The organism is Mesorhizobium sp. NPDC059054 (assembly GCF_042739215.1).
In the GTDB taxonomy this organism is placed as follows: domain Bacteria; phylum Pseudomonadota; class Alphaproteobacteria; order Rhizobiales; family Rhizobiaceae; genus Mesorhizobium.
In genome coordinates, this window is record NZ_JBHYHV010000002.1 from 397,072 (window position 1) to 622,588 (window position 225,517).

Here is a 225,517-nt window from a genome sequence, read left to right on the forward strand (position 1 = left end):
CGAGACCGGCAAGCGTAATGGATGAAGACATGAGACAGGACTACTCGTTGCGTAACCGAAGCGGTGAAGGCAGCGAGGATCAGTCACATGTCCGGGAAACTCCAATTCGCGTTGTCCGATGGCAATTTAGGGAAGGTCGCGAAAAGAACAAGGTCTTCGCTGCGAGGAAATGGAGCGGGGTGGTCTGCCGACTGTCTTGACGAAGCGACCCAAACCGCCAAAGTCGAGGTCATTGCCGCGTCTACCACCCGGGAACATCGACCACAGCGTCGGGGTTCGAGAATGCAACCCGGCCGTGACATCGAGGCCGCAATACCATGTTGGGATTTGGCAATGAAGATTGCGTCGCCCCCTCTGCTCCTTGGCTTCAGCGCGCTGATTGAGCGACTGCCGCCATTTGGCCCGCAGACAAGAGCCGCCTGTCTCGCACTCGGCGCGGTGCTGCTCTGGGCGACGTGGCCGGCCCTTGCCACTGTCGCGAGCCCAGCCCCGCCATTTCTGATATTCGGTTTGGCGTCTGCGATAGGTTTCGCCGTCTCGTTCGGTCTTTCGGCGATCCAGGGCCAGTCGGCAAGCTTCCTCTCCACGCCGCCTCGAACGCTTGCCGTCGTGACGATCGGTCTGCTGACCAACAACATCCTCTACCTGCTCGCCATGCCCAGGATCGGGCCGGCCGAGGCCAATGTGATCTCCTATCTCTGGCCGGTCCTGCTGGTAGCGATCATGGCGAGGCTTCGAAAGGAACGGCTTGGGCAAATCCGGATGCTCGGAATTGCTACAGCCTTCGTCGGGGCGGTTTTCGCGATCGGGCCTGCATTCGACCGCGGCTTCGATGGGGGCGGTATCCTGCTCGCCTTTTTCAGCGGGTTGTCCTTTGCCGTCTATGCGGCCATCCGTTCATACGGTCGCGAGATGCATGACGTGATAGGTCCATCGATGGGACTGCTGGCCATATCGGCGCTGGGTTTCCATACGATCTTCGAACCATCTGCAAGCCTGACATTGACCCAATGGCTTGCCATCGCTGGCATCGGCATCGCGCCGCTCACCCTTTCCAACGCCCTGTGGGATCGCGCTGTCAGGACAGGCTACATGGCGATGATCTCGGGCATCGCCTATCTGACGCCGCTGGCTTCTCTGGCTCTGCTTGCGCTCCTGGGTGTTGGGACCGTGTCGGTCGGTGTTGTCGCAGGCGCCGTGCTGGTCGTAGCGGGAGCATTGGCTGCATCGGGCTTCCTACCCCGCCGCAAAGGGCACGGATGAATTGTTCGCTCCGATTCTTGGAAGAGCGGCTCTGGCAGTACCTCAATATGTCACTGTCACCACAACCGTATCCGTATAAGTGCCTGGCGCCGGCGTGGTCTGCGAGGGTACGCGCCCATAGACAGGAATGCCCTGCGCGGTGCCCGTGCCTGTGCCGGCGACCGTATTCGTTCCGATGCTGTTTCCCCAGGGCAGGCTGCGCGCCGTATCCCTATAGAGCCCATAGGTTACACCTTGGGCGCCGAGTGCCATGCGTCGACTGGTCGGACCTGTGCCTGTCTGTCCGTTGCCAAGGCCAATCGAATAGGTCGTTCCAGGTGTGCAGCTGACGGAGACCTGCCCGGTTGCGTCGACATTGCCGGTCAACACGCCAGTCGTGCCGAAGTCGACGGTTTGCGTGGAAATGAGACAGTTCGCGGCCACCGTTGCGGACACGTTGAAGGATGGCCGGGCAACGACGACGCCGGTGGTGATGGTGCAGTCGTTGCTGACAGGGGCGTAACGGTAGCGGAACTCCACATGGCTGCCTGAAAAGTTGGAAATATAACTGCCCGGCGGGATGGTGCCCTGTCCGCCGGGCACCGCGCCGTAGAGCACGCTGCTTCCCGTCGCCGAGCCCAAAGCGCTGAGTGTCACGGAATAGACCGGAGGCCGGGTCGGATAGGACCAAAGATAGGAACCCCAGACGGTGCTGCGGCTTGCATCCGAATAGATCTGGAAATTCAGCGCATCGGTGCCACTCAGCATCTGTCTGCTGGATGCAGTCGCACCGCCGGAGCCACTGCCCAGATTGGGACAGATCAGAATTCTGGATAGCAGCACGCCTGTACAACTCACACTCATATTGGCGCTGGTGTTTGTCTGTGTGCCCGACAGCGTGTCGACCTGGCCGAAATTCATGGCCGAGATGCCGAAGGTGCAGCTTTGCGCCCATGTCGCCGAGGGAAGTGCGATAGCTACGAAGAAGCCGGCAATGGTTCCCAAAAGCAGCCTCACCTGCACACCACCTTTCTGATCACGACCTGCTTGCCGGGTGTTTCGCGATACGGAAAACGAGCCTCGCAGGAATTGCCGTCACCGAGGTCGATGACGACGCTGTTGTCGGCCTTGAGCGCCCGTATGTAGGCTTCTCCATCATAACCGATGACGAAGGGGTCAGGATCGCCCGGTAACGTGCCTGTTGAACTGACGGGCAGGGGGGTGCCACGGGTATCGACGAAGGAAACCAGCGCCGCCGCGGGCTTATCGGTGACGCCGAAATCGACGACGACGCCGCTGCGGTCGGCAGGCACGACGATCTCCTTCGTTGTGGGAATGTCGGCATCGACGGGAAGATTGCCGGGGTCGATCGAAACCGTGTTGTCTTCGTAGGAGCGCAGGTCGGGAACGATGATCTTGCCGCGGCTGTTCGTTTTGCCCACTGGCCGGTTCTGGTACTGCACTTCGACATCAGGCGCACCGGCATCGACGACTGCGAAGGCATCGTCGATGCGGTTTGTCGCGAAGATGCCGCCCCCTGCGACGGCGACCGCGCCCTCCAACTGCGCCGTGGCGCGGATATCCTTGTCGAATTGTTCGATGGCGGCTTCCGCCCGTCCGACGGAAGAGCGGTAACTGACCGCTGCCGACCGATGCGGCGTTTTTCCTTCCGATGTTCTCAGCCGCCAGCCGACGCTTCCATTCTCGAACTGTTCCGATTTGGTGAGGTCGGCAAAGCCGCGCGTCCCATCCGGGCCGTTTTCGACGCCGGTGGAGGCGGTGATGTCGTCGTTGAAAGGCATGGAGAGGCCGGCGAATATCCCAAAGCTGTCTTCATTTTCGATGTCCTTGAAGGCGGTGGCATAGATGGTGCCGCGCTCGAAAATCTGCTGGCTGTAGGAGAGGCCGACGATCCGGCTTCGTTCCCCGTCGGCATCTTTGAAATTGGTGAAGGAAAGGGTCAGGCTGGAGAGGTCGAGCGGCATCGGCATACTCAGCGTCGCCTGGTCGATGGCGCGCGGCACTCCGGCGCTGAAGAGCGGCAGGCCATCCCGCCCAAAGGCAGGTTCTGCGGTAACCGCCGCGATGTCCTGGTAGTCCCCGAAGACGCGCTGGACGCGTCCATAGAAAGTCCATCCCTCATAGCCGAGCTCCACCGTGGCATTCACCAGCGAGCCGGAACGACCGTTGTGATAGCTGCCGGCAACCGCCATTGACGCCGCGCCGTAGCCGGCGAGAGGAAAGGCGATGCCCGCGCCGCCATTGACGAGGTCCGCGCCGCCTTCGGCGTGACCTTCCAGCGTCAGCCAGTCGGTGAGTCCGTAGCGGGCGCTGATCGAGCCCATGAGCCTTTGATCGTAGTTGTTCGACTCGATGCCGAAATTGCGACGAGGGAAGCCGAGATCGGCTGAAAAATCGAGCAGGCCACGGCGCAAAAGCATGCTCGAGGAATAGTAAGGCAGTGTCGTCGCGGTTTCCCGACCGAGACTGTCCCTGATCACAACCCGTGCCTGGCCTTGTCCGGTGAAGGCAGGGATATTGACGACCTCGAAAGGACCGGCGGCAACCTCTCCGGCATAGCTCCTTGTGTTCTGGGTATAGATTTCCAGCGTGGAGGGCACAGCGGCGGTGCCGGAGAAGGAAGGCAGCGGCAAAGTCACCAGATCCGGACGCAAGGCAAAATTGCGCTCGATCTGCATGCCGCCAAGATAGACCGGTCGTGTCCAGGCGAGGCCACCAGAGATGAAGTCTCCGGCCCGATAGGTGACCATCCTTTTCGGGTCGGAATAAGACCATGTTGTCTTGAGCCTGCGAAACTTATCGAACTCGTTATCCGAATAGCCCGCGATAAACGACTGGCTCAGCGTTCCATAGGGGCTGAACAGGCGCGCATCGAAACTGCCTGAAATCCCCTGGAAGAGGTCGGCATCCTTCTCGAACAGCGTGTTCGAGCTGGCAAAGAGCGAATAGTTGAGAACGCCGCCGTAACTGGAGCGCGGTTCAAGGCGGTCGCGCATGTCCTGCGTGTCGATATCAACCACTTTCGCTTGCCGTGCGTCGTTGGTGGTAGCGATGAATATTCGCTGAGCGGCTTCATCGACACGGAAGGAAACCGACGGCAACCGATCGAGGATGATGAGTCCGTCATCCGCCTTTGCAGTGTCGACCGGCTTCATACCCACTTCGGACAATTCCTGTGGGGCCACGGCAAGTTGGCCGTCCGGCAATTGTTTGAAATTGCCAATCAGATTGGTCGATGCATCGTTGATGAAGACCTCCAGGTAGAGGTCCCGTGTCGCCGTCGTTGCCGGCTGCGAATTCGTTATGTCGGTTGCCTGAGGTTCCGACGATGCGGAGGACAAGACGAAAACCGAAGCCAGCACACAGAATGACAGCCTAGCGGCTGGTCGCGACACTTGCCGTTATGGGACCGGCACCGCTTTGCGCCGAGAGTTTCACCGCCCCTGCGCCAAGCCGCCCCGCTGCCCCCAGCGGCCATTGCATGACAGAACCCCCGAGCACGTAGCCGACAAGACCTTTGCGGCTGGCGATCGCTTTTCCGCCCTGCGTCAAGGTAAGGTCGGCCAGGCGCAGCCTGCTGCCACCTTTGTTCTCGCCGGTCAGCATCAAGCTGCGGCCCGAACGGGTGAGCTTCCACGTCACTTCCGGGCCGCCGGCGTCCGCGTTTCGAAAGAATACCGGGACCATGTGGCGAACCACCAGATTGACAGTGCCAGCTTTCTTGCGCGAAGGGTCGGGAAGTTCATCGACCACCACACGGTAGCTTTCCTCACTGCCGACCGGTGTTTTGTCGACGCGCACGACGCGGATCGTGTAGTCTTCATTGGGTTTGAGCTTCATCGATGGTGGGCTGGCCACGACTTCGGATGTGGGCTCGAGTTGCTCCGAACCGCCTTGCTGAGTCCACCGGAAAACACGCACCTGCACGTTGAGCGGCCCCCGCGCTTCGTTCCGCAAATTAAGAGTGGCCGCGCTGTCGGGCCCAATTAGTTCCACCGTTGTCGGTGCCACACGAAGCGAAGCGGCATGCGCCAAGGGCATGCCTGACAAAATAAACGCGACAGCCCCGCCAAGTCCCTTCAGCAAAGGATGCATGTTGTTTCCCTCCCTCGCCGATCAGTACGTCACGGTAATTGCAACGACATCGGAGTAGACGCCCGGAGCAGGCGTGTTCTGAGCCGGCACACGGCCGTAGGCGGTTATGGCCTGGGCAGCGCCGTTACCTGTCCCTGCAACGGTGTCGGTTCCGGCCGTATTGCCCCAGAGCTGGGTACGGGCAGCATCCCGATAGATCGTGTAGTTGATGGTGGCCGAAGCAGGTCCGGTCATCTTGCGTACGGCAACGGTTGCACCTGCACCATTGCCTGCATTCAGGCCCACCGTATAGGGCGTGGTGTTCGTGCACTGGACCGAGAGTGTTGTCGTCTGATCTAGATTGGCGTCGATGACGCCCTTGCTGCCGAAGTCTAGATCAGCGGCGCTGACAACCTTGCACTCGCCCTGAATGTTGATTCGAACGTTAAGATTGCCGGTTGCCGTAGCGGCGAAAGCACAAGTAGGCATTACTGACGATGCCGCGCAAACAACGGCAATTGAGCAGTTCAGCAACCTCATAAAGATGCTCCCTGTTTAGGTTCCCGCTGCAAACGGAAACACTGGCGAAGCACCCCTGCCTGTAGGTTGTATGCCATTGCATCGGGCGTGGATCAATAGAAGCCCGCAATGCATTTGATGGTCGGCGATTTCGTGCCCTTAACGATTGCCGTTTCGGTCGCCATCGCCTACATAGCGCGCAACCTCCGTTCAATTCGGCCTCCAATCCGTTCGATCCAAGGAAAGCGCGCGTGGCACGCCAATTCATTTATCACATGTCCGGCCTTTCGAAGGCCTACGGCACCAAGAAGGTGCTGGAGAACGTTCATCTCTCCTTCTATCCCGATGCCAAGATCGGCATTCTCGGCCCCAACGGCGCCGGTAAGTCGACCATCCTCAAGATCATGGCCGGGCTCGACAAGGAGTTCACCGGCGAGGCCTGGCTGGCCGAAGGCGCGACCGTCGGCTATCTGGCGCAGGAGCCGCAGCTCGACCCGAACAAGACGGTGTTCGAGAACATCATGGAAGGTGTCTCCAAGAAGACGGCCATCATCGAGCGCTACAACGAGCTGATGATGAACTATTCCGACGAGACGGCCGATGAATCGGCCAAGCTCCAGGACGACATGGATCGCCTTAATCTGTGGGACCTCGAACAGCAGGTCGAGATGGCGATGGAAGCGCTGGCCTGCGCACCCAAGGACGCCGACGTGACCAAGCTTTCGGGCGGCGAGCGTCGCCGCGTGGCGCTGTGCAAGCTGCTGCTTTCAGAGCCCGACCTTCTGCTGCTCGACGAACCGACCAACCATCTCGACGCTGAGACCACAGCTTGGCTCGAAAAGCATCTGCGCGCCTACAAGGGCGCCGTGCTGCTCATCACCCACGACCGCTACTTCCTCGACAACGTCACCGGCTGGATCCTTGAGCTGGATCGCGGCCGCAGCATTCCTTACGAGGGCAACTACACCGCCTACCTGGAAGCCAAGGCCAAGCGCCTCAAGCAGGAAGGTCGTGAGGACGATGCCCGTCAGCGCGCCATCGGCCGCGAGCGTGAATGGATCCAGTCTTCCCCCAAGGCTCGTCAGACCAAATCCAAGGCGCGTATCCAGGCGTTCGAAAATCTGCTCGAACAGGCGAACAACCGTCGCCCGACCGACACGCAGATCGTCATCCCGCATGGCGAGCGCCTCGGCAATGTGGTCATCGAAGTCGCCGACCTCGACAAGGGCTTCGGCGAGCAACTGCTGATTGAGAACCTGACCTTCAAGCTGCCACCCGGCGGCATCGTCGGCATCATCGGCCCGAACGGCGCCGGCAAGACCACGCTGTTCAAGATGATCACCGGCCAGGAAAAGCCTGACGCGGGCACGATCCGCGTTGGCGAGACGGTCAAGCTCGGTTATGTCGACCAGAGCCGTGACGCGCTTGACCCGAACAAGACCGTCTGGGAAGAGATTTCCGGCGGTGCCGAAGTGGTCAAGCTCGGCAAGTTCGAAGCCAATACCCGCGCCTACTGCTCGTCGTTCAACTTCCGCGGCGGCGACCAGCAGCAGAAGGTCGGCAACCTGTCCGGCGGTCAGCGCAACCGCGTCCACCTGGCCAAGATGCTGCGCACGGGTGGCAACGTTCTACTGCTCGACGAACCGACCAACGACCTCGATACCGAAACGCTTGCCGCGCTTGAAGACGCGCTGGAAAGCTATGCCGGCTGCGCGGTCATCATCAGCCACGATCGTATGTTCCTCGACCGTCTGGCAACGCACATTCTGGCCTTCGAGGGTGACAGCCACGTCGAATGGTTCGAGGGCAACTTCGAAGACTACGAGAAGGACAAGATCCGCCGTCTCGGCCCGGAGGCCGTCAATCCGCACCGGATGACGTACAAGAGACTGACGCGATAAGATACCGACGCCCCGCCCAAAGCGGGGCGTTTTCATTTCCCAGAGCATTTCCGGCAAAACAGGATTGCTTCCAATGCTCGCTTCTTTGTTTTTCGCAATTCCGGACGCAAAACCGCTACACACTTTTGCTGGAATTGCTCCTGATTGGAGTCCGCACGATGAAAGACTGGTCCGCTTCGCTCTATCTGAAATTCGAGGACGAGCGGACGCGCCCGGCGCGGGATCTGCTTGCGCAGGTACCGATCGCGAGCCCACGCCGTGTGGTCGATATCGGCTGCGGGCCGGGCAATTCGACCGAACTCTTGGCCGCACGCTGGCCTGACGCGCAAGTGACCGGCTTCGACACATCGCCCGATATGATCGAGAAGGCGAGGGCGCGGTTGCCGAAGCTCTCCTTCGAACTCGCCGATGCAGTTAGCTGGGCGCCGGCTGATCCGGTCGACGTCATCTTCGCCAATGCGGTCTTTCAGTGGCTGCCGGACCATCCGGCCGTGCTGCAAAGGCTGCTGGGCCTGCTCGCACCTGGCGGCGCGCTTGCCATCCAGATGCCCGACAACATGGATGAACCGTCACACCGGCTGATGCGAGAGACGGCGGCGGCGATGCCCTTCGCCGAGAAGCTCTCGAAGGCGGCGCGCGCGCCGCTACCGTCGGTATCGTTCTACTACGACAGGCTGAAGCCCCATGCGGCCAGGCTGGACATCTGGCACACGGTCTACAACCATCCGCTGGCCGATGCGGCCGCCATCGTCGAATGGGTAAAGTCGACGGGCCTGAAACCCTTTCTCGATCCGCTGGATGAGGTGGAAAAGAACCAGTTTCTCGCGCACTATACGGCGAAGATTGCGCAGGCTTATCCGCCGACTGTGGACGGCAAGGTGCTGCTGCGCTTCCCCAGGCTGTTCATCGTCGCCACGCGCTGACATTGTAGTCGGGCGGTTGATATCTTCGCCGCAGTCGTCATTGTTTCGCCGTTTGTGGGGCGGACGCAACGTCAACAGCTATGCATTGCGCCGGACGAGGAAAGGCTCGCTTCGCAACGGAAGGTAGCGTAAACCGCATAGAAAAGCCTGCCGCATCATCTCCCAGGATGCCGTTGGCAGCGCGGCTCCCCGCCGCCAGGAAAACGAGTTGGACATGCATCGCGTCATCATCAGCGGCATCGGTGTCGAAATCCCGGAAGCGTCGATCACCAACGACGAATTGGTCGAGAGCTTCAACGCCTGGGTCGACGTGGAAAATGTCAGGCGAGCCAGTTCGGGCGCAGAGCCGTTGCAGAAATCCGACGCCGATTTCATCGTGCATGCCTCGGGCATCAAGAAGCGCCATGTCGTCGAGCGTACGGGCATTCTCGACCCGATGCGCATGGCGCCGCGTCTGCCAGCCAGGCCGGACGACGCGCTCTCGCTGCAAGCCGAGTTCGGTATCGCCTCGGCGCGCAAGGCGCTGGCGCATGCTGGAACGGAACCGGGCGAGATCGATCTGGTGATCGTCTCGTCCTCGCATCTGCAGCGGCCTTATCCGGCGATCGCCATCGAAATGCAGGAGGCGCTCGGCACCAGAGGCGCCGGCTTCGACATGGGGCTGGGTTGTTCTTCCGCCGCAGCAGCGCTGCATGTGGCGGTCAATCTGGTGCGTTCGGGCGCACAGAAGAAAGTGCTGGTGACGACTCCGGAAATCATCACCGGCCATCTCAATTTCCGTGACCGCCAGACGCATTTCATCTTCGGCGACGCTTCGGTCTCGATGGTGGTGGAAGCCGCCGGGGAAGGAGAGACGCGGTCTGGTCGTTTCGAGGTGCTCGATACCAGGCTATGGACGCAGATGTCGTCGAACATCCGCACCAATCTCGGCTACCTTACCCGCACCGCGCAGGACGATCCCTATATGATCGACCTTGAAGGCAATATGATCAAGCAGGTTGGCAACAAGGTGTTCAAGGAAGTCACCGTTGCCGGCCACAAGTTCATCGTTGAGTTCCTGGCCGAGCATGGGCTGACTCCGCACGGCATCCGCCGGTTCTGGCTGCACCAGGCCAACGCACGCATGAACGCCATGATCCTGAAGCTCGCCTTCGGCCACGAGGTGGGGCACGATCGTGCGCCAATGGTGCTGGAGCGGCTGGGCAACACGGCCGGTGCCGGCTCCATCATCGCGCTCAGCGAAAACCATGCCGACATGCAGCCGGGCGATTTCGGTCTGCTGTGTGCGTTCGGTGCGGGTTATTCCATCGGCGGCGCGCTTTTGAAGATGCAATAGGCTCGCTGCGCATCAACATCCTTCATCGATGCATCAGCGCTTTCGACTGGACCGGCCAGGGCGTTACAGTAGGTTACGCCCGACAATGCGGACTGCGGACAGGTAAGCCATGCTCGACACACAGCCTGAAATCGTGCCGGCAAAGAAGCTCAGCGCGAAAGTTGCCGGCCTCTATGCCGCGCCGTCCGACGATTTCCAGACGCGGGCTGTGGAGCGGCTGGAGCTTGGATTCGACGGAATTCCCGGCGATTTTCATGGCGGCAATACCCGCCGTTCGGGTGGGCGCGAGCCATGGTATCCGCGCGGGACGGAAATCCGCAACGAGCGGCAGGTGTCGATCGTTGCCTTCGACGAGCTGGCCGTGGTGGCCGAGCGTATGGGACTTGCCGAGATAAAGCCCGAATGGATCGGCGCCAATCTGGTGATCGATGGCCTGTCGAACTTGTCCATGCTGCCTTCGGCAACGCTGTTGTTCTTCGCCGGCGGGGTGACACTGAAGATCGACGCACAGAATGGTCCCTGCCGCCTTTCCGGCCGCTCGATTGCGGAAAATGCCCGCATGGAAGACCAGGATGCCGGCTCGCTTCTGTTTCCCAAGGTGGCAAAGCGCTTGCGCGGGCTTGTCGCCTGGGTTGAAAAGCCCGGGGTTGTTGCGACGGGCGAGGAAATTTCGGTGCGTGTGCCGGAGCAGTGGATCTACCGCGCCTGAGGACGCCGTCATCCTTCGTCGTCGACTGTGCGCAACTGGCGGTAGGCCAGTGCCGCAAGGATGAGCACGCCAAGCAGCATGACCGCGTTGACCGCGTACTTCACAGCAAGCGCCGGCTCGCCGGCGGGTTGAATAACAAAGGAAGTTAGCGCGTTAGCAAGGAGAGCTGCAGCGGCTACGCCAAGCACATGGCTGTTTTTCCACGCTATGCGGCCAGACCACGTCGCAATCAGCGCTCCGCAGCCAGCAAAAGCGAGCAGGGAGGCCGACACGCCGGTCCAATCCGGCGAAGAGAAGATGTGCAGGGCGAGTATGGCAAGCACAAAGGCGGCAACCAGCCATGGCGCCGGTACGTAGCCCGCGCGTTCCTCGGTGTGTACCGGCACGAGTAAGGCGGCGATGCCGAGCAACAGGGCGCAAGCGACCGTGGCAACGAGTTGCGCCTTCGTCGCCATGAAACCCGTAACTCTCAAATGGTCGTCGAAGACGAAGGCGGCTGCCGCCAGATAGAGCGAGATCATGAGAAGGATCCCGATGCGTCCGAGCCAGGGCCGGTCGGCGATGCGTGGTGCGCAGCATTCCACCACCGCGATCGGCGCGGCGAAACTCCAGACAATATGGGTGCTCACGAAGTCTAGCGTCAGATTGGCGCTGATGCCGAGTTGACCCAGCCAGGTCGGCAGCCTTTCGGTGTCCCAATAGGGGATGTTCAGGTCGGTGCCGTAATGCGGGTTGAACAGACTTTGGTCGATCAGCCCGGCCTGGATCAAGCCGAAGGCGGCGGCGAGCAGCAGCATGGTCGGCCAGCCGCGTCCGGTGCGACGCGCGATCTCGCGGATGAGCAGCGCAATCGAACCGTAGAGGGGAGCGAGGATAAGCAGACCCCACATCATCTCCAGCGGGTGATACGTGCTTTCGGCATAGCCGATCAGATACTCGGCACAGATGGGCGAGAGCAGGAACAGGCCGATCAACGGGAGCAGGCGTTGGCCAAGCACTGGCTTCGACAAGACAGTCAACGCGGAAGGCATCCGAAAAGCCCTTGGCTATTATTGGAGTGTGTGCTCTAATATTGATCGAGAAGCCGAAAACTGTCAAGCGACCGAGATCGCCCAATGCGCACCGTCGATCCTGAAAAACATGCCCGCAAGCGCGCCGACATCCTTGTCGCTGCCGCCGAGGAATTCGCCGCCAACGGCGTCGACGGCACCTCGACTGCCGCGATCTGCCGCCGCGCCAGCATTGGTTCCGGTACGCTGTTCCACTATTTCCCGACCAAGCTCGACATCGTGCATGGCCTGTTTGGAGATGCCTTCGCGCGAATGGCTGCGGTCTACAGTGAGGCTGAAGCCGAAGACGATCCGGAAGCCGGGTTCAACTGCATCCTGCACCATCTGTTCGACGATCTCGCCAATCCGCTAGCGCCGGGGCTCATGGCTGTGGCGCTGCTGCAAATCGGTCGCGACGAGGCGTTTGCACGAATGTTCGGTGAGGACGAAGAGCGGGCAAGGCGTTCGCTCACCATCCTCCTGGAACGCATGGCCGATCACGGCGCCCAACTCGCCTTTCCGCCGGAACGCGCTGCCGCCTGGATTCAACATCTCTTCGACGCCAGCTTCCTTGCCTCTGGCAACGCCGGGTTCGATGCCGCATTGCAGACGGCGGAACTGCGCACGGTGATCGGCTGGTTGATCGGGCGTGGCAAAGCCGGGGCAGCTCAGCTGGGGTAGGCAACCGGTTTCGACCAGGCCGGATCCTCGTGTTTATGCCAATAGAGTTTCTCCAGCCGGCTGGTGATCGGTCCAACCTTGCCGTCGGCGATCGGGATGCCGTCGACCACCGTCACCGGCATGATGCCGCCGGCGGTAGAGGTGATGAAGACCTCGTCGGCCGCTTTAAGTGCCGCTACGCTTACGTCAACCGCCTTACAGTCGAGGCCGAGTTCGCTTGCGAGGTCGAAAACCGTGCGCCGGGTTATGCCGGCCAGAACGCCGACGGCCGGCGTCACCAACCGGCCACCTTCGACCGCGAAGACATTGAAGCCCGGACCTTCGGCGACGTTGCCGTTGAAGTCGAGCAGCAGTGCCGTCTCCGCATTGCGGTCATATGCGTCGTAGAGGCCGCGCACGAGATCGAGCCAGTGATAGTTCTTGATTACGGGATCGATCGACGCCGGCGGGATGCGGATGCGGTCGCTGATCGCGACATGCAGGCCGCGCTCACGCTGCTCGGCGTTGGCGACGGAGCCGAACGGTACCGCGAAAGCCATGAAGCGGTTGATGGCATCGCGCGGATCGCGGCTGAATGTCGGGGAAGCACCGCGCGTGCAAAGCATCTCGACGTAGGAAGCGCGGTGGCCGGAGAGCGCCACGCAGTTGTGCAGGATTTCCGTTACCTGCTCGCGCGTGTACGGGATCGACATGCGCAGCCGCTCCAGGCCACCGAAGAAACGTTCGATATGCAGATCCAGCCGGAAGAAGCGACCGTTCCAGACATGAACGGTATCGTAGGTGGCGTCCGAATGCAGGAAGCCCCAGTCGAGCACCGAGATCTTCGCTTGCGACATCGGCAGATATTGCCCGTCGAGGAAGGCAACGCCGGCTGGATAGCAGTGCGGATCTACATGCCGGCTTTCGAGGGCGGGCAGGGGGCTAACGGTCTGGTCCATGGTCTCTCCTCCGGCTGGCGCATCGGCTCGGGACGCATCGAGTTCCAACGGCATCTTCTGATGGAAAATGCCCGCAAACGATGCGCCATTTCCGTCAAAATGGCGGGCCACATGCTTATGCGGAGATCAAAGCGACCGGGCCGTTGAAACGGAATGATCAAGGAGAACCCGCAACAGCTGTTTCAAATCGGCGCTTGCTTGATCGGATATGTTTCACCGACCGGCTTTCTTTGACGCATTCGGTCCCAGTGAGTGCCTTATCTTCACGCGTCGTTGAAGGGAGAGTGGCAATGACGGTGAGGGAAGTCATTCTGATCGGTGATGAGCGGTTGCGGCAGGTCGCACTGGCCGTCGACCCCGCCAAAGACGATTGGCGGCAGGATGCCGTCGACCTTGCCGATACGCTGGCCGATCTCAAGACCCGGCTCGGTTTCGGTCGCGGGCTGGCCGGGCCGCAGATCGGCTCGCCCTGGCGGCTGATCGCTTTCGACTGCCGGCTGGGTACCTTCGTTGCCGTAAACCCGCGCATCACCTGGTGCTCGAGTGAGACTTTTTCCGTGTGGGACGACTGCTTCAGCATCCCCGGACGGAAAGTGCCGGTAACACGCAGCCGGACCGTCACATTCGAATGCCTGGGTCTCGATGGACAGGGTCGCGTCTTCGAGCGTCTCGAACCCGACCTTGCCGAACTGGTGCAGCACGAGGTGGATCATCTCGACGGGATCTTGATGGTGGATCGAGCCGAGGCTGAAGCTTTGGAGCGCCGCGCCCAGAGTTGACAGGCGAAAGGGGGCGACCTAGTTGAGGGTCATCAGCCAGTTGTACTGGCCGTAAGCGTTAACGTCACTCAACGCGCAAGATCGAACGGCTTTTGCCTCGGTCTGCGCGGCTGTGTCCAGCAGATCGAGGCCAGGAGCCTTGAAGAGGACACAGATGAATATCCAGACCATTCCCAACAGTCCCGTGGATGCGCCGCGCATCGAACGCGTTCGCTTCGACCTCAGGCGCCGCTCGCTTCGGGTCGAACGAAGCATCCGCCTGACGCCCGGTATGCTGCGCATCGTCTTTTCCGGTGACGATCTGCATGACTTCGCAAGCCTCGCACCCGACGACCACATCAAGATCTTCGTGCCGACGCCTTCGGGAGAGGTCGTGCCCCGCTCCTATACGCCGCGGCGCTACGATGCCGAGGCGCGCACGCTGGACATCGATTTCGCACTCCATGACGCCGGCCCGGCGACGAATTGGGCGATCGATGCACGGCCGGGCGACAGGTTGGAGGTCGGTGGACCGAAAGGCTCGACAATCGTCTCGCCGGATATCCGGCACTGGCTTCTGATCGGTGACGAGACAGCGCTTCCCGCCATCGCTCGCCGCATCGAGGAAGCTCGCGAGGGCACCCGCATGACGAGCATCGTTGCCGTGACCGGGCCGCAGGAGCATCTGGTGTTCGACACGCGCGCGGACCTGCTCACGCTGTGGGCCCACCGTTCGATTTCGGACAGCAGCGATCCGAACACGTTGCTGGCGATCCTGAAGACGATCGGCCTGTTGCCCGGAACCTTCGTGTGGATTGCGGCTGAAGCCCTGGTGACGCGCGCCATCCGCAGTTATCTCGTCCAGGAGCGTGGCCATCCGCTGAGCTGGATGAAAGCTTCCGGCTATTGGGTCATGGGCCGCGCGGATGCCCATGAGAAATTCGAGTGATCGCGGGCAATGCCAGGAAAAGTGTTTGGTGTTTTCCGTCCGGAATAGCGTCAGGACCCGGAAATGGCGCGGATCGCCGTTTCCATGGAACGGTGAATCGCTCTAGCTGTGGTTCGAACCTGACCGGCTCCGGAGCCGCGATCATGCATTTGAAGAGCATGGGAAAAGCCGATCATGAAGAACGACAGATCCTCGCGTGAGTTGAGCGAGATCCTGGGGGATCTCGCTCGTGAGGAGGACAGGCTGGGGGAGGCATTGCAGCTCGCGGAAGCTCATCTTCTCGCCGAGCCTGGCGATACGGACATATTGGAATGGCACATCCGACTGCTCGAGCAGCTAGGGCGCAGCGACGAAGCCCTGGTTGCATTCGATCGCTACAAGACCGCGATCCTTGCCCGGCGGCCTGAAAGCCCGCATCGCTGGCAGGAACTTGGTTTCGCACTCTATCGGCAAGCCGAGGTCTGCCGTGCCCTCGGCCGCAGGGAAGAGGCGCGTCGGCTGGTTCTGGAAGCGGTTACCAGGATCGGCAGCTTCGCCGATCACACGGCCTGGATGACGGCTGCGCGATGGTTCTGGGACGATGGCGAATTCGATGGCGCCGGGCGCCTGTGGTACGATGTCATGTTCAGGAGCAACGCCGATGTCGGCCTGGCCGCCGAAATTCTCGAAACCACTACCGCTCTGGGCGACGAGCACAATCATGATTGGGTCTGGCTCGCGCGCATGCGGGCAACGCTGACCGTTCCGGCGCGAAGACGTGAGCGCATCGAGGCCATGTTCCAGCGTGTCGCGCACCAGCCCCTGGCCTGGCGCATCAGGGCCAGGGCACGCGCCATGGCGGATGATCTCGACGGAGCTTCCACCGATCTCGACCGCTACCTTGAAACCGGTGGCGATCCCAGGGCGCAGCTCTGGCGGGCGCAGCTCAACCATCTTATGGGGCGAGCCCATGGTCTGGAGCAGATCGTGTGGAACCGGACACCCGAGGCGGGGGCGCGCGATTATTATGCGGCAGGCTGCGACGTCGCGGAATTCACCGAAGAACTGCAGCAAGAGGGCGAATATGTCGATGCCGACGATTTTGCACGTGCCCGTCGGGTGGAGGCTGAGGTCTACAAGCTTGGAGCGGAACGCTTCGAACATTATTTCAGGACGGGGGACGGCAACAGCGAGGATGCTGATCCGCACGTCTATGCAATGCTGTGCAACAATCTCGGCTCATCCTGGGGCATCAACCAGGAACATTACCTGGAGGGCATAGCCTGGCACGACAAGGGCTGGGCCGTTTCGCCTTTCTGGGAGCAGTACAGCAACCGGCTGCGGAACCAGCTCCACGCTCACGAATGGGCAGGCGTGATCGAGTCCTATGAAGTCCTGCGTCGGGCTTTCGGCAGGAATTGGGGATACGAAAAGCGGTTGAATGGTGTCGGCTATGCCTATGATCAGCTCGGGCGCCAAGGCGATGTACTCACTCTCTACGACGAATTCGCTGACTGGTGTTGGGCATTCGAGACGAACTGGCTCGAGTTCGACGAGGAAGAGAGCCAGCTCGGGCTGGTGCTGCGGGCGGCAAAGGCAGCCGCGCACCAGGGGCGCGATGATCTGCTACGTGAAATTACGCAGAGGCTGCTGGCCTCCGATCGCCTGACTACAAACATAGCGGGCTTTCTCGCCACGGTCTGGGAGGATCACGGCGATCCCGCCGAAGCGGAACGCTGCAGGCAGGCCGTCGCTCCGCAGGAGCCGCCGGCGGTATCGGAGGTGCCGAGGCTTCCTGACCTCGAGACGCTACAGAGGGTCCATGATGGCGTGTTGTTGAATTCGGGTTATGGCGCTCTCACCCTGGCGGCCGAAGATGAGCAAGCCTGGCATTTCGTCGTCACGCGCTATCTGGCGCCCGCCAATGGCGGCCCCTTTTGTCCTGTCAACATCGAAGCGCAACGCGGACGAGAACCGGGCACCCAGGCCTGGCAGGTCGGCCTGGTCGAGGAGCCGGCCGGATTGTTGGCGCGTCTCGGCGGCCGTAAGGTCAATCGGCGTGTTCAGCTTACCCGTTCCCCAACCGGTTCGCTCGACGCCGAGGCACTCCAGAGCGCCGACGATGAGGAGATCGAGGCCTTCTGGCCGCAATTCCAGCAACGCTACGAGAGGGCGGGCAAGATCTGGCAGCAACTTTCGGACACAATCACCATCGAGCACATCAGAGCGCTTCTCGCCGAACTCGAGGCTGCCGGCTATGACTATGGCCAATCGCTGGATCTGGGTATCTGCCTGGCTCAGCGTTCATTGATCAATGGCCGCGAGGAGATCAGCCTTTGCTTCGACCGTTTGCGGGATGGTGATCCCGCTCGACCGGGCAAGGCCTGTGATTTCTACTATTACCGCTATCAGATCGCTGGAACTGAAGAGAAACCTGTTCTTTGTTACATGTATCAGGACAAGAACAATCAGGCTGCCGGAGATATCGAGCCCAGCGCTCCCGATCTGGCGCTGGCTTCACTCGATCACTTCCGGCGTATGACGCGCCGCCTGGAGCGTTGGCGAAAACAGCGGAAGGGTTGAGCGCTCGGGCTGGAGGAGCCGCCACTCTGGCATGGGGCCGAATGGACAACCTGCTGAAGCTCACAGCGAGAGCCGGACACGCGGCTCGAATTTCACACGATCAAGCATGATCATGGAGCGGAATTTGCGGATGTTGGGATTGGCGTAGAGCCGCTGCTTGGTGAAGGTCTCGAATGCAGTGACATCCTCCACCACGACCACAATCACGAAGTCGGCGTCGCCGGTGACCATGTAGCATTGCGTGACTTCGGGTGCGCTGCGCATCTCGCGCTTGAAGGCGTCGATCAGGTCGATCCGCTCGTTCTCCAGTTCGACATTGACCACTGCCGTCAGCGATCTGCCGACAGCCTGCGGATCGACCAAGGCGATATCGGCAAGGATGACGCCTTCCTCGCGTAACCGCCGCACCCTGCGCATGCAGGATGCGGCGGATGACGCGACGCGTTCGGCGAGTTCTGCAAAGGAAAGCCGGTTGTCCTCCTGAAGTGCCGCCAAGATACGTCTGTCGAGATCGTCCAGCGGCGTGCGGGTCGTGTCCTTGGCCATTGCTTTCCCTGGCTGCCGAAAGGAGCTTCAGCGCTCGCTCAGCAGATGTTTGATGAACAGGTTGAACAGTTCGGTCTGGCTGGAGATATCGAGCTTGGCGTAGATGTTCTTGCGGTGGATTTTCACCGTACCCTCGGCGATGCCGAGGATGCGGCCGATCGACATGGATGAATGGCCGCGCAGCACCAGGCTGACGATGGTTTGTTCGCGGCGCGTCAACCGCGACGGCGCGAAAGTGGCAAACGCGCGCTCCACATCGTCGGCATCGTGTGGCTGACCGGGTTCGGCAGTCATTTCCGGCGCCAGATGTTCCCAATGCCGGCTGATGAGCATCGTCACCAGCGAGGCGGTATGCTGCAGGCGGTCGAAGTCTGCGGGCGAGAATGTGACGCTGGAATTCGCCCGCAGCAGCGAATAGGCGAGATAGAAGCCGGGCTGCAACGGCGCCAGGAAGACGATCTCTTCGCTGAGCGAACCCGTCTCCATCGAGATGCAGGGATGGACGTCGGGGGAGTTGTAATATTCAGCCTCGAAGAAGGCATCCGGTGCCAGGTCGACCAGCCGGTGCAGGCCTTTGGGGGCGTGGCGCAGACAGGCGGAATAAACGGCGTCGAGCAGGTAGGTCCCGTCGAGATAGTTGCGCATGATCTGCTGCGAGGAGACCTCGCCCAATCCGTCATGAAGCAGATGAGGGCGGTCTCGCCCTGGATAGGCGAAGATGCAGGACAGATCGAAAGGCGTGACGGCGCGCAGAGCAGCATCCAGGCGCTCCGTGAAACCCGGCTTGCCGAGATGCGCCACCAGTTCGGGCGTTGCCGCATGCCAGGCGGCGAGTTGATCGTTCATTGCCATCGACCCTTCCTGTCCGACGGATCGTGAGTCTGCATATTCCAGTCCCGTCTGAAATCCGCTCGCTGCTCCATGCGAGTCGTCCGGGCGACCTTATCTCGAGTCGCCAAAGGCGACCGTATGGAGGATCGGTCGAACTTCGAAATCACGACAGCAGCTATCCCTCAGGCCATATCCCTTTGGGGATATTTCGCCCCGTGCGCGGCGCTGAAACTATGCCGGATAACCATGGGAGGGCCAGGGCCAATCGACAGGGATTGGCGGCGACCCTCTTTGAAGGAGGGGACAAAGATGAGCAGAAATTCCGACGGGCGGAAAGCCGGCGTCACATACCAGACGGTGGACCAGAGTTATTTCGAACAACGCCAACTGCAACGGCATGCCGGCTTGTTCTCGCTGTGGATGATGGGCGTAGGCGCTGTCATCGCCGGCGAATATTCGGGCTGGAACATCGGTTTCTCCCAAGGCGGCTTCGGCGGCTTGCTTCTCGCCGCGTTGATTATCGGCTTCATGTATATCTGCCTGTGCTGCTCCATTGGTGAGATGAGTGCTGCGCTGCCGCATACGGGCGGCGCCTATTCCTTCTCGCGCACGGCGCTGGGACCATGGGGCGGCTTTACCACGGGTCTTGCCGAAAATATCGAATTCGTGCTGGCACCAGCCGCGAACATGTTCTTCATGAGCTCGTATCTCGCCGCCATATTCGGCACGCCGGAAAGCGTGCTGCCGCTGTGGTGGGTCGGCGGTTACGTGGTGATGCTCGGACTGTCGCTGCGCGGTCTCGAGCTTTCGATGCGGGTCGTCATCTATGTGACCGTGGCTGCGATCGCGGTGCTTCTGTTCTTCTTCGTCGTCGCCATCCCGCATCTGGACTTCGCCCGCTATGCGCTGAACATCGCGGCCGGTCCGCAGGGTTCGACGCTATTGGCGGAAGGGAATGGCGAGTGGCTGCCCTTCGGCTTCACGGGGGTGATGCTGTCGTTGCCTTTCGCGGTCTACATGTTCCTGGCCGTCGAACAGTTGCCGCTCACCGCCGAAGAAGCAAAGAACCCGACGCGTGACATGCCACGCGCGCTGATCCTGTCGATCCTGACCCTGGCAGCGCTGGCACTCGGCGTGCTGTTCTTCAGCGCCTCCATCCCGCAAGGTGCCCACGCGATGGGCTCGTCCGGCGAACCGCTGCTCGACGGCTTCCGCATCATATTCGGTGACGGCTGGGCGAAGCTTCTGGCCTCGGTCGCGGTGCTGGGACTTGCCGCTTCCTTCTTCGCCGGCTCCTTCGCCTCGGGCCGCAACATCTATTCGCTGTCGCGTGCCGGCTATCTGCCGACCACGTTGTCGGTGACCAATGCCCGTACCAAGACGCCAAATATCGCGCTCGCCGCGGGCTCGGCCCTTGCGCTGTTCATGCTGCTGCTTGTCTGGTTCTTGGGCGGCCGGCACAATGTCGCTTTCATGGGCGGGTTCCTGGTCTCGATGATCGTTTTTGCCGGCATGGTGTCATACGTGATGCAGAGCATCGCCTTCCTGAAACTGCGCACCCTCTATGCCGCGATCGAACGACCTTTCGTCAGCCCGTTCGGCCGGTTCGGCGCCTATGCCACGATCCTGATCTGCCTGATCACACTAGGCTATCAGTTCTTCGATCCACTCTATCGCTGGGCGGCGATCGCTGCGGCCGTCTGGTACGCCATTGGCCTAGCCTATTTTGGCTTCTATCGTCGGCATCGCCTGGTGCTGTCGCCTGAAGAGGAATTCGCCGTGTCGGGTGGCATGCGCGGCCAACCTGCGGAGTGAGATCGGGTCAGGCTAGCAAGCAAGAAAACAGCAAGGACAGGAACATGACTGGAAGACTGCAGGGTAAGGTCGCGATCGTCTCGGGCGGGGCGACCGGCATGGGTGGCGCTGCTTCAAAACTGTTCGCGGCGGAAGGTGCGAAGGTGGCTATCGTCGACCGCAATGCGGACGCTTCGGCTGCCACCGTAGCAGAGATCGAAGCCGCCGGCGGCAAGGCTGCGTATTTCGTGGCTGATGTTTCAGACGAGGCGGCAGTGGAGGCGGCGGTGAAGGCAGCTGCCGAGACCTTCGGGCCGGCGACAGTGCTGTTCAATCATGCCGGCACCATCGTCATCAAGCCGTTCCTGGAAACCACGGTGACGGAATGGGACTGGCTGCACGCCGTCAATGTGCGCTCGATGTTCCTGATGACACGCGCCGTGCTGCCGGGCATGATCGCGGCCGGCGGCGGCTCGATCGTCTGCACCTCGTCGATCTCGGCGGTGGCGGCGACGCCGATGGAAGTGCTCTACGACACCACCAAAGGTGCATGCCACATGTTCGCGCGAGCGATCGCGGTCGAGTTCCGCGACCGGAATATCCGCTGCAACGCGGTTTGCCCGGGCTTCATCCGCACGCCGCACGGCCTGCGCGAGGTGGCGGAGCTGCAAGGCTTTGGTGTCGATGTCTCGGAGGCGGCCATCGCCGCCCAGCAGGGGCGTATCGGCGAACCGGAAGAGGTGGCCAAGGCGGCGCTGTTCCTGGCCAGCGACGAATCGAGCTTCGTCAACGGCGCGCATCTGTTCGTCGACAACGCCTTCACGGCGATCTGAGCAATTCAGTCCTCGTCGTCGTCAGGATCGAGCAAGCGGGTGGCGCGCCAGCGCGTCAGCACCTCGTTGGTCTGGTCGACGACGAAGAAGCGCGCCGAGTCGCGATCGTAACCCTCCGACAGCAGCTTTTCGTAGTCGGTATGCTGGTGGCGGACATGCGCGATGGTGGCCAGCCAAACCGCTATGCCCGGCGGCAAGGTCTTCATATGCACTGCGCCCGCTTCTGTACGGATGCGCTCCATGTCGGCATAGGGTGCCAGGGGTAAAAGCGCGGTAAGCGCCTTGGCGATGGCGCGGCGGCGACCGGTGGGGGCGTTCATCTGTCGTTCCGGTTCGGCATAAGCGCGTCGGCCAAAACATCGACTGACGGGAAATAAGGCTTGATGTCGATGACCGGCGTGCCGTCGAGCACGTCGATAGCCTCGATCTCGATGCGCCCGGTTTCCACGTCAAGCGAGACCAGTCGCACCGAATGAAGGCCGATCGGGTTCGGTCGGACCGGGGAGCGCAGTGCAAAAACACCTGTGGCTTCAGTTGCATGGCGCGGTTTCTGCACAATCAGATTCCGCGGCGCATGGTGCATCCAGGTCAAAACATGGATGTGGCTGGTTCGTTCGAGACCGACCAGTCCGGCGCGGTAGGGTTGGTCGATCTGCAGCGATGCCGGTTGGATGGTTTCCCGCGCCGCGCGCATGTTCTTGGGGCAGCTTGAGCGGTCTTTCCAAGGCGAGAGCACATGGCCGATGAAGACGATATGGCCGTCGGACGGTAGCGTGGCTGGATCCTGCTCCAGCGTTTCCTCGCCATCACGCATCTCGAACATCGCTCATTTCCCCGCGCAAGGAGACTGCGCCATTTTCTGGCCATGCAGCGACATTGGCAATTGCGCTGTCTGCGAATTTGACATAAACATATGTTTATATCTTTTCGCGAGCAACGCTAATGCAAGTCGCACTCGACACAATGGTAGATACATTGAAGGCCGCCGCCGAATCCAGCCGCCTGCGCATTCTGGCGCTGCTGGCGCGCGGCGACCTGACGGTGTCGGACCTCACCGAAATCCTCGGACAGTCGCAGCCGCGCGTGTCGCGCCATCTCAAGCTGCTTCTCGAGGCAGGATTGATCGGCCGCTACCAGGAAGGCTCATGGGCGTTCTTTCGCCTCTCGGACCTGGACAATGCACGCGACTTCGTGCTGCGGCTGATTGCCGGCATTCGGGGCGACGACCCGCAGATCGAGCGCGATCTCGAGCGGCTGGCGAGAGTGAAACGCAAGCGGCAGGACCGCGCCGCCGAATATTTCTCGACCAACGCGGCAAGCTGGGACCAGATCCGCTCGCTGCATGTGCCGGAGCGGGCGGTCGAAGCGGCACTGCTCAAGCTGGTCGGCAAGCGGCCATTCCAGTCGATGCTCGATCTCGGCACCGGCACCGGCCGTCTGCTCGAAATCTTTGCACCGCTCTATCGGCGCGGCGTCGGCATCGATATGTCGCGCGAAATGCTGGCGGTGGCTCGCGCCAACCTCGACCAGGCAGGTGTAGCCCATGCGCAGGTACGCCAGGGGGATATCTTCTCGCCGCCGGTGGAGCGCGATTCCTTCGACCTGATCACCATCCACCAGGTGCTGCACTATCTTGACGATCCGGCGCCGGCCATTCGTGCCGCGGCGCGGCTGCTGCGGCCTTCAGGGCGATTGATCATCGTCGATTTCGCCGCGCACACGCTGGAATTCCTGCGTGACGAGCACGCGCATCAGCGCCTTGGCTTTTCCGACAGGCAGATCGCCGATTGGTTTGCAGAGGCCGGGCTCGACCTTGAGGAAAGCCAGGACTTCGAGCCGCGCGGCGGCTCTGACGCCAAGCTCACCGTCAAGCTCTGGCTCGGCCGTGACCGCCGCCTGCTGATCGCCGACCCCAATCCTGAAACCCAATCCGTGCGGGAAATTGCCTGATGAACCAGTTCCGTTTTTCCCGTCGCCCCGACATCGGTGACAAGATCAGGGTTTCATTTGAATTTTTCCCGCCGAAGACCGACGAGATGGAGGTCCGGCTGTGGGAAACGGTGAAGCGGCTGGAGCCGCTGAAGCCGAACTTCGTTTCCGTTACCTATGGTGCCGGCGGTTCGACACGGGAGCGCACGGCGCGCACGGTGCGTCGCATTCTCAATGAAACCGCCATCCCGGCGGCGGCCCATCTCACTTGCGTAGGGGCGACGCGCGAGGAGGTGGATGCGGTGATCCGCGACTATTTCGCCACCGGCATCAAGCGCTTCGTGGCGCTGCGTGGCGACCCGGCCTCCGGCGTAGGCCAAGCCTATGCGCCGCATCCCGGTGGTTACCAGAATGGCGCCGAGCTGGTGGGTGGGCTCAAAGCGATCGCCGACTTCGATATCTCCGTTGCCGCCTACCCGGAAAAGCATCCGGAGAGCCCGGATTTCGCAACAGACATCGAGATGCTGAAGCGCAAGGTGGACAATGGCGCCAAACGGGCGATTACCCAGTTCTTCTACGATAACGATCTCTACGAACGCTATGTCGAGCGGGTGCGCCGCGCCGGCATCTACATTCCGATCGTGCCGGGCATCCAACCGGTGCACAATTTTCGGCAGGTGGCGAATTTTGCCTCGCGTGCCGGTGCCCATGTGCCGGCCTGGCTCGCCGAGCGCTTCGAGGGATTGGACAACGATCCGCAGACGCACATGCTGGTGGCATCCGCGGTGGCTGCGGAACAGGTGCTCGACCTCGTCGAGCGCGGTGTCGGCGATTTCCATTTCTACACGATGAACCGCGCCGATCTCGTCTTCGCTATCTGCCACATGATCGGTATCCGTGCGCATCAGACGGCACCGGAAGTGCCGGAAAGTCAGTCCAAGACGGGTTCGGCAGCGGCGTGAGCTGGCAGCCTTATTAGTCGTCTGCAGGCGCCCTGCTGACGCTTGCGTTGCTCTCGGCCAATGCGATTGTCTGCTCGATGCGGCGGCGCCGCGCCTCTGGCTGGCCTGCCTTGTCGATCCAACTCAGGATCAGCGTTCTGGAAGGCGAGGGCAGCCGCTCGAAGTTGCGGTAAGCGATGCGGTTCCCGTCGAATTCCCGCTGCAAATCCGGCGGCAGGCCGAGCGGCTTCGCCCCCATCGAGGCTTCCCATGTGCCGGCGCTTCTGGCGCGGTGGATCGCAGCAAGGCCGGCGTCACGCATACGGCCATGGTCGATCAGCTTTTCGGCACGCTCCCGGTTGATGCGATCCCAGGCGCTGTTGGCCGGGCGGGGCCGGAAGGTGAGGTAGAAACTGTCATTGTCACGCTTGGTCGCGCGGCCGTCGGCCCAGCCGTAGCAGAGTGCCTCTTCGATCGCTTCGTGGAAATGAACGCCCGGTGTTTCGCTGGTCTTGTGGCGGATGACCAGCCGCGCGCCGTTCGCAGCACCACTGTTTTTCTCCAGCCAGTCGCGCCACGCAGCACGGCTGGCAAGGAAAAGCGTCTGCGCGTCGTTTCGGGCACTGGATTCGTCGATCCGCATCGCTCGCCATCCTGACCCCGGCCCCTTGGTCACTATAGAGCGGAGCGGAACTGAATGCAAAAGTTCCGGAAGAGAAAAAGGCCGGGTTTCCCCGGCCTTTTCAATGGTTTGAACTATATGGTGCTGACTTCCCCCGCTGCTGCGGCCTTATGGAAGAACGCCCACAATGAGGGCGCCGATGAACGCAAACGCAGCACAAATCATCAGTGCATTGAGTGGCCTTGTAAGTCCCATGACATAGCCTCCTCTTGGAAAACTATGGACCGAGTCTAGAGGCATTTCAGTCACACACAAGGAGAAAATGTGCTGCAATGCGACAAGACTTTAGAAATTTCGACTTCGATTTTGCCGCTATGCCTTGAATTCCTTGGCTAAATGCAGAGGGGCCGGCTGTGTATAAATTGTGGCTGAAAGGTGTCGAGGACAGTCCGAAAAATAGGCGATATCGGGCGACGGACAGCAAGCTGTTGCACTGCGAAACTCGCATGCTGAAAAGCATGCTCCGCTTCGGTGCATCTTCACTCTCGTTTCTCTTCAATTTTTCAGAACGGTCTCTCGGCGAGCAAACAGGCGCCCATCGATGGTGACCAGGCCCAGGCCGATCAGGAGCATGCCAAAGAGCTCGAACGTCTCGATATGTTCGCCCAGGAAAGCGATGCCGAGCAGGATGGCGCTTACCGGTACGATCAGCGTGACCAGCGAGGCGTTTGTGGCGCCGGCCGAGGCGACAAGGTTGAAATAGAGGATGTAGGCGAAGGCGGTGGAGAGCAATGCCAGGCCGAAGACCGCTGCCCAAACGGATGCGCTGGCCGAGAACAAGCCAGCAGGTCCCGTGGTCAAGAGAATGACCGGGATCATGATGATGGTCGAGGCAGTCAACTGGCCGGTCGCCAGCACCGGTGGCGGTACCATCTTCAGCCGTCGCGCCACCATCAGAGCGAAGGCATAGGACAGCGAAGCGCCGATCAGCGCGAATTTCGGCCACACAGGTCCGCCAAGACCGGCAAGCACGCCGGGGCCGACCATGACGGCGGTGCCGGCGATGCCGAGTCCGATGCCTGCGAGCTTGTTCCAGGACAGCTTCTCGTCGGCGGTCATGGCGTTGGCCACGATCAACGTCCAGAATGGCGTCGTCGCATTCAGCACCGAGGCAATGCCTGCGCCAAGCTCGGTCTGGCCGGCGAAAATCAGCGAGAAGGGGATGACGTTGTTGGTGAGGGCCAGCAGGAAGAACAAGCCAATGTGCGGCAATGCCAATTTGAACGATGGGCCTCGCAGCAAGAGATAGATGTGCAGTGCAGCCGCCGCGATTGTCACGCGAAACAGCACCAGAACCAGAGGGTGCATTTCCGCCACCGCGACGCGGGCGAAGAAAAAGGAGCCGCCCCAGATCGCCCCGAGCAGCAGAAGCTGGCCCCAGTCCTTGAGACTCATCGGGCCGGTCTGGGTGGCCTGAGTGGCTGTGCGCATAACGGATCGCGCCCCCTTGCGCGGTGCTTGCTGGCCTTCTGAAACTAGCCGCCCTGGATCGTACCGCCACCCGAATCCTGCAGGCGAGAACAAGGCTCCTGACAGCTTTGTCAGTGGGTTCATGGGCAAAACGAATGGACACGCTCCTGTTTTCTTTCCCGGCTAGTGAGGTTTAAGTGCGCATACCGAGAAAGGGATTCGCCTCATGCAGCGATTCGAAAATGCCCGCGAGGCAGCCCTCGCTCTTCGCCCCGACGATCCGATCTACTGCTTCCGTCCGCAAGTGCTGAAAGCCGATGCGCGGCAGTTCATGGATATGTTCCCCGGCAAGACCGCCTATGCGGTGAAGACCAATGGCGAGCAGATCGTCCTGAAGGCGCTGACTGAGGCCGGCGTCACCGCCTTCGACGTCGCATCGCCAGGCGAATTCGCCGCTGTGCGTGCCGTCTCTTCGGATGCGGAAATGCTCTACATGCATCCCATCAAGGCGCAGTCCGACATCAAGCTGGCGCTGGAGAAATACGGCATCCGCGTCGTTGCCATCGACCATGAGGACGAGATCACCAAGCTGACGCGCGTGGTGCGCGCGCTCGACATCGATCCTGGTGCGCTCACCGTTTTCGTGCGTGTTCAAACCAAGGGCCATGCAGCCTACGAACTGTCCAAGAAATTCGGCGCGGGGCCGGCGAATGCGGTGGAACTGGCGGAGCGATTGGCGCGCACCGGCTACAAAGTCGGGCTGTGCTTTCATGTCGGCAGCCAGATCGAGGATCCCGACACCTACGAGAGGGCACTGGCCTCGGCCGACTGGGTGCGCAACCGTCTTTCCTTCGATCTCGCGGGTCTCGATGTCGGCGGTGGCTTCCCGGCAGAATACGGTCACGATCCCAACCGCAAACATGTCGAAATGCCATCGCTCGGCCAGATCATGTCCAGGCTATCGGGCGATCTGAAAGAGTATGGCTTCGATCAGATGCCGCTGGTGGCAGAGCCCGGCCGCGTGATCGTGGCGCGCTGCCTTTCCCTGATCGTGCGCGTGCTTCTGCGCAAAGGCAGGCGGCTCTACATCAATGACGGTATCTGGGCTTCGCTGTCGGATTCCTGGACTGGCAAGATCACCTTGCCGGCGCGCTTCATTCCCGATCCTGCGATCCGTTCGCGCAACGGCTCGGAGAAAAACATCGTGCCGTTCAAGGTTTGCGGAGCGACCTGCGATTCCGTCGACATCCTCTCACGGCCGTTCTGGCTGCCGGAAACGGTGGACACGGGCGACTGGATCGAGATCGGCCATATCGGCGCCTATTCGCTGTCGCTGAGGACCCGTTTCAACGGCTTCTATCCCGACACTTTCGTGGAAGTGACGACGCCTTTCGATGAGGGCGAGGCGCCGCAGGGGTTTGCCAGCCTGGAGACAATGGCGGATTAACTGGAGAGGTTCACCGATGGGGAGAACGATCCTGAAGGCGCTGCATCTCTTATAGGAGCCTTGCTGGCCTTGACCGCGACGGCCTCGGCGACGACCGTGACGCTCAAGCTGCCCGGGAAAGAGAAACCGCGCACGACCAGCGTGGCGTATGCCTGTCCCGGCCAGGAAGTGGCCGTCAGCTATGTCAACACCAGTGCCAATCAGTTCGCCGTGCTGGATCTCGGAAAAACCACCGTCGTTGCCGTTTCAGTGATCGGCGGCTCCGGTGCGCGCTATGTCGGACAACAGTATGAGTGGTGGACCAAAGGCAGCGAGGCAACCTTTACAGACCTGATGCAAAGCCCGCAGAAACCGGTCACCTGCAAGCAGGCTAAATAGTCACGCCGAAAGCTTTTCGAGAAGCTCCGGGGTTGGCCAGCCATCGGCGGGAATGCCGAGCCTGGCCTGTTCCTTCCGTACCGCATCGCGCGTGTTGGTGCCGAGGATGCCGTCGACCTTGCCAACGTCGTAGCCCCTGGCTTCCAGCTTGGTCTGCAATTCCTTCATCTGCTCCATGCTGAGGCCCGGCTCCGGATTGCGCGGGTCATAGGCCGGCGCGCCGGCGAAACGGGTCGCCATTACCGCTGCGGTGAGCGCATAGGTGAAGGACTGATTCCACTCGATGTAGACGTCGAAATTGTCATAGGTCAGGAAGGCGGGGCCCTTGCGGCCCATCGGCAGCGCGAGACCGGCCTTCAGGCCGTTATCTGCCAGCGGCGAACCGTCCGGGTTGGTGACACCCCACTGGTTCCATTGGCTGATCGGCATCTTGTTGGTGCGCGCCGTCTGCTCCCAGGGCAGGGTGTCGGGCAGGCGTACTTCCTGCACCCAAGGCTGATCGCGCTTCCAGCCCTTGATCTCAAGCTTCTTGGCGGTGGTCATGATGACATCGGGCGCGCTGTTGCGCAGGTCGACTTTGCCGTCGTTGTCGCCGTCGACGCTGTCTTCGAGGTAGTCGATCGGCAGCATCTGCGTCTGGCCGATCTCGCCGGCCCATGCGCCCTGGACGTCGGCTGGCAGATCGCCGCGGTCGATCAGCTTGAGCAGCGGCACGATCTGGCGGCGGAATACCGCGGGGCGGCGGCAGTCGTTCGAGAGTGTGACCAGTGCATTCAGCGTGTTGAAGTCGCCTTGCACCGCCCCGAAGTCGGTCTCCAGAGCCCAGAAAGCCGTGACGATGGCAGGTTGCACGCCGAATTCATCTTGCGCGCGGGAAAAGACCGAGCCGTATTTCTGCAGCATGGTATTGCCCTGCTTCAGCCGATAAGCCGAGATCATGCGGCCGGAGAACTGGGTGAAGGTCTGCGAGAACACGCCCTGGGCGCGGTCGCGTGCCAGGACGCGGGTGTCGAAGGTTGCGTTTTCAAGTGCATCGAGCCCGGTTTTGCCGACGCCAGCCGCCTTGGCTTCCTCCGCGACACCCTGCTTCCAGGTATCGAAATCGCCGCCGCAGGGCGCGGCGGTGGGATCCAGCTTTTGCGTGGCTGCGGGAGCAGACTGCTGGTCTGCGGGCGCGGATTGCTGCGCCATGGCGGAGGTCGCTGCCAATACCGGCAGCAGCGCCGCGATGAGGCTGGAGCGCAGTCGCATGGTCTTCCTTTCGGACTGATTTCGTGGCGCGGTGCAAAGACCGGCGAAAGTCAGTGTCGAAAAGCAGGCCGTGGCCGCCCTGTCAACGGGTGTTCTGCCGCAGCCACTTGTTCCAGGCGGCTTCGGAGCCGTTGAAGACGTTGATGTCGGCGTCGCCCTTCATGCCTGGAATGACACCGGTTCCGGTGTATTGCCAGAAGGTGAAGGGGTGGCTGCCATACTTCTGCGTCGGATGGCCGGCCACTGAACGCAGCCAGTAAGGATAGCCGCGGAAGGTCGACAGGTTGTTGTCGTCGAAAAAGTCGATGGATGTGTAGATGATCGGTTTCTTGCCGTAGTGCTTTTCGACGATCCCAAGGAAAATGCTCATCTCCGAGCGCACCGTCTCTGCCGGCGGCCTGAGCTTGCAGGTGGGCGACTGCGGGTTCCATTCCATGTCGAGCACCGGTGGCATGGAGGATCGGTCGTTCGGTACGTTCTCGATGAACCAGCGTGCTTGTTCCGCTGCGGGGCGGCAGAAATAATAGAAATGATAGGCCGCGCGCGGAACGCCGGCAGCCTTGGTGCCGCGCCAATGGTCGGCGAACATGTCGTCGACGCGGTCACCGCCTTCGGTCGCTTTGATGAAGGCGAAGGAAACACCACTGGCTTTGGCCTTCTGCCAGTTCACCGAGGTCTGGTATTTCGATACGTCCGTGCCGTGGACCGCATAGGACCACGGCGCGCCGCTGTCCCACTCATGTGGCTTGGAATCGGCGAAACGCGGTGCACGCAGCGCGACCGAGGGGCCGCTGGAGCCGGGTGACACCGGGGCAAGCGCGTCGACGGTCGAACAGGCAGAAAGAGCAGTGAAGCAGAGCAGGATCGCGAGACGACGCATCCGAAAATCAAGTCCAGACCGGTGACCGCCGGTCGCGGATGGGTCGTTCTGTCCGGTTCTTAGCCGGTTGCGGTGTCCCCACTTGCCGCCACGCATCCTACTCAATCACCCAACATGGTTGATAATCGGTTGATGCGGACGAATGCGCAAGGATCGTGATGACTTATCCAGCGCGTGTGGGCAATCGCGGAAGGGGGCGGCTCACGGTTCTGTGAAGCAGGGGGTAAGCTGCCGGTGTCTCAACATCTCCAGTTGCGGCGGGGCGGACAATCGCGGCAGATTGGGTGCGGAAATGGGGTTGGGAGGCTGTGTATGCGCGTCGTCGGCAAAATACTGAAATGGCTGCTGGCTCTGGTCGTCATCGCGGTGGTTGGCGCGGTGGTGTGGCTGTGGGTGGCGCCACCGGCGTTGATCCGCGTTGCCGCCAACTACACTGCCAAGATCGTGTGTTCCAATGTGTTCCTGGCCGGGCGTGACGCCGAACAGGTGCTGGCGGTGGACGTGCAGGCTCCAGGACATCCGATCCTGAAGCTGATGATGCTCGATGTCGACAAGGATGCCGGCACGGTCAGTGCCGCCCTGTTCGGTGTCTTCGGCAGGGGCACGGCGGTGCTGCGGCCGGGACTTGGCTGCGCGAATGTGCCCGACGGCAATGTGACGGCGGCCAAGACCATCTCGACCGACCTGTTCGTCCCGCCTGTGGTGCAGGACGTGCTGTGGCCGGCGGGCGGCCGTGTCGAACCCTCGCAGGACCCGGAGGTCATCAAGATCCTCGACGATGTCTCGCTGACCGGCCCCGGCATGCGCGCCGTGGTCGTGGTGCAGAACGGTCGCATCGTGGGCGAACGCTACGGTGCCGGCTTTTCGGACAAGACACCGCTGCTCGGTTGGTCGATGACCAAGTCGGTCAATGCCGCGATCGTGGGAACCCTGGTCAAGGAGGGCAAGCTCGCCATTACCGATCAGGGCCTGTTCCCGGACTGGAAGGCCGACAAGCGCGCTGCCATCACGCTGGCCGATATGATGGCGATGTCGAGCGGGCTGGAATTCAATGAAGATTATGGCGCGGTGACCGACGTTACGCGCATGCTCTATCAGGAACCCGACATGGCAGGTTTCGCTTCGGCCAAGCCGCTGACGGGCGAACCCGGCAAGGCTTATTCCTATTCCAGCGGCACGGCGGTGATGCTGTCGCGTATCTGGCAGAACACCTTTACCGATCCCAAGCAGGCGCTGACCTGGCCACGGCTCAAGCTGTTCGAACCGATCGGCATGACCAGTGCGGTGCTGGAGACCGACGAGCAGGGCACCTTCGTCGGTTCTTCCTATCTCTATGCCACCGCGCGAGACTGGGCACGTTTCGGCCAGTTCCTGTTGCAGGACGGCGTGTGGAACGGGCAGGAAATCCTGCCTGCCGGCTTCGTATCCTGGATGCGTGAGCCGGCGCCCGCTTCCGACGGCATCTATACGCGCGGACAGTTGTGGATCGAGGCACCCGGGAACGAGCACGATCCCGGCGCAACCGCCAAGGCTGGCGTGCCGGCAGACGCATACTGGCTGGAAGGCCACGATGGCCAGACGGTCGCCGTCATCCCGTCACAGAAGCTGGTCATCGTGCGGTTGGGATTGACGCCTTCCAAACTCGGCTACCGTCCGCAGAATCTGACCACGGCGTTGGCGAAGGTGTTGAGAGATTAGCGCCTTGCCACCGCCAACCAGGCGTAGCCACGATAAAGCCTTTCAAATGAAAGGCTTGCGCCGGCTTTGGCGGATTCCGATTCAAGCACTTCGCGCAGTGATTCACGCGGGCTGACGTGGAATTTTTTCAACCACGCCCTGAGCAGCGAGCGGAACCAGCCGGGCAGGCGCTCCTGCTGGCCGAAGTCGACGATGTGCAGCGAACCGCCGGGCGCCAAAGCGGCAAGGCCGGCAGCCACTGTCTTCTCCCAGCCCGGGATCATCGAGAGGGAATAGGAAACGAAGACGCGGTCGAAGCGCGCGACGCCGAACAGCGCCTGGGCGTCAAAGTCGGTGGCGTCGGCGCGCGCGAGCAGGGCCCTGCCGGCAATGCCTTCGCGAGCGATGGCGGCCTGGGCGCTGACAAGCATTTCGGCGGAGATATCGAGGCCATACAAGCGGGCATCGGGATAGCGTCGCGCCGTCAGTGCCAGATTGCGGCCGGTGCCGCAGCCGAGTTCCAGCACGCTGCCGTTGGCGGGAACGTCGAGGCCGACAATCAGCCTGTCGCGACCGAGCAGGTAATATTTGCGGGTCAGGTCATAGATGTGACGCTGCCAGCGATAGACGCCGTCCATCAGATCGGCATGGTTCGCCGGCAGATCCTGGGCGCTCATCAGCCGCGCTTCACATAGAGGTGGAAGCCGCCATAGATCGCAGAGCGATCGCGGGCGGAGTAGTCGCGCGAGGCATCTTCTTCATAGGCCCACTGGTCGAGCAGCGAAGATGAGACGCGGCCAGGCAGGAGGCTCGGCTCGGCAGCGGTGCGGAAGATGACGCGGGCGCCAGGCGATGCGGAGCGAGTGATCTCCGTCCATAGCGCATTCAACTGGCCGTCGGTCATCCAGTCCTGGGCGTCGAGCAGGATGAAACGGTCGACGGTGCCGGCATCCTTGGCGGCGAGGAACTCGATCATGTTGGCATGGTTGATGGTGACGCGCCCGACATTGGCCTTGAGAACCGCGTGGTTCTTCTTTTCCAGATAGGCGGGAAGGGCAGCTTCGCCCGGATCGGGATAACGCCGCGCGAAAGCCTGCCAGGCGAAATAATTGTCCTTCAATGGGAAATCGCAGGCGAGTTTCTCAAGGCGGGCTTTCAGCACGCTGGCCATCGAGCCGTCGCCCGAGGTGATCAGCGAATCGTATTGCGCCGGTGGGATGCCAAGCCCGAAGAGCGAGGCTTTGCGTGACGTGGCCCAGCGAAGGAGCTTGCGGTCGAATACCGGGGCCAGTTTCTCATCGAAGAAACGGCGTTGCTCGGCAAGATCCCTGGCCGCCATGATACCGGTCGGGTTGACGCCGAAAAGGCGGCCCGTGCGGTGACCGGCGGCGATGAACAGGCCAAGCAGGCCGGTGCGGTAGAAGTTGCGATCGAACACCTCGATGCGGCGACGCCCTCGCCAATTGCGCTTCTCCCAATAATGGCGGCTGATCGGATCGAGATTGGGAGCGATGAAGCGGTCATAAGCGGCTGAATTGTGCTCGATGCCTGCTGCGCCAAAGAAACGGAACAGGTCGGCCTGGTTAGGCAGATGGCGTACCGCCGTCAGCTTCATGCGGTTCAATGCGATGTGGGCGGCATTGAGATCGACCGCGTCGATCCTGGCAGGCGACCGCGTCAGATAGGCCAGGATGTTGCAGCCGCCCGATGCGATAGTGACGACACGATGGCCTTCACCGAGCTGCATCGCTTCCATGTCGATGTCGGGGTCTTCCCAGATCTGCGGGTACACGAGACCGGAAAAGAGCAGGGCGAACAGGCGTTCCGAGATGCCGGCCTTGGAGAGAGCGCGGTTCTGGTAGACCGCTTTTCCCACTTCCTTGCCGCGCTTGAAAACCAGTTCCGCAGAAACGTCCGACATGGCAAGGCGATTCCCCGTTTATGTTGGGCGAAGCGCGTAGCGCAGCGTCATGACAGTGCGGTGACAGCAGCCGTTGATGACGGGCCTAGGTCTTGCCGAATCCTCCCGGCGTCGGCGTGGTGACAATCACCACTTCGCCAGGCTCCAGAATGGTCTGGTCGCAGGCTTTCAATACGTCGACGCTGCCATCGAGGCGGCGTACCCTGGTGCTGCCCACCTCGCCATCATCGCCGCCATCGAGGCCTCGCGGCGGATGCGAGCGGTGAGAGGACAGGATTGCGCATTCCATCTTCTCCAGGAAGCGGATCGAGCGGCGCGTGCCATCGCCGGCATTCCAGTGTCCCTTGCCGCCGGAGTTTTCACGGATGCGGAAGTCTTCCAGCAGCACTGGAAAGCGCAGTTCGAGGATTTCCGGGTCGGTCAGGCGCGAATTGGTCATGTGGGTATGAACGCCCGAAGTGCCGGCAAAACCGCGGCCATCGTTCATGCGCCCTGCCGGCGAGCCGGAGCAGATCGTTTCGTAATACTGGTGGCGGTCATTGCCGAAGGTGAGGTTGTTCATCGTGCCCTGGGCATTGGCCATTGCGCCCATGGCGCCGAACAGCGCATTGGTCACGTGCTGCGATGTCTCGACATTGCCGGCAACAACAGCAGCAGGATAGGACGGCTTCAGCATCGAGCCTTCGGGGATGATGATGTTTATCGGTCTGAGGCAACCGGCATTCATCGGGATATTGTCTTCGACCATCACACGGAAGGCATAAAGCACGGCTGCGCGCGCGACGGGTTCCGGTGCATTGAAATTGTTTTTCATGACCGCCGACGTGCCGGTGAAATCGACGGTTGCCTCACGCTTTGCACGGTCGACGGTGATCTTCACCTTGATGACCTGAGCTGTGTCGGTCGGATATTCATAGGCCGATGTGTCGGGCAAACGCTCGAGCACGCGGCGCACGCTTTCGGCGGCGTTGTCCTGAACGTGTCCCATATAGGCCTCGACGACAGGCAGGCCGAAATGCGCCATCATCTTGCGCAGCTCGGCCACGCCTTTCTCGTTGGCGGCGATCTGCGCCTTGAGGTCGGCAATGTTCTGTGCCGGGTTGCGGGCTGGATAGCGATGGTCCGTGAGCAGGTGCACAAGTTCGGCCTCGCGGAAACGGCCGCGTTCGACGAGGCGAAAATTGTCGAAAAGAACGCCTTCTTCATCAACGGTGATTGCGAGCGGCGTCATCGAGCCAGGCGCTGTGCCGCCGACATCTGCGTGATGGCCGCGTGAGGCGACCCAGAACAGGATGTTCTCCTGCTCATCGTCGAAAACCGGCGTAACCACCGTGATGTCGGGCAGGTGCGTGCCGCCATTGTAGGGTGCGTTGAGTGCAAAAACGTCACCGGGGCGGATATCGCCCGAATTGAGTCGGATGATGGTCTCGACGGAACGGTCCATCGAACCCAGATGCACCGGCATATGCGGGGCGTTGGCCACCAGCGAGCCATCGCTGTCGAAGACGGCGCAGGAGAAGTCGAGCCTTTCCTTGATGTTGACTGAATAGGCGGTGTTCTGCAGCGTCACGCCCATCTGCTCGGCGATCGACATGAACAGGTTGTTGAACACCTCGAGCATGACCGGATCGGCTTCGGTACCGAGTGCCGCGTTACGCTGTTTCCTGGACGCTCGGCGCAGGAGAACATGGTTGCGCGGCGTGATCTCAGCCTGCCAGCCGTTTTCCACCACGATGGTCTGGTTGGGTTCGATGATGAGCGCCGGGCCTGAAACCCTGTCCGAGGGACGCAGCGCTTCACGTCGCCAGACGTCGGATTCGTGCCATTGTCCTTCCGAGAAGATGCGGCGCTTTTCCTGCGCGTTGGCCTTGTCGCGCGGTGGTCCGGAAGGGGCGAATGCTTCCTCATAGTGGCCGGCGTCGGCATTGCTGCCCTCTACGGCGACGGTCTCCACCACCAGTTGCTTGTCGTCGTAGACGAAACCGAACTGAGCCTTGTGTGCAGCTTCGAAGGCGGCCTTGGCGTTGGCAATCGAGTGGTCGGGAAAGCTGACCGGTAGCGTGGTGTCAGTGCCGTCGTAGCGGATATGCAGCACGGGGCGCGTCGCCATAGCTTTCTCGGTGACGCCCTGCGCGGCCAACTCATCGCCTACTTCCCTGGAAAGGGCGGCAATCACCTCTTCGATCGCAGGCAAGGATCGATCGATCAGCGGCTCCAGCAGCGCCTGCTGGCGCGCTGCGAAGATCGATGCGAGGCCGATACCATAGGCTGAAAGCAGGCCGGAGAAGGGGTGAATGAGAACGGCTTCCATGCCGAGCGCATCGGCGACGAGGCAGGCGTGCTGCCCGCCGGCGCCGCCAAAGCAGTTCAGCAGATAGCCCGTCACGTCGTAGCCGCGCTGGACGGATATCTTCTTGATGGCGTTGGCCATGTTCTCGACTGCGATGGTGACAAAGCCCTCGGCCACCGCTTCCGGTGAGCGACCGTCGCCGATCTCTGCAGCCAAAGCCTCGAATTTCGCGCGTACCGTAGCTGTGTCGAGCGGCTGGTCCTGGTTCGCGCCGAAAATGGGGGGGAAGAAATCCGGCTGCAGCTTGCCAAGCATGACATTGGCATCGGTCACGGCAAGCGGTCCGCCGCGCCGGTAGCAGGCCGGGCCTGGATTTGCGCCGGCGGAATCCGGACCGACGCGAAAACGGCCGGCTTCGAACTGCAACACCGAGCCGCCGCCGGCGGCTACTGTATGGATGCGCATCATCGGCGCGCGCACCCGCACGCCGGCAACTTCTGTGTCGAAGGCGCGCTCATAGTCGCCGTCGCAATGGGCGACATCGGTGGATGTGCCTCCCATGTCGAAGCCGATAACCTTGTCGAAGCCGGCAAGCTTCGCCGTCTCGACCATGCCGACGACACCGCCGGCCGGGCCGGACAGCAGCGCGTCCTTGCCCTGGAATTTGTCCGCCGCTGTGAGGCCGCCGGACGACATCATGAACATCAGCCTCGGGTTCGCCGAAGCTTGTTCGCTGGCCTCGACCCTATCGTTCGGTACGCTGCGCGTGTCGATTGCAGTCGTGCCCAGCTCCCCCGCCACCCGTTGCACGTAGCGTGACAGGATCGGCGAGAGATAAGCATCGACCACGGCGGTATCGCCGCGGCCGACCAGCTTGATCAGCGGTGAAACTTCATGGCTCACCGAGACTTGCGAAAAATCCGCTTTGCGGCAGACCTTGGCCACAGCCTTTTCGTGCTCGGGATGTTTCCACGCATGCATGAAGACAATAGCGACGGCATCGATGCCGTCCGCTTTGGCTTGTTCGATCGCCGGCTTGACGGCGGCAATGTCAAGCAGCCGCTCCACGCAGCCATCCGCACGCACGCGCTCGTCGACCTCCACGACGCGTTCGTAGAGCTGCTCGGGCAGGAGGATTTCCTTGGCGAAGATATCGGGCCGGGCTTGATAGGCGATACGAAGCGCGTCGCGGAACCCCTTGGTGATCAACAGCAAAACCCGATCACCCTTGCGTTCCAGGAGCGCGTTGGTGGCAACCGTGGTGCCCATGCGCACCTCTCCGATCAAGCGGGAGGGGATCGGCTTGCCAGCTTTCACGCCCAGCAAAGTCCGGATGCCGTGGATGGCGGCGTCCGCATAGGTTTCCGGGTTTTCGGAAAGCAGCTTCAACGGCCTCAGTGATCCGTCAGGAGCGCGCCCGATGATGTCCGTGAAGGTACCGCCGCGGTCGATCCAGAAATCCCATTTCATGCTCGCCGCCCATCCTTTCGATGCGTTCCATTCCCTGTTAGTGCCGAAGGCCAGGGTCGGCAACGGCTCAACGATGTCCGACCGCTGTTACAGGACGAAACGCAATGTGACGAAACCGATGTCCGGCTGCTGCATTCCTTTTGTGCCGCCCTTCACAGGGGGTGAAGTTGCGAAGGAGAAATGCGATGAAAAAACTCGTCTTGGCTTCGGTTTCCGCGTTGCTTTTGCTCGGCGTTGCCGCCTGCAGTGAAAACAAAGGTGGCGGTACCGGAGGTACCGACAACACCACGACGCAAGCCACACCGCCTGCCTCCGAGCCGATGAAACCGGCTACGCCTGAGGCACAGCCGCCGGCCGATACCACGAAGCCGGCTCAGCCGAATTCGACTGCGCCAGCGCAATAAGCGCAATGGTCGGCCGAAATGGCTGGCACCCAAGGCTGGCATGCGTCAGCTCATGAATCGAAAAGGCCGGGACGTCGTCCCGGCCTTTTTCTGCATATCGGACCCGCGGCTGCCTCAAGCGGGTGCCGGCTGGTGATTTTCAGAAGAGGCAAATCGCGGGAAGGCGAGCGCGATCAGGAACGCCGCGATGCCGATGACCGATGAGCCGATGAAGAGCCAGTCGTAGACGTCGAAACGGTCGAATATCCAGCCGCCTGCGACGGGCCCGAGTGCCATGCCGAAGCTGGAAGCCATGGTGAGTGCGCCGAGCACCGACCCCATCACCTGCTGGCCGAAATATTCGCGAGCCAGCAGCGCATAGAGCGGCATCACGCCGCCATAGGCAGCGCCGAAGACGACAGCCAGCACATAGAAGGTGCTGAGCTGATTGGCCGAGAGATAGGCCGCGATCACCAGCGCCTGGACGAGCAGGCCGGTGACCAGGACCCGCTTCGGGCCAAGGCGATCCGCCGCCACGCCGAACAGCAACCTGCCGCCAAGGCCGGCAATGCCTTCAACGCTGTAAATGCTGACGGCAGTCATGGCGGAGATGCCGCAGGTGATCGCGTAACTCATGATGTGAAAGATCGGGCCGGAATGCGCGGCACAGCACAGGAAATAGGTTCCGGCGAGCAGCGCAAACTGCGGCGAGCGGAAAGCCTTCGATAGCGGATTGTTCGTGGCTCCGACGGTGACGGTCTCACCAATGGAAGCAGGACGGTTGGCTGGCGCCTGTTGGGCATTCCTGACGAAGAATGCCGCGGGCAGGAGGATCGCGCTGGCGAGCAGCCCGATCGTCATCATCGCGGTGCGCCAGTCATAACTTGCGAGCAGCCAGGCTGCGAAGGGCGATACGGTGGCGGGTGCAACGCCGACGCCGGCGGAAACCAGCGAAACGGCGAGGCCACGGTGCTTGTCGAACCAGCCGGTGACCGCGGCCATCATCGGCGCGAAGAAGGCGCCGCCGGCAAGACCGACGCCGACACCATAGGCGAGCTGGAACGCGATCAGGCTGGTCGCATGGCTGGCCAGCACCAGTACAACGCCGAGCGCGATGGAGCCGACCAGCACCACGGGGCGCGTGCCGATGCGATCGGTAAGCATGCCCCAGCCGAAGCTCGAAGCCCCCATCATCAGGAAGTTGAGCGTCATCGCGCTGGAAATGCCGGCGCGTGTCCAGCCGGTCGCGGCGGAGATGTGAGGCATGAAAACGGCCAACGAAAACATGGCGCCAATGGTTACGCAGGTCATCAGTGCGCCGAGGGCGACGATGATCCAGCGATACGGATTCTGTGTCTCGAGCGTTGACATGGAAACTTCCTAACATTGGGCTGGCGACGTCGGCTCATCGCCGTGACGCATTCGTTGAAGTCATTGGAGAGGGTAGCGGCGGGAGCCAAAAGGCGAGAGTGACAAGAGTGTCGGGATTTCACCCGGGGCGCCGCTCGAAATCCATCTCAGTGGTCGCCGTGCCTCAGGCAAAGGATGTCGCGATAGGCGCAGAGATCGTCGAGCAGCGGCTTCTCGTCGGCGAGGATCTTCGTCTTCTCGGCGTCGCCGACGAGCTGGATGATGTAGCTGTGCTCGGGTGCGCCCTGCCTGTCGACGAAGGGACTGAGCAGGCTGGCACGTGCCGCGAGGTCGGGCTTGGCGCCGATGTCGTCATTGGTGACACCCGGCGCGTAGAACATCACATGAGGCATCGCCATGGTATGCACGTTCATGTCCGGCGGGCCGATGGTGCGCATGACGGGTGCCACCATGTAGGAAACGCCGGGTTTTTCAGGAACGTTGAAGGTCTTGTCCCGATACCGTTTTTGATATTCCGCATTGAGGGTCGCGGCGTCCATGCCCGTGGCGCGTAACGTTGCCGCTTCCATGATATGCCGCAGATAGGTCCTGCTGCCGGCTGCGTCGTAGCAAAGCGGAATATAGATGTCGTTGCGGAAGTCGCTGAGATCCCAGCTCGTGCGCTCGACAATGCAGGTGATGCCGCTGTTTCCCTGTCTGGAGAGTTGATAGCCCTTTGCGGGATCCAGCAGATAAACGGTTGCCGTTTCGCGCAGCGCTGGTGGTGCAGCGCTCAGCGCCAGCCTGGTTTCCAACTCGGCCGGCATGCGGTCGAGCGTCGTTTCAGCCGGACTGGCGGGAGCGGTAGCCGCGAGGCCGGCGATGACCAACGCAGCGAGCGCGCTTCCTTGTTTGATTTTCATGGCTTTATTCCTTCTCGATGTGGTCAACTGTCTGACCGTCGTGAGAGGTTAGGGGCAGATACCGAATGAGGAGAGTGACAAGTGTGACGGGATTCCGATGGACTCACTGATCACGGCCGCAGGGCAGGCGCTTGCGCGTGGCGACCCTCTCGGAGCGCTGAAGCGGGTAGCCTTGCGTGACGATGCGGCTGCACTTGCGTTGCGCGGCATCGCGATGGCGCAGCTTGGCGACCTTGTTCGTGCCAAGGCCCTTCTAAAGGGCGCGGCGCGTGCCTTTGGCCCGAAAGAGGCGGTGGCACGGTCCAGGTGCATCGTCGCCGAGGCTGAAATCGCGCTTGTCTCGCGTGATCTCACCTGGCCTGCCAAGGCACTCGATATCGCCCGTGCCACGCTGGAGGCGCATGGTGACCACGCGAATGCGGCGCACGCGCGCACGCTTGAAATACGGCGCCTGCTGCTGATTGGCCGTCTCGACGAGGCCGAAGACCTCATCTCCGACCTCGACCCCGCGCTGTTGCCACCGCCAATGCGGAGCGCGCTTCAGCTTGCGGTTGCCGGCATCGCGATCCGGCGCCTGCGTCTCAAGGAGGCCCGCAGGGCATTGATGCTGGCCTGGCAGGCTGCCCAACAGGCCGGTATTCCCGCGCTCGGGGCAGAAGTGGAAAGTGCCGCACTGGTGATCGACACGCCGGCCGCGCGCCTGATCGCGAAAGGCATGGCGCGTCCGCTGCTGCTGGAAGAGGTGGAGGAGCTGTTCGCGACTGGAGTGTTTGTGGTGGATGCCTGCCGTAACGTTGTGCGTGCCGGCAATGTGGTGGTTTCGCTGGCGACACGCCCGGTGCTGTTTGCGTTGGCCCGCATACTGGCCGAAGCCTGGCCCGGGGACGTGTCGCGGGAGAGGCTTTTGTCCGGTGCCTTTGGCGCCAGGCATGCCGACGAGTCGCACCGGGCGCGGCTGCGGGTGGAAATCGGGCGCTTGCGGGCTGAGCTGCGTGGCTTTGCCGACATCGGCGCGACGAACGAGGGTTTCAGGCTGGCGCCGCGTCGGCGTGGCGATGTGATGGTGCTGGCGCCGCTGGTCGAGGAAGAACACGCGGCGGTGCTCGCCTTTCTTGCCGATGGCGAGGCATGGTCCAGTTCGGCATTGGCGATCGCGCTGGATGCCAGCTCGCGTACGGTGCAGCGAGCGTTGGAACAGCTTTCTGCCGCTGGCAAGGTGCAGTCTTTCGGGAAAGGGCGAGCACTGCGCTGGGTGACGCCGTCGGTGCCGGGCTTCCCGACAACCTTGTTACTCCCGGGACCGCTGCCAAGCGGTTAGGGTCTTGTGGACGGCCGCCGCCAGCCATTGGCGTGCACGGCTCCAACCTCAACTCGGGAAGAAATCATGAAACCGACCCCAGCCGAAATCCTTCGCGAATATGGTCCTTTTTCGAGCGACGTGCATGGCGTGACCTTCGATGGCGAGAATGTGTGGTTCGCCACCGGCGACAAGCTGAATGTGCTTGATCCCAAAAGCGGTGAGCCTGTTCGCAGCATCGACATGGTCGCACATGCCGGCACCGCCTTCGACGGCGAGAATATCTACCAGATCGCCGAGAGCCAGATCCACAAGATCGATCCGAAAACCGGAAAGGTGCTTTCCACGATTCCGGCGCCGGGGAATGGCGGCGATTCCGGACTTGCCTGGGCGGAAGGTTCGCTCTGGGTCGGCGAATATCGCGCCCAGAAAATCCACCAGGTCGACCCTGAAACCGGCAAGATTCTGCGTTCGATCGATTCCAACCGCTTCGTCACCGGCGTGACATGGGTGGACGGCGAACTATGGCACGGGACCTGGCAGGGCGACGAAAGCGAATTGCGGCGGATCGATCCGCGCACCGGTGAGGTGCTCGAGGAGTTGACCATGCCGGACGGAACCGGTGTCTCCGGGCTCGAATCCGATGGCGGCGACATGTTCTTCTGCGGGGGCGGCAAGAGTGGCAAGCTCAGGACTGTACGCCGGCCCCGGCGCGACATTGCGGCACAGCCGGCCTGAAGGCGCAACCTTTCGACCTCCGGCCCGTTTCTTCCGTAGCCAATCTGCCTTGTTGATTGGTTCCGTGCCGGCGCATGGACGCGATCATGCCTTGATAGCGCCATGTGCTTGGTTCTAAGAGGGGCACATGTCGATTTGGGACCGTATCGGCGATTTCATCGCCCGCATTTCAGCCTCTGCCTCGGCCGGCATCGCCGAGGTGGTCGAGGCTGTGCGCACGGTCTTTTCCGGTGACGCCGAGCTGCGCCGCCGGGTTTCCTTCTCGATCGCGATGATCGCGCTTTCGGCCAAGATGGCGAAGGCGGACGGTGTCGTCACGCAGGACGAGATCCGTGCTTTCCGCGAAATCTTCGAAGTGCCGCCGGAAGAAACGCACAACGTCGCGCGCCTCTACGATCTGGCCAAGCAGGATGTCGCCGGTTTCGAGGCGTATGCCGAAAAGCTCGCCAATCTATGCGGCTCTGGCCATGCCAACTGCATGATGCTGGAGGACATTCTTGACGGTCTCTTCCACATTGCCACCGCCGATGGCGTCCTGCATGAACGGGAAGGGCAGTTCCTGCATCGGGTGTCCGAAATCTTCCGGATCGAGGAGTCGCACTACAAGACGATCCTCGCCCGTCACGTGCACCTGGGAGCGGACGATCCCTACGTCGTGCTTGGCATAGAGCGGGGGCGGCCGTTCGATGAAGTGAAGAAGCGTTACCGCAAGCTGGTCGCCGAGAACCATCCGGACAAGGTCATCGCACGCGGCCTGCCGCAGGAATTTATCAAGATCGCCACGACGCGTGTTGCCGCGATCAATGCAGCATATGAGATGATCGAACGGGATCTCGCCCCGGCATGAGCGGCTTCTCGCCTGATCATGCCGGAGCCGAGGTCAGGGTGTCGCCGAATTTCGGGCCGCGTCGCGGCCCGTTCCATCCCGACATGGTCGTGCTGCACTATACCGGCATGGAAACCGGAGCGGGCGCCGAAGCCTGGCTGTGCAATCCCGCCAGCGAGGTTTCCGCGCATTATCTCGTGCATGAGGATGGTCGTATCGTGCAGATGGTGCGCGAGAGCGACCGCGCCTGGCATGCTGGCAAGAGCTCTTGGCGTGGCCAAACCGACCTCAACTCGGCCTCCGTGGGCATCGAGATCGTCAATCCCGGCCATACGCTGGGATATCGGCCCTTTCCGAAGCGCCAGATCGAGGCGGTAATCGCCCTTACCGCCGGCATTGTGGCGCGCCACGGCATTGCGACGGAGCGGATTCTGGCTCATTCGGATGTGGCACCCGGTCGCAAGGTCGATCCCGGCGAAAAATTTCCTTGGAAGGTGCTGCACGCCGCAGGCATCGGCCATCTCGTATCCGCATCGCCGATCCGGCGAGGACCGATTCTGCAGGAAGGTGATGCAGGGCAGGATGTCGAGGAATTGCAATCCCTGCTTGCGATATATGGCTATGGGATTGAAATCACGGGTGTTTTCGATCCGCTGACGCGTATTGTCGTCGAAGCCTTCCAGCGCCATTTCCGGCCGCGCCTGATTGATGGAGTTGCAGACAGGTCGACGATCCGGACGTTGCGGCGCCTGATTGCTTCCGCGACCGCAAGTCTCGGCTGACCAGTTTACTTCCCTGTTCAATATTACATTCTGTAACATGAATTGAATTGTGCGGCCTTCATTGCCGCCAAATCCGGTTTCAAACGCAAATCCACACCGATGCAGGACAAGTGCCAGTCTAGTCCGGCATTCATCGTAGGATGCTGCGCGAAGTTCTTCGTGCGGCCAAGAAAAACAGGACCACATGCAGAAACCGTTCATTGTAGCGGCAGCTGTTGCTGCCGGCGTGATTTCTTTTGCCTTCGCTTCGCAGGAAAGCGTCGCAGCTAGTCTGAGAGTCGACCAGGGCACTCCGGTCGCGACGCAGGCTGCGGCCGCAACGCCGGCCAAGAAGATAACCAAGACCACGAAAACCGTGAAAGCCGGCAAGGAGGCCAAGGTTGCAAAAGCAGCCAAGGTTGCGTCGACCGTCAAAGTCTCCAAGGCAACCGCAAGTGCCAAGACGGCAGCCGAGCCTTGCCCCTATCTGTTCGGTTGTTCAAAGGACGCCAAGACCGCAACGAACGTGAAGCCCGGCAAAGTCACCAAGCTGGCCAAGACCGAGAGCAAGACCAAGATCGCTACCAAGGCCAGGACCAAGACCAAGGTAACCTACGATACGGTCACCACCGCCTCGATCACGTCAGGCGCTGTCAAGCCGAGCTTGGCCCCAGGCGCCGGCACACGCTATTCCACCATCGTGTCGCGTTATGCCTCCGCCTATGGCGTGCCGGTGTCGCTTGCGCATGCGGTGATCAAGATCGAAAGCAACTACCGGCCCGGCATGGTTGGCCGCGCTGGCGAGATCGGCCTGATGCAGATCAAGCCAGCCACTGCGCGCATGATGGGGTACAGCGGTTCGGCCCAGGGGCTGCATAATCCCGAGACCAACATCAAATACGGCATGAAGTATCTCGGAATGGCCCGTGAACTCGGCGGCGGCAGCACGTGCGGCACCATCCTCAAATACAATGCCGGCCATGGCGCCACGCGCATGAACCCGACTTCTTCCGCCTATTGCCGCAAGGTGGTGGCGCAGATCGGCAGCGCCGGTTGATCGACGCAAAGTAGTCGGCCAGCTTGCTCTTGCCTTTTTGGCCGCGAACGCCTTTATACGCCCTGCCAGCCGGCCGGGCGGCCGCACCAGCGAGAGTCGAAAGGCTGCGGGTGAGGAAAGTCCGGGCTCCATGGAGACACGGTGCCGGCTAACGGCCGGCGGGGGCGACCCCAGGGAAAGTGCCACAGAAAGCAAACCGCCGCGGTTTCCGCGGTAAGGGTGAAAGGGTGGGGTAAGAGCCCACCGCGCGACCGGCAACGGAAGCGGCAGGGCAAACCCCACCGGGAGCAAAACCGAATAGGGGCGGTGTGAGGGGAAACCCTCAGGGCTGTTTCCGGCCCACCGCCCGGGTAGGTTGCGTGAGGCGCATGGCAACATGCGCCCAAGATGAATGGCCGCCACGTTCCCGCTCCGCAAGGAGTGGGGGCCATACAGAACCCGGCTTACAGGCCGGCTGGCATTTTTCTTCTGAAATTCAGTGGCTTCGCGCAATCGGCGTGGAGTTTGATTCAAGTCGTCGCTGTGTTGATTCAGCAACCGGGATCTGCCCGTTCAATCCTTAGGACTGAAGTCGGTCCAGCGAAGCCTTGATTGCAGCCCATAGTTCTTCCGCCGGCTCGCAGCCCACGGCCAGCCGCACGAAGCCGGGCGGAACGGCATCGCCGCGCTTGGTGCGGCGTTCGGCCGAGGTATGTACGCCACCAAAGGAGGTGGCGGCCGCCATCAATTCGCAGCCATTGATGAAACCCTCTGCCTCATCTTCGGAGCCCAGATCGAAGCTGATCAGGAAACCGAAGCGCTCCATCTGGGTGCTGGCAAGGTTGTGCGAGGGATCGCCTTGCAGCCCGGGGAAGCGGATCGACTTGACCGCCGGATGTGCCTTGATCCGGGGCGCGATGAGCTCAGCGGTGTTGCACATGCGGTCGAAGCGTACCTCCAGTGTTTCCAGGCCGCGATGCAGCAGCCAGGCGTCGAAAGGGCTGGGTATGCTGCCCGAGGTGGTGCGCCATTCCTTCACCGCTGCCATAATGTCCGTGTCGCGGCAGGCGACATGGCCAGCCAGCACATCGGAATGGCCGTTCGGCGCCTTGGTATCGGCGGCAACGACGATGTCTGCGCCAAGGTCGAGAGGGCGCTGACCGAAAGGTGTCATTGTGGTGTTGTCGACGATGAGCAGCCCGCCAGCCCTGTGGATCGTCTCTGCGGCGGCTGTGATGTCGCAGATGTCCAAGGTTGGGTTGGACGGGCTTTCCACGAAGACCAGCCGGTAGCGGTCGAAGCCGCCATCAAGGAACGAGGCGGTTGGTCGCGTGTCGAAACTCACGCCGAAAGCGCCAAGGAATCGGTCTGCCAGGATGCGCGTGGTGTGATAGCCATCGGACGGCAGCAGGATACGGTCGCCTGCTTTCAAAAGCGCGAAAAACACGGCGGAGATCGCGGCCATCCCGGAAGGGAAGGCGAGGACTGGCGCGTTTTCCAGGCACGACAACATCTCTTCCGTCCCGTCCCAGGTCGGGTTGGAGAAGCGGCCATACTGATGGAAGCCTGTCGAATCCCCAGGCGCATGGAAGATCGATGCCATCGTCAGCGGCAATGGGATGGCGTCTCCCCTGGAGAGGCCTTCGCGCCTCAAATGAAGGAGCCCGGCAGCACGGGAGGAGGCGGTTTCGGACATGGCGGATCTCGGAAGTCGGAGAACGTGTGGAGGCTGGGATCAGCATGCTCCGGAGAGCAATCGGGACGCTAGGCCCAGCGGTTGGTCGGGGCAAGAGCCAAGCCTCTCTTAAACACTTCGTTAGGCTTAATGGAGGATAAACGCGGCAGTGCCCGTAATCTCGCCTTGGAAGGGGTCTGTGAAGCCTGTTCCCGTTGACGCCCATGATGCCCCATGATATCCCATTCCGCTAATCAAGCCTTCGTTTCGTGTCAGGGTGAAGCGTACGCCGAACGGCCGGTCGCGGCGGCTGTGCGTTCGTCGATTTTCGCTTTGTTCGAGGCTCAAGGTCTGAGGAAGGGGTCGTGCCGCGGCGGCATGGCTACGAGGAAGTCGGAGGGTGCGGCGGCGCAAGCTGCCGCGATGCGTCATGGACCGTTTTCTGTCAAATGCGGTGAATCGGATCGACGCCAAGGGGCGCGTCTCCGTGCCGGCGCATTTCCGCACGGTTGTGCAGAAACGTGGCTATTCGGAACTTTACGCACTGCGCTGCCTGGATCAGGCGGCGATGGATGTCGGCGGGCTCGATCTGCTCGATCGCTACGAGCAGCGTATCGCGCAGGAGGATCCGTTCCAGCAGACTGCGGACGATATGTCTTTCTTTTGCCATGGCGACGGCACCTTCCTGAAGCTGGATCAGGATGGGCGCGTCATGTTGACCGATTTCATTCGCGAACATACCGGCATAACAACCGAGGTGGCCTTCGTGGGGAGGGGCAGTTTTTTCCAGATATGGGAGCCGGCACGGCTGGCCGCCTATGGTGCGGCGGCACGGGTCAGGCTCTTGCATCTTCGGCAGGGGACGAAGCCAGGGGAGCGGCCGGAATGACGGCGGGCCACGGCGATGATTTCCACGCCGATGGCGGACCGGCCCGCCACATTCCGGTCCTCCTCGCCGAGGTTCTGAATGCGCTTGCGCTACAGCCGGGCGATACCATCATCGACGGCACTTTCGGTGCCGGCGGCTATACGAAGGCGATCCTGGAAAGCGGTGCGTCCGTCATCGGTGTCGATCGCGATCCGGATGCCATCGCTGCCGGCAAGGCGTTGGAACAGGAAGCGGACGGGCGATTGAAGCTGGTGCATGCGCCATTCTCGACGCTGGATCAGCATGCGGAGGCGGTCGACGGCGTCGTGCTCGACATCGGCGTTTCCTCCATGCAGCTCGACCAGGCCGAACGCGGCTTTTCCTTTCGTTTCGACGGTCCGCTCGACATGCGCATGGCGCAGGCCGGTGTGAGCGCTGCTGATGTCGTCAACACTTTCAAATCAGGCGACCTTGCCCGAATTTTCGGTTTCCTTGGCGAAGAGCGGCATTCCGGCCGCATCGCGCGCATGATCGAAGCGCGAAGAGCCAAGAAGCCGTTCGAGCGTACGCTCGATCTGGCCGATGCCATAGAAACCCATATCGGCCGCAAGCCGGGCGACAAGATCCATCCGGCGACACGCGTCTTCCAGGCGCTGCGCATTTTCGTCAATGACGAGCTGGGCGAGCTGGCAAAGGCGTTGCTTGCAGCCGAGCGCGTGCTGAAACCCGGTGGTCGGCTGGTTGTAGTGACCTTCCATTCGCTCGAGGACCGCATCGTCAAGCGCTTCATCGCCGATCGTTCCGAGCAGGCGGCAGGCTCGCGCCACATGCCGGAGACGCAGGTGCGCACCGCAACCTTCCGCAAGCAAGGTGGTGGTGTGACGGCCGGCGAGGCGGAACTCGCCATCAACCCGCGCGCGCGTTCGGCTCGGCTGCGCGCCGCGATCCGTACCGAAGCGCCGGCTCGCGCCGGTGATCTTGCCCAGTTCGGTCTTCCCAAGCTTCCCGGCGTCACACTGCCGGGCGAGAGGTGAACACGTGTTCCGTACCAGTGACATCATCCTGATCGCCGTGATGGTCTCGGCCGCTGCCATGACCTACAAGATCAAGCGCGATGCCGAAGTGCAGCAGGCTGCTGTCTACAAGATCCAGGCGCAGATCCGCACCGAGGAAGACACGATCGACCTGCTCAGGGCCGACTGGAGCCTGCTGACGCAACCGTCGCGGCTGCAGCGGCTCTCCGATCTCTACAAGGATCAGCTCGGCCTGCAGACGGCCGATGCGCGCCAGATCGTGCGGTTGGACGAATTGCCCGAGAAGCCGCCGCTGACCATCGAAGACATCATGGCGGATAACGGCGCGCCGGGCGTCGATAAGGAAAAGACCGCCTCGATCACCAAGGACAAGGGTGCCGACAAGCCGAAGGCTGCCAGCAAGGCCAAGGTGGGTGACAAGAAGCCGGCCGTGGCGGCTGCCAAGCCGAAGCCCGCGGTCAAGGACAAGCTTGCAAGCAACGCCAGGGTCGCGGTCGCCGACAAGATCGCGCAACAGATCGAGGATGGGGCTGACGAATGATCGGCGTTCTCAACAAGCTCCTGAAACGCTCGCGGCGCGGCGAGGACGGTTCGATCGTACTGGACAGCGCGCGCAAGGCGACCGGCGGCAAGACCCGCACCCGCGTGGTCATGACGATGGCCGTGTTCCTTGGAATTTATGTCGCTATCACCGGCCGGCTGGTGTGGTTCGGCTTCCAGGGACCGACGGATTCCGGCCCGCCGCCGAGCCGCGTCACCGCCTCGCGGCCCGACATCGTCGACCGCAACGGCGAGGTTTTGGCGACTGACATCAAGACCTCCTCATTGTTCGCAGAACCTCGCCACATCGTCGATGCCGACGAGGCTATCGAGAAGCTGGCTACGGTGCTGCCGGAAATCGACTATGAGCAGACCTACAAGAAGCTGAAGAGCGGTGCCGGTTTCGTCTGGCTGCAGCGCCAGCTGACGCCAAAGCAGCAGTCCGAAATCATGCAGCTGGGCGTTCCGGGCATCGGCTTCCGCACGGAGAAGCGCCGTTTCTATCCAGCGGGTGAAACCGCGTCCTACATCGTCGGCCTGACCAATATCGACAATCAGGGCATCTCCGGCATGGAGAAGTATATCGACGACCAGGGCCTGGCCGATCTGCAGCTGTCCGGCCTTGCCGTGGCCAGGGACCTGAAGCCGGTCAAGCTGTCGATCGACCTGCGCGTGCAGCACATCGTGCGCAACGAGGTCGCCGATGCGATGCAGCGATATCACGCGATTGCCGCGGGCGGCGTCGTGCTCAACGTCAAGACCGGCGAAGTGGTCGCCATGGCTTCGGTGCCGGACTTCGACCCGAACAATCCCTACAACGCGCAGGACAAAGATCGCCTGAACCGGATGTCGGCCGGTCTGTATGAAATGGGTTCGACCTTCAAGAGCTTCACCACCGCCATGGCACTGGATTCCGGCAAGGTGACGCTGGAATCGAAATTCGATGCCTCGCGGCCCATCACCATCGGTCGCCAGACCATTCGTGACTTCCACGGCAAGGGTCGCGTGCTGAGCGTGCCGGAAGTGTTCATCTATTCGTCCAACATCGGCTCGGCCAAGGAGGCCGACGTGGTCGGTATCGAAGGCCACCGCGAATTTCTGCATCGCCTGGGCGTACTGGAGAAGATGAAGACGGAGCTGCCCGAAGTGGCAAAGCCGACCGAACCAAAAGTGTGGAAGAAGGTGCATTCAATCACCGCCGCCTTCGGCCATGGCGTTTCGACGACGCCGCTGCAGACGGCGGTGGGCTGTGCGGCGCTGATGAATGGCGGCTTCCTGATCGAGCCGACCTTCCTGACCCGCACCGCCGATCAGGCGATGGAGGTCGCCAAGCGGGTGGTCAGCGAGAAGACTGTAGAAGGCATGCGCTATCTCTATACGCTGAACGCCGAAAAAGGCTCCGGCAAGAACGCTCGCGTCCCTGGTTATCGTGTCGGCGGCAAGACCGGTACGGCTGAAAAGGTCATCAACGGTCGCTACTCCAAGGATGTTCGCTTCAATGCCTTCGTGGCGGCGTTCCCGATGGACGATCCACAATATATCGTGCTGACCATCATCGACGAGCCAAAGCCGGAAATGCCCGGCCGTGGTGCTACTGCCGGCTCCAATGCCGCGCCGATGGTGGCCAACATCATTCGCCGCTCGGCGCCCATGCTTGGCGTGAAGCCAGATTTCGGCCAAGAAAATGCTGCAACGCTGGTGTCCTACTGAGTGATTCTTTTGGCGCGCCGGCCAAAGCGCGCCGTTTTGTTAGATGACTGGGGATCGATGAAGCTTAGAGATTTAGCCGGTATCCTGCCTGTCGAGGCTTCCTCCGACATCGCGGTGACCGGCATCACGTCGGATTCGCGGCAAGTGCAGCCAGGCGATCTGTTCTTTGCCCTTGTTGGCACCAAGGCAGATGGTGCGGCCTATGCGGCTGAAGCCGCAAAACGCGGCGCCAGCGCTATCGTCGCCGCAAAGGGTGCCGACATCTCAGGTCTCGGTATTCCGGTTCTTTTCCCCAACGATCCCCGTCACGCACTTGCGCTCGCTGCCGCGCGCTTCTTCGACCGTCAGCCCGCGACGATGGTCGCCGTCACCGGCACCAGCGGCAAGACCTCGGTTGCGGCTTTCACGCGCCAGATCTGGGAGCATGCCGGCTTTGCCGCCGCTTCGATCGGCACCACCGGCGTGGTCGCGCCGGGTCGCAACGAATACGGCTCGCTGACGACGCCGGATCCGGTCGCGCTTCACAGGCTGCTCAAGGAGCTCGCCGACGCCGGTGTCACGCATGCGTCGATGGAGGCCTCCAGCCATGGCCTGGACCAGCGTCGTCTGGACGGCGTCAAACTCGCCGCCGGCGCCTTCACCAATCTCGGCCGCGACCACATGGACTATCATCCGACCGTCGAGGAATATCACCAGGCCAAGCTGCGCCTGTTCGACAGGCTTCTGCCCAAGGGTGCTCCGGCCGTGATCTTCGCCGACGATCCGTGGTCGGAGCCGACGATCGCCGCTGCCAACGCGGCCGGACTTTCGGTGCTGACGGTCGGCCGTCATGGCAATTTCCTCGAACTCAAGCGCGTCGAGCATGAGCGCCACCGTCAGCGCGCGGAAATCATGGCTGACGGCGCCATCTACGAGATCGACCTGCCACTGGCGGGCGACTTCCAGATTTACAATGCCCTGGTCTCCGCCGGCCTGGCCATCGCCACGGGAACACCTGCCGCCAAGGCTTTGCCGGCACTGGAGAAACTGAAGGGTGCACCGGGACGGCTCGATCTCGTTGGCACCACGACGGCTGGCGCCCCGGTTTATGTCGACTATGCCCATAAGCCGGACGCGCTGGAGAATGTGCTGGCCTCCGTGCGTCCCTTCACCACCGGTCGCGTGCTGGTGGTGTTCGGCTGTGGTGGCGACCGCGATCGTGGCAAGCGTCCGATCATGGGCGAGATCGCCACACGGTTGGCTGACGTCGTCATCGTCACCGACGACAATCCCCGCTCGGAAGTGCCGGAGGAAATCCGTGCCGCCATTCTCGCCGCCGCGCCCGGCGCCATCGAGATCGGTGACCGTCGCGAGGCGATACACGAGGCGGTCGCCATGCTCCATACCGGCGACACGCTGATCGTGGCCGGCAAAGGCCACGAAGAGGGCCAGACTGTTGGCTCGCAGACCCTGCCGTTTTCCGATCATGAGGAAGTGCGTGTCGCGCTCAGGGAGCGTGCCGCATGAGTCATCTCTGGACCGCCGATGCCCTTGTCGCCGCCGTTGGCGGTCGTCCGTTCGGCAATATGCCGGAAGGCATCAGCGGCGTCTCCATCGACAGCCGCAGCTTGCAGCCCGGCGAAGCCTTCTTCGCCATCACAGGCGAGACGATGGACGGGCATGATTTCGCCACGGCTGCCATCAAGGCAGGTGCAGGGGTGCTGGTGGTCGCAGAAGGCAAGCTACCGGCACTCGGCCGATTGACCGCGCCAATGATCGTGGTGCCCGATGTACTTGTCGCCCTGGAGAAGCTGGGCATCGCATCCCGCGCGCGTTCCCGTGCCAGAATCATCGCAGTGACCGGTTCGGTCGGCAAGACTTCGACCAAGGAAGCGCTGCGCCACGTGCTCTCCGCCGTCGGCAAGGTTCACGCATCGGCCGCCTCGTTCAACAACCATTGGGGTGTGCCGCTGACGTTGGCGCGCATGCCGCAGGACACGGATTATGGCGTGTTCGAAATCGGCATGAACCACCCGGACGAAATCCGTCCGCTGGTGAAGATGGTGCGGCCGCATGTGGCCATCATCACGGTGATTGCCGCTGCCCATCTCGGCTTCTTCCGCAACCTGGACGAGATCGCCCGCGCCAAGGCGGAGATATTCGAGGGATTGGAGCCGGAGGGTGCCGCGCTGCTCAACCGCGACGACCCGCGCTCGACGCTGCTCGCCAAGCTGGCGCGGCAGGCCGGCGTAGCCCATGTCTTTGGTTTCGGCGAAGTGCAGCGCTCGACCTACCGCATGATCGACTGTGTTGTCGAAGCAGATCATTCAATCATTACCGCCAAGATCGCTGGCAAGGAGCTTGTTGCGCGTGTTGGTGCGCCCGGTCGCCATATGGCACAGAACGCGCTCGCCGTGCTGGGCGCCGCCCATCTGGTTGGCGCCGAGGTGACGCGGGTGGCGGAGGCGCTCGCCGATCTTTCCGCAGCGCCAGGTCGTGGCGCGCGCCATATCCTTTCGCTTTCGGATGGTCCGTTCACACTGATCGATGAGAGCTACAACGCCAATCCGACCTCGATGAGGGCGGCGTTGACTTTGCTCAGGGACACACCGGTGGCCGAGGGAGGCCGCCGCGTTGCCGTTCTGGGCGATATGCTGGAACTTGGAGCGCAGTCGCAGAAACTGCATGCGGGGCTTGCCGAACTGGTGACGGAGTCGGGCGCCGACATGGTGCTTCTGGCCGGGCCGGAGATGCAGGCGCTGGCCGATGCGCTTCCCGACGGCACGAACGTCACTTACCAGCCGACGACTGAGGCGTTGAAACCCTTGCTGCTCGGCGCTTTGCGGCCGGGCGATGTGGTGATGGTCAAGTCATCCAAAGGCATCGGCTTCGCAAAGCTGGTCGACACGCTCATCAAGACATTTCCGGCGCACGCTGCCGAAACGGAAATTTGAAGGTCCGGGGGACGAAAACGCATGTTCTGGCTTCTCGTCGACTTTGCCGACCGCGTCACGGTCTTCAACGTCTTCCGTTATATCACCTTCCGCACCGGTGGTGCGCTGATCACTGCGGCACTGATCGTCTTCATCTTTGGGCCGACGATCATCAACTCGCTGCGCGTGCGCCAGGGCAAGGGCCAGCCGATCCGCGCCGACGGACCGCAGACGCACTTCAAGAAGGCCGGCACGCCGACCATGGGCGGTCTGATGATCCTCACCGGCATCATCGGTTCCTCGCTTTTGTGGGCGAACCTTACCAGCATCTATGTCTGGGTCGTGCTGTTCGTAACACTCGGCTTCGGTGCCATCGGTTTCTATGACGACTATCTGAAGGTCACCAAACAATCGCATCTCGGCTTTTCTGGAAAGGCACGCCTGGCGCTGGAATTCATCATCGCCGGCATCGCCGCATGGATCATCATGCGCAGCGGCCAACCTCCGTTTTCGTCCTCGCTCACCTTTCCGTTTTTCAAGGAACTGATCATCAATCTCGGTTTCTTCTTCATCCCGTTCGCCGCGTTTGTGGTGGTGGGGGCGGGCAATGCGGTAAATCTGACCGACGGCCTGGACGGGCTCGCCATCGTGCCGATCATGATCGCGGCGGCTTCCTTCGGCGTCATCGCCTACCTGTCGGGCAACGCGGTGTTCGCCGAATATCTGCAGATCCATTTCGTGCCCGGTACAGGTGAACTGGCGGTGATCCTCGGTGCGGTCATTGGCGCCGGCCTCGGCTTTCTTTGGTTCAACGCCCCACCGGCCGCGATCTTCATGGGCGACACTGGCTCACTGGCGCTCGGCGGCCTGATCGGCACGGTAGCAGTTGCGGTCAAACACGAGATCGTCATGGCCATCATCGGCGGCCTGTTCGTGGTCGAGATCCTGTCGGTCATCATCCAGGTCGGCTATTTCAAGATGACAGGCAAGCGCGTGTTCCTGATGGCGCCGATCCATCATCATTTCGAAAAACTTGGCTGGACCGAGAGCCAGGTCGTCATCCGGTTCTGGATCATTGCCGTGATACTGGCGCTGATCGGCCTTTCCACCCTCAAATTGCGATAGGCGCCTGCATGATTCCGGCAACTTCCTTCGCAGGCAAACGGGTTTCGCTGTTCGGGCTCGGCGGTTCGGGGATAGCCACGGCGCGTGCGCTGATCGAGGGTGGTGCCGAGGTGCTGGCCTGGGACGACAATCCGGAGAGCGTGGCCAAGGCGGGTGAACAAGGGATCGCGACGCGCGATCTGCGCGGCGCGGACTGGGCCGGCTTTTCATCCTTCGTGCTTTCGCCCGGCGTGCCGCTGACCCACCCGAAGCCGCATTGGTCGGTAGAACTGGCCCGTGCTGCCGGTGTTGAAGTGATCGGCGATGTCGAACTGTTTGCGCGCGAGCGCAACCGGCTTCAGGCGGACGCACCCTTTGTCGCCATCACCGGCACCAACGGCAAGTCGACGACGACAGCGCTGACGGCGCATATCCTGAAGTCGGCCGGCCGCGATACGCAGATGGGCGGCAATATCGGCCGCGCTGTCATGACGCTCGATCCGCCGGTAACCGGCCGCCACTATGTGGTTGAATGTTCGTCCTACCAGATCGATCTCGCCCCTTCGATCAATCCGACCGCCGGCATCCTGCTTAACCTGACGCCGGATCATCTCGACCGGCACGGGACCATGCAGCATTACGCCGCGATCAAGGAGCGGCTGGTGGCTGGCTCGGAAACGGCGATCGTCGGCATCGATGATGCCTGGTGCGCTCAGATCGCGGATCGTCTCGAGCGTGCCGGCAAGGATGTCATCCGTATCTCCAAGCGGCTGCCGCTGACCGATGGCTATTTCGCCGACGGCACCAATCTGATGGAAGCCGTGCACGGGCGCTACAGCCGTATCGCCTTCCTGGAGGGCATCGGTTCGCTGCGTGGCCAGCACAATGCGCAGAACGCACTGGCAGCCGTTACGGCTTGCCTGAAAGTCGGGCTGGAGCTCGGCGAAATCCAGTCGGGATTGGAGAGCTTTCCAGGACTGGCGCATCGCATGGAGCAGGTTGCTCGCAAGGGCCATGTGCTGTTCATCAACGATTCCAAAGCAACCAACGCCGATGCCGCGGCACCGGCATTGTCATCCTTCCCACGCATCTACTGGATCGCTGGCGGCCTGCCCAAGGAAGGCGGCATCGAACCGCTGCGCGGCTTCTTCCCGCGTATTGCCAAAGCCTATCTGATCGGTGAGGCAGCACCTGCTTTCTCGGCAACGCTCGGCGAGGCCGTACCTTACGAGATCGCAGGCACATTGGCCGCCGCTGTCGAGCGCGCGGCCGCGGAAGCGGCCAAGGATGAGAGCGGAGAGGCGGTGGTGCTTCTATCACCGGCTTGCGCCAGCTTTGACCAGTTCAAGAATTTCGAGCTGCGTGGCGAAGCCTTCAGGCAAGCCGTCGCTGCTATTGAGGGCGTGAAACCCATCGGAGGGACACGATAATGGCCGCCAGTCGTCTCGACAAAAGCCCGGTTGCAACCTGGTGGTGGACCATCGACCGATGGTTTCTTGCGGCGTTCCTGCTCTTGATGGGGCTGGGCATCGTTCTGTCCTTTGCGGCCAGCCCCGCTGTGGCGCAGCGTATCGGCCTGGGTCCGTTCTATTTCGCCACGCGCCAAATCATCTTTACCGTACCGGCGTTGTGCGTGATGTTGGGTGTTTCCTTCCTCGAGCCACGGCAGATCCGGCGCATGTCCATCGTGATGCTGTGTATCATGCTGGTGCTTATGGTGGCGGTGCTCTATGTCGGCGTCGAAGTGAAAGGGGCCCGGCGCTGGATTTCGCTTGCCGGGGTTTCAATTCAGCCCTCCGAATTTCTCAAACCAGCCTTCGTGATCCTCTGTGCCTGGCTGTTCGCCGAGCACAAGCGGCATCCCGACATTCCGGGTAACGTGCTGGCAATGATCATGCTGGGGCTTGTCGTTGCTTTGTTGCTGGCGCAACCCGACTTCGGCCAGACCATGCTGGTTACCGGCACCTGGGGCATCATGTTCTTCATGGCCGGCTTGTCGTGGCTGTGGATCGTGGTGCTCGGTGCGCTCGGTGTTACCGGCGTGTTCGCCGCCTATACAATACTGCCGCACGTTGCCGGCCGTATCGATCGCTTCCTGACTGGCGAAGGCGACACCTATCAGGTCGACATGGGCAGGGAAGCGCTGATCAATGGTGGCTGGCTCGGCGTCGGGCCGGGCGAGGGCACGGTCAAGCGCGCGATTCCGGACAGTCACGCAGACTTCGTCTTTTCGGTGGCTGGCGAGGAATACGGGCTGATCATGTGTTTCTTCATCATGACCATCTTCGCCTTCATCGTGCTGCGCGGCCTCAACACCGCGCTGAAGGAGCATGACGATTTCACCCGTTATGCCATTGGCGGCCTTGTTACCATTTTCGGCCTGCAGTCCACCATCAACATGGCGGTGAACCTGCAGTTGATGCCGGCCAAGGGCATGACCCTGCCGTTCATTTCCTATGGCGGCTCCTCGCAGATCGCGATCGCCATATCGATGGGCATGGTGCTGGCACTTACCCGAAAGAAGCCCGAGAAGCGCAAGACGCTCGGCGGCCTGCAAGGCTATCAGCGCTTCCTTCCGGCGGAGTAATTGACGGAACGTCATGGCTAGAGGGACTATTCTACTGGCAGCCGGTGGCACCGGCGGGCATCTCTTTCCCGCGGAAGCGCTGGCGCACGAGCTGATTGAGCGCGGCTGGACGGTACATCTGGCGACCGACGATCGCGCCTCGCGCTATGCCAGTCATTTCCCGGCGAAGGAAGCGCACACGATCCGCTCTGCGACGTTCGGATCGAAAAACCCTATCGCGCTCATGGGTGCCGTGTGGCGCATCTGGCAAGGTGTGCGACAAGCATCCAGCGTCATCCAGCGTATCAAGCCGGCGGTTGTCGTGGGTTTCGGCGGCTATCCGACGCTGCCGCCATTGTACGCCGCCACGCGGCGCAAGGTACCAACCGTCATCCATGAGCAGAACGCCGTCATGGGCCGTGCCAACCGCGCGCTCGCTCCACGGGTCGATGCCATTGCCGGCGGCTTTCTGCCAGAGGACACTAGTGCCGCGGGCGTCAAGACCGTGACCACCGGTAACCCGGTGCGCCCCGCTGTGCTGGAAGCGGCCAGAACACCCTATGTCGCCTCAACCGGCAACGATCCGTTCCGGCTGCTGGTATTCGGCGGCAGCCAGGGAGCGCAATTCTTCTCCGACGCCGTGCCGGCGGCGGTTGCCCAGCTGTCCGATGCCCAGCGCGCTAGACTCGTCGTTACACAGCAGGCGCGTGCCGATGACGTCGGCAGGGTCAAGGATGCCTATGCCAAGCTGGGTATCGACGCGCAGGTCTCCCCCTTCTTCACCGATATGGCGCAGCGCATGGCCGGCGCCCATCTGGTGGTTTCGCGTTCCGGCGCCTCGACGGTTTCCGAGATCGCCGTCATTGGACGGCCGGCGCTTCTGGTGCCTTATCCGCATGCGCTTGACCACGATCAGGCCGCAAATGCAGCCGCTCTTGCTGCCGCCGGCGGTGGCGAGGTCCATCCGCAGTCCACGCTCACGCCTGAAACGGTCGCAACCCTTTTAAGCGCTGCAATGGAGCAGCCGGAACGTCTCGGAACGATGGCTGCAGCGGCGAAGTCGGTCGGTCGCCCGAACGCGGCGCGGTTGCTCGCCGACCTCGCAGAGGCTATTGCGTCGCGCCAGACGATAGAAGAATTCAGGAAGGAAACCCGCGCATGAAGATGCCGCAGACGATCGGCCTCGTGCATTTCATCGGCATCGGCGGTATCGGCATGAGCGGCATCGCCGAGGTTCTGCACAATCTCGGCTACAAGGTGCAGGGTTCCGATCAGGCCGAAAGCGCCAATGTGCAGCGCCTGCGCGACAAGGGTATCGAATGTTTCGTCGGCCACAGGGCCGAGAACCTTGGCGAGGCCGAAGTGGTGGTGGTCTCGACCGCCATCAAGAAGGCCAATCCTGAATTGAGGGCCGCCCGCGAGAAGAACCTGCCTGTCGTGCGTCGCGCCGAGATGCTGGCGGAACTGATGCGTTTTCGCCAGGCCGTCGCGATCGGCGGCACGCATGGCAAGACGACGACCACCTCGATGGTGGCGACGTTGTTGGAGGCCGGCGGGCTTGATCCGACCGTCATCAACGGCGGCATCATCAATGCCTACGGCACCAATGCCCGCATGGGCGACGGCGAGTGGATGGTGGTGGAGGCCGACGAAAGCGACGGTACTTTCCTGAAGCTGCCGGCCGATATCGCGGTCGTGACCAATATCGATCCCGAACATCTCGACCATTACGGCTCGTTCGACAAGGTGCGTGAAGCGTTTCGCCAATTCGTCGAGAGCGTGCCTTTCTACGGCTTCGGCGTGATGTGCACCGACCATCCGGAAGTGCAGGCGCTGGTCGGCCGCATCGAAGACCGCCGCGTCATCACCTATGGCGAAAATACTCAAGCCGACGTGCGCTTCTCCAACCATCGCATGGACGGCGCCGCATCTGTCTTCGACGTGACCATTCGCAACCGCAAGGGCGGCGGCGAGACGGTGATTTCGGGCCTCCGGCTGCCGATGCCCGGGCGCCACAATGTCTCCAACGCCACGGCTGCAATCGCGGTCGCCAACGAGCTCGGCATTTCTGCCGACGCGATCAAGAAAGGCCTGTCCGCCTTCGGCGGCGTCAAACGGCGCTTCACTCACACCGGTTCCTGGAATGGTGTCGAGGTGTTCGATGACTACGGCCACCATCCGGTGGAGATCAAAGCGGTGCTCAGGGCCGCGCGCGACGCAACCAAGGGCAGGGTGATCGCGATCGCCCAGCCGCACCGCTTCACCCGCCTGCATGATTTGTTCGACGAGTTCGCCTCCTGCTTCAACGACGCCGACACGGTGATGGTGGCGCCGGTCTATGCGGCCGGCGAGGATCCGATAGACGGGGCGTCTTCGGACGCGCTGGTGTCGCGCATCCGATCCGGCGGCCATCGTGACGCGCGCTACATCGAAGGGCCGGCCGACGTTGCGCCGATCGTGCGCAAACTGGCAGCGCCGGGCGATTTCGTCGTCTTTCTTGGCGCCGGCAACATCACGCAATGGGCCTACGCGCTGCCGAAGGAACTTGCCGGAGCCGGGTCATGACACGCGGCCCAGAGCTGCTGGAAAAACTCGGCGACAGGCTGAAGGGGCTGCGTGGGCGCATTACGCCCGATGCCGAGATGGACAAGATCACCTGGTTCCGCGCCGGCGGCTTGGCTGACGCGCTTTTCCAGCCGGCCGACGAGGAAGACCTCTCTGCTTTCCTGAAAGCGGTGCCGGAGGAGGTGCCACTCACAATCGTTGGTGTCGGCTCGAACCTTTTGGTGCGCGACGGCGGCATCGAGGGCTTCGTCGTGCGGCTTTCAGCCAAGGGGTTCGGCGAGGCGGAGGTGGTTTCAGCGACGCAAATCCGCGCCGGTACCGCCCTTCCGGACAAGCGGGTGGCTGCTGTGGCACTCGAAGCCGGTATCGGCGGTTTTCATTTCTACCACGGCATTCCAGGTGCCATCGGCGGCGCGCTGCGCATGAATGCCGGCGCCAACGGCGTCGAAACGCGTGAACGTGTCGTGGAGGTGAGGGCGCTCGACCGGCAGGGCAATGCGCATGTGCTGTCCAATGCAGACATGGGCTATGCCTATCGCCATTCGGCGCCCACCGGATTGATCTTCACCTCGGCGCTGTTCGAGGGCTATCCGGAAGACAAGGCTGCCATCAAGGAAGCGATGGATGCCGTGCAGCATCATCGCGAGACGGTTCAGCCGATCCGCGAGAAGACCGGCGGTTCGACCTTCAAGAACCCGGAAGGCACCTCGGCCTGGAAGGAGATCGACAAGGCGGGCTGCCGCGGGCTAATGGTGGGCGGCGCCCAGATGTCGCCTATGCACTGCAACTTCATGATCAACACCGGCACCGCAACTGGTTATGATCTCGAAAATCTCGGCGAGACGGTGCGCGAGCGCGTGCTGGAGCACTCCGGCATCCGTCTGCATTGGGAAATCAAGCGCATCGGCAATTTCCGACCTGGCCGCGAGGTGCAGGAATTCCAGGGGCAGTTGCTGTAGACTGCTTCAATTCGCTGACTGCAGTGCCCGAATATCGGATCGCGCTTGCAGTCCAGGCAGAAGCATTTTACGTCTATACATAAGCCAAGCTGGACCAGCCGGCTCGGGGAACATCAAACAGGCTGGACCAGTGCCGTCGAAGCGCGATTGTGCTTTGACTTGGCGCTACATAGGTGTCGGCTGAGGCCGCAGGGAGGCATCCAATGAAATTGAAGAACGCAGCGAAACTGGTTGTGGGTGGCCTTTTGGCCGGCATGATCTCGACGGCGCATGCCGGCGAGACGCTCGACCGTATCATGAAGAACAAGGTTCTGGTCGAAGTGACCGACCAGGCCTATCCGCCTTTTTCCTACATTGACGACAAGGGCGAGGTGGTCGGCTTCGATGTCGACATCGCGCGTGAAGTTGCCAAGCGCCTGGGTGTCGAGCTCAAGGTCGAGACGCCATCATGGGAAATCATCACCGCAGGCAACTGGAAGGGCCGCTGGGACGTCTGCATCTGCTCGATGTCGCCGACCGCTGAGCGAGCCAAGGTGCTGGACTTCGTCAATGAATATTATGGCGCACCGGCGGTGGTTGCCGTCAATTCCGACAACACCACCATCAAGAGCGTCAAGGACCTGACGGGCAAGAATGTCGGCACGCAGGGTGGAACACCTTACGAGAAGTATCTGCAGAAGGAACTGGTCATCGAAGTGCCTGGCAAGGAGCCGGTCAAGCCGGAATTTCCATTCGGTGATGTGACGGTAAAACCCTATGACACCGAGGATTTCGCCTTCCAGGATCTCGGCCTTGGTGATGGCAAGCGCCTCGATGCGGCCGTGGCCGGCTACATGACGGTCGCCGAGCGCGTCAAGAAGTCGGAAGGCAAGCTCAAGATCGTCGATGATACGCTCTTCACCGAGCCGCTCTGGGTAGCCGTCGACAAGGGCGATCCCGAATGGGAAGCCAAGATCAAGGAAATCTTCAAGGCTATGTATGACGACGGCACGCTGAAGACGATTTCCGAGAAGTGGGTCGGCCGCGACATCTCGGCCAAGCAATAAGCGGGCAAGGGCGGTCGGGAGTGGCGGCAGAGCAAACAACCGGCCAGACACGCGCCGGCGCAGTGGACAAGGCGTTTCGTACCCGCGTTGCCATCGTCTGGCTGGTGCTGCTTGCGCTGTTCGTCGCCTTCTTCCTGTCCTTCGGACTCGACCTGCCGTTCATTGTCGACAAGTTCCCGGCGCTGGCTGGCTTTACGCTGAGCCGCGCCGGGTTCATCCAAGGGGCGGTTCTCACGCTCTATGTCTGTTTCTTCTCCATCATCGCTTCGGTGGTGCTGGGCCTGCTGGCGGCGCTGGGGCGTCTGTCGAAGAGCTCCATCGCCTACGGCATTTCCACCTTCTACACCTCGTTCTTCCGCGGCACGCCGCTGCTGGTGCAGATCTTCCTGATCTATCTCGGCATTCCGCAGATCGGACCGGTGCCGGCGGCGATCCCTTCCGGCATCATCGCGCTTTCCCTGAACTACGGCGCTTATCTGAGCGAAATCTTCCGAGCCGGGCTTTTATCCGTGCCCGCCGGCCAGCGCGAGGCCGGGCTGGCGCTTGGCCTGCATCCCTGGCAACTGATGGTGAAGGTGGTGATGCCGCAGGCGATCCGCGTTGCCATTCCGCCGACCGGTTCGCAATTCATCGCGATGTTGAAGGATTCGTCGCTGATCTCGGTCATGGGCGTGACCGAACTGATGTTCGTGGCGCAATCCTATGGCCGCTCCAGCTATCGCTACATAGAAATGCTGACGACGGCGGCGGCGATCTACTGGTTCCTGTCGATCCTGTTCGAACTGGTGCAGGTTCGGCTGGAAAGCCATTTCGGCAAGGGCTACCGTGCCCGCTGATTTCCGGCTTCATACACTGCTGCTCTACGCCCTTCATGCACGGGCTTTCTTCGGTGCAGGCGCGCGACGGTGTTTCCGCAGAGCGGCTCCATGCGCTCTGTGATCTGCCGCTGCGGACGGTGGCGGGCTTCCTAAAAGTCGTGAACTGATTTCGAGCGTTGTGAAAGACGATTTTCACTGCGGCATCCGTGGCGCGGATGCCTCAAGTGCCGTTGCAGAAAGGACTCAAAAGTCGGCTTTCGAAACACTTTTTTCGAGAAAGTGAATCCCTCGGAATCATAGGGGCTTGTCAGTGAATCAACTCTCTGATTCTTTGGGCCAATAGCGTTTCCTGATTTGAGTCGTTCGACGCGTGGGGCCGCGTTTCATCTGGGGAAGTCATTCTCCGGACGAAGGCGATTCATGTCTGGAAATTGGAAGTGCAGGCCCGCCGCGAGAGGATGACGGGGTGATGAAGAAAAAACATGTGGCCGTCTTGCTGGGAGGTTTTTCGTCCGAGCGGCCCGTGTCCTTGTCCTCCGGGAAGGCCTGCGCGGATGCGCTCGAGGCGGAGGGGTATCAGGTCACTCGTGTCGATGTCGGGCGCGACATCTCCTCGGTTCTCGCTGAGCTGAAGCCGGACGTCGCCTTCAATGCCCTGCATGGTCCGTACGGTGAGGATGGTGTGATCCAGGGGGTGCTCGAATTTCTCGGTATTCCTTACACCCATTCCGGCGTTCTGGCTTCGGCTCTGGCTATGAACAAGGAGCAGGCAAAGAGAGTTGCGAAGGCAATCGGAATTCCTGTTGCTGAATCCAGGATCATCGATCGCTTCACGATCAAGAATGAGCATCCGATGAAGCCGCCCTATGTAGTGAAGCCTGTCAATGAGGGCTCCAGCTTCGGCGTCATCATCGTCAAGGAGGATCAGTCGCATCCGCCGCAGCTGATTTCGTCGCCGGATTGGAATTACGGCGAGGAAGTCATGGTCGAGCGTTACATCCATGGGCGCGAACTCACCTGTGCGGTGATGGGCGATGTGGCGCTCGGGGTCTGTGAAATCATCCCGACCGGTCATTCCTTCTATGATTATGATTCAAAATACGTTCCGGGTGGCTCAAAACACGAGGTTCCCGCTAAAATTTCACTAAATATTTACCAAAAAATACAGACACTGTCCCTCAAGGCTCACCAAGCGATCGGTTGCCGGGGCGTCTCCCGGTCGGACTTCCGTTATGACGACCGTTTTTCCGAGAACGGCGAGGTTGTCTGGCTCGAAATCAACACGCAGCCCGGCATGACGCCGACATCCTTGGTGCCGGAGATCGCCGCCCAGGCAGGGCATTCGTTCGGCGAGCTGTTGAGTTGGATGGTGGAGGACGCGTCGTGTCGGCGTTGAACTGGGGACAAGGCGGAAGAGGGGGTGCCGTGCCGCGCGCCCGCTTCGGTGCGTCCTCTTGGCTCGATCGTTTCGTGCTGCCCAAGCTGCTGCGCAAGCCCGTGCGCACGCTGGGAAGGCTTACGCGCGGTGACTTCGCGGCTCCGCCCTTCGCGGCGACTGTGATCAATGCTGCCTTCCTTGCTTCCTCTTTGACCTACGGTGCTTATCTCGGTGGCCATCTCGATGGGTTCGTGCAGGACGTAACCGCCCGCACCGGTTTTGCTGTCGATCAGATCAAGGTGGTCGGCAATCGCGAGACATCGGAAATCGATATTCTCGACAAGCTGGATCTCAACGGCTGGACCTCACTGGTCGGCTTCAGTGCGGAAGGCGCGCGCGAGCGTATCGCATTGCTGCCCTGGATCCAGTCGGTGGCGGTGCGCAAGATTTATCCGCATCTCCTGGAAGTGCGCATAGACGAGCGTCAGGCTTTTGCTATCTGGCAGCGTGGTTCCGAGCTTTCCGTGATCGAGAAGGATGGCCGTATCATCGCCCCCTATACCGGTGGCGATCAGTCGAAACTGCCACTGCTGGTCGGTCAGGGAGCTCCTGAGCACGCGCCCGCCCTGATGGCAAAGGTGGCTGGCTTCCCCGAGCTCGCTTCCAAGGTTCGCGGCTACATCCGCGTCGGCGACCGGCGCTGGGACATCAAGCTGGACAACGGCGTCGTCATCAAGTTGCCGGAGTTCGACGCCGAGCAGGCGATGGCCGAGCTCGTGCGCATGGATCGCGAAAAAGGACTTCTGTCGCGCGACGTCGTTTCGATCGACATGCGCCTGTCCGATCGATTGACGGTGCAGCTGACGCAGGAAGCCGTGACGGCGCGCGCGGCGGCGCTGAAGGAACAAGCCAAGATGGCAAAGCGCAAGGCGGGGCAGCAGATATGAGTTGGCTCGGCGGCAACAATGATGGAGCCTCGCGCCGGTCCGGCGTGCTGACAGTCCTCGACGTCGGCTCGAGCAAAGTCTGTTGTGTGGTGGCAAAGCTCAAGCCCTGCGAAGAAGGCCACTTGTTGCGCGGCCGTTCGCACCGCATCCAGGTCATGGGCATCGGCCACCAAAAGTCGCATGGCGTGAAGTCGGGCGTCGTCATCGATCTCGATCGTGCTGAACATGCCATCCGTCTGGCGGTGGATGCCGCCGAGCGCATGGCGGGCCTCACCGTGGATTCGCTGATCGTCAACATGACGGCCGGCCGCCTGAAAAGCGAAACCTTCAACGCCACCATCAATCTCGGTGGTCATGAAGTCGATGAGAACGACATCAAGCGGGTGCTCGGCGCCGGCGCCAAACAGGCACTGAAGTCCGAGCGCGAAGTCTTGCATGCGCTGCCGGTCGGTTTCTCGCTCGACGGCGAACGCGGTGTGCGCGATCCGCGCGGCATGGTCGGCGACACACTTGGCGTCGACATGCATGTGTTGACCGGCGATTCCGCGCCGCTGCGCAATCTGGAGCTCGCCATCAACCGTTCGCATCTGTCGGTCGAACGTCTGATCGCCACACCATATGCCGCTGGCCTCGCCGCGCTTGTCGACGACGAGTTGGAAATGGGCGCCGCCTGCATCGACATGGGCGGCGGAACCACCACGATCTCGGTCTTCTCGGAAGGCAAGTTCGTCTATGGCGATTCCATTCCCGTCGGCGGCAATCACGTTACCCTCGACCTTGCCAAGGGTCTGTCGACTTCGCTGGACGCAGCCGAAAGGCTGAAGGTCATGCACGGTTCGGCTTTGCCTGGCAGTTCCGACGATCGCGATCTCGTCACCATCCAGCCGATCGGCGAAGAGGGCGAGGCTCCGCTGCAAATTCCGCGTTCGGTGATGACACGAATCGTTCGGGCCCGTATCGAGGAAACGCTGGAACTGTTGCGCGAGCGACTAAGCAAGTCCGGTTACGGCAATGTGGTGGGCAAGCGGGTCGTATTGACCGGTGGCGCCAGCCAGCTTGCCGGCATGCCGGAAGCGGCGCGCCGCGTGCTGGGACGCAATGTGCGCGTCGGGCGGCCGCTCGGGGTTGCCGGGTTGCCTGAAGCGGCGAAGGGACCGGCTTTCTCGACGGCGGTCGGGTTGATGATCTATCCGCAGGTCGCCTCTTTCGAGAGCCGTCCTGCTTTTGGAGCCTCCCGTTTCAAGATGACGGGAACAGGCGGGAGGCTGCACCGCATGAGTCAGTGGTTGAGAGACAGTTTTTAGTTGAGTTGACGGGGACAGCCCCATAAGCGGCCGCGACGGCGAAGCGGCGGTAAAGGCAAAAGGACGAGGACTATGACGATCAATCTGAAAAAGCCGGACATCACCGAGCTCAAGCCACGCATCACCGTGTTCGGTGTCGGCGGTGGCGGCGGCAATGCGGTCAACAACATGATCACGGCGGGCCTGCGTGGCGTCGAGTTCGTCGTGGCTAATACCGATGCGCAGGCGCTCACCATGTCGAAGTCCGAGCGGCTGATCCAGCTTGGGGCGCATGTCACCGAGGGCCTCGGCGCGGGCTCGCAGCCCGAAGTCGGCCGCGCCGCCGCTGAAGAGTGCATCGACGAGATCACGGACTATCTCTCCAACACCCATATGTGCTTCGTCACCGCCGGCATGGGGGGCGGCACCGGAACAGGTGCGGCCCCGGTCGTTGCCCGTGCGGCCCGCGAAAAGGGCATTCTGACGGTCGGCGTGGTGACCAAGCCATTCCACTTCGAAGGCCAGCGTCGCATGAAGACGGCCGACTTGGGCATCGAAGAACTGCAGAAATGCGTCGATACCCTGATCGTCATCCCGAACCAGAACCTGTTCCGGCTCGCCAATGACAAGACCACCTTCGCCGACGCCTTCGCGATGGCCGACCAGGTGCTCTATTCGGGTGTTGCCTGCATCACCGACCTGATGGTCAAGGAAGGCCTGATCAATCTCGACTTCGCCGACGTTCGTTCGGTCATGCGCGAGATGGGCAAGGCAATGATGGGTACAGGCGAGGCAAGCGGCGAGGGCCGTGCAATGGCCGCAGCCGAAGCCGCGATCGCCAACCCGCTGCTCGACGAGACCTCGATGAAGGGTGCCAAGGGCCTGCTGATCTCGATCACCGGCGGCCGCGACCTGACCCTGTTCGAAGTCGACGAAGCTGCCACCCGTATCCGCGAAGAGGTCGACCAGGACGCCAACATCATTCTGGGTGCCACCTTCGACGAGGAACTCGAAGGCGTCATTCGCGTCTCGGTCGTCGCGACCGGTATCGATAAATCGGCCGAGCAGATCGCCGCTGCTCCGATCTCGATCCGTGCCGCGCAGCCGAAGACGCCGGCGCGCCCGGCGGCCGCTCCGGCCGCCGAGGTGCGCAGCGCTCCGGTGCCGCAGTCGGCGCTTCAGGAACCGCGTGCCGCTGATCCGGTTGCGGAAGCCATCCAGCAGGCGGAAGCCAATGCTGCCGCGCTCGCTCAACAGCCGCGCGTCGCCCAGACTGCTCCGCAGGACGATTTCCGCCCGCAGAGCAAGCTGTTCCAGGCGCCTCCGGCCCAGCCGCAGCCGCATCCCGTGATGCAGCAGGTTGCGCCGCAGCCGGCTCCGCAGCCCGTGCGTGAAGTTGCCATGCAGCAGGCGGCAGTAGCCCAGCCGCGGATGCCGCGTGTGGAAGACTTCCCGCCGGTGGTGCGCGCCGAAGTCGAGGCAAAGCAGCATCCGGTCGATCACGAAGACCGTGGTCCGATGGGCTTGTTGAAGCGCCTCACCAATGGCCTGACCCGTCGTGAGGAAGAGCCAGCTCGTCTGCAGCCGGCACAGCCGCGCGAGCCGAAGCTGCGTCAGGCAACTCCGGAAGTGCGCCGTCTCGCACCGCAAGACGCGCAACTCTACGCGCCGCGCCGCGGCCAGGCCGACGATCACGGCCGTTTCGCACCGCAGCAGCGCGCGACTCATGAGGACGATCAGCTGGAGATTCCGGCCTTCCTGCGCCGGCAGGCCAACTGATCTTCTAACGGATTGTAACAGTTGTTAACAGGCAGGCGGGCAACCGCCTGCCTGTCTGCTTTGATAGTAGTGGAAAAACAAACACTTGCGGGTTGCTTTTGTGCTCCTATGGCCGTTACATCGGGTAAGAAAGCGTGATTTGGAGTATGCCTGAGGGGCCACTATCTTCCGCGGGCAACAACGGCAGTGGGTGTTTTGGGGATGTGCCCTGCTCGCCGGAAGATCAAGGGCAGCGACCGAAAAGCCGATTGGCCGCGCCGTTAGGGCACATGGGGATCAGCTTGCAGGACTACCAGACAACCCTGAAATCGCGTGCGACATTGACCGGTATCGGCGTTCATAGCGGCAATACGGTCACCGTTCATTTTCTGCCTGCCGATGCCGACACGGGTATCGTTTTTCACCTGATCGACGGCGATCAGCCGGTGCGGGAATTCCGCGCTCTGGTTTCGGAAGTGGGCGCCACCGATCTCTGCACCATGCTTGGCGATCCGGCCGGCCAGCATATAGCCACCGTCGAACATCTGATGGCGGCCGTGCTTGGGCTCGGCATCGACAACATGGTGATCGAGATCGACGGGCGTGAGGTGCCGATCCTCGATGGCAGCTCGATCGACTTCGTCGAGGCGATCGACCAGGCCGGCATCGAGGTCCTTTCGACGAAACGCCGTTTCATCCGTATCCTCAAGACCGTGCGCATCGAGAGCGGCGCCTCCTGGGCCGAGTTCCGTCCCCATTCGGGAACGCGCTTCGAAATCGAGATCGACTTCGAGAGCCCGGCGATCGGCCGTCAGAACTTCGCCTCCGACCTGACTGCCGATGTTTTCCGCAGTGAGATTGCGCGTGCACGTACCTTCGGTTTCATGAAGGACGTGGAACGCCTGTGGGCAGCCGGCTACGCGCTGGGTTCTTCGCTCGACAACTCGCTGGTGATCGGGGACGACCATCGCGTCATCAATGTCGGTGGCCTGCGCTATCCTAACGAATTCGCACGCCACAAGACGCTGGATGCCATGGGCGATCTGGCTTTGGCCGGCGCGCGATTCATCGGTTGCTTCCGCTCTTATCGCGGTGGTCATCGTCTGAATGCGGCGGCGCTTCGCCGTCTCCTGTCGGACCGTACCGCCTTCGAGGTGGTCGAAACGACGCGCCGTGGCCGTGTCGGCGAGATGAGCGCGATCAACGCGCCGGTTTACGCACCCTGGACGATCTGAATTTCGCCGGCTTCCGGCTGCAAAGTGCGCCTGTTGCACAGGCGCACCACTTCCGTTTTGAAATCTCGATCCCCAATTCGTGGCGGATTGCGCCACAAAATTGCACGATTGCAGGGCGATAGCGTTGCCGCGCGCGCTGTTTTTGGTTTATGGCTGCTCGCCGACGCGAGCAATGGCGCCGAGAGGGCGAATTTCGATCATGTTTTTCAGACAGGCCGACCAATTGAAAGTGCCGGCTCCGGCGCTTAAAGCGCCGTTTTCCGCTACTTTTGTGGCGCTTTCGATGCTGGCAGCTCCGCTGATGCTTACGGGCTGCATGTCTTCGGAGAAGGACCTCGACCTGTCGACCTATGTCGAGCAGACCGAACCGGCCGACGTGCTTTACAATCAGGGCCTTGCCAATCTGAACGCCGGTCGCCTCGATGAGGCAGCCAAGAAATTTTCCGCCGTCGATCGCCAGCACCCCTATTCGGAATGGGCGCGCAAGTCGATGGTGATGGGCGCCTTCACCAATTATCGCCAGGGCAAGTATGATGACGCAATCAGCGCGGCCAAGCGGTACCTGACGCTTTATCCGTCCACCGACGAGGCTGCCTATGCGCAGTACATTATCGGTCTCAGCTACTACAAGCAGATCGAAGACGTCACCCGCGACCAGAAGGAAGCCAAGCTCACCATCCAGACCATGCAGGAACTGGTGACACGCTGGCCGGATTCCGAATATGTCGAGGACGCCAAGGCCAAGATCCGCTTCGCCAACGACCAGCTCGCCGGCAAGGAAATGCAGGTCGGCCGCTACTATCTCGAACGCAAGGAATATCTGGCTTCGATCAAGCGCTTCCGCAATGTGATCGAAAACTATTCCAACACCCGCCACATCGAGGAGGCGCTGGCGCGCCTGACCGAAGCCTATTACGCGCTCGGCTTGGTCGACGAGGCGCAGACGGCGGCCGCCGTGCTTGGCCAGAACTATCCCGACAGCCAGTGGTACAAGGATTCCTATAAACTCCTGCAGAGCGGCGGCCTGCAGCCGCGCGAGAATGCCGGATCGTGGATCTCCAAGGCTGGCAAGCTGATCACCGGCGGCGCCTGATAACGCCCAGACTGCGCGCCTGATGGGGGCGCGCAATCACCTTTCTTGATGCTATAGAGCGCCGATGCTCTCCAGGCTATCGATTCGCGATATTGTCCTGATCGAACGGCTCGACATCGATTTCGCGCCGGGACTCTCCGTATTGACCGGCGAAACCGGTGCAGGCAAATCCATTCTGCTCGATGCGCTCTCGCTGGCACTCGGCGCGCGTGGCGATGCCTCCCTGGTGCGGCATGGTGCGGCGCAAGGCCAGGTAACGGCCGTGTTCGATGTGCCGCGCAATCACCCGGCACGCGAAATCCTTGCCGAGAATGCCATTGAAGACGATGGCGATATCATCCTGCGTCGCCTGCAGACAGCAGATGGGCGTACGCGCGTCTTCGTCAACGATCAGCCGTCATCCGTCACGCTGATGCGCGATATCGGCCGCGCTTTGGTGGAAATCCACGGCCAGCATGATGACCGCGCCTTGGTCGATCCCGGCGCGCATCGCGATCTGCTCGATGCCTTTGGTGGCCATCTCGGCGTCGTGCACAGCACCGGCGAAGCCTGGCGTTACTGGCGGCAAGCCGAGCAGGATCTGGCGCGTCACCGTGCCAAGGTGGAGGCTGCTGCACGCGAAGCCGACTATCTGCGCGCCTCCGTCACTGAGCTTGCCAAGCTCGATCCGCAGCCGGGCGAAGAAACTGAACTCGCCGAATTGCGCTCGACCATGATGCGGGCCGAAAAGATCGCCGCAGAAATCCATGACGCGCAGGACGTGCTATCGGGGCCGTCCTCGCCGCTGCCGCAGCTCGCCAGCCTTCTGAGACGTCTGCAGCGCAAGGCCGGCGAGGCGCCGGGATTGCTGGAAGACGTGGTGAAATCGCTGGATGAGGCGATGATTTCGCTCGATGCCGCGCAGTCGGGCGTGGAGGCCGCGCTGCGCGCGACCGAATATGACCCGCAGCGGCTGGAAAAGGCCGAGGAGCGGCTGTTCGCGCTGCGCGCGGCCGCGCGCAAGCACAATATCGTCGTCGATAATCTGGCCCAGCTACGCGACACCATGGCTGCAGATCTCGCCGACCTGGACGCCGGCGAGGAGAAGCTTGGTACGCTTGAGAAGCAGGCTGCGGTGGCGCGTGAAGCTTATGATCTCTCCGCCGCTGAATTGTCGGCACTGCGCCATGCCACGGCCACAGGGCTTGCCAAGGCCGTGATGACTGAGCTGCCGGCTCTGAAGCTGGAGCGGGCCGAATTCATCGTCGAGATTTCCAGCGAACCAGACGGCCGGCTGGAAGAGGGCATTGACCAGGTCGAGTTCTGGGTGCGCACGAATCCCGGTACGCGGCCAGGCCCGATGATGAAGGTTGCCTCCGGGGGCGAACTCTCGCGTTTTCTGCTGGCGCTCAAGGTGGCGTTGGCTGATCGCGGCTCGGCCCCGACCCTGGTTTTCGACGAAATCGATACCGGCGTGGGCGGCGCGGTGGCAGATGCCATCGGCCAGAGACTGGCGCGGCTCTCCAAACGCGTGCAGGTCTTGTCCGTCACCCATGCGCCGCAGGTGGCGGCGCGAGCGGCGACGCATTTCCTGATTTCGAAATCGGGCGGTACGGACCGCGTCGCCACCGGCATTGCCGAGATGGATCGTGTTGCGCGCCAGGAAGAGATCGCCCGTATGCTCGCCGGCGCCAGCATCACCGACGAAGCGAGAGCTGCGGCCGAGCGGCTGCTGCGCGAGAACACGGTCGCGTCGTGAACTGTTGGGAGTGACCGCCGGGAACGGCGGAAACGGTTTACATTTTGAGGGAATTTGCCGATGACTTCAGAGCGCCGCGCGTCCGTTCGGACGCGCAAAGGACGCTCTAACAATTTTGGTCTGCGCATCGTGCTTTCCGATTTTCGGGCCGATGCATTAGAGCGCTGCGCGTCCATCCGGACGTGCAAAGGACGCTCTAACAGTTTTAAGTTGCGCATCGTGCTTTCCGAAAATCGATTCCGATTTTCGGGCCGATGCGCTAGAGCAAATCCAGCAAAAGTGCGTAGCGGTTTTGCGTTCGGAATTGCGTAGAAAACAAAGAGTTGGAGCGTTTCCGTGGATAATGGAAACGCTCCAGGGTCCCGCAGTTGGGGAATGGCCACGCCATGTCTGAACAGAACAAGCCCGTCGAAGCCCTAAGCACAGAAGAGGCCGCTGCCGAGCTCGAGCGCCTTGCCGCTGAGATCAAGGAACACGACCGCCGTTATCACGGCGATGATGCACCGATCATCACCGACGCCGAATATGACGCCTTGCGCCGCCGCAATGCTGCGATCGAAGAGGCCTTTCCGGATCTGGTGAGGTCCGACAGCCCGACAGGTTCGGTTGGTGCGGCGCCGGCGGAAGGCTTTGCCAAGGTTCGCCATGCCGTGCCGATGCTCAGCCTCGCCAAAGCCTATACCGATCAGGATGTGGTCGACTTCCTGGAGCGGGCGAAGCGCTTCTTCGAGCGTGACAAGGATTTCGACATTGCTTTCACGGCGGAGCCCAAGATCGACGGGCTTTCAGCGTCGCTTCGCTACGAAAACGGCGTCTTTGTTCAGGGCGCAACGCGTGGTGATGGGGCGGTCGGTGAGGATATCACGGCCAATCTGAAGACCATCGCCGACATTCCGCACAGGCTGAAAGGCTCCGGCTGGCCCGAAGTCATAGAAATCCGTGGCGAAGTCTATATGACCTATGCCGAATTTCAGGCCTTGAAGGAACGTTCTGCAGCCGCCGGCGGGCAGGACTACGTCAACCCGCGCAATACGGCCGCCGGATCGCTGCGCCAGAAGGATCCATCCGTCACTGCCAGCCGCAACCTCAAGTTCTTCGCCTATGCGTGGGGCTACACCTCCGAGGATCCCGCGCCGACGCAGTATGAGGCGGTGCAGAAATTCGCGGACTGGGGATTCCAGATCAGCCCGCTGATGGTACGCGCCAAGTCGGTGGACGAGCTGATCGCGCAATACAGGCTGATTGAGCTGCAACGCTCTTCGCTTGGCTACGACATCGACGGTGTCGTCTACAAGGTCGACCAGCTTGAACTGCAGCGCCGTTGGGGTTTTGTCACCGGTGAGCCACGCTGGGCGGTCGCGCACAAGTTCCCGGCCGAGCAGGCGACGACGACGGTGCGCAAGATCGACATCCAGGTCGGCCGCACCGGAACGCTGGCGCCGGTTGCCCGGCTCGACCCGGTAACGGTCGGGGGTGTTACCGTCGTCAACGTGACGTTGCACAACGAAGACTACATCAAGGGCTTCGACAGCAACGGCGAGCCCATCCGCGAAGGCAACGACATCCGCATCGGCGATACGGTGGTGATCCAGCGGGCAGGGGATGTCATCCCGCAGATCGTCAGCGTGGTGGTCGACAAACGCCCCGCCGATGCCGTGCCTTATGAATTCCCCCACACCTGCCCGGTCTGCGGTTCGGCGGCGACGCGCGAGGTGAACGAAAAGACCGGCAAGGAGGATTCGCGGCGGCGCTGCACGGGCGAACTGATCTGCCCGGCGCAGGCGGTCGAGAGGCTGCGCCATTTCGTGTCGCGCGGTGCGATGGACATCGAAGGCCTGGGTGCCGAAAACATCGATCTGTTTTTCAACGCCGGGCTTCTCGAGACTGCGGCAGATATCTTCAGGCTGAAGGACCGGCGTGCCGAGGTGCAGCAAGCGCTGTTCGAGAGGCGCGAAGCTCAGGCTCTGGCGCGCGAAGCGGCCAAGGGATCGACCCGCAAGAAAGTGCTGACGGCCGAAGAGCGCACCTATGAAGGGCTCGAAAAGCTTTTCGATGCGATCGATGCGCGCCGGGAACCTGAACTCGACCGTTTCATCTTCGCACTTGGCATTCGTCATATCGGCGAAACGACGGCCGCAGCACTTTCCAAGACATTCTCGACGGCGGAAGAATTCATCCGCGTGGGCAAGGAGGCATCCAAGGCGGACGATCCGCACACCGTCTTCCCGTCCATCAACGGCATCGGCGATACGGTGATCGGCGCGTTGTGTGATTTCTTCGGCAATGAGCGCAATGACGATGTGCTGGATGCATTGCTGCAGCAGGTTCGCCCGAAGCCCTACATCGTCAATGTGTCAGCCGACAGCCAGGTCGCCGGCAAGACCGTCGTGTTCACGGGCTCTCTGGAGAAGATGTCGCGATCGGAAGCCAAAGCCATGGCCGAACGGCTGGGCGCCAAGGTCGCCGGATCGGTTTCGGCCAAAACCGATCTTGTCGTTGCCGGGCCAGGCGCCGGTTCGAAGCTCAAGCTTGCGACCGATCTGGGCATTGAAGTGATTGACGAGGATGCCTGGTTCGAAAGGGTGGGGCGGAGCGGGTGATGAGCGGGGCGTTCACTGGCTTCGGCCGCAAGGCCATCCCATTCCTGAAGGCGCTGGATTTCCACCAGAGCCGGGAATGGTTCCAGGAAAACCGCGACTTGTTCGAAAGCGAACTGCGTGAGCCGCTGGGTGATCTGGTCGAGACGCTTTCGGAGCGTTTCGGCGCTGCGGGCCTTGGCTTGCGTGGCGATCGCAAGAAGTCGCTGTTTCGGATCAACCGCGATGTGCGCTTCTCCAAGGACAAGCGACCCTATACCACGCATGTGTCTGCGATCCTGTCACCCGACGGCACCAAGATGGAGCAGGGCGTTTTCTTCTTCTACCTGGGTCTCGATGCCTGTTTCGCCGCGGTAGCCTGGTGGCAGCCGGAGGCCGCAATGCTGCAGGCGATGCGACGGACCATCGAGACGAAGCCGGGTGAGTTCCGCAAGTTGGTTGCTGTGTTGAAGAAGGGCAAGCTGGAACTCGGTACGCAAGGCGCCATGAAGCGCATGCCGCGCGGCTTCGAACATATCACCGATTCCGAGCTTTCCGCTGCGATCCGCAACCGGCATTTCGTTGTGCGGCAGGAAATCGACCCGGCTTCCGTCCATGCGCCGGAACTGGCCGAGGCGCTGGTCGATTTCGCGGTGCGCGCCCGGCCGCTGCTTGACTGGGGCAGGGCAATACAGGGGACGCTTGTGCCGGTCTCGCAGGACTGAAGCGCGACGGAAAGCATCATTTTCGCTGATTGTTTGGCTCAAGCGAATTGGTGTGACATCCGGCAGTTGGCTACCTACATGTCTCCACTCTAGCACGATGCGTAGATTCAAAGTGTTAGAGCGTCCCTGCGTGTCCGAATGGGTGCGCGGCGCTTGGAGCGAATGTGCTCCATCCCTTTGTTCGTCGCATGATCTTGTCCGAAAAGTCAGTCAACATTTCGGATCATCTCTAGGAGTGGCCGATGTCGTCGGAAGCGATAGCCGAGAGGTCCAGGGCAAACGAATTCTGGGACGGTGCCCGGCTCAGCACGCCGGTGGTGGTTGCTTCCGCGCCATTCGCCGTGCTGTTCGGTGCGCTTGCCGTCGACAATGGATTTTCGGTTTTCGAGGCGACCCTGATGAGCGCTGCCGTCTTTGGCGGCGCCAGTCAAATGGTCGGTATCGAACTCTTCGGCCAGCACGTCGCCCCTTGGCTGATCGTGCTTTCCATCTTCGCCGTGAATTTCCGCCATGTGCTTTATTCGGCGGGCATCGGCCGGCGCATCGCGCACTGGCCAGTCGTGCAGCAGGTGCTCGGCTATTTTATCCTCACCGATCCGCAATACGCCATTTCCGAGCGCAGGGCGGAAAACGGTCAGACGGTCAGTTTCGTCTGGTATCTGGGGCTCGGTCTGCCGGTCTATGTGTTCTGGGTGGTGGAAACCGCACTCGGCGCCTATTTCGGTAAGCTGATCAGCAACACCCATACCCTCGGTATCGATTTCCTGCTGCCGATCTATTTCTTCGGCCTCGTCATGGGCTTTCGGAAGCGACCACTGTGGCTGCCGGTCGTGGCGGTGAGCGCCGTTGCGTCGATCATCGCATACAAAACTGTCGGCTCGCCCTGGCATGTCTCGATCGGCGCGGTTGCCGGCGTGCTGCTTGCTGTCATCCTGCCGCCGCATCATAGCGGCGTTGGCGCCAAACCCGGCGCAGAGGCGGAGGAACAGCTGTGAGCACGACTTTCTGGATCATCATTGCAGCGGCGATCGCCACCTATCTCACCCGCGTCGGTGGTCATCTCGTCATCTCGCGCTTCGAGCGCGTGCATCCGCGTGTCGAGGCAGGATTGAACGCCGTACCGGCGGCGGTGCTGACGACACTGGTTGCGCCTGCAGTGTTAAGTGCCGGCCCTGCCGAATGGGCTGCTTTGATCGTGGCGGGCGCCGTCTCCCTGCGCGGCGGGCTGCTGTCCATGTTCCTCGCAGGTGCCGCCGTGCTGATCCTGGCACGGCAGTTCGTAGCTTAGACGCTATATCCTTGGTCGAACCCAGGCCTATGCGCTAAAGCGGCGCCGTTGCCTTTTCCAGCCATGCCAGCGTTTCGCCGTCAACCATCGGGCCGATCTCGGCAAGCACGCGGGCGTGGTAGCCATCGAGCCATTCAAGCTCGGCCTTGGTCAGAAGATCGGCGCGGATCAGACGGGAGTCGATCGGGGCGAGAGTGAGCGTCTCGAAGCCGTGCATGGCAATGTCGCCGCCTTCGATCTCTTCCGCCGGCGTGACGATGATCAGGTTCTCGATGCGGATGCCGTAGTGGCCTTCCTTGTAGTAGCCCGGCTCGTTGGACAGAATCATCCCGGCCAGGAGTTTTTCCGTGCCGGTGCGGGCGATGCGCTGCGGCCCTTCATGGACAGCGAGATAGGAGCCGACGCCGTGGCCGGTACCATGCGCGAAGTCGCAACCGTGGCGCCACAGTGCCATGCGCGCGACCGCGTCGATCTCCGAACCTCGTGTGCCTGCCGGAAAGCGCAGCATGGAAATGTCGATCATGCCTTTCAGGACCAAGGTGAAACGCTCGCGCATCTCTTCCGTCGGCTTGCCGATCGGGACCGTTCGGGTGATGTCGGTGGTGCCGTCCTGATATTGAGCGCCGGAATCGAGCAGGAACAGCTCGTTCCTGCCTAGCTTGCGGTTGGTTTCCGTGGAAACGCGGTAATGCATGATGGCGCCGTTGGGGCCGGCGCCGGAAATGGTGGCGAAAGAGACATCGCGCAACGGCATCTGGGTTTCTTCGCCAGTCTGGCGCCGAACCTCCTCCAGTTGCTTGACGACGGTGATCTCGTCGAGCGTCCCGGGTTGCTGCCGGTCGAGCCAGCACAGCAGCTTGGCCACCGCAGCGCCGTCGCGGCGATGTGCGGCACGGCTGCCGGCGATCTCGGCCTGGTTCTTGGTGGCGCGGGGAATTCGGGCAGGATCGGCAGCTGCAATTACGGTGCCGCCATTGTCCTCCACCAGCATGCGCAGCTTGTCGGCTGCAAGCACTGGATCGAGCGCGATTTGGGCCCCATTCTTCGCCAGGGTCACGATTGCGCCTTCAAATTCCGCCGGTTCGTGCGGATCGCAAAGCTGGGTGAGATAGGCCGCCACGGTACGCGAGAATTTGCGACTGTCCATGAACAGCTGATGCTTGCCGTCGGCCGCCAGGATGGCGAAGCCGAGCGCCAGCGGCGTGTGTGGCACGTCGCCGCCGCGAATGTTGAAGGCCCAGGCGATCGAGGAGGGATCGGTCAGAACGGCATGGGTGGCGCCTTCCTTCTCGACGGCGGCGGCTAACCTCGCCAACTTGTCCTTGGCGAGTTCGCCGGCGAAGGCCTGCGGGTGCAGTTCCACCGGGGCGACCGGCGCGTCAGGCTGATCATCCCAGATGATGTCGATCGGGTTTTCGGCTACCGGCACCAGTTCTGCGCCGGATTTCGCCGCGGCTGTCTTCAAAGCCTTCACCTCGCCGACAGTATGCAACCACGGATCGAAACCGACGCGCACACCCTTGCCGAGATTTTCAGGGATCCAGGAAGCGGGTGGATTGTCGACCAGGCTTTCGATCGTGAAGATCTCAAGATCGACTTCGGCACGCACCTGCAGCGTGTAGCGGCCATCGACGAAGATGAAGGCGCGGTCGCGCAGCACGATGGCGACGCCGGCCGAGCCGCTGAAGCCGGTCAGCCAGCGTAGCCGCGCCGCACGGTCGGGAACATATTCGCCCTGATGTTCGTCGGCGCGAGGCACCACGAAACCGTCGAGACCATTTTCGTTCAGCCACCTGCGAAGCTTGGCGACGTGCGGTTTGCCCACGGTGGGGTCGCCGGCGGGATCGAAAGTCTGGAACATCGATACAAACCCGTCATTGTTTGATTGCGTGGCCGGACCGTAGCTGCGTGGTGGGCGCCTGACAATCGGCGCCATGTGGTCCAGCTATCGCGGATTGCAGTTGGTTCAGCGCTTCATATGGATCGTCACCCAGCCTTCGCGGTGGGTGGTGCGTACATGGCGGAACTGCTGGCCGGCATAGGCAGCCACGACGGCATCGCGCTGGCGGTCGAGAATTCCGGAAAGCACAATGGAGCCGCCTGGCGTCAGGTATTTCGCCATTTCGGGCGCCAGCTTCATCAGCGGCTTGGCCAGGATATTGGCGACGATGAGATCAAACGGCGCACGAGAAGCAAAGGCCGGGTGGTGGAAGCCGGGCGCGGTCGCCGTCTCGACCAGGCCAGCAACATGGTTCAACCGTGCGTTGGCAGCTGCCACATCGACGGCGACAGGGTCGATGTCGGTAGCGAGCACCGGTATGTGGGCGAGGCGGGCAAGCGCAATGGCCAGCACAGCGCTGCCGGTGCCGAGATCCAATGCGTTGCGCGGTTTTTCGCGGATGGCGACACGCTCCAGCATGGCAAGGCAGCCGGCCGTGGTGCCGTGATGACCGGTACCGAAGGCAAGCCCTGCCTCGATCTCGATGGCGATGTCGCCGGCATGGCGCTTCTGGCGATCATGCGCGCCATGCACCAGGAAGCGGCCGGCGCGCACCGGCTTCAGCCCTTCAAGCGAACGAGCCACCCAATCGACGTCGGGCAACACCTCGCGCTCGACCGGGCCGGTGAAGCCCAGCGAGGCCAGTTCGGTCTTCAGCCGCGTCTCGACTGGCTCGATGTCGCCGTCGGCATAGAGCGAGACCTCGTGCAGGTCGCGCTCCTCGTCGAGTTCCAGCACGGCGAGCGGCAGGCCGTCTTCCTCGAAAACGGTTTCGAGGGCTGCGAAGATACGATCTGCCTCGGCCTTGGAAGCGGTCAGATGAAGGCGCGTCTGGCCCATGGATACCTGTCTTGCGGCGCGTGCCGCCCTGAAAAAACCGATCAGCCCTCTTTGGCCAGCCGCTTCAATTTGGCAAGTGCGGTATCCGGGTTTTCTTCATAGGCGATTGTGCCGAAGAAATCGCCCTTGCGGTCGAGCATCAAAACGGAAGCGGTGTGGTCCATGTTGTATTCGCCTTCACCGGTATCGACGCGCTTGAAGTAGATGCCGAAGGATTTCGCCATGGCGCGTACCTTGTCGGGTTGGCCGGTAATACCAACGATACGGTCGGAGAAGTTGCCGACATAGTTCTTCATGACGTCGGGCGTATCGCGTTCGGGGTCGATCGACACGAAGTATGCCTTGATGTCCTTGCCTTCGTCGCCCAGCGTCTTCAGCCAGCCTGCCATTTCGAAAAGTGTGGTCGGGCAGACTTCGGGACAGTGGGTGAAACCGAAAAACACGACTGTGGGTTGTCCGCGGAAGGCGGCTTCGGTGATCGGCTTACCGGTCTGATCGGTGAGCGCAAAAGACGCGCCGAATGGCTGGCCACCATAGTGACCGCGATACCAGTCGAAGGTCAGCCAGCCGATGCCGGCGGCCATGAGCACGAGAATGCCGACGAGGATAGAGCGCATCATGAGAACGATCCGGGACAGAAAGTTGTTCGGTGTCGCAGCCCGATGTTGGGAACATCGGCGGCGATATCATGGTTCGGGGAACTTTATCGCCTCGCCGGAACGAGCGCAAAGTGCGTCATTGCCGCAACCCTCTCGTCCAAGCCTTGCAAGACGGCTTTCCCAGTCCCAACTGAAAGCGGACAATCGCGCCAGCGCAAGGAGGGTTTCTTGTTCTCTTGGACCGGACGAAAACTGATTGGTGGAGCACTTGTTGCTTGTTTTGTCGGTGTCGCAGGAGTGGCACTGGCGCAGCAGGTCGGCAAGGTCGGCGTCGACTGGCTGGGCAACGACATCGTCGTCGAGGCGATCAAGGATCCGAAGGTCGACGGTGTGACCTGCCACGTCTCCTATTTCGAGCGAGGTGTCGTCGACCGGCTGCAGAAGGGCAACTGGTTCGAGGATCCGTCGGATTCGGCGATTTCCTGCCAGCAGACCGGACCGATCAGCATTGGAGACATCGATTTCGGCAAGGGCGGCGAAGAGGTGTTCAAGCAGGGCATCAGCCTGATCTGGAAGAAGCAAGTGGTGAACCGCATCTACGACAAGGCCAACGACACGCTGGTCTATCTCTCGCATTCACGCCAGGTGCAGGACGGATCGGCCAAAATGGCGATCTCGACCGTGCCGCTTTACGGCCAGAACGTCACCTGGAAGAACGGCAAGCCGCAATAGAACGTCTTGCGAGGGGCGCAGGCGGCGCGTAAAGCCGCGTCATGGACCGCACCGAAAATCTCGTGCCGAAGGACCCGGAGCCGCGCATTCATCCGACGGCGGAACTGAAGTCGTGCCGCCTTGGTCGTTATGCCGCGATCGGTGAACGTGTCGTGCTGCGCGAGGTGACGGTCGGCGACTTCTCCTATTTCGAGCGCCATGCCGAGGCGATCTATACGACCATCGGCAAGTTCTGCTCCATCGCTGCCAATACGCGGATCAATGCGTTGGAACACCCAATGGAGCGGCTGACCACGCACAAGGTCAGCTATCGGCCGAACGAATACTTCCGCTGGCTTGGGGTGGATGGCGACTTTCGCGAGCGGCGACGCTCAAAACCGGTCGTCATCGGCCATGATGTCTGGATTGGCCACGGTGCGGTGATCCTGCCCGGAGTGACTGTCGGCAACGGCGCGGTGATCGGCGCTAACGCAGTGGTGACCAGGGATGTTCCCGCCTACACGATTGTCACGGGTGTCCCGGCCAAACGGCTGCGCCGGCGTTTTTCCGAAGAAGTCGCTGCGCGCATAGAGGCGCTGGCTTGGTGGGACTGGTCGCCGGAGAAGCTCGCCAAGGCAGTTCCGGACATGCAGGCGATGGACATCGAGATCTTTCTCAATCGCTGGGAAGCTCAGACGTAGCCGCGTCTGGCTTTGTGTATTGGTAGATTATTGCATTCTAGAAATGTTGTTCGACTGTCGCAGAACCTCCGCATTAACTTGTGCGGATTGCCATTTTGTTATCTCTCCTGAGAAGAGAAGGCTTTCTGACCGTCGGTTGGCGTATCCGGTCCAAACCCGCTAAGAAGGGTGGAGCGGAAATATGACAGGTTCTTTCGTGACCGACTGGTTGGAAATCTTGAGGCAGGAAACCGCAACCGGCGAACGCATGGAGCGCGAGGTGCCGGACATGCTCGCCCATCCTGAGATCAGCGAGGAGCAGGTTCTGGCGTTGTTCTCGGCGCTCGACAAGCAGGCCGATTTTGCAGAGAAGCTCAAGCAGGCATTGGAAAAGTTCGGCCATGATTTCCCGGTGATCACCGCTGCCGAACGGCTGGAGGAACGTTATGCCGATCTTGCCGCAACCGTTGCCGACAAGTTGAAGGCGATGCGCGAATAGCATCCGCGGCCGATCATCCTGGATCGGTCAGCGGCAATGTCAGGTGATCTTGATGTTCGACGACCGCGCCCTAGAGCGTTTCCGTTTTTCATAGAAACGCTCTAACTCTTTGTTTTTTATGTAATTCCGGACGGAAAACCGTTGCACGCTTTCCTGGAATTACTCTAAGCGCCGCGGCCGTTGTCGGCCACCGTGGTCGCCTTGGGTCGCGACCCACCGCCACCGCCAACCACAACAAGGCGCTTGATCTTGCCTTGCTTGAAGGCGGCGAGAAAGCGCTTGTAGTCCTTGAAGGCGACGCAGCCGTGCGATTCCGCCCGGCCGCCGCGAAGCAGATAGGAATGCGCCAGCAGGCCGTTGCGGCCATGCTTGACCTTGCCGTCGACGGGGGTGAGGCGGATCGCCTCGACGCCGTGGAAGAGCGACTCGCGCATCGACAGCTTGTAGGTATCGGGCGGCGTTGGGCCGCGCATCTTCTGGCCTACATAGCGTACATTGTCGGCCATCGAGCCGATGCCGGAATGAGCTTCCAGCTTGGTGCCGTCGGGCATGGTGACGGTGGCGGCGTTGATGTCGTAGACCGCGGTGCCGTTGCCGGCGCGAGCGCCGGAACTGCCGGGCGAGGAGAACAGGTTGCGGAAAGCCTGGCCAAGGCCCCCGCTTTCGGAAGGGTTGTCCGGCCGCGCATAGGCAAGCACGGGCTGCGCCGGCTGGCTGATACGCTTCGCCGGTTTGCGCGCTGGCTGATCGTCGCTTTCCGGCTCTGCCTCGGCGCGGCGGCGCGTTTCTGACTTGGTGCCTTCCTCGGCGCGCGGACGATAAACCGGCAACGGTACATTTTCAGGAACGGCGGCGAAGTCGGGACCTTCGATCACTTCGCCGGTATCGGCCAGCGCGATCTGTTCTTCGTCGTCACCATCATCGTCCTGATCGGGCAGGACAAGGCTTGCCACCAGAACTTCGCGCACGGCGGAATGCGCTGCGGGCGCGGCATCGGCGAAGCCGAGTTCCATGGTGGATGGGGTGGATAGGGCAAGCGCCACGCGCGCGGCGCGTTCCGGCTCGGCCAAGCCTGGACCGAAGCGGTCGGCGTTTGGCGTACCGAGTGCGCGCGCGAAACGCTCGTCCGACGGATCCCGCTGCTGCAGCGCTTCGGCCGCTGCCAGCCTTTCGGTCTTGTCGGCAGCCTCGGCCACTGCCGCCTGTTGCCGACGCTTGGCCCATTCGTGTGCCACCAGCGCCTGCTTGAGCTTGGAGGCAGCCTCCATCGATTGCGTGTCGGCAGTCGCTACGCCGACGCGCGCGGGCAGAAAATGCGCGTTGGCGCGGATCGAGGTTGCTGCTGAGTAAGCGCCGGCGACAGTCGCCAGCGACCACATCGCCAGCACGGCGCCTGCCGTGGGGATGGTAACCCAGCCCGCCATCCTTGCGGAGCGGGCCAGCATTGTCTTGAAACCAGAGGCGGGACGATTGCCCCGGAATTTTTCACGCACGAACGCCATGCCGACCGAACTTCCTTCAATCGGCGCAACACGCAGAAACCGCCTTACCCATTCGCCCGCCGGAATACCGGTCGCGCGTGGCGGTCCTTTGCCGATTATCTCAAAGGATGGACAAAGATGGTTAACCAATCCCTGTGTCGCCCCTCATTGGATTGGAGCCCGCCGCGAAAAACCCTCCTAAAAAGGCAAGAAAGCGGCAAAATCGCCCGCTGGCAAGGATTTTCGGTCTTTGACTGGAAAAAATGACGCAGGGGAAGGGCTCGGAGCGAGTTTACTTTTGGTGTGAAGGGCGGGGTAGGTCACTCCTGACAGATCTGTCAGGAAGTCGGCGTGACCACCAAAACAGACCGGCATCCCGCCCTATATCGATCCCATGACCCAGAAAACCATCGGCATCGCCCCTCAAGGTAACCGCGAAGACGTTGCCGCCCTTGTCTCCGTCGCCGCCATGATCGCCGCGCTGTTTGCGGGTAGCACGGCACTGACGCCACTCTATGTTATCTATCGGGAGGCGTTCGGCTTCTCGCAGGTCACGCTTACCCTGGTCTACGCCATCTACGTGGTCGGCAATCTTGCGGCGCTTCTGCTGTTCGGGCGCGTATCGGATGCCATCGGCCGCCGTCCAACGGTACTGATCGCCGTGGTGGTGACAGTTGCGAGCGCCGCGCTCTTCCTTTTCGCGCGCAGCCTTGCCACGCTGGAGATCGCCAGAGTGCTGAGCGGGCTGGGGATCGGGGTTGGTGTCGGAAGCGGCACTGCCTGGCTCAGCGAACTGGTCGCGACGGAGGACAAGACCTTCGCCTCGATGATCGCCACGGGCACGAATTTTGTCGGGTTGGGCATTGGCGCACTTGTTGCCGGACTGCTTGCCGAATATGCGCCACTACCCCTGCGGCTGACTTTTATCGCTTATCTGGCGGCGCTTGGCATTGTCGCCATCCTGATCTGGCGCACGCCCGAGACGGTGCGCAAGTCTGGCCGGCTGGCGGATGTATCGTTCCGGCCAAGGCTAGGGTTGCCGCCCGAAGTGCGCCCGCGTTTCGTGGCGCCAGCTGTCACAGGTTTCGGCGCAATGGCGTTGGTCGGCTTCTTTGCGGCTCTTGCCCCAGGTGTGTTGGTGAGGGACCTTCACATCGCCAATCATGCGGCGGCCGGAGCGCTGTTCTTCGAGCTGGCATTGATGGCGGCTGTGACCATCGCGCTGACCGGCCGGTTGGCCAGCCGCCATGCCATGCTGACCGCGCTGGCGCTGATGCCGCCGGCTGTGGTGCTGGTGGTGGCGGCGCAATGGTTCGGCTCGCTCTCCATCATGCTGATGGCCACGGCGCTCTGCGGGATTGCCGCAGCACTCGGCTATCGCGGCAGCTTGCAGGTGGTCAACCAGATCGCGCCGCCCACACGACGGGCTGAGATCGCCTCGGTCTATTTCATCTGCTGTTTCTGCGGCAACGCGCTGCCGGTGGTCGGTATCGGCGTGATCTCCACGCTGGCCGGCGCGACCGCCGCCAGTATCGCGTTCGCCAGCATGATCGTGGTCTTCGCACTGACTGCGCTGGGGTTTGGGATGAAGTACAGGGGGTGAAGGCCTCACACCGCCTTCACGAACCCGTCCAGCACCTTCTTCTGGCCGGCGCGGTCGAAATCGATGGTCAGCTTGTTGCCGTCGATCGCCGCGATGTTGCCGTTGCCGAACTTCTGGTGGAAGACACGGTCGCCAACATTGAAGGCCGAAGGCGCGTCCGCCACCGACTTCGCCACCAGTTCGCCTTCGATGGTGCGGCCTTTTACCGAGGTGCGGCCGGCGCCATAGCCGGAATCGACCTCACCATAACCGATGCGCTCGACCTGGTGGCCGCTGCGTGTGCCCCAGTTGCGGTCCGTCGCTTCGGTGCGGTTCTGCTGGGCGCGCTGCCAGCCAGGCGTGGCGTAGCTGTTGGAGAAGGAGCCACCCTGATCGCCGCGCGCGGCCCGGCCGCCCGACGGCGAGCCGATGCTGTCGAAGCGCGAGGCACCATACGGATTTTGGCGCCCGGCCGAGAAGCCGCCTCGGCCCGAGGCGAAGGCACCGCCGCCATAAGGATTGCCGTAGCCGCCGTAGCTGGGGCCACCACCTTCCTGCACCTCGACATGCGCTTCCGGCAATTCGTCGAGGAAGCGGGACGGGATGGTCGATTGCCACAATCCATGGATGCGGCGATTGGAGACGAACCAGATGTGCAGGTTCTTCTTGGCACGGGTGACGCCGACATAGGCCAGCCGCCGCTCTTCCTCCAATCCTGAACGACCGCCTTCGTCCAGCGCACGCTGGTGAGGGAAAAGGCCTTCCTCCCAGCCAGGCAAGAACACGGTCTCGAACTCCAGGCCCTTGGCCGAATGCAGCGTCATGATGGAGACAGCGTCGAGGCCCTCATTCTGCTCGGCGTCCATCACCAGAGCGACATGTTCGAGGAAGGCGCGCAGCGATTCATATTCCTCCATGGAGCGGATCAGCTCCTTGAGGTTTTCCAGCCGGCCAGGGGCTTCCGCGGAACGGTCGTTCTTCCACATGTCGGTGTAACCGCTCTCCTCGAGGATCATCTCGGCGAGTTCGGTGTGCGGTGTGGAATCGATCAGGCTCTGCCAACGCATGAAGTTGGCGGCGACTTCGCGCAGCGCCGCGCGTGGCTTGGGCTTCAGCTCATCGCTTTCGGCAAGGCGGGCGGAGGCCTCCAGCATCGGCACGCCGAGCGCACGCGCAGTGTCGTGGATCTGGCGGATGGTGGCGTCGCCCAGGCCGCGTTTCGGCACGTTGACGATGCGCTCGAAAGCGAGGTCGTCGCCGGAATTGGCGACGACGCGCATGAAGGCCATAGCGTCGCGGATTTCCTGGCGTTCGTAGAAGCGGGGGCCACCGATGACGCGATAGTTGAGGCCGATCTCGATGAAGCGATCCTCGAAGGAGCGCATCTGGAACGAAGCGCGCACCAGGATGGCCATGTCGTTCAGCTTGTGACGATCGCGCTGATAGGCCTCTATGACCTCGCCGACGGCGCGCGCTTCCTCATCCGAATCCCAGGCCGCATGCACATTGACCCTGGGGTCTTCCGGATCCGGCCGGTCCGTGAACAGCGTCTTGCCGAGGCGGCCCTCATTGTGGGCGATGAGATGGGCGGCAGCACCCAGGATATGGGCGGTGGAGCGATAATTGCGCTCCAGGCGGATGACGGTTGCGCCGGGAAAGTCCTTCTCGAAGCGCAGGATGTTGTCCACCTCAGCACCGCGCCAGCCATAGATCGATTGATCGTCGTCGCCGACGCAGCAGATATTGACCCTGTTCTCGCTCGCGCGCTGTTCCGCGCCTGACGACGCGGGCGCTCCGCGGGGGCCTCGCGACGGCTCGGTCGCCCAGTCGGGCCCGCGACCTTCGGTCGTGGGGACTGCGCTGGACTGTTTCGGCCGCTGTGCCAGCAGTCTCAGCCACATATATTGCGCGGTGTTGGTGTCCTGGTACTCGTCTACCAGTATGTATTTGAACTTGCGGTGGTATTCGGCCAGCACGTCATGGTGCTTGCGGAAGATGCGGATCGGGTGCAGCAGCAGATCGCCGAAGTCGCAGGCGTTCAGCGTGGTCAACCGGTCCTGATAGGCGCGGTACAGCTCACGACCCCGGCCATTGGCGAAGGCGCGTGCGTCACCCTCCGGGATTTCGTCGGGAGCGAGGCCCTTGTTCTTCCAACTGTCGACCATTTGCGCGAAGGTACGCGGCGCCCAGCGCTTGTCGTCCAGCCCCTCGGCCTGAATCAGCTGCTTGATGAGGCGGGTGACATCGTCGGTGTCGAGGATGGTGAAATCCGAGCGCAGCCCGGCGAGCTCGGCATGGCGGCGCAACAGCTTGACGCCGATGGAGTGGAACGTGCCCAGCCATGGCATGCCTTCGATCGCCTCGCCGACAAGGACGCCGATGCGATGCTTCATTTCGCGCGCGGCCTTGTTGGTGAAGGTGACGGCGAGGATCTGGCTCGGGAAGGCGCGGCCGGTGGCCAGGATGTGCGCGATGCGGGTGGTGAGCACGCGCGTCTTGCCGGTGCCGGCGCCGGCCAGGACCAGCACCGGGCCTTCGGTGGTTTCCACCGCCTGCCGCTGTTCGGGGTTGAGGCCCTTCAGGTACTCGGGCGGGTTGTTGTGACCCTGGCGCGCTGCCATGGCGCGGGCCGCGATGCCGGACGGAGCTGCCTGCGAAGAAGATGCGCGCGCGGCGTCGAAGCGCGGAGCGTCGTCCTCGTCAAAGAAGGGCATGTCGTGATCGCCGGCCATTTCGTTTCCGAATGTAGTGATTCGGGCGAGAAAGGCCAGCAATGTTCATACACTGTTCCAGGATTCGACGGCTTTGACCCGTGTTGACGGCTTGATGCGACATGGATAGCGTTCGGCGACGGCTCGACGCAGCCGGCAGTCCGCGCCTTGAAAAGGTATGGCGAATGCGTCGTCATGATTCAGTCTGGTCCTTGTCCCTGGGACGAAGGCACCGGCAATGCGGGCCCCGGTGAGGCTTTTCGTCCCGACGAGAAGGATCGCAGACCATGCGTACATTCCTGGACGCCAAGGCGATGGCAAAAGCCATGCGCGAGGCGCTTGCCGCCAAGAACGTCGACATTCCCCATTCCGAGGCGCTGGAGATCGTGGCCCGCCAGTTCGGCCTCGAGAGCTGGAACATCCTGTCCGCCCGGATCGAGCGCGGCGAGGGCGGGGCACTCGTTGGCAAGGTGGGCAGAGGCATTGCCTTCGAACAAGCCGTGCCGATCTTGCGCATCTTCGATGTCGCCAAGGCCCATGAGTTCTATCTGGGTTTCCTCGGATTCAGCGTCGATTGGGAGCACCGCTACGAGGACAACTCCCCGCTCTACACCCAGGTGTCGCGGGCCGGTCTCAGGTTGCATCTGTCCGAACATTCGGGCGACGCCAGCCCCGGCGGCAACATGGTCGTCTATATGAGCGGTGTCGAGGCGTTCCAACGCGAGCTGGCGGCGAAGAGATATCGTTATATGAACCCGGGACTGGAGAAGGAGGACGGCCGGCTGGAGGTCGAGGTGATCGACCCGTTCGGCAATCGCATCCGCTTCATGGAGATCGTCAAAGACGATTGATCCAGGCGTCTCGGCGCCCGGGAATAGAAGCGTTCATCGTCCGCTCCGCAATATTTTCGGCAAGCGTTTCCCGAAATCCACACTGGCGCCTTGTTATCGTCGCGGCGGGCGAGTTTAGTCTTTGCTCCTTTGGTGCGGTCGGTTAAATCTGTCCGCGCCAACCATTCAAGGCGAGGCCATGCAAGAACCGTTCGACTCCAAACCCCCGACCACGGTGGACGACAATTTCGACAAGGCAGCCATTGCCGTGATCGTGGTTTTCGGTGCGCTCATCATCGGCGGCTTGATGGCGGCCAATCTGGTCTATGGTCACCGCAACGGCTTCCTCTATGCGCTGGGCGCAGCGGGTACCGCCTGGATCGCCGGCCACATGATCCTGTTCGATCTGCCACGCGCCTATGCCGCCATGGTGGCGGCTTCTTTCCTGCTGGCGCTTCTGTCGACTCTGGCGCTCGCCTGATCGATCGCGTCGCGCGATCGATCAGGAAATTCAGCGTATTATCGGGTTTTGCTATGAGCCAACCAGAGCCTGGTTGTGAGATCAGGCGGGGCCGCGTTTGGATCGCGCCTGCTTGATGACGGCGCGCCAGCGCAGCATGTCGAAGGGAATCGGCTCGTTAGAGTTTGCGATCTGGAAGATTTCGTTGTTGAGGTTCTTCAACGAACGCCAGAAGTCGTAGTCGCTGATACGCGGATCGGCGGCCAGCTTTTGCGAGAGAGCCTCGATATCGATTTTCATGCGCGTGCTTGGGCCAGATTTCCTCTGACCCTTCTCCAAGGCTTCCTGTCCACCCCTAGGGAGCCTTCTCCAGCGCGCCGTTGATTCGCTCAACGCGGCAAACAGGTTCTCCCCCGTTCAATATTGATTAAGGTTAACGGCTCTGCCCGGAGCGGTTCACCGTTTCACGGAAACGGCGATCCGCTCCGTCTCCTGTTTGAAGCAATTCCGGACGGAAAACCGCTTCACACTTCTCCGGGAATTGCTTCAGCCAGCCTTGCGGCGGATGCCGATCGAGCGGCCGGCGCGCTCCGGCACGGCCAGGCCTGCGTGAGCCTCGCGCATCGCCTCGATCTTGGCCAACACGTCAGCCGGGAAGGGAGCGACCTTCGGCCCGGCCATGTCGACATGCAGCGAAAGCGATTCCGACGTCGCCGCCAGCCAGCCGTCGACATGGCGGATTTCCTGATAGACGCGTAACCGCTTCTCGTCATGGTCGAGAAGCTGGAAGGTTGCTGTCACCTTGTGGTCGAGATGCAGCTCCTGCACGTAGCAGACATGCACCTCGGCCGTGTAGATGGTGAGCTTGCGGTCTCGGGCGTAGTTCGGCCCCATGCCCATCAGCTCAAACGCATCATCCGAACAACGGTCGAACAGGACATTGTAGTAGGCCATGTTGAGGTGGCCGTTGTAATCGATCCAGTCCTTCTCGATGTCCATGACGCGGGAGACAAAAGGGGCGGGGATGGACATTGCGATGTTTCCTCTGGCAAAGCGTGCACGCAGATCTTTGTTTCGCGCATGTCGTTATCGCAAAACCGCTGCACACTTTTGCGCGACATGCTTTAAGCAGCTTTAACTCGAGAACAAGGGCCGCGATGGTCCAATCGCGGAGGAAAGCATGGCTCTGAGCGACCTCGTACCGGTCGAGCGCAATGAGAATGGCATTGCTGCCGTTCTCGGCATTCTGAAACAGCAGCTCGGCGAGCGATTCCAGACCGGGCAGGCGATCCGTGAACAGCACGCCCACACCACCACCTACATTCCTACCCAGGCGCCGGACGGCGTCGCGTTCTGCGAGACGACAGAAGAAGTGCAGTCGGTGGTGCGCGCCTGCGCCGAGCATCGCGTGCCGGTCATCGCCTTCGGCGTCGGCACGTCGCTGGAAGGCCACGTCAACGCGCCGGGCGGTGGCATTTCCGTCGATCTCTCGCGTATGAACCGGATCCTTGCGGTCAATGCCGAGGATCTGGATTGCCGGGTGGAACCCGGCGTGACGCGCGAGCAACTCAACCAGCATCTGCGCGATACCGGCCTGTTCTTCCCGATCGATCCCGGTGCCAATGCCACGCTTGGCGGCATGGCGGCGACGCGCGCGTCGGGCACCAATGCGGTCCGCTACGGCACGATGCGCGAGAACGTGCTGTCGCTGATCGCCGTCATGGCGGACGGCGAAATCGTGACGACCGGCCGGCGCGCCAAGAAGAGTTCGGCTGGCTACGATCTCACCCGCCTCCTGGTCGGCTCGGAAGGCACGCTCGGGATCATCACGGAACTGACGCTGAAACTGCAGGGCATTCCGCAAGCCATCTCGGGAGGCGTGTGTCCGTTCCCGACGCTGGAGGCGGCATCGCAGGCGGTGATCCAGACCATCCAGATGGGCATTCCTGTCGCCCGTATCGAACTGGTCAACGCGCTGCAGATGCGGGCGATGAAGACCTATTCCAAGCTGGATTATCCCGAGAGCCCGTGCCTGTTCCTCGAATTTCACGGTAGCGACGCCGGTGTGGCCGAACAGGCCGAAACCTTTGCTATGGTCGCAGAAGAGAATGGCGGTGGGCCATTCCTGTGGACAGCCGTGGCCGAGGAGCGCAGCAAGCTCTGGAAGGCGCGCCACGACGCCTATTGGGCATCGCTGACGCTCAGGCCCGGCGCCAAGGGGCTGTCGACGGATGTCTGCGTGCCGATCTCGCGTTTGGCTGAATGCGTGGCGGAGACCGAGGCCGACATCGCCGAAATGGGCTTGATCGCGCCCATCGTCGGCCATGCCGGCGATGGCAACTTCCATGTACTGGCATTGATGGATCCCGAGAATGCCGGCGAGGTGGCCCTGGTCGAGCGGTTCGTCGCCCGGCTCAACATGCGCGCGATTGCCATGGAGGGCACCTGCACCGGCGAGCATGGCGTCGGCCAGGGCAAGGTGGGTTTCTTGAAGGCCGAGCATGGTCACGGTGTCGAAGTGATGCGGCAGATCAAACGCGTGCTCGATCCCTACAACATCATGAACCCTGGCAAGATCCTGCCGGTCTAGATCGCTCTTTGCAGGACGGTTGGAGCGGGGTTGACCGTTTCCGTTGTGCGCTGACAGACCGCGGGCGCCCTCCAGGATGTGATCTAACCGCATCCAGCCTTGATCCGTGCGCCTGTGGAACGTATGCATTTTGTCGACATGAGGGTTTTAAGATGACCGCTGCCGACAAGACCTCCCGCCCAGAACGCAAGCGTGGCTCCGGTGTGAAGGTCGTCTACGACCTCCTACGCGACGAAATCCTCGATCTTGTGCTGCCGCCGGGCAGTCCGATCGATGAGGTGCAACTGGCCGAGCGGTTCAAGATGTCGCGTACGCCCATTCGCGAGGCCCTGGTGCGACTGGCCGGCGAGGGGCTGATCGACACGCTGCCCAACCGGTCGACCATGGTGTCGAATATCGATTTTATGAATATGCATACGTATTTCGATGCCTTGGTGTTGATGTATCGCATCACCACGCGCCTGGCTGCCGAACATCATCGTCCAGAGGACTTGAGGGTGATCCGCGCGCATCAAGCTGAATTCGCCAAGGCAGTAGAGGAACAGGATGCGCTGGCGATGATCGCCACCAATGCCGCCTTGCACTCGGCAATCGCGGAAGCAGGTCGCAACCCATATTTCACGGGTCTCTTCGGACGGCTTCTCAATGAAGGACGGCGGCTTCTGCGTCTTTACTATCAGTCTTATGACGATCGTTTGCCGCAGCGTTTTGTCGACGAGCATGAGGATATGATCGCGGTCATTGCCGCCCGCGATGTCGAGGCGGCCGATCGGCTGGCGAAGGTGCATGCGGAGCAGATCGTCGACCAGATCCAGAAGCTTTTCACACGCGGCGGGCATCTGAACGTCGCCCTGTGAAATCGTTGTCGATTTCTTGTCGACAAATAAAATCCAAAGAGTATAATTACTGCCGAAAGCAGGGATTGCGCACGGCTGCGCCATGGCGTCTTCTGCCGAAGCGACAGGCCAACAGGGAGCTTTTGAGATGAAGGCGAGGATTTTCTCCGGCGTAATTCCGGCTTTGATGACACCGTGCAAGGCGGACCGCAGCCCTGATTTCGACGCCCTCGTCGCCAAGGGCAAGCAGCTGATCGCAGACGGCATGTCGGCAGTCGTCTATTGCGGTTCGATGGGCGATTGGCCGCTTTTGACCGATGCGCAACGCATGGAAGGCGTTGAGCGCCTGGTCAAGGCCGGTGTGCCGGTGATCGTCGGCACGGGCGCCATCAACAGCGCATCCGCCGTGGCGCATGCCGCCCATGCCCAAAAGGTCGGCGCGCAGGGCTTGATGGTGATCCCGCGCGTGCTGTCGCGTGGCTCGTCGCTGACTGCCCAGAAAGCGCATTTCAAGGCGATCCTGTCGGCGGCGCCCGATCTTCCTGCGGTGATCTACAACAGTCCCTATTATGGCTTCGCCACGCGTGCCGATCTGTTCTTCGCACTACGGGCCGAGCACTCCAACCTCGTCGGCTTCAAGGAATTCGGCGGTCATGCCGACCTGCGTTATGCGGCCGAGAACATCACCAGCCGCGACGACGGTGTGTCGCTGATGATCGGGGTCGATACCGCTGTCTTCCATGGCTTCGTCAATTGTGGCGCGACGGGAGCCATCACGGGCATCGGCAATGTGCTGCCGAAAGAGGTTATCCACCTCTGCAATCTGTCCCAGGCCGCAGCGACAGGTGACGTCGACGCGCGCCAGCGCGCTCAGGAGCTGGAGCAGGCGCTGGCCGTTCTGTCCTCCTTCGATGAAGGCCCGGACCTTGTTCTGTACTTCAAGCACATGATGGTGCTGAAGGGTGACAAGGAATACACGCTGCACTTCAATGAGACAGACGCCCTGACCGACAGCCAGCGCGGCTACTGCGAGGCACAGTTCAAGCTCTTCAACACCTGGTATGCCGAGTGGAGCAAGCTGCCTGGCGCTGTACAGAAGCACAAGGGCTGACCCGCCCGAGCCTCGGCTCCGAGAAAAGCCCTCCGGTGGAGGGCTTTTTTGTTGATGGCGGGAAGGCGTCAATCAGGCGGCACGGGTGCTTCAGGCGACGGCCTCAAGCCCCAGCGCGAGCAGCCTGTCGAGCTGTTGCATTTCGGCTGTGGTAAGAGCGATGCCTTCGATCTCTGATCTTGCGCGGGCTGCGTAACGGCGCTGCGACGGCAGGCGGGCACCCTGACCGGCAATCGCGTCGAACAGGACCTGTGCGCGCTCCAATGGATTGCCGTCACGGCCTTTGGCAAAAGCCTCGGGAGAAAAGGCGATGACGAGTTCACCATGCGGCGGGGCAAGCGTGGTGGTGCCAAGGTAGTCGAGCACCTGCGGGCTGATCAGGTCGCCGATCATGATGCCCGCAAGGAGCTCGATCATGGTGCTGATCGCGGAGCCCTTGTGGCCACCGAAAGGCAGCATCGCACCGGTAAGCGCGGCTTCCGGATCGGTGGTGGGCTGTCCTTCGGCATCGATCGCCCAGCCTTCGGGCAAAGGCTTGCCGGCGCGGCGGTGCAGCTCGATCTCGCCGCGGGCCGCGACGGAGGTGGCAAAGTCGAAAACATAGGGTGATTTGCCTGGGCGCGGCCAGCCGAAGGCCAAGGGATTGGTGCCGAGCAACGGCTTGTTGCCACCGGCAGGCGCGACCGTGGAGTAGCTCGGGCACATGGCAAGTCCGGCGAGGCCGTATCCCGCCAAAGCCTCCACTTCCGGCCACAGTGCCGAGAAGTGTGTGCAGTCGTTGATGACAAGCGCCGCCAGACCCAGCGCGCGGGTCCGTTCCACGAGCACCGGCAGGCCAAGTTCGAAGGCGGGATTGGCGAAGCCGCGGCTGGCGTCCACCCGTACGATCGCAGCGTGGTCCTGCTGCACCAGTTCCGGTACAGCATCCGGGGCGACCTTTTCGGCCTTGACGGTGCGCAGCGCGCCCTCGATCCGGTAGATACCATGTGATTTGCAGGCGTCTCGTTCCGCCGCGACGATGACGCGGGCAAGAGCTCCGGCCTGGATGTTGTTCAACCCCGCCTTTTTGAAGATTGCCTCGACACGCTCGTTAAGCGTGACGATTGGCATGGTGGTGGTTGCAGGCATGGTCTTCCTCTCGATACAGGTAGGTGATTGAGTTGATTATATGCATACATAGAGTATACAAATAATCGACAATCGCAATTCGGCGCGAGCCGCCTTTGTATTTCCAGGACAGGAACCTCACATGGCTTTTACCCCCAAGGGAAAACACCTCATTGCGGGCGCTTGGCTTGATGGCGCGGGCACCTTCGAAAGTGCTCCGGCACATGGTCCTGCGCACGCCTTCGCTGTCGGCAGCGTGGATCTGGTGAATCGCGCCTGCGAGGCCGCCGAAGAAGCCTTCTGGAGCTACGCCTATTCGTCGCGGGCTGCGCGGGCGGCCTTTCTGCGTGCCATTGCTGACGAGATCGAGGCGCGCGCCGAGGCGATCACAGAAATAGGCAGTCAGGAGACCGGCTTGCCGGAAGCGCGGCTTCAGGGCGAACGCGGGCGTACGACCGGTCAGCTTCGCCTCTTTGCCGACCATATCGAAAAGGGTGACTACCTTGACCGCCGCGTCGACGCGGCCCTGCCGGAACGCCAGCCGGCACCTCGGCCGGAGATCAGGCTGATCCAGCGCCCGGTCGGGCCGGTCGCCGTCTTCGGTGCTTCCAACTTTCCACTCGCTTTTTCGACCGCGGGTGGAGACACGGCAGCTGCATTGGCGGCCGGCTGCCCGGTCGTGGTGAAGGGGCATTCGGCTCATCCCGGCACTGGGGAGATCATCGCCCAGGCCATCGAGGCGGCGATCGTAAAGACCGGTGTGCATCCCGGCGTCTTTTCGCTGATTCAGGGTGGTAACCGCCAGGTCGGCGAAGCCCTGGTGCAGCACCCGCTGATCAAGGCTGTTGGTTTTACCGGCTCGCTCGCCGGTGGCCGCGCGCTCTTCAACCTCTGCGCCGCCCGTCCGGAGCCGATTCCGTTCTTCGGCGAACTCGGCTCGGTCAATCCGATGATGTTGTTGCCTGAGGCAGTCAAGGCACGCGCCGAGGCGCTGGGACAGGGCTGGGCAGGTTCGCTGACGCTGGGCGCGGGGCAATTCTGCACGAATCCCGGCATTGCCGTGGTGGTCGAAGGCCCGGATGCTGATCGTTTTATCGGGGCCACGACCGACGCGCTCGGCAAGGTCGGCGCGCAGACCATGCTGACGGACGGCATCGCCAAGGCTTATCGTGACGGGCAGGCGCGTTTTGCCGCGCGAAATTCGGTCAAGCCTCTGCTGGTGACTGAACCTGCGGGGCGCGCCGCGACCCCCAATCTGTTCGAGACGACAGGGGCGCAGTTTGTGTCCGACCATGCGCTGGGCGAAGAAGTTTTCGGGCCGCTCGGCCTCGTGGTCAAGGTTGGTTCTCTGGACGAGATGGAAGAGGTCGCCCGTGGCTTCGAAGGGCAGCTGACCACGACCATTCACATGGATGAAGGGGATGTCGAGGCCGCGCGCCGCCTGATGCCTGTCCTGGAACGCAAGGCGGGCCGGGTGCTGGTCAACGGTTTTCCGACCGGCGTCGAGGTGGTCGATGCCCAGGTTCATGGCGGGCCTTATCCGGCTTCGACCAATTTCGGGGCGACCAGCGTCGGCACTCTATCCATCCGCCGCTTCCTGCGCCCCGTTGCCTATCAGAACGTTCCGGAAGCGCTGCTGCCTGAGAGTTTCGCCGGTTGAGGAGTCAGAAAGCGATTCAATCGATCAAAAAATAAAAATCGTATACTCCCTGAATACAATTTGTATTTTGTGATTGATTTGTCCGCGACGACGCGAAATAGTGCGCGCGGTCTACCGACCGGCAACACTCAGGGAGAGAGCAAAACATGAAGATCTCGGTCCTCGCCTTCGGGCTCATGGCCGCAACCGCGCTGAGCGGTCAGGCATACGCCGACAAGCTCGACGACATCATCGCTTCCGGCACCTTGCGCTGCGCCGTGGTGCTCGACTTCCCGCCCATGGGCGCGCGCGATGCGAGCAACAATCCGATCGGCTTCGACGTCGACTATTGCAACGATCTCGCCAAGGCGCTCGGCGTGACGGCCGAGATCGTGGAGACGCCCTTTCCGGAGCGCATCCCGGCCCTGATGTCGGGCCGCGTGGATGTCGGCGTCGCCTCGACCTCCGACACGCTCGAACGCGCCAAGACCGTCGGCATGACCGTTCCCTATTTCGCCTTCGAAATGGCGGTCACCGCCAACGACAAGTCGGGCGTCAAATCGTTCGAGGACATGAAGGGCAAGACAGTTGGCGCCACCGCCGGCACGTTCGAAGCGATCGCGCTCGAAAAATCTGTCAAGGAATGGGGTGCCGGCGAATTCCGTCCCTACCAGACCCAGGCCGATGTCTTCCTGGCACTCAGCCAGGGCCAGATCGATGCCACCGTGTCCACCTCGACGGTCGCACAGGCCAATGTGAAGACCGGCAAGTTCCCCGGCATTTCGGTGGTCGGCAAGGCGCCGTATGACATCGACTATGTCTCGCTCTTCACCAACCGCGAGGAATACGGCCTCATCAACTACCTGAACCTGTTCATCAACCAGCAGGTCCGCACCGGTCGTTACGCCGAACTCTACAAGAAGTGGGTCGGTGGCGATCTGCCGTCCTTGTCGGTGAACGGCGTCTACCGCTGATCTGACCGTTTCCCAGGCGGCGCGGGTCCCGCGCCGCCGATTCTTCCGAAAGGCGAAGCGGCGATGTTCAGCTACACCTTCCACTGGAACCAGGCGTTCAGGGCATTGCCGCAAATGCTCGACGGCGCGCTGGTCACTTTGGAAATTGCGCTTCTGTCGATGGCGATAGGGCTTGCCCTAGCCATCGCGCTCACGGTGTTCCGGCTTTCGGGCAATCGTATCCTTTCCGGGGTCGCCACCGCCTGGGTGGAAGTGGCTCGCAACACGCCGGCGCTGTTCCAGATCTACATGGCGCATTTCGGCCTGGGCAATTTCGGCATCCACCTCAGTCCTTTCACGGCACTGCTCGCCGGCATCGCCTTCAACAATGCCGGCTATCTCGCCGAGAATTTCCGTGGCGCGCTCAAGGCCATTCCCGAGACGCAGGCGCGCGCGGGCCGTTCGCTGGGCATGAGCTCGCTACAAGCGTTCCGCTACATTGTCCTGCCGCAAATGCTGCGCATTGCTTTCCTGCCGGCCACCAACCAGATGGTCTGGGCGATCCTGATGACGTCGCTCGGGGTGACCGTCGGCATGAGTTCCGATCTCGCCGGCGTCACACAGGAACTCAACGCCCGCTCGTTCCGCACCTTCGAGTTCTTCGCCCTTGCTGCGGTGATCTATTACCTCATCGCCAAGGCGGTCACGCTGGCTGCACGCCTGCTTGCCGCGCGCATGTTCCGTTATTGAGGCAGGGTAGGGATGTTCAGCACAGCTCTTACCTGGAGTGATCTCGCCTTCCTGGCCCAGGGCGCCGGCATGACGCTTGCCGTGACGGCGGTTTCAGTTGCTGCCGGCACGGTGCTCGGCATCCTGTTCGGCGTCATCCGCTTCCAGTTCGGACCTTACTGGTCGGCGCCGCTCACCTTTGCCCTGGATATTTTCCGCTCGGTGCCCTTGCTGATCCAGCTCGTGCTGGGCAACGCCCTGCAGTCCATCGCCAAGCTGGGCTGGCCGCCCTTCACCACGTCTTGCGTGGTGCTATCGCTCTATACTGCAGCCTACTGCACCGAGATCGTTCGGGGCGGTATCGACTCGGTGCCGGTCAACACGCGCCGCGCTGCGCGATCGCTCGGCATGACCTGGTGGCAGGACATGCGCTACATCGTGGCGCCGCTCGCCACCCGCGTGTCGTTGCCGTCGTGGATCGGCCTGACGCTTGGTGTGATGAAGGATTCCGCGCTCGTGCTTTGGCTCGGCCTCATCGAACTGCTGCGCGCCTCGCAGATCCTCGTCACCCGCCTGCAGGAGCCGCTGTTCATCCTGCTGCTGTGCGGCGCCATCTATTTCGTCATAAGCCTGCCCATTGCCCGCTTCGGCAGGTATCTCGAAGAACGCTGGTCACCCAATGATTGAGATCGAAAACGTCCACAAATCCTTCGGCTCGCTGGAGGTCCTGAAAGGCATCGACCTGACCGTCAGGAAAGGCGAGGTCGTCACCGTCATCGGTGGCTCCGGTTCGGGCAAGTCGACGTTGCTTACATGCATCAACGGACTTGAAACGATCGCGTCGGGCAGGGTGGTGATCGATGGCACCGATGTCCACGCCAAGAGCACCGACCTCAACAAGCTCCGGCAAAAAGTGGGCATCGTCTTCCAGCAATGGAATGCATTCCCGCATCTGACCGTGCTGGAAAACGTGATGCTGGCGCCGCGCAAGGTGCTTGGCCTGCCGAAGGAGAAGGCCGAGGAAATCGCGGTGAAGCAGCTGACCCATGTCGGTCTCGCCGAGAAGCTTTCTGTCTATCCAAGCCGCATGTCGGGTGGCCAGCAGCAGCGCATGGCGATTGCGCGTGCGCTCGCCATGTCTCCCACATATATGCTGTTTGACGAAGTGACCTCGGCACTCGACCCGATGCTGGTGGGCGAAGTGCTGGATACGCTGAGGATGCTCGCTTCCGAAGGCATGACGATGATCTGCGTGACCCATGAAATGAAGTTTGCTCGCGAGGTGTCCGACCGCGTTGCCTTCTTCCACCAGGGGATCATGGCTGAAATCGCGCCGCCGGGGCAGCTCTTCGATGCGCCGCAGCACGCCGAGACGAAGAAGTTCCTTGCGGCAACGCATTGAGAGCGCAATGGAAAAGCAGGTCGATGTCATTGTCATCGGGGCAGGGGTCGTCGGGCTCTCGGCGGCGATCGCCGCGCAGGCGCGCGGGCTGAATGTCACGGTGCTGGATCGCGAGGGGCCAGCCGCCGGGGCTTCCGCCGGTAACGCAGGCGCTTTCGCCTTCACCGATATCCTGCCGCTCGCCTCGCCGGGCATCCTCAAGAAAGCACCGAAATGGTTGCTTGATCCGCTCGGCCCGTTGTCGGTGCCGCCGGCCTATGCAGTCCAGATCGCACCTTGGATGTTCCGCTTCTGGCGCGCCTGTTCACCCAAGCGTGTGGCCCACTCCACCGCCGCCCAGACCGCGCTGATGGACTTGTCGAAGGCTGAGCTGGAACCTTTCCTGCAGCAGACAGGCACGCTGCCCATGCTGCGCAAGGAGGGCAATCTCCAGGTTTATGAAGGCGAGATGGAGTTCAAGGCTTCGCTGCCCGGCTGGGCGGCGCGGGAAGAACACGGCATCGAGTTCCTGCATCTCACCAAGGCAGCCGAGATCGCGGAAATCCAGCCTGGTCTGGCGCCGCGTTTCACTCACGGCACCTTCACGCCTGGCTGGTATTCCATCGCCGACCCACGGCTTTACACGCTTGCACTGGCCGAACATTTCGTCACCCTGGGCGGGATGGTCGAGCGTGTCGAAGTCACCGCGCTCCGCCCTGTCGAGGGTGCTGTCGAGGTCATTGCTGCGGATGGCGGCGTGCGGCGAGCGCGCAAGGTGGTGCTTTCGGCCGGCGCCTTTTCGCACAAGATCGCCAGCACCATCGGCGAGACCATCCCGCTCGAGACCGAACGTGGCTACAACACCACCCTGCCGCAGGACGCCTTCGACCTGCGTACGCAGGTGACTTTCGGTGGTCACGGCTTCGTCGTCAGCCGTTTGTCCACCGGCATACGCGTTGGCGGCGCGGTGGAGCTTGGTGGCCTGAAACTGCCGCCGAATTTCCGCCGCTCCGAGGCCATGCTGAAGAAGGCGAAGGCCTTCCTGCCCGGCCTGAAGCCGCAGGGTGGGGTACAGTGGATGGGCTTTCGCCCATCCCTGCCGGACAGCCTGCCGGCGATCGGCACCGCGCGGGCGACGCCGCATATCGTCCACGCCTTCGGTCATGGCCATCTTGGCTTGACCCAGTCGGCGGGTACGGCGCGTATCGTTGCCGATCTCTTGACCGGGCAACGGCCCGCCGTCGACACTACATCCTTCTCGCCGCAACGCTTTTGACCAAGGTCCTGCCCATGGCAACCCACACATTCTCCTGCATCGACGGACACACCTGCGGAAACCCGGTTCGCCTTGTTTCGGGCGGTGGGCCGCGCCTCGAAGGCGCGAACATGCTGGAAAAGCGGGCGCATTTCCTGCGCGAATTCGACTGGATCCGCACCGGGCTGATGTTCGAGCCGCGCGGGCATGACATGATGTCTGGCTCGATCCTGTATCCGCCGACACGACCCGATTGCGACGTTGCGGTGCTGTTCATCGAGACTTCCGGCTGCCTGCCGATGTGTGGCCACGGCACGATCGGCACCATCACCATGGGCATCGAGAACGGCCTGATCACGCCACGCGAACCCGGCAAGCTTTCGATCGATGCGCCTGCCGGCAAGGTCGATATCACCTATCGCCAGGAAGGCCGTTTCGTAGAGGAAGTGCGCCTCACCAACGTTCCAGGTTTCCTTTATGCCGAAGGGCTGACGGCGGAGGTCGAGGGGCTTGGCGAGATCGTCGTCGATGTCGCCTATGGCGGTAATTTCTACGCCATCGTCGAGCCGCAGAAGAATTTCCGCGACATGGCCGATCATACTGCGGGCGAGTTGGTTGGCTGGTCGCCGAAGCTGCGCGCCGCGCTCAACGCGAAATACGAGTTCGTCCATCCGCTGCATCCCGAGATCAAGGGCCTCAGCCACATCCAATGGACCGGCAAGCCGACGCAAGATGGCGCTCATGCCCGCAACGCGGTCTTCTATGGCGAGAAGGCGATCGATCGCTCGCCCTGCGGAACCGGCACTTCGGCCCGCATGGCGCAGCTTGCCGCCAAGGGCAAGCTGAAGGTCGGCGACGAATTCGTGCATGAATCGATCATCGGTTCGCTGTTCAGCGGCCGTGTCGAGGCGGCGACGAAGGTTGCGGATCGCGACGCGATCGTTCCTTCGATCGCCGGCTGGGCCCGCATGACCGGCTTCAACACCATTTTCATCGACGATCGAGATCCTTTCGCGCACGGGTTCGTCGTCAAGTGAACGAGAGCTCTCCCGCCCGGTCGATTCTTGGCGGCTCAGCCCAAGGGGCCGTCGTCGCGACACAGGAAGCGCTGAGTTTTTGGGGCGGCGTCGATCCGGCTACGGCGCGTGTGATCGACGTGCATCATCCGCTACACGGAAGCTGCCTTACCGACGCCATCCTGATGATGCCGTCGAGCCGCGGTTCCTGCACCGGTTCCGGCGTGTTGCTGGACCTCGTGCTGAACGGACGGGCACCGGCAGCGCTCATCTTTTCGGAAGCCGAGGATGTACTGACCCTCGGGGCGCTGATCGCATCGGAACTTTTCGGCAAACCGCTTCCGGTCCTGCGCCTGACGCCGCAGGCCTTTGCCGCGCTGGCCAGTGCGAAGACCGCACGGATAAGCGATACGGCGATCGAAGCCGACGGCCTGAGCCTATCGGTCAGTCCACCGGCTAGCAGCGCACTCAACTTGACAGAAGCCGATCATGCCATGGCGAACGGGCGGGATGGCATCGCGGTGCAGCAGGCCATGCGCATCATCTGCGCCATGGCCGTGCAGCAAGGCGCGCGCAGCCTGGTGGACGTGACACAGGCGCATATAGACGGCTGCATCTATGCCAGCCCGGCCAATCTGACCTTCGCTGAAAAAATGGCGGAGCTCGGAGCGCGGGTTCGGGTTCCCACGACAATGAATGCCATTTCGGTCGACCGCGCCAACTGGCAGGCGCAGGGCGTACCGCACGATTTCGGCGATCCTGCCGCGCGCCTCGCCGATGCTTATGTGCGGATGGGTTGCCGACCGACTTTCACCTGTTCGCCCTATCTGCTCGACAGCGCGCCGAAGGGCGGCGAGGCCATCGCCTGGGCGGAGTCCAACGCGGTCATCTTTGCCAATTCGGTGCTCGGTGCCCGCACCGCGAAACATCCGGATTTCCTTGATCTGTGCATTGCCCTGACGGGACGTGCCCCGCTCTCCGGCGTCTATCTCGACGAACACCGCAAGGCCCGACGTGTCATCGATGTGGAAGTTCCAACTGGTGTCGACGATGCGTTCTGGCCACTGCTCGGCTATCTCGCCGGCCATGCCGCGCCGGACCGCATCCCGCTGCTGCGTGGACTTGGTGAAGCTCGACCGTCACGCGACGATCTCAAGGCGCTGTGCGCGGCGTTTGGAACCACCTCAGCCGCTCCAATGTTGCATGTCGAAGGGGTGACGCCTGAAGCCGATGGTGCCGGTGCAGCTGACGCCGACCATGCCGTCATCACGCGGACCGACCTAGCCGCAGCATGGAAGAATCTCAACGCGGGGCCGGAAGAGATCGAACTCGTCGCCATCGGCAGTCCGCACGCATCGCTGCAGGAATGCCGCTCGCTGGCGGCCGTGCTCGATGGACGCAAACGCCATCCGGATGCGGCGGTCATCGTCACCGCGGGCAACGCCGTCATAGCCGATGCCCGCAATGACGGGACGCTGTCGCGGCTTGAACAAAGCGGCGTGCAGGTGGTGCCAGACCTGTGCTGGTGCTCGATTTCAGAGCCGGTGTTCCCGACGCGCACGCGCGCCGTCATGACCAATTCCGGCAAATACGCCCACTACGGCCCCGGCCTGTCAGGCCGTGCGGTACGCCTCGGAAGCCTCGCCGATTGCGTGACCGCCGCACTGACCGGGCGCGCGCCGGTGCGCCTGCCTACCTGGCTTTCCTGAGGAGTTTGCGATGCGCAGTTCGAAAACAATTCACGTGATTTCAGCGCATGCCGAAGGCGAGGTAGGCGACGTGATCGTCGGTGGTGTTACACCGCCGCCGGGCGACACGATCTGGGAGCAGAGCCGCTGGATTGCCCGCGACAACACCTTGCGCAATTTCGTGCTGAACGAGCCGCGCGGTGGCGTGTTCCGGCACGTCAATTTGCTGGTACCGCCGAAGCATCCGGAGGCGGACGCGGCCTTCATCATCATGGAGCCGGAAGACACGCCACCCATGTCGGGATCGAACTCGATCTGCGTTTCGACCGTGCTGCTGGACAGTGGCATCCTGCCGATGCGGGAGCCGGTGACGGAGATCACGCTGGAAGCACCAGGCGGACTGGTGCGCGTGCGGGCGGAATGCCGCAACGGCAAGGCCGAGCGCATCTTCGTGCGCAACCTGCCGAGTTTTGCCGAGCGCCTGGATGCAAAGCTGGAAGTCGAAGGACTTGGCACGCTCACCGTCGACACCGCCTATGGCGGTGACTCGTTCGTCATCGTCGACGCGGCCGCGATGGGCTTTGCCCTCAAGCCGGACGAAACGCTCGATATAGCGCGGCTTGGCGTGCGCATCACCAACGCGGCCAATGCCGCTCTTGGTTTCAACCACCCGGAAAATCCGGACTGGAAGCACTTCTCGTTCTGCCTGTTCGCCGGTGCAGTCGAGCGCACTGCCGAGGGCTTGCGTGCCGGTGCCGCCGTGGCGATCCAGCCGGGCAAGGTCGACCGTTCACCGACGGGGACTGCTTTGTCGGCGCGGATGGCCGTGTTGCATGCGCGCGGTCAGATGGGCTTGGAAGATCGATTCACGGCGGTTTCGGTGATCGGTTCGACCTTCACGGGCCGCATCGTCGGCACCACGACCGTGGGTGGCCGCCCGGCGGTGCTGCCGGAAATCTCGGGCCGCGCCTGGATCACCGGCACGCACCAGCACATGCTCGACCCCGACGACCCGTGGCCGGAAGGCTACAGGCTTGCCGACACCTGGCCGAAGAAAGCATAGGTGGCTGCCACTACGACTGCGGCTCGGATCGCGGAGTAGGTTGCTGCCTCACGCAAATTCCGACCCCGCCGTTACAAGATCCTGATCAGGAGCAAACATGTCCCTCTCAGCCCGTCCAGCCGCGATCACCGATGCCGAAAGACGAGGCCGGCTTCAAAGGTTGCGGGAAAAAATGGACGCCAACGGCGTCTCCGCGGTCCTGCTCGGCTCTTCGGAGAGTCTTCGCTATTTCACCGGTCTCGTCTGGCGCCAGAGCGAGCGTATGCTTGGCGCGCTGGTGACGCCGACTTCGCTCACCTACATCGTTCCCGCTTTCGAACGCAGCCGCGTCGAGACGCTGCCGCATCTGCGCGCTGACATCGCGACCTGGGAGGAAGAAGAGAACCCTGCGGCACTGGTCGCTTCGCTGGCGGGGCCGAGTGGGGTGATCGCGCTCGACGACGCCCTGCCGCTCTTCATTTATCACGCTCTGGTCCGAGCTCTGGGCATCGAGCGTCTGGGCGACGGGACGCACCTCATTCGCGCATTGCGGCTCTACAAATCGGCCGCGGAGATCGCGCTGATCACATATGCCATGGAACTGACGCTCGAAGTGCACAAGCGCGCCCATGCGATCATGAAGCCCGGCATTCGTGCCTCCGAGGTGGCTCGTTACATCGACGAGCAGCACAGGGCGCTGGGGGCTTCCGGCGGTTCCACCTTCTGCATTGTTTCATTTGGCGCAGCCACATCGCTTCCCCACGGAGCCGATGGCGACCAAGTCCTGCAGCGAGGCCAGGCCATTCTTGTCGATACCGGCACGCGCATCGACGGCTATCATTCGGATCTGACGCGCAGCTATCTGATTGATGAACCCGAAGCCGACTATGCACGTATCTGGCAATATGAACGCGAGGCCCAGCAAGCGGTGTTCGAGGCTGCGCAGCTAGGCACTCCCTGTCATCGTCTCGACGATGCGGCGCGAGCGGTCATGGCGCGCCATGGCCTCGGGCCGGACTACAGGTTGCCAGGTCTGCCGCACCGGGCAGGGCACGGCCTCGGATTGGAAATCCATGAAGAACCATACATCGTCCGGGGCAACGATATGCTTCTCAGCCCTGGCATGTGTTTTTCCAACGAGCCTATGATCGTTGTGCCTGAGCGCTTCGGAATTCGGCTGGAGGACCATATCCACATGACTGAAGACGGCCCCAAATGGTTCACAAGGCCAGCCAAAGGGCCGACCGAGCCGTTTGGTTGAGGTCTTCAGAAGCCGCTGAACGCTGCGATCCAAGCCGGTCATAAGCCGGTGGGATACTCAAAATCTGTATCTGTATGTTGAGCGGCCCGACTGAAGTCGAGCCGCGCAAAACCGTCATAGTGAAATCCCGCGAATTTGCAGCTTCTCAGCAGTCGCCGTTGTAGAAGCAATCGTCGTCGTCACGGCGCTCGCGGTAGCGGCGATCATAGTAGGGATCATAGCGGCGCGGTTCGACCACCGGTGGGCCGAATGGATCATCGGAATAGCGACGCACAACGCGACGGCTGGGCGAACCTTCGCCGAAGACTGCGCGGCAGCCACCGTCGACCCAGATGGTGCCGGAACCGCGGTCGTAGCCCCAGGTGCGGTTGCGGATGCAGGGGCTGTCCGATTTCTGTCGCACGATGACGGCGGAACGGAAATCGGCTTGGCATTCGTTGTACTGGTCACCATCGGACGAGCATGTGACCGTGCGTCCGGCATGAGCGGGCAACGTGGTAACCCCGACCAGGGCTGCAAAACCAATCAGTGAAGCGGCGGCAATTTTGATCACAGCGCGATCTCTTTTTCCGGATGTGCTCATTTTATGAAACGTCCTCGGCCGCACAAGATGCCGCAGGATGACAACAAGGCGATTATCCCTATGAGATTTGGGCATTTTTCGATCAAGGAAATTCACGAATGCACCGACAAATGTAACGGATTGCGAGATGCCACTTTATCAACGCAGTATTGCCGCTAGATTGCGGGCATATTTCAATTCAATGGTCTCAGGGTAATGCTCGCCCGCCTGTTCGTGATTTTCGGTGGCCTGTTCGTGCTGGCGCTGCTTGCGGCGCTGGTGGTGCCGCCGTTCATCGATTGGACGGGCTACCGTGCCGATTTCGAACGCGAGGCAAGCACCATCCTTGGCCGCAAGGTAACGGTGAAGGGCAGTGCCACGGCACGGCTTTTGCCGTTCCCGTCGGTAACCTTCAGCGATGTCTCCGTGGCAGGTGGCGCGGGTGGCGAACCCGCGATGACCGTCGAGACCTTCTCGATGGACGCTGAACTCGCCCCATTCCTGCGCGGCGAGGTGTTGATCTTCGATATGCGGCTGGTGAAGCCGAAAGTCGCTATCGGCATTGCCGCCGACGGCAAGGTGGATTGGGCGGTCCGGCCGTCCTCCCCTTTCAATCCGGCGCAGGTAGCGATCGAGAAGCTGACGGTGACCGACGGGATGGTCGAACTGCGCCAGGAGGCCAGCGGCCGTGTCACCAAGCTGTCGGACATCAACGCGACAGTGTCGGCGAAATCGCTGGCGGGACCATGGCGCGCGGAAGGCGCACTGAAGGCTGATGGCATCGCTACGCATCTGTCGGTAACAACCGGCAAGGCCGACGGGGTCGGCAAGATCGCGCTTCGGGTCAAGGCCGATCCCGATGGCTACCCCTTGTCGGTCGAGGCCGACGGCAATGCCGGCGTCGAGAATGGGCGGGCTCTTTATTCCGGTCAGTTTCGTTTCCTGGGTGACAATGGAGCCCAACTGGGCGCAGCGGCGAAGCCGGATGGCGGATCTGCAGGGGTGGGCGCCAAGGCACCACCTACCTATCGGTTGAGTGGCAAATTCGAGCTTGACCATCGCAAGCTCGCCGTCGACGAATTCCGCCTAGAGACTGGACCGCTCGACAATCCTTATACCGCCGACGGTAAGGCTTCGATCGACCTTGGTGCCGATCCACGCTTCGCCATCGAGGCGAGCGGCGCACGGGTGCAGTTCGAGGAAACGCCTGGCAAGGAAGGGACGGCAGCGCTGCCGCAGCGCATTGCGGCGCTCGAGCGGGTGCTCCTGGCATTGCCGAAACCGGCGATGCCTGGCTCCGTCGAAGTGAGGCTGCCTGCAGTGGTGGCCGGCGACACGACCATTCGCGACGTTGCCATTTCCGCCGAGCCGGCCGCGGGCGGCTGGGCGGTGAAGTCGTTGGCCGCGATCTTACCCGGCCGTACCACGCTGGAGGCCAATGGGCAGCTTGGCGTCGACGGCAAGGTGCGTTTCACCGGTTCGCTGCTGCTTGCGGTCGCGCAACCTTCCGGTTTTGCGGCATGGCTGTCTCAGGATGTCGATGAAGCGGTTCGGCGCCTTCCCACGGCAGGGTTCAGCGCCAAAGTCGATCTGACCGATGCCCGGCAGAAATTCGACGATCTCGAGCTGGCGCTGGGGAAGGCGAGTTTTCGCGGCAGTCTCGACGCCAGCCAGCCGGCCGACGGCAAGCCGGCCGTCGTCACGAGGCTGGAAGGCGGGGCGCTCGATGTCGAGGGGCTGACGGCCTTTGCGGCGCTCTTCGTATCGGACAAGGGAGCAAACCGCTTCGCCGATGCCGATCTCGACGCCAAGATCAAGGCGGGACCGGTCGACGCCTGGGGTTTTTCGGCCGAAAAGCTGGATACGGCTTTGCGGCTGCGGGCCGGCATGCTGGAAATCGACAAACTGTCGATCGGCGGGCTGGCGGGTGCGTCAATCAGCGCTACGGGCCGCATGAAGGATTTCCCCAAGGGACCGACCGGCAGCCTGGATGCCTCGCTGCTGGCGCCCGACCTAGCGCCGCTGGTCGATGCCGCCGCAGCCCGCTTTCCCGACAGCCGGTTGCTTGCGGCACTTTCGGAGCGTGGCAAGGCCTATCCCGGCCTCTACCGGGATACGCGCCTCGACGTGGTGATGAGCGCAGCGGACAACGGCGACGGAACCACTGGGCTGGCGCTGTCCGGCAAAGGAGCAACCGGCGGTTCGGCGATGTCCGTCTCGCTGTCGGCACATGGTCAACCGGGCGAGGTGGCCAAGGCTCCGTTCTCGCTGACCTTTGACGCCAAGAACCCAGATGCCGCAGCGCTTCTGGCGCTCTATGGCCTGCCGGCGTTGCCGCTCGGCATGGTAGGAGAGGCGACAACCGACATCACGGCCAGAGGTACACTTGCCGAGGGCGCTGCGACTGCCTTCAATCTTTGGGGCCCGGATCTGCGCGCGCGCTTCGACGGCACGGTGACCGATACTCCGCAGGGACTGGCAGCCAAGGGTAAGGTGGCTCTCGATACAGCCGATATAGAGCCCTGGCTGATGACGACGGGCGTTGCACTGCCCGGCATGGGCATGGGCGCTGCTGTGGCACTGGCCGCCGAGGCCGACTATGGCAACAACCGCGTCGCCTTTTCGGGCCTCAAAGGGAGTGCCGCAGGTACCGCTCTGTCCGGCGATGTCGCTGCTGGCTTCGATGCTGCCAAGCCTCATCTGAGCGGACAGTTGGCACTGGACACGCTTGATCTCGACCCGCTGGCGGCAATGTTGTTCGGCAATGATGCGTTGGTTGGCGACGGTACCAGTTGGCCAAAGACACCGTTTGCCGCCAAACCGGCGCTGCAGGTGAGCGCGGATATCGAACTGGCTGTGGTGAAATTGCTGGCCGGTCCGCTGGTGGCGGCCGACGATGCGATGCTGTCGTTGAAACTGGGAGATGACGGGCTCGGTATCTCCAAATTGAAGGCGAGGTTGTACGGCGGTGAAATCACTGGCCTGTTCGACCTGAAGAACAATGACGGTACCGGACTGCTCAATGGCCAGGCGACGCTGACGGGCGCTGATCTTTCCAAGCTTCTGCCTGCTTCCGGTCTCTCGGGCGCGGGTACGTTTACCACCAGCGTGACCACGAGCGGCAAGTCCATCGATGCGATGGTGGCTTCGCTTGCCGGTTCGGGAACCGCCTCGCTCAAGGGCGTGACGATCGCCAATCTGAACGCCGATGCATTGCCGGCACTGCTTGCCAGGGCGGATGGTGTCGGCCGCGATATCGATGCACCGCGAACGGCTGCGTTCGCGCCGGAGATCGCCGGGCAGGGTTCCTTCGTCGTGCGCGACGCCGACATCGCCTTTACTTTGGCCGGCGGTGTGCTGCGCGCACCGCCGGTGAGCTTCGATACACCGACGTCCGTCTTGTCGGCGGATGTTTCCGCCGATCTTGCAGCCGGCACGGTGGCGGCGCGTGGCACTCTCACCTACAAGGCGGGCGATGAGGCTCTGATCGGTTCGGATCCAGCGCTGAACTATAGTGTCGAGGGGCCGGTCGAGGCACCGAAACGCATCTTTGACAGTGCGCCGCTGGCGCAGTTCCTTACCCAGCGTGCGCTGGAGAGAGAGCAGCAGCGGGTGGAGGCCATGCAGGCCGCGCTGCTGGAAAAGCAACGGTTGCGGCGCGAGGCCCGATACTACGCCGCCCTCCAGGAGGAACGTGACCGCGCGGAGGAAGAAAGGCGCCGCATCGAGGAAGAGAAACGAAAGGCCGAGCAAGAAGCGCGACTGAAGGCGGAGGCCGAAGCCAAGGCAGATGCGGAAGCAAAAGCACGAGCCGAGGCTGAAGAGAAGGCGCGTGCCGAACAAGCGCTTGCGGAAGCTGCCGAAGAAGAGCGACGCAAGGCCGAAGCTGCGATCCGTACGGCGCAAGAAGAGAAGGCAAAGCTGGACGCTGAGCGCCGGGCAGCCGAGCCGTCACCTGCTGCGCCGGTGCAGAAGCTGGAGCCGTTTTCGATCCAGGATTTCCTGAAAACGCTGCAATAAGCGCGTCGCAACCGGGGCGTTTGGAGGATGCCATGGCTGCACGCGCCTGAAAAGGACAGTGGCATGAACACGGGCATTGCAACGGTGCGATTGGCTGGTCCAGACGATGTGGATGCCTTCAAGCACATACGGCTGGAAGCCCTGCGGCTGGAGCCGGCAGCCTTCGCCAGTCGTGTTCAGGATTGGGAAGCGCTACCGGACGAGGAATGGCAGCGACGCGTGACCAGCGGCGCCGTCTTCATTGCCTTTCGAGAGGATGAGCCGGTCGGCCTGATGGGGCTGTTGCGCGAGCAATCGGCGAAGTCGCGTCACCGAGCCACAATCGTCATGGTCTACGTGCGAGCGAGCGAGCGGGGCGCAGGTACGGCCAAGGCATTGCTCGATGCGCTTACGCGATACGCGCGGCAAGAAGGTATCCTGCAACTGGAACTGACCGTCAGCGTGGAGAACCCGGCAGCGCAGCGCTTCTATGCACGCGAAGGCTTTGCCGAGATAGGCCGTCTGCCTGCCGGATTGATCCATGAGGGCAGGGAGATCGACGAAGTGATGATGGCTAAACGCGTTGGGCCATGAAGCGCTCCGGCCCGTAGAAATTTCACAGCGCGATTTTACTTGAGCTCTGCTTCACCCAATCCAACACATAGAGCCGCAGCGCCGATGACAAATTGGCTTCACGGGAACGCTGTTCGTCGATCTCGGCCACGAGCGAGGCGAGAGTGAGACCTCGGCTTTCGGCGATGGCGGCAAGTTCGTCGTAGAACGGCTTTTCCAGCGAATAGGACGTGCGGTGGCCACGAATGGTGACCGAGCGTTTTTCGACCAGGCTCACGCGCGGCCTAGCTCTTGTCGGATGACGAGGAGCCCGGCTCGCGGCGATGGCCATCGATCAGGCGCTCGGCTTTTTCGGCTTGCAGCTTATCGCGCAGCTTTTCGCTCTTGCTGCGGCCGTGCAAGGCACGGTTCTGTTCGGCCGCCGCGGCGCGTTCCTCACGCGCCTTGCCCTTCTTGAATTGGCGGAGATTGACGATCTCGGCCATGGTTCCGGATTATTTCTTGCGGAAGGCGTCGAGCGAGACGACCTCGGCACCCTTGCCGGCGGCGGGTTCATCGGCCTCTGGCTTCTCAGGTTCGACAGCCGCTTTCTTCTTCGAATCGGATTTCTTTTCGGGAGCAAGTGCGACAGGCTCGGCTGCCGGCTTGTCTTCCGCTTCATCCGCCGTCTCGGTTCGGACGTCAAATTCGAGTTCGAAATTCACTGACGGATCGTAGAAGCCGCGCACCGCAGAGAACGGGATTTCCAGCTTCTCCGGGATGTCGGAGAAAGACAGACCGACCTCGAAGCCGGCTTCCGTTACCTTCAGGTCCCAGTACTGGAACTGGATGACGATGGTCATCTGTTCGGGATAGCGCTCGCGCAGGCGCGATGAAATGCGCACGCCCGGCGCGCCCGTCAGGAAGGTGATGAAGAAGTGGTGGTTGCCCGGAAGGCCGGTGCGCGCGACCTCCGCCAGCACCTTGCGCATCACGCCGCGCAAAGCTTCCTGGGCCAGGATGTCGTAGCGAATGTGGTCGTCGGCCATATGCCTGGGCGGTTCCGGTTGAATCGTCCGCATAGCTGTAATCAAGCTTGGCGGGCTCGTAAACCGCATATAGAGGGCGCCGGCACAGCGGCCAACACCAAAGCCGTCTTTAGGTGACGCTTTCGCGACGTTGTTCTCAGGCCAATGCCGTCTCGCGCTGGCGAGAAGCCGACTGACGGGCGCCGTAGGCCCGCAGGAACGTTCGCACACCATTGGTGGCTGACTGCAGAACTTCTTCCTGGCTCGGCTGAATGCCCATCATGAATTCGATCTGCAACTCGGCATTGATCAGCGCGATGAAGTGGCGGGCCGTCACATCCGGATCGTCGATGGTGAGGTGGCCCGCGAAAGCAAGGCGCGCAAAGCGCGCGGCGAGTGCTGGAAGTGTAGTGCCTGGGCCATTCTCGCGCCATTCGGCAAAGAGTTCGGGATAACGCTCGCCCTCGGTCTGGATCAGCTTGCGCAGGAATTTGCCGTCGCGGCTGCAGATGCAATTGCGGTTCATACGCTCGGCGTAGGCGACCAGGTCTGCCTCGATATCCTTGGGCTGATCGGGGAAGGTGGCCAGAGTGGCGAAAATGCCGGCATTGCAGCGCTCGGTGAGTTCATGCACCACCGCGACAAACAGTTTTTCCTTGTCGCCGTGATGATTGTAGACGGTTTGGCGCGAGACGCCCGCTTCCGCAGCAATCAGGTCGATATTGGCGCCAGCGAAACCTTCTCGACAAAAGACGGCCATGGCAGCATCTACGATCGCGACCCTTTTGGCTTCGTGGCCGCGCGGGGGGCGAATGTCAGCAGCAATTGTCTGGCTCATAAAAATCTATATAGCTGTGATTGACAATTTAGACAAGAGTGTCTAATTTTCTGGACTATAAGATTTGAGGATGCAGCGCTTCTCGTGTCGGCATCTCAAGGGATGGAACGTCCTTGGGTTAGATGCCGCATCGCGGCAGTAACCGGATTTGAAAGAGCCATATCATGAACGCGCATTTCCTCCGCACCGCGGTGCTGCTCGGCCTTATGTCCGCGGTCGGTGCCTTCGCCGTCGACATGTATCTGCCGGCGCTGCCTTCGATAGGTGCCGATCTCAATGCCGGCACCTCGGCCGTGCAGATGAGCCTTTTGATCTTCTTCCTGTCGATGGGCTTTGGTCAGATCGTGGTTGGTCCGCTGTCCGACATGTTCGGTCGCAAGCCGCCGCTTTATGCCGGTCTCGCCCTGTTCATCGCCGGTGGCATCGGCTCGGCCATGGCACCCAACATCGAATGGCTTATCGCGTTCCGCTTCCTACAGGGACTGGGTGCCAGCGCCGGTATGGCAATCCCGCGCGCCGTCGTGCGCGACATGCATACCGGTAACGAGGCTGCCAAGCTGATGTCGTTGCTGATGCTGGTGTTTTCGGTGTCGCCGATCCTGGCACCGCTTTCCGGCAGCCTGATCATCGAAACACTTGGCTGGCGCGCGGTGTTCTGGGTGCTGACCGGGGCTGCGGTGGTCGCAATCGTCCTCCTGGCCACTGCCCAGAAAGAGACCCGTCCGGTCGAGGATCGTGTCGGCTCCTCGTTCGGCTCGGCGCTGAAGGGCTATTGGTTCCTGCTCAATGACCGCAACTTCCTCGGATTGACTGCCATTGGCGGCTTTGGAATCGCGTCCTTCTTCGTCTATCTGGCGAGCTCATCCTTCATCCTGATCGATCACTACGGCCTTTCGCCGTCGCTCTACAGCGTGTTCTTTTCGATCAATGCGGTTGCCTTTATCGGAATGTCGCAGATGACAGGCCTGCTCGCCGACCGCTTCGGACTGAAGCGAGTCGTAAAGGTCGCCGTCGTCGGCTACGCCACCGCGATGGTGGTGCTTTTGGCGGTAATGGCTTCCGGCGTCGATCGGCTGGATGTCATGGCGAGCCTGCTGTTCATTGGCTACGGCTTCCTGGGCCTCGTCATCCCGACGACCGCGGTGCTGGCCATGGAGGAGCATGGCACGATCGCCGGCACGGCCTCGGCGCTGATGGGCACGCTGCATTTCGCGATTGGCGCGGTGGCGATGGGTGTGGCCGGCCTTTTCTTCGACGGAACGCCGCTGCCCATGGTGGCAGGCATTACGCTCGCCGCCGTCATTGCTTTTGCGTTGACGCAGGTCACGCTCGGCCGCACCCGCCAGCCCATCGAGGCACCGGCAGAATAAGTCTCTCCCAAGACTGACAAATGGGCCGGGCTTTTGCCCGGCCTTTCTTGTTTGTGGCAGCTGCGTCTCAGAAGCGTATCGGCAACGTGGACGATGCCTGCACGCTGAAGCGCTTCAATCTCGGCCATGATCTTCGGGGCGCAGCATTCCTCGCCTGCGGCAATCAGAATCCGCTCGGGATTTTCCTTGCGGGCCGCTTTATGAATCAAGCTCCTCGAAGATGAAGGCGAGCCGCTCCTTCACCGGTGCGCGCGGCAGCGTGATCAACTCGTACCCATAGCGGGGGTACGTGTCAGCCAGAGCCGCGAAGGTGCGTTCGGCTTCCTCCAGATCCTGCTTGCGCTCGGTATCCTGGGTGAAGATTTCCGGCCAGGGTGGGGCGATGAAGACGCGGCGGTTGTAGCGGAAATGCCCGGCCGCCTTTTCCATGTGCGCCGGCACGGGAAGACCGCTCAGCCTGAGATAAGCCAGCGTGTCCGGCACGCCGCGGTCGAAGAAGACCGGGCCTGCCAGGCGCGACGCCGTATGGTGGGAGCGCAGTTCCCATGCCAGCATCAGTTCCGCAAAAAGAGCCTTGTCGCCCCAGGGCAAGGCTGATCCACCGACTGTCATCTGATCCTGGATGATGTTGCGTCCTGCCTCTGGTGCGGTGGCATAACCTTCCCCGGCAAGAGCTTCAATGAGCGTGGTCTTGCCGGATCCAGGGCCGCCGGTCAGCACAAAGAATTGGTCGGTATGGTTTTGCATGGCTGTTTTCCATGGTTGGAGGAACCCGCTAGGGGCAGTCGGCTGAAGTTCGGGATTTGGGGGGCGCACACGTCGCAATGCATCGGCGGGCCAGTCGGAAATACCGGCTGATGCAAGGCGTATCGATGTGGGGAGAAGTGGAGGCTTCTGTTGCCAGGTGCCTCCGGACCCCGCCTAGAGGTGCGAACCGCTAGGGCTTGATTTGAAGCGTTCGCGCCGCATTAAGCAGCGAGACGAGCTTCCGCATAGTTGTCGTTGGCAACTATAAGTTTAGCCCGATAACGGTGGTACAATGCCGGGTACAGCGATCTGTCTTTCAACGCCCGTCGAACCCATTTCACCCCCATCATAAGCCGTCGCGCGGAGGACGGTTTATGGTGGAGGTGGCGGTATCGAAACCGCGTCCGGATCGCCTATTGCACAGTCGGTTTAGCACCATAGTCCTGTTGCCAGGACGTCCCCAATATACGGACCGGCCCGCCAGGTTTCAATAGCAGGGCGAGCGAAAACAGAGCTCTGCACAGCAGATCTCCAAGGCGTTCGAACCACTGGTGAGGAAGCATGAGATACGTACATCAGATTCTGCTTTACGTACCTCAAAACTCCGTGCTAGGTCGGCGCCGGGAGTGAGGAATGCGTCCAACGGTTCATGACGTGGCAGGGGAGGCGGGTGTCAGTCTGGCGACCGTCGACAGGGTGCTGAACAGGCGTTCCGGCGTGCGCGCGGAGACGGTGGCGCGCGTCAATGCTGCTATCGTCAGGCTCGGCTACGTGCGCGACATCTCGGCCGCAAACCTGGCCAAGCAGCGGGTCTACAACCTGCTTTTCATCGTGCCCGAGGGCTCGAACAGCTTCATGCTCGGGTTGGAAAACGAGCTCAGCCAGGCAAAGCTTTATTCAGTTCTCGACCGCACCCATCTCGATATCCACAAGGTGAAGACCTTCGACGCCGATGCACTGGCTGCGGTGCTGGAAGAGATCGATGCCGGACAGGTGTCGGGTGTTGCGTTGGTTGCAACCGAGTCCGAACGTGTACGCAGGGCTCTGGTGCGGTTGAGAGAAGCCGGCGTTCCGGTTGCCACTCTCGTCTCCGATGTCTCCGAAGCCTATCGAGACCACTATGTTGGCATCGACAACATTGCCGCCGGTCGCACCGCTGCGAGCTTGATCGGTCGTTTCGTCGGCGAGCGCACCGGCAAGGTGGCACTGGTCGCGGGCTCAATGCTGGTGAAGGACCATGCCGAGCGCTGCGCCGCCTTCGAGCAGGCGATCAGGGGTGAGTTTCCGGGGCTTGAATGCTTGCCTGTGATCGAGGGGCGGGACGATGCGGTCGTGACGCGCGCGCTGCTCGCTGAGCTTCTTGATCGCGAGCGCGATGTCGTAGGCCTCTACAGCATCGGCGCCGGCAATCGCGGTGTGATCGACGTGCTGACGTCGAGGGCAGAATATCGCGGAATCACGGTGGTTGCGCATGAACTCACCGACCATTCGAAGCAGGCACTGCGCGACGGCATCTTCGACGCGGTCATCAATCAGGACGCCGGCCATGAGGTGCGTAGCGCGATCCGGCTGCTGAAGGCCAGGATCGACGACACGCCCGTCATCGCCAATCAGGAAGCCATCCGGATCGAAATCTACATCCGGGACAATCTGCCATGAGCCCAGAGGGAAGCGGAGCTGTCCTCCCACAGTTTCGCGAAACGAAACGGGCGAATGACCATACGAGGAGTTTCTAGAGTGAGCACAGGGTTTTTCGGCGATATCGGGAAGGTGAGATATGAAGGCCCGGATTCGACCAATCCGCTTGGCTATCGTTTCTACAACAAGGACGAGATTGTGCTGGGCAAGCGGCTGGAGGACCACCTACGCTTCGCCGTGGCCTACTGGCATTCCTTCGCCTGGCCGGGCGGGGACCCGTTCGGTGGCCAGACCTTCGAGCGCCCCTGGTTCGCCGACACCATGGAAGCCGCCAGGCTGAAAGCCGATGTGGCCTTCGAAATGTTCTCGGCTCTCGGCGTGCCTTATTACTGCTTCCACGATGCCGACGTGCGTCCGGAAGGCAGGAATTTCGCCGAGAGTGCCGCGCGCCTCGACGAAATAGCCGATATCTTTGCGGCGAAGCAGCAGGAGACCGGGGTCAAGCTGCTCTGGGGCACGGCCAATCTGTTCTCGCACCGCCGCTATATGGCAGGCGCCGCCACCAATCCGGACCCGGAGGTGTTCTATTACGCTGCCGCCACTGTCAAAAAATGCATCGACGTCACAAAGCGGCTTGGTGGTGAAAACTATGTGCTGTGGGGTGGTCGTGAGGGTTATGAAACGCTGCTCAACACAGATCTCAAGCGCGAGCGCGAGCAGGCTGGCCGCTTCCTCTCGATGGTTGTCGACTACAAGCATAAAATCGGCTTCGAAGGTACGATCCTGATCGAGCCGAAGCCGCAGGAGCCGACCAAACACCAGTACGACTACGATGTCGCGACGGTCTACGGCTTCCTGAAGGACTTCGGCCTGGAGAAGGAAGTCAAGGTCAATATCGAACAGGGGCACGCCATTCTGGCTGGCCATTCCTTCGAGCATGAACTGGCGCTTGCCGACGCGCTCGGCATTTTCGGTTCCATCGACATGAACCGTAACGACTACCAGTCGGGCTGGGACACCGACCAGTTTCCCAACAATGTGCCGGAGATGACACTGGCCTATTACCAGGTGCTGAAGGCAGGCGGTTTCACCACCGGCGGCACCAATTTCGACGCCAAGCTGCGTCGCCAGTCACTCGACCCGCAGGATCTGCTGATCGCCCATATTGGTGGCATCGACTGTTGCGCGCGCGGCCTGAAGGCTGCCGCGCGCATGATCGAGGACAAGGCGTTGTCCGATCCGCTCGAGGCACGTTACGCTGGCTGGACGGACGCAGCGGCAAAAAAGGTGCTCTCAGGTGGAACGACCCTCGAGGATCTTGCCGCCAAGGTCGTCACGGATGGTATCGAACCGGAGCCGCGTTCCGGGCGGCAGGAATATCTGGAGAATATCGTCAACCGCTATGTGTAAACGCAGCCCGCATGCGGTTGCCTGAATTGGGAGGAGTTCGATGAAGACCATCAAGGGACCGGCCATTTTCCTGGCGCAATTCGCCGGGGATGCCGCGCCGTTCAACTCGTTCGACGCCATCTGCAAGTGGGCGGCTTCCCTCGGCTACAAGGGCGTGCAGATCCCGACCTGGGATGTCCGCCTGTTCGACCTGAAGAAGGCATCGGATTCCAAGGGATACGCCGACGAAGTGAAGGGCGTGGCAGCGAGCCATGGCCTGGAGATCACGGAACTCTCCACGCATCTGCAGGGCCAGCTCGTGGCTGTCCATCCGGCCTATGATGCGGCCTTCGACGGTTTCGCCGCGCCCGAAGTTCGGGGCAATCCGGTTGCACGCACCGAATGGGCGGTCGATCAGGTCAAGCGTGCGATCCTGGCCTCGAAGCATCTCGGCCTCAAAGCGCACGCGACGTTCTCTGGCGCGCTCGCCTGGCCTTATGTTTACCCCTGGCCGCAGCGTCCTGCCGGTCTTGTCGAAGCCGCTTTCGATGAACTGGCGAAGCGTTGGAAACCGTTGCTCGATCATGCCGACGAACACGGCGTCGACCTCTGCTACGAGATCCATCCGGGCGAAGACCTGCACGACGGCGTCAGCTACGAGATGTTCCTGGAGCGGGTGAACAATCACGCCCGCGCCAACCTGCTCTATGATCCGTCGCACTTCGTGTTGCAGCAGCTCGACTATCTCGACTACATCGACATCTACCATGAGCGCATCAAGGCCTTCCACGTGAAGGATGCCGAGTTCAATCCGACAGGCCGCCAGGGTGTCTATGGCGGCTTCCAGAGCTGGGTGGATCGCGCCGGTCGCTTCCGTTCGCTTGGCGATGGCCAGGTCGATTTCGGCGGCATCTTCTCCAAGCTTACCGCCTATGATTTCGATTCTTGGGCGGTGCTGGAGTGGGAGTGCGCGCTGAAGCATCCCGAGGACGGCGCACGTGAAGGCGCTGAATTCATCAAGCATCACATCATCCGCGTGACCGAACATGCCTTCGACGACTTTGCCGGCGCGGGCACAGACGATGCCGCGAACCGCAAGATGCTCGGATTGGACAGGAGCTGACCATGGCGATCGAAGGCAGCAAGCAGGAGACGCAAGGCGGTCGCATCCGGCTCGGCATGGTCGGCGGCGGGCAGGGCGCCTTCATCGGCGCGGTGCATCGCATCGCCGCCCGCATCGACGACCAGTTCGATCTGGTCGCCGGCGCCCTTTCATCCGATCCGGCACGAGCGAAAGCCTCGGCGCTCGATCTCGGCATCGCGACCGACCGTGCCTATGGCTCGTTCGAGGAGATGGCCAGGGCGGAAGCCGCAAGGCCAGATGGCATCGAGGCAGTTTCCATCGTCACGCCCAACCATATGCATGCGCCGGCGGCGAAAGCGTTCCTGGAGGCCGGTATCCATGTCATCTGCGACAAGCCGATCACCACCACGGTCGCCGAGGCGCAGGAACTGGTCGATCTGGTGAAGAATACCGGCAAGGTTTTCGTGCTCACCCACAACTATACCGGCTATCCGATGATCCGGCAGGCACGCGCCATGGTGGCCGCCGGTGAATTGGGGGATGTCCGGCTGGTGCAGGCGGAATATCCGCAGGACTGGCTCACCGAGCGCGCCGAACTTTCAGGTTCCAAGCAAGCGGAGTGGCGTACCGATCCCAAACGCTCGGGCGCTGGCGGCGCGATAGGCGACATCGGCACCCATGCTTACAACCTCGCGGCATTCGTCACCGGTCTGGAGACGGACGAGCTTCTGGCGCAACTGACGGCCTTCGTGCCCGGCCGACTGCTCGACGACGACGTGCAGATCCTGCTCCGCTACAAAGGCGGCGCGCGCGGCATGCTGTGGGCGAGCCAGGTGGCCGTCGGCCACGAGAACGGGCTGAAACTGCGCGTCTATGGCACAAAGGGCGGCATCGAATGGGTTCAAGCCGATCCGAACTATCTGTGGTTCACCCGGTTTGGCCAGCCGAAGCAGCTTTTCACTCGCGGCGGCAATGGCGCGTGGCCGGAGGCTACCAGAGTGACCCGTGTTCCGGGCGGTCATCCCGAAGGCTATCTGGAGGGATTCGCCACGATCTATGCCGAGGCGGCGCGCGCCATACGTGCTGCCCGTGAGGGCAGGAAGGCGGATGCCGAGGTGGTCTATCCGACCGTTGAAGACGGTCTGAAGGGCATGGAATTCATCCAGGCTGCCGTCGCTTCGTCGAAAGGCGGCAATGTGTGGACGAAGGTGGGATGAACTCGGCACCTTCACCTGCTCCGACCGATAACGCTGCTCCGCTGCTGAATGTTGCGGGGCTCTCGAAGTCGTTTGGCCCGGTGCAGGTGTTGAAAGGCATCGACCTGGTCGTCGAAGCCGGCCAGGTGCACGCGATTATCGGCGAGAACGGCGCCGGCAAATCGACCTTGATGAAGATCCTGTCCGGTCATCTGCAGCCGACGGATGGCGGGATCAGGATCGATGGCCAGCCGGTGGTGTTTTCCGGGCCTGTCGATGCCGAGCACCGCGGCATCGTCCTGGTGCATCAGGAAATCCTGCTCGCGCCGGACCTGACCGTCGCCCAGAACGTTTATCTGGGGCGTGAAATCGCCAAGGGTCTTGTCGTCGACGACAAGACGATGAATGAGGGCGCGCGGAAGGCGATCCGCGAACTCGGCGGTGATATCGATCCGACCGTGACAGTCGGGCGGCTGTCGATCGCTCAGCGCCAGCTTGTGCAGATCGCTCGATCGCTGCTGGTGCCGCACCGCCTCGTCATCTTTGACGAGCCGACTGCTTCGCTCACACCCGTGGAGACGGAGGCGCTGCTCAAAGTCATCGCCGATATCCGTGCCAAGGGCACTGCCGTCCTCTACATCTCGCACCGCCTGCCGGAGGTGAAGCGCATTGCAGACAAGGTGACCGTACTGCGCGACGGCCGGCTGGTGACGACGCGCGATGCCAGCGGGGTCGAGCCCGTCGACATGGCCAGGCTGATGGTCGGGCGTGATGTGGCCAAGCTTTATCCGGACCGTGCTGCCGCCGGCGCGCGCGAAGTGGTGCTGGAGGTCGAGGACATGTCTGTGCCCGGCTATGCCGAGCACGCTTCCTTCCAGTTGCGCAAAGGCGAGATATTGGGATTCGCGGGTCTCGTTGGCGCCGGCCGCACGGAACTGATGGAAGGTATGGTCGGCTTGCGAACAGCGCGCGGCACTGTACGTCTTGCCGGCAAGCCGGCCAGTTTCGCCAATGTGCATGACAGCATGAAGGCCGGCATCGCCTACCTTTCGGAAGACCGCAAGGGCAAGGGCCTGCTGCTTACAAAGGATCTCAAGCTCAACCTCACGCTGGCTTCGCTGGGCCGTTTCGTGCGCTGGTGGCAGGTGGACCGCACCCGCGAGCGTGAGGCGCTCGACAAGGCGATTGCCGAGTTTGACATCCGCACCGGCAGGAAGGATCTGCTGGCTGGCCAGTTGTCTGGCGGAAACCAGCAGAAGCTGCTGCTTGCCAAGATGATGATGCTCGATCCGTCGATCGTCATCATCGACGAACCGACGCGCGGCATCGATATCGGCACCAAGGAACAGATCTACAAATTCATCGCCGGGCTGGCGGCCGAAGGTCGGTCGATCATCGTCGTTTCGTCCGAGATGCCGGAACTGATCGGCCTGTGTGACCGCATCCTGGTGATGCGGACGGGACACATCGTCGGCGAGGTGGCCGGCGACCACATGACTGAAAACGAGATCGTCGTGCTGGCAACCGGCGTGCAAGCGGGAGAGGCCGCCTAGGCGGGGGGAATAATGACCGAAACGGCAGCAGCAACGGCAAAGGCGAGACGATCCTGGAAGGATGTGGATCTGCGGGCAGTGGCACCCTTCGTGGCGCTGGCGCTGCTGCTTGTGCTTGGCGCGTTCGCCAATCCCAACTTCATCAGTGTCGACAATCTGCTCAACGTGCTGACCCGCAGCGCCTTCATCGCGATTATCGCGGTGGGGGCAACCTTCGTCATCTCGGCGGGTGGGCTCGATCTTTCGGTTGGATCGATGGTGGCGTTTGTGGCGAGCCTCACAATTCTCTTCATGAACAGTGGCGCGGTCGCCGATCCGATGATGACGATCGTTGCAGCGGCCGTGCTCGCGATCGCCATAGGCGCTGCGTGTGGGCTGGCCAACGGCCTGATTACCACCGTGGGGCGTATCGAACCCTTCATCGCGACGCTCGGCACGATGGGCATCTATCGCGGGCTGACCACCTGGCTATCGCAGGGCGGGGCCATCACGCTGCGCAATCCAGAGGTGCAGTCGCTCTACAGGCCGGTTTATTTCGGCGAAATTCTCGGTGTGCCGTTCCCGATCTATGTGATCGTCATCACCGCCGCCATCGGCGCTTTCGTACTCTATCGCACGCGTTATGGCCGGCATGTCGTCGCTGTCGGTTCCAACGAGGATGTGGCGCACTATTCGGGCATTCCGGTCAGCCGCGTGCGTACGCTCACCTATGTCATCCAGGGTCTGTGCGTGGCTGTGGCTTGCCTGATCTACATTCCCCGGCTGGGTTCCACCTCGGCGACCACGGGCCTGATGTGGGAACTGCAGGCGATCACCGCTGTGGTGGTCGGCGGCACGGCGCTGCGCGGCGGAGTAGGGCGCATATGGGGTACGATCTGTGGTGCCTTCATCCTGGAGATCGTCGGCAACATCATGCTGCTCTCGAACTTCGTCAGCGAGTACCTGCTCGGGGCCATTCAGGGAGCAATCATCATCATCGCCATGCTCGTCCAACGTTCGCTGGTGAGGAAATCCTGAAACAGGGCCGGGTTCTCGGGTCGCCCGGCCGCTGATTGATCAGACCTGTAAGGGAGGAAAGAATGCGAAAACGACTAATCGGAGTGGCAGCGGTCGCCATGGTGGCGCTGATGAGCGTTGCCCAGGCGCAGGACAAGAAGACCATCGGCGTCTCGATCCCAGCGGCCGACCATGGCTGGACTGCCGGCGTGGTGTTCCATGCCGAGCGTATCGCCAAGAAGCTGATGGAAGAGCATCCGGGGCTGAACGTCATCGTCAAGACCTCGCCGGACGCGGCCAGTCAGGCGAATGCCGTGCAGGATCTGGAAACACAAGGCATCGACGCGCTGGTGATCCTGCCGTCCGATCCGGATCCGCTGGTCAACGCCATCAAGGAAGTGAAAGACAAGGGCAAGTTCGTGGCTCTGGTCGACCGTGCGCCGTCCAGCAATGACAATTCCGTGCGCGACCTCTATGTCGCCGGCAACAACCCGGCACTTGGCGAAGTGGCGGGCAAATACATTGCCGAAAAGACGCCGGAAGCAGAGGTCGTCATCATCCGCGGCCTGCCGATCCCGATCGATCAGCAGCGCCAGGATGGTTTCGACAAGGGCATCGCTGGCTCGAAGGTCAAGGTTCTCGACCGTCAGTTCGGCAACTGGAACCGCGATGATGCCTTCAAGGTCATGCAGGACTATCTGACCAAATATCCGAAGATCGACGTGGTCTGGTGTCAGGATGACGACATGGCGGTCGGCGTGCTGCAGGCGATCGAGCAGGCAAAGCGCACCGACATCCAGTATGTCGTGGCCGGCGCCGGCTCGAAGGACATGATCAAGAAGGTCATGGACGGCGACAAGATGATCCCGGTCGACGTGCTCTATCCGCCGGCCATGGTCGGTACCGCGATGGAACTGACGGCGGCTGCGCTGATCGACCAGGTGCCGGTAAGCGGCAACTACATCCTCGATGCGACGCTGATCACCAAGGACAACGCCCAAAACTTCTACTTCCCGGATTCGCCGTTCTGAGCAGCTTTCGCTCTTAACCAGGCGGAGATATGAGGCGGCTCGGCATATTCTGCCGGGCCGCCTTTGTATTCTCGAGGCACTTTCCCTTACGTAAAAAGGCAAGCATTCCAGGGTGATGCTGTGCCAAACCTCGCCGCAAGGCTTGACTTGCGGCGAAGTGCAACCGAAGGTTTGCGCCGGTGTGGAGAATCCGGTTTCGATCGGTCGTTGTCTCACCGGACAGACATGGCTCCGATGAGGGGAATTCCTGATGAGCGATTATCTTGCAGACGTGAAGAAGTATGACGCCGGCGCCAATGCCGATGCCGTCGACAAGATCGTGAAGCACCTGGGCATCGCGCTCAGGAACCGCGACTCCTCGCTGGTGTCCTGCACCGATCCCGAAGAATTGAAGCGCGTCCGCGACAGCTGGGCTGGCAAGAAGCTCGGCGTCACCGATGCAGCCAAGGCCGACGCAGCGATCGAAAAGACCTGCAAGGCGATGAGCGCCGACAACACCAAGAGCCGAGTGACCTTCTATTATCTGGTCGCCAAAGATCTCGGTAAACTCGGCTCGCTCTGAGCTCTCCAGCTTTCCGAACGATTTCGACACTACCTCCGGCGCGTTCTCGCGCCGGAATGCTGTGGTTTGGTCTGTCTGGGCAATAGCCTGGCAAGCTTTGGCCGGATATGATCGCGGTCAACGCCAATACCGCGAATCAGGGCGATAGCGATGCGCCAATATCTCGACCTACTCAGCCACGTCCTGGAAAACGGCACCGATCGCGGTGACCGTACCGGCACCGGTACGCGTTCGGTGTTCGGCTATCAGATGCGTTACGATCTGGGGCAGGGCTTCCCGGTGTTGACCACCAAGAAGCTGCACCTGAAATCGATCGTCCACGAGTTGCTGTGGTTCCTGGCCGGCGACACCAACATCAAATATCTCAATGAGAACGGCGTCTCCATCTGGGACGAATGGGCCGACGCCAATGGCGATCTCGGTCCGGTCTACGGAAAACAATGGCGCTCCTGGCCGGATGCGAACGGCGGCACGATCGACCAGATCGAGAACCTTTTGCGGGAAATCCGTTGCAATCCTTATTCGCGCCGGCTCATCGTCTCGGCATGGAATCCCTCGGAAGTGGAACAGATGGCGCTGCCACCCTGCCACTGCCTGTTCCAGTTCTATGTTTCTGACGGGCGGCTTTCCTGCCAGCTCTATCAGCGCTCGGCCGACATCTTCCTCGGGGTGCCGTTCAACATCGCCTCCTATGCGCTGCTGACCATGATGGTGGCGCAGGTGACCGGGCTGAAGCCCGGCGATTTCGTGCACACGCTGGGGGACGCGCACATCTATTCGAACCATTTCGAGCAGGCGCGCGAACAGCTTCGCCGTCAGCCAAAGACGTTGCCGACGATGTGGATCAATCCGCAGGTGAAGGATCTCTTCGCCTTCCGCTTCGAGGACTTCCGTCTGGAAAACTACGTCGCCGATGCGACAATCAAGGCGCCGATCGCCGTGTGATCCAGACGACTCCTCGGGCCGTTGCAGGCTAAAGCCGCTTTAACCCGCTTCAAGGTCGCCCGGTTGTGGCGGAGCGATTGGGCCGTCGTTGGCGGGGATTTGCTGCGCAAATCGCGCCGTGAAAGATGCAGCCAGTAAAGCACTTCGAGACGCTCGACCTGTTCGATGCCGGCAAGCACCTTTTGCCAAAGCGGAAAGATCTCGATACGGCAGGGCCGGCCATCAGCGCGCTTGGCGTGGCTCCATTGCACCACTTCTAGTCAAGTATGCCGATCGCTCCTGACAAGAATGCGCGGGTTGTCATGTTATGTTGCATCAAGTCTTTGAAACACCAGCTCCGCCAAGGGGGATTTCACCACGTCTAGGATCAATCGCCGCACCTTGCTGCTTCAATCCGGTGGCGCAGTCGTTGCAACAACTGCTGAAGCTATGGCGTTTAACGCTCGGCGGAGAGAGCCTGATGCCGAACTGACCGGGCTGATTGAGGCTCACAAATCGTCATATGCGGCGCTCCGCAAAACCGTCGACCAAATCGGTGGCAGTGGCGTTGTCTTCAACAATGCCTGCCGAACTGAAGAAAACGCGCTTATGGCAATCTGTGTCTATCCTGCAGCCACAGAAGGCGATCGTTGCGCCAAGGCCAGTTACCTTTTGGAGATCGAGGCGCGGGGCGAACTCGACCTGGAACAGCACATGCAGGCAATACTTCACTCGATGATGTGGAAGGGTTAGGCCGCAGTCACGAGCACCGAACCAAATCAGTCGATGCCGACCATCACGTCGGATGCCTTGATGACGGCATAGGCATCTCTGCCGACGGCGAGACCGAGGTCGGCGACGGCTTCGTTGGTGATGGATGAGGTGACTACTGCGCCGCCGATGTCGATGCGCACATGCGACGTGGTCGCGCCCTTGGTGATCTCGACGATCTTGCCCCTCAGCGTGTTGCGCGCACTGATCTTCATGGGGAACTCCTGGTTGATTTCTGTCCGATGCGCATCGTTTGCGCTGACGATCACCGTAGCTCGTCGTGGTCAGCTGTTACAACGGGTTTTCAGTGAAACTCTTTTCCTGAAAAATGCGCAGAAGCCTTTCCTTTGTTATGTTCATATGAATATATCGCTCCAGGCCATTGGCTGGACGGGTTTTGCAAAAGCAGGGAGAGGTTCGATGACGAAACGCAATGGTTTGGTGCTGGTGACGCTGGCCGCCGGCGCGATGATGGTGGCGGCACCTGCGGCGCGTGCGGACGAGCAGCTTGTCGTGTTTGCCGCCGCCAGCCTGAAGAACGCGCTCGATGAGGTCAACAAGGCCTGCGAGACGGATGTCGGCGAGGCTGCCAATATCTCTTATGCCGCGAGCTCGGCGCTGGCCAAGCAGATCGAAGAAGGTGCGCCGGCCGATGTCTTCATCTCCGCCGACCTCGATTGGATGAAGTATCTCTCCGACAAGAAGCTGACCAAGGCAGATACCGAGGTGAAGCTGCTCGGCAATCAGATCGTGCTGGTGGCGCCCAAGGATTCCAAGGCGGAAGTCAAGATCGAGAAGGGTTTCGACCTCGCCAAGGTGATTGGCGACGGCAAACTTGCCATGGGCGACTTCAAGGCGGTCCCGGCTGGAAAGTACGGCAAGGCGGCGCTGGAATCGCTCGGCACGTGGTCTTCGGTCGAAGGCAAGGTGGCGCAAGCCGAGAATGTCCGCGCGGCGCTCAAGCTGGTGGCCACCGGCGAGGCGGCCGCCGGCATTGTCTACCAGACCGACGCCAATGCCGAGAAAGGCGTAAAGGTCATCGGTGTTTTCCCGGAAGAGACGCATCCTCCCATCGTCTATCCGGTCGCCCAGACGGCGGAATCCAAGGACAAGGATACGCCGGCTTTCCTGAAGTGCCTGCGCTCTGCTAAGGCAGGCCAGCTTTTCAAGGCGCAGGGGTTCACGCTGCTCGCGCCGACCCAGTGAGGCATTGCCGATGAGGCATACTAAGCGAGCATGAACTGGCTGCTGGACCTCAGCCCTGACGAATGGAATGCGGTCCGGCTGTCCATCAAGGTCGCCACCGTTGCGATGCTGGTCAGCCTGCCGATCGGCATCGCGGTGGCGTTGCTTCTGGCTCGTGGCAAATTCTGGGGCAAAACGCTGCTCAACGGCATCGTGCACTTGCCTTTGATCCTGCCACCGGTGGTGACGGGTTATCTGCTGCTGCTCGCCTTCGGTCGGCGCGGGCCGGCCGGTGTGTTTTTTGCCGACTATTTCGGTCTCGTCTTTTCCTTCCGCTGGACCGGCGCGGCATTGGCATGCGGCGTGATGGGCTTTCCGCTGATGGTTAGGGCGATCCGCCTTTCCATCGAGTCGGTGGATCGCAAGCTCGAAGCAGCCGCCGGCACGCTGGGCGCCAGCCCGCTCTGGGTCTTCGCCACCGTCACACTCCCGCTGATCCTGCCCGGCATGATCGCCGGCGCCATTCTCTCCTTTGCCAAGGCGATGGGCGAATTTGGCGCGACCATCACCTTCGTTTCCAACATTCCGAACGAGACCCAGACGCTGCCTTCGGCGATCTACACCTTCACGCAGGTGCCGGGCGGTGACGAAGGTGCGTTGAGGCTGACCCTCATCAGCATCGTCATCTCGATGGCTGCCCTGATCGCTTCCGAAGTGTTGGCGCGCCGTGTCGGCCGTAGAATGGACATCGAATGAGCGTCTTGGTCGATATCGGCCACCGGCAAGGCGGCTTTTCGCTCGAGGCGGCTTTCGAGAGTTCGGGCCGCCTGACGGCGCTTTTCGGTCCTTCCGGTTCCGGCAAGACTTCACTGATCAACGCCATAGCGGGATTGATCCGACCTGAGCGAGGGCGCATCGCCGTTGACGGTCGTGTGCTGGTCGACACCAAAGAGGGTGTCTTCGTGCCGAAGCACAAGCGGCGCATCGGCATGGTGTTCCAGGATGCGCGGCTGTTCCCGCATCTGAGCGTGGCCGCCAATCTGCGATATGGCCGCTGGTTCACGCCGGCAGCTGAACGTTACGGCGATATACTCGCGGTGGTCGAACTGCTGGGCATCGGTCATCTGCTCGACCGTCGGCCGGCCAAACTTTCCGGCGGCGAAAAGCAGCGCGTTGCGATCGGCCGGGCGCTACTGGCCAGCCCGAAGCTGCTTTTGATGGACGAGCCGCTGGCCTCGCTGGATGAGGCACGCAAGGCTGAAATTCTGCCCTACATCGAGCGCCTGCGCGACGAAACGAAAATCCCGATCGTCTATGTCAGCCATTCGGTTGCCGAAGTGGCGCGACTGGCAAGCGATGTGGTGGTGATGGCGCAAGGCAAGGTTGCCGCCGCTGGTCCGACCACCGAGATCATGCAGCGGCTCGACCTGCTTTCCCATGAAGAGCGTGTGGAAGGCGGCGCTGTGCTGGACACGCGCGTGCTGCATCATGATGAGCGGTTCGGCATGACCGTGCTGGGTTCACCGGCAGGTGAGATCCGCGTTCCCTATCTGCAGGCGATTGTCGGCCAGCCGGTGAGGGTTCGCATCCGTGCGCGAGACGTGATGATCGCAACCGAGCAACCACATGGCCTGAGCGCGCTCAACGTGCTGGCAGGCCGCATCACAGCGATCGAGCCAGGAGAAGGGGCTGCTGTTGAGGTCAGAATCGACTGCAACGGGGTGACGGTGATGGCGCGCATCACACGGCAGTCGCAGCACGCACTATCGCTTGCTGTCGGCCGCGTCGTGTTTGCGGTCGTCAAGACGGTGAGTTTCGATCAGGCCAACATGGCGACTGCTCCGAAGGAGCAATTCGACGCCTGATGCGCCCTCTTGTCACGCGCTATTCTCATATGGAATAACGGTGGCGATAAAAAGTAACGGCGCCCCAGATATGGACGCGGGAGGAAAGCATGCCTTCGCTCAGCCTGCGGATCAATCTCGACCCGGACGGCCGCATCGGCCCCGGCAAGATAGAGCTCCTGGAACAGATCGCCGCTTTCGGCTCGATCTCAGCGGCGGCGCGCGGCATGGAAATGTCCTACAAGCATGCCTGGGATCTGGTCGAGGACATGAACCGTGTCTTCGGCAAGCCGCTGGTGGCGGCGCAGACCGGTGGCCGCAAGGGCGGTGGCGCGCAACTGACGGCCGTGGGGCTCGCTGTCGTCAGCCGCTACCGGGCGATCGAGCGGGCGGCCACTGCCGCAGCCCAAGCGCATATGGAAGCCTTGCAGGCTGAAATCGACGCCGCATGAGATGCTCGCGCAGAGCCGGCTATTCTGGCTTCCTCAGCAGATAGGTGTCCATAATCCAGCCCTTGCGCTGGCGGGCGGCCTCGCGGACCTTGACGATTTTGTCTTCGACGTCGCCCAGTCGACCATGAATCAGGATTTCGTCGGCCGTGCCGAGATAGGCACCCCAGTGGATGGTGGTGTTCTTTTCGGTGACAGTCTGGAAGGAGCATTTGCCGTCCAGCATGACCACGGTGGTTCCGGCGTTGCCTGGCAGACCCTCTTCCGTCAATCGGCGTCCGGTCGTGACCAGGAATGGATCGCCGATGCGGTTCAGCGCCATCTTGTGCCCGGCAGCCAGCGCCTGGATGGCGGTGATGCCGGGGATGACTTCCAGCTCGAAGGTGACGTTGCCGCGCCGGTTGACGCGTTCCAGGATGCGCAGCGCGGAATCGTAGAGCGAGGGGTCGCCCCAGATCAGGAAGGCGCCGCAACCATCCTCGGCAATCTCCTCGCGGAGCAGGCGCTCGTAGATGTCGGCGATTTCCTCATGCCAGTCGTCGACCGTCGTGCGATAAGACGGTGCCGGTTCGGCGCGCGCCGGAACGTCGAACTCGACTCGCCGTGATTTCGGGTTGGTGACGAAACGGTCGCAGATTTCGCGGCGCAACTCGGCAAGTTCGTTCTTCTTGGCGCCCTTGTCCGGAATGAAAAGCACGTCGGCACGGTTCAGGCCGTTGATGGCTTGGACCGTCATGTGTTCGGGATTGCCGGCGCCGATGCCGATCACGAGAACCTTGCGCATGGGCGCTGTCCTGCCCGATCCCCACTGGTCTGTCCAGAGTGGAGAAGCCATGTTCATGGGCGACGATCGAAAGGCTTTGATGCGGCCTTCGAACCAAGTAGGCTCTTGGCGCTTCTTCAGAAGGGAATCGCTAGATGGTTCACATCGCGCTGACGTTCGGCCTGGCGCTTGCCGTGGCTCCCGCCTTTGCCAACGATTCCACTGCGGAACTTGGCGCTGGCGGGCTTATCCTGTCGCGCAACGATGTCGTCTCGATGGACAGCGAGGATCTCTTCATTTCGCCCGACAAGGTCACGGTCGACTATGTCTTCCGCAACACCTCCGACAAGGATGTGAATACCATTGTCGCTTTCCCGCTGCCGGAGATCGAAGCCAATCCCTATGAGATGCCCTCTATTCCGGAAGAGGGCAGCGACAACTTTCTCGGCTTCGGGGTGACCGTCGATGGCACTGCCGTCAAACCAGAGCTGGAGCAAAAGGCATTTGCCGTTGGTGTCGATGTCAGCGTCGAGTTGAAAGCACAGAACGTGCCGCTTTACCCTTACGGGAAGGCGGCCTTGGCGGCGCTCGCCAAGCTGCCGCAGCAGGTTGCCGACGACTGGCTGGCCCGCGGCATCATCGTCATGGATCAGTTTGACGACGGCTCCGGCTGGAAAAGCGTGCGCTCACCTTACTGGCAATTGCGCTCGACTTTCTGGTGGCGTGCGACCTTTCCGGCCGGCAAGCCGGTGCATGTCTCGCATCGCTACAAGCCGAGTGTCGGCGCAACCGTAGGCTTGACCTTCTTCAGTGATGGCAAGTTCCAGGGCGAGTATGACAATTACAAACGCCGCTACTGCATGGATGAAGCCTTCGAGGCGGCTGTGCGCAAGGCACAGAAGGACAATACCGACAGCAGTCCGCAACTTTATGAGAGCCGCATCGCCTATATCCTGACCACCGGCGGCAACTGGGCGACTGGAAGCATCGGCAAGTTCAAGCTCACGGTAGACAAGATCGATGCTCGGTCGCTCGTCTCCTTTTGCGGCACCGGCGTGAAGAAGACTGGACCAACGACCTTCGAGATGACGGCAGAGGATTTCGTGCCCGAGCGCGACATCGATATCCTCCTGCTCGATCGACCTGAAAATGGAAATGACAACTGATGCGTGTCTCGATCCATGTTGCCATCGCCGAAAACGGCGTGATCGGCCGCGAGGGCGGGTTGCCTTGGCGGCTCTCCACCGACCTGAAGCGCTTCAAGGCCGATACGCTGGGCAAGCCGGTGGTGATGGGCCGCAAGACCTGGGAAAGTTTCCCCAGGCGTCCATTGCCGGAGCGACTGAACATCGTGGTCACCCGCGACCGCTCCTATCAAGCGGAGGGAGCGGAAGTGGTGGCCTCTCTAGACGACGGCTTGACGCTGGCCCGCATACGCGGCCGCTGCACAGCGGGTGCGGATGAAATCTGCGTCATTGGCGGCGGCCAGATTTATGCGCAGGCGCTGCCACTGGCAGACCGGCTGCATGTTACGCACGTGCTGGCTTCGATTGACGGCGATACTTCCTTCCCACCGATCGATCCCGAGACGTGGCGTATCGTCAGTTCCGAAGACATTCCGGCCGGCGAGAAAGACAGCCATCCGACGCGTCATGTCGTCTACGAAAGGCGTGTCCGCGGTTAGAGCGGCGCGCCTACCGGACGCGCAAAGGAGGCTCCAGCACTTTGAATCAACGCATCGCGCTTTCCGAAAATCGGTTCTGAATTTCGCGCCGATGCATTAACCACGACAAAGCGTCGCGGCCAAACTGCAGCTAAGAACCGCGCATTGGAAGGCTGGTGCGTTGAAAGCGCGCGGAGGCATCCCTATAGAAGGACAACAAGGATTTTGCGCCGGCTCCGGCGCGTGAGGGAATCCCAGCGAAAGGACATTCATGCCCTGGAACGACAAGAGTGGCGGTGGAGGCGGCCCCTGGGGAGGTGGCGGCGGTAATAATCAGGGCCCATGGGGGCAAGGTCCACGCGGACCGAGCGGCCCACAAGGCTCGCCGCCCGATCTCGAAGACATCATCCGCCGTGGCCAGGACCGGCTGCGCAATGCGCTTCCCGGCGGTGGCGGCAGCCCGGCGGTCTATCTTCTGATCGCACTCGTGCTGATTGCCGGCTGGCTCTTCAAGGCCATCTATACGGTTCAGCCGGATGAGGTGGCGGTGGAGCTGCGCTTCGGCAAGCCGAAGGAACAGCTCTCAGAGCCCGGTCTGCATTTCCACTGGTGGCCGATCGAAACGGTCGAGACTGCCAAGATTTCCGAACAACTGGTCAATATTGGCGGCGGTGCCCGCAGCGGCAACACATCCGGATTGATGCTGTCGGGGGACCAGAACATCGTCAATGTTCAGTTTTCCGTGGCCTATCAGGTGTCAGACCCACGCGCCTTTCTGTTCGACGTCGCCGATCCGGACGAAATGCTGAGACAGGTTGCCGAAAGCGCGATGCGCGAGGCCGTTGGCCGGCGTCCGGCGCAGGATATCTTCCGCGATGACCGTCAGGGCATCGCGACCGCCGTGCGCGAGAACATCCAGGCGACGCTCGACAGCTACAAGGCGGGCCTCAACGTCAATGCCGTGTCCATCGAGGATGCCGCGCCGCCACGCGAAGTGGCGGATGCCTTCGACGAAGTGCAGCGCGCTGAGCAGGACGAAGACCGCTTCGTCGAGGAAGCGAACCAGTACTCCAACCAGAAGCTCGGCCAAGCCCGCGGTCAGGCAGCCCAGGTCCGCGAAGAGGCGGCTGCGTACAAGAACCGCGTCGTGCAGGAAGCGCAAGGTGAGGCGCAGCGTTTCATCTCGATCTACGACGAATACGCGAAGGCGCCGGATGTGACGCGCCGGCGCATGTATCTGGAAACGATGGAGAAGGTTCTGAGGGATTCCAGCAAGGTGATCGTCGAGCCGAACGGCAATGGCCAAAGCGTTGTGCCTTACCTGCCTTTGCCGGCACTGCAGCCGAAGACCTCGGGAGGTAACCAGTAATGGCCAATCGTCTTCCCGCGATCATCGTCGCAATCGCTGTCATATTGTTCCTGCTCTATTCGTCGGTCTTCGTGGTCAACGCCCGCCAGCAGGCGATCGTTCTGCGTTTCGGCGAGATCATCGACGTCAAGGCTGATCCTGGCATCTATTTCAAGGCGCCGTTTCCGTTCTTCGATGCCGACACCGTGCAACTCATCGAAAAGCGTGTCTTGCGCTTTGACCTCGACAATATCCGTGTCCAGGTTTCGGGCGGCAAGTTCTACGAGGTTGACGCCTTTATCGCCTATCGCATTTCCAATCCGCGCGTCTTCCGCTCAGCGGTTTCCGGCCAGATCGACCTGGCAGAGCAGCGGTTGAAGACGCGTCTCGATGCAGCGCTGCGCCGGGTCTACGGTCAGCGCGCTTTCGAGGCCGCTCTTTCCGAAGAGCGTGGCATCATGATGCGTGAAGTGCGCGACCAGTTGCGCCCGGACGCCACGTCGCTCGGTCTCGTGATCGACGACGTGCGCATCCGCCGGACCGACCTCACTGCGGAAGTCTCGCAACAGACCTTTGACCGCATGAAGGCTGAACGTCTGGCGGAGGCCGAGCGGCTGAGAGCACGCGGTAATGAAGCTGCTCAACGCATCAGGGCCCGTGCCGATCGCGAAGTGGTCGAGATCGTTGCGGAGGCGAACAAGGAATCGGAGATCCTGCGCGGTGAGGGCGATGCGGAACGCAGTGCCATCTTCGCCAATGCGTACAATCGTGACACGGCCTTCTTCGATTTCTACCGGTCGATGAACGCCTATGGCACGGCGCTGGACAACACCGGCACCACGATGCTCTTGTCGCCGAATTCGGAGTTCTTCCGATATTTCCGCGACCCGGCGGGCACTGCGCCGTCAGCAACGCCTAAGCCTGCGCAATAGATTCGTGCAGGATTTTCTCGCCGCCATGGGCTTGGTTCTCGTCGTCGAGGGCCTCGTCTATGGCGGTTTTCCGCGTTTGGCCAAGCGGCTCGCCACTGATGTTCTCGCCATGCCGGAAGGCATGCTAAGGATTGGTGGGCTGGTAGCGATCGCTCTTGGCGTTGGCATCGTTTGGCTGGTGCGTGGCTAAGGAGCTCAGTCCAGTCCGGGGATTTATCCTCCGCCGGGTGGTCAGGGCCGCAAACGTGCCTTATTTCTTTCCACACTGGCGACATGCCGTTGAAAACACTCTTGCTGATTTGCCGGGAGGCCCCGATGAAGTCCGAACCCATTCTGCGTGCGGCAAGAAAGACGCTTGCCGCCGCTACCGCCGCACTGATGCTTGGCACGGTCGCCACTCCATCCGCCATCGCGCAGACACAAGCTCCTGCCGCAACGCAGGCGGCGCCCGCTGCCAATGGTCCGGCTTCGGTGGCTGATCTTGCTCAGGGGCTGCTCGGCGCGGTCGTCAACATCTCGACATCGCAAACGGTGAAGGGAAGCGAAGGTCCAGGCGCCGTGCCGATGCCACAACTGCCGGAAGGTTCGCCCTTCCAGGACTTCTTCGATGATTTCTTCAAGGATCGTGGCGGCCAAAAGGGCGGCGGCTCGCAGAAGGTTCAGTCGCTCGGCTCGGGTTTCGTGGTCGATGCGGTCGAAGGCATCGTGGTCACGAACAACCACGTCATTGCGGACGCCGACGACATCGAGGTGAATTTCTCCGACGGGGTGACGCTGAAGGCGAAACTGATCGGCACCGATACCAAAACCGATATCGCCGTGCTGAAGGTGGACCCCAAGGGCCATAAGCTGACGGCGGTGAAATTCGGCGATTCCAACAAGATGCGCATCGGCGACTGGGTCATGGCGATCGGCAATCCGTTCGGCCTTGGCGGCACCGTCACAGTCGGTATCGTCTCGGCGCGCAACCGCGACATCAATTCCGGTCCTTACGACGATTTCATCCAGACCGATGCAGCCATCAATCGCGGCAATTCCGGCGGTCCGCTGTTCAACATGAACGGCGAAGTCATCGGCATCAACACCGCCATCATCTCGCCATCGGGTGGTTCGATCGGCATCGGCTTCTCGATCCCGTCCCAGCTTGCCGTGGGCGTCGTCGACCAGTTGCGTCAATTCGGCGAGACGAGGCGCGGCTGGCTGGGCGTACGCATCCAGCCGGTCACCAAGGACATTGCCGAGAGCCTCGGTATGACGGAGCCGAAGGGCGCGCTGGTCGCGGGCATCATCAAGGGTGGGCCGGTCGACAATGGTTCGATCCAGGCCGGTGACGTCATCACCAAATTCGACGGCAAGGATATTGAAGAAACGCGCGATCTGCCACGCGTCGTCGCCGAGAGCCCGGTCGGCAAGGCCGTCGATGTGATCATCATCCGCAAGGGCAAGGAGCAGACGGTCAAGGTCACGCTCGGCCGGCTCGAGGACGGCGAAAAGTTGGCCGACGCCGAAGGCAAGGGCGAGCCCGGCAAGGATAGCAAGGCAGCGCCTGTTGCCGCAGCCACCGTGCTCGGCATGTCGATTGGCGAACTGAACGATGATACCCGCGGCAAGTTCGGCATTGCCGCCGATGTTTCAGGCGTGGTTGTCACGGAGGTTGCCAAGGATTCGGCGGCGGCCGAGCGCGGCATTCAGCCGGGCGAAGTGATCACCGAGATCGGACAGCAGTCGGTGGCGACGCCGAAGGAAGTCGTCGACCGGATCGCCTCGCTGAAGCAGCAAGGCCGTAAGAACGCACTGCTGATGCTCGCTTCCAAGAGCGGTGAGCTGCGCTTCGTGACCGTGCGAATGGATTGATTCCGGAAATCTCTGGAAGTCATTGATCCTGAATCAAAAAAGGGCGGCTAATTGGCCGCCCTTTTTTGTTCTTCCCAGTCTTTGCGCTTCAGGCTGTAGAAGGCATGAGGGCGCAGATGCGGTTGACTTTCGGGGACGCTCGGATGATCGAAATCGCGCGAGGGATCGGCCGTCATGCCGATCCTTTCCATCACTGCAGTCGAACGGCGGTTATCGCGAACCGCGAAAGAAACGATCTCGTCGTGGCCAAGCGTTTCGAAGCCGAACGTCAGCCATGCACGGGCTGCTTCAGAGACATAACCGTGTCCCCAGAATTCCGGCGCCAGGCGCCAGCCGATCTCAAGGGTTCCTGCCGGTAGGAAGGGCAGGTGCTCCGTGCCGGTCAGGCCGACGAAGCCTATGCACTCACCGGTGGCAACGATCTCGGCAGCGGCGAAGCCGAAGCCCTTGCGCTCGATATTGTCGCGCATCTCGCCGATTTTCGCATCCGCCTCGGCGCGGGTTCGGCGGAACGGAAAGAATTCCATCACGCGTTCGTCGCTGTTGATGCGGAAGAACAGTTCGCGATCGCGATCTTCCCAGTTGCGCAGGATCAGTCTTTTCGTACGGATCGGCTTCATTTGACGAAATCCTCGCGTCGGTAGCCTTGCAGATAGAGCAGGGCGGTGAGGTCGCCATGGTCGATACGGACCTTGGCTTCGGCTGCAACTGACGGCTTGGCATGAAGCGCGACGCCGGTGCCGGAAAGCCGGATCATGTCGAGGTCGTTGGCGCCATCGCCGACAGCCATGGCATCCGCAGGCGTAAGGCCAAGCCTTGCCGATATATCGTGGAGCGCTTCTGCTTTGGCTGCGCGGCCTAAAATAGGCTCGGCAACCTCGCCGGTGAAGCGGCCGTTCGCCTCGATCAGCCGGTTGGCACGGTTTTCATGGAAGCCGAGCATGGCGGCGATGCGGTTTGTGAAGACGTCAAAGCCGCCGGAGACGAGCGCGGTGTGGGCTCCGGCCTTGCGCATCGTCTGCACCAGGGCGCGGCCACCCGACGCAAGCGTCAGCCGGTTGGCGATGATGTGGCCAACCACTGCATTGTCGAGATCCTTGAGCAGCGCGACGCGTTCACGTAAAGCCGGCTCGAAGGCGATCTCGCCGCTCATGGAACGCGCTGTAATCGCCGCAACCTTCTCCTTCAGCCCGACCTCGTCGGCCAGCTCATCGATGCATTCCTGATCGATCATGGTGGAATCCATGTCGGCAATGAGGATCTTTTTGCGGCGTGTGGCGTCTTCCTGAACGGCGATGTCTACGGGTTCCGAAGCAAGCACATGCTGCAGCGTCGCAGCAATCTCGTCGTCATCGACGCCGTCGGGCAGGATAAGATCACAGGCAATGGCCTCGCCGAGCCAGCGCGTTGCGCTTGCACCGACTGCCTGCGAGGCCTTATGCGCAAGAGCTGGCGTGAGTGCGCCGCCGGTTGGACTGGAGACGAGCGTGGCAACAAACGGCATGGAGGAGATCCAGGGAAAGGCGGCGCAAGAGGGCCGCATGAAGGACGCGATCCTGATAGCCGGCCCGACCGCCAGCGGCAAGTCGGCGCTGGCTCTGGAAATCGCCGAGCATGTCGACGGTGTCATCGTGAACACCGATTCCATGCAGGGTTTTGCAATCCTGAATGTGTTGACTGCGCGACCCGGACCTGAGGATTTGGCTCGCGTTCCACATTTTCTCTATGGCCACGTTCACCCATCGACTGCTTATTCGACTGGGGCCTGGCTCCGTGACGTCATGGAACTCATCGGAAAGAATGCTCTTGCCGGTCGTCGGCCGATTTTCGTCGGCGGTACCGGTCTCTATTTCAGGGCGCTCGCTGAAGGGATTTCGGCGATGCCGGATATTCCGTCGCATATCCGCGAGCGTTGGCGTCACGAATTGATAGAGCGCGGTGCACCGCGGCTGCATCGCGAACTGATGCTGAGGGATTCGGCGATGGCCATGCAGCTGCGACCAAGCGACGGCCAGCGCATTGCGCGTGCGCTGGAGGTTCTGGACGCATCCGGCCGTTCGATTCTGTCCTGGCAAAGTCAGCGCGGCGAGCCGCTGATCGACCGAACCAGCGCGCACTTCTTCGTCATCGAGCCGGACCGTGAAGCGCTGAGAACGCGCATAGACCGACGCTTCGATGCGATGATCGAACAAGGTGCATTGGAAGAAGTCCGGCAGATCCTGGCTCTCGGTCTCGATCCGGCGCTGCCCGCGATGAAGGCGATCGGTGTGCGTGAGCTGCAAGCCGTTCTGGACGGAGAAATGGATGCCGGGGCGGCGATGGAGCGGGCTAAGATCGCGACACGGCAATATGCCAAGCGCCAATCCACCTGGTTTCGCAATCAACTCGGCGCCGAATGGCAAAGATTGTTGCCAAACGAAACCATGCTGAAGATGGTGTGCGCGGCAATCGAAAAGAAAATTGAATAGACTTTTTAGTATTAACTTTGAAATCGCAAGGATTGTTCAAGTTAACCGCGGCGTAAGCCTGAGCGTGCCATAAGGCTCCTGCATCGCTGTGGGCTGGATGGGCATGCGGTTTCACAAGGCTGAGCACGCCTTTTTCGTCTTTATCTTCGTGATCCTTGCCGCAGGCATGGTGACGCTGCACGCCCATGGTTTGCTGGATACCACCGCCGCTCAGATCGACGATGCCGCCGCAACCCATCAAAACATCAGTTACCTGGGTACGCTGCTGTTTGCCGTCGGCGTGCTTTTGGCCACCGCCTTCTTCTTCGGGGTGTTCTTCATCTATCCGCTGATCCGTGATCAGGTGCGGGAGGAAGGTAAGCTCAGGGCCATGACGGCAACACTCAGCGCACGCTCAGTGACGCTGGAGCAGGCGGCGCTGACGGATGGATTGACGGGAATGCAGAACCGTCGCTTCTTTGACGATGCGCTGCGCGAATACATCGCCGAGTTCCGCCGCATCGGCAAACCTGTCGGATTGATGATCCTCGACCTAGACCACTTCAAATCGATCAATGACACGCATGGCCACGATGTAGGCGACGATGTGCTGCGCGCTGTTGCGGATTGTCTGAAAGGCATGACGCGTTATCACGACGTGGTGGCGCGGCTTGGCGGCGAGGAATTCGCCGTTGTCGCACCGAATATGGATGACGAGCTGTTGCGAAAATTCGCCGAGCGTATCCGCAAGGGGGTCGCCAACCTGGCGGTCCTGAACGGCAATGTGCGGCTGAAGGTTACAACCAGCGTTGGGCTGGCGGTATGGGATACGTCGGAAACGGCCGAGGCATTCTATCGCCGCGCGGACAAGCAGCTCTACGAAGCCAAGCGCCAGGGCCGAAATCGGGTTTGCGCTGCGTGAGCGGGTTGACGCGAAGCAGCAGCTCCAGACATCGGGAGATGATAACCGCAATCAACCGGAAGTGTGGTCAGTCGTTTTGCGGCTTGAGCCCGAACGTTGCCGGCTTGAGGCCATAGCGCGTGTCGAAGTCGTCGTCCGGCTGCGGCCGAGGGGCTATCACCGGTTTGCGATAATCCGAATCTCCCGCTTGCCGCATTGTGTCGACGGCTTCCGAGAAATTCATCGCCGGCTGCGGCTTCGGCACGTTGCGCAGGCGCTCCACGATACCGGCGAGGTCGACATCGCGGCTGTCTCCAGGCTGCGCTTCCACTGCATGCTTTGCAGCGCCCGGGATCAGACTGCGGTCGATCTTCTCGAATTTCAGCCGCATTGTGGTCGCCACGCCTTCGCCGAAGGCGATCGCCTCGCGCTGGCCCATGGATGACAGGAATGCGAGGCTCGAGGCGGAAGAATCGGCGATGGCCGAGCGGATGATTGCCTGGTCCTGCTCATTGGACAGGCGCATGGCGAAGAACGTCGAACATTGCGACAGGATGGTTGGATCGAGTTCGCCAGGTCGCTGGGTCACAACGCCGAGATAGCAGCCATATTTACGGCCTTCCTTGGCGATGCGCGACAGCGCATGACGGGTCGGCTCGAAGCCAAGGCGTGGATCGGCCGGCATGTAGCGATGTGCTTCCTCGCACAGGAGCAGCAATCGCAGTTTTCCCTCGCTCCACAGAGCGAGATCGAAGGCAAGGCGTGCCAGAACCGAACAGACCGAGTTGACGACTTCGGACGGCAGGCCGGCCATCTCGAAGCATGTTACCGGACGGCCATGATGCGGTACGCGGAAGATGTTACCGATCGTCTCGTGTATGGTGTCATCGATCAGGCGCGAATTGAACATGAAGCGGTAGCGAGGGTCGGCGGCCGCCGATTCAATACGTATGCGCAGCGACTTCAGTATCGGTCTCTCGGCTTTGCTTTCGAGCAGGCCCATGCGTTCATCGATCTGCTTGATGAGGTCGGCGATACGGTAGGGCACTGGCGTATCGGCGGTCATGGTGTCGGCGCCGCGGCGCGCATAGCCAATGCTGCCCGCGTTTCGGTAGAGGTTCTTGGCGACAGGGATCAGGTCGCGCAGCAGGTCGATCTCTTCAGGCGGCGCCGCCCGGCCACGGAAGATGACTTCCGCCAGTTCCTCCAATTTGAACATCCAGAAGGGCAGGTCGAGCGTGGTGGCGTCGACCTTGACGCACTGATCCTGCAGCGAGGCAGCGAATTCGTTGTGCGGATCCAGGATCAGCACCCTGAGATCGGGTCTCGAGGCGATCGCCTTGCGCAACAATAAGGAGACGGCGGTCGATTTGCCCACGCCAGTGGTGCCGACAACGGCGAAATGGCGAGACAGTGTGTCGTCGATGGCGATGTTGGCAGAAATCGTCTCATCCTGCGACAGTGCGCCGACGGTGATGGCACGACGGCCCGCAAGGTCGTAGACGGCCTCAAGATCACGGCTGCGGATGCGGTGGGCAATCGCGCCAATGTGCGGATAGATGGTGATGCCACGATCGAACACAGGTCTGGCACCCGGTTCAGCACCGTCGCGCACCTCGCCGACCAGTTCAATATTGACCTCGATCGGGTTTTGTCCGCTGTCGTTCCAGGCGAGATCGGACTTGGAGATGGCGTAGACCAGACCGACCGTGCGGGTGCTTCCCAGATTGATGGAGATCATCTTGCCGACCGACCAATGGCCGGTGACGAAGCCTTCTTCGCCGTCGGCGAAGGCGCTGATGGTGGCGCGAGCGCCGTCGCAGCGAACGACATGGCCGAGGATACGCTTGTCTGTCTGGGCGGCGTCCCGCCGCTCTTGCGATATCGGCTCGCCACCGGAAGCTGCACGTTCGACAAACATCAACGAAGAGGGTCCCCACTGCCTTGGCGGATGCTAATCATTCTCGGTTAAGGTCGCGTGTGAGTGGATGGTATAGAGGCGGTTAAAAGCGCCGCGACAATTTGAACGATCAGCGAGAAATCTCTTCCGCAAGAACAATCATATGATATCTTGGACGTATGTCTTCTATATCGGATGATCTTTCGACAAGGATTGCCGCCCGCATTCGTGCGGAGCGCACAATGAGAAACTGGTCGCTGGCGGAGCTGGCCGACCGGTCCGGTGTCTCCAAGGCGATGCTGAGCGCCATCGAACGCGGTTCGGCCAGCCCGACCGCGCCGATCCTGGTGCGTATCGCCACCTCGTTCGAACTAACCCTTTCCAGCCTGATCGCGCGTGCCGAACTGCAAGGCGGCAGCGTTGCCCGGCACAAGGAGCAGCCGGAATGGCGGGATCCCGGCACCGGCTATATCCGGCGGCACCTGTCGCCTCAGACCGACATGCCGCTGGAGATGGTGCAGGTCGAACTCCCAGCCGGTGCACGCGTCAGCTTGCCGGCGAGCAGCTATGCCTTCATCCGCCAGCAGATATGGCTGATGGAAGGCCGTCTCGATTTCACCGAAGGGGACGTGGTGCACGAGCTCGAACCAGGCGATTGCCTGGCGCTTGGCGCACCGGCCGACTGCGTCTTCCATGCACCAGGGCCGGAACCTGCCCGCTATCTCACCGTGCTCATCAGGACATGATCATGCCGCGCCTACCGAGACGAAACCACAATGGCGGGCCGCCGCTCGACGACTACAAGGGACCTGCCTGGGGTAAGGGAGACGCGCATCGCTTCATCCATTGGCGCAGTGCCCATAAGGCAGCCTGGAAGCCGAAATCGCGTGACATCGCCTTGTTCAGGCTGGCCAAGGCCGAAGCGGTCGGTCTGACCTATGAGGAATACACGCTGGAATTGCTCGAACGCGGTCGGCATCTCAGCGCCGACGATGGCGCGCGCGTCGATGAGATCAAGCGTTCTCGCAAACGCCGCAATTTCAGTCATTTCGACTGAGTTCTGCACTCCAATCAGAAAACCAAAATGACTGCAATTGACATCAGACCACTCGCCGGTTCGGCTGAGACGATAGAAACGCTGGCTGAAATCCTGGTTGAGACAGTTGCCGCTGGCGGATCGGTCAGTTTCATGCACCCGCTTTCCTTGGATGCAGCGAAGACATTCTGGACCGAAGCGATGGCTGCCGCGCTGCGTGGCGAAAGGGCGATCCTGGGGGCTTTCGACAATGACGCCCTCGTCGGCACCGTGACCCTTCTGCTCAATCTGCCGCCAAATCAGCCGCACCGCGCCGAGATCGCCAAGCTGATGACGCGGCATAGCCATCGGGGCAGGGGTATCGCCACCAGGCTGATGCTTGCTGCAGAAGAGCTCGCCATACGGCAGCAGCGCACGCTCCTTGTCCTCGACACTGCAACGGATGGCGGTGCGGGTTCTCTTTATAAGAGACTCGACTTCACACTCGCCGGCGAGATCCCGGACTATGCCCTGAAACCGCATGGAGGTCTCAGCGGAACGCTGCTGTTCTGGAAACGCATCGGATCATCCGACCATTCGCTGGCGGTTGCGACCGCAATGGAGGCCTGAAGCTATGTCATTCGCGATCGCGCTCGAAGATCCGGCCAAGCCCGAAATCATCGCCTTGCTCGAGGACGGTGAACGCTATGGCGCTTCGCTTTACCCCGCCGAAAGCAATCATTTCCTGTCGATCGACGAATTGCGCGCCGACAACGTCCGGTTCGCAGTGGCACGGGATGCCGACGGCGTTGCCGTCGCAACCGGCGCACTGGCGCTCAATGAGAGCTGGGCAGAGTTGAAGCGCATGTGGGTGGTGCCGACGGTGCGCGGCAGGGGCTTGTCCAAGGCGCTGCTCAACGAGTTGGAAGACAGGGCGCGGGAGGCCGGCATCACCTGGTTACGGCTAGAGACCGGCATCGCCAATCACGAGGCGCTCGGCCTCTACGAGCGCACCGGTTTTGTCCGCATCGGGCCGTTTGGCGACTACCGTCCTGATCCGCTGAGTGTCTTCATGGAAAAGCGGCTGGACTGAAATTCTTCAGGGCAATTTGAAAAATGAACCGGGCCGGTCCAACGCTCCGGCCCGGCCGCCCACCGCCTAACCCTTGTGATGCACTTGCTGCAGTCCGTAGACCGGCGTCGGAATGCCGGCATGGCGAGCCTTCAGTTGCAGGGACAGGAACTGCGAATAGTGGCGCGACTGGTGCAGGTTGCCGCCATGGAACCACAGGGCCTCCTGCTGCGTCGGCTTCCACATATTGCGCTGCTCGCCTTCCCAGGGTCCTGGATCCTTGGTGGTGCTGGAGCCGAGACCCCAGCATTTTCCGACCTTGTCGGCAACGTCCTGGCTGATCAGCTCCGCTGCCCAGCCATTCATCGAGCCATAGCCCGTAGCATAGACGATGACGTCGGCCGGCAGTTCGGTGCCGTCGTCGAGCAGCACGGAATGTTCCTTGATCTCCTGGACCTGGCCGCGTTTCAGCTTGATCTCGCCATCGATGATCAGTTGCGAGGCACCGATGTCGATGTAGTAGCCCGAGCCGCGGCGCAGATATTTCATGAACAGGCCGGAGCCGTCGTCACCCCAGTCCAGCATGAAGCCGGCTTTTTCCAGCCCGTCATAGAATTTGACGTCGCGTTCCTTCATCTGCTGGTAGAGCGGGATCTGGAACTCATGCAGGATCTTGTAGGGCACGGAAGCGAAGATCAGGTCGGCCTTGGCCGTGGTGACACCGTTTGCCAATGCCTGCTCCGAATAAAGCGGCCCCAGCCCGATCTCCATCAACGTATCGGACTTGACGATATGGGTGGTCGAGCGCTGCACCATGGTGACGTCGACGCCGTTTTCCCAAAGGGCGGCGCAGATATCGTGAGCGGAGTTGTTGGAGCCGATGACGACCGCCTTCTTGCCCGCGTATCGGTCCGGCCCCGGATGCTTGGAGGAATGGTGCTGGTCGCCCTTGAAGGTCTCCATGCCCTTGTATTTCGGCAAATTGGGCCGGCCAGACATGCCGGTGGCCAATACGAGCTGTTTGGGTCTCAGCACGATATCCTTGCCATCGCGCCGCACCGTGACGGTCCATTCCTTGTTCTTGTCGTCATAGGACGCGCTTTTGGCCTCGGTTGAGGGCCAATAGTTCAGTTCCATCACCTTGGTGTACATTTCCAGCCAGTCGCCGATCTTGTCCTTGGGCGAGAAAACCGGCCAGTTCTTCGGGAAGTCGATATAGGGCAGGTGGTCGTACCAGACCGGGTCGTGCAGGCAGAGCGACTTATAGCGTTTGCGCCAGGAATCGCCCGGGCGTTCGTTGCGTTCCACGATGATGGTGGGCACGCCGAGCTGCCGCAGCCGCGCGCCCAGCGCAATGCCGCCCTGGCCACCGCCGATGATGAGCGTATGGGGCTGGGTGGCAAAGCCGAGTTCGGCTTGCTCTTTCTCGCGCTCCTCCTTCCAGCTCGGCCGATTCTTGCCCTGGCCATGCTTGGCGCCGAGCGGACGGGTGAAGCCCGCCTTCTCTTCATGACCCTTCAACTCCGCCATGGTGGTGAGCAGCGTCCAGATCTTGCCATCCTTCAGCCGGATGTGGCCGTAGCCGCGCGCCGCTTCGGTTTCGAAAGTGATCCAGCTCTCCAGCAGCCCATCGCTTTCCGTTGCATCTTCGCCTTGGGCAATCGCGAAGTTCGACGGCTTGATGGCGCCAAGCTGGCTCTTCAGCATGGTGCGGATCTGATCGTGCCCCTCCATTGTCTTGAGGTTCCAGGTGAAGGTGACAAGGTCGCGCCAATAGCAGTCGTCCTGAAAGAAGGAGACGGCTTTTTCGATGTCGCTGGCTGCAAGTGCGGCTCCAAAATCGGCGAGCAGTTTGGAAAGCTTTGCGTTGGGGGCCTTGTCGAGCATGCGGGTTCCTCCCTTTGGAAACGTGACGATCGTTGCGGCTATGCCGATCCTCCGGCCGGTCGCGGAAAGTATCGGCAGAGACGGCCGCTTTCGTCACGCCCCACCATAGTTTGGTGCGATTTCAAGAGGTTATAGCGGTACGGCCCTGTTGAGGGGCGTGCTCGCGGGAACGTGATGGAGCCTGCCCCAATACCGTCTCGCTGCTTTGAAATCGTTGCTTCAGCGATATCTCGGTCTGCGTTGAGGGATGGCCGCCGGTCGCGTTTCGCAGAAGGGCACGGGCATTGGAGTGTGTGTCGTGAACGCGGAAAAATTCTTCTTGAACGGCAGGTGCCTGAAAGCGGCCTGCCTGGCTCTCATCCTTGCGATCGGTGGAACGACCGGTGTCCCGCTGATAGCGCCAGTTGTCCAATCGGCGAATGCCGCCACCGTTTCGATGGCGGTGCGTGAAAAGCTCACCAGATATGGCGTTTGGCAGATCTCACGCCGATACGGCGAGGTCTGGGTGCCATCCGTCACCGCCACGTGGCGGCCATACACGGTTGGTCGTTGGGTATGGACCGACGACGGTTGGTATTGGGAATCCAGCGAACCGTTCGGCACCGTCGTCTTCCATTACGGACGCTGGGCCTATGACGACGAACTGGGCTGGGTCTGGATCGCCGGCGACGAATGGGCACCGGCCTGGGTCGTCTGGCGCCAGAGCAACGACTACGTCGGTTGGGTGCCGGCACCGCCGCCGGAAGAGCGCGTGGTATTCCACGACGCATGGTGGTCTTTCGTTCCGGTCGTGGCGATCGGCGCGGCCGAGGTCCTGCCGGCGCTGCGTCCGGTCGAAGACAATGTGACGATTGTGCGCAACACCACCATCATCGACCAGCGGGTGGTGGTGAACAATATCTACAACAACTATGGCAGCTCAACCGTTCGGATCGAGAACCGAGCGATTCCGATCAACGCCGGCCCGACACTGGCACGGTTGCCCCAGCCTGTAGCCGCCAAGGTCCAAGCGGCCAACATCGTGCCACCGGCCAAGGGTTCGCTGGCACCGGCCAAGCTCGATGTCTCGAAGGCTCATGAGGTCAAGGTCAGGGCCGTATCTCTGCAACCGGCACAGCCCCTACCTTTGTCAGGTAAATCTGCCACGCCAGCCAGTATTGCACACGCTACGGCAAATCCCACAGCGCCAACCAAACCCGATAACGTGACTGCCGGCAGGTCGCCTGCAGTCACCCAGCTGGTGGTGCCGCCGAAATCCAAGGGAAGCCCAGCGGCGAAGGGGGTGCAACAATCGCACAAGAAGCCGTTGCCGCCGGTAGCGGGAGCCGGCTCAAGAAAGCCCGGGATCGAAGGAAGCATCAACGAGAAACAGGCCAGGTCGCAATCGGTTCACACGAAGAACGCGCCACGTAGGCCGAGGCCACCAAATCCGGCGATTGCGCAGCGCCACCGCACCAACGTGGCCGTTGTGCAAGAAGGTGCTCCCCCACAGCACCACCCGGCGCCTGCTCGGGCGATGCCTCAGCACCAGACTGCTCATATGAATGCGCCGCGCCGACCACAGGTTGCTCCGCACAAGCCTGCCCCCGCCGCGCGCAAGCTCAGCAAATGCGATCCGCACGATCCGCATTGCAAGGCACGAGGCTGAGCGTCGCAAAAACAGCTTGCTAGTGTTCGCCGCAATCGGTCATTTTGAAGCGATTGCGGCGAATGCCGCGCCAGCACTCAGGGTGTCCCATGGCGATCTTGAAAATCGGCGTGATATCCCAGTTGACAGCGCTTCGTGCTTGCACCTATTGTCCGCCACGATGAACAAGACGGTACTCATTCTCGTAGGAAGGCGCGTGGGCAAGGCGGTGTAACCGCCGGGCAAAGGCCTCCCATGCGCAACACACAGGCTCCCTCGGGGGCCTTTTTTATTATTCAAAACATGACCAGACGACCAGCAAGAGCTTGAAAAAGCAGGAAAAGACGGAACCGGATCTATGAGCAACGGACAAAGCGAGCGGCGCGAGATGACTGGCGCCGAAATGGTTGTGCAGGCGCTGATCGACAACGGCGTCAAGCATCTCTTCGGCTATCCGGGCGGCGCGGTCCTTCCGATCTATGATGAGCTTTTCCAGCAAGACGCGGTCCAGCACATTCTGGTCCGCCATGAGCAGGGAGCTGGCCACGCGGCGGAAGGTTATGCCCGCTCTACCGGCAAGGCCGGCGTCATGCTGGTCACCTCCGGCCCCGGTGCCACCAATGCGGTGACACCTTTGCAGGATGCGCTGATGGATTCCATTCCGCTGGTCTGCTTGACCGGACAGGTGCCGACGTCGCTGATCGGTTCCGACGCCTTCCAGGAGTGCGACACCGTCGGCATTACCCGGCCCTGCACGAAGCACAACTGGCTGGTGAAGGATGTGAACGAGCTCTCCGCCATCATTCACGAGGCCTTCCACGTCGCCACAACCGGTCGTCCCGGGCCGGTCGTCGTCGATATCCCGAAGGACGTGCAGTTCGCGAAGGGCATCTACACGCCGCCACAGACAGCACCACGCACCTCCTATCAACCCAAGGTTCAGGGCGATCTGGAGAAGGTGAAGGCGGCGGTCGAAATGCTGGCTGGGGCCAAGAAGCCAGTCATCTATTCCGGTGGCGGCGTCGTCAATTCGGGCCCGGAGGCCAGCCATCTGCTGCGCGAGCTGGTCGATTTGACCGGCTTCCCGATCACTTCGACGCTGATGGGGCTGGGTGCCTATCCGGCTTCAGGCAAGAATTGGTTGGGCATGCTCGGCATGCACGGCACCTACGAGGCCAACATGGCCATGCACGACTGCGACGTCATGCTGTGCGTGGGCGCTCGCTTCGACGACCGCATCACCGGTCGTCTCAACGCATTCTCGCCGAATTCCAAGAAGATCCACATCGATATCGATCCGTCCTCGATCAACAAGAACGTGCGCGCCGATATCGGCATTCTGGGTGATGTCGGCCGGGTTTTGGAAGATCTCGTGCGGCTGTGGCGTGCCACAGCCAAGGCCGACAAGAAGGCGCTCTATCCCTGGTGGGAACAGATTGCCCGTTGGCGCGCGCGCGACTCACTTGCCTACAAGCCGAGCAACGATGTGATCATGCCGCAATATGCGATCGAACGGCTCTACGAACTGACCAAGGACCGCGACACCTATATTACCACCGAGGTCGGCCAGCATCAGATGTGGGCGGCACAGCATTTCCATTTCGACAAACCGAATCATTGGATGACGTCGGGAGGCCTCGGCACGATGGGCTATGGTCTGCCGGCCGCGCTCGGCGTGCAGATCGCGCATCCGGATGCGCTGGTCATCGACATCGCCGGCGACGCTTCTGTGCAGATGACGATCCAGGAGATGAGTGCGGCAGTCCAGTACGAGGCGCCGATCAAGATCTTCATCCTCAACAACCAATATATGGGCATGGTGCGTCAGTGGCAGCAATTGCTGCACGGGAACCGGCTGTCGCATTCCTACACCGAGGCGATGCCGGACTTCGTCAAGCTGGCCGAAGCCTATGGCGGCCACGGTATCCGCTGCGAAAAACCGGGCGATCTCGACGATGCCATCAAGGAGATGATCTCGGTCAAGAAGCCGGTGCTGTTTGATTGCCGTGTCGCCAACCTGGCCAACTGCTTCCCGATGATCCCGTCGGGCAAGGCGCATAACGAGATGCTGCTTCCCGATGAGGCTACCGACGAAGCGGTCGCCAACGCCATCGATGCCAAGGGCAGGGAGCTGGTCTAAACTTGCTCGCGGCCGGGGACATCGACTGTTCGGCCTTGGCCGCGAACCATTCAACGCATAGGTGGGTGGTGAGGTTAGGCCTTGCCGGTGCAATCATGTTCTTGCTGGCTATGCCAGCCATTGCCCAGCAGGCTGTCGAACCCCCAAAAGAGAAGCCATCCGTCGAACAGACCGCGCCTCGACCGCCGGAAATTCAGGCGGTCGAGACGGCGATCCGCAAATCGGACTTCGCGGATGCGCGCCGCAAGGCGCTGGCGCTGCTCGACGGGAAATTTGCAAAACGTGATCCAAAGGCGGCCGCTTACGCAGCCTATCTTCTGGCACAGAGCGACATGTATGCAGAGAACTGGAAGGATCTCTACGATACGCTGTTCAAGCGTGCCGATACGGTCATTCGAAATCTTGACCAGCGACGCGCCGATGAATTCGGGCTGCTTTTGGCTGACGCTGCGGGTCGAACCGGCAGGGTGGACGAACAGGACAGGTTGCTCGACTTGCATGTCGAGACGGTAGCACGGCGCTCAGGGGAGGATTCGGAAGCCGCGTTCAATGCGCGCGTCGATGCCGCTTATTCGCAACTGACGGCCAAGCGCCCCGAGATCGCTGAAAAGCGCCTCTTCGCGACGCTCAACGCCATGGAACTCGTCGGCCGTGCCGACCTGTTCTTTAACACGGTTGGGCAAGCGGGCGAGAATTTCAGGCGCTTTGCCGGTGCCGATACAGCCCAGCGCATCTTTCAGCGTGGCCTCGATTCCAAACTGATGGAGACCGACACAGGGCCGGGCAAGGGCTTCCTGATGTTCAATGTCGGCGTGTTCCTGTGCGGCGACAAGAATTACGACGAAGCCATCAAGTTCGGCTATCAGGCGCTCACCGTGCTAGCCGATCATTTCGGCATGGGCAGCGTGGAAGTCCTGAACGCCTACGATGGATTGGCCCAGACCATGCATGCTGCCGGCCAGCTTGCTTCGGCCGAAGCGGCCTATCAATATATCTATGAAAACGGCTTGAAGTCGCTGGGCGAAGACAACGCTGATCTATGGCGCATCATGAACAATCGCGCCGCCGTATTGCGCTCCTTAAAACTACCCGCTGCTGCGCTGGAATTCGACAAATATGCCTATGACAAGCGCTACAAGGCGTTTGGTGGTGGCGCGAACGACACGGTGATCTCGGCCATGAATATGGCGCATGATCTGTTCGAGGCTGAGCGCTGGAAGGATGCCAAGGCAGCACTGGCCTCGATCGGGCGCATCGTCGCTCAGCCGGGATTCAATCCCAACTACCGTCGACAGACAGAACGCTGGCAGGCCTACGCGCAATATCGCCTGGGTGAACGCAAATTCAGCAAGAAGGAAATCCAGTCGCGTGACACCACGCAATTCACCGACGGGGCCGATATCGAACAGTCGCTTTCTTTCCTCGGTCTCTATGCCGACGAGGCCGAGAAGATGGGCCGGAACGAAGATGCGGAAGCCTATCGCGAGCACGCAGTCGCCACTGCGCGCGAGCAATTGGGCGAAGCGCATCCCATGACCTTCGAGGCCGAGCTTTTGCTTGCACGGCTGCAGCAAAAGGCGGATGCCAAGGCCGCGATCGACACCTATCGCAAGCTCGATGCCGTGATGTTCGATTGGGCGCGTTCGAGTGTTTCTGCTTCGGGCAGCCTGCGCGCAGGGCAGGCGGTGCGCATTCTCGCCGACGATATGCTTGGTTCGCTCGCCGAGTTCGCGACACGCAATTCTGACGCCGCCGAGCTGTTTGCCTCCGCACTGGACAACTGGAAGACACTGACACGAGGCACCGAGCGGCAATTGCGTGTCGAGGCCGAAACGATAAGCGATCCGCAGCTGCGCGATTTGATCAGGGCCTATTTCAGCGACTTCGGACGGTTTCGTGAGATCGTTACGGCCACGCTCTACACCGAGGCGTTGGCGCCGCAACGGCAGGCGATGGAGGATGCGCGCAAAGCTCTGAATGCCGAGCTCGAAAAGCGCGGTGGTGCGCCGGTACAGCCATGGATAAAGAGTGCGATCGAAGAAACCGGGCCGGTCGCCAGACCGGCACAGGGCGACGTCATCGTCGATCTCGCCGTTGTCAGTGAGTGGCCTGCGGACCGGGGAGGCAGTCCCAGCAAATATCGGATCTTCGCCGCGATCTCCCGTGCGGACGCGTCTGCGGAAGTCGTCGAGGTCGACGCCTTCGATCCGCGCGACGGCAAGGCCGAGCCAACGAGTGGCTTCATTGAAAAGCTGGCGAAGATTGTCGGCGAGGCGGCGAAAGGTGCCAAGGCGCTCTATGTCATTCCGACCGACTTTCTCTATCCGCTCGACTTCGCGGAATTGCGGTCGACAGGCGGCAAGCGGTTGGGCGAATTGGTTGACGTGCATATCGCTACCAGCCGGCAGGCGTATCAATTTAGGGCGAAGGAAGACCGTCCCTCTGCGGGGGACGGCATCCTGCTTGCCGGTGGCCTGGCCTACAATGATGACGGCAGCACTTATCTACCCGGCTCACGCGACGAAGTCGAAAAGATCGCCGCGATCGCCCGTGGAAAGAATCTTGTCGTTCGGGTTGCCGAAGGCAAGGATGGTAGCGAAGCTGCGATGCGTGCGGCAACTGGCGGCAAAGCGATCCTGCATTTCTCGACGCATGGCTTTTTCATGCCCGGCGAAGGGTTGTCGGCTCGCCTGATGAATGCCGGTTTCGAGCTCTCGGGCGCCAAGCTTTCCGATGAGCCGACGGAAACCGACGACGACAACATCGTCTATGCGCGTGAATTGCTGAGCTGGAATCTCAGGGCCTCGCAGCTCGTCGTCATTTCCGCCTGCGATACCGCCCTGGGCGACATCGGTGTAACCTCCACGGTGCGTGGCCTGCCGCTGGCGCTATCGGTAGCTGGGACGCGGCGCACGCTTCTGACCGTCGAAAAGGTCGACGACGCGGCGACAGTACAATTTATGGCACGCTTCTATGAAAACCTACTTGGAGGCGACCTCAGCTATGCGGACGCTTTCGTCAAAACCAAACGCGATGCGTGGGCCGGCCAAATCGACGGTTTCCCGGCGGCCCTGACCAGCGCTTACATCCTCTTCGAACATTGATAAATACCGGCAACCGCCGGGCAGACACAGGACAGGACAATGACACAGCACCTTCAACCCACCGGCTCCGCTTACTTCATAGCCAAAGAGACGGAAAAGCCAGAAAACCATACTTTGTCGGTGTTGGTCGACAATGAGCCGGGCGTGCTTGCCCGGGTTATCGGCCTGTTCTCCGGGCGGGGCTACAACATCGAAAGCCTGACCGTTTCGGAGACCGAGCACGAGAAACATCTGTCGCGCATCACGATCGTGACGCGCGGCACGCCGCATGTGCTGGAGCAGATCAAGCACCAGCTCGAGCGCATCGTGCCTGTGCATCGTGTGGTCGATCTGACAGTGCGTTCGGCCGAACTCGGTCAGGAGCGGCCGATGGAGCGGGAGCTAGCCCTGGTCAAGGTGGCGGGAACCGGCGACAGCCGCGTCGAGGCACTGAGGCTGGCGGATGCTTTCCGCGCCAGCGTGATCGACGCCAACACCGAACATTTCATCTTCGAGATCACCGGCAAGAGTTCGAAGATCGACCAGTTCATCGCCATCATGCGCCCGCTCGGCCTTGTTGAAATCTGCCGCACAGGGGTGGCGGCGATGAATCGCGGTCCTCAGGGGATGTGACGCGCCGCTGCGGCGGCATTGTCACCGAGACAACAATTTTCGTGACTTGGACCGGGGAAAGGGTCAACTAGCCTGACCTTTTTGCCGGCGCCAAAGCTGAACGATCGCAATGTCTTTCGACGCTTTTCTTGCTCTTGTCGTCTATGCCTTCGTGACCTCTGTCACGCCGGGGCCGAACAACTTCATGCTTCTGGCCTCCGGCGTGAATTTCGGATTTGCGCGCAGCATTCCGCATATGGTCGGCATCAGTATCGGTTTTCTCATATTGGCACTTGCCGTCGGTCTTGGACTGGGCACGGTGCTGACGGCATTCCCGGCGCTGCATACGGCGCTGAAGATCGCAGGCGGCGCGTATCTGCTTTACCTTGCCTGGAAGATAGCGATGTCGCGTTCGATGGGGAGCGGTGGCGAGCAGAAGGCACGCCCGATGACACTGCTCGAAGCGGCAGCGTTCCAGTGGGTCAATCCCAAAGCCTGGGTGATGGCGGTGACTGCCATGGCGGTCTACACCAATCCCGACAGGCCGTTCCTTTCCGTGGCGGTGATTGCCATCACCTTCGCCATCGTGAACTTGCCCACCATCTCGGGCTGGGCGGGCTTCGGCGTGGCGTTGCGCGGCTTCCTGTCCGATCCCGTCAAGTTGAAATGGTTCAACATCGTCATGGGTTTGGCGCTTGCCGCAACGCTCTGGCCGATGCTGCGCTGAGGCGCCGATCACGCCACCGTGAATTTGTGCAGCGCATTAAATCTTTGTAATGAAGGCGTTTTGACCATTTTCAGTCGCGAAGTTGCGCTATCTTAGCCTGAGATTCATCGCGCACGACCTCATTCGACGAGGTGCATACGGATGCGCCGGGACCGGCAGGCAAGGTCCTGACCTTAGATCGAGAGGGCGCATTGACGGTTCGCAACAAAGCACTGATCGGGCTCATCGGAGGCGTCGTTGTCGTCGCTGCGGGCGCTTATCTGTGGCCCGCGGGGGCATCGAAGGTCTGGCAGGCGCTGCCGTTCGGCGAAAAGGAAATCGCGGCCCAGGCGGCGACTGAAAACAAAGGCGATAGCAGCCGAGCGCAAGGCGGCGGTCGTGGTGCCGTCACTGTCGCGACCGCAACGGCGAAGGTCACCGATTTCCCAATCCAGCGCTATGCTATCGGCTTCTTGGCCTCGCCCGCGGTGGCCAACATCAATGCGCGCGTCGCCAGCCAGGTCATGACCATTGCTGTCGAGGACGGTCAGATGGTCAAGCAGGGCGATGTCTTGATCACGCTCGACAACCGGGCGCTGAATGCGCAGGTCGAGAAGGACAAGGCAACGTTGGCGAAAGACCAGGCGCTGGCAGCCAGCGCCGCCGCCGATCTAGAGCGGGCCAAGAGCCTGCTTGCCAGGCAGACCGGCACACAGCAGGCTTATGACCAGGCTTTGGCGGCTCAGAAAGCGGCACAGGCGACGGTGGCTGCCGACCAGGCGGCTCTCGATGCCGATCTCGTGCAACTGGGCTACACGACGATTACAGCACCGATTTCCGGACGACTTGGCGCCGTCAGCGTCAGTGTCGGTGATCTGGTGACGGCCGGTGGCGCTACCGGTACGGGGGCTACGCCCCTGGTGACGATCACTGAAATGGATCCGCTGCGCGTTGCCTTCAACCTTCCCGAGGCCGATCTTGCCTTGCTGCAGCAGGCGACGGCCAAGCCCGGTTCGGTTTCGGTGACGCTGCACAAGGACGGCAATCCGGCATCGATCGGGTCCGGCACGGTCGATTTCGTGAATTCCGCGGTCGATACTGCATCGGGTACCATTACTGCGCGGGCGACCGTGCCTAACGCCGATCTCAAGCTTTGGCCTGGTCAATATGTGAATGTGACGGTCAATGCCGGTATGATGCCGCAGGTGGTTACCGTGCCGACACAGGCCGTACAGCCGAGCCAACAGGGCTCGTTCGTCTATGTCGTGAAGGCCGACAACACGGTCGAGGCACGGCCGGTCAAGGTGGCGATAAGCCATGAGAACGACAGCGCCATCGCCAGTGGGTTGAAGGACGGCGAGAAAGTGGTGGTGGACGGCCAGTTGAGCCTCAAGCCGGGAACCGCCGTGCGTGAAACGGACAACAGCGGGACAGGCGAGAGCAAGTCTCCGAAAGCGGCCGGTAAGGCAAACGGAAACGAAACGGCGGGCTGACCGACGATGATCTCCGAATTCTGCATCCGTAGGCCCGTCGCGACACTGTTGATGTCGATCGCGCTCATTCTGGGTGGTCTGTTTGCCTATAAATTCCTGCCGGTCGCGGCCCTTCCGAGCGCCGAGTTCCCGACCGTCAATGTTTCAGCTTCGCTGCCGGGCGCATCACCCAATGCGATGATGACGTCGGTCGCCGTTCCGCTCATCAAGCAGATCGCCACCATCGCCGGCGTCGATTCGATTTCGACCACCAATTCTCTCGGCTCGACCTCGATCGCCGTGCAGTTCGCCTTGAACCGCGACATCGATGCCGCCGCGGCCGACGTGCAGGCTGCGATCGCGCGAACGCAGCGGCAATTGCCGCCGGAAATGACGTCGCCACCAAGCTACAGGAAGGTCAATCCGGCCGATGCGCCGATCCTTCTGATGGCGCTGACCAGCGATACGGTGCCGCTGACCGACCTCGACGCCATCGCCCAGAACGTGATCTCTCCTTCGCTGTCGACCATCGATGGTGTCGCCCAGGTCATGGTCTGGGGTTCGAAGAAATACGCGGTGCGTATCCAGATCGACCCGACGGCGCTGGCCGCGCGCGGCATCTCGATCGACCAGTTGCAGGCAGCGGTGCAGTCGGCCAACAGCAACGCGCCGGTTGGCGTGCTGCAGAACAGCCAGCAGCAGCTCACCATCACCACCAATACGCAGTTGCAGGACGCGGACGCCTTTTCCAAGATCATCATCGCGACCAAGAACGGCAATCCGGTCCGTCTCGGCGACGTCACGCGCGTGATCGATTCCGTGCAAAGCACAACTTCGGCGTCGTGGTTCGACAAGTCACGCGGTATCATCCTGGCCGTGCAGCGTCAGCCCGACGCCAACACGGTCGCTGTGGTCGACCGCGTCAAGGCGATGCTGCCGTCTTTCGAAGACCAGATGCCGGCGGCTGCTTCGATCCAGCTGATGAACGACCGCTCGACCTCGATCATCGCTGCCGTCGATGACGTTCAGTTCACATTGCTGCTCACCATCGGATTGGTCGTGCTGGTGATCTTCGTCTTCCTGCGCAGAGTGACGGCGACGATCATCCCGGCTGTGGCGGTGCCGATCTCGCTGATTGCCACGCTCGGCGTGATGTTCCTGCTCGGCTTCTCCATCGACAACATCTCGCTGATGGGACTGACGCTTGCGGTCGGCCTCGTCGTCGACGATGCGATCGTGATGCTGGAAAACATCTATCGGCATATGGAAGAAGATGGTCTGCCGGCCTTCCAGGCAGCCGTGAAAGGCTCGCGCGAGATCGGCTTCACCATTCTCTCGATGTCGATCTCGCTGGTAGCGGTGTTCATCCCGGTGCTTTTGATGGGCGGCGTCATCGGCCGTATCTTCAACGAATTCGCGGTCGTGGTGACGGTGGCGATCCTTGCGTCGATGTTTGTGTCGCTGACATTGACGCCGATGCTGTCCGCGCATCTCCTGACCCTGCCGAAAGGCCACAAGCCGGAAGGGCAGGGCGGGGAACACCAGCATGGCTGGCTGACGCGCATCTATGACCGGGTCCTCACTTGGTGCCTGGCGCACCACTTCATCGTGTTTCTCGTCTTCCTCGGCACCGCAACGTTGTCGGTCTGGCTGTTCACCGTCTCGCCCAAAGGTTTCCTGCCGCAGGAAGACATCGGCCAGATTTCCGTGTCGACCCGCGCGCGCCAGGACATCTCCTTCGATGCGATGGTGAAGCTGCAGGCCCAGGTCGCCGAGGTTTTCGAGAAATCACCCTATGTGGCGCATGTCACTTCCACGGTCGGTGGCGGTTTCGGTTCCGGTGGACTTAACCAGGGGTCGCTGTTTGTCGAGCTGAAGCCGAAGAGCGACCGGCCCGAAATGACTGACGTGATGGCAAGCCTCAGGCGTCCGCTGGCGGACGTTCCCGGCATCAGCACCTTCATGCAACCGGTGCAGAACCTGCGGCTAGGCTCGCGTTCCTCCGCCAGCGCCTATCAGCTGGTCGTCCAGGGTCTTAAGACCGATGAGACCAATGATTGGGCCCAGAAGCTGACGGAAGCCATGCAGGCCGATCATTCAATGTTCGCTGACGTCAACAACGATCTGCAGAACACTGCGCTGCAAGCATCCCTGATCGTTGATCGCGACAAGGCGGCGACACTGGGCATCGACACCAACACGCTGCTCAACAGCCTTTATGGCGGTTTCGGCACTGACCAGGTGACGACCATCTTCGGTGCGGCCGACAGCTATCAGGTCATCACCGAACTCGATCCGAAGATCGACTGGTCACCGGAACGCATGCTGTCGATCCAGTTCCGCACGTCCAGCGGCTCGCTGGTGCCGCTCGGCGCCTTCGCCCGTGTCGACCGCACGGCAGGGCCGCTTACCATCAACCAGCTCGGCCAGCTGCCGGCGGTGACGATTTCCTACAATCTGCCGCAAGGCGTGTCGCTCGGCGATACGGTGACCCGTATCGAGGCGCTGAAAGCCGAGATCGGCGTGCCGAAGACGATTGCCACCTCGTTCTCGGGCACGGCCAAAACCTTCCAGGATTCACTTGCCAATCAGGGATTGCTGATCGCCGGTGCGATCCTGACTATCTACATCGTGCTCGGCATGCTCTATGAGAGCTTCATCCATCCGCTTACCATCCTGACCAGCCTGCCTTCTGCCCTGCTCGGTGCGGTGCTGTCGCTGCGGCTCGTTGGAATGGATGTTTCGGTCATCGCCGTTATCGGACTGCTGATGCTGATCGGCATCGTCAAGAAGAACGGCATCATGATGATCGACGTGGCATTGGTGCTGCGCCGCGAGGGACGAAGTGCGCGCGACGCGATCCACAAGGCCAGCGTCATGCGTTTCCGCCCGATCATGATGACGACGCTTGCCGCTATCATGGGTACGTTGCCTATTGCCATCGGCGAAGGCGCCAGCGCGGAGCTGCGCCAGCCGCTCGGCGTGGCTGTGGTCGGCGGCCTGATGGTCTCGCAGGTGCTCACCCTGTTCGTCACGCCCGTGATCTATCTCTACATGGAGTGGCTGTCGCAATGGCTGCTGGGCTTTGTCCGCAAAGGCAAGAAGCCCGATCTTCATCTGGTTGAAGGAACAGCACAGCCTTCGCTGTTCGACGAGAACAAGGATCGTCAGGTCGCGGCCGAATAGGTTACAGACTGTTCGCAATCAGTTGAATTGCCGTCTCCCTCAATATGAATAATGTGCCGCTCGTCTGGCGTCGGGCGAGGGGACGATGCGGCCGTGGGGCAAGCCCATGGTTTGCGGCGTCAGAGCCACCATCAATCCATTCATCCAAGGGAAATTTTCAATGACCAAAGTGGCCGTACTCGTCGGCAGCCTGCGCAAGGACTCGTTCAACCGCAAGATCGCCAAAGCGCTTGCCGCGCTGACGCCAGGTCTCGACTTCGACTTCCTCGATATCGGCGCCGTTTCCTTCTACAATCAGGATCTCGACACGAATCCGCCAGCCGATTGGGTTGCGTTCCGCAAGCGTATCGCCGATGCCGATGCCGTGTTGTTCGCCACCGCCGAATACAATCGCTCGGTGCCGGGTGTCTTGAAGAATGCGATCGACGTTGCCTCGAGGCCCTACGGCCAGGGTGCGCTGAACGGCAAGCCCGCGGCCATCATCTCCACCTCGATCGGCGCCATTGGCGGCTTCGGCTCCAACCACCACCTGCGTCAATCGCTGGCGTTCCTGAACATGCCGGTGATGGGGCAGCCTGAAGCCTATATCGGCGGCGCTGCCAGCCTGTTCGATGAGGCCGGCAACCTGACCAATCAGGGCACCAAGGATTTCCTCACCGCTTTCGGCAAGGCGTTCGAGCAGCATATTGCGCTGCACGCCAAGAAATAGAGCTTGCTCGAAGCAAAGAAGAAGGCCGGATGCACGAGCGTCCGGCCTATTCTTTTGGTGCGTGCGGCAAGCTCAGTGAATGGCTTGGTATAGCTGGCGCTTTCCTTGCCGACAGGCGCGCGTCGGTCGCCTGCCTCTTCGTCAGCGCCACGTCCGTCAACAGATGCGCGTCCAACTCGCGCAGCACCTCGCGTTGCCGTAGCCGTGACGATGGGGATTGGGCGAGATAACGCAGCAGTTCGAGGAAAGCGGCGCAGACGGGCATGGGAATCTCAGCGGTTATGGTTCGCCATAATCGCGTGACGCATATCACAAAGGAATTCTTGCATAGCTGATACAAAGCATTAGAGTTTCTTTGTATGCGCGGACTGAAGCTCGATCAGTTGCAAACCTTTCTTGATGTTGTCGAACTGGGCAGCTTCTCAGCTGCGGCTCGAAAGCAAGGGCTGACGCAACCTGCGGTCAGCCTGCAATTGCGAGAATTGGAAAAACGGCTTGGATTGAGGCTGATCGAACGCATCGGTCGTAAGGCGCAACCGACGGCAGCCGGTATTGAGCTTTCTCTTCACGCAGAGAAGATTGGCGCTGTGGTGGATGCCGCGCTGGATGCGATGGCCGGGCATGCCAGTGATCAGCCCGGCCGTGTCCGTATCGGCACCGGCGCCACGGCCAGCATCCATCTTTTGCCACCGGCGTTGAAGGCGCTGCGAGAGCGCTTTCCCACGATGGAGATCGCAGTCAGCACCGGCAACGCGGCGGCGATCGTCGAGGCCGTGCAGGAGAACCGCATCGACATCGGGCTGGTGTCCTTGCCAGTCTCTGGCCGATCGCTCGATATTACGCCTCTAGTCGAGGACGAATTCGTTGCTGTCTTTGCCTCGGGCGCGCCAATGCCGGTCGAGATGACACCCGAAACCCTTTCCGCCTTGCAATTGGTGTTGTTCGAGACGGGCGGCAATGCCTATCGTCTCGTCGAAGGCTGGTTCGGTGCTGCCGGTATCCGCATGAAGCCGGCCATGTCGCTGGGGAGCGTCGAGGCGATCAAGGAACTGGTGGCGGCCGGGCTCGGCTGCGCGATCCTGCCCCGGCAAGCGGTGGGCAATGAACGCGATGCCAAACGTTTCGGCATCAAACCGCTGTTACCGTCGCTTTCGCGTACTCTGGCCATGGTGCTGCGCACCGACAAGTTGCGCGACCGGGCGCTGCGCGAAACCGTGAAGGCTTTTGAAAGACTAGCAAAGCAATAGCCGTTGGCAGCTATCTGCCGATGGGGGCTTGCCGTCGGCGACAGAATCTCCTTTGTCTCGGCCATGGAACTTTCACCCCAACAGGATGAGGCGCTGAAGGCGGTCGCGCGCTGGTTGAAGATCGGCCAACCGCAGGTGTTTCGTCTGTTCGGTTACGCGGGCACCGGCAAGACGACGCTGGCGCGTTATTTCGCCGAACATGTCGATGGTCAGGTGCAATTCGCGGCTTTCACCGGCAAGGCGGCTCAGGTGCTGCGTTCGAAGGGTGCCGTGAACGCCCGAACCATCCATTCGCTGATCTATCGGCCGCGCGGCGAAGAAGCCGTCGAGGACGAGACCACCGGCAAGACCTCGATCAATCCAACCTTCTCGCTCAATCGCCAGAGCCCGATCGCCAAGGCTGCGCTTGTCATCATCGACGAATGTTCGATGGTGGACGAACAGCTCGGCCGCGATCTGCTGTCTTTCGGCACACCCGTTCTGGTATTGGGCGACCCGGCGCAGCTGCCGCCGATTTCCGGCGGCGGTTTCTTCACCGAGCATGAACCGGATTACCTGCTCACCGAAATCCACCGGCAGGCACGCGACAATCCGATCATCCGTCTGGCGCTCGACGTGCGCGAAGGGCGCGAGTTCATGCGCGGCGACTACGGTGCCGCGCAGGTCATCGGTCGTGAGGACGTCAACCAGGATCTGGTGCTGAAGGCTGACCAGGTGCTGGTCGGGCGCAACCAGACCCGGCGGCGCTACAATCAGCGCCTGCGCGAATTGAAGGGTTTTACCGCTGACTATCCACAGGCGGGCGACAAGCTGGTCTGCTTGCGCAATGACCCGGCCAAGGGCTTGCTCAATGGTTCTTTGTGGAAAGTGATGACGTCGTCACGTGAGACGGTGAAGCCGGGTATCAACCTGCTGGTCTCGCCAGAAGAGGACGATCCCGACCGTGGCGTCGCCAAGATCAAGCTGTTGAAGGCCGCTTTCGAGAATCCGGAAGAGGAGATTTCCTGGCAGCAGAAGAAGCGTTTCGACGATTTCGACTTCGGCTATGCGCTGACCGTGCACAAGGCGCAGGGCTCGCAGTGGAACGAGGTCGTACTGTTCGACGAGAGTTTTGCCTTCAAGGACACGCGTCAGCGCTGGCTCTATACCGCGATCACCCGCGCCGCCGAGCGGCTGACGGTGGTGCGGTAGCAGAACGTCAGCGCTCCACGTCCTCAGTCTTCTGACAAAACCTCGTTTCGGTCCCTCACGTTGGCGGCCAATGGGCGATATCCACCTGTAGACCGCATGTAGCAGGCGGATCGTTCTAATCCGTTATCTCGAACAGTAGCGCAGTTGCATCGTCGCTTACCTTGAAGCGTGGATATTGCTGTCCGTCGGGATCCTCTTCCCGTTCGATCCGACGCAGCTCGCTCATCAACGTGGCCAGACCACGTTCTGATGCAGCCTGGATCAATCTGGCGCTGTCGTAGCGGCCGTATTTGTCGGCCAGGGCTGAAAAACCGTCGGTGCACAAAAGTCCGCGCGCCGGCAGGGCAGGGCTGAACTTGCGGATGGAAAGATGAGCAGCCGCCTCAGGTGCGCTACCCAGCGTCCACACCGAGCCGCCAGGCTGGTTGTGGCGCGCCCGAGAGCGGCGCAAGGCTTCGCGCACGACCGGTTCCTCGGCCAGCGAGCGCCAGGCGGTCAAGCCGCCAGCCTGTGCCACGGCGCGGCGGGCGCTTTCACTTTCGGCCTTGCTGTAGTCTTCGTTGGTTTCGAACGCGGCACCATCCGCGCCGGCCAGGAACAACCGGCAGTCACCAAGGCCATAGACGGCCAGTTCCTGGTTCTCCATGCGCACCAGTTGGAAGCTCGCGGTCGGTAGCGCCCAGGCTTCGATTGTCTCGCCGGCGGACGCTTCGACGATTCCTTGCCGGACGCGGGCGTTCAAATTGCGAACAACATCGGCAATCGGGTTGGCCAAGCCGACTTCTGCTTCAAAAACCTGTGTTGCGAAGGTTGCGAGCCATGCCGCATCCGATGTGGCGTCGAGCAGCGGCTCGCCACCCAGTCCGGTAGCGCCGTCGATGACGAAGGCGCAAGATGTGTTGCCGCCGGCGGTATCCTCGTTGCGGCGGGCCGCATTGCCGGGATCGGAAAGCAAATCGAGAATGCGCAGCATCAGCATGGGTGTCCTTCGGATGTTGCCCATCTTGCCTATCCGGTCACGACACGCAATCGAAGCCGCCGGCTGGAACAGCCAAAAAGGATGTTTGTTTCGACGTCGCTGGGCTATAGCTTCTGCCGCCCGCAACAGCCCAAGGCCGACCATGCCAGCCAAGCTTTCCGTGAATCTCAACGCCATCGCGCTGCTGCGCAACCGCCGCGATCTGCCTTGGCCGAGTGTGACTGGTCTGGGCCGCATCGCGCTTGCTGCCGGCGCACACGGATTGACCGTGCATCCGCGCCCGGACGAGCGCCATACCCGCCATTCCGATTTGCCGGAGCTTCGCGCGCTGATCGACGACGAGTTTCCCCGCGCCGAATTCAACATCGAGGGATATCCCACGGAGGAATTCCTCGAGCTTGTGGAAAAGAACCAGCCAGAGCAGGTGACTTTGGTGCCGGACGATCCTGCACAGGCGACCTCGGACCATGGTTGGAACTTCGTCGGGCAGGCCGACTTTCTCGAACCGATCGTCAGGCGCCTGAAGAAAGGCGGCTTCCGCGTTTCGTTGTTTTCTGATCCCGATCCCGCTGGCGTGATGGTTGCGCGTGATATCGGTGCCGATCGCATCGAGCTCTATACCGGCCCCTATGGCGGTTATCATTCCGATTCGGGAAAAGCCGCCAAAGAATTGGAAAGGCTTGGAAAAACGGCAGACGCTGCAATATCTGCGGGCCTTCAGGTCAATGCCGGTCACGACCTTGTCGTCGCGAATCTGCCGCCATTGCTGAGGCGCATTCCAGGGTTGGCGGAAGTCTCCATCGGACATGGCTTGACAGCCGATGCGCTGGAGTATGGCATGGCAGGTACGATCGGGCGGTTTCTTAAGGCGTGCGGGTGGTAGAGGTTTTTTCGAACCCGCGAATATCAGCGTCATGACGCCGGGGCACTTGATATTGCATTGCGGCAAGCGTAGAGCACCGCGCGCTTGAAACGGAGTGTCACCGATGGCCGCTGCCAACCATGGCGCTGAGGCTGAAGGAACCGAACTGCCCGAGCATTCAGGGGTTGAGCAGCACAGCACCAAGGTGTTGATGCTGGGTGCGCTGGGTGTCGTCTATGGCGACATCGGTACCAGCCCGATCTATGCTTTCCGCGAAGCGTTGGTCGCGGCCTCCGGCAGCGAACTCTCCAAACGCGAGGATGTTCTCGGTGTCCTGTCGTTGGTGATCTGGGCGCTGACGATCATCGTCACCATCAAATATATCATGTTCGTGCTGCGCGCCGACAACCGCGGCGAGGGCGGCACCCTCTCGCTGATGGCGCTGGCGCGCGCCACCTTCCAGAAACGCTCGGCGATCGTGCTCGGCATCGGGATGGTCGGTGCTTCGCTGTTCTACGGCGATGCCGTCATCACGCCGGCGATCTCGGTGCTGTCGGCCGTGGAAGGCATGAAGGTCGTCACGCCGACCTTCGATCCTTATGTGGTGCCGCTGACGCTGGTGATCCTGGCAATCCTGTTTTCCGTGCAACGGTTCGGCACTGGCAGCGTAGCCTTGATCTTCGGGCCGATCACCGCGCTGTGGTTCGTCGCCATCGGTGTTTCCGGCATCGTTCACATCGTCGACGACCCGGAAGTGCTGCTTGCGATCAATCCCTACTACATCGTGCATTTCCTCCTCAATTCGCCGGGTGTCGCCTTCGTTACCGTGGGTGCGATCTTCCTGGCGGTGACGGGTGCGGAAGCGCTTTATGCCGATCTTGGCCATTTTGGCCGCAAGCCCATCGTGCTCGCCTGGCTCTGGGTCGTCTTTCCCTGCCTGCTGCTCAACTATGCTGGCCAGGCTGCCTATGTGCTGGCGAGGGGCGGCGAGATCGGCCATCCCTTCTTTGAAATGAACGAAGGCTGGGCGCTGATCCCGATGGTGGTGCTCGCCACCGCCGCCACCGTCATTGCGAGCCAGGCGGTGATTTCGGGCGCCTATTCGCTCACGCGCCAGGCGGTGCAACTCAACATGCTGCCGCGCCTTGAGATTCAGCACACCTCCGAGAGGCAGTCCGGCCAGATCTACATGCCGCGCGTCAACTTCATCCTGGCGATCGTGGTCATGCTGCTGGTTGTCGGCTTCCAGCAGTCGAGTTCACTGGCTTCGGCCTACGGCATCTCGGTCACCGGCAACATGCTGGTCACAACCGTGCTCTTGTTCGTGATCATGACCCGGATCTGGAAATGGCATCTTGGCCTTGCCGTCGCGCTGACGGCGTTGTTCGCCTTCATCGACATCGGCTTCTTCGTCTCCAATATCGTCAAGGTGTTCGAGGGTGGCTGGGCCTCGCTGGCGGTAGCCTTCTCGGTGGTGCTGGTGATGTGGACCTGGGTGCGCGGCAGCCGCTATCTGTTCGAAAAGACCCGCCGTAACGAAATCCCGCTCGATTTCCTCGCCGGCAACCTGCTCAAGAAGAAGCCGCAAGTGGTCGCCGGCACTGCCGTGTTCCTGACCAGCGATCCGCTCAGTGCGCCGACCGCACTCATGCACAGTCTCAAGCATTACAAGGTGCTGCACGAGCAGAATGTCATCCTTTCGGTAGTGACGGCGCCACAACCGATCGTGCCCGACAGCGAACGCGTCAAGATGGAGACGATCAACGAGCTGTTCATGCGGGTGTCGCTGACGTTCGGCTATATGGAGCAGCCGAACATCCCCAAGGCACTGGCCATCTGCCGCAAGCAGGGCTGGAAGTTCGACATCATGACGACGTCGTTCTTCCTGTCGCGCCGTTCGCTGAAGGCTTCGCCCAACTCGGGCATGCCGTTGTGGCAGGACCGGTTGTTCATAGGTCTTGCGCGGACCGCCGCCGACGCGACGGAGTATTTCCAGATTCCGACCGGCCGCGTCGTGGAAGTCGGTACGCAGGTGACGATCTAGCCTTACGGAGAGGTCTGGCAGCAGCAAAGGTTGTTGCTTCCAGCTAAGTTCGGGGTGTCTGCGTAGGCTTTGACCTGGTCCTTCACTCAGAATTCACCGTGGGCGGCGGATCACCGCGTTGACAGCGCAAGCTGGAGCGACAACTCTCGGCCACAGTCCACGGGGGGCACCATGCACGCCTTGCTCAAACGTTACGCGGCGCTGATAGGCGCCACGTTCATCGCGGCTTGGCCGATGAGCGCAACGGCCAGTGAAACCGTGGTGACGCTGGAAAACGGCATCGCCGGTACGCTCAACCTGCCGGATGGCGCCGGCAAGGTACCCGCGGTTCTGATGTTGCACGGCTTTGCCGGCAGCCGCGACGAGGTTGCTTCCATATACAAGCGCGAGGCCGAGGCACTTGCCGCCAAGGGCATCGGTTCACTGCGCATCGATTTCCGCGGCTTCGGTGAAAGCAACGGCAACGCCGAGGACCTGACCGTCGACAGCCAGCTGGAGGATGCACTCAGCAGTCTCTCTTTCCTGAAGGGCAATGAACACATCGATCCGGCACGGCTCGGCGTGCTCGGTTTCAGCCTGGGCGGCGGCGTTGCCATCCTGACGGCGGACCGGGAGCCGGGCACGGTCAAGTCGTTGGTCACCTGGTCTTCGGTTGGCGATTTCCACAAGGACATGGTGGGCGACGTTGGCCAAAAGGCCTTCGACAAGGCCGCGAGCAAGGGTGTCGCCGTCATCGACTTCGGCGACCATCAGCTTGTGCTCAAGAAGGGTTTCTTCGATAGTCTCGACCGGTTTCCGCTCGCGCCGGCTATCGCCCGCTATCGCGGCGCTTATCTCGCCATTGCCGGCAGTGACGATTTTTCCGGAGCCTATGTCGAGCCGTTCGTGGCATCTTCGGCAGCAAACCCCAAGGAAGCGCTAGTGCTGCCAGGCGAAAACCACATCTACCATGCGCTCAGCTATTTCAGCAGCGGCGTCGAGCCGGTCATCGCCAAGACCGCCGACTGGTTCGCCAAGACGCTGTAGTGGTTGCCCCTCTCGACATTGCGGTCGCCGGTGCCGGTCCGGCAGGGCTCGCTGCGGCACTCTATCTTCACCGTGCCGGTCACCGCGTCACCATCTTCGAGCGCTTCGATGAGCCGTCGCCTGTCGGCTCCGGCTTGATCCTGCAGCCGACGGGGCTGACGGTGCTTGCCGATCTCGGCCTGCTTGATGCAATCCTTGCCCTCGGCAGCCGCATCGAGCGCCTGCACGGCGCCGATGCCGCGAGCGGCCGCACGGTGCTCGACGTTCGCTACAATGCGCGGCCGGGCGGACGCTTCGGCCTTGCCGTGCATCGGGCGGCCCTGTTCGGCGTGCTCTATCGCGCGGTGCGCGAGGCCGGCATCTCCATTGAGACCGGTATTGAACTGGATGCGTTGGAGACCGGTGAGCGGGTTCGGTTGCTCTGCAATGACGGCCGCAATCTCGGACCGTTCAATCTCGTGGTCGATGCCTCCGGTTCGCGCTCGAAGTTGCGCCGGCATGTCGCCCAACCGGCCGAACCGCGACCACTCGCCTACGGTGCTTTCTGGACGTCGCTGGGCTGGCGTGGCGAGGGGTTTGACGAACATGCGCTCACCCAGCGTTACGACCGCGCCTCGGTGATGATCGGGGTGCTGCCGATCGGCCGCTCGGAACCGGGCGGCGACAAGATGGCGGCCTTCTTCTGGAGCCTCAGGCCGGCCGACGCCGAGGTGGTGCGGGCGAAGGGATTGGAAGCGTGGAAGGAACGGGTGCTCTCGCTGTGGCCAGCTTGCGCTTCCTATCTGGCGCAGATCGACAGCTTCGACCAGCTCACGCTCGCCCGCTATGGCCATCATACGCTGAAAGCTCCAGCCGGCCGGCGGCTTGCCGTCATCGGCGATGCCGCGCATTCGACGAGCCCGCAGCTCGGGCAGGGCGCCAATATGGCGTTGCTGGATGCCGCGGCGTTGAGTTATGCCCTCAAAACGAAGGGTGATCTTGAGGATGCACTCGGCGCCTATGCTGGAGCGCGGAGGTGGCATGTGCGTACCTTCCAGGCGCTATCCTTGATGTTCACGCCCTTCTACCAGTCGGATTCGGTGCTTTTGCCATTCATCCGTGACCGTCTGGTCGCGACCGCGGCGCGGGTACCCCCGGCGCCGCAGTTGCTGGCCTCGATGGTGGCCGGAACGATGGTCGATCCATTCCGGCCGATCGGCCTTGCCGAACGAGACTGGAGCGGGATCGATACCAGCCCGACGGTTGCGGCTGTCGAAACCGTTTAGCAGCGCGCTGCGGCGGCTTCCATAGGTACGAGCGCCTGCCTTTGTTCACGGCGAATGGCGACGGTCGCGATGGCCAGCGCGAGCACTGGCGACAGGGCGGCGAACAGAGGCACGGCAGCCAAGCCTGGACCGTGGTCGATGACCAGTCCCAGCAACCAGGCGCCCAGCGCGTTGCCGAGGTTGAAGGCAGCGATGTTGAAGGACGAGACCAGGCTCTGGCCACCATCGCCGGCCTTTCCGAGTACCCACAGCTGCAGCGGCGCCACCGTGGCGAAACCGACCGCGCCGAGAAGGCCGACAAAGATGACCGCGGCAATCTGCTGATGGATGGCTGCTGCCATTGCCACCAATGTTAGTGCCAAAACCGCCAGTGTGCCGATGACGGTTGCGGTCAGGCGTTTGTCGGCGAGCTTCCCGCCGAGCAGGTTGCCGACGAGCAGGCCGCCGCCGAAAACCAGCAGGATGGGGGAAACGGCCGTTTCCGGGAAGCCGGCGACCTCGGTCAGCAAGGGAGCGATATAGGTGAAGGCGCCGAAGATGCCGATCCAGGACAGAACGGTAACGGCAAGTCCAACAAGCACCGCGGGCCGCACCAGAACGGCGAGACTGCTGCCGTCTTCATTGGTCGCGGCATCCGCCGGCAAGCGCCTTGGCACCAGGAACTGGATGACGGCTAGCGCGACAAATCCGATGAGCGTGACCGCCCAGAAGGTGGAGCGCCAGCCATAGTGCTGGCCAAGCCAGGTGCCGAAAGGCACGCCGAGGATGTTAGCGGCGGTAAGGCCGGTGAACATGACGGCGATTGCCGTCGCCTTCTTGTCCGCAGCGACGACGCTGGTGGCAACCACCGAGCCGACGCCGAAGAAGGTGGCGTGCGCAAACGCTGTGACGACTCGAGCCGCCATCAGCGTCCAGTAGTCCGGCGCCAACGCACAGGCCGCGTTACCGAGTGTGAACACCACCATCAAGGCCAGCAGCAACGGCTTCTTCGGCAGCTTCGCTGTGGCGATGCCGAGCAATGGTGCTCCAAGGACCACGCCGAAAGCATAGCCGGAGATGAGCAGGCCGGCGGCGGAAATGGAGACGCCGAGGTCCTTGCCGACATCGATCAGCAGGCCCATGATGACGAATTCGGTGACGCCGATGCCGAAGGCGCCGGCGGTGAGAGCATAAAGAGCTAGAGGCATGACAAGGCTTTCCGGGTTGGGCGGAACAATCGAACCGGAAAATGGACAGGGTTCCTGCCTTGAACTAGACTGCCGTCTGGCAAAAGATTCATGAATTGATTTCACAAGCGAATGGCGTCCTCCCGCATTGATACCAACCGCCTTGGCGAGATGGACGTGTTCGTGCGCGTGGTGGAGCTGTGCGGTTTTTCACCAGCGGCGAGAGCACTGAGACTTTCGCCCTCGGCCGTCAGCAAGCTGATCGCACGGCTGGAAGCGCGTCTTGGTGCGCGGCTGTTCAATCGCTCGACACGCAAGCTGGCGCTGACTCCCGAGGGCAGCATTTTCTATGATCGGTGCGTGCGGATTCTTGCCGATGTTGACGGAGCTGAGCGCGAGGCGGCAGCAGGTGCCGTGCCGCGCGGACGCTTGCGCGTGAACTGCAATGTTGCGTTCTCGCAATGGGTGCTCACCCCGATCCTGCCGGAATTCCTGGCACGGTATCCCGAGATCGTGCTCGATCTTGTCGTTTCGGACGTGGTGGTGGATCTGTTGCAGGAACACGCCGACGTGGCGATCCGCATCGGCCCGCTCGCCAATTCCAGCCTCATTGCGCGCAAGCTGGGCGAGAGCCGGGCAATCGTGGTGGCCTCGCCTGCCTATCTGGAGCGTGCGGGTACGCCGCGGACGCCAGCCGATCTGGCCAGCCACAATCTGCTCGGTTTCGGCTTTTCCCGGCTGATCGAAGGCTGGCCTTTCCTTGACGAAAAAAAACGGGTGGTGCGCATCGCGCCGCTGGGCAATGCGCTCGTCAGCGATGGCGACACCATGCGCCGGCTCGCTGTCGCAGGAGCCGGCATCGCGCGCGTTGCCCGCTTCCAGATGGAAGAAGACCTTGCCGCCGGCCGGCTGGTGCCGCTGCTCGAAGACTACAGTCCCGGCGAGGTCGAGCCGATCCATGCCGTCTATGTTGGGCAGGGTGGTGTGCTGCCGGCGCGTGTGCGTGCCTTCCTCGATTTCGTCGCCGAAAAAGCAAGAGTGAGGTAGCGGTTCTATTCCGAACAGCAACCGGCATCGCGCGTCTAGTAAATCCGCAAGGTCGTCCCGCGCCGGTGTAATCCAAGCCGAGAAGCCACGCGCTGCGAGGAGAGATTGCTGCAGTCGACGCTGTAGAACAGAGTTCGCGCCCGCAAGGATGGAAGTCGCGTCCATGCTGCGGTTACTGCCGCGCCCAAGCCTTGCCCACGAAGGGCCTTCATCGTCGTCACGCCAATTTCGGCTCCTACATCCGACAGCCGGGCGGCAAAGGCGATCGACGCGATCTCGCCGTCGACGATGGCCACACACCAGGGCGGCCAGAAATCCCCCGTGCCGTGGAACCCGACCTCCGTCAGACTTGCCGGCATGCCATTCGCCGAGAGCGATTGCAGGAGGTTGCGTCCTTCCGCGCTTTCGCCGCTGACGATACGCGCACGCGAAGGGAAGGATAGTTCGTGTGGCAACTCATAGATCAAGCCGAAATCATGCCTAGCCGGTGCAAGCATTTCCAGATAGCGGTCGAGATGTATCGGTATGGCTGGATGCGCCAAGACTGGCTCCGTGGCTGCCAGACTTTCCACTTCCACGGCAACGTGATCGGCAACGTGGGCCCCGATGCCGAACATGTTGCCCTCGGCGGAGCCTGCCAGCCAGAAACGCGGGCCGGGCGAGCAGTCCGGGTCGTTCTCCCGCTCGATGCGCCGACTTTGATCCAGGCGAAAAAGGGTATGATAGTCGAGGTCGAGCCAAGCGGTTTCATGCTGCATGACGGTCAGGCTAGAGTTCCGAATTGCGCCTGTCGAGCCCACGGTATTCTGTCTTCGGAAGGTGATGGGGTGTCATTTCCGACTGGCGCGGCAATTTTGCCCTAGCGGGATTGACGGCGCTGTTTCTGGTTGTTAAAGCCGAACCGTAACGTACGGTACGGTTCGTGGTCGGCGATGGAAACAGATATCAGTCAGAGCGGCGGGGAGGCGCAGAATGCGCAGCCCGAAGCGCTGACCGATCGCCAGAAAGACGTGCTGGACACCGTGTTGCGGCTTCTCGTGGAAGAAGGCGACCATCTTTCCATGACGACGGTGGCGCGACGCGCCTCCTGCTCGAAGGAAACGCTCTACAAATGGTTCGGCGATCGTGACGGATTGCTAACCGCCACCGTGCGCTGGCAGGCGTCGAAGGTGCGGATCACTCCGGTCGATCAGGGCAATCCTGATCTGATTTCCCTGGTGGAAAGCCTGGAAGGCTATGCGCGCGACTGGCTGAAGGTGATAGCCAGCGACACGTCGATCGCGCTGAACCGGGTTGCCATCAGCCACGCCGGTTCGGGCAAGGACAATCTTGGCGCCATCGTGCTCGAAAACGGCCGCTTTGCGCTCGCCAAGCGTCTGAAGCCTGTGCTCGATGCCGGCAAGCGGGCAGGGCATCTTGTCTTCGAGGATGCCGAGACCGCCTTTCGTACTTTTTTCGGCCTGGTCGCGCGCGACGTGCAGATCCGTCTCTTGCTCGGTGACTGGCCCGGTCTGACCGAAGCCACCATCGAGGCCGACGCTGCGCGCGCCACCCAGCAGTTTCTCGCTCTTTACGGGCAAAACCCCGGCCGCAAGGCCACTGACTTCAACGGGAAGGAATAAAGAAATGCGTGTCTACTACGATCGTGATGCCGATCTGAATCTGATCAAGGGCAAGAAGGTGGCTGTTATCGGCTACGGTTCGCAGGGCCGGGCCCATGCGCTGAACCTCAAGGATTCCGGCGTCAAGGAAATCGCTATCGGCCTCAAGGCCGGGTCGCCTACCGCCAAGAAGGTCGAAGCCGACGGGCTCAAGGTGCTTACCGTGGCGGAAGCCGCCAAATGGGCCGACCTGATGATGATGGCGACGCCCGACGAGCTGCAGGCCGACATCTATAAGAACGAAATCGCGCCGAACATTCGCGATGGCGCGGCGATCGCCTTCGCGCACGGCCTCAACGTGCACTTCGGCCTGATCGAGCCGAAGGCGACGGTGGACGTACTGATGGTCGCGCCGAAAGGTCCCGGCCACACGGTGCGTGGCGAATACCAGAAGGGCGGCGGCGTGCCGTGCCTGGTTGCCGTCCACCAGGATCCGTCGGGCAACGCGCTGGATCTCGCACTCTCCTATGCGTGCGGTGTCGGCGGCGGCCGTTCCGGCATCATCGAGACCAATTTCCGGGAAGAGTGCGAGACCGACCTGTTCGGCGAGCAGGTGGTGCTGTGCGGCGGCCTGGTCGAACTGATCCGCGCCGGTTTCGAAACGCTGGTGGAAGCCGGCTACGCGCCGGAAATGGCCTATTTCGAATGCCTGCACGAAGTGAAGCTGATCGTCGACCTGATCTATGAAGGTGGCATCGCCAACATGAACTACTCGATCTCGAACACCGCCGAGTGGGGCGAGTATGTTTCCGGCCCGCGCATCATCACCGCCGAAACCAAGGCCGAGATGAAGCGTGTGCTCACCGACATCCAGACCGGCAGGTTCACTTCGGAATGGATGCAGGAGTACCGCTCCGGTCTCGCCCGCTTCAAGGCAACCCGCCGTCTCAACGACGAACACCCGATCGAACAGGTCGGCGAGAAGCTGCGCGGCATGATGCCTTGGATTTCGAAGAACAAGCTGGTCGACAAGGCCAAGAACTAAGTTCTGTCTCATGCCTCCTAGGCCGGTGCACCGGCCTGGGAGCGAGGGTACGCCGCTATCGCCGACGACATCCTCAGGTAATGTTCAGTCGCAAAAGTCCAGGCCGGCGAATCTCTTCGCCGGCCTTTTTCATGTGCCATTACGGCACGGTTCGAACTGGCATGAAGATCGCTTGTCGTCTGGTGGCGTGGGCCGCGACCCAGAAATGGACGCGGGCGGCAAAGCGGCGGTTCGCTGCTTTGCCGCGGCCAACAGTTCCGTACCGACACGACCGGTCCCGCGGGGGGCTCCGGCGGCGGTGCGAGAGCCGGCGCGGCGGGGGGCCGCGCCGGCTCAGCGCTTGAATCTGGCATCGAGGGACGACATCCGTTCATGGAAGGTGCGGCCGCGGTTCATGCTGCTGGTCCAACGGTTACTGGACTGGATTGACAGTTAGTATCTTGTCGCCTCGGCGGATCGTCCTAAACTTTCCCTCGTCGGGACTCATCCTGGCTGACTCACCCATCCGGCCGTTCGCGCCGGAAAGGCAGACGAGGGACAGCTGATGCCAGATTCCCTATCGGGGCGGATTTCGCGCCGTACCCTTCTTTCGAGCGTAGGGATCGCAATCTTAGCAAGTGGTTCTTCTGCAGCGGCCCGCAGTCTGTCGGGAACGCTGCCTTGGGAACCTTTCAGTGCCGATCCGCCGCAGCCTGTGACACCGGTTGGCTGGAATTTCTTCAAGCCGGAAGAGGCACGGGCGATCGAGGCCATCGTGGACCGGCTCGTTCCGGCCGACGATCTGAGCGTTGGCGGCAAGGACGCGGGCTGCGCGGTCTACATCGACCGGCAGCTCGTCGGCGACTACGGCGTTTCCAGCCGGCTTTACACGAAAGGACCGTTCAAGCCCGGCCTGTCGACGCAGGGCTATCAGGGGCAGGCCACGCCAGCCATGCGCTACCGCCAGGGTCTAGCCGCGCTCGACGCCTGGGCGAAACAGAACAAGGACGGCAAGAGCTTCGCCGATCTCGCGCCCGAGGACCAAGACAGCCTGCTGAAAGAGATGGAGGCGGGAAAGGTGGAATTTCCCGATGGCGTGGATGCCAAGTCATTCTTCGCGCTTGTTCTGGCCAACACGATGGAAGGCTTCTTCGCCGATCCGATCTATGGCGGCAATCGCGACATGGTTTCGTGGCGCATGCTTGGCTTCCCCGGTGCGCGCTACGACTATCGCGACCACGTCTCGAAACACAATGAGCCTTATCCGCTTGCGCCGGTTTCGATCGCCGGTGCGCCAGAATGGATGGGAAAGAAGGGATGAGCCGCGATGACCAGAATACTCCCGAAGAAGGATGTGGTGATCATCGGTCTTGGCTGGACCGGATCGATTCTCGCACATGAACTGACCGACGAAGGGCTCGACGTGGTCGCGATCGAGCGTGGACCCTGGCGCGATACGGCGACGGATTTCAACATCGGCTATGCGCAGGACGAGCTCCGTTACGCGGTTCGGCGTGATCTTTTCCTGCAGCCGGTCGTCGAAACCTTTACCATGCGCAACAATCCGTCCGAAGAGGCGCTGCCGATGCGAGACTTCGGCTCGTTTCTTCCCGGCAACGGCGTCGGCGGCGCCGGTGTCCACTGGAACGGCCATACATGGCGATTCTGGGATAGCGATTTCCGCATACGCACCCATTTGACCGAACGCTATGGCGACCAGAAATTCGCCGGTCTCGAGCTGCAGGACTGGGGTATCACCGGTTCGGAGATCGAAAACGCCTACGATCGCTTCGAATATCTGTGCGGCATCTCGGGCAAGGCGGGCAATATCAAAGGGCAGATCCAGGAAGGCGGCAATCCATTCGAGGATCCGCGCGAACGCGACTATCCGCTTCCGCCGATGCAGATGACCTATGCGCCGACGCTGTTCGCCGAAACGGCCAAGTCGCTGGGTTGGCATCCCTTTCCGACGCCTTCGGCCAATCTTTCCAAGGATTATGTGAATCCGCTCGGCATCGCCATGGGACAGTGCACCTTCTGCGGCTTCTGCGAGCGTTTCGGCTGCGCCAACTATTCGAAGTCGAGCGCGCAGACGACGATCCTGCCGCTTCTGATGAAGAAATCGAATTTCGAAGTGCGCACCGACAGCGAAGTGCTGAAGGTGGATCTCGACGGCTCGGGAAAGATGGCGCGCGGGGTCACCTATGTCGACACGTCGGGAGAAGAGTTCTTCCAGCCGGCGGAGATTGTGCTGATCTGCGCCTATGCACTGCATAACGTCCGGCTGATGATGTTGTCGGGCATCGGCACGATCTACGACCCGGTGACCGGGCAAGGCACTGTCGGGCGCAACTACTGCTATCAGACCAATGCCGGCACGAAGGTGTTCTTCGACGACAAGAACTTCAACCCCTTCATCGCCGCCGGCGCGCTTGGTCAGTCGCTTGATGACTTCAACGGCGAAGCCTTCGACCATGGAGCGGTGGATTTCGTCGGCGGCGCCGGCATGAACTGCATTCCGACCAATGGCCGCCCGATCGGAAATCGACCCACACCGCCCGGAACGCCGAATTGGGGCACGGAATGGAAGAGGGCGACGGTGGACGCCTACAAGGGCACGCTGTCCTTCTCCACGCAGGGGTCGAGTTATCCGGCCAGAAACAACTATCTCGACCTCGATCCGACCTATACCGATCGATACGGTCGACCGCTCATGCGCATGACTTTCGACTTCCCTGACAACGACATCCGCATGTCGAACTATGTATCGGACAGGATGGAGGAACTGGCCAAGGCCCTTGGGGGGCGGCAATACGTTGTCGGCCGTGCTAAAAAGGGCTGGAACTCGGTCCCTTACCAGAGCACGCACAATACGGGCGGTGCCGTCATGGGCAGCGACCCCAAGACGAGTGCGATCAACAGATATCTGCAGAGTTGGGATGTGCCCAACGTCTTCGTTATCGGAGCTTCGGCGTTCGCCCACAATGCCGGCAAGAACCCCACCGGCACGGTGGGTGCGCTGGCCTTCTGGGCCGCCGACGCAATCCGCCAGCAATATCTCCGGGCGCCCGGCAAGCCGTTGGTGCAGGCATGAGACGCGGTATCTTCACGCTCACGCTGTTCGCAAGCGCCGCATTCGCCGGCAATATCTCACAAGCGTCGGAACAGTTGGCGGATCATCTCATCCGTGGTCAGTATCAGGCGATCATCGGAGACTGCACAGCCTGTCACAGCAAGAAAGGTGGAAAGCCCTTCGCCGGTGGCGAGCCGCTGCAAACGCCGTTCGGCGCCCTGGTGCCACCCAATATCACGCCGGATCGCGAGACCGGAATCGGCAACTGGTCGGAAGCGGATTTTCGAAATGCGCTGAAAAAGGGCGTAGGTCACGGCGGGAAACGCCTTTACCCTGCCATGCCCTATCCCGCTTACACCAAGATGCCGGACAGCGACATCTCCGATCTGTGGGCCTACATGCGGACCATCGAACCGGTTCATAATCCGGTCGAGGCCAACCAGTTGCCTTTCCCCCTCAACGTCCGGCTTCTCATGGCGGGCTGGAACGGCATCAATTTCTCGGCCGAGCCCTTCAAACCAGATCCCGACCAGTCCGAGGAGTGGAATCGCGGCGCCTATCTTGTCCAGGGGCCGGGCCATTGTGGCACCTGCCACTCGCCCAAGACCGTTCTCGGTGCCGACAAGACCGACGAGGCGCTGCAAGGCGCATCGTTGCAGGGCTGGTATGCGCCCGCGATCACGGGGAATGTCGCGAACGGTATCGGCGGGTGGAGCAAGGACGAGATCGTACGATACCTGAAGACCGGCAGTAACGGCCGTACGATCGCATCCGGGCCAATGTCGGAAGCTATAGAGCACTCCACCTCGAAGATGGACGAGGCCGACCTGAAGGCCATCGCCGTCTATCTCAAGACGGTTCCGCCTCTGGACGACCCGGAACCGAAACCGGTTTCGGCCGACGATCCACAGTTCAAGATCGGTGCAGCGATCTACCACGACACGTGCTCTGCCTGTCACGGTATGGATGGCAAAGGCGCCGGCCAGCTTTTCCCTGCCCTTGCCGACAACGCGATTGTTCGGCAGCCAAGCATCGAAACCCTGGCGCGCCTCGTTCTGGCAGGCAGCCAAGGTGTCCAAACCAAGGCGATGAAAACGACGCCGGCCATGCCATCGCTTGCCTGGCGGCTCGATGACGAACAGATCGCCGCCGTCCTGACCTATGTCCGCAACAGCTGGAACAACGCGGCGCCGCCCGCCTCAGCCAGTGACGTCGCTTCGGTTCGTCAGTCCTTGACTGATCGGTGACTGACAAAGAAGCGCGGTCAGGAACACAAAACATAGTCCGGGATGGGCATTCGCCTCGCGTCGGGCCTGCTCGTCTACCGATGCAAACATCGGTCTTCTTTGCGCCTTCATGGAGTGTGGGCGGTGAGCAACCGATCTTGGCCGCTGCCGGATTTCGCAAGCGATGGGCACACGATATCTTTGCAGCGGGTCCTTCGTGCTCAAGATTAAGTCCCCGCCAAAACTACTAGAGCCGGTGCGGCGACACCGCCGCACCGGCTCGGTGTTTCAGTCGGCTAGTAGCGATAGGGCGAAACGCATTGCCGGCGTGGTCCGTAATTGGGCTGGAAGGTGTTGTCCCAGGCCCGATACGAACGATAGCGCGAGTAGCACCACTGGACATGACCGGATGCGCGCGGCGCGCGGTAGATACGCGGGCGCGGCCGATAGTAGTAGTCGTCATACATCAGCCCGGAGCCGAGAAGGCCAAGGCCGAGATAGACGCCGGAATTGTCCCAGCCGCGGCGGTGGTGGCGGCGATAGCGCCAGCCGTCGTCGCGCCAGCCGCGGCGCCAACCACGGTCGCCTCGCCAACCGCGGTCGCCGCGCCAATGGCGATCGCCGCGCCAGCCGCCATCGCGACGCCAACCACGATCACCGCGCCAGCCACGACGCCATTCGTCATTCATTCTGACGCCGCCGCCATTGTTGCCGCCGGCCCAGCTGTCACGAACCTTTTGTACATCGGTTTGCGCAGGGATTGCGGGCACCGCTGGCGCGGGCATGGGAACAGACAAGGCCGGTGCCGAGAGACCGACCAGCAGGCCGAGCGTCACGAGCCCGGTACGGAAGTTGATGAGCCGTTTCATAACACTCTCCAATGAACCACAGGCCCCGCGCCGTTGGATTCCGAGGATGGCGCGACAATGGGCTTCGCTCGATGAACGAGTGATGAACGGAAAGGTTTCATCAACTATTCCAAACTGCTTGTCGCGTGTCGTTATCGAACAGGATCAGCCCTTGTCTTTGTGACGGCTTACGGGCAAAGCTCGCGCCATGTCGCTGCGCCTCGCCACCTTCAATGTCGAGAACCTGATGAACAGGTTCGATTTTTCGGGCTACCGCAACCAGCTCAACGAGGATCGCACGCTGGCGCTCTTCGACATTCGCAGTGAGGCCGAGTACCGGCAGCTCGAACAAGCGCGGGTGATTGCTCATTCCGACGACACGCGCCAACTCACGGCGCTTGCCATTGCGGCTACCCGCGCGGACATCATCTGCCTGCAGGAAGTGGACAATATCGAGGCGCTGAAAGCCTTCGAATACGGCTATCTGTTCAAGATGGTGGGCGAGGGCTACCGCCAGAAATACACCACCGACGGCAACGATTCGCGCGGCATCGACGTCGCCGTGATGATGCGCACGGAAACCGCGCATGGCCAGCCGATCGACTTCGTGCGCATGACCAGCCACGCCTATGTCACCTTCGAGCAGGCCGGCCTGTTCACGCCGGAGCTCGCGGCACTGGGTTACGAAGCCAATGAACGCATTTTCAGGCGTGATTGCCTGGAGATCGACGTCAGGGTGGGTGGTGCGCCGCTGACGCTTTATCTCGTGCATTTCAAGTCGATGGGGCCACCGCGCAACGGGCTGGACGGCCGCGCCGCCACCATGCCGCTGCGCATCGCGGAAGCGCGCGCGGTGCGCCACATCATCGAACAGCGCTTCGGTGCCGAACATGCCGCCGACAAGCGCTGGGCGATCTGCGGCGACATGAACGACTACCGCCACCGCATTCTCATCAGCGGCGATGCCTATGCCGGTTACAGTTTCCAGCCGGTAGCGGAGGCGGAATCCTGCCTGAATGTCTTTCTTTCGGACGGCTTTGCCGAGAACATCGTCGAGCGGCGTCCCGAAATGGACCGCTGGACGCTTTATCACACGCGCGGTCCGCAGGAACGGCATCTGTGCCAGCTCGACTACATCCTGCTGTCGAAAGGATTGGCTGCGCGCAATGCCGCCATTCCGGACATCATCCGCAACGGCCAGCCCTGGCGCACGCCGTTCCCGCCCGACCAGGAGGTTGAGCGTTTCCCGCGCATCGGCTGGGACAGACCGAAGGCCTCCGACCATTGTCCGGTGGCCGTCACCCTGGATCTCGTCTGAGGATGGCTCGGTTCGAGATTCCACGGGGCATCATCCAGCCCGTCGCTTCGGTGGACGTGCGGCTGGATCCCCGGCCGCATCCGTTCGAAATCGAGAATGTCGCAGTCATCGAAGAAAACTGGCGACAGGAACATGCCACCAATCCGCGCCTCTATGACGGTACTCTGATGCTGCCTTCAGAGTTGAAACTCAATGGCGAAGGTGAGCTGATCGGTCGCTGTCACGCGGTGCGGTTCGCGACAATGCTGTATTGGCGCAAGAACAAGGGCAGTCCCGATATAGAGCATTGTTTCGCACAGGCGGCACTGGTGGCACGCGACGGTGCACTGGTTGCGGTGAGGATGGGGCCGCACACGGCCAATGCCGGCCGGGTCTATTTCGCCGCCGGTTCCTTCGAGCCGGAGGATTTTGTCGATGGACGCGCCGACACGGTGGGCAACATGCATCGCGAGGTGATGGAAGAAACCGGGCTCGACCTGACCCACACGCGGCGCGAACCGAGCTACCATCTGCATTCGATCAACGGTTCCACCATGCTGTTTCAGCGCTACTATCTCGAAGAGGATGCCGAAACCGTGGCTGAGCGGATCCGCGCCTTTGTCGCTTCGGAAACCGAACCCGAGATAGAGGGGCCGGTGATCATCCGCTCGGCCAATGACCTCCCGGAAGGAACGCTGAACCACCTTGCCGCCATCACGCGGTGGCACTTCTCCTGAGCTGATTATTCGTGCCGCAGTGCTTCGATCGGATCGAGGCGCGCGCCGCGCAAGGCCGGGAAGAAGCCGAACACCATGCCGATCAACGCCGAGAAGCCGACTGCGAGCAGGATGACGGCAGGGCTCGGCGCGAAGGGGATAGACATCGTCACCGCCGCCAGTCCGGCCAATGACAGGCCCAGCAGGATGCCGATGATGCCGCCGAGCAGGGACAGCACCGTCGCCTCGACCAGGAATTGGATGAGGATATGGCGCTCGTGCGCGCCAATCGCCAGCCGGATACCGATCTCGCGGGTGCGCTCGGTGACGGATACCAGCATGATGTTCATGATGCCGATGCCGCCGACCAGCAGGCTCACCCCAGCGACGGCGCCCAGCATGCCGGTCATGGTCGCGGTAGCGCTCGCCATCGTGTCGGCGATCTGCGTCATGTCGCGGATGTCGAAGTCGTTTTCACCATCCGGCGGCACGCGTCGTGCATCGCGCAGGATGCCCTCGACACGAGGCAGGAGTATCGAAGTCGGCGTGGCCTCATCAGCGGCGACGTAGATGTTGTCGACATTGCGGTTGCCGGCGATGCGCCGCTGGAATGCGTGCAGCGGCATCAGCACGACATTGTCCTGGTCCTGGCCGAAACCGGTGTAGCCCTTCGCCTCAAGCAGGCCGATCACCTGGCAGCTCATCTGGTTGACGCGGATGGCTTCTCCGACGGGATCGCCTGCACCGAAAAATTGCTGGCGCACCGTCTCGCCGATCAGGCATACGCCCGTGCCCGAGCGGGTCTCGGATTCAGAAAAAGCACGGCCGGTAGCGAGTTTCCAGTCGCGGGCATCGAGAAACGCACTCTCGGTGCCGGTCACGCCCGTGACCAGGCTTTCCGTGCCGAAGACGGCGCGCACCTGCTTTTGCGCGGCGGGCGCAATCGCACGAGCACCGGACAATTGCCTGGACAGCGCCTCGGCATCCTTCTCTTCGAGCGGTCGGGCAACCGTGTCGGAGCTCCTGGGACCATTGAAGCGTCCCGAGCGCACCACGAGCAGGTTCGATCCCAGCTTGGAGATGTCTGCCTTGACCTTCTGCGTCGTGCCGGAGCCGATGGTCAGCATGGCGATGACGGCGGCCACGCCGATGACGATGCCGAGCAAGGTCAGGAATGAGCGCAGCGCATTGCGGCGGACGGAACGCAGCGCAAGACGGATGGTTTCCCAGATCATGTGACTGCCTCAGCTGTTCTGGCATCGGAAGCGACATGACCGTCGAGGAAGCGAATGGTTCTGCCGGCATAGGCCGCGATATCCGGCTCGTGGGTAACCATGACGATGGTAAGGCCGAGTTCCTGGTTCAGCCGGGTCAGCAGATCCATGATCTCGTGGCTGCGGGCCGTGTCGAGATTGCCGGTTGGCTCGTCGGCCACCAGAAGGGTCGGTCGGCTGACGATGGCGCGGGCAATCGCCACGCGCTGCTGCTGGCCGCCGGAAAGCTCCGCCGGCGTGTGGTGCTCGCGTCCGGTCAATCCGACTTCGGCCAATGCCTCCATGGCAAGTTGGCGGCGCTCGTTATGGGCGACACCACGATAGATCAGCGGCAGTTCGACATTCTCAACGGCTGTCGTGCGTGGCAGCAGGTTGTAGCCCTGGAAGACGAAGCCGATATGCAGGTTGCGCAAAGTGGCGCGGCGGCTGCGGTCGAGCCGACCAGCGTCCACGCCCATGAAGCTGTAGGTGCCTGCGGTCGGCGTGTCGAGGCAGCCGACGATGTTCATCGCCGTGGATTTTCCCGAGCCGGAAGGCCCCATGATGGCGACGAACTCGCCACGGGGAATGGCAAGATCGATGCCCGCCAAGGCATTTACCCGAGCCTCGCCTTCGCCATAGGTCTTCCAGACCTTGTCGAAGTTTATCAGGGGAGCGCCAGTCATGGTCAGCTGCGCTGCTGAGCGGCGGTGATGACGAGATCGCCTTCGTCCAGTCCGGACAGAACCTCGGTCAGGTCGCCATTAGTCGATCCCACCGTGACGTCCACGGGGCGAGGCCGGCCATCCTTCAGAACATAGAGGCGGCGCGTGCCTTCCGGGCCGCGCGCCTGCTGCCGATCACGAGCCCCGGCGTTGCCGCGGTTCGGGCGGCCGGTGAACATCGACAACAAGCTGAATTCGCGGCTGCGGGCATCAGAGGACGGGCGGAAGCGGAAGGCGGAAGAGGGAACCGTCAGCGCATCCTTTGCCTGTTTGGTCACAACCGAGACCGTGGCTGTCATGCCGGGACGCAGCAGCAATTCACCATTGTCCACCTCGAGGCGGGCCTTGTAGGTGACGACGCCGTCGGTGGTGACGGATGCATAGGCGATTTCACGGATCTGCGCGTTGAACGGACGGTCCGGGAAGGCATCCACGGTGAAGCGGGCATTCTGACCGGGCTGGACGGTACCGATATCAGCCTCATCGATTGCCGCCTGCACTTCCATCTTCTTCAGGTCCGCGGCAAGGACGAACAGCACGGGTGCCTGCAGCGAGGAGGCGACCGTCTGGCCGGGATCGACGGAGCGGGTGAGCACGATGCCGTCGATCGGCGCATAGATGGTGCTCTTGGCGAGGTCGGTCTGCTGCGCCTTCAGATCGGCATTGGCGATCGCGAGGCTGGCTTCCGCGCTGTCCAACGCCGCCTTGGCGCGATCGCGCGCGGCTTGCGCGGTATCGAGCGCCTGCTGGGTGGCCATGCCGCGCTTTGTCAGTTCGGACGTGCGCGACAGGCTCTGTTCGCTTTCGCGCAGCGTGACCTGCGCTGTTTCAACAGCGGCGGTTGCTGCCTTGGCGGAGGCCTTGGCCCGTTCGATCTGTACTTCCAGCTTCAAGGTGTCCAGCGACGCCAGCACGTCACCTTTCTTGACCTGCTGGTTTTCTTCTACGGTGACCGAGCGGACGATGCCGGAGAGCTCGGAAGAGATGTCGACCTGGGTGAGGGGCTGCAAAGTGCCCGTGGCTGAAACCTGGACAGTCAGATCGGCGCGCGCGGCAGGCTGCGTGGTGTAGTCGATGCGGACAGGAGTGCCGGCATACCAGCGCCAGCCGCCAAAGGCGGCGGCAATGACAAGGATGGCAAGCAGCGCATAAAGCCAGCCGCGCCGGCGCTGTCTTGCAGTGCCGGGTGCATCGAGGTTGAGGGACGCCTTGATGGCGGAAGCCTCTTCCGCCTCTGGCCGCTTGACAGTCTGGTCCACGCTGGACCCCTATGCTGCTCGAAATGTCCCTACTTGCGCACACATCAGGTTTTGTGCGGGCAATAGCAAATTAATTTTCAGTCATGTTGGCAAACAGGCGAGCGGGAATTCAGCCATGACGGCACGCAACTACCTGATCTACGACGTTTTTACCGGCGACAGGCTGGCTGGCAACCCACTGGCGGTGGTGCTGGATTGCGAGGGGTTGGACCTCGATGCCATGCAGCGCATCGCCCGCGAGTTCAACCTGTCCGAATCGGTGTTCGTGCTGCCGCCGGAGAACCCGCGGCATCGGGCTCGCATCCGCATCTTCACGCCGGACTACGAGATGCCGTTCGCCGGGCATCCCACCGTCGGCAGTGCCGTGGCCCTGACCGAATTGGAAGAAGGCAACGGGGACGCCATCTTCGTGCTCGAGGAGAATATCGGGCCGGTGCGTTGCGCGGTCAGCCGCGGCGAAGGCGCGACCTTCGCCGAGTTCGACCTTGCGAAACTGCCGGAGCAGCTCAAGCTTACCGCCGACCCGGAAGCGATCGGTGCGGCGTTGGGGCTCGGACCGCATGAGATCGGTTTCGAGAATCACCGTGTCGCCTTTTTCAGCGCCGGTGTGCCCTATGTGACTATTCCGGTCGCCAATCTGAAGGCTGCGGCCAAGGCGCGCCTCAACAACGACATGTGGGCGCAGCTCGCGCCGAAGAAGAGCGAATGGGCCTTTGCCAGCCCTTACGTTTACTGCCGCGAGACTGTGCACAAGGAAAGCGCCTTCCACGTGCGCATGATCGTGCCTGGAAACCCATCCTACGAAGATCCGGCGACCGGCTCGGCGGCAGCCGCCTTTGCCGGCGCGGTCATGCATTTCGACCAACCGGGCGATGGCATGACGCGCTGCTGGATTGAGCAGGGTCTTGAAATGGGGCGGCCGTCGCGAATCCGCCTCGAACTCGATGTCGAGGCCGGCCGGCTTGCGTCGGCCCGTATCGGCGGCCAGGCGGTGAAGGTGGGCGAAGGCAAGCTGTTCGTGTGATCGCGCACGCGGCAATCGTGCGGCAAACGGGTGCGTCTAAAATAACCGTATCGATTTGTCGGGAAATGAAGCGGCGGGGGCTGGACAGGAGGGGGAGTGGCGGCTATATGCCCGCCCAAGCTGGTTTTCACCAGCCCCGCGTGGGTGATTAGCTCAGTTGGTAGAGCAGCTGACTCTTAATCAGCGGGTCGTAGGTTCGATCCCTACATCACCCACCATTTCAACCATTTAGTGTCTATTTCGAAAGCTTCATTCGATTGGTGCGCGAAAGATGCGTACAGCGACATGACAGCCAAAGAACCAACAGACAAACGACAATTCCATGGTGCCTCTCTTCAAGAAGACGCGTCCCGGTAGCGCCGAGACGGCCTAGTCGTCGATCTTCTCGGCCAGTCTGTTTGCACCGCGGCTGTTTAGCTCGAACGTGGCTCCATCGGGACCGAACTTGGCCTTCCCCGATGTCCGCAATAGTTCGGCGAGGGCGTTGGCGCTAGTTTCCTTGTTGCTTTTGCTATCGCCTGGAGTTTCGAAGAGATTGCGAGTGATACCGGCAATGACAGCTTCTGGAATCGCCACACCGTCTGAGGATTTCGCCTCCATGATGCTTTCGATTGCCCAACTCGCGCGACTGAGGTCAGTCGAGTACCGCTGAAGATCACGACGCGTCTTTACTTCTTCGTGGTACAGCGCTTTCAGCCAGGAGATTGCGTACAGAAGAAACCCTATCGCAACTACTCCAGCTACAAAGCCTCGAGCGAGAACCAGCCAGTGAAATCCCGCTTCGATTTGCGCGGTCGCGTAGGTCCGCTCCTGGAGTTGCTCACTGCTGAGTGTCTCTTTCAGAGAGGCTAGATAGGTTAGCTGGCCGAATTCGAAGAGACTCCACGCTGCAAGGCCGCCCATTCCGATAGTGCCTATTAGTAGAAGCATAAGCACCGACCAACGCATTGCCGAAGCTTTCGCTGGGATCAAATCGCCTTGGAGTTGCCGGGCAATGTCTTCGGTAATGTTTGTCCGCAGCTCACGTCGTGCGTGGATGTGATCGCGGTCATCTAATTGTTTTTCTCGAGCCTGCACGGCCTCGACGCGTGTCCTGTGATCAGCGTCAAGTTGCTCCATCTTCTCTCGGAGTTGTTCGGCGTGGTTAGCTAGTTCTTTCTCTAACAAGCGCCGTTTGTCGGAGAATTCGTCCTCTAGGGCTTCGCGCCGCTTGATGTTGTGCGTGTTGATCTCTGCCAATTGCTCGTTGAGTTGAGAGAATTGGAGTTTCAACAAGTCGGTTGCTTCGCTGGCAGCCCCGACAACTGTTGAATCTGACGGGAGTTGAGTGTGCTTCCCCAAAACCCGCCGAACTGCAATGATCTGTTCTGGACTCGCCGCCTTGCCACTAGCTGTGACGTTTATCCCGATCTCATCAAAGTAGGGAGAAGCTTGCCGGTCCGGAACGTCTATGTTCTGGTTGGTGCCCCCGATGCCGCGCCGATGTGAGATCCCGATCACTGGATTTCCGACTTGCATATCGAAGCCATAGATGGCGCTTAGGTCGTTGCCTGCCTTAAGAAGCGTGTCAACAGCCTCCGACGGGTATTCCGATCGTGCGCCGCCTAGATCCACTGTGCATTGGTGGGTGTTATTTTCATATTGTTTGCGGATGTCATTGATCATCCGAAGAACTTGCCGATCGCTCAGCTTGGCAACCCGAATAATTCGCATTGTGTACCCCAAACGGCCCTCGTGAATTCTTGCGGCCAAATGACGTCCTCGTCGAGCGTCAACTTTGCTGCAGCATGGTCTTTCTACAGAAAAACGAACGCGGCCCGACCGGTGTCCTGGCTACGGCCTTGGTAATGCCGAAAGCTACGTCAGCGTCAGCGATTGCGCTGCGTATGCAGCAGCGCGTGATCTGGCCTTTCCAGCAACGCCGGCCGAAAAGACAGAGACCGCACTGCGTAGGGCAACGTCCTACATGGACAACACTTAGTGCACACGTTTCCCTGGCCATCGGAAGAAGTTCTGCCTGCAGGCTCTCGAATGGCCCGTGTCGGCGGTATCGACAAGAATGCGCCAGGCGTGCCGGTGAGGCATAAGATCGGCTGCAAATGCTTTACCGAATACCAGACCGACTGTGTTGCGGCTCTAGCGAGGTGATGAGCGATCTACAGGTTCAAATGTGAAGCTGAAGCCAATGTTCATACTGGTGACGATCAGAAAGCCGACCACGTTGCTTGTAAGAGCGAACACGGCCGCAACCTGTGAGAAATAGTAAGCCGATGGTGTCGACCAGAGCGTGGTGCAAGCCGCGCCGATTGCTAGGAAGTGCAAGAGGATCACAGCGATCATGCTGAATTGAAGGGCTAGCAGTATAGAGCCGAAGAACAGGCGGTAGGCCAAACCTGGAACGAAGAAATCAGGCCCACCGATATTCATTTTCCGGCCGTAGAGCTTCAGGACGAACTCGAATGGTTTTTCGCTTGCGTTGACAAAATCAGGGTCCACCCCCGGTGCCTTCGCAAGGTGCTGCCCAAATTTGTTGGCGATTGCGAGATATGCCTGCTCGTTCAAGAATGCCAATCCCAAGAACATGAAAGTTAGGGAGGCTAACACCGTCACAATTTCCAGCCCCGCAGGGATATCAAGCAAGGTGATCCCGAGCCCTGGAACCGTGATGGATTTTCCGTAGAGGAGCAGCAACAGGACTGTATCCAGAAGTGCGACGCTTTTAAGCAGTTGATCTCGCTTGCCGACTGCCAGCGAGTACATATTCAGATACATTTCGCGGCGCTGGCCGTCGAAGACAACGCGCTGTCGATCGAGAGCCATCTCTTCATCTAGCGTCATCATTAAGCGTGTCAGCGGCGATAGCCGAAACGTAAATTTCTCGTCAGTGCTCATTTCGCCCCAAGCCTCTCATGCCCCGCAGACAGTTTAGGTGACTATGCCCAATGCCAAAAGAGTTTAGAGGATAAACGTCGTGGCTTCATTCGCTACCCAGGTTGGATCGTAGGCAGCCAAGGTCGACGGTGCGCTCGAGGCCGTGTTCAAGGAGAGCGCTCAGGTACTGGTCAGCCAGAACGAGCTCGCACCAGTGGACACTGCCTTCCTCCGTGGCTCGCTAATGGTGTCAACCACGGCCGTGTCCCAGATGATGCGAGCGAACCCGGGCGCGGCTGTTCCGGACAATCACAGCGACATCGTACTTGTCATTGCCGGCGCGGACCTTGGTGACACGTCCTATCTCGGCTACACGGCCAACTACGCTGCGTACGTCCACTACGGGGTGCGGGGCAATGCACCTCGGCCACGGGTGACGATGGTGGCGCAGCGCTGGATCGCGATTGTCGGGGCCAAGGCCGCCGAAGTGAAAGCCAGACTGGAGCCGTAGCGCAAAGCTTAGCTCTTGGCAGCTCCGGCGACGATCCAGCCGATCGCTCGCAACGCAAGATATGTGGCTAAACCGCAACCCATCAGAAAAAGGGCCATCACTCCCAACTCATGGACCTGACGGCGATTCTGAGCGGCTGCGATAGCCTCAGCTCTGTCTGCCTTCAATTGCAGGTCAACTTCTTCGCCGGAGGACAAAGGGTGTGCTGGCCCGTCATACGGCACCAACTTCAACTCAGGCGCTGCTGGACCTCTCATCCATGTGATACTGGCATTGGCTCCCACCGCTAACCCCGCAAGCACGAGCATCCCTCCAAGCACTACACCAAGTCGATGAAAGACACGGTGAATGCGCTTGCTCACCGTTAGCGCGACTTCGGACATTTGCCGGCCCCCAACCTTGCCAGACAAGCGCAGGATAGCGAAATTATTCATGCCATCCATCGAAACATCGATCTGGCTCGCTCTAAGGCGAGTCTGGAGGCGCTTGAAGTGGCTGGCAAGGTTGCTGCGCATTTTCCGACCGATCTCAAGATGACCTATGGCGGCGTAACAGTTCGCGTCACGGCCGCGCCGACAGCCGCGCAGCCGATGGATGATGACACGCATGTCTTGGTGCCGGTGACGGCGCTACGAGTGCTTTTGCATGACAGATCAAGCTTCCAATGGCTGCTGGTATTTGGTGCTTCCCCCCGGGGTTTGATCTCGCCAAAGCCTTTGCGCGGATTGAACAGCTTCGATTGGGACGGCCAGTAACGGATGTGGAGAAGCAGGCGCTGTTGTCGACGCTATCCGCGCGACAGGATGCTGGTGAGGAGCGGAAGTAGGTTTGGTGCAGCACCGAGTGCAGCTTCCATTGTCTTGGTCACAACAGTGCCCAACGCGTCGGCCGGCAAGCTTTTCACTTTATCGATCAGTTGTGTTTTGACCGATTTATCGCCCTCAGCGTTCTCGATCTTGTCGATGAGCAATTTGCGGATGGTGTCATCATGCAGCTTGACGGTCACAACGCCCAGTATCGCAGACAAACCACCGTCATTCTGGAGGAAGTCCAGGCCGCGGGCATTGATTACAGCGGAAACCGGTTGTCGCCCCTGCATTGAGCTGTACCAGTTCACTGCGATTAGGTTGTGTTGTTCAAGGTAGGCAAGGTTGACTGCGTTCACATTGCCCTGGTGATCGGGCAACTGGTTCATAAGCATTTGCTGCGGGTAATTTCCCGCTAGGATTTCCAACAGCTCAAGTTGGATACCTCGATCTAGTAGCTCACCCATAGTCCGCTCCGAAGAACTCAGTCATATCGAAGCAGGACCGGGGGAGCTTGTCCATCCATCGCCTAACCGCCCTTCGGCAAGGCATCCCCACAACATGAAAGGAGACCGCCATGAGCGACTTTTCGCTATCGCTGGCGCGAAGAAATATCTGCGCTACCGGATGGTAGCTCCTACCAACGGCGTGGTTCTGGCCGACTTTTCGGGCGTTACCTGGATCGAGATCGCGGACTGGTGCGGTGGCTATGGAGACGCAGCCGCTCTCATCACCACTGAGATGATCAGCCGTGGCCGCGACGTGAAGCAGAAGGGCGCGCAACGCGGAATCCATGCAAAACGTCTTCGCTATGGTCTCCAGCGATGCGGGCCAAATCGGTCTGATTGCTGCGGAAAGACCCGCAACTACCCGTTCAAGATTCTGTGGGACGATGCTCCGGGAGCGGCGCCATCCAGTGCTACAATGACCATCGCGAGCGCTGGTGGTATCACCTCAGACAACCATCTTCACCTCAGGCGCACTAAAGCCGCGTTCGTGGGTAGCTTCGTCAGATCGCGAAAGCGCAACTACTTTCCGCAATAGTGGTCGTTGATGTCGTTGACCGCGTTGGCGTCGGGGCCGATGCGGTGATAAGCACAGGGGCCAACAGCCGTCGTGAACATCTGGTTGTCGTAGTAGCGCGGGCCGCCGAACAGCATTTCGACGATGTTGCGTCCGGCCGGCACGTAGCGCTCCTCGTGATGGACACGCTGCTCCTTGTGGTGATGCTTCTTTTCGCCGGCGACAGTCGGCGCTGAGAGACCAATTGCCAGAGCCGCCGTGAGCGCGCAGGTCGCGAAGTGCTTCATTGCCATCGAATCTCCATCCCGTCGGCTTGCCGTCAGTTCAGAAAGCGCCAGCCACGGGGAAAGTTCCCCGAGCGACGGAGGTTCTTCGAAAATCGGTGAGTTGGCAATGCGGCAAGCCCGAAGCTGTCCGCAACCCTTAGAGTGGGACAGCTTGCCGACGGGCTATTTTTCCGAAACGCCGGCCTCCGCGAAGCTTGCCATGCCTGCGTGGCAGGCAAGCGCCGAACGGACGAGATTGACGGCGAGGCAGGCGCCGGAGCCTTCGCCGAGCCGCATGCCGAGATCGAGCAGTGGGCTGAGGCCCAGCGCCTGCAACAGGCCGCGATGCCCGGCCTCCGCCGAGACGTGGGCAGCGATGGTGTGGGCAAGCCCCGAGGGGTGCAGCTTGGCCAGGGGAGCAGCCGCGGCGGTGCAGACGAAACCGTCGAGCAGCACCGGCACGTTGCGGTGACGGGCGGCGAGCGTCGCGCCGAAGATGGCGGCGAGTTCACGTCCGCCGAGTGCTGCCGCTGCCTTGAGCGGGTCGGCAAGTGCCGCAGCGTGGCGGTTCAACCCAGCCTCGATGGCAACGATCTTGCGCTTAAGGCCGGCATCGTCGACGCCGGTACCGCGACCGGTCCATTTCTCGGCGCCGCCGCCGAACAAGGCGGCGGAGATGGCCGCGGCCGGCGTCGTGTTGCCAATGCCCATTTCACCGAGGCAGACGAGATCGAGATCCGCATCCACTGCGTCATAGCCGATGGAGACGGCGGCTAGGAAAGCTGCCTCATCCATGGCGACATCTTGCGTGAAGTCGCCGGTCGAGTGGTCGAGGTCGAGCGGGATAACGTCGAGTTCTGAGCCGGTTGCGCGGGCAAGCTGGTTGATGGCCGCGCCACCGTTGGCGAAGTTGGCCACCATCTGCACCGTGACTTCAGAAGGGTAAGCCGACACGCCCTGGGCTGTGACACCATGGTTACCCGCGAAAACGAATACTTTCACACGATCGAGCCTGGGCATGTCGCGGCCTTGCCAGCGCGCCAGCCAAGCGGCGATGGTTTCCAGCCGGCCCAGACTGCCTTGCGGCTTCGTCAACGTGTCCTGGCGGCGTGCAACAGCCGCTGCCGCCGCCTCGTTGCCGGCCGGCAGATTGCGGCAGGCGTCGCGCAATTCATCCAAGGATTTGAAGGGCATGACGGACTTGTCTCCGAAACAGAATCAGGTGAGCGCAACGGATGCGACGATGAGGACGGCGATTTCGCTGAGCTGCTGCAAGGCACCCGCAGCGTCGCCGGTGTGGCCGCCGATCTGGCGCAAGCAGAGCTTGCGAAAGCCATGAAATATCAGGGCGAGCAGGACGGCGGCGGCAATGGCACTGCCAACGCCCAACACAAGCAGCGCAATTGCGCCGAGAATGATGCCCGCCTGCGCAGTACCCAGCGAGACCGTGCCGACTCGAGAGGAGAGCCCCTCGGCAGTGGCTGATGGCAGCCAGTGCAGGAAGGCGCCGAGCAATCCCCGCGAAGCGGCATGAGCGGCGACCAGGGCAAGCAGAGCGGACCAGCCATTGGAGAATTCGGCCAGCGCGCTCCAGCGGATGAGGATGCTCAGGCCGAGCGCTGAAGCGCCGTAAGCGCCGATGCGGCTGTCATGCATGATCTCCAGCTTCCGCTCCGGCGTGCGGCCGCCGCCGAAACCGTCGGCGACATCGGAAAAACCGTCTTCGTGCAAGGAGCCTGTGGTCAGCATCATGGCAGCCAGCGCCAGCGCCGCGGCCGGTCCCGAAGCAACGCCAAGGCTCGTTGCCAGCGTGAAAACGGCCGCGCCGATAACGGCCACGACCACGCCCGCGACGGGTGCCGCCCAGATCGCGTCAGCCAGCTTGCGGTCGCCAAAATCGAGAACCGGCAACGGCAGGCGCGTGAAAAAGACCAGAGACAGCGCGATGTCGGTGGCCATCTTGCCGGACGCGGAAGTGGTGCTCATGGGTTCATCGCGATGGCATGGAAAAAGGTGCCGCTGACAGGGCCGCGCCGTGCACCCGAAACACCAAGCGGATTGCCCAGGCCATCGGCAAGCTCGGCAAGCGGCTCGTCCGAACCGGCATCGATCACCTTCGCATAGTGGAATTCATGGCCGCGCACGATCGTGCCGGCTGCGCCCAAGGCGCAATCGTTCTTCAGCCTGGCTTCACGGTAGCCGAGATTCATCTTGCGCTTGGCAAAAGAGGTTGAATGGCCGAGCAGGCCGAGCATCGGATGAGTGACACCGTCGGCGTCTTCGAGTGCCGCGCCCAGTGCCATGAAGCCACCGCACTCGCCGTGTACCGGTTTCGTCTCGGCAAAGCGCCGCATGCCGGCACTGAATTTCCCTGCGGCTGCCAGCTTGCCCGCATGCAGTTCCGGATAACCACCCGGCAGCCAGCAGACATCGCAGCTCGTATCCGGCGCCTCGTCGGCTAGCGGCGAGAAAGGCACGATCTCGGCGCCGGCTTCGCGCCAATGCGCGGCGACATGCGGATAGACGAAGGTGAATGCGGCGTCCTCGGCGAGCGCGATGCGCTGGCCGGGCGGCGGCAATGCCGCGCCGAAGCTGCCCTCGGCGGGTGCCAGTGGTGTGGCAAGCGCCATGATCGCATCGAGGTTGAGCGAGGTTTCGGCCATGTCGGCCAGCCGGTCGAGATGCGACATCAAGCCGGCATGTTCGCTGGCTTGCACGAGACCGAGATGGCGCTCGGGCAGGGCCAGGGCAGAATCGCGCTGGATCGCACCCACCACCGGCAGCCCGAGCGCTTCGATGGCGTCGGCGCACAGTTTGCGATGGCGTTCGCTGCCGAGGCGATTGAGCACGACGCCGGCGATGCGCACATTGGGGTCATAGCAGGAAAAACCCTTGGCGATCGCCGCAGCCGTCGTCGATTGGCCGGAGACGTCGAGCACCAGAAGCACCGGCAACCGGTAGAGCCGGGCAAGGTCGGCCGCCGAGCCGGTGCGTCCATCCGGCGAAGGAATACCGTCGAACAGGCCCATGGCGCTTTCCAGCACCACCAGTTCGGCATCATCCGCGGCACGTGCCGCCAAGCCATTGAGCAGGGAAGGCGGCATTGCCCAGCTGTCCAGATTGACGCCGGGAAGGCCTGTGGCGGCGGCATGGAAGCCGGGATCGATATAGTCGGGACCGGATTTGGCGCCGCGGACGCGCACGCCTCGTCTTGCCAATGCGCGCAAGATGCCGATGGTGACGCTGGTCTTCCCGGAGCCGGAGCGTGGCGCGCCGACGATGATGGCGCTAGCGCTCATGGCTTGCCCGCCAACCGTTCACGCATGGCAACGATGCCGCCGACAACGATAAGTGCCGGTGAGACGACCGCTTCGCGTGCCGCTGCTTCTACCAGCGTGCCGAGCGTGGCGACGACCGTGCGTTCCTCCGGGTGCGTGGCGTTTTCGATCAGCGCCGCCGGCGTGTCCGATGCCAGTCCGCCGGCCAGCAGATCGGCGACCGTCTCTTCCATGTGGGTCAGTCCCATATAGATGACGATGGGTTGGCCGGTGCGTGCGAGCGCCTGCCAGTCCGGGCGGTCGTCGGAAACTGCGGCAAAGCCGGTCGCCAGGATGATGGCGCCGTTGATGCCGCGCATGGTCGCCGGAATGCCAGCTGAGGTCAGGCCGCCGAAGGCGGAGGTCACGCCGGGCAAGACGCGATAAGGAATGCCGTTTTCGGTCAAGGCCAGCGTTTCCTCGCCGCCGCGCCCAAAGACGTAGGGGTGGCCGCCTTTCAGCCGCACCACCTTGCGGCCTTCCCTGGCGAGCTTCACCAGCAGAGTGTTGATCTCGCTTTGCGGGATGGACAGCCGGCCACCACGCTTGCCGACATAGAATTTTTCAGCCTGCTCGGCGACCGCGATGATCTCCTGCGAGACCAGCGCGTCATGCACCAGCGCGTCGGCCTGGGTAAGCGCCGAGAGTACTTCCAGCGTGAGCAGACTGGGGTCGCCTGGCCCGGAGCCTGCCAGCCAGACGTGACCGGGCTCGAGTAGCGGCTTGTGGGCGGTGAGCCTGGCGAAGGTCGTGGAAAGCGTCATTGCCGGTTCCTGAAACGGCGCTGGTAATAGGGATCGTAGAGCGAGCTTTCGGTGAAGTCCTCCGCCGCCAGCGAACGCCCGACGAAGATCAGCGCCGTGCGCTCGATCGGATCTGCAGCCAGGGCGGCTGCAACGGTCTCCAATGTCGCGCGGATGACGCGCTCGTCCGGCCATGTGGCGCGGAAGACGATGGCGACCGGGCAATCGCCGCCATAGTGCGGGGTCAGTTCCGTCACGACCTGCTCGATGGCATGGATGGCGAGGTGGATCGCCAGTGTCGCGCCCGTGCGACCGAAGGCCGACAGGGTTTCGCCCGGCGGCATCTTGGAAGCACGCCCCGAAACGCGGGTCAGCACCAGGCTTTGCGCCACTTCCGGGATGGTCAGTTCGCGCTTGAGGGCAGCAGCAGCGGCGGCGAAGGAAGGCACGCCGGGGGTCAGCGTATAGGCAATGCCGTTGCGTTCGAGGCGGCGGATCTGTTCGGCGACGGCGCTCCAGACCGAAAGGTCGCCCGAATGCAACCTCGCCACGTCCTGTCCGGCCTTGTCGGCAGCGACATATTCGGCCTCGATCTCATCCAGCGACATTGGCGCGGTGTCCACCAGCCTCGCGCCGGGGGCGCAATGATCGAGCAGTTCCGGGGCCACGATCGAGCCGGCATAGAGGCAGACGGGGCATGAGGCGAGCAGCCTGGCGCCGCGCAAGGTGATGAGGTCGGCGGCGCCCGGACCGGCGCCGATGAAATGCACGGTCATGCCGGGCCTCCGCTGACAGCTAGGGCGCAGGTAACGGCGCCTGTGATGAGGCGCGGTCCAAGCAGGCGCGCATCCTTGCCTGCTGCGGCGAGCGCCGCACTTTCCGAAACGGATGGTGAGCCGGCAGTGGCGCGGGAAATGTCGGAATGGGTGAGGGTGTTTTCGTCCACACCGACACCTTCGACGACGATCACCTCGAGACCAAGTTCCCGGCCTGCGGCGAAGATAGCGGCTTCGTCTCGCTTGAAAGCGGTGGTGGCGAGCGCGGAAAGCGAGGAGCGGTCCAGGTCATGACTGCCAAGCGCTGCGTCCACCGCCGCCAGAATCCCCGCCGTGTCGACGCCTTTGCGACAGCCTATGCCCGCGACGATCATGGCTTGATCCAGCTCCATTGCGTCACTGGCAAGGCCGGCCGCCAGGCCTGCATGGTGCCGACGGGGGCTGCGCGCGAAATGGCGATGCGGGTCAAGGTGCCGCCCAATTCCGCCTGCCGGGCGACCAACAGCGCCTCCATCTCCAGCGTCACGGCATTGGCTACGCAGCGTCCGCCAGACGGCAGCGCCTTCAGTGCGGCATCGAACACGCCTGCATCGGTGCCGCCACCACCGATGAAGATGACATCCGGCGCCGGCAGGCCGGCCAATGCTTCCGGTGCCTCACCTTCGATCACCGCCAATCCCGGCACACCAAAGGCGGAAGCGTTGCGCCGGATGCGCTTGGCGCGCGAGGCGTTGGCCTCGATGGCGACGGCGTGCAGCGAAGGATGCGACAGCATCCATTCGATCGCGATAGACCCGGAGCCGGCGCCGATGTCCCACAGCACTTCGCCACGGCGCGGCGCCAGTGCGGATAGCGTCATGGCGCGCACTTCGCGCTTGGTGATCTGGCCATCGGTCTCGAACAGATCATCGGAAAGGCCAGAGGCGAAGGGCAGGATGCGCGCTTGCGATTCCGATTCAATTTCGAGCGCCAGCACATTGAGCGGATTGATGTTTTTGAGATTGAAATCACCGGCGCGTGCGCTGCGGACGACTTCATCCGGGCCACCCAATGCCTCCAGCACAGTCAGCCGGGACGAGCCGAAGCCGAGTTCTGAAAGCAGTGCGGCCAGTTTCGCGGGTGCCGCGCCGTCCGAAGTCAACGCCAGGATCCTGGCACCAGGATGCAGCAATGGTCGGATCAGGTCCAGCGGGCGGCCATGCAGGGAAATCGTCTCGACGTCCTGCAGCGCCCAGCCTAGCCGCGAGGCTGCTAGCGAGAGGGAAGAAGGGGCAGGCACCACCACCATATCGGCGGCGGCGACCTTGCGCGCCAGCGTCACGCCAACGCCGTGGAAGAAGGGATCGCCGGAAGCGAGCACACAGACACGCCGGCCGGCACGGTCGAGAACCGCTTCCATTTCCGGATCGAAAGGGGACGGCCACAGGTGCATCTCGCCGGAGACGAGGGCACCTGCGAGATCGAAATGGCGCTTGCCGCCAAAGACGAATTCGGCCTCCGCGATCAGCCGCTTGGCCTCGTCGCCCAGACCCGCTACACCGTCCTCGCCGATGCCGACAACGGCAAGCCAGGCTGGCGCGGCGTGTGTTTCTTTCTCAGCAGGCATGATGTCCCACCGCATTCTCATTCTGGGCGGAACGACCGAGGCCAGGCAACTGGCCGGCCAGTTGGCCGCAAAACCCGATATCGAGCTGACCCTCTCGCTGGCGGGCCGCACCGAAAATCCGATCGCCCAGCAGGTGCCGACACGTGTTGGCGGTTTCGGCGGTGCCGAAGGTCTTGCTGCCTACCTCAAGGAGACCAAGGCCGATCTGCTGATCGATGCGACGCATCCTTACGCGGCGCGCATTTCGGCCAATGCGGCCAAAGCCGCGCAATTTGCCGGCGTGCCGATCCTGGCGTTGCGTCGCCCCGGCTGGGAACGACAGGAAGGCGATCGCTGGACGGAAGTGGACGATGCTGCGGGTGCTGCTGCCGCACTCGGTCTCATCGCTCGACGTGTTTTTCTGGCGCTTGGGCGCCAGGAGGTCGGTGCCTTCGAGGCTGCGCCCCAGCACCACTATCTGCTGCGCAGCGTCGACCCGGTCGAGCCGCCGCTCGGCGTTCCCTATGTCGACTACCTTCTGGCGCGTGGACCCTTCCGCGAGGAAGATGAGCGTCGATTGCTGCTCGAACACCGCACCGACGTCGTCGTTTCCAAGAACAGCGGCGGCGAGGCAACTTACGGCAAGATCGCAGCGGCGCGGGCGCTCGGCATCGACGTGGTGATCATCCGCAGGCCGGTTCTGCCGGCAGTGCCTTCGGCGCCAGGCATCGCGGAGCTGCTTGCCATGGTCGATCATTCTCTGCGTCCCGTCGCCGACCGTGGCGTGTAGACCAGCGCCGGCTTGCCGTTGCGTTTGATGATACGGGTTTCGGGCGATCCGATGATCACGCAGGTCGCCATATCCGCCATGTCGGCCCGGGCGAAGGCCAGCGAAGCGACCTCGATGCGCTCGTCAGGACGACCAGCGGCGCGACCGAAGATCACTGGCGTGGTGCCGGGCAATATAGCGGCAAGTGCCTCGAAGGCGCGGCCAAGTTGCCAGGGGCGAGCCTTGCTGATCGGGTTGTAGAGGGCGATCACGAAACCGGCACCGGCTGCCGCCAGCAATCTGAGCTCGATCAGGTCCCAGGGCTTGAGATTGTCGGACAGCGAGATGGCGCAGAAATCATGGCCGAGCGGCGCGCCAGCGCGGGCCGCCACGGCGAGCATGGCGGTGACGCCCGGAACGATCTGCAGGTCGATGTCGCGCCATTCGGCCGGGCCGTCCTCTATCGCCTCGCAGACCGCGGCAGCCATGGCGAAGACGCCTGGATCGCCGCCGGAGACGACAGCCACTGCATGGCCTTCGGCCGCCTTGACGATCGCTTCCTTGGCGCGCGCCAGCTCCTCGCGATTGTCGGAAGCGATCCGGGTCTGGTGCGGTTTCAGCTCGAGCCGGTCGACATAGGGCTTGTAGCCGTAGAAGAACTCAGCGTCGGCGACCGCATGGTTCGCTTCCGGCGTGACCTGGTTTGCATTGCCGGGGCCGAGGCCGATGACGAAGAGACGGCCGCTCATAGGCTTGCCTCCGGGCGTCCGGACCAGCCCGCCACCAGAACCACGGCGAAATAGGGTGCCTTGTCGTCCTGCTTGTCCTGCAATCGCATCGAGACCGAACCCGGCATGGTGCCGCGTTCGACATAGACGGCGCGCGAGAGTTTGCCGGTGGCATCCAGCGCGCGGCGGATCTTCGGCAGGTTGCGGCCGACCTTCATGATGACGGCCGCGTCGGTATCGGCCAGCCGGCGCGTCAATTCGAATTCGCTCATGGTGCCAGGCAGGACGGTCAGCACGTCGTCCCCCTGTACGATCGGCAGCCCGTTGGCAGACCAGCAGCCGGACATGGCCGTGACGCCCGGGATGACTTCGGTCGGGTAGCGATGAGCGAGACGCACATGCAGATGCATGTAGGAACCATAAAAGAGGGGGTCCCCTTCGGAGAGGATAGCGACGGTGCGGCCCTTGTCGAGATGTTCGGCAACCCTGATCGCGGATTCTTCATAGAAGCCGGTGATCGCGGCTTTGTAGTCGTCACTGTCCTTGTCGATTTCGGTCGTGACTGGGTAGACCAGCGGCAATTCGATCCAGTCCGGCCGATAATGTGCGCCGACAATGGTGCGGGCATTGCCGTTGGCGCCGCGCTTGGAAAAATGCGCCACGACATCGGCCTCGGCCAGCGCACGAACGGCCTTGAGCGTCATCAATTCCGGATCGCCGGGGCCGGTGCCGACTCCGATGAGGCGGCCTTTTGCCAGCGCGCTCACAGGCCGGGCCTCGCCAGCGAATTCAGTGCCGCAGCGGTCATGGCGCTGCCGCCCAGCCGGCCACGCACGATCGCGAACGGTACGCCATAGGAATTCTCGGCCAGTGCATCCTTGGATTCAGCAGCACCGACAAATCCAACCGGCATGCCGATGATCGCGGCCGGTTTCGGCGCACCGTCGCGCAGTTTTTCCAGGAGATAAAACAATGCCGTCGGCGCATTGCCGATGGCGACCACCGCGCCTTCGAGCCGGTCGGTCCAGAGGTCGATTGCGGCGGCCGAACGGGTATTGCCGATCGCCTTGGCGATATCGGCCGTGCGCGGATCACGCAGCGTGCAGACCACGTCGTTTCCGGACGGCAGGCGGGCGCGGGTGACGCCATGCGACACCATCTCGGCATCGCACAGGATCGGCGCACCTGATTTGAGCGCATTGCGCGCGGCGGTGGCGAAATCGGGCGAAAAGACAAAATGCCGAGCCGCCTCGACCTGACCGCAGGCATGGATCATGCGGATGGCGATGTCGGCCTCGGCCTCCGAGAAGCGTGACAGATCGGCTTCGGCGCGGATGATCGCAAAGGAGCGCTCGTAGATGGCATTGCCGTCATGGATGTAGTCGTAGGCCGCCATACTCAATCCGTACCCAATCTGCCGAAGGCTTCGGTGATCGCCGCTTCGCCCAGCCGGGCAAGGCAGGCGGCGACGGTTTCGTTGTCGTGCCTGGCACTGCCGGCCAGCGCGGCGACGCGGCCAAGACCGCGCGCGGCTTCATATCGCGGGCTGTATCGGGGCGGAAGGGCCTTCGCCGTCCCGTCCACGACAAGTCCGGCTCCGTTTTCGCCGCCGATCAAGGTCAGTGCTGCGGTCGCGGGATGTGCGCAGCCTTTGGCGCAGCCAGAAATATGCAAGGTGAAAGAACCGTCGAGCAAGCCGGCATGGGTGGAGGCAACCGTTTCGGCGATCTCGCGCGTGGCGATCCTGCTGGAGGCGCAAGCAGGCTCGCCCGGGCAGGCCGCTATGTGCAAACGGGGATCCGCGGCGTCGGTCACGAAGCCGAGCGTGCTGGCCGCCTGCTGCAAGTCGGTGCAGGCTTCTTTGGTCAGGCCCAGGAACAGCAGTACGCGTCGTGGTGCAGGACGGATTTCGTCGGTGCCGCATGCGGCTGCTTCCGAGCAGAGTTTAGCGATCGATTCCGCAGGCATCGAGCCGAAGGGCAGGGCGATGCCTACGGCATGTGTGTGACTGGCGAGAGGAAGGATTCCAATGGGAATAGAATCGGTTGGGCGACGTCGTTCAGATAGCGTTGCAGCGTTGCCGGCCGGGGACGTGGCAAATGCCAAAGGTACGGGTAAATCACGTGCACGACTTTCGCGACCCCTTGTGGCGATGGCCTGTAGGATCACCAAAGTGGCATCGCATGCGGCCGCTTCATCCAGCAGTGCCAGCGGCCGCGCAGTGATCGCCGTCCCGCCGGTGGAGAGATGCCATCTTGCATTGCCGCCGCCCTGAACCGCGACAAGCCGGATATCGGCCAGGATCGCATCCAGGCCGATAGCGCCGCCGCCATCGACTACGACGGACACTTTCGGCCCGAGCTTGCCAGCCAGGTCTGCTTTTTCGATCGCGCCGCGGATCGCCTCTGCCAGTGGGCGGGGGTCAGCAATCTCGTGACTGTCCAGCCCGGCCAGAGGGCCGGTTTCGACAGGGACGCCGGTTCGCACTGCGATGCTCAGCGCATTCACGTCCGCTGCCAGTTGGCTGGCGCTTGCAGCGGTCAGGCCGCGGATCTGGATCGAGCCGCGCGCGGTGATCTCCATGATGCCGTTGCCGTGGCGGGCAGCGGATTCCGACAACCCGATCAGGGCTTTGGGAGAAAGCCCTCCAGCAACCGGGTTGAGGCGCACCAGCAGCCCGTCACCGGTTTGCATCGGCGTTGACAAGGCAGGGCAGGCGCCGCGGCGCTGGAGGGCGTTCATTCCGCCGCCTCCGCTCCTTTTGGCGTATGGCCTTCGGCCTCAGCGATCAACGCGGCAAGATCGTCGTCGACCGCATTGCGCAGCGGATGCCAAAGACCGCGTCGTCGGGCCGATTGGAAGCGCTCGGCGATGAATTTGGCGGCTTGTGGGTTTTCAGTCAGCAGAAACGCGCGCACCGCCTCGTTGCCCAGATAAGCATCGTGCACGGCGCCGATCAGACTACCGGCAATCGCATGTGTGGTCTCGGCGAAGCCGATCAGGCGATCGACCGTCTCGGCAAATTCCGAGGCGCCGCGCGGCCCATGTCGCATCTGGCCCTCGATGAAACGGTGGTTGATGGCGCGGGCCCGTACCACCCGCGTGACCGCCTCCGATATCGAGCGTGGTTTGGGCCGCGTGGGATCGGTGGTGTCGAGGACTATGACGTCAGCGCTTTTGCCAAGCGCGGCAAGGGCCGCCGAGAAGCCGCCGATGAAAGCGACGTCGGCTGAGCCTTCGAGGATGTCGCGGCCCGGATCGTCGCCGGTGTGGACCAGCAGATCGGCCTCCGCGATGCGGCCGGCGAAAGCGCCGGGTGCGGCGGAGCCTTCGCCTTCGGCCCCGCCATAGGCATGCGAAGCGGCTTCGAGATAGGCACGGCCAAGCTCTTCGCGGCGGTCCCATTCGCCACTGGCAAGCATTGCCTCGAGGCCGGCGCCATAGGTTCCGGGTGAGGAGCCGAAGATGCGCGGCTCGACCCGGCCTGCCGCGCGCGTTGCCGCTGCAAGCGGATTTTCGCTGTCATCCTCATCGCGCTGGGCGACCGCCCGCGACGCCGCATCGATCAGGGCGATCTGGGTCGGGAACATGTCGCGAAACAGACCGGAAATCCGCCAGGTCACGTCGACACGCGGCCGCCCGAGCGTCGCTGGCGGCAGCACTTCGATGCCGGTGACGCGACCGGTGGCAGCGTCCCATTGCGGACGACAGCCCATAAGGGCCAGACCCTGCGCGATCTCCTCGCCGCCGGTGCGCAAGGACGCCGAACCCCAGAGATCGATGACCAGTGCCCGCGGCCAGTCGCCGTGGCTTTGCATGTAGCTGACCACGATTTCGTCGGCTGCTGCCTTGCCGAGGTCGAAGGCGGTCGGCGTCGGCATGGTACGTGGATCGGCAGTGAACAGGTTGCGGCCGGTTGGCAGGACGTCGGTGCGGCCGCGGGCGGGCGCACCTGCCGGGCCGGCACTGATATGGCGTCCGCCGAGGGCCGCGAGCAGCGACGCTTTCTCGTTGGCCGCGCTTTGCAGGCGCAGCGGGTCGACTTCGCCTTCCGGAGCGCGCCCATAGACGTGCAGGCCATCCTTGACCGCGAAATCCTTGAGATCGCACAGCCAGGCGTCGATGCGGCGTAGTGTCTCGTCGGGCGCATCGGTCTTGGCCACGCCGGCTTCCGAGGCAAGTCCGGTTTTCGCGGCCGTTTCGACAATCAGTTTCGCCAGTCGGTCGCGCCGGCGGCGGTCGAGCCCGTCGGCCTGGGCATATTCATCAACCAGCCGCTCAAGCTCCTGCTGGTTTTCGTCCAACCCGGCGCCGGTCAATGGCGGCGGCAGATGACCGAGCGTGACCGCTGCAATGCGGCGTTTGGCTTGTGCCGCTTCGCCGGGATTGGAGACGATGAAAGGATAAATCACGGGCAGCGCACCGGTGACGATTTCGGGGAAACAGTTCTGGCCAAGTGCCACTGTCTTGCCAGGAAGCCATTCCAGCGTGCCATGCGCGCCGACATGGACGATCGCATGCACGCCGAGTGATTTCTGCAACCACAGGCCGAAGGCGACCAGTTCGTGGCGCGGCGGCAATGTCGGATCATGATAGTCGGCGCGGCGGTCGGCAGAGCGGCCGCGGTCCGGCGCCAGAGCTACCGTAATATTGCCGAAGGTGGCGGCGCGGAAAGGAAAATGGGGTACGTCAGCTCCGCCCCAGGCTTCGAGCACCGTCTGGCGCGCATCTGCTGGCAGGTGACCGAAGAGCTCAGCATACTCGTTGGTGGCAAGATGTTCGTCACTCCGTTCCAAAAGGTCGAGCAATTCCCGCGGAGATTCAGGAATCTTCTCAACCGCGTAACCGTCTTCCTTAAGGTCGTGCAGCATGGCGAGCACGGAAGAGGGCACGTCGAGACCGACCGCGTAGCCGGTGCGGCCCGGTGCGCTTGGATAGTCGGGGATGAGGATGACAAGGCGCCGCTCGGCAGGTGCTGCCCGCTGGAGCCGGATATGCGCTGCGATACGGTCGGCTACACGCTCGACACGATCGGGCTCCGGCCTGTTGGCGAAAGCGCGGAAGGCCAGCGCGGTATCCGTTTCCTGTTCGGCCTTGAAGGAAACGGCGCCTGCGAGAATGCGGCCATCCAGTTCCGGCAGCACGACATGCATGGCAAGATCCGCAGGAGCCAGGCCGCGCTGGTTGGTTTCCCAGGCGTCGCGGCGCGTGGTGGCCACGATGACCTGGAACACCGGCACGCCGGCACGGTCGAACAAGGTTTCGGCTCCCGGTTCCGCGCCGGAGGCGAATGCGGTGGCGGTGACGATAGCGGCCGGCTTGAGCGTTGCGAATGCGGTTTCGACGAAATCGAGAGCGGTCTTGTCCTTCAAGCTGGGAACAAAGATCGGCACTGCCGTGACGTTGCGGGTCTCCAGTGCTTCGACCAGGGCATCGATAGGGGCCGCGTCGGCTGCCAGAAGCATGGACCGATAGAAGAGGATGGGGACGGCCGGTTTGCCAGCGAAGGTCAGGGGAGGCTCGTCCACGACACCCACATCCGGCCGATAAAACCCTGCCTTGGGCAGTTCGACCGGTTGGGCAACAGTTCGGTCGTGGCCGCAAAGTGCGGCCAACCGGTTGACCAGCGCCGTCATATTGGCGGGCCCACCCTGGCGGAAATAGGCGAGCAAAGCCCTGAGATCGTCCGCAGACAGAGTGGACGCTTCGATGAGACGTGGATCTTCGTCATGGGATTCGCCGGGCAGCAGCGCCAGCTTGATACCCTTGGCTCGGGCTACCGCCGCAAGCTGGTCGCAGCCGTAGCGCCACCAGTCGTAGCCGCCCAGGATGCGCACCAGGATCACCTTGGCGTGCTGCGCAACGCTGTCGATCCAAAGGTCGACGGACATGGGATGGCGAAGGTCACGTAACGCCGCCAGCCGCATCGACGGCAAGGCGCCGGCGTCCGCCTGCCAGGCGGATGCCAGCCCGGCCAGATCGCTGTCCGTGAAAGACAGCGCCACCATCTCCGCCGGCTGCTGGCGCAGGTCGACCGGCTCGGCGATATCGTCGAGCGAGGCGGAGGTGGTGGTCAGGATGTGCAAGTTATCCTACCAGGATCTTCTCGATGGCCGGGCGGTCAAGGCCCTTCAGCCCGATCACCACCAGCCGCGAGCGACGTTCGTCTTCCGCTGTCCAGGCGCGATCATAATAGTGGTTCACGCGCGGTCCAACCGCCTGCAGCAGAAGCCGCATCGGCTTGGCGTCGACTTCGACGAAACCTTTCACGCGCAGCACATTCTCCTTGTCCGCGGCTTCCGCGACACGGCGGGCGAGATCTTCCGGATTGGCAACAGAAGGAATCTCGATCACGAACGTATCGAAATCATCGTGTTCATGGTCGCCCATGCCGTCATGATGGCTCTTGCGGTTCTCGATGTCGTCCTCGACGGCGAGGCCGAGCCCAAGCAATACGGATGGATCGACCTTGCCTTGTGCGGTCGGCACCACCTTGACGGCGCGCGCGACATGTTCGCTGAGCACGGCGTTGGCGCGCGCCGCGCCGGCCTCGTCCAGCAGGTCGTTCTTGGAGAGGATGATGAGGTCGGCGCAGGCGACCTGATCTTCGAACACTTCCTCGACCGGGTCGTCATGGTCGAGCGTACCATCGGCCGCGCGCTGAGCGGCAAGCGCATCCATGTCCGAGGCAACGCGACCTTCGGCGAGAGCCGGGCCATCAACCACGGCGACGACGCCGTCCACGGTGACGCGGTTCTTCACCGTCGGCCACTGGAAGGCCTGCACCAGTGGCTTTGGCAATGCGAGACCGGAGGTTTCGATCAGGATGTGGTCGACCTTCGGCGTGCGTGCCAGGATCTGGTCGAGCGCCGGCACGAAGTCGTCGGCGACCGTACAGCAGATGCAGCCATTGGCGAGTTCGACGATGTTTTCCTCAGGACAAGAGTCGACGCCGCAGCCTTTGAGGATCTCGCCATCGACGCCGACATCGCCGAATTCGTTGACGATGAGGGCCAGCCGCTTGCCTTTCGCGTTCTCGAGGATGTTGCGGATCAGCGTCGTCTTGCCGGCGCCGAGGAAGCCGGTGACGACGGTGCAGGGCACACGGGAAACGGAAGCGGTCATGTCTATTCCTTCAGCATGGCAAGGGGAGGAATGCGCGCGACGAGGCCGCGCTTGAGAGAATCGGGGCGACCACGCCATGGGATGAGGCCGTCCTGCGATGTGGCGAAGAGTTCTGCACCGGTGACGAGGTCTGAGCCTGATTCGGCGGTCAGGTCACCAAAGACATAGCTCCAGCAACCGTCGCGCAGCAGCGCAGCCGAAAGGCGGCGCTTGCAATTGCCCAGGCACTCGACGGTGCGGACTTCGATGGTCCCGCTGTCTCGGGCTGCGGCGCGGGTGGCGTCGGCCAACAGCGCGCCGGCGCGAGGATGAGCGTCGGAGCCGTTTTCGTCACGACAGGACGAGCACACGACAATGGTGACCGGCGCGGTCGCCACGTCCGCTGCCACACTCTCCGTCTCAGCCAAAAAACTGCCGTTGCAATCCAAATCAGGCTCCTTGCCCGGGACACCCGCCAGGCGTTGGGATTCTGGTCAGACGGCAGGTCTCCTGGCTCGCGGGTCGGTGCCTTGGTGCCGCCTTCCCGGGAAATCCCAGTGGCTATCGGCCTTGGCTCGCCGCTCACAGTTGCGGGGACAGCCGCGGAATTGAGGCTGCCGCCTCGCACCGCATTCCCTCTTCGCTCCTCCCGGTGAAGGGAAGAGACCGTCTTTGTCGGATTTAGGCTTGGCCGGGCCACGCTGTCAACGCGCGCTTACGGCGGATAACGTCGCATGCGTGTTGGTACGTGAATCCTGTCCGCCCTTTGATTGAGCGAGAAACAGCCTGACGCTGCGTGCCATTCTCGAAGCAAGTCCCTTATTATTCTCCAACCTGGCCCTGCCGAACTTGCCTCTTGCCTGGGTTTGCTTGTCGCCGTCTGATGCTATCACAGATGGAAGCATGGCAGGGCCTCTCGGCCCGGCCGCATCGGACAGGAGATGGTTATGACGGTTCAAAAGGTGGCAGTGGTGACCGCAGGTGGCAGCGGCATGGGTGCTGCCGCGGCGCGCAAGCTGGCGGCGGACGGGTACAAGGTCGCGATTCTGTCATCGTCCGGCAAGGGCGAGGCGCTGGCTAAGGAACTCGGCGGCGTCGGTGTCACCGGCTCGAACCAGTCCAACGAGGATTTACGCCGGCTGGTCGATCTTGCTGTTTCGACGTGGGGACGCATCGATGTGCTGGTCAACAGCGCCGGCCACGGCCCCCGCGCGCAGATCCTAGAGATCAGCGACGAGGACTGGCACAAGGGCCTCGACACCTATCTGATGAATGTCATCCGTCCGACGCGGCTGGTGACGCCGGTGATGCAGCAGCAGAAGGCCGGCGCCATCATCAACATCTCGACCGCCTGGACCTTCGAGCCGAGCCCGATGTTTCCGACGTCTGCGGTGTTCCGCGCAGGTCTTGCTTCCTTCACCAAGATTTTCGTCGATGCCTATTCCGGCGACAACATCCGCATGAACAATGTGCTGCCGGGCTGGATCGACAGCTTGCCGGCCACCGAGGAGCGACGCGACAGCGTACCCTTGAAGCGCTACGGAACCAGCGAGGAGATCGCCGCCACGATCGCCTTCCTCGCTTCCGACGCCGCCGGCTATATCACGGGCCAGAACATCCGCGTCGATGGTGGTGTGACCCGCTCCGTGTAGAGGGCTTGTGCGGGGCGGCTAAGCCAATCGCAGGATCCGGTCGACCGTTGCTTCGACCGGATCGCTCGAATCGATCTCATAGTCAGCGGACTCCCGAAGCAGCGGCTCGATCGTCTCGGTCAGTTCGACAATCTTGCGTCGCTCTTCCTCGACATGGCCATAGCCGCCTGATGTGCGTGCGGACACGCGCTGCATGATCGTATCGATCGGCAGTGAGAGCAGGATCACAGTGTCGATCAGCGAGAAAAGCTCGTGCATGTTCTCGGCACAGCCGCTGATGAAGAGCAGGGCTTCGCGTTGTTGGGAAAGCAGCATCCGCACTTTGTCCACTTGCCACACCCAGTCCTTGCCATCCTCGGGTGTCAGCGCGTCGCCGGCAGCGGCGTCGATCCAGTGAGACCATTCCGGCGTATCGAGATCGTAAGCCGCATAACCACGCGCTGCCAGTTCCCTGACCGTGGCCGACTTGCCGGTTCCGGACATCCCGGTGATCAAGACGCGTTTCATGTGGGGGCTCGGGTAGGCGGATCGGCTCAGAGGTCCAGCGCCAGATGTTTGCGCATATAGACTGTGGTGCCTCCCATATACGGTTCCCGTTCGGTGATGACGTAACCCAGCCGTTGGTAGAGCGCGATATTGGCCTCGAATGCGGCATTGGTCAGCAGGCGGGTTTCGTTGTGGCCGGCCTGTCGGGCCGCCTGTTCGGCATGATGGAGCAGTACCTTGCCGAGCCCCTTTCCCTGTTGAGCCGGCAATACACAGACATTCTCGATCCAGAGATGATCGTTTTCCAGGATTGTCTCGATCAGGCCAGCGATCTCGGTATCGAGATAAAGCAGCGTAAACTGGTGCTTCTGCAGCGCCTCATCGTAGTCGGCTTTCATCGGGCTCGGTTCGCGTCCGATCACCGGAATCCATTTCGAATAGGCCGCGTGGACGATGTCGCGAACCAGAGCCACGTCGGCGATTGTTGCGGCTCGGAATCGGGCATTGGACTCATGCGGCATGCGACGGTCTTTCGGGTTGGCGGTCTGTTTGCGAGATGGGCCGAAGGTCTAAGAGGCGGCAAACATGCCATCGGCTCGTGGCTGGTCGCCAGCTGCCAGAAGAAAATTTTGCCTGACCATGTCGGAATGTGAAACGCAGCTTCGTCTTATCGTCAGCGTTACCGAAAACGCATGAGACAACCAACGGAGAACCTCATGTTTCGCGCATTGTTAGTTGCCGCCGCCTCTATTCTCGCCAGCCCAGCGTTTGCCGGTTCCGAAGCTGTCGGCGATCGTGTCGAGGTCAACGGCATGAAAATGTATTATGAAGTGTCTGGCGAGGGTGAGCCGCTGGTCGTCCTGCATGGCGCCTACATGAACATTCCTTCCATGGGCGAGATCATCCCGACGCTGGCCAAGACCCATAAGGTCTATGCGCTGGAGTTCCAGGGACATGGCCGCACCACCGATATCGATCGGCCGATCACCTATCCCAATCTGGCAGACGATGTCGCCGGCTTCATGGACAAAGTGGGGCTGAAGAAGGCGGACGTGTTCGGCTATTCGATGGGCGCAGCCGCTGGCCTGCAGCTCGCCATCCGTCATCCCGAAAAGGTCAACAAGCTCGTTGCTGCCTCCGCGGCTTATGACGCCAAGGGTTGGCAGCCTGAATTCACGGCCTTCATCCCACAGATGAACGTCGAGATGTTCGTCAACATGCCCTTCGCGGCCGAATACAAGAAACTCGCCGCCAATCCGGCCGGTTTCCCGGCGCTGGTAGGCAAGCTGATTCAGCTCGAGAAGGAGCCAATGGCGTGGGAAGCCGAGGTCAAAGCGCTCAAAACCCCGGTGCTGATCATCAGCGGCGATGCGGATGTGGCTACGCTTGAACATTCGGTTGCGCTGTTCCGGCTGCTTGGCGGTGGTGCGATGGGCGACATGGGCAAGCCGCTTGCCGCCTCGCGCCTTGCGATCATGCCGGCAACCTCGCACACCGCCGTCATCACCCAGCCGGCGTTGCTCTTCGCCTTCACCGAGCCATTCCTGAAGGGTGAGACACCCAAAGGCATGTTCCAGTAAGCCGGACAGAGTCCGAGGGAGGAGGAGGCGCTGCGGCGCCGCCTTTGCTTTTTCAGGCTGCCTTCGCTGTCATGGCAACATCGGCGAGCGCAGGGCCGAGATCGCCGGCAGGTGCTATCTCGATACGCTCGAGGCCAAGCCAGCCTTGCATCAGCTTCAGTTCCTCGAACAGCTCGACCGCCGTTTCTTGTGGTGCCGCCGGCTCGGCATAAGCAGCATGCACGCGTAGGACGCCGGCCGGCCGGTCGGCCTTCAGGTCAATGCGCGCCACGATCTTCTCGTCATAGAGGAAGGGCAAAACATAATAGCCATACTGCCGCTTCTCGGCAGGTGTGTAGATCTCGATACGGTAGCGGAAGTCGAACAGATTCTCCGCGCGGCTGCGCTCGAACACCAGCGGATCGAAGGGAGCGAGCAGGGCACGCGCCTCGACCTTGCGCGGCTGGCGTGCATCCTTGTGCAGATAGGCCGGTTTGTCCCAGCCTTCGACACGGACCGGGATCAGCTCACCTTCCTCGACAAGCTCCTCCAGCCGCCCCTTGGTATCGTGCGGCGCGAGCCGGAAATAGTCGCGCAGGCAGGAATAGGTCGCCACGCCGTGGGCTCGCGCCGACAGTCGCAGCAATTCACGGTGTGCATCCTCGGGCGACGGGACAGGCGTATCAAGCACCGCCCGCGGCAGCACACGTTCCGGCAGATCGTAGAGCCGCTCGAATCCGCGACGCGAATGGGTGGTGATGCGCCCTGCCCAGAACAGCCATTCGAAAGCGTGCTTGGCGGCACTCCACCCCCACCATCCACCATTGCCCTTGTGGCCCTCGATCTCGGACGCGGCGATCGGCCCGCGCGCTTCGACCTCGCGGTAGATCTCATCAATCATGGACGTGTTCTGGCAGCCCCATTTGGCGAGCCCCAGATACATTTCCTCGCCGCGCCCGGCGCGTTCCATACGCCAGCGCATGAGAGGATAGGTTTCGACCGGCAGCAGGGATGCCTCATGCGCCCAGTATTCGAACAGCAGGCGCTTGCGGCCCGGTGCCATGGCGTCGTCGAGCAAGGACATAGGGTAGGGACCGAGGCGCGAATAGAGCGGCATGTAATGCGCGCGCACCACGGCACTGACGGAATCAATCTGCAAGAGCCCGGTACGCGAAAGCACACGCCCAAGGTGGCGGCGGTCGGGTGTGCCAACTGGTCGCGGGTCGGCAAAGCCCTGCGCGGCGAGCGCGATGCGGCGAGCTGTTTTGAGTGAGATCCGGTCTTTCATCCTGACGACATTTTGACTGTTGAGACGAGCCGATGCTGGCGGCGATTCCGCTCATGCTAGCAGGGTTTGGCCCCCAATCCTGTCAGGAGATAAAAGTGGAGTAAAAAGTGAAGGAAATCAAATGGGAGCCGATCGGACCAGTTTTGCTGGAAGAGGCGTCCACAGTCGCATTTTGGACAAGGTTTGACTTGCTTCGCCGAATGCGCTGCGCTAACCGTCGCCGCATTGCAGCATGGGCCCGTAAACGGTCCGGCGGTTGAACCCACATGCTTCCGCCCTAAGGTCTTGTGCTGTATCAGGTGGATCAGCCACCAATGGAAAGTCGCAGCATGAACGCACTCCTCAGTTCGTACCTGCCCATCGTCCTCTTCATCGGTGTGGCGCTGGTCGTCGGCCTTGCCCTTATCGTGGCGCCATTCCTGGTCGCCTACCGCAATCCGGACCCGGAAAAGCTGTCGGCCTACGAGTGCGGTTTCAATTCCTTCGACGACGCCCGCATGAAATTCGACATCCGTTTCTATCTGGTGTCGATCCTCTTCATCATCTTCGATCTGGAAGTGGCCTTCCTGTTTCCGTGGGCAGTCTCGTTCAGTCAGATCGGCATGCTCGGCTTCTGGTCGATGATGGTTTTCCTCGGCGTGCTGACCATCGGTTTCGCCTATGAATGGAAAAAAGGAGCGCTGGAATGGGATTGAACGACAGTTCCGGTACGCTCGTCGCGCCAAAGCCGAAAGGCATTCTCGATCCGAAGACCGGCAAGCCGGTCGGTTCGGACGATCCCTTCTTTCTGGACATCAACAACGAGCTCGCCGACAAGGGCTTCCTCGTCACTTCGAGCGAGGCGCTGATCACCTGGGCCCGCACTGGCTCGCTGATGTACATGACCTTCGGCCTGGCCTGCTGCGCTGTGGAGATGATCCACACCGCCATGCCGCGCTACGACAGCGAGCGCTTCGGCATCGCGCCACGCGCATCACCGCGCCAGTCGGACGTGATGATCGTCGCCGGTACGCTCACCAACAAGATGGCGCCTGCGCTGCGCAAGGTCTACGACCAGATGCCGGAGCCGCGCTACGTCATCTCGATGGGCTCCTGCGCCAATGGCGGCGGTTATTATCACTATTCCTATTCGGTGGTGCGCGGCTGCGATCGCGTGGTGCCAGTCGACATTTATGTGCCCGGCTGTCCGCCGACTGCCGAGGCGTTGCTCTACGGCCTGCTTCTTCTGCAGAAGAAGATACGCCGCACCGGCACGATCGAACGGTGAACTGTCATGAGTGAAGCCCTCAACGCCCTTGCCGCTCACATCAAGGACAAGCTCGGCGCTACGGTGATCGATAGCGTTCTCGCCTACGGCGAGTTGACGGTGCTGGTCAATGCCGCCGATGTCGTCAAGGCGGCAACCTTCCTGCGGGACGACGCCAAGTGTCAGTTCGTTTCATTCATCGACGTCTCCGGTGCCGACTATCCGTCGCGGCCGTTGCGCTTCGATGTCGTCTATCATCTGCTGTCGCCGAAGCAGAACCTGCGCATCCGTCTCAAGACCCATGCGGACGAGGAAACGGTGGTTCCGTCCGTGACCGCCGTCTGGCCGGGCGCCGACTGGTTCGAGCGCGAGACCTATGATCTTTACGGCGTGCTGTTCTCCGGCCATCCGGATCTGCGCCGCATCCTGACGGACTACGGTTTCGACGGTCATCCGCTGCGCAAGGACTTCCCGCTCACCGGTTTCGTCGAAGTGCGCTACGACGACGAGGCCAAGCGCGTGATCTACGAGCCGGTGGAGCTGAAGCAGGAATTCCGCAGTTTTGATTTCCTCTCGCCCTGGGAAGGCACGGACTACGTGCTGCCGGGCGATGAAAAGGCGAAGCAATGACCGGCGACAAAGCGGCTGGCGGCTCGATGGTGCGCAAGGTGCTGTGGCTGGTTCCAGCCGGCGCCACCGCGTATGTCGTGGCTCGGCTCGTGAAGGCGCTCTAGGCAGCAAGGTCTGTGAAAACAAATGGCTGAGACCTCAGTTCGCAACTTCAATATCAACTTCGGCCCGCAGCATCCGGCCGCGCACGGCGTTCTGCGTCTCGTGCTGGAACTGGATGGTGAGGTGGTTGATCGCGTCGATCCGCATATCGGCTTGTTGCACCGCGGCACCGAAAAGCTGATCGAACACAAGACCTATCTGCAGGCCGTGCCTTATCTCGACCGGCTCGACTACTGCGCGCCGATGAACCAGGAGCATGCTTTCGCGCTCGCAGCCGAGAAGCTGCTCGGCATCGAGGTGCCGAAGCGCGGCCAGTTGATCCGCGTTCTCTATTCCGAAATCGGCCGCATCATGTCGCACATTCTCAATGTGACGACGCAGGCCATGGACGTCGGCGCGCTTACCCCACCGCTGTGGGGCTTTGTCGAGCGCGAAAAGCTGATGGTGTTCTATGAGCGGGCATCCGGCTCGCGCATGCATGCCGCCTATTTCCGTCCAGGTGGTGTGCACCAGGACCTGCCGAAGCAGCTCATCGAAGACATCGGCAGATGGATCGATCCGTTCCTGAAGTCGCTCGACGATCTCGATGCACTGCTCACGCCCAACCGCATCTTCAAGCAGCGCAATGCCGACATCGGCGTCGTCTCGCTGGCTGATGCCTGGGCCTGGGGTTTCTCGGGTGTGATGGTGCGTGGTTCGGGTGCGGCCTGGGATTTGCGCAAATCGCAGCCCTACGAATGCTATTCCGAGCTGGAATTCGACATTCCCATCGGCAAGAACGGCGACTGCTACGATCGCTATCTCATCCGCATGGAAGAGATGCGCCAGTCGGCCCGCATCATGCGCCAGTGCATCGATCTTCTGCTTGGCAAGGAGAGCGCCGGTCCGGTGTCGAACATCGACGGCAAGGTGGTGCCGCCGAAGCGTGGCGAGATGAAGCGTTCGATGGAAGCGCTCATCCATCACTTCAAGCTCTACACCGAGGGTTATCGCGTGCCGGCCGGTGAGGTCTATGCCGCCGTCGAAGCGCCGAAGGGCGAGTTCGGCGTCTTCATGGTCTCCGACGGCACCAACAAGCCCTACCGCTGCAAGCTGCGCGCACCCGGTTTCGCGCATCTGCAGGCCATGGATTTCCTGTGCCGCGGCCACATGCTGGCCGACGTCACCGCCATCCTCGGATCCCTCGACATCGTGTTCGGAGAGGTTGACCGCTAAATGTCAGTCCGTCGTCTCGCAGATGCCAGCGTCCAGCCAGCTTCCTTCGCCTTCAACAAGGCGAATTCGGCGTCGGCCAGGAAGTGGATCGCCAAATACCCCAAGGGCCGCGAACAGTCGGCCATCATCCCGCTTCTGATGCTGGCGCAGGAGCAGGAAGGCTGGGTCACCAAGGCTGCGATCGAGTCGATCTGCGAGATGCTGGGCATGCCCTATATCCGCGGGCTGGAAGTTGCCACCTTCTATACGCAGTACCAGCTGAAGCCGGTCGGCACTCGCGCCCACGTCCAGGTGTGCGGCACCACGCCCTGCATGCTGCGCGGCTCCGAAGAGCTGATGGATGTCTGCCGTTCCAAGATCCATCACGACCAGTTCCACACCAACGAAGCCGGTACGCTGTCGTGGGAAGAGGTCGAATGCCTCGGCGCCTGCGTGAACGCGCCGATGGTCATGATCTTCAAGGATACCTATGAGGATCTGACGCCGGAGCGGCTGGCCGAGATCATCGATGATTTCGAAGCAGGCAAGGGGCATTCCGTGCCAGTCGGTCCGCAGAACGGCCGCCATTTCTCGGCGCCGGTCAGCGGCTTCACCGCGTTGGCCGATGAAAAGGCGATCCTCAAGTCCACGCGCGACAAGGCGACCAAGGCAGCTGCACGGACCACGAAGGAAACGCCTCTTGTCGCTGCCGAGCCGGTCAAGGCTGCCGCCGTGCCCCCGTCCAATGCCGCCAAGCCGAAGACCAACGCCATCGAAACCAGCCCGGCAGTGAAAACGCCATCGAAGGTCAAGGCCGCTCCGGCTGCTGAAAATGCCACGAGCGTCAAGGCGCCGAAGGTCAAGGCCGAAGCCAAGCCGGCCGCGGTATCCGCCAAGGCTGAAACCGCCGCTGCCGCGCCCAAGAAAGCTCCGGCAAAGAAGGAAGCAGCACCGGCCAAGCCTTCGCTCGACCACAAGAACCGGCCGAAGGGAATCTCGAAGCCGGCTGCCGTTGACGATCTCAAGCTGATCTCCGGAGTCGGTCCGAAGATTGAGGCGACGCTGCATGAACTCGGCATCTTCACCTATGCCCAGGTGGCGTCCTGGAAAAAGGCCGAGCGCGAATGGGTCGACGGCTATCTTTCCTTCCACGGCCGCATCGAGCGTGAGGACTGGGTGAAGCAGGCCAAGGCGCTCGCCAAGGGCGGGGTCGAGGAATACATCCGCGTGTTCGGCAAGAAACCGGTCTGAGGGACGAAAAATGCTTCAGGACAAGGACCGCATCTTCACCAATATCTACGGCCGCTTCGACCAGTCGCTGCAAGGCGCCATGGCGCGTGGACAGTGGGATGGCACCAAGGCCATCATCGACAAGGGCCGCGACTGGATCATCAACGAGATGAAGGCGTCGGGCCTGCGCGGTCGCGGCGGCGCCGGCTTCCCGACGGGCCTCAAATGGTCGTTCATGCCCAAGCAGAGCGATGGCCGTCCGAGCTATCTCGTCGTCAATGCCGACGAATCCGAACCGGGAACCTGCAAGGATCGCGATATTCTGCGCCACGATCCTCACACATTGGTCGAAGGTTGCCTGCTCGCCGGCTTCGCCATGGGTGCGGTGGCAGCCTACATCTACGTGCGCGGCGAGTTCATCCGCGAACGGGAAGCCCTGCAGCGGGCCATCGACGAGGCCTACGAGGCCAAGCTGATCGGCAAGGGCAACAAGAACGGCTACGATTTCGACGTCTACGTCCATCACGGTGCCGGCGCCTATATCTGCGGCGAAGAAACTGCGCTGCTGGAAAGCCTCGAAGGCAAGAAGGGCCAGCCGCGCCTGAAGCCGCCGTTCCCGGCAAATGTCGGCCTTTATGGCTGCCCGACCACGGTCAACAATGTCGAGTCGATCGCAGTCGCTCCGACCATCCTGCGCCGCGGCGCGGCCTGGTTCTCGTCGATCGGCCGTCCGAACAATGTCGGCACCAAGCTGTTCATGCTGGTTGGCCACGTCAACACGCCCTGCACGGTCGAAGAGGCAATGGGCATCACCTTCCGTGAACTCGTCGAGAAGCATGGCGGCGGTGTGCGCGGCGGCTGGGACAATCTGCTCGCCGTCATTCCTGGCGGCGCTTCGTGCCCGGTCATCAAGGGACCGGATATCCTCGACGCGCCGATGGATTTCGATGGCATGCGCGAACTGAAGTCGTCCTTCGGTACCGCGGCTGTCATCGTGATGGATAAGTCGACGGATATCGTGAAGGCGATCGCCCGGCTTGCCTATTTCTTCAAGCATGAGAGCTGCGGCCAGTGCACGCCGTGCCGCGAAGGCACCGGCTGGATGTGGCGCGTGATGGAGCGACTGGTGCGGGGCGAGGCGCAGAAGCGCGAGATCGACATGCTGCTCGACGTCACGAAGCAGATCGAAGGTCACACGATCTGCGCGCTGGGCGATGCGGCGGCCTGGCCGATTCAGGGCCTGATCCGCAATTTCCGTCCGGAGATCGAGCGCCGCATCGACGAGTTCACCCGCAATGCGCACCGCGCTGAGCCGGTGCTGGTGGCGGCTGAGTAAATAGAGGCAAGAAACGAAAACCGGGACAAACCCGGATTTCAAGGAAACGGCTGAAAGCAGGGCATCAGGAACGAAACGGCTTAGGAGTGAGCCAATGTCGATGTTTCCCATACCCGACGCAGTGCCTGACAGGAACGAATTCGAGAAGATGACCCAGGATCTGACCAGGATGATGCCGCAGGAGATGGCCAGTGCCGTCAACCTGTTCGCGCACCCGGTCGCCGGCGCCGCAGCGTTCTCCGCGCTTGGCTTCGGCCTGGCAAGCCATGCCTTCGGCGTTTGGGTCGGCGCGCTGACCGGTGCCGCCGAAATTTCGCAGCGCCTGATGCAGCCGGTCCTGGACGATTTCCCGGGTTCCACCGAAAGCTTCGCCGGTCGCGATGATATACCGGCTGAAAAGGCCCCGGCAGCGCGGGCGCGCGCCACTACCAGGAGGCTCATCGCCGAGGCGCAATCCGTGGCCGAGAAGATCGCCGAACCAGTCGTCGAGACGGCCGAAGAGGCTCAGTCCACCGAGGCTGTCGTGACCGAAGTGCCGGCTCCCGCCGCGACTGTGGCTGCCTTGATGCCGGAAGGCTTCCGCAAGCCGGCTACCATCGACAAGCCTGCTGCTCCAGATGATCTCAAGGTGATCACCGGTGTTGGTCCGAAGCTTGAGAAGGTTCTCAATGACCTCGGCATCTGGACCTATGCGCAGGTCGCTGCCTGGACGCCCGCCGAGGTTGCCTGGGTGGACGACTATCTCGGCTTCAAGGGCCGCGTCGAACGCGACGGCTGGCTGGAACAAGCGGCGGCTTTGACCGCCAAGACGAAAAACTGAGCGAAGGAAAGACGACGGCGATGCAGGTCCACGACACGCACGATGTGCTCGCCGTTCGCAACGCATACGAAGCGGCCCAGGCCGCCAGGAGCAATTGATGGCAAAGCTCAAGGTCGACGGGAAAGAGATCGAGGTACCCGACCACTACACGCTGCTGCAGGCGGCGGAAGCGGCGGGCGCGGAAGTGCCGCGCTTCTGTTTCCATGAGCGTTTGTCGATTGCCGGCAACTGCCGCATGTGCCTGGTCGAGGTGAAGGGCGGTCCGCCCAAGCCGCAGGCTTCCTGCGCCATGGGCGTACGCGACTTGCGCCCCGGCCCGAACGGTGAACCGCCGGAAATGCTGACCAATTCGCCGATGGTGAAGAAGGCGCGCGAAGGCGTGATGGAGTTCCTGCTGATCAACCATCCACTCGACTGCCCGATCTGCGACCAGGGCGGCGAATGCGACCTGCAGGATCAGGCGATGGCCTTCGGCGTCGATTCCTCGCGCTTCCACGAGAACAAGCGCGCGGTCGAGGACAAGTATATCGGCCCGTTGGTGAAGACAGTGATGAACCGCTGCATCCATTGCACGCGCTGCGTCCGCTTCACCACCGAAGTCGCTGGCATTTCCGAACTGGGCCTGATCGGTCGTGGTGAAGACGCTGAGATCACCACCTATCTCGAACAGGCGATGACGTCGGAACTGCAGGGCAATGTCGTCGACCTCTGCCCGGTCGGCGCGCTGACCTCGAAGCCCTTTGCCTTCACAGCGCGTCCGTGGGAACTGACCAAGACCGAATCGATCGACGTCATGGACGCCGTCGGCTCGGCTATCCGCGTCGACAGTCGCGGTCGCGAAGTCATGCGCATCCTGCCGCGTGTCAACGAAGCGGTGAACGAGGAGTGGATTTCCGACAAGACCCGCTACATCTGGGACGGCCTGCGCACGCAGCGCCTCGACCGGCCTTATGTACGCAAGAACGGCAAGCTGGCCCCGGCGACCTGGGCTGAAGCTTTTGAAGCCGTGAAGGGCGCCGTCGCCAAGGCGACGCCTGAGAAGATCGGCGCCATCGCCGGCGACCTTGCTGCCGTCGAGGAAATGTATGCGCTGAAGCTGCTCGCGCAGTCGCTCGGCTCGGTCAGCATTGACTGCCGCCAGGACGGCGCCGCACTGGATCCGTCTCTTGGTCGCGCCAGCTACCTCTTCAACCCGACCATCGAAGGCATCGAGCAGGCTGATGCCGTGCTCATTGTCGGCGCCAATCCCCGCTTCGAGGCTTCGGTGCTCAATGCTCGTATCCGCAAGCGCTGGCGTGCCGGCAACCTGCCGGTCGCCGTCATCGGCGAAGTCGGCGACACCCGCTACGACTATGAGGCGCTCGGTGCCGGCCCCGACACACTGAAGGACATCGCCGAAGGCAACGGCAAGTTCTTCCAGACGCTGAAGAAGGCCGAACATCCGCTCATCATCGTCGGCCAGGCCGCGCTGTCGCGCTCGGACGGCGCCGCCGTACTCGGCCAGGTCGCCAAGCTTGCTCAGGCAGTCGGCGCGGTGAAGGACGGCTGGAACGGCTTTGCCGTGCTGCATACCGCAGCTGCCCGCGTCGGCGGTCTCGACATCGGCTTCGTGCCGGGCGAGGGCGGCAAGGACACCGCGGGCATCCTGAGCGACAGCGAGGTACTGTTCCTGCTCGGTGCCGATGAACTCGATATGGCCAAGGCTTCGGGTTTCGTCGTCTATATCGGTACGCATGGCGATGCCGGTGCGCACCGCGCCGACGTCATCCTGCCTGCCGCGGCCTACACCGAGAAGTCGGGCACCTACGTCAACACCGAGGGCCGCGTACAGCAGACCAACCGCGCAGGCTTCGCCCCTGGCGACGCTCGCGAGGATTGGGCGATCCTGCGTGCGCTGTCGGATGTGCTGGGCAAGAAGCTGCCCTTCGATTCGCTGGCGCAACTGAGGCAGAAGCTTTACGGCGAGCATCCGCATCTTGCCCGCATCGACCAGATCGCGGCCACCGAGGCTGGCGACGTCGCCAAGGCGGCAAAGCTTGGCGGGCGCCTTACCAAGGCAGCCTTCACTTCGGCGGTGGCGGATTTCTATTTGACGAACCCGATTGCACGCGCTTCGGCGGTGATGGCCGAATGCTCGGCGCTCGCGAAGAACGGCTTCAGGCAGGCAGCGGAATAAACCATGGACAGCTTCTTCTCCTTCTACGTGCTGCCAGCGCTGCTGATCCTGTTGAAGTCGGTCGTGCTGATCGTCGTTCTGCTGATCTTCGTGGCGTATATCCTTTATGCCGACCGCAAGATCTGGGCGGCGGTGCAGTTGCGCCGCGGTCCGAATGTCGTCGGCCCCTGGGGCACGCTGCAGGCCTTCGCCGACCTGTTCAAATTCGTGTTCAAGGAACCGGTCATTCCGGCTGGCGCCAACAAGGGCGTGTTCCTGCTGGCGCCACTGGTTTCGGCGGTTCTGGCCATCGCTGCCTGGGCGGTCATCCCGGTCAGTGACGGCTGGGCGATCGCCAACATCAATGTCGGTATCCTCTACGTCTTCGCCATCTCCTCGCTGGAGGTCTACGGCGTGATCATGGGCGGCTGGGCGTCGAACTCGAAGTATCCCTTCCTCGGGGCGCTGCGTTCGGCAGCACAGATGGTGTCCTACGAAGTCTCGATCGGCTTCGTCATCGTCACCGTGCTGCTTTGCGTCGGCTCGTTGAACCTTTCCGATATCGTGCTGTCGCAGCAGGACGGTCTGGGAACCAAGCTCGGCCTGCCCAACACCTTCCTTGATTGGCACTGGCTCGGCCTGTTCCCGATGTTCATCATCTTCTTCATCTCGGCACTGGCCGAGACGAACAGACCGCCCTTCGACCTGGTCGAAGCCGAGTCCGAACTCGTCGCCGGCCACATGGTCGAGTATTCGTCGACGCCGTTCCTGCTGTTCTTCCTCGGGGAATATGTGGCGATCGTGCTGATGTGCGCGCTCTGCACCATTCTGTTCCTCGGCGGATGGCTGCCGCCCTTCGACTTCGCGCCCTTCACCTGGGTGCCGGGTGTGATCTGGTTCGTGCTCAAGGTCTGCCTGGTGTTCTTCTTCATCTCCATGGTGAAGGCATTCGTGCCGCGCTACCGCTACGACCAACTGATGCGGCTGGGCTGGAAGGTATTCCTGCCGATCTCGCTGTTCATGGTGGTCGCGACGGCGGCATTCCTCAAGATTACGGGATGGGCATGATGGGTGCTCTCACTCAAGCCGCCAAGGCGTTGCTGCTGAAGGACTTCGTCGGCGCTTTCTTCCTGTCGATGCGGCAGTTCGTGGCGCCGAAGGAAACGATCAACTATCCGCACGAGAAGGGGCCGATCAGCCCTCGCTTCCGTGGCGAACACGCGTTGCGCCGTTATCCCAACGGCGAGGAACGCTGCATCGCCTGCAAGCTGTGCGAGGCGATCTGCCCCGCGCAGGCCATTACCATCGAGGCCGGTCCACGTCGCAACGACGGCACCCGCCGCACCGTGCGCTACGACATCGACATGGTGAAGTGCATCTATTGCGGCTTCTGCCAGGAAGCCTGCCCGGTGGACGCCATCGTCGAGGGGCCGAATTTTGAATTCGCGACGGAAACGCGCGAAGAGCTCTATTACGACAAGGACAAGTTGCTGGCCAACGGCGACCGGTGGGAGCGCGAGCTCGCGCGCAACATCGCTTTGGATGCGCCGTATCGGTGAGTTTTGAAAAGTGGACGCGCCGCAACGGCTCGTCTAAGGACAACGCGGTTTCGCAACCGGAGGCGGGGCGAGGCCGAGAGTGGGGCAGGGCGCCAGCCAGGCCCAACAGGAACCTAGGGGAACCCCTATGCTGAACGGACTAGAGGCGGCCTTCTTCTACCTCTTCGCCTTTATCGCGGTGGCGTCGGCCTTCATGGTCATCTCGTCGCGCAACCCCGTGCATTCGGTGCTGTACCTGATCCTGACCTTCTTCAACGCGGCTGGTCTGTTCCTGCTCACCGGTGCCGAGTTCCTGGCGATGATCCTGCTTGTCGTCTACGTCGGCGCGGTCATGGTCCTGTTCCTGTTCGTGGTCATGATGCTGGATGTCGACTTCGCGGAACTGAAGAGCGGCGCCTTGCAATATGCACCGATCGGCGCGCTGGTGGGGCTGATCCTGGCGGCCGAGCTGATCATTGTGCTGGGAGGCTACACCTTCGCGCCGCAGCTCGCCTCGACGGTGGCGCAGAAGACGCCAGACATCGCGACCCGCACCAATACGGCGGCGCTCGGCGACATCCTCTATACGGACTACCTTTATTACTTCCAGATCGCCGGCCTGGTGCTTCTGGTCGCCATGATCGGCGCGATCGTGCTGACGCTGCGCCACAAGCCGGGCGTCAAGCGACAGTCGATCGCCGAGCAGGTCGGCCGCACGCCGGCGACAGCCATCGAAATCAAGAAAGTCGAGACGGGGAAGGGCATCTGAGATGACCGTCGGCATCGCACATTACCTCACGCTCTCGGCGATCCTGTTCACGCTCGGCGTGTTCGGCATCTTTTTGAACCGCAAGAACGTCATCGTCATCCTGATGTCGGTGGAACTGATCCTGCTTGCGGTGAACATCAATTTCGTCGCCTTCTCGGCGGCGCTGGGCGATCTCGTCGGCCAGGTCTTCGCGCTGTTCGTGTTGACGGTGGCGGCGGCTGAAGCGGCGATCGGTCTTGCCATCCTGGTCGTCTTCTTCCGCAACCGCGGTTCGATCGCGGTCGAAGACGTGAACATGATGAAGGGTTGAGCGAAGCTATCATGTATCAGGCAATCGTCTTTCTTCCTCTCATCGGCTTCCTGATCGTCGGGCTGTTCGGCAATTCGCTGGGCGCCAAGGCATCGGAATACATCACCTCGGGTTTCCTGGTGATCGCTGCGGCACTGTCCTGGGTGGCCTTCTTCACGGTCGCGCTGGGTTCCGGCGAAGCCTTCACCGTACCGGTATTGCGCTGGATCCAGTCGGGAGCGGTCGACGCCGCATGGGCGTTGCGTATCGACACGCTGACCGTCGTCATGCTGGTGGTGGTCAACACCGTCTCGGCCTTGGTGCATATCTACTCGATCGGCTACATGCACCACGATCCGAACCGGCCACGCTTCTTTGCGTATCTGTCGTTGTTCACCTTCGCCATGCTGATGCTGGTGACGTCGGACAACCTGATCCAGATGTTCTTCGGCTGGGAAGGGGTCGGCCTGGCGTCCTATCTGCTGATCGGTTTCTGGTACAAGAAACCTTCCGCCAACGCTGCCGCCATCAAGGCGTTCGTCGTCAACCGCGTGGGCGACTTCGGCTTCGCGCTGGGCATCTTCGGCGTCTACATGCTGTTCGGCTCGGTCAACCTGTCGACGATCTTCGCCAATGCCGCTTCGTTCGCGCCCGCCGGCCATGACGCCGCTGCCGCCGCGACCACGCATGGCGAGACCGTGCTGACTTTCCTCGGCTATGCGCTGGACAAGGGGGCGGCTCTCACCGTCGTCTGCCTGCTGCTGTTCATGGGTGCCATGGGCAAGTCGGCGCAGGTGCCGCTGCACACCTGGTTGCCGGACGCCATGGAAGGCCCGACACCGGTTTCGGCGCTGATCCATGCCGCGACCATGGTCACCGCAGGCGTGTTCATGCTGGCCCGCCTGTCGCCGCTGTTCGAACTGTCCCACACGGCGCTCACGGTAGTGACCTTCATCGGCGCCATCACCGCCTTCTTCGCCGCCACGGTCGGCTTGGTGCAGAACGACATCAAGCGCGTGATCGCCTACTCGACCTGTTCGCAGCTCGGCTACATGTTCGTGGCGCTCGGCGTCGGCGCCTATGGCGCGGCGATCTTCCACCTGTTCACGCACGCCTTCTTCAAGGCGCTTCTGTTCCTGGGCTCCGGCTCGGTCATCCACGCGATGTCGGATGAGCAGGACATGCGCAACATGGGCGGCATCCGCAAGCTGATCCCCACCACCTACTGGATGATGGTGATCGGCACGCTGGCGCTGACCGGCGTCGGTATCCCGGCGACCGTCATCGGCACGGCCGGCTTCTTCTCGAAGGATGCCATTATCGAAAGCGCCTTCGTTGGCCACAATGCGGTTGCGATCTTCGCCTTCACGCTGCTGGTCATCGCCGCCTGCTTCACCTCGTTCTATTCCTGGCGCCTGATCTTCATGACCTTCCACGGCAAGCCGCGGGCCAGCCACGACGTGATGCACCATGTGCATGAATCGCCGCCGGTGATGCTGGTGCCGCTATTCATCCTGGCGGCCGGCGCGATTGCCGCTGGCTTCCTCTTCCACGACTATTTCATCGGCGAGGCCTATGCCGAATTCTGGAAGGGTTCGCTGTTCACGCTGCCGGACAATCACATCCTGCACGACATGCATGGCGTGCCGATGTGGGTGAAGCTGTCGCCGTTCGTTGCCATGGTGATTGGCTTCCTGGTTTCATGGAAGTTCTACATCTCCTCGCCGCAGATGCCGGTGACGCTGGCCCAGCGCCATCGCGGCCTCTACGCCTTCCTGCTCAACAAGTGGTACTTCGACGAACTGTACGACTTCCTGTTCGTGCGGCCGGCCAAGCGCCTCGGCTACTTCCTGTGGAAGAAGGGCGATGGCGCGGTCATCGACGGCCTGGGGCCTGATGGCGTCTCGGCCCGGGTGGTCGATGTCACCAACCGCGTGGTCAAGCTGCAGACCGGCTATCTCTATCACTATGCCTTCGCCATGCTGATCGGCGTGGCGGCACTCGTCACCTGGATGATGCTCTGATGACCGACTGGCCAATTCTCTCCACGGTCACATTCCTGCCGCTCGTCGGCGCGCTGCTGATCTTGTTCATTCGCGACGACAGCGATGCGGGACGCCGTAACGTGCGCGCCATCGCGCTGTGGACGACGATCATCACTTTCCTGGTGTCGCTGCCGATCTGGATCTATTTCGACAATTCCAGCGCCGGTTTCCAGTTCGTGGAGAAGACCTCCTGGCTGGACAGCGGCATCTCCTATCACATGGGCGTCGACGGTATCTCGATGCTGTTCGTCATCCTGACGACCTTCCTGATGCCGCTCTGCATCCTGGCGTCGTGGAGCTCGGTGGAGAAGCGCGTCAAGGAATACATGATCGCGTTCCTGATCCTGGAAACGCTGATGATCGGCGTGTTCTGCGCGCTCGACATCGTGCTGTTCTACGTCTTCTTCGAGGCCGGCCTGATCCCGATGTTCATCATCATCGGCGTGTGGGGCGGCAAGCGGCGCGTCTACGCCTCGTTCAAGTTCTTCCTCTATACGCTGCTCGGCTCCGTGCTGATGCTGCTCGCCATCATGGCGATGTTCTGGCAGGCCGGCACCACCGATATTCCGACGCTGCTGACGCACAATTTCCCGGCCAACATGCAGACATGGCTATGGCTGGCCTTCTTTGCGTCCTTCGCGGTGAAGATGCCGATGTGGCCGGTGCATACCTGGTTGCCGGACGCGCACGTCGAGGCGCCGACGGCCGGTTCGGTCATCCTGGCAGGCATCCTTCTGAAGATGGGCGGTTACGGCTTCCTGCGTTTCTCGCTGCCGATGTTCCCTCTGGCGTCCGAATTCTTCGCGCCGATGGTGTTCACGCTTTCGGTGGTTGCCATCATCTACACCTCGCTGGTGGCGCTGATGCAGGAGGACATCAAGAAGCTGATCGCTTATTCGTCGGTCGCCCATATGGGCTTCGTCACCATGGGCATCTTCACGATCAATCAGGAAGGCGTCCAGGGTGCGATCTTCCAGATGCTCAGCCACGGCCTGGTGTCGGGTGCGCTGTTCCTCTGTGTCGGCGTCATCTATGACCGCCTGCACACCCGCGAGATCGCGGCCTATGGCGGCCTCGTCAACAACATGCCGAAATACGCCACGGTGTTCCTGATCTTCACCATGGCCAATGTCGGCCTGCCGGGCACCAGCGGCTTCGTCGGCGAGTTCCTGACCATGCTCGGCGCCTTCAAGGTCAACACGTGGGTGGCGTTCTTCGCCGCCACCGGCGTCATCCTGTCGGCGGCCTATGCATTGTGGCTCTATCGCCGCGTCATCTTCGGGGCGCTGACCAAGGACAGCCTGAAGGGCATGCTGGACCTGTCGCCACGCGAGAAGGTGGTGATCTACCCGCTGGTGGTTCTGGTCATCTTCTTCGGCGTCTATCCGGCGCCGGTGTTCGACGCCACGGCAGCCTCCGTAAAGTCCCTCGTCACCAACGTCACCGCATCCATCGGCTCCGCGCAGACCGCGGCGGCGCACTGAGTAGAGCATCATGACCACGGATCTTATCTCCAGCCTTTCGCTCACGACGCCGGAGCTGATCATCGCCATCGGCGCGCTGGTCCTGCTGATGGTTGGCGCCTATTCGCGCGAAGCTTCGAGCGGGGCCATCACCGGGCTTGCTGTTGCGATCCTGATCGTCGCCGGCGGCTGGATGCTGTTCGTCTCGGGCGAGGGCAATGCCTTTGGCGGCGCCTTCGTGCAGGATGCCTTCGCCCGCTTCATGAAGCTTCTGTCGCTGATCGGTTCTGCGGTCACGCTGATCATGTCGGTGCGCTTCGCCAAGGCCGAGCGTTTCGACAAGTTCGAATATCCGGTGCTCATCCTGCTCTGCACGCTCGGCATGATGCTGATGATCTCGGCGCATGGCATGATCGCGCTCTATCTCGGTCTCGAGCTGCAGTCGCTGGCGATCTATGTGCTGGCTGCCATCAATCGCGACAATGTCCGCTCCACGGAAGCCGGGCTGAAATACTTCGTGCTCGGCGCGCTGTCGTCAGGCATGCTTCTCTACGGCATCAGCCTGGTCTACGGCTACACCGGCAATGTTTCTTTCGAAGCGATCGCTTCGGCATTGGGACAGGGCGAGCGCCAGCTCGGCCTGGTGTTCGGCTTGGTCTTCGTGCTGGCCGGTCTTGCCTTCAAGATCTCCGCGGTGCCGTTCCACATGTGGACGCCCGACGTCTATGAAGGTGCTCCAACCCCGATCACGGCCTTCCTGGCCGCCGCGCCGAAGATGGCGGCAATGGCGCTCATCGTGCGTGTGACGATGGGGGCCTTCGAGCCGATCGCCAAGGATTGGCAGCAGATCATCGTCTTCATCTCGATCGCGTCGATGGCGCTTGGTGCCTTCGCCGCCATCGGCCAGACCAACATCAAGCGCCTGATGGCCTATTCCTCGATCGGCCACATGGGATACGCGCTGGTCGGTCTCGCCGCCAATTCCGAGGCCGGCGTGCGCGGCGTCGTCATCTACATGCTGATCTATCTGGTGATGACGCTCGGCACCTTCGCCTTCATCCTCGCCATGCGCCGCAACAACGAGAATGTCGAAAAGATCAGCGATCTGGCCGGGCTCTCCTCCACCAATCCGGTGATGGCCACCATCCTCACCATCCTGATGTTCTCGTTGGCCGGCATTCCGCCGCTCGCGGGCTTCTGGGGGAAGTGGTACGTGTTCCTCGCAGCCATCAAC

The 225,517-nt window shown here is 61.9% G+C and carries 210 protein-coding genes, 1 tRNA gene, 2 other RNA genes, 1 pseudogene and 1 riboswitch (2 of these 215 running past the window's edge); of the genes and pseudogenes, 143 read left to right on the plus strand and 71 right to left on the minus strand.

Annotation, left to right across the window (positions count from 1 at the left end):
* Positions 1–31, minus strand: the 5' end (the start) of a protein-coding gene (locus tag ACFWXH_RS09670; protein WP_379119645.1) for an ABC-F family ATP-binding cassette domain-containing protein. 1,565 nt of this gene lie to the left of the window's left edge; 31 of the gene's 1,596 nt are visible here — the first part of the coding sequence; the start codon lies at positions 29–31; its stop codon lies beyond the left edge, outside the window.
* A gap of 302 nt (positions 32–333) precedes the next feature.
* On the opposite strand from ACFWXH_RS09670, the gene ACFWXH_RS09675 reads away from it, so the two are divergent.
* Complete coding sequence (locus ACFWXH_RS09675; protein ID WP_379119647.1) at positions 334–1,263, plus strand: DMT family transporter; 930 nt, start codon at positions 334–336, stop codon at positions 1,261–1,263.
* 42 nt (positions 1,264–1,305) lie between these two features.
* Here the strand turns inward: ACFWXH_RS09675 and ACFWXH_RS09680 are convergent, their stop codons facing one another.
* The 4 genes from ACFWXH_RS09680 to ACFWXH_RS09695 form a co-directional block, all read right to left on the minus strand.
* Positions 1,306–2,259, minus strand: coding sequence for a spore coat protein U domain-containing protein (locus ACFWXH_RS09680; RefSeq protein WP_379119649.1), 954 nt, complete (start codon positions 2,257–2,259; stop codon positions 1,306–1,308).
* Positions 2,256–4,418 (minus strand): fimbria/pilus outer membrane usher protein, encoded by a 2,163-nt coding sequence (locus ACFWXH_RS09685; protein ID WP_379120892.1) that lies wholly within the window; start codon positions 4,416–4,418, stop codon positions 2,256–2,258. Before ACFWXH_RS09685 ends, ACFWXH_RS09680 begins: the two co-directional genes overlap by 4 nt.
* A 220-nt stretch (positions 4,419–4,638) precedes the next feature.
* A complete protein-coding gene (locus ACFWXH_RS09690) occupies positions 4,639–5,358 on the minus strand; it encodes a molecular chaperone (protein ID WP_379119652.1) in 720 nt (239 codons plus the stop codon).
* Between the two features lie 21 nt (positions 5,359–5,379).
* Positions 5,380–5,826 carry a spore coat U domain-containing protein gene (locus ACFWXH_RS09695; protein ID WP_379119654.1) on the minus strand — a complete coding sequence of 149 codons (447 nt, stop codon included), beginning with the start codon at positions 5,824–5,826 and terminating at the stop codon, positions 5,380–5,382.
* Between the two features lie 281 nt (positions 5,827–6,107).
* Here ACFWXH_RS09695 and ettA point away from each other — a divergent pair, with 281 nt between their 5' ends.
* The 4 genes from ettA (at position 6,108) to ACFWXH_RS09715 (ending at position 10,725) form a co-directional block, all read left to right on the plus strand.
* Positions 6,108–7,757, plus strand: coding sequence for an energy-dependent translational throttle protein EttA (gene ettA, locus ACFWXH_RS09700; RefSeq protein WP_054308281.1), 1,650 nt, complete (start codon positions 6,108–6,110; stop codon positions 7,755–7,757).
* Positions 7,758–7,915: 158 nt separating this feature from the next.
* A complete protein-coding gene (gene tam / locus ACFWXH_RS09705; RefSeq protein ID WP_379119658.1) occupies positions 7,916–8,680 on the plus strand; it encodes a trans-aconitate 2-methyltransferase in 765 nt (254 codons plus the stop codon).
* A gap of 214 nt (positions 8,681–8,894) precedes the next feature.
* Positions 8,895–10,016, plus strand: a complete 1,122-nt coding sequence (locus ACFWXH_RS09710) for a beta-ketoacyl-ACP synthase III (RefSeq protein WP_379119660.1) — start codon at positions 8,895–8,897, stop codon at positions 10,014–10,016.
* 109 nt (positions 10,017–10,125) lie between these two features.
* Positions 10,126–10,725, plus strand: coding sequence for an MOSC domain-containing protein (locus tag ACFWXH_RS09715; RefSeq protein ID WP_379119662.1), 600 nt, complete (start codon positions 10,126–10,128; stop codon positions 10,723–10,725).
* Between the two features lie 8 nt (positions 10,726–10,733).
* Here ACFWXH_RS09715 and ACFWXH_RS09720 read toward each other — a convergent pair whose 3' ends face one another.
* Positions 10,734–11,744, minus strand: a complete 1,011-nt coding sequence (locus ACFWXH_RS09720; protein ID WP_379119664.1) for a hypothetical protein — start codon at positions 11,742–11,744, stop codon at positions 10,734–10,736.
* A 96-nt stretch (positions 11,745–11,840) separates the two neighbouring features.
* On the opposite strand from ACFWXH_RS09720, the gene ACFWXH_RS09725 reads away from it, so the two are divergent.
* Positions 11,841–12,455 carry a TetR/AcrR family transcriptional regulator gene (locus ACFWXH_RS09725; RefSeq protein ID WP_379119666.1) on the plus strand — a complete coding sequence of 205 codons (615 nt, stop codon included), beginning with the start codon at positions 11,841–11,843 and terminating at the stop codon, positions 12,453–12,455.
* Here the strand turns inward: ACFWXH_RS09725 and ACFWXH_RS09730 are convergent.
* Entirely contained in the window at positions 12,443–13,393 is a 951-nt protein-coding gene (locus ACFWXH_RS09730) for a D-amino acid aminotransferase (RefSeq protein ID WP_379119668.1), read from the minus strand. The two genes, ACFWXH_RS09725 and ACFWXH_RS09730, sit on opposite strands and share 13 nt — an antisense overlap.
* 290 nt (positions 13,394–13,683) lie before the next feature.
* Here ACFWXH_RS09730 and ACFWXH_RS09735 point away from each other — a divergent pair, with 290 nt between their 5' ends.
* From ACFWXH_RS09735 to ACFWXH_RS09745, 3 genes are all read left to right on the plus strand, one after another.
* On the plus strand, positions 13,684–14,172 hold the full coding sequence (locus ACFWXH_RS09735) for a peptide deformylase (protein WP_379119671.1): 489 nt from the start codon (positions 13,684–13,686) through the stop codon (positions 14,170–14,172).
* Between the two features lie 154 nt (positions 14,173–14,326).
* Positions 14,327–15,100 carry a siderophore-interacting protein gene (locus tag ACFWXH_RS09740; RefSeq protein ID WP_379119673.1) on the plus strand — a complete coding sequence of 258 codons (774 nt, stop codon included), beginning with the start codon at positions 14,327–14,329 and terminating at the stop codon, positions 15,098–15,100.
* Positions 15,101–15,274: 174 nt separating this feature from the next.
* On the plus strand, positions 15,275–17,662 hold the full coding sequence (locus ACFWXH_RS09745; RefSeq protein ID WP_379119675.1) for a hypothetical protein: 2,388 nt from the start codon (positions 15,275–15,277) through the stop codon (positions 17,660–17,662).
* A 60-nt stretch (positions 17,663–17,722) separates the two neighbouring features.
* Here ACFWXH_RS09745 and ACFWXH_RS09750 read toward each other — a convergent pair whose 3' ends face one another.
* Both ACFWXH_RS09750 and ACFWXH_RS09755 read right to left on the minus strand, forming a co-directional pair.
* Entirely contained in the window at positions 17,723–18,208 is a 486-nt protein-coding gene (locus tag ACFWXH_RS09750) for an Lrp/AsnC family transcriptional regulator (protein WP_379119677.1), read from the minus strand.
* Between the two features lie 27 nt (positions 18,209–18,235).
* Positions 18,236–19,060: a LuxR C-terminal-related transcriptional regulator gene (locus tag ACFWXH_RS09755; protein ID WP_379119678.1), complete on the minus strand. Its 825-nt coding sequence runs from the start codon at positions 19,058–19,060 to the stop codon at positions 18,236–18,238.
* A gap of 288 nt (positions 19,061–19,348) precedes the next feature.
* On the opposite strand from ACFWXH_RS09755, the gene ACFWXH_RS09760 reads away from it, so the two are divergent.
* Together ACFWXH_RS09760 and ACFWXH_RS09765 are read left to right on the plus strand one after the other, a co-directional pair.
* Positions 19,349–20,854 carry an amino acid permease gene (locus tag ACFWXH_RS09760; RefSeq protein WP_379119681.1) on the plus strand — a complete coding sequence of 502 codons (1,506 nt, stop codon included), beginning with the start codon at positions 19,349–19,351 and terminating at the stop codon, positions 20,852–20,854.
* 44 nt (positions 20,855–20,898) lie between these two features.
* Complete coding sequence (locus tag ACFWXH_RS09765) at positions 20,899–21,666, plus strand: SDR family NAD(P)-dependent oxidoreductase (RefSeq protein WP_379119683.1); 768 nt, start codon at positions 20,899–20,901, stop codon at positions 21,664–21,666.
* Between the two features lie 5 nt (positions 21,667–21,671).
* Here the strand turns inward: ACFWXH_RS09765 and ACFWXH_RS09770 are convergent, their stop codons facing one another.
* Together ACFWXH_RS09770 and tsaA are read right to left on the minus strand one after the other, a co-directional pair.
* Positions 21,672–21,986, minus strand: a complete 315-nt coding sequence (locus ACFWXH_RS09770; protein ID WP_054308270.1) for a DUF2293 domain-containing protein — start codon at positions 21,984–21,986, stop codon at positions 21,672–21,674.
* Positions 21,983–22,489: a tRNA (N6-threonylcarbamoyladenosine(37)-N6)-methyltransferase TrmO gene (gene tsaA, locus ACFWXH_RS09775; RefSeq protein WP_379119687.1), complete on the minus strand. Its 507-nt coding sequence runs from the start codon at positions 22,487–22,489 to the stop codon at positions 21,983–21,985. Before tsaA ends, ACFWXH_RS09770 begins: the two co-directional genes overlap by 4 nt.
* A gap of 119 nt (positions 22,490–22,608) precedes the next feature.
* Here tsaA and ACFWXH_RS09780 point away from each other — a divergent pair, with 119 nt between their 5' ends.
* Together ACFWXH_RS09780 and metF are read left to right on the plus strand one after the other, a co-directional pair.
* Positions 22,609–23,616, plus strand: a complete 1,008-nt coding sequence (locus ACFWXH_RS09780) for a metalloregulator ArsR/SmtB family transcription factor (RefSeq protein WP_054308268.1) — start codon at positions 22,609–22,611, stop codon at positions 23,614–23,616.
* Entirely contained in the window at positions 23,616–24,557 is a 942-nt protein-coding gene (metF, locus tag ACFWXH_RS09785; RefSeq protein WP_379119690.1) for a methylenetetrahydrofolate reductase [NAD(P)H], read from the plus strand. Before ACFWXH_RS09780 ends, metF begins: the two co-directional genes overlap by 1 nt.
* Before the next feature lie 13 nt (positions 24,558–24,570).
* On the opposite strand, the gene ACFWXH_RS09790 is transcribed toward metF, so the two are convergent.
* Together ACFWXH_RS09790 and ACFWXH_RS09795 are read right to left on the minus strand one after the other, a co-directional pair.
* Positions 24,571–25,179 carry a YdeI family protein gene (locus ACFWXH_RS09790; protein ID WP_379119692.1) on the minus strand — a complete coding sequence of 203 codons (609 nt, stop codon included), beginning with the start codon at positions 25,177–25,179 and terminating at the stop codon, positions 24,571–24,573.
* Between the two features lie 534 nt (positions 25,180–25,713).
* Positions 25,714–26,649 (minus strand): DMT family transporter, encoded by a 936-nt coding sequence (locus ACFWXH_RS09795; RefSeq protein WP_379119694.1) that lies wholly within the window; start codon positions 26,647–26,649, stop codon positions 25,714–25,716.
* A 205-nt stretch (positions 26,650–26,854) separates the two neighbouring features.
* Here ACFWXH_RS09795 and ACFWXH_RS09800 point away from each other — a divergent pair, with 205 nt between their 5' ends.
* Positions 26,855–28,075, plus strand: a complete 1,221-nt coding sequence (locus ACFWXH_RS09800) for an alanine racemase (RefSeq protein WP_379119696.1) — start codon at positions 26,855–26,857, stop codon at positions 28,073–28,075.
* A gap of 69 nt (positions 28,076–28,144) precedes the next feature.
* The gene (locus ACFWXH_RS09805) at positions 28,145–28,453 is read left to right on the plus strand and encodes an MliC family protein (protein ID WP_379119698.1); all 309 of its coding nucleotides are present in this window, start codon (positions 28,145–28,147) and stop codon (positions 28,451–28,453) included.
* On the opposite strand, the gene ACFWXH_RS09810 is transcribed toward ACFWXH_RS09805, so the two are convergent.
* Together ACFWXH_RS09810 and ACFWXH_RS09815 are read right to left on the minus strand one after the other, a co-directional pair.
* Positions 28,454–29,704, minus strand: coding sequence for a lytic murein transglycosylase (locus tag ACFWXH_RS09810; RefSeq protein WP_379119700.1), 1,251 nt, complete (start codon positions 29,702–29,704; stop codon positions 28,454–28,456). It abuts the gene before it with no gap.
* 82 nt (positions 29,705–29,786) lie between these two features.
* Positions 29,787–30,584: a GH25 family lysozyme gene (locus tag ACFWXH_RS09815; protein ID WP_379119702.1), complete on the minus strand. Its 798-nt coding sequence runs from the start codon at positions 30,582–30,584 to the stop codon at positions 29,787–29,789.
* Positions 30,585–30,896: 312 nt separating this feature from the next.
* Between ACFWXH_RS09815 and ACFWXH_RS09820 the strand changes: the two genes are divergently transcribed.
* The gene (locus ACFWXH_RS09820; RefSeq protein ID WP_379119704.1) at positions 30,897–32,282 is read left to right on the plus strand and encodes a serine hydrolase domain-containing protein; all 1,386 of its coding nucleotides are present in this window, start codon (positions 30,897–30,899) and stop codon (positions 32,280–32,282) included.
* On the opposite strand, the gene ACFWXH_RS09825 is transcribed toward ACFWXH_RS09820, so the two are convergent.
* From ACFWXH_RS09825 to ACFWXH_RS09835, 3 genes are all read right to left on the minus strand, one after another.
* A complete protein-coding gene (locus tag ACFWXH_RS09825) occupies positions 32,279–32,938 on the minus strand; it encodes a class I SAM-dependent methyltransferase (RefSeq protein ID WP_379119706.1) in 660 nt (219 codons plus the stop codon). The genes ACFWXH_RS09820 and ACFWXH_RS09825 overlap by 4 nt on opposite strands.
* Positions 32,938–34,182 (minus strand): DUF3419 family protein, encoded by a 1,245-nt coding sequence (locus ACFWXH_RS09830; RefSeq protein WP_379119708.1) that lies wholly within the window; start codon positions 34,180–34,182, stop codon positions 32,938–32,940. The genes ACFWXH_RS09825 and ACFWXH_RS09830 overlap by 1 nt, the downstream gene beginning before the upstream one ends.
* An 85-nt stretch (positions 34,183–34,267) precedes the next feature.
* On the minus strand, positions 34,268–37,942 hold the full coding sequence (locus ACFWXH_RS09835; RefSeq protein WP_379119710.1) for a hydantoinase B/oxoprolinase family protein: 3,675 nt from the start codon (positions 37,940–37,942) through the stop codon (positions 34,268–34,270).
* 185 nt (positions 37,943–38,127) lie between these two features.
* On the opposite strand from ACFWXH_RS09835, the gene ACFWXH_RS09840 reads away from it, so the two are divergent.
* A complete protein-coding gene (locus ACFWXH_RS09840) occupies positions 38,128–38,346 on the plus strand; it encodes a hypothetical protein (protein WP_054308256.1) in 219 nt (72 codons plus the stop codon).
* Between the two features lie 114 nt (positions 38,347–38,460).
* Here ACFWXH_RS09840 and ACFWXH_RS09845 read toward each other — a convergent pair whose 3' ends face one another.
* Positions 38,461–39,696: an MFS transporter gene (locus ACFWXH_RS09845; protein WP_379119712.1), complete on the minus strand. Its 1,236-nt coding sequence runs from the start codon at positions 39,694–39,696 to the stop codon at positions 38,461–38,463.
* A gap of 146 nt (positions 39,697–39,842) precedes the next feature.
* The gene (locus ACFWXH_RS09850) at positions 39,843–40,598 is read right to left on the minus strand and encodes a hypothetical protein (RefSeq protein ID WP_379119714.1); all 756 of its coding nucleotides are present in this window, start codon (positions 40,596–40,598) and stop codon (positions 39,843–39,845) included.
* A gap of 97 nt (positions 40,599–40,695) precedes the next feature.
* Between ACFWXH_RS09850 and ACFWXH_RS09855 the strand changes: the two genes are divergently transcribed.
* From ACFWXH_RS09855 to rnpB, 6 genes are all read left to right on the plus strand, one after another.
* Positions 40,696–41,916 carry a helix-turn-helix domain-containing protein gene (locus tag ACFWXH_RS09855; protein ID WP_379119716.1) on the plus strand — a complete coding sequence of 407 codons (1,221 nt, stop codon included), beginning with the start codon at positions 40,696–40,698 and terminating at the stop codon, positions 41,914–41,916.
* A 66-nt stretch (positions 41,917–41,982) separates the two neighbouring features.
* Positions 41,983–42,633 carry a glutaminyl-peptide cyclotransferase gene (locus ACFWXH_RS09860; protein ID WP_379119718.1) on the plus strand — a complete coding sequence of 217 codons (651 nt, stop codon included), beginning with the start codon at positions 41,983–41,985 and terminating at the stop codon, positions 42,631–42,633.
* A 127-nt stretch (positions 42,634–42,760) separates the two neighbouring features.
* Entirely contained in the window at positions 42,761–43,480 is a 720-nt protein-coding gene (locus tag ACFWXH_RS09865; protein WP_054308251.1) for a DnaJ family molecular chaperone, read from the plus strand.
* Entirely contained in the window at positions 43,477–44,241 is a 765-nt protein-coding gene (locus ACFWXH_RS09870) for an N-acetylmuramoyl-L-alanine amidase (protein WP_379119720.1), read from the plus strand. Before ACFWXH_RS09865 ends, ACFWXH_RS09870 begins: the two co-directional genes overlap by 4 nt.
* Before the next feature lie 184 nt (positions 44,242–44,425).
* Positions 44,426–45,277 carry a lytic transglycosylase domain-containing protein gene (locus ACFWXH_RS09875; RefSeq protein WP_379119723.1) on the plus strand — a complete coding sequence of 284 codons (852 nt, stop codon included), beginning with the start codon at positions 44,426–44,428 and terminating at the stop codon, positions 45,275–45,277.
* Positions 45,278–45,342: 65 nt separating this feature from the next.
* An RNA gene (gene rnpB / locus ACFWXH_RS09880) (RNase P RNA component class A) lies at positions 45,343–45,739 on the plus strand.
* Between the two features lie 97 nt (positions 45,740–45,836).
* On the opposite strand, the gene ACFWXH_RS09885 is transcribed toward rnpB, so the two are convergent.
* Positions 45,837–46,952: a cystathionine gamma-lyase gene (locus ACFWXH_RS09885; protein ID WP_379119725.1), complete on the minus strand. Its 1,116-nt coding sequence runs from the start codon at positions 46,950–46,952 to the stop codon at positions 45,837–45,839.
* A 409-nt stretch (positions 46,953–47,361) separates the two neighbouring features.
* On the opposite strand from ACFWXH_RS09885, the gene mraZ reads away from it, so the two are divergent.
* From mraZ to ACFWXH_RS10010, 25 genes and pseudogenes are all read left to right on the plus strand, one after another.
* Entirely contained in the window at positions 47,362–47,820 is a 459-nt protein-coding gene (mraZ, locus tag ACFWXH_RS09890) for a division/cell wall cluster transcriptional repressor MraZ (RefSeq protein ID WP_379119727.1), read from the plus strand.
* Positions 47,817–48,833: a 16S rRNA (cytosine(1402)-N(4))-methyltransferase RsmH gene (rsmH, locus tag ACFWXH_RS09895; RefSeq protein ID WP_379119729.1), complete on the plus strand. Its 1,017-nt coding sequence runs from the start codon at positions 47,817–47,819 to the stop codon at positions 48,831–48,833. Before mraZ ends, rsmH begins: the two co-directional genes overlap by 4 nt.
* Positions 48,834–48,837: 4 nt before the next feature.
* Positions 48,838–49,200, plus strand: a pseudogene (locus ACFWXH_RS09900) (hypothetical protein); the annotation flags it as partial.
* 170 nt (positions 49,201–49,370) lie between these two features.
* Entirely contained in the window at positions 49,371–51,083 is a 1,713-nt protein-coding gene (locus ACFWXH_RS09905; protein ID WP_054308246.1) for a penicillin-binding protein 2, read from the plus strand.
* A gap of 57 nt (positions 51,084–51,140) precedes the next feature.
* On the plus strand, positions 51,141–52,589 hold the full coding sequence (locus ACFWXH_RS09910; protein WP_379119731.1) for a UDP-N-acetylmuramoyl-L-alanyl-D-glutamate--2,6-diaminopimelate ligase: 1,449 nt from the start codon (positions 51,141–51,143) through the stop codon (positions 52,587–52,589).
* Positions 52,586–54,016 (plus strand): UDP-N-acetylmuramoylalanyl-D-glutamyl-2,6-diaminopimelate--D-alanyl-D-alanine ligase, encoded by a 1,431-nt coding sequence (locus tag ACFWXH_RS09915; protein ID WP_379119733.1) that lies wholly within the window; start codon positions 52,586–52,588, stop codon positions 54,014–54,016. Before ACFWXH_RS09910 ends, ACFWXH_RS09915 begins: the two co-directional genes overlap by 4 nt.
* 21 nt (positions 54,017–54,037) lie before the next feature.
* Positions 54,038–55,120, plus strand: coding sequence for a phospho-N-acetylmuramoyl-pentapeptide-transferase (mraY, locus tag ACFWXH_RS09920; protein WP_054308243.1), 1,083 nt, complete (start codon positions 54,038–54,040; stop codon positions 55,118–55,120).
* An 8-nt stretch (positions 55,121–55,128) separates the two neighbouring features.
* Positions 55,129–56,529: a UDP-N-acetylmuramoyl-L-alanine--D-glutamate ligase gene (murD, locus tag ACFWXH_RS09925; protein ID WP_379119736.1), complete on the plus strand. Its 1,401-nt coding sequence runs from the start codon at positions 55,129–55,131 to the stop codon at positions 56,527–56,529.
* Positions 56,529–57,686, plus strand: a complete 1,158-nt coding sequence (gene ftsW / locus ACFWXH_RS09930) for a putative lipid II flippase FtsW (protein WP_054308241.1) — start codon at positions 56,529–56,531, stop codon at positions 57,684–57,686. Before murD ends, ftsW begins: the two co-directional genes overlap by 1 nt.
* 13 nt (positions 57,687–57,699) lie before the next feature.
* Positions 57,700–58,827, plus strand: a complete 1,128-nt coding sequence (gene murG / locus ACFWXH_RS09935; protein WP_379119738.1) for an undecaprenyldiphospho-muramoylpentapeptide beta-N-acetylglucosaminyltransferase — start codon at positions 57,700–57,702, stop codon at positions 58,825–58,827.
* Positions 58,824–60,230 (plus strand): UDP-N-acetylmuramate--L-alanine ligase, encoded by a 1,407-nt coding sequence (gene murC, locus ACFWXH_RS09940; RefSeq protein WP_379119740.1) that lies wholly within the window; start codon positions 58,824–58,826, stop codon positions 60,228–60,230. The genes murG and murC overlap by 4 nt, the downstream gene beginning before the upstream one ends.
* Positions 60,227–61,189, plus strand: a complete 963-nt coding sequence (gene murB, locus ACFWXH_RS09945; protein ID WP_379119742.1) for a UDP-N-acetylmuramate dehydrogenase — start codon at positions 60,227–60,229, stop codon at positions 61,187–61,189. Before murC ends, murB begins: the two co-directional genes overlap by 4 nt.
* A gap of 203 nt (positions 61,190–61,392) precedes the next feature.
* Positions 61,393–62,235, plus strand: coding sequence for a transporter substrate-binding domain-containing protein (locus ACFWXH_RS09950; RefSeq protein WP_379119744.1), 843 nt, complete (start codon positions 61,393–61,395; stop codon positions 62,233–62,235).
* Positions 62,236–62,255: 20 nt separating this feature from the next.
* Positions 62,256–63,071 carry an amino acid ABC transporter permease gene (locus ACFWXH_RS09955; protein ID WP_054308236.1) on the plus strand — a complete coding sequence of 272 codons (816 nt, stop codon included), beginning with the start codon at positions 62,256–62,258 and terminating at the stop codon, positions 63,069–63,071.
* A gap of 451 nt (positions 63,072–63,522) precedes the next feature.
* A complete protein-coding gene (locus tag ACFWXH_RS09960; RefSeq protein ID WP_379119747.1) occupies positions 63,523–64,449 on the plus strand; it encodes a D-alanine--D-alanine ligase in 927 nt (308 codons plus the stop codon).
* Positions 64,437–65,378 carry a cell division protein FtsQ/DivIB gene (locus tag ACFWXH_RS09965; protein WP_379119749.1) on the plus strand — a complete coding sequence of 314 codons (942 nt, stop codon included), beginning with the start codon at positions 64,437–64,439 and terminating at the stop codon, positions 65,376–65,378. The genes ACFWXH_RS09960 and ACFWXH_RS09965 overlap by 13 nt, the downstream gene beginning before the upstream one ends.
* Positions 65,375–66,682 (plus strand): cell division protein FtsA, encoded by a 1,308-nt coding sequence (gene ftsA, locus ACFWXH_RS09970; protein ID WP_054308233.1) that lies wholly within the window; start codon positions 65,375–65,377, stop codon positions 66,680–66,682. Before ACFWXH_RS09965 ends, ftsA begins: the two co-directional genes overlap by 4 nt.
* A 72-nt stretch (positions 66,683–66,754) precedes the next feature.
* Positions 66,755–68,440: a cell division protein FtsZ gene (gene ftsZ, locus ACFWXH_RS09975; protein ID WP_379119751.1), complete on the plus strand. Its 1,686-nt coding sequence runs from the start codon at positions 66,755–66,757 to the stop codon at positions 68,438–68,440.
* Positions 68,441–68,709: 269 nt separating this feature from the next.
* On the plus strand, positions 68,710–69,654 hold the full coding sequence (lpxC, locus tag ACFWXH_RS09980; RefSeq protein ID WP_379119753.1) for a UDP-3-O-acyl-N-acetylglucosamine deacetylase: 945 nt from the start codon (positions 68,710–68,712) through the stop codon (positions 69,652–69,654).
* A 199-nt stretch (positions 69,655–69,853) separates the two neighbouring features.
* The gene (locus tag ACFWXH_RS09985; RefSeq protein WP_379119755.1) at positions 69,854–70,747 is read left to right on the plus strand and encodes an outer membrane protein assembly factor BamD; all 894 of its coding nucleotides are present in this window, start codon (positions 69,854–69,856) and stop codon (positions 70,745–70,747) included.
* Positions 70,748–70,811: 64 nt separating this feature from the next.
* Positions 70,812–72,485, plus strand: coding sequence for a DNA repair protein RecN (gene recN / locus ACFWXH_RS09990; RefSeq protein WP_379119757.1), 1,674 nt, complete (start codon positions 70,812–70,814; stop codon positions 72,483–72,485).
* A 386-nt stretch (positions 72,486–72,871) separates the two neighbouring features.
* On the plus strand, positions 72,872–75,085 hold the full coding sequence (ligA, locus tag ACFWXH_RS09995; protein WP_379119759.1) for an NAD-dependent DNA ligase LigA: 2,214 nt from the start codon (positions 72,872–72,874) through the stop codon (positions 75,083–75,085).
* On the plus strand, positions 75,085–75,786 hold the full coding sequence (locus tag ACFWXH_RS10000; RefSeq protein WP_379119761.1) for a DUF2461 domain-containing protein: 702 nt from the start codon (positions 75,085–75,087) through the stop codon (positions 75,784–75,786). The genes ligA and ACFWXH_RS10000 overlap by 1 nt, the downstream gene beginning before the upstream one ends.
* Positions 75,787–76,028: 242 nt before the next feature.
* Complete coding sequence (locus tag ACFWXH_RS10005; RefSeq protein WP_379119763.1) at positions 76,029–76,781, plus strand: AzlC family ABC transporter permease; 753 nt, start codon at positions 76,029–76,031, stop codon at positions 76,779–76,781.
* The gene (locus tag ACFWXH_RS10010; RefSeq protein ID WP_379119765.1) at positions 76,778–77,074 is read left to right on the plus strand and encodes an AzlD family protein; all 297 of its coding nucleotides are present in this window, start codon (positions 76,778–76,780) and stop codon (positions 77,072–77,074) included. The genes ACFWXH_RS10005 and ACFWXH_RS10010 overlap by 4 nt, the downstream gene beginning before the upstream one ends.
* 34 nt (positions 77,075–77,108) lie before the next feature.
* On the opposite strand, the gene ACFWXH_RS10015 is transcribed toward ACFWXH_RS10010, so the two are convergent.
* The 3 genes from ACFWXH_RS10015 to ACFWXH_RS10025 form a co-directional block, all read right to left on the minus strand.
* Positions 77,109–78,935 (minus strand): aminopeptidase P family protein, encoded by a 1,827-nt coding sequence (locus ACFWXH_RS10015; RefSeq protein WP_379119767.1) that lies wholly within the window; start codon positions 78,933–78,935, stop codon positions 77,109–77,111.
* A 105-nt stretch (positions 78,936–79,040) separates the two neighbouring features.
* A complete protein-coding gene (locus tag ACFWXH_RS10020) occupies positions 79,041–79,913 on the minus strand; it encodes a 50S ribosomal protein L11 methyltransferase (protein WP_379119769.1) in 873 nt (290 codons plus the stop codon).
* Positions 79,914–79,954: 41 nt separating this feature from the next.
* Positions 79,955–80,533 carry an SCO family protein gene (locus ACFWXH_RS10025; RefSeq protein WP_379119771.1) on the minus strand — a complete coding sequence of 193 codons (579 nt, stop codon included), beginning with the start codon at positions 80,531–80,533 and terminating at the stop codon, positions 79,955–79,957.
* 207 nt (positions 80,534–80,740) lie between these two features.
* Here ACFWXH_RS10025 and ACFWXH_RS10030 point away from each other — a divergent pair, with 207 nt between their 5' ends.
* The 3 genes from ACFWXH_RS10030 (at position 80,741) to ACFWXH_RS10040 (ending at position 82,402) form a co-directional block, all read left to right on the plus strand.
* Entirely contained in the window at positions 80,741–81,244 is a 504-nt protein-coding gene (locus ACFWXH_RS10030; protein WP_379119773.1) for a CreA family protein, read from the plus strand.
* A gap of 41 nt (positions 81,245–81,285) precedes the next feature.
* A complete protein-coding gene (locus tag ACFWXH_RS10035) occupies positions 81,286–81,924 on the plus strand; it encodes a DapH/DapD/GlmU-related protein (RefSeq protein WP_379119775.1) in 639 nt (212 codons plus the stop codon).
* 196 nt (positions 81,925–82,120) lie between these two features.
* Positions 82,121–82,402: a hypothetical protein gene (locus ACFWXH_RS10040; protein ID WP_379120894.1), complete on the plus strand. Its 282-nt coding sequence runs from the start codon at positions 82,121–82,123 to the stop codon at positions 82,400–82,402.
* 164 nt (positions 82,403–82,566) lie between these two features.
* Here the strand turns inward: ACFWXH_RS10040 and ACFWXH_RS10045 are convergent, their stop codons facing one another.
* The gene (locus ACFWXH_RS10045) at positions 82,567–83,904 is read right to left on the minus strand and encodes a DUF2778 domain-containing protein (RefSeq protein WP_379119777.1); all 1,338 of its coding nucleotides are present in this window, start codon (positions 83,902–83,904) and stop codon (positions 82,567–82,569) included.
* Positions 83,905–84,277: 373 nt separating this feature from the next.
* Here ACFWXH_RS10045 and ACFWXH_RS10050 point away from each other — a divergent pair, with 373 nt between their 5' ends.
* Positions 84,278–85,486, plus strand: coding sequence for an MFS transporter (locus ACFWXH_RS10050; RefSeq protein ID WP_379119779.1), 1,209 nt, complete (start codon positions 84,278–84,280; stop codon positions 85,484–85,486).
* 5 nt (positions 85,487–85,491) lie between these two features.
* Here the strand turns inward: ACFWXH_RS10050 and ACFWXH_RS10055 are convergent, their stop codons facing one another.
* Entirely contained in the window at positions 85,492–88,197 is a 2,706-nt protein-coding gene (locus tag ACFWXH_RS10055) for an ATP-dependent helicase (RefSeq protein ID WP_379119781.1), read from the minus strand.
* 266 nt (positions 88,198–88,463) lie between these two features.
* Between ACFWXH_RS10055 and ACFWXH_RS10060 the strand changes: the two genes are divergently transcribed.
* Positions 88,464–89,027 carry a glyoxalase superfamily protein gene (locus ACFWXH_RS10060; protein ID WP_379119783.1) on the plus strand — a complete coding sequence of 188 codons (564 nt, stop codon included), beginning with the start codon at positions 88,464–88,466 and terminating at the stop codon, positions 89,025–89,027.
* A gap of 178 nt (positions 89,028–89,205) precedes the next feature.
* Positions 89,206–89,487, plus strand: coding sequence for a hypothetical protein (locus tag ACFWXH_RS10065; RefSeq protein WP_054308215.1), 282 nt, complete (start codon positions 89,206–89,208; stop codon positions 89,485–89,487).
* Between the two features lie 81 nt (positions 89,488–89,568).
* Here ACFWXH_RS10065 and ACFWXH_RS10070 read toward each other — a convergent pair whose 3' ends face one another.
* Complete coding sequence (locus ACFWXH_RS10070; RefSeq protein ID WP_054308214.1) at positions 89,569–89,766, minus strand: hypothetical protein; 198 nt, start codon at positions 89,764–89,766, stop codon at positions 89,569–89,571.
* A gap of 246 nt (positions 89,767–90,012) precedes the next feature.
* Positions 90,013–90,498 carry a thioesterase family protein gene (locus ACFWXH_RS10075; RefSeq protein WP_379119785.1) on the minus strand — a complete coding sequence of 162 codons (486 nt, stop codon included), beginning with the start codon at positions 90,496–90,498 and terminating at the stop codon, positions 90,013–90,015.
* 148 nt (positions 90,499–90,646) lie between these two features.
* Here ACFWXH_RS10075 and ACFWXH_RS10080 point away from each other — a divergent pair, with 148 nt between their 5' ends.
* The 3 genes from ACFWXH_RS10080 to ACFWXH_RS10090 all read left to right on the plus strand — a co-directional run bounded on the left by ACFWXH_RS10080 (position 90,647) and on the right by ACFWXH_RS10090 (position 94,003).
* Entirely contained in the window at positions 90,647–92,056 is a 1,410-nt protein-coding gene (locus tag ACFWXH_RS10080; protein ID WP_379119787.1) for an FAD-binding oxidoreductase, read from the plus strand.
* Between the two features lie 152 nt (positions 92,057–92,208).
* On the plus strand, positions 92,209–92,913 hold the full coding sequence (locus tag ACFWXH_RS10085; RefSeq protein ID WP_054308211.1) for a GntR family transcriptional regulator: 705 nt from the start codon (positions 92,209–92,211) through the stop codon (positions 92,911–92,913).
* 127 nt (positions 92,914–93,040) lie between these two features.
* On the plus strand, positions 93,041–94,003 hold the full coding sequence (locus tag ACFWXH_RS10090; RefSeq protein ID WP_379119790.1) for a dihydrodipicolinate synthase family protein: 963 nt from the start codon (positions 93,041–93,043) through the stop codon (positions 94,001–94,003).
* A gap of 90 nt (positions 94,004–94,093) precedes the next feature.
* Here the strand turns inward: ACFWXH_RS10090 and ACFWXH_RS10095 are convergent, their stop codons facing one another.
* A complete protein-coding gene (locus tag ACFWXH_RS10095) occupies positions 94,094–95,131 on the minus strand; it encodes an Ldh family oxidoreductase (protein WP_379119793.1) in 1,038 nt (345 codons plus the stop codon).
* 121 nt (positions 95,132–95,252) lie between these two features.
* Between ACFWXH_RS10095 and ACFWXH_RS10100 the strand changes: the two genes are divergently transcribed.
* From ACFWXH_RS10100 to ACFWXH_RS10145, 10 genes are all read left to right on the plus strand, one after another.
* The gene (locus tag ACFWXH_RS10100) at positions 95,253–96,770 is read left to right on the plus strand and encodes an aldehyde dehydrogenase (NADP(+)) (RefSeq protein ID WP_379119795.1); all 1,518 of its coding nucleotides are present in this window, start codon (positions 95,253–95,255) and stop codon (positions 96,768–96,770) included.
* 146 nt (positions 96,771–96,916) lie between these two features.
* Positions 96,917–97,723 (plus strand): transporter substrate-binding domain-containing protein, encoded by an 807-nt coding sequence (locus ACFWXH_RS10105; protein WP_379119797.1) that lies wholly within the window; start codon positions 96,917–96,919, stop codon positions 97,721–97,723.
* Positions 97,724–97,786: 63 nt separating this feature from the next.
* Complete coding sequence (locus tag ACFWXH_RS10110) at positions 97,787–98,452, plus strand: amino acid ABC transporter permease (protein WP_379119799.1); 666 nt, start codon at positions 97,787–97,789, stop codon at positions 98,450–98,452.
* A gap of 12 nt (positions 98,453–98,464) precedes the next feature.
* A complete protein-coding gene (locus tag ACFWXH_RS10115) occupies positions 98,465–99,118 on the plus strand; it encodes an amino acid ABC transporter permease (protein WP_379119801.1) in 654 nt (217 codons plus the stop codon).
* Positions 99,111–99,833 (plus strand): amino acid ABC transporter ATP-binding protein, encoded by a 723-nt coding sequence (locus ACFWXH_RS10120; RefSeq protein ID WP_379119803.1) that lies wholly within the window; start codon positions 99,111–99,113, stop codon positions 99,831–99,833. Before ACFWXH_RS10115 ends, ACFWXH_RS10120 begins: the two co-directional genes overlap by 8 nt.
* A 7-nt stretch (positions 99,834–99,840) precedes the next feature.
* Positions 99,841–101,088 (plus strand): NAD(P)/FAD-dependent oxidoreductase, encoded by a 1,248-nt coding sequence (locus ACFWXH_RS10125; protein ID WP_379119805.1) that lies wholly within the window; start codon positions 99,841–99,843, stop codon positions 101,086–101,088.
* Between the two features lie 14 nt (positions 101,089–101,102).
* Positions 101,103–102,104, plus strand: coding sequence for a 4-hydroxyproline epimerase (locus tag ACFWXH_RS10130; protein WP_379119807.1), 1,002 nt, complete (start codon positions 101,103–101,105; stop codon positions 102,102–102,104).
* The gene (locus ACFWXH_RS10135; protein ID WP_379119809.1) at positions 102,101–103,792 is read left to right on the plus strand and encodes an aconitase X; all 1,692 of its coding nucleotides are present in this window, start codon (positions 102,101–102,103) and stop codon (positions 103,790–103,792) included. The genes ACFWXH_RS10130 and ACFWXH_RS10135 overlap by 4 nt, the downstream gene beginning before the upstream one ends.
* A 10-nt stretch (positions 103,793–103,802) precedes the next feature.
* Positions 103,803–104,834: a proline racemase family protein gene (locus ACFWXH_RS10140; protein WP_379119811.1), complete on the plus strand. Its 1,032-nt coding sequence runs from the start codon at positions 103,803–103,805 to the stop codon at positions 104,832–104,834.
* Between the two features lie 97 nt (positions 104,835–104,931).
* Positions 104,932–106,074, plus strand: a complete 1,143-nt coding sequence (locus ACFWXH_RS10145) for a M24 family metallopeptidase (RefSeq protein ID WP_379119813.1) — start codon at positions 104,932–104,934, stop codon at positions 106,072–106,074.
* A 145-nt stretch (positions 106,075–106,219) separates the two neighbouring features.
* On the opposite strand, the gene ACFWXH_RS10150 is transcribed toward ACFWXH_RS10145, so the two are convergent.
* On the minus strand, positions 106,220–106,627 hold the full coding sequence (locus ACFWXH_RS10150; RefSeq protein ID WP_379119815.1) for a DUF3011 domain-containing protein: 408 nt from the start codon (positions 106,625–106,627) through the stop codon (positions 106,220–106,222).
* Positions 106,628–106,852: 225 nt separating this feature from the next.
* Between ACFWXH_RS10150 and ACFWXH_RS10155 the strand changes: the two genes are divergently transcribed.
* On the plus strand, positions 106,853–110,656 hold the full coding sequence (locus ACFWXH_RS10155) for an AsmA family protein (RefSeq protein WP_379119817.1): 3,804 nt from the start codon (positions 106,853–106,855) through the stop codon (positions 110,654–110,656).
* 63 nt (positions 110,657–110,719) lie between these two features.
* Positions 110,720–111,229 carry a GNAT family N-acetyltransferase gene (locus tag ACFWXH_RS10160; protein ID WP_379119819.1) on the plus strand — a complete coding sequence of 170 codons (510 nt, stop codon included), beginning with the start codon at positions 110,720–110,722 and terminating at the stop codon, positions 111,227–111,229.
* A gap of 22 nt (positions 111,230–111,251) precedes the next feature.
* Here ACFWXH_RS10160 and ACFWXH_RS10165 read toward each other — a convergent pair whose 3' ends face one another.
* From ACFWXH_RS10165 to ACFWXH_RS10180, 4 genes are all read right to left on the minus strand, one after another.
* Positions 111,252–111,485: a ribbon-helix-helix domain-containing protein gene (locus ACFWXH_RS10165; protein WP_379119821.1), complete on the minus strand. Its 234-nt coding sequence runs from the start codon at positions 111,483–111,485 to the stop codon at positions 111,252–111,254.
* Positions 111,486–111,492: 7 nt separating this feature from the next.
* The gene (locus ACFWXH_RS10170) at positions 111,493–111,693 is read right to left on the minus strand and encodes a DUF4169 family protein (RefSeq protein ID WP_379119823.1); all 201 of its coding nucleotides are present in this window, start codon (positions 111,691–111,693) and stop codon (positions 111,493–111,495) included.
* A gap of 9 nt (positions 111,694–111,702) precedes the next feature.
* Positions 111,703–112,236, minus strand: coding sequence for an SspB family protein (locus ACFWXH_RS10175; protein WP_379119825.1), 534 nt, complete (start codon positions 112,234–112,236; stop codon positions 111,703–111,705).
* 136 nt (positions 112,237–112,372) lie between these two features.
* The gene (locus ACFWXH_RS10180) at positions 112,373–113,053 is read right to left on the minus strand and encodes a TetR/AcrR family transcriptional regulator (protein ID WP_379119827.1); all 681 of its coding nucleotides are present in this window, start codon (positions 113,051–113,053) and stop codon (positions 112,373–112,375) included.
* 164 nt (positions 113,054–113,217) lie between these two features.
* Here ACFWXH_RS10180 and ACFWXH_RS10185 point away from each other — a divergent pair, with 164 nt between their 5' ends.
* Positions 113,218–114,423, plus strand: a complete 1,206-nt coding sequence (locus ACFWXH_RS10185) for a multidrug effflux MFS transporter (protein WP_379119829.1) — start codon at positions 113,218–113,220, stop codon at positions 114,421–114,423.
* Between the two features lie 198 nt (positions 114,424–114,621).
* Here ACFWXH_RS10185 and ACFWXH_RS10190 read toward each other — a convergent pair whose 3' ends face one another.
* Together ACFWXH_RS10190 and ssrA are read right to left on the minus strand one after the other, a co-directional pair.
* A complete protein-coding gene (locus ACFWXH_RS10190; protein ID WP_379119831.1) occupies positions 114,622–115,170 on the minus strand; it encodes an AAA family ATPase in 549 nt (182 codons plus the stop codon).
* A gap of 136 nt (positions 115,171–115,306) precedes the next feature.
* Positions 115,307–115,665: a transfer-messenger RNA gene (gene ssrA, locus ACFWXH_RS10195) on the minus strand.
* 138 nt (positions 115,666–115,803) lie between these two features.
* Here ssrA and ACFWXH_RS10200 point away from each other — a divergent pair.
* The 11 genes from ACFWXH_RS10200 (at position 115,804) to ACFWXH_RS10250 (ending at position 126,296) form a co-directional block, all read left to right on the plus strand.
* Entirely contained in the window at positions 115,804–116,829 is a 1,026-nt protein-coding gene (locus ACFWXH_RS10200; RefSeq protein ID WP_379119833.1) for a LacI family DNA-binding transcriptional regulator, read from the plus strand.
* Between the two features lie 78 nt (positions 116,830–116,907).
* A complete protein-coding gene (xylA, locus tag ACFWXH_RS10205; protein ID WP_379119835.1) occupies positions 116,908–118,218 on the plus strand; it encodes a xylose isomerase in 1,311 nt (436 codons plus the stop codon).
* A 40-nt stretch (positions 118,219–118,258) separates the two neighbouring features.
* Complete coding sequence (locus ACFWXH_RS10210) at positions 118,259–119,320, plus strand: sugar phosphate isomerase/epimerase family protein (protein ID WP_379119837.1); 1,062 nt, start codon at positions 118,259–118,261, stop codon at positions 119,318–119,320.
* Positions 119,321–119,322: 2 nt separating this feature from the next.
* Positions 119,323–120,498, plus strand: a complete 1,176-nt coding sequence (locus tag ACFWXH_RS10215; protein ID WP_379119839.1) for a Gfo/Idh/MocA family protein — start codon at positions 119,323–119,325, stop codon at positions 120,496–120,498.
* Complete coding sequence (locus ACFWXH_RS10220; RefSeq protein WP_379119841.1) at positions 120,495–122,030, plus strand: sugar ABC transporter ATP-binding protein; 1,536 nt, start codon at positions 120,495–120,497, stop codon at positions 122,028–122,030. Before ACFWXH_RS10215 ends, ACFWXH_RS10220 begins: the two co-directional genes overlap by 4 nt.
* A gap of 12 nt (positions 122,031–122,042) precedes the next feature.
* Positions 122,043–123,047 (plus strand): ABC transporter permease, encoded by a 1,005-nt coding sequence (locus ACFWXH_RS10225; protein WP_379119843.1) that lies wholly within the window; start codon positions 122,043–122,045, stop codon positions 123,045–123,047.
* A gap of 62 nt (positions 123,048–123,109) precedes the next feature.
* Complete coding sequence (locus tag ACFWXH_RS10230) at positions 123,110–124,057, plus strand: substrate-binding domain-containing protein (protein WP_054308184.1); 948 nt, start codon at positions 123,110–123,112, stop codon at positions 124,055–124,057.
* Between the two features lie 250 nt (positions 124,058–124,307).
* Positions 124,308–124,619: a DUF2853 family protein gene (locus tag ACFWXH_RS10235; protein WP_054308183.1), complete on the plus strand. Its 312-nt coding sequence runs from the start codon at positions 124,308–124,310 to the stop codon at positions 124,617–124,619.
* Between the two features lie 150 nt (positions 124,620–124,769).
* Positions 124,770–125,564 carry a thymidylate synthase gene (locus ACFWXH_RS10240; protein WP_379119846.1) on the plus strand — a complete coding sequence of 265 codons (795 nt, stop codon included), beginning with the start codon at positions 124,770–124,772 and terminating at the stop codon, positions 125,562–125,564.
* Between the two features lie 125 nt (positions 125,565–125,689).
* Complete coding sequence (locus ACFWXH_RS10245) at positions 125,690–125,824, plus strand: hypothetical protein (RefSeq protein ID WP_379119848.1); 135 nt, start codon at positions 125,690–125,692, stop codon at positions 125,822–125,824.
* Between the two features lie 121 nt (positions 125,825–125,945).
* A complete protein-coding gene (locus tag ACFWXH_RS10250) occupies positions 125,946–126,296 on the plus strand; it encodes a hypothetical protein (RefSeq protein ID WP_379119850.1) in 351 nt (116 codons plus the stop codon).
* 26 nt (positions 126,297–126,322) lie between these two features.
* Here ACFWXH_RS10250 and ACFWXH_RS10255 read toward each other — a convergent pair whose 3' ends face one another.
* Complete coding sequence (locus tag ACFWXH_RS10255) at positions 126,323–126,529, minus strand: molybdopterin-binding protein (RefSeq protein WP_379119852.1); 207 nt, start codon at positions 126,527–126,529, stop codon at positions 126,323–126,325.
* Between the two features lie 205 nt (positions 126,530–126,734).
* On the opposite strand from ACFWXH_RS10255, the gene modA reads away from it, so the two are divergent.
* The 4 genes from modA to ACFWXH_RS10275 all read left to right on the plus strand — a co-directional run bounded on the left by modA (position 126,735) and on the right by ACFWXH_RS10275 (position 129,795).
* Positions 126,735–127,520: a molybdate ABC transporter substrate-binding protein gene (modA, locus tag ACFWXH_RS10260; RefSeq protein WP_379119854.1), complete on the plus strand. Its 786-nt coding sequence runs from the start codon at positions 126,735–126,737 to the stop codon at positions 127,518–127,520.
* A gap of 30 nt (positions 127,521–127,550) precedes the next feature.
* Entirely contained in the window at positions 127,551–128,255 is a 705-nt protein-coding gene (gene modB / locus ACFWXH_RS10265; RefSeq protein ID WP_379119856.1) for a molybdate ABC transporter permease subunit, read from the plus strand.
* Entirely contained in the window at positions 128,252–129,364 is a 1,113-nt protein-coding gene (modC, locus tag ACFWXH_RS10270) for a molybdenum ABC transporter ATP-binding protein (protein ID WP_379119858.1), read from the plus strand. Before modB ends, modC begins: the two co-directional genes overlap by 4 nt.
* 89 nt (positions 129,365–129,453) lie before the next feature.
* On the plus strand, positions 129,454–129,795 hold the full coding sequence (locus tag ACFWXH_RS10275) for a winged helix-turn-helix domain-containing protein (RefSeq protein WP_054308175.1): 342 nt from the start codon (positions 129,454–129,456) through the stop codon (positions 129,793–129,795).
* 19 nt (positions 129,796–129,814) lie between these two features.
* On the opposite strand, the gene cobF is transcribed toward ACFWXH_RS10275, so the two are convergent.
* On the minus strand, positions 129,815–130,576 hold the full coding sequence (cobF, locus tag ACFWXH_RS10280) for a precorrin-6A synthase (deacetylating) (protein WP_379119860.1): 762 nt from the start codon (positions 130,574–130,576) through the stop codon (positions 129,815–129,817).
* Positions 130,577–130,710: 134 nt separating this feature from the next.
* Between cobF and ACFWXH_RS10285 the strand changes: the two genes are divergently transcribed.
* The 6 genes from ACFWXH_RS10285 to ACFWXH_RS10310 all read left to right on the plus strand — a co-directional run bounded on the left by ACFWXH_RS10285 (position 130,711) and on the right by ACFWXH_RS10310 (position 136,352).
* Entirely contained in the window at positions 130,711–131,721 is a 1,011-nt protein-coding gene (locus ACFWXH_RS10285; RefSeq protein ID WP_379119862.1) for a DUF4424 domain-containing protein, read from the plus strand.
* Complete coding sequence (locus tag ACFWXH_RS10290) at positions 131,721–132,239, plus strand: dihydrofolate reductase (RefSeq protein ID WP_379119865.1); 519 nt, start codon at positions 131,721–131,723, stop codon at positions 132,237–132,239. The genes ACFWXH_RS10285 and ACFWXH_RS10290 overlap by 1 nt, the downstream gene beginning before the upstream one ends.
* A gap of 250 nt (positions 132,240–132,489) precedes the next feature.
* Positions 132,490–133,587 carry an FtsH protease activity modulator HflK gene (gene hflK, locus ACFWXH_RS10295; protein WP_379119867.1) on the plus strand — a complete coding sequence of 366 codons (1,098 nt, stop codon included), beginning with the start codon at positions 132,490–132,492 and terminating at the stop codon, positions 133,585–133,587.
* Positions 133,587–134,498 (plus strand): protease modulator HflC, encoded by a 912-nt coding sequence (gene hflC, locus ACFWXH_RS10300; protein WP_379119869.1) that lies wholly within the window; start codon positions 133,587–133,589, stop codon positions 134,496–134,498. The genes hflK and hflC overlap by 1 nt, the downstream gene beginning before the upstream one ends.
* A gap of 4 nt (positions 134,499–134,502) precedes the next feature.
* The gene (locus ACFWXH_RS10305; RefSeq protein ID WP_379119871.1) at positions 134,503–134,688 is read left to right on the plus strand and encodes a DUF2065 domain-containing protein; all 186 of its coding nucleotides are present in this window, start codon (positions 134,503–134,505) and stop codon (positions 134,686–134,688) included.
* Positions 134,689–134,813: 125 nt separating this feature from the next.
* Positions 134,814–136,352, plus strand: coding sequence for a DegQ family serine endoprotease (locus ACFWXH_RS10310; protein ID WP_379119876.1), 1,539 nt, complete (start codon positions 134,814–134,816; stop codon positions 136,350–136,352).
* Between the two features lie 47 nt (positions 136,353–136,399).
* On the opposite strand, the gene ACFWXH_RS10315 is transcribed toward ACFWXH_RS10310, so the two are convergent.
* On the minus strand, positions 136,400–136,972 hold the full coding sequence (locus tag ACFWXH_RS10315; RefSeq protein WP_379119878.1) for a GNAT family N-acetyltransferase: 573 nt from the start codon (positions 136,970–136,972) through the stop codon (positions 136,400–136,402).
* Positions 136,969–137,856: a phosphoserine phosphatase SerB gene (serB, locus tag ACFWXH_RS10320; protein ID WP_379119880.1), complete on the minus strand. Its 888-nt coding sequence runs from the start codon at positions 137,854–137,856 to the stop codon at positions 136,969–136,971. Before serB ends, ACFWXH_RS10315 begins: the two co-directional genes overlap by 4 nt.
* Here serB and miaA point away from each other — a divergent pair.
* Both miaA and ACFWXH_RS10330 read left to right on the plus strand, forming a co-directional pair.
* Positions 137,855–138,820: a tRNA (adenosine(37)-N6)-dimethylallyltransferase MiaA gene (miaA, locus tag ACFWXH_RS10325; RefSeq protein ID WP_379120896.1), complete on the plus strand. Its 966-nt coding sequence runs from the start codon at positions 137,855–137,857 to the stop codon at positions 138,818–138,820. The genes serB and miaA overlap by 2 nt on opposite strands.
* A gap of 103 nt (positions 138,821–138,923) precedes the next feature.
* Positions 138,924–139,721 carry a GGDEF domain-containing protein gene (locus ACFWXH_RS10330; RefSeq protein ID WP_379119883.1) on the plus strand — a complete coding sequence of 266 codons (798 nt, stop codon included), beginning with the start codon at positions 138,924–138,926 and terminating at the stop codon, positions 139,719–139,721.
* 67 nt (positions 139,722–139,788) lie between these two features.
* Here ACFWXH_RS10330 and ACFWXH_RS10335 read toward each other — a convergent pair whose 3' ends face one another.
* Positions 139,789–141,621: an ATP-binding protein gene (locus ACFWXH_RS10335; RefSeq protein ID WP_379119885.1), complete on the minus strand. Its 1,833-nt coding sequence runs from the start codon at positions 141,619–141,621 to the stop codon at positions 139,789–139,791.
* Positions 141,622–141,779: 158 nt separating this feature from the next.
* On the opposite strand from ACFWXH_RS10335, the gene ACFWXH_RS10340 reads away from it, so the two are divergent.
* The 4 genes from ACFWXH_RS10340 to ACFWXH_RS10355 are packed head-to-tail and all read left to right on the plus strand — an operon-like array spanning position 141,780 to position 143,708.
* Positions 141,780–142,346 (plus strand): helix-turn-helix domain-containing protein, encoded by a 567-nt coding sequence (locus tag ACFWXH_RS10340; RefSeq protein ID WP_379119887.1) that lies wholly within the window; start codon positions 141,780–141,782, stop codon positions 142,344–142,346.
* A gap of 2 nt (positions 142,347–142,348) precedes the next feature.
* The gene (locus tag ACFWXH_RS10345) at positions 142,349–142,657 is read left to right on the plus strand and encodes a hypothetical protein (RefSeq protein WP_054308438.1); all 309 of its coding nucleotides are present in this window, start codon (positions 142,349–142,351) and stop codon (positions 142,655–142,657) included.
* A 27-nt stretch (positions 142,658–142,684) separates the two neighbouring features.
* Complete coding sequence (locus ACFWXH_RS10350; RefSeq protein ID WP_379119890.1) at positions 142,685–143,245, plus strand: GNAT family N-acetyltransferase; 561 nt, start codon at positions 142,685–142,687, stop codon at positions 143,243–143,245.
* Positions 143,246–143,249: 4 nt separating this feature from the next.
* Entirely contained in the window at positions 143,250–143,708 is a 459-nt protein-coding gene (locus tag ACFWXH_RS10355; protein WP_379119892.1) for a GNAT family N-acetyltransferase, read from the plus strand.
* Positions 143,709–143,774: 66 nt separating this feature from the next.
* Here the strand turns inward: ACFWXH_RS10355 and ACFWXH_RS10360 are convergent, their stop codons facing one another.
* A complete protein-coding gene (locus ACFWXH_RS10360) occupies positions 143,775–145,574 on the minus strand; it encodes an NAD(P)/FAD-dependent oxidoreductase (RefSeq protein ID WP_379119894.1) in 1,800 nt (599 codons plus the stop codon).
* Between the two features lie 298 nt (positions 145,575–145,872).
* Here ACFWXH_RS10360 and ACFWXH_RS10365 point away from each other — a divergent pair, with 298 nt between their 5' ends.
* The 10 genes from ACFWXH_RS10365 to ACFWXH_RS10410 all read left to right on the plus strand — a co-directional run bounded on the left by ACFWXH_RS10365 (position 145,873) and on the right by ACFWXH_RS10410 (position 161,547).
* Complete coding sequence (locus tag ACFWXH_RS10365) at positions 145,873–147,222, plus strand: DUF6600 domain-containing protein (RefSeq protein WP_379119897.1); 1,350 nt, start codon at positions 145,873–145,875, stop codon at positions 147,220–147,222.
* Between the two features lie 337 nt (positions 147,223–147,559).
* Positions 147,560–149,341 (plus strand): acetolactate synthase 3 large subunit, encoded by a 1,782-nt coding sequence (locus tag ACFWXH_RS10370; protein WP_082407158.1) that lies wholly within the window; start codon positions 147,560–147,562, stop codon positions 149,339–149,341.
* 95 nt (positions 149,342–149,436) lie between these two features.
* Positions 149,437–152,445: a CHAT domain-containing protein gene (locus ACFWXH_RS10375; protein ID WP_379119899.1), complete on the plus strand. Its 3,009-nt coding sequence runs from the start codon at positions 149,437–149,439 to the stop codon at positions 152,443–152,445.
* A gap of 39 nt (positions 152,446–152,484) precedes the next feature.
* Positions 152,485–153,057, plus strand: a complete 573-nt coding sequence (gene ilvN / locus ACFWXH_RS10380) for an acetolactate synthase small subunit (RefSeq protein ID WP_379119901.1) — start codon at positions 152,485–152,487, stop codon at positions 153,055–153,057.
* Positions 153,058–153,166: 109 nt separating this feature from the next.
* Positions 153,167–153,763 (plus strand): LysE family translocator, encoded by a 597-nt coding sequence (locus ACFWXH_RS10385; protein WP_379119904.1) that lies wholly within the window; start codon positions 153,167–153,169, stop codon positions 153,761–153,763.
* Between the two features lie 191 nt (positions 153,764–153,954).
* Complete coding sequence (locus tag ACFWXH_RS10390) at positions 153,955–155,235, plus strand: efflux RND transporter periplasmic adaptor subunit (RefSeq protein ID WP_379119906.1); 1,281 nt, start codon at positions 153,955–153,957, stop codon at positions 155,233–155,235.
* Between the two features lie 6 nt (positions 155,236–155,241).
* The gene (locus tag ACFWXH_RS10395; protein WP_379119908.1) at positions 155,242–158,400 is read left to right on the plus strand and encodes an efflux RND transporter permease subunit; all 3,159 of its coding nucleotides are present in this window, start codon (positions 155,242–155,244) and stop codon (positions 158,398–158,400) included.
* Positions 158,401–158,560: 160 nt separating this feature from the next.
* Positions 158,561–159,109 carry an NADPH-dependent FMN reductase gene (locus tag ACFWXH_RS10400; RefSeq protein WP_379119911.1) on the plus strand — a complete coding sequence of 183 codons (549 nt, stop codon included), beginning with the start codon at positions 158,561–158,563 and terminating at the stop codon, positions 159,107–159,109.
* 359 nt (positions 159,110–159,468) lie between these two features.
* Entirely contained in the window at positions 159,469–160,356 is an 888-nt protein-coding gene (locus ACFWXH_RS10405; protein WP_379119913.1) for a LysR family transcriptional regulator, read from the plus strand.
* A 63-nt stretch (positions 160,357–160,419) separates the two neighbouring features.
* On the plus strand, positions 160,420–161,547 hold the full coding sequence (locus tag ACFWXH_RS10410) for an ATP-dependent RecD-like DNA helicase (RefSeq protein WP_054308436.1): 1,128 nt from the start codon (positions 160,420–160,422) through the stop codon (positions 161,545–161,547).
* Between the two features lie 115 nt (positions 161,548–161,662).
* Here ACFWXH_RS10410 and ACFWXH_RS10415 read toward each other — a convergent pair whose 3' ends face one another.
* A complete protein-coding gene (locus ACFWXH_RS10415) occupies positions 161,663–162,550 on the minus strand; it encodes a hypothetical protein (RefSeq protein WP_379119915.1) in 888 nt (295 codons plus the stop codon).
* 118 nt (positions 162,551–162,668) lie between these two features.
* Between ACFWXH_RS10415 and ACFWXH_RS10420 the strand changes: the two genes are divergently transcribed.
* The 4 genes from ACFWXH_RS10420 (at position 162,669) to ACFWXH_RS10435 (ending at position 167,723) form a co-directional block, all read left to right on the plus strand.
* Positions 162,669–163,409, plus strand: coding sequence for a pyridoxine 5'-phosphate synthase (locus tag ACFWXH_RS10420; protein ID WP_054308151.1), 741 nt, complete (start codon positions 162,669–162,671; stop codon positions 163,407–163,409).
* A 103-nt stretch (positions 163,410–163,512) separates the two neighbouring features.
* Entirely contained in the window at positions 163,513–165,432 is a 1,920-nt protein-coding gene (locus tag ACFWXH_RS10425) for a potassium transporter Kup (protein ID WP_379119917.1), read from the plus strand.
* Positions 165,433–165,603: 171 nt separating this feature from the next.
* The gene (locus ACFWXH_RS10430) at positions 165,604–166,458 is read left to right on the plus strand and encodes an alpha/beta hydrolase family protein (RefSeq protein WP_379119919.1); all 855 of its coding nucleotides are present in this window, start codon (positions 165,604–165,606) and stop codon (positions 166,456–166,458) included.
* The gene (locus tag ACFWXH_RS10435; protein ID WP_379119921.1) at positions 166,458–167,723 is read left to right on the plus strand and encodes an FAD-dependent oxidoreductase; all 1,266 of its coding nucleotides are present in this window, start codon (positions 166,458–166,460) and stop codon (positions 167,721–167,723) included. Before ACFWXH_RS10430 ends, ACFWXH_RS10435 begins: the two co-directional genes overlap by 1 nt.
* On the opposite strand, the gene ACFWXH_RS10440 is transcribed toward ACFWXH_RS10435, so the two are convergent.
* Positions 167,720–168,910 carry an MFS transporter gene (locus ACFWXH_RS10440; protein ID WP_379119923.1) on the minus strand — a complete coding sequence of 397 codons (1,191 nt, stop codon included), beginning with the start codon at positions 168,908–168,910 and terminating at the stop codon, positions 167,720–167,722. The two genes, ACFWXH_RS10435 and ACFWXH_RS10440, sit on opposite strands and share 4 nt — an antisense overlap.
* A 111-nt stretch (positions 168,911–169,021) precedes the next feature.
* On the opposite strand from ACFWXH_RS10440, the gene ACFWXH_RS10445 reads away from it, so the two are divergent.
* Positions 169,022–169,936: a LysR family transcriptional regulator gene (locus tag ACFWXH_RS10445; RefSeq protein WP_379119925.1), complete on the plus strand. Its 915-nt coding sequence runs from the start codon at positions 169,022–169,024 to the stop codon at positions 169,934–169,936.
* 35 nt (positions 169,937–169,971) lie between these two features.
* On the opposite strand, the gene ACFWXH_RS10450 is transcribed toward ACFWXH_RS10445, so the two are convergent.
* On the minus strand, positions 169,972–170,694 hold the full coding sequence (locus ACFWXH_RS10450; protein WP_379119927.1) for a GNAT family N-acetyltransferase: 723 nt from the start codon (positions 170,692–170,694) through the stop codon (positions 169,972–169,974).
* Positions 170,695–170,868: 174 nt separating this feature from the next.
* Here ACFWXH_RS10450 and ACFWXH_RS10455 point away from each other — a divergent pair, with 174 nt between their 5' ends.
* The 5 genes from ACFWXH_RS10455 (at position 170,869) to ACFWXH_RS10475 (ending at position 176,881) form a co-directional block, all read left to right on the plus strand.
* Complete coding sequence (locus ACFWXH_RS10455) at positions 170,869–171,558, plus strand: TetR/AcrR family transcriptional regulator C-terminal domain-containing protein (RefSeq protein WP_054308144.1); 690 nt, start codon at positions 170,869–170,871, stop codon at positions 171,556–171,558.
* A gap of 4 nt (positions 171,559–171,562) precedes the next feature.
* Entirely contained in the window at positions 171,563–172,582 is a 1,020-nt protein-coding gene (gene ilvC, locus ACFWXH_RS10460) for a ketol-acid reductoisomerase (RefSeq protein WP_054308143.1), read from the plus strand.
* Between the two features lie 694 nt (positions 172,583–173,276).
* A complete protein-coding gene (locus ACFWXH_RS10465) occupies positions 173,277–173,882 on the plus strand; it encodes a gluconate 2-dehydrogenase subunit 3 family protein (RefSeq protein ID WP_379119929.1) in 606 nt (201 codons plus the stop codon).
* A 6-nt stretch (positions 173,883–173,888) separates the two neighbouring features.
* On the plus strand, positions 173,889–175,655 hold the full coding sequence (locus ACFWXH_RS10470) for a GMC family oxidoreductase (protein WP_379119931.1): 1,767 nt from the start codon (positions 173,889–173,891) through the stop codon (positions 175,653–175,655).
* Positions 175,652–176,881: a c-type cytochrome gene (locus ACFWXH_RS10475; RefSeq protein ID WP_379119933.1), complete on the plus strand. Its 1,230-nt coding sequence runs from the start codon at positions 175,652–175,654 to the stop codon at positions 176,879–176,881. The genes ACFWXH_RS10470 and ACFWXH_RS10475 overlap by 4 nt, the downstream gene beginning before the upstream one ends.
* A 275-nt stretch (positions 176,882–177,156) precedes the next feature.
* Here ACFWXH_RS10475 and ACFWXH_RS10480 read toward each other — a convergent pair whose 3' ends face one another.
* Positions 177,157–177,729 carry a BA14K family protein gene (locus tag ACFWXH_RS10480; RefSeq protein WP_379119935.1) on the minus strand — a complete coding sequence of 191 codons (573 nt, stop codon included), beginning with the start codon at positions 177,727–177,729 and terminating at the stop codon, positions 177,157–177,159.
* 187 nt (positions 177,730–177,916) lie between these two features.
* Here ACFWXH_RS10480 and ACFWXH_RS10485 point away from each other — a divergent pair, with 187 nt between their 5' ends.
* On the plus strand, positions 177,917–179,026 hold the full coding sequence (locus tag ACFWXH_RS10485) for an endonuclease/exonuclease/phosphatase family protein (RefSeq protein ID WP_379119937.1): 1,110 nt from the start codon (positions 177,917–177,919) through the stop codon (positions 179,024–179,026).
* Between the two features lie 2 nt (positions 179,027–179,028).
* On the plus strand, positions 179,029–179,742 hold the full coding sequence (locus ACFWXH_RS10490; protein ID WP_379119939.1) for a hypothetical protein: 714 nt from the start codon (positions 179,029–179,031) through the stop codon (positions 179,740–179,742).
* 5 nt (positions 179,743–179,747) lie between these two features.
* Here ACFWXH_RS10490 and ACFWXH_RS10495 read toward each other — a convergent pair whose 3' ends face one another.
* The 3 genes from ACFWXH_RS10495 to ACFWXH_RS10505 are packed head-to-tail and all read right to left on the minus strand — an operon-like array spanning position 179,748 to position 182,958.
* On the minus strand, positions 179,748–180,956 hold the full coding sequence (locus tag ACFWXH_RS10495; RefSeq protein WP_054308136.1) for an ABC transporter permease: 1,209 nt from the start codon (positions 180,954–180,956) through the stop codon (positions 179,748–179,750).
* Positions 180,953–181,660 (minus strand): ABC transporter ATP-binding protein, encoded by a 708-nt coding sequence (locus tag ACFWXH_RS10500; RefSeq protein ID WP_379119941.1) that lies wholly within the window; start codon positions 181,658–181,660, stop codon positions 180,953–180,955. Before ACFWXH_RS10500 ends, ACFWXH_RS10495 begins: the two co-directional genes overlap by 4 nt.
* A gap of 2 nt (positions 181,661–181,662) precedes the next feature.
* Positions 181,663–182,958: an efflux RND transporter periplasmic adaptor subunit gene (locus ACFWXH_RS10505; protein WP_379119943.1), complete on the minus strand. Its 1,296-nt coding sequence runs from the start codon at positions 182,956–182,958 to the stop codon at positions 181,663–181,665.
* A 115-nt stretch (positions 182,959–183,073) separates the two neighbouring features.
* On the opposite strand from ACFWXH_RS10505, the gene ACFWXH_RS10510 reads away from it, so the two are divergent.
* The gene (locus ACFWXH_RS10510) at positions 183,074–183,982 is read left to right on the plus strand and encodes a PhzF family phenazine biosynthesis protein (RefSeq protein ID WP_379119945.1); all 909 of its coding nucleotides are present in this window, start codon (positions 183,074–183,076) and stop codon (positions 183,980–183,982) included.
* Between the two features lie 142 nt (positions 183,983–184,124).
* Positions 184,125–184,200, plus strand: a tRNA-Lys gene (locus ACFWXH_RS10515).
* A 151-nt stretch (positions 184,201–184,351) separates the two neighbouring features.
* Here ACFWXH_RS10515 and ACFWXH_RS10520 read toward each other — a convergent pair.
* On the minus strand, positions 184,352–185,647 hold the full coding sequence (locus ACFWXH_RS10520; RefSeq protein WP_379119947.1) for a hypothetical protein: 1,296 nt from the start codon (positions 185,645–185,647) through the stop codon (positions 184,352–184,354).
* A gap of 112 nt (positions 185,648–185,759) precedes the next feature.
* Between ACFWXH_RS10520 and ACFWXH_RS10525 the strand changes: the two genes are divergently transcribed.
* Entirely contained in the window at positions 185,760–185,963 is a 204-nt protein-coding gene (locus ACFWXH_RS10525) for a DnaT-like ssDNA-binding protein (protein WP_379119949.1), read from the plus strand.
* A 155-nt stretch (positions 185,964–186,118) separates the two neighbouring features.
* On the opposite strand, the gene ACFWXH_RS10530 is transcribed toward ACFWXH_RS10525, so the two are convergent.
* Positions 186,119–186,874 carry a hypothetical protein gene (locus tag ACFWXH_RS10530; protein WP_379119951.1) on the minus strand — a complete coding sequence of 252 codons (756 nt, stop codon included), beginning with the start codon at positions 186,872–186,874 and terminating at the stop codon, positions 186,119–186,121.
* A 250-nt stretch (positions 186,875–187,124) separates the two neighbouring features.
* On the opposite strand from ACFWXH_RS10530, the gene ACFWXH_RS10535 reads away from it, so the two are divergent.
* The gene (locus ACFWXH_RS10535; protein ID WP_379119953.1) at positions 187,125–187,364 is read left to right on the plus strand and encodes a hypothetical protein; all 240 of its coding nucleotides are present in this window, start codon (positions 187,125–187,127) and stop codon (positions 187,362–187,364) included.
* A gap of 8 nt (positions 187,365–187,372) precedes the next feature.
* On the opposite strand, the gene ACFWXH_RS10540 is transcribed toward ACFWXH_RS10535, so the two are convergent.
* Positions 187,373–187,807: a hypothetical protein gene (locus ACFWXH_RS10540; protein ID WP_379119955.1), complete on the minus strand. Its 435-nt coding sequence runs from the start codon at positions 187,805–187,807 to the stop codon at positions 187,373–187,375.
* 48 nt (positions 187,808–187,855) lie between these two features.
* Here ACFWXH_RS10540 and ACFWXH_RS10545 point away from each other — a divergent pair, with 48 nt between their 5' ends.
* Positions 187,856–188,119, plus strand: coding sequence for a phage tail terminator-like protein (locus ACFWXH_RS10545; protein WP_379119957.1), 264 nt, complete (start codon positions 187,856–187,858; stop codon positions 188,117–188,119).
* Positions 188,120–188,151: 32 nt separating this feature from the next.
* On the opposite strand, the gene ACFWXH_RS10550 is transcribed toward ACFWXH_RS10545, so the two are convergent.
* Positions 188,152–188,637, minus strand: a complete 486-nt coding sequence (locus ACFWXH_RS10550) for a hypothetical protein (RefSeq protein ID WP_379119959.1) — start codon at positions 188,635–188,637, stop codon at positions 188,152–188,154.
* A 94-nt stretch (positions 188,638–188,731) separates the two neighbouring features.
* On the opposite strand from ACFWXH_RS10550, the gene ACFWXH_RS10555 reads away from it, so the two are divergent.
* On the plus strand, positions 188,732–189,214 hold the full coding sequence (locus tag ACFWXH_RS10555; RefSeq protein WP_379119961.1) for a hypothetical protein: 483 nt from the start codon (positions 188,732–188,734) through the stop codon (positions 189,212–189,214).
* Here the strand turns inward: ACFWXH_RS10555 and ACFWXH_RS10560 are convergent.
* The 8 genes from ACFWXH_RS10560 to cbiE form a co-directional block, all read right to left on the minus strand.
* On the minus strand, positions 189,199–189,486 hold the full coding sequence (locus tag ACFWXH_RS10560; protein ID WP_379119963.1) for a hypothetical protein: 288 nt from the start codon (positions 189,484–189,486) through the stop codon (positions 189,199–189,201). The genes ACFWXH_RS10555 and ACFWXH_RS10560 overlap by 16 nt on opposite strands.
* Before the next feature lie 156 nt (positions 189,487–189,642).
* Entirely contained in the window at positions 189,643–190,653 is a 1,011-nt protein-coding gene (cobT, locus tag ACFWXH_RS10565) for a nicotinate-nucleotide--dimethylbenzimidazole phosphoribosyltransferase (protein ID WP_379119965.1), read from the minus strand.
* Positions 190,654–190,677: 24 nt separating this feature from the next.
* Complete coding sequence (locus tag ACFWXH_RS10570; RefSeq protein WP_379119967.1) at positions 190,678–191,445, minus strand: adenosylcobinamide-GDP ribazoletransferase; 768 nt, start codon at positions 191,443–191,445, stop codon at positions 190,678–190,680.
* Positions 191,442–192,758, minus strand: a complete 1,317-nt coding sequence (locus tag ACFWXH_RS10575; RefSeq protein ID WP_379119969.1) for a cobyrinate a,c-diamide synthase — start codon at positions 192,756–192,758, stop codon at positions 191,442–191,444. Before ACFWXH_RS10575 ends, ACFWXH_RS10570 begins: the two co-directional genes overlap by 4 nt.
* Positions 192,755–193,540, minus strand: coding sequence for a uroporphyrinogen-III C-methyltransferase (gene cobA / locus ACFWXH_RS10580; RefSeq protein WP_379119971.1), 786 nt, complete (start codon positions 193,538–193,540; stop codon positions 192,755–192,757). The genes ACFWXH_RS10575 and cobA overlap by 4 nt, the downstream gene beginning before the upstream one ends.
* Complete coding sequence (cobM, locus tag ACFWXH_RS10585; protein ID WP_379119973.1) at positions 193,537–194,295, minus strand: precorrin-4 C(11)-methyltransferase; 759 nt, start codon at positions 194,293–194,295, stop codon at positions 193,537–193,539. The genes cobA and cobM overlap by 4 nt, the downstream gene beginning before the upstream one ends.
* Entirely contained in the window at positions 194,292–194,669 is a 378-nt protein-coding gene (locus ACFWXH_RS10590) for a cobalamin biosynthesis protein (RefSeq protein WP_379119975.1), read from the minus strand. The genes cobM and ACFWXH_RS10590 overlap by 4 nt, the downstream gene beginning before the upstream one ends.
* Positions 194,666–195,901 (minus strand): precorrin-6y C5,15-methyltransferase (decarboxylating) subunit CbiE, encoded by a 1,236-nt coding sequence (gene cbiE / locus ACFWXH_RS10595; protein ID WP_379119977.1) that lies wholly within the window; start codon positions 195,899–195,901, stop codon positions 194,666–194,668. Before cbiE ends, ACFWXH_RS10590 begins: the two co-directional genes overlap by 4 nt.
* A gap of 1 nt (position 195,902) precedes the next feature.
* On the opposite strand from cbiE, the gene ACFWXH_RS10600 reads away from it, so the two are divergent.
* On the plus strand, positions 195,903–196,670 hold the full coding sequence (locus ACFWXH_RS10600; RefSeq protein WP_379119979.1) for a cobalt-precorrin-6A reductase: 768 nt from the start codon (positions 195,903–195,905) through the stop codon (positions 196,668–196,670).
* Here the strand turns inward: ACFWXH_RS10600 and ACFWXH_RS10605 are convergent.
* Genes ACFWXH_RS10605 through ACFWXH_RS10635 form a run of 7 tightly spaced genes read right to left on the minus strand, consistent with a single transcriptional unit; the run spans position 196,634 to position 204,930 of the window.
* Positions 196,634–197,398 (minus strand): precorrin-3B C(17)-methyltransferase, encoded by a 765-nt coding sequence (locus ACFWXH_RS10605; protein ID WP_379119981.1) that lies wholly within the window; start codon positions 197,396–197,398, stop codon positions 196,634–196,636. The genes ACFWXH_RS10600 and ACFWXH_RS10605 overlap by 37 nt on opposite strands.
* Positions 197,395–198,144 (minus strand): precorrin-2 C(20)-methyltransferase, encoded by a 750-nt coding sequence (locus tag ACFWXH_RS10610; RefSeq protein WP_379119983.1) that lies wholly within the window; start codon positions 198,142–198,144, stop codon positions 197,395–197,397. Before ACFWXH_RS10610 ends, ACFWXH_RS10605 begins: the two co-directional genes overlap by 4 nt.
* Complete coding sequence (locus tag ACFWXH_RS10615; protein WP_379119986.1) at positions 198,141–198,773, minus strand: precorrin-8X methylmutase; 633 nt, start codon at positions 198,771–198,773, stop codon at positions 198,141–198,143. Before ACFWXH_RS10615 ends, ACFWXH_RS10610 begins: the two co-directional genes overlap by 4 nt.
* Positions 198,774–198,775: 2 nt before the next feature.
* Entirely contained in the window at positions 198,776–200,119 is a 1,344-nt protein-coding gene (gene cobG / locus ACFWXH_RS10620) for a precorrin-3B synthase (RefSeq protein WP_379119988.1), read from the minus strand.
* Positions 200,116–203,463 carry a cobaltochelatase subunit CobN gene (cobN, locus tag ACFWXH_RS10625; RefSeq protein ID WP_379119990.1) on the minus strand — a complete coding sequence of 1,116 codons (3,348 nt, stop codon included), beginning with the start codon at positions 203,461–203,463 and terminating at the stop codon, positions 200,116–200,118. The genes cobG and cobN overlap by 4 nt, the downstream gene beginning before the upstream one ends.
* A gap of 1 nt (position 203,464) precedes the next feature.
* Positions 203,465–204,502: a cobalamin biosynthesis protein CobW gene (cobW, locus tag ACFWXH_RS10630; RefSeq protein WP_379119992.1), complete on the minus strand. Its 1,038-nt coding sequence runs from the start codon at positions 204,500–204,502 to the stop codon at positions 203,465–203,467.
* A gap of 2 nt (positions 204,503–204,504) precedes the next feature.
* Positions 204,505–204,930 carry a DUF1636 family protein gene (locus ACFWXH_RS10635; RefSeq protein WP_379119994.1) on the minus strand — a complete coding sequence of 142 codons (426 nt, stop codon included), beginning with the start codon at positions 204,928–204,930 and terminating at the stop codon, positions 204,505–204,507.
* Between the two features lie 33 nt (positions 204,931–204,963).
* A riboswitch (cobalamin riboswitch) is annotated at positions 204,964–205,167 on the minus strand.
* A 261-nt stretch (positions 205,168–205,428) separates the two neighbouring features.
* Between ACFWXH_RS10635 and ACFWXH_RS10640 the strand changes: the two genes are divergently transcribed.
* Positions 205,429–206,133 carry an SDR family oxidoreductase gene (locus ACFWXH_RS10640; RefSeq protein WP_379119997.1) on the plus strand — a complete coding sequence of 235 codons (705 nt, stop codon included), beginning with the start codon at positions 205,429–205,431 and terminating at the stop codon, positions 206,131–206,133.
* A gap of 18 nt (positions 206,134–206,151) precedes the next feature.
* Here the strand turns inward: ACFWXH_RS10640 and ACFWXH_RS10645 are convergent, their stop codons facing one another.
* Complete coding sequence (locus ACFWXH_RS10645) at positions 206,152–206,640, minus strand: AAA family ATPase (RefSeq protein ID WP_379119999.1); 489 nt, start codon at positions 206,638–206,640, stop codon at positions 206,152–206,154.
* Between the two features lie 26 nt (positions 206,641–206,666).
* Positions 206,667–207,140 carry a GNAT family N-acetyltransferase gene (locus ACFWXH_RS10650; protein ID WP_379120001.1) on the minus strand — a complete coding sequence of 158 codons (474 nt, stop codon included), beginning with the start codon at positions 207,138–207,140 and terminating at the stop codon, positions 206,667–206,669.
* A gap of 195 nt (positions 207,141–207,335) precedes the next feature.
* Here ACFWXH_RS10650 and ACFWXH_RS10655 point away from each other — a divergent pair, with 195 nt between their 5' ends.
* Positions 207,336–208,199 carry an alpha/beta fold hydrolase gene (locus ACFWXH_RS10655; protein WP_379120003.1) on the plus strand — a complete coding sequence of 288 codons (864 nt, stop codon included), beginning with the start codon at positions 207,336–207,338 and terminating at the stop codon, positions 208,197–208,199.
* Positions 208,200–208,251: 52 nt separating this feature from the next.
* Here the strand turns inward: ACFWXH_RS10655 and ACFWXH_RS10660 are convergent, their stop codons facing one another.
* On the minus strand, positions 208,252–209,466 hold the full coding sequence (locus ACFWXH_RS10660) for a winged helix-turn-helix domain-containing protein (RefSeq protein WP_379120005.1): 1,215 nt from the start codon (positions 209,464–209,466) through the stop codon (positions 208,252–208,254).
* A gap of 329 nt (positions 209,467–209,795) precedes the next feature.
* On the opposite strand from ACFWXH_RS10660, the gene ACFWXH_RS10665 reads away from it, so the two are divergent.
* The 15 genes from ACFWXH_RS10665 to nuoN form a co-directional block, all read left to right on the plus strand.
* A complete protein-coding gene (locus tag ACFWXH_RS10665) occupies positions 209,796–210,161 on the plus strand; it encodes an NADH-quinone oxidoreductase subunit A (protein ID WP_054308112.1) in 366 nt (121 codons plus the stop codon).
* Complete coding sequence (locus ACFWXH_RS10670; RefSeq protein ID WP_054308111.1) at positions 210,152–210,733, plus strand: NADH-quinone oxidoreductase subunit B family protein; 582 nt, start codon at positions 210,152–210,154, stop codon at positions 210,731–210,733. The genes ACFWXH_RS10665 and ACFWXH_RS10670 overlap by 10 nt, the downstream gene beginning before the upstream one ends.
* 6 nt (positions 210,734–210,739) lie before the next feature.
* Positions 210,740–211,342: an NADH-quinone oxidoreductase subunit C gene (locus ACFWXH_RS10675; RefSeq protein WP_379120007.1), complete on the plus strand. Its 603-nt coding sequence runs from the start codon at positions 210,740–210,742 to the stop codon at positions 211,340–211,342.
* A gap of 126 nt (positions 211,343–211,468) precedes the next feature.
* Entirely contained in the window at positions 211,469–212,659 is a 1,191-nt protein-coding gene (locus ACFWXH_RS10680; RefSeq protein ID WP_054308109.1) for an NADH-quinone oxidoreductase subunit D, read from the plus strand.
* Positions 212,660–213,889: an NADH-quinone oxidoreductase subunit E gene (locus ACFWXH_RS10685; protein WP_379120009.1), complete on the plus strand. Its 1,230-nt coding sequence runs from the start codon at positions 212,660–212,662 to the stop codon at positions 213,887–213,889.
* A gap of 10 nt (positions 213,890–213,899) precedes the next feature.
* Positions 213,900–215,204 (plus strand): NADH-quinone oxidoreductase subunit NuoF, encoded by a 1,305-nt coding sequence (nuoF, locus tag ACFWXH_RS10690; protein WP_054308106.1) that lies wholly within the window; start codon positions 213,900–213,902, stop codon positions 215,202–215,204.
* 94 nt (positions 215,205–215,298) lie between these two features.
* Positions 215,299–216,024, plus strand: a complete 726-nt coding sequence (locus tag ACFWXH_RS10695; protein WP_054308105.1) for an NADH-ubiquinone dehydrogenase — start codon at positions 215,299–215,301, stop codon at positions 216,022–216,024.
* A 97-nt stretch (positions 216,025–216,121) separates the two neighbouring features.
* Positions 216,122–218,200, plus strand: a complete 2,079-nt coding sequence (gene nuoG, locus ACFWXH_RS10700; protein ID WP_379120012.1) for an NADH-quinone oxidoreductase subunit NuoG — start codon at positions 216,122–216,124, stop codon at positions 218,198–218,200.
* A gap of 3 nt (positions 218,201–218,203) precedes the next feature.
* Positions 218,204–219,247 carry an NADH-quinone oxidoreductase subunit NuoH gene (gene nuoH, locus ACFWXH_RS10705; protein ID WP_054308103.1) on the plus strand — a complete coding sequence of 348 codons (1,044 nt, stop codon included), beginning with the start codon at positions 218,204–218,206 and terminating at the stop codon, positions 219,245–219,247.
* Complete coding sequence (nuoI, locus tag ACFWXH_RS10710; RefSeq protein ID WP_379120014.1) at positions 219,247–219,738, plus strand: NADH-quinone oxidoreductase subunit NuoI; 492 nt, start codon at positions 219,247–219,249, stop codon at positions 219,736–219,738. Before nuoH ends, nuoI begins: the two co-directional genes overlap by 1 nt.
* A 127-nt stretch (positions 219,739–219,865) precedes the next feature.
* The gene (locus ACFWXH_RS10715) at positions 219,866–220,486 is read left to right on the plus strand and encodes an NADH-quinone oxidoreductase subunit J (protein WP_054308101.1); all 621 of its coding nucleotides are present in this window, start codon (positions 219,866–219,868) and stop codon (positions 220,484–220,486) included.
* Between the two features lies 1 nt (position 220,487).
* Positions 220,488–220,796 (plus strand): NADH-quinone oxidoreductase subunit NuoK, encoded by a 309-nt coding sequence (nuoK, locus tag ACFWXH_RS10720; RefSeq protein ID WP_054308100.1) that lies wholly within the window; start codon positions 220,488–220,490, stop codon positions 220,794–220,796.
* Between the two features lie 11 nt (positions 220,797–220,807).
* Positions 220,808–222,799 (plus strand): NADH-quinone oxidoreductase subunit L, encoded by a 1,992-nt coding sequence (gene nuoL, locus ACFWXH_RS10725; protein ID WP_379120898.1) that lies wholly within the window; start codon positions 220,808–220,810, stop codon positions 222,797–222,799.
* Positions 222,799–224,304, plus strand: coding sequence for an NADH-quinone oxidoreductase subunit M (locus ACFWXH_RS10730; protein ID WP_054308098.1), 1,506 nt, complete (start codon positions 222,799–222,801; stop codon positions 224,302–224,304). The genes nuoL and ACFWXH_RS10730 overlap by 1 nt, the downstream gene beginning before the upstream one ends.
* A gap of 10 nt (positions 224,305–224,314) precedes the next feature.
* A protein-coding gene (gene nuoN, locus ACFWXH_RS10735; protein WP_054308097.1) for an NADH-quinone oxidoreductase subunit NuoN crosses the window boundary here: on the plus strand, positions 224,315–225,517 show its 5' portion. Its footprint extends 234 nt past the window's final position; 1,203 of the gene's 1,437 nt are visible here — the first part of the coding sequence; its start codon is at positions 224,315–224,317; the stop codon falls past the right edge of the window.

Excerpts from the sequence above, each read along its gene's own strand:
- ACFWXH_RS09675 (WP_379119647.1), top strand. The coding sequence starts at position 334 with ATGAAGATTGCGTCGCCCCCTCTGCTCCTTGGCTTCAGCGCGCTGATT.
- ACFWXH_RS09685 (WP_379120892.1), bottom strand. The coding sequence starts at position 4,418 with ATGAAGCCGGTCGACACTGCAAAGGCGGATGACGGACTCATCATCCTC.
- ACFWXH_RS09690 (WP_379119652.1), bottom strand. The coding sequence starts at position 5,358 with ATGCATCCTTTGCTGAAGGGACTTGGCGGGGCTGTCGCGTTTATTTTG.
- ACFWXH_RS09695 (WP_379119654.1), bottom strand. The coding sequence starts at position 5,826 with ATGCCTACTTGTGCTTTCGCCGCTACGGCAACCGGCAATCTTAACGTT.
- tam (WP_379119658.1), top strand. The coding sequence starts at position 7,916 with ATGAAAGACTGGTCCGCTTCGCTCTATCTGAAATTCGAGGACGAGCGG.
- ACFWXH_RS09710 (WP_379119660.1), top strand. The coding sequence starts at position 8,895 with ATGCATCGCGTCATCATCAGCGGCATCGGTGTCGAAATCCCGGAAGCG.
- ACFWXH_RS09715 (WP_379119662.1), top strand. The coding sequence starts at position 10,126 with ATGCTCGACACACAGCCTGAAATCGTGCCGGCAAAGAAGCTCAGCGCG.
- ACFWXH_RS09725 (WP_379119666.1), top strand. The coding sequence starts at position 11,841 with ATGCGCACCGTCGATCCTGAAAAACATGCCCGCAAGCGCGCCGACATC.
- ACFWXH_RS09730 (WP_379119668.1), bottom strand. The coding sequence starts at position 13,393 with ATGGACCAGACCGTTAGCCCCCTGCCCGCCCTCGAAAGCCGGCATGTA.
- ACFWXH_RS09735 (WP_379119671.1), top strand. The coding sequence starts at position 13,684 with ATGACGGTGAGGGAAGTCATTCTGATCGGTGATGAGCGGTTGCGGCAG.
- ACFWXH_RS09740 (WP_379119673.1), top strand. The coding sequence starts at position 14,327 with ATGAATATCCAGACCATTCCCAACAGTCCCGTGGATGCGCCGCGCATC.
- ACFWXH_RS09745 (WP_379119675.1), top strand. The coding sequence starts at position 15,275 with ATGAAGAACGACAGATCCTCGCGTGAGTTGAGCGAGATCCTGGGGGAT.
- ACFWXH_RS09750 (WP_379119677.1), bottom strand. The coding sequence starts at position 18,208 with ATGGCCAAGGACACGACCCGCACGCCGCTGGACGATCTCGACAGACGT.
- ACFWXH_RS09755 (WP_379119678.1), bottom strand. The coding sequence starts at position 19,060 with ATGGCAATGAACGATCAACTCGCCGCCTGGCATGCGGCAACGCCCGAA.
- ACFWXH_RS09760 (WP_379119681.1), top strand. The coding sequence starts at position 19,349 with ATGAGCAGAAATTCCGACGGGCGGAAAGCCGGCGTCACATACCAGACG.
- ACFWXH_RS09765 (WP_379119683.1), top strand. The coding sequence starts at position 20,899 with ATGACTGGAAGACTGCAGGGTAAGGTCGCGATCGTCTCGGGCGGGGCG.
- ACFWXH_RS09770 (WP_054308270.1), bottom strand. The coding sequence starts at position 21,986 with ATGAACGCCCCCACCGGTCGCCGCCGCGCCATCGCCAAGGCGCTTACC.
- tsaA (WP_379119687.1), bottom strand. The coding sequence starts at position 22,489 with ATGTTCGAGATGCGTGATGGCGAGGAAACGCTGGAGCAGGATCCAGCC.
- ACFWXH_RS09780 (WP_054308268.1), top strand. The coding sequence starts at position 22,609 with ATGCAAGTCGCACTCGACACAATGGTAGATACATTGAAGGCCGCCGCC.
- metF (WP_379119690.1), top strand. The coding sequence starts at position 23,616 with ATGAACCAGTTCCGTTTTTCCCGTCGCCCCGACATCGGTGACAAGATC.
- ACFWXH_RS09790 (WP_379119692.1), bottom strand. The coding sequence starts at position 25,179 with ATGCGGATCGACGAATCCAGTGCCCGAAACGACGCGCAGACGCTTTTC.
- ACFWXH_RS09795 (WP_379119694.1), bottom strand. The coding sequence starts at position 26,649 with ATGCGCACAGCCACTCAGGCCACCCAGACCGGCCCGATGAGTCTCAAG.
- ACFWXH_RS09800 (WP_379119696.1), top strand. The coding sequence starts at position 26,855 with ATGCAGCGATTCGAAAATGCCCGCGAGGCAGCCCTCGCTCTTCGCCCC.
- ACFWXH_RS09810 (WP_379119700.1), bottom strand. The coding sequence starts at position 29,704 with ATGCGACTGCGCTCCAGCCTCATCGCGGCGCTGCTGCCGGTATTGGCA.
- ACFWXH_RS09815 (WP_379119702.1), bottom strand. The coding sequence starts at position 30,584 with ATGCGTCGTCTCGCGATCCTGCTCTGCTTCACTGCTCTTTCTGCCTGT.
- ACFWXH_RS09820 (WP_379119704.1), top strand. The coding sequence starts at position 30,897 with ATGCGCGTCGTCGGCAAAATACTGAAATGGCTGCTGGCTCTGGTCGTC.
- ACFWXH_RS09825 (WP_379119706.1), bottom strand. The coding sequence starts at position 32,938 with ATGAGCGCCCAGGATCTGCCGGCGAACCATGCCGATCTGATGGACGGC.
- ACFWXH_RS09830 (WP_379119708.1), bottom strand. The coding sequence starts at position 34,182 with ATGTCGGACGTTTCTGCGGAACTGGTTTTCAAGCGCGGCAAGGAAGTG.
- ACFWXH_RS09835 (WP_379119710.1), bottom strand. The coding sequence starts at position 37,942 with ATGAAATGGGATTTCTGGATCGACCGCGGCGGTACCTTCACGGACATC.
- ACFWXH_RS09840 (WP_054308256.1), top strand. The coding sequence starts at position 38,128 with ATGAAAAAACTCGTCTTGGCTTCGGTTTCCGCGTTGCTTTTGCTCGGC.
- ACFWXH_RS09845 (WP_379119712.1), bottom strand. The coding sequence starts at position 39,696 with ATGTCAACGCTCGAGACACAGAATCCGTATCGCTGGATCATCGTCGCC.
- ACFWXH_RS09850 (WP_379119714.1), bottom strand. The coding sequence starts at position 40,598 with ATGAAAATCAAACAAGGAAGCGCGCTCGCTGCGTTGGTCATCGCCGGC.
- ACFWXH_RS09855 (WP_379119716.1), top strand. The coding sequence starts at position 40,696 with ATGGACTCACTGATCACGGCCGCAGGGCAGGCGCTTGCGCGTGGCGAC.
- ACFWXH_RS09860 (WP_379119718.1), top strand. The coding sequence starts at position 41,983 with ATGAAACCGACCCCAGCCGAAATCCTTCGCGAATATGGTCCTTTTTCG.
- ACFWXH_RS09865 (WP_054308251.1), top strand. The coding sequence starts at position 42,761 with ATGTCGATTTGGGACCGTATCGGCGATTTCATCGCCCGCATTTCAGCC.
- ACFWXH_RS09870 (WP_379119720.1), top strand. The coding sequence starts at position 43,477 with ATGAGCGGCTTCTCGCCTGATCATGCCGGAGCCGAGGTCAGGGTGTCG.
- ACFWXH_RS09875 (WP_379119723.1), top strand. The coding sequence starts at position 44,426 with ATGCAGAAACCGTTCATTGTAGCGGCAGCTGTTGCTGCCGGCGTGATT.
- ACFWXH_RS09885 (WP_379119725.1), bottom strand. The coding sequence starts at position 46,952 with ATGTCCGAAACCGCCTCCTCCCGTGCTGCCGGGCTCCTTCATTTGAGG.
- mraZ (WP_379119727.1), top strand. The coding sequence starts at position 47,362 with ATGGACCGTTTTCTGTCAAATGCGGTGAATCGGATCGACGCCAAGGGG.
- rsmH (WP_379119729.1), top strand. The coding sequence starts at position 47,817 with ATGACGGCGGGCCACGGCGATGATTTCCACGCCGATGGCGGACCGGCC.
- ACFWXH_RS09905 (WP_054308246.1), top strand. The coding sequence starts at position 49,371 with ATGATCGGCGTTCTCAACAAGCTCCTGAAACGCTCGCGGCGCGGCGAG.
- ACFWXH_RS09910 (WP_379119731.1), top strand. The coding sequence starts at position 51,141 with ATGAAGCTTAGAGATTTAGCCGGTATCCTGCCTGTCGAGGCTTCCTCC.
- ACFWXH_RS09915 (WP_379119733.1), top strand. The coding sequence starts at position 52,586 with ATGAGTCATCTCTGGACCGCCGATGCCCTTGTCGCCGCCGTTGGCGGT.
- mraY (WP_054308243.1), top strand. The coding sequence starts at position 54,038 with ATGTTCTGGCTTCTCGTCGACTTTGCCGACCGCGTCACGGTCTTCAAC.
- murD (WP_379119736.1), top strand. The coding sequence starts at position 55,129 with ATGATTCCGGCAACTTCCTTCGCAGGCAAACGGGTTTCGCTGTTCGGG.
- ftsW (WP_054308241.1), top strand. The coding sequence starts at position 56,529 with ATGGCCGCCAGTCGTCTCGACAAAAGCCCGGTTGCAACCTGGTGGTGG.
- murG (WP_379119738.1), top strand. The coding sequence starts at position 57,700 with ATGGCTAGAGGGACTATTCTACTGGCAGCCGGTGGCACCGGCGGGCAT.
- murC (WP_379119740.1), top strand. The coding sequence starts at position 58,824 with ATGAAGATGCCGCAGACGATCGGCCTCGTGCATTTCATCGGCATCGGC.
- murB (WP_379119742.1), top strand. The coding sequence starts at position 60,227 with ATGACACGCGGCCCAGAGCTGCTGGAAAAACTCGGCGACAGGCTGAAG.
- ACFWXH_RS09950 (WP_379119744.1), top strand. The coding sequence starts at position 61,393 with ATGAAATTGAAGAACGCAGCGAAACTGGTTGTGGGTGGCCTTTTGGCC.
- ACFWXH_RS09960 (WP_379119747.1), top strand. The coding sequence starts at position 63,523 with ATGAAGAAAAAACATGTGGCCGTCTTGCTGGGAGGTTTTTCGTCCGAG.
- ftsA (WP_054308233.1), top strand. The coding sequence starts at position 65,375 with ATGAGTTGGCTCGGCGGCAACAATGATGGAGCCTCGCGCCGGTCCGGC.
- ftsZ (WP_379119751.1), top strand. The coding sequence starts at position 66,755 with ATGACGATCAATCTGAAAAAGCCGGACATCACCGAGCTCAAGCCACGC.
- lpxC (WP_379119753.1), top strand. The coding sequence starts at position 68,710 with ATGGGGATCAGCTTGCAGGACTACCAGACAACCCTGAAATCGCGTGCG.
- ACFWXH_RS09985 (WP_379119755.1), top strand. The coding sequence starts at position 69,854 with ATGTTTTTCAGACAGGCCGACCAATTGAAAGTGCCGGCTCCGGCGCTT.
- recN (WP_379119757.1), top strand. The coding sequence starts at position 70,812 with ATGCTCTCCAGGCTATCGATTCGCGATATTGTCCTGATCGAACGGCTC.
- ligA (WP_379119759.1), top strand. The coding sequence starts at position 72,872 with ATGTCTGAACAGAACAAGCCCGTCGAAGCCCTAAGCACAGAAGAGGCC.
- ACFWXH_RS10000 (WP_379119761.1), top strand. The coding sequence starts at position 75,085 with ATGAGCGGGGCGTTCACTGGCTTCGGCCGCAAGGCCATCCCATTCCTG.
- ACFWXH_RS10005 (WP_379119763.1), top strand. The coding sequence starts at position 76,029 with ATGTCGTCGGAAGCGATAGCCGAGAGGTCCAGGGCAAACGAATTCTGG.
- ACFWXH_RS10015 (WP_379119767.1), bottom strand. The coding sequence starts at position 78,935 with ATGTTCCAGACTTTCGATCCCGCCGGCGACCCCACCGTGGGCAAACCG.
- ACFWXH_RS10020 (WP_379119769.1), bottom strand. The coding sequence starts at position 79,913 with ATGGGCCAGACGCGCCTTCATCTGACCGCTTCCAAGGCCGAGGCAGAT.
- ACFWXH_RS10025 (WP_379119771.1), bottom strand. The coding sequence starts at position 80,533 with ATGATGCGCTCTATCCTCGTCGGCATTCTCGTGCTCATGGCCGCCGGC.
- ACFWXH_RS10035 (WP_379119775.1), top strand. The coding sequence starts at position 81,286 with ATGGACCGCACCGAAAATCTCGTGCCGAAGGACCCGGAGCCGCGCATT.
- ACFWXH_RS10045 (WP_379119777.1), bottom strand. The coding sequence starts at position 83,904 with ATGGCGTTCGTGCGTGAAAAATTCCGGGGCAATCGTCCCGCCTCTGGT.
- ACFWXH_RS10050 (WP_379119779.1), top strand. The coding sequence starts at position 84,278 with ATGACCCAGAAAACCATCGGCATCGCCCCTCAAGGTAACCGCGAAGAC.
- ACFWXH_RS10055 (WP_379119781.1), bottom strand. The coding sequence starts at position 88,197 with ATGGCCGGCGATCACGACATGCCCTTCTTTGACGAGGACGACGCTCCG.
- ACFWXH_RS10060 (WP_379119783.1), top strand. The coding sequence starts at position 88,464 with ATGCGTACATTCCTGGACGCCAAGGCGATGGCAAAAGCCATGCGCGAG.
- ACFWXH_RS10065 (WP_054308215.1), top strand. The coding sequence starts at position 89,206 with ATGCAAGAACCGTTCGACTCCAAACCCCCGACCACGGTGGACGACAAT.
- ACFWXH_RS10070 (WP_054308214.1), bottom strand. The coding sequence starts at position 89,766 with ATGAAAATCGATATCGAGGCTCTCTCGCAAAAGCTGGCCGCCGATCCG.
- ACFWXH_RS10075 (WP_379119785.1), bottom strand. The coding sequence starts at position 90,498 with ATGTCCATCCCCGCCCCTTTTGTCTCCCGCGTCATGGACATCGAGAAG.
- ACFWXH_RS10080 (WP_379119787.1), top strand. The coding sequence starts at position 90,647 with ATGGCTCTGAGCGACCTCGTACCGGTCGAGCGCAATGAGAATGGCATT.
- ACFWXH_RS10085 (WP_054308211.1), top strand. The coding sequence starts at position 92,209 with ATGACCGCTGCCGACAAGACCTCCCGCCCAGAACGCAAGCGTGGCTCC.
- ACFWXH_RS10090 (WP_379119790.1), top strand. The coding sequence starts at position 93,041 with ATGAAGGCGAGGATTTTCTCCGGCGTAATTCCGGCTTTGATGACACCG.
- ACFWXH_RS10095 (WP_379119793.1), bottom strand. The coding sequence starts at position 95,131 with ATGCCTGCAACCACCACCATGCCAATCGTCACGCTTAACGAGCGTGTC.
- ACFWXH_RS10100 (WP_379119795.1), top strand. The coding sequence starts at position 95,253 with ATGGCTTTTACCCCCAAGGGAAAACACCTCATTGCGGGCGCTTGGCTT.
- ACFWXH_RS10105 (WP_379119797.1), top strand. The coding sequence starts at position 96,917 with ATGAAGATCTCGGTCCTCGCCTTCGGGCTCATGGCCGCAACCGCGCTG.
- ACFWXH_RS10110 (WP_379119799.1), top strand. The coding sequence starts at position 97,787 with ATGTTCAGCTACACCTTCCACTGGAACCAGGCGTTCAGGGCATTGCCG.
- ACFWXH_RS10115 (WP_379119801.1), top strand. The coding sequence starts at position 98,465 with ATGTTCAGCACAGCTCTTACCTGGAGTGATCTCGCCTTCCTGGCCCAG.
- ACFWXH_RS10120 (WP_379119803.1), top strand. The coding sequence starts at position 99,111 with ATGATTGAGATCGAAAACGTCCACAAATCCTTCGGCTCGCTGGAGGTC.
- ACFWXH_RS10125 (WP_379119805.1), top strand. The coding sequence starts at position 99,841 with ATGGAAAAGCAGGTCGATGTCATTGTCATCGGGGCAGGGGTCGTCGGG.
- ACFWXH_RS10130 (WP_379119807.1), top strand. The coding sequence starts at position 101,103 with ATGGCAACCCACACATTCTCCTGCATCGACGGACACACCTGCGGAAAC.
- ACFWXH_RS10140 (WP_379119811.1), top strand. The coding sequence starts at position 103,803 with ATGCGCAGTTCGAAAACAATTCACGTGATTTCAGCGCATGCCGAAGGC.
- ACFWXH_RS10145 (WP_379119813.1), top strand. The coding sequence starts at position 104,932 with ATGTCCCTCTCAGCCCGTCCAGCCGCGATCACCGATGCCGAAAGACGA.
- ACFWXH_RS10155 (WP_379119817.1), top strand. The coding sequence starts at position 106,853 with ATGCTCGCCCGCCTGTTCGTGATTTTCGGTGGCCTGTTCGTGCTGGCG.
- ACFWXH_RS10160 (WP_379119819.1), top strand. The coding sequence starts at position 110,720 with ATGAACACGGGCATTGCAACGGTGCGATTGGCTGGTCCAGACGATGTG.
- ACFWXH_RS10170 (WP_379119823.1), bottom strand. The coding sequence starts at position 111,693 with ATGGCCGAGATCGTCAATCTCCGCCAATTCAAGAAGGGCAAGGCGCGT.
- ACFWXH_RS10175 (WP_379119825.1), bottom strand. The coding sequence starts at position 112,236 with ATGGCCGACGACCACATTCGCTACGACATCCTGGCCCAGGAAGCTTTG.
- ACFWXH_RS10180 (WP_379119827.1), bottom strand. The coding sequence starts at position 113,053 with ATGAGCCAGACAATTGCTGCTGACATTCGCCCCCCGCGCGGCCACGAA.
- ACFWXH_RS10185 (WP_379119829.1), top strand. The coding sequence starts at position 113,218 with ATGAACGCGCATTTCCTCCGCACCGCGGTGCTGCTCGGCCTTATGTCC.
- ACFWXH_RS10190 (WP_379119831.1), bottom strand. The coding sequence starts at position 115,170 with ATGCAAAACCATACCGACCAATTCTTTGTGCTGACCGGCGGCCCTGGA.
- ACFWXH_RS10200 (WP_379119833.1), top strand. The coding sequence starts at position 115,804 with ATGCGTCCAACGGTTCATGACGTGGCAGGGGAGGCGGGTGTCAGTCTG.
- ACFWXH_RS10210 (WP_379119837.1), top strand. The coding sequence starts at position 118,259 with ATGAAGACCATCAAGGGACCGGCCATTTTCCTGGCGCAATTCGCCGGG.
- ACFWXH_RS10215 (WP_379119839.1), top strand. The coding sequence starts at position 119,323 with ATGGCGATCGAAGGCAGCAAGCAGGAGACGCAAGGCGGTCGCATCCGG.
- ACFWXH_RS10220 (WP_379119841.1), top strand. The coding sequence starts at position 120,495 with ATGAACTCGGCACCTTCACCTGCTCCGACCGATAACGCTGCTCCGCTG.
- ACFWXH_RS10225 (WP_379119843.1), top strand. The coding sequence starts at position 122,043 with ATGACCGAAACGGCAGCAGCAACGGCAAAGGCGAGACGATCCTGGAAG.
- ACFWXH_RS10230 (WP_054308184.1), top strand. The coding sequence starts at position 123,110 with ATGCGAAAACGACTAATCGGAGTGGCAGCGGTCGCCATGGTGGCGCTG.
- ACFWXH_RS10235 (WP_054308183.1), top strand. The coding sequence starts at position 124,308 with ATGAGCGATTATCTTGCAGACGTGAAGAAGTATGACGCCGGCGCCAAT.
- ACFWXH_RS10240 (WP_379119846.1), top strand. The coding sequence starts at position 124,770 with ATGCGCCAATATCTCGACCTACTCAGCCACGTCCTGGAAAACGGCACC.
- ACFWXH_RS10245 (WP_379119848.1), top strand. The coding sequence starts at position 125,690 with ATGCAGCCAGTAAAGCACTTCGAGACGCTCGACCTGTTCGATGCCGGC.
- ACFWXH_RS10255 (WP_379119852.1), bottom strand. The coding sequence starts at position 126,529 with ATGAAGATCAGTGCGCGCAACACGCTGAGGGGCAAGATCGTCGAGATC.
- modA (WP_379119854.1), top strand. The coding sequence starts at position 126,735 with ATGACGAAACGCAATGGTTTGGTGCTGGTGACGCTGGCCGCCGGCGCG.
- modB (WP_379119856.1), top strand. The coding sequence starts at position 127,551 with ATGAACTGGCTGCTGGACCTCAGCCCTGACGAATGGAATGCGGTCCGG.
- modC (WP_379119858.1), top strand. The coding sequence starts at position 128,252 with ATGAGCGTCTTGGTCGATATCGGCCACCGGCAAGGCGGCTTTTCGCTC.
- ACFWXH_RS10275 (WP_054308175.1), top strand. The coding sequence starts at position 129,454 with ATGCCTTCGCTCAGCCTGCGGATCAATCTCGACCCGGACGGCCGCATC.
- cobF (WP_379119860.1), bottom strand. The coding sequence starts at position 130,576 with ATGCGCAAGGTTCTCGTGATCGGCATCGGCGCCGGCAATCCCGAACAC.
- ACFWXH_RS10285 (WP_379119862.1), top strand. The coding sequence starts at position 130,711 with ATGGTTCACATCGCGCTGACGTTCGGCCTGGCGCTTGCCGTGGCTCCC.
- ACFWXH_RS10290 (WP_379119865.1), top strand. The coding sequence starts at position 131,721 with ATGCGTGTCTCGATCCATGTTGCCATCGCCGAAAACGGCGTGATCGGC.
- hflK (WP_379119867.1), top strand. The coding sequence starts at position 132,490 with ATGCCCTGGAACGACAAGAGTGGCGGTGGAGGCGGCCCCTGGGGAGGT.
- hflC (WP_379119869.1), top strand. The coding sequence starts at position 133,587 with ATGGCCAATCGTCTTCCCGCGATCATCGTCGCAATCGCTGTCATATTG.
- ACFWXH_RS10310 (WP_379119876.1), top strand. The coding sequence starts at position 134,814 with ATGAAGTCCGAACCCATTCTGCGTGCGGCAAGAAAGACGCTTGCCGCC.
- ACFWXH_RS10315 (WP_379119878.1), bottom strand. The coding sequence starts at position 136,972 with ATGAAGCCGATCCGTACGAAAAGACTGATCCTGCGCAACTGGGAAGAT.
- miaA (WP_379120896.1), top strand. The coding sequence starts at position 137,855 with ATGGAGGAGATCCAGGGAAAGGCGGCGCAAGAGGGCCGCATGAAGGAC.
- serB (WP_379119880.1), bottom strand. The coding sequence starts at position 137,856 with ATGCCGTTTGTTGCCACGCTCGTCTCCAGTCCAACCGGCGGCGCACTC.
- ACFWXH_RS10330 (WP_379119883.1), top strand. The coding sequence starts at position 138,924 with ATGCGGTTTCACAAGGCTGAGCACGCCTTTTTCGTCTTTATCTTCGTG.
- ACFWXH_RS10335 (WP_379119885.1), bottom strand. The coding sequence starts at position 141,621 with ATGTTTGTCGAACGTGCAGCTTCCGGTGGCGAGCCGATATCGCAAGAG.
- ACFWXH_RS10340 (WP_379119887.1), top strand. The coding sequence starts at position 141,780 with ATGTCTTCTATATCGGATGATCTTTCGACAAGGATTGCCGCCCGCATT.
- ACFWXH_RS10345 (WP_054308438.1), top strand. The coding sequence starts at position 142,349 with ATGCCGCGCCTACCGAGACGAAACCACAATGGCGGGCCGCCGCTCGAC.
- ACFWXH_RS10350 (WP_379119890.1), top strand. The coding sequence starts at position 142,685 with ATGACTGCAATTGACATCAGACCACTCGCCGGTTCGGCTGAGACGATA.
- ACFWXH_RS10355 (WP_379119892.1), top strand. The coding sequence starts at position 143,250 with ATGTCATTCGCGATCGCGCTCGAAGATCCGGCCAAGCCCGAAATCATC.
- ACFWXH_RS10360 (WP_379119894.1), bottom strand. The coding sequence starts at position 145,574 with ATGCTCGACAAGGCCCCCAACGCAAAGCTTTCCAAACTGCTCGCCGAT.
- ACFWXH_RS10370 (WP_082407158.1), top strand. The coding sequence starts at position 147,560 with ATGAGCAACGGACAAAGCGAGCGGCGCGAGATGACTGGCGCCGAAATG.
- ACFWXH_RS10375 (WP_379119899.1), top strand. The coding sequence starts at position 149,437 with ATGTTCTTGCTGGCTATGCCAGCCATTGCCCAGCAGGCTGTCGAACCC.
- ilvN (WP_379119901.1), top strand. The coding sequence starts at position 152,485 with ATGACACAGCACCTTCAACCCACCGGCTCCGCTTACTTCATAGCCAAA.
- ACFWXH_RS10385 (WP_379119904.1), top strand. The coding sequence starts at position 153,167 with ATGTCTTTCGACGCTTTTCTTGCTCTTGTCGTCTATGCCTTCGTGACC.
- ACFWXH_RS10395 (WP_379119908.1), top strand. The coding sequence starts at position 155,242 with ATGATCTCCGAATTCTGCATCCGTAGGCCCGTCGCGACACTGTTGATG.
- ACFWXH_RS10400 (WP_379119911.1), top strand. The coding sequence starts at position 158,561 with ATGACCAAAGTGGCCGTACTCGTCGGCAGCCTGCGCAAGGACTCGTTC.
- ACFWXH_RS10405 (WP_379119913.1), top strand. The coding sequence starts at position 159,469 with ATGCGCGGACTGAAGCTCGATCAGTTGCAAACCTTTCTTGATGTTGTC.
- ACFWXH_RS10410 (WP_054308436.1), top strand. The coding sequence starts at position 160,420 with ATGGAACTTTCACCCCAACAGGATGAGGCGCTGAAGGCGGTCGCGCGC.
- ACFWXH_RS10415 (WP_379119915.1), bottom strand. The coding sequence starts at position 162,550 with ATGGGCAACATCCGAAGGACACCCATGCTGATGCTGCGCATTCTCGAT.
- ACFWXH_RS10420 (WP_054308151.1), top strand. The coding sequence starts at position 162,669 with ATGCCAGCCAAGCTTTCCGTGAATCTCAACGCCATCGCGCTGCTGCGC.
- ACFWXH_RS10425 (WP_379119917.1), top strand. The coding sequence starts at position 163,513 with ATGGCCGCTGCCAACCATGGCGCTGAGGCTGAAGGAACCGAACTGCCC.
- ACFWXH_RS10430 (WP_379119919.1), top strand. The coding sequence starts at position 165,604 with ATGCACGCCTTGCTCAAACGTTACGCGGCGCTGATAGGCGCCACGTTC.
- ACFWXH_RS10440 (WP_379119923.1), bottom strand. The coding sequence starts at position 168,910 with ATGCCTCTAGCTCTTTATGCTCTCACCGCCGGCGCCTTCGGCATCGGC.
- ACFWXH_RS10445 (WP_379119925.1), top strand. The coding sequence starts at position 169,022 with ATGGCGTCCTCCCGCATTGATACCAACCGCCTTGGCGAGATGGACGTG.
- ACFWXH_RS10450 (WP_379119927.1), bottom strand. The coding sequence starts at position 170,694 with ATGCAGCATGAAACCGCTTGGCTCGACCTCGACTATCATACCCTTTTT.
- ACFWXH_RS10455 (WP_054308144.1), top strand. The coding sequence starts at position 170,869 with ATGGAAACAGATATCAGTCAGAGCGGCGGGGAGGCGCAGAATGCGCAG.
- ilvC (WP_054308143.1), top strand. The coding sequence starts at position 171,563 with ATGCGTGTCTACTACGATCGTGATGCCGATCTGAATCTGATCAAGGGC.
- ACFWXH_RS10470 (WP_379119931.1), top strand. The coding sequence starts at position 173,889 with ATGACCAGAATACTCCCGAAGAAGGATGTGGTGATCATCGGTCTTGGC.
- ACFWXH_RS10475 (WP_379119933.1), top strand. The coding sequence starts at position 175,652 with ATGAGACGCGGTATCTTCACGCTCACGCTGTTCGCAAGCGCCGCATTC.
- ACFWXH_RS10480 (WP_379119935.1), bottom strand. The coding sequence starts at position 177,729 with ATGAAACGGCTCATCAACTTCCGTACCGGGCTCGTGACGCTCGGCCTG.
- ACFWXH_RS10485 (WP_379119937.1), top strand. The coding sequence starts at position 177,917 with ATGTCGCTGCGCCTCGCCACCTTCAATGTCGAGAACCTGATGAACAGG.
- ACFWXH_RS10490 (WP_379119939.1), top strand. The coding sequence starts at position 179,029 with ATGGCTCGGTTCGAGATTCCACGGGGCATCATCCAGCCCGTCGCTTCG.
- ACFWXH_RS10495 (WP_054308136.1), bottom strand. The coding sequence starts at position 180,956 with ATGATCTGGGAAACCATCCGTCTTGCGCTGCGTTCCGTCCGCCGCAAT.
- ACFWXH_RS10500 (WP_379119941.1), bottom strand. The coding sequence starts at position 181,660 with ATGACTGGCGCTCCCCTGATAAACTTCGACAAGGTCTGGAAGACCTAT.
- ACFWXH_RS10510 (WP_379119945.1), top strand. The coding sequence starts at position 183,074 with ATGACGGCACGCAACTACCTGATCTACGACGTTTTTACCGGCGACAGG.
- ACFWXH_RS10520 (WP_379119947.1), bottom strand. The coding sequence starts at position 185,647 with ATGATCAATGACATCCGCAAACAATATGAAAATAACACCCACCAATGC.
- ACFWXH_RS10530 (WP_379119951.1), bottom strand. The coding sequence starts at position 186,874 with ATGAGCACTGACGAGAAATTTACGTTTCGGCTATCGCCGCTGACACGC.
- ACFWXH_RS10535 (WP_379119953.1), top strand. The coding sequence starts at position 187,125 with ATGATGCGAGCGAACCCGGGCGCGGCTGTTCCGGACAATCACAGCGAC.
- ACFWXH_RS10540 (WP_379119955.1), bottom strand. The coding sequence starts at position 187,807 with ATGGATGGCATGAATAATTTCGCTATCCTGCGCTTGTCTGGCAAGGTT.
- ACFWXH_RS10550 (WP_379119959.1), bottom strand. The coding sequence starts at position 188,637 with ATGGGTGAGCTACTAGATCGAGGTATCCAACTTGAGCTGTTGGAAATC.
- ACFWXH_RS10555 (WP_379119961.1), top strand. The coding sequence starts at position 188,732 with ATGAAAGGAGACCGCCATGAGCGACTTTTCGCTATCGCTGGCGCGAAG.
- ACFWXH_RS10560 (WP_379119963.1), bottom strand. The coding sequence starts at position 189,486 with ATGGCAATGAAGCACTTCGCGACCTGCGCGCTCACGGCGGCTCTGGCA.
- cobT (WP_379119965.1), bottom strand. The coding sequence starts at position 190,653 with ATGCCCTTCAAATCCTTGGATGAATTGCGCGACGCCTGCCGCAATCTG.
- ACFWXH_RS10570 (WP_379119967.1), bottom strand. The coding sequence starts at position 191,445 with ATGAGCACCACTTCCGCGTCCGGCAAGATGGCCACCGACATCGCGCTG.
- ACFWXH_RS10575 (WP_379119969.1), bottom strand. The coding sequence starts at position 192,758 with ATGAGCGCTAGCGCCATCATCGTCGGCGCGCCACGCTCCGGCTCCGGG.
- cobA (WP_379119971.1), bottom strand. The coding sequence starts at position 193,540 with ATGACGCTTTCCACGACCTTCGCCAGGCTCACCGCCCACAAGCCGCTA.
- cobM (WP_379119973.1), bottom strand. The coding sequence starts at position 194,295 with ATGACCGTGCATTTCATCGGCGCCGGTCCGGGCGCCGCCGACCTCATC.
- ACFWXH_RS10590 (WP_379119975.1), bottom strand. The coding sequence starts at position 194,669 with ATGATCGTCGCGGGCATAGGCTGTCGCAAAGGCGTCGACACGGCGGGG.
- cbiE (WP_379119977.1), bottom strand. The coding sequence starts at position 195,901 with ATGCCTGCTGAGAAAGAAACACACGCCGCGCCAGCCTGGCTTGCCGTT.
- ACFWXH_RS10600 (WP_379119979.1), top strand. The coding sequence starts at position 195,903 with ATGTCCCACCGCATTCTCATTCTGGGCGGAACGACCGAGGCCAGGCAA.
- ACFWXH_RS10605 (WP_379119981.1), bottom strand. The coding sequence starts at position 197,398 with ATGAGCGGCCGTCTCTTCGTCATCGGCCTCGGCCCCGGCAATGCAAAC.
- ACFWXH_RS10615 (WP_379119986.1), bottom strand. The coding sequence starts at position 198,773 with ATGGCGGCCTACGACTACATCCATGACGGCAATGCCATCTACGAGCGC.
- cobG (WP_379119988.1), bottom strand. The coding sequence starts at position 200,119 with ATGAACGCCCTCCAGCGCCGCGGCGCCTGCCCTGCCTTGTCAACGCCG.
- cobW (WP_379119992.1), bottom strand. The coding sequence starts at position 204,502 with ATGACCGCTTCCGTTTCCCGTGTGCCCTGCACCGTCGTCACCGGCTTC.
- ACFWXH_RS10640 (WP_379119997.1), top strand. The coding sequence starts at position 205,429 with ATGACGGTTCAAAAGGTGGCAGTGGTGACCGCAGGTGGCAGCGGCATG.
- ACFWXH_RS10645 (WP_379119999.1), bottom strand. The coding sequence starts at position 206,640 with ATGAAACGCGTCTTGATCACCGGGATGTCCGGAACCGGCAAGTCGGCC.
- ACFWXH_RS10650 (WP_379120001.1), bottom strand. The coding sequence starts at position 207,140 with ATGCCGCATGAGTCCAATGCCCGATTCCGAGCCGCAACAATCGCCGAC.
- ACFWXH_RS10655 (WP_379120003.1), top strand. The coding sequence starts at position 207,336 with ATGTTTCGCGCATTGTTAGTTGCCGCCGCCTCTATTCTCGCCAGCCCA.
- ACFWXH_RS10660 (WP_379120005.1), bottom strand. The coding sequence starts at position 209,466 with ATGAAAGACCGGATCTCACTCAAAACAGCTCGCCGCATCGCGCTCGCC.
- ACFWXH_RS10665 (WP_054308112.1), top strand. The coding sequence starts at position 209,796 with ATGAACGCACTCCTCAGTTCGTACCTGCCCATCGTCCTCTTCATCGGT.
- ACFWXH_RS10670 (WP_054308111.1), top strand. The coding sequence starts at position 210,152 with ATGGGATTGAACGACAGTTCCGGTACGCTCGTCGCGCCAAAGCCGAAA.
- ACFWXH_RS10675 (WP_379120007.1), top strand. The coding sequence starts at position 210,740 with ATGAGTGAAGCCCTCAACGCCCTTGCCGCTCACATCAAGGACAAGCTC.
- ACFWXH_RS10680 (WP_054308109.1), top strand. The coding sequence starts at position 211,469 with ATGGCTGAGACCTCAGTTCGCAACTTCAATATCAACTTCGGCCCGCAG.
- ACFWXH_RS10685 (WP_379120009.1), top strand. The coding sequence starts at position 212,660 with ATGTCAGTCCGTCGTCTCGCAGATGCCAGCGTCCAGCCAGCTTCCTTC.
- nuoF (WP_054308106.1), top strand. The coding sequence starts at position 213,900 with ATGCTTCAGGACAAGGACCGCATCTTCACCAATATCTACGGCCGCTTC.
- ACFWXH_RS10695 (WP_054308105.1), top strand. The coding sequence starts at position 215,299 with ATGTCGATGTTTCCCATACCCGACGCAGTGCCTGACAGGAACGAATTC.
- nuoG (WP_379120012.1), top strand. The coding sequence starts at position 216,122 with ATGGCAAAGCTCAAGGTCGACGGGAAAGAGATCGAGGTACCCGACCAC.
- nuoH (WP_054308103.1), top strand. The coding sequence starts at position 218,204 with ATGGACAGCTTCTTCTCCTTCTACGTGCTGCCAGCGCTGCTGATCCTG.
- nuoI (WP_379120014.1), top strand. The coding sequence starts at position 219,247 with ATGGGTGCTCTCACTCAAGCCGCCAAGGCGTTGCTGCTGAAGGACTTC.
- ACFWXH_RS10715 (WP_054308101.1), top strand. The coding sequence starts at position 219,866 with ATGCTGAACGGACTAGAGGCGGCCTTCTTCTACCTCTTCGCCTTTATC.
- nuoK (WP_054308100.1), top strand. The coding sequence starts at position 220,488 with ATGACCGTCGGCATCGCACATTACCTCACGCTCTCGGCGATCCTGTTC.
- nuoL (WP_379120898.1), top strand. The coding sequence starts at position 220,808 with ATGTATCAGGCAATCGTCTTTCTTCCTCTCATCGGCTTCCTGATCGTC.
- ACFWXH_RS10730 (WP_054308098.1), top strand. The coding sequence starts at position 222,799 with ATGACCGACTGGCCAATTCTCTCCACGGTCACATTCCTGCCGCTCGTC.